Annotated in this window: 226 protein-coding genes, 3 tRNA genes, 1 other RNA gene and 1 riboswitch (2 of these 231 cut by a window edge); of the genes, 95 read left to right on the top strand and 135 right to left on the bottom strand. The window is 68.6% G+C overall.

Annotation, left to right across the window (positions count from 1 at the left end; genetic code table 11):
• Nucleotides 1-564, bottom strand: partial view of a methylenetetrahydrofolate reductase [NAD(P)H] gene (metF, locus tag CJ177_RS37160; RefSeq protein WP_005247654.1) — the 5' portion only. It extends 402 nt beyond the left edge of the window; the window shows 564 of its 966 coding nt (coding positions 1-564); it begins with the start codon at nt 562-564; the stop codon falls past the left edge of the window.
• A gap of 189 nt (nt 565-753) precedes the next feature.
• Here metF and CJ177_RS37165 point away from each other — a divergent pair, with 189 nt between their 5' ends.
• From CJ177_RS37165 to CJ177_RS37180, 4 genes are all read left to right on the top strand, one after another.
• Nucleotides 754-1,851 carry a polyprenyl synthetase family protein gene (locus tag CJ177_RS37165; protein ID WP_179443394.1) on the top strand — a complete coding sequence of 366 codons (1,098 nt, stop codon included), beginning with the start codon at nt 754-756 and terminating at the stop codon, nt 1,849-1,851.
• Between the two features lie 9 nt (nt 1,852-1,860).
• Nucleotides 1,861-3,513: a phytoene desaturase family protein gene (gene crtI / locus CJ177_RS37170; protein WP_095870140.1), complete on the top strand. Its 1,653-nt coding sequence runs from the start codon at nt 1,861-1,863 to the stop codon at nt 3,511-3,513.
• Nucleotides 3,514-3,634: 121 nt separating this feature from the next.
• Entirely contained in the window at nt 3,635-5,239 is a 1,605-nt protein-coding gene (locus CJ177_RS37175) for an alpha-(1->6)-mannopyranosyltransferase A (RefSeq protein WP_095870227.1), read from the top strand.
• A 7-nt stretch (nt 5,240-5,246) separates the two neighbouring features.
• Nucleotides 5,247-6,188: a phytoene/squalene synthase family protein gene (locus CJ177_RS37180; protein ID WP_095870141.1), complete on the top strand. Its 942-nt coding sequence runs from the start codon at nt 5,247-5,249 to the stop codon at nt 6,186-6,188.
• A 7-nt stretch (nt 6,189-6,195) separates the two neighbouring features.
• Here CJ177_RS37180 and CJ177_RS37185 read toward each other — a convergent pair whose 3' ends face one another.
• A complete protein-coding gene (locus CJ177_RS37185) occupies nt 6,196-6,564 on the bottom strand; it encodes an Rv2175c family DNA-binding protein (protein ID WP_005247663.1) in 369 nt (122 codons plus the stop codon).
• A 110-nt stretch (nt 6,565-6,674) separates the two neighbouring features.
• Between CJ177_RS37185 and pknB the strand changes: the two genes are divergently transcribed.
• On the top strand, nt 6,675-8,693 hold the full coding sequence (gene pknB / locus CJ177_RS37190; RefSeq protein ID WP_257014875.1) for a Stk1 family PASTA domain-containing Ser/Thr kinase: 2,019 nt from the start codon (nt 6,675-6,677) through the stop codon (nt 8,691-8,693).
• Between the two features lie 43 nt (nt 8,694-8,736).
• On the opposite strand, the gene CJ177_RS37195 is transcribed toward pknB, so the two are convergent.
• Complete coding sequence (locus tag CJ177_RS37195; protein ID WP_005247669.1) at nt 8,737-10,122, bottom strand: class II 3-deoxy-7-phosphoheptulonate synthase; 1,386 nt, start codon at nt 10,120-10,122, stop codon at nt 8,737-8,739.
• A gap of 42 nt (nt 10,123-10,164) precedes the next feature.
• Nucleotides 10,165-10,656 carry a polyadenylate-specific 3'-exoribonuclease AS gene (locus CJ177_RS37200; RefSeq protein WP_005247670.1) on the bottom strand — a complete coding sequence of 164 codons (492 nt, stop codon included), beginning with the start codon at nt 10,654-10,656 and terminating at the stop codon, nt 10,165-10,167.
• Nucleotides 10,657-10,723: 67 nt separating this feature from the next.
• Here CJ177_RS37200 and CJ177_RS37205 point away from each other — a divergent pair, with 67 nt between their 5' ends.
• Nucleotides 10,724-12,046, top strand: a complete 1,323-nt coding sequence (locus CJ177_RS37205) for a glycosyltransferase 87 family protein (RefSeq protein WP_095870228.1) — start codon at nt 10,724-10,726, stop codon at nt 12,044-12,046.
• A 13-nt stretch (nt 12,047-12,059) separates the two neighbouring features.
• On the opposite strand, the gene CJ177_RS37210 is transcribed toward CJ177_RS37205, so the two are convergent.
• From CJ177_RS37210 to CJ177_RS37235, 6 genes are all read right to left on the bottom strand, one after another.
• Entirely contained in the window at nt 12,060-12,818 is a 759-nt protein-coding gene (locus CJ177_RS37210) for a 1-acyl-sn-glycerol-3-phosphate acyltransferase (RefSeq protein WP_025432883.1), read from the bottom strand.
• A 130-nt stretch (nt 12,819-12,948) separates the two neighbouring features.
• The gene (locus CJ177_RS37215) at nt 12,949-13,962 is read right to left on the bottom strand and encodes an ROK family protein (RefSeq protein ID WP_025432884.1); all 1,014 of its coding nucleotides are present in this window, start codon (nt 13,960-13,962) and stop codon (nt 12,949-12,951) included.
• 52 nt (nt 13,963-14,014) lie between these two features.
• Nucleotides 14,015-14,416: a hypothetical protein gene (locus tag CJ177_RS37220; RefSeq protein ID WP_005247679.1), complete on the bottom strand. Its 402-nt coding sequence runs from the start codon at nt 14,414-14,416 to the stop codon at nt 14,015-14,017.
• Nucleotides 14,413-15,654 carry an ArsA family ATPase gene (locus tag CJ177_RS37225; RefSeq protein WP_082833323.1) on the bottom strand — a complete coding sequence of 414 codons (1,242 nt, stop codon included), beginning with the start codon at nt 15,652-15,654 and terminating at the stop codon, nt 14,413-14,415. The genes CJ177_RS37220 and CJ177_RS37225 overlap by 4 nt, the downstream gene beginning before the upstream one ends.
• Nucleotides 15,651-16,088 carry an SRPBCC family protein gene (locus tag CJ177_RS37230; RefSeq protein WP_005247694.1) on the bottom strand — a complete coding sequence of 146 codons (438 nt, stop codon included), beginning with the start codon at nt 16,086-16,088 and terminating at the stop codon, nt 15,651-15,653. Before CJ177_RS37230 ends, CJ177_RS37225 begins: the two co-directional genes overlap by 4 nt.
• Nucleotides 16,089-16,239: 151 nt before the next feature.
• The gene (locus tag CJ177_RS37235) at nt 16,240-16,614 is read right to left on the bottom strand and encodes a polyketide cyclase / dehydrase and lipid transport (protein WP_095870229.1); all 375 of its coding nucleotides are present in this window, start codon (nt 16,612-16,614) and stop codon (nt 16,240-16,242) included.
• Nucleotides 16,615-16,782: 168 nt separating this feature from the next.
• On the opposite strand from CJ177_RS37235, the gene CJ177_RS37240 reads away from it, so the two are divergent.
• The gene (locus tag CJ177_RS37240; RefSeq protein ID WP_005260138.1) at nt 16,783-18,594 is read left to right on the top strand and encodes a long-chain fatty acid--CoA ligase; all 1,812 of its coding nucleotides are present in this window, start codon (nt 16,783-16,785) and stop codon (nt 18,592-18,594) included.
• A 58-nt stretch (nt 18,595-18,652) separates the two neighbouring features.
• On the opposite strand, the gene CJ177_RS37245 is transcribed toward CJ177_RS37240, so the two are convergent.
• From CJ177_RS37245 to CJ177_RS37260, 4 genes are all read right to left on the bottom strand, one after another.
• Nucleotides 18,653-19,780, bottom strand: coding sequence for a glycosyltransferase family 4 protein (locus CJ177_RS37245; protein ID WP_005247697.1), 1,128 nt, complete (start codon nt 19,778-19,780; stop codon nt 18,653-18,655).
• Between the two features lie 43 nt (nt 19,781-19,823).
• Nucleotides 19,824-21,185 (bottom strand): peptidase MA family metallohydrolase, encoded by a 1,362-nt coding sequence (locus CJ177_RS37250; RefSeq protein ID WP_095870143.1) that lies wholly within the window; start codon nt 21,183-21,185, stop codon nt 19,824-19,826.
• Between the two features lie 49 nt (nt 21,186-21,234).
• Nucleotides 21,235-22,287, bottom strand: a complete 1,053-nt coding sequence (locus CJ177_RS37255) for an NlpC/P60 family protein (RefSeq protein ID WP_095870144.1) — start codon at nt 22,285-22,287, stop codon at nt 21,235-21,237.
• A gap of 379 nt (nt 22,288-22,666) precedes the next feature.
• Nucleotides 22,667-23,212: an NlpC/P60 family protein gene (locus tag CJ177_RS37260; RefSeq protein ID WP_005247706.1), complete on the bottom strand. Its 546-nt coding sequence runs from the start codon at nt 23,210-23,212 to the stop codon at nt 22,667-22,669.
• A 14-nt stretch (nt 23,213-23,226) separates the two neighbouring features.
• A riboswitch (cyclic di-AMP (ydaO/yuaA leader) is annotated at nt 23,227-23,391 on the bottom strand.
• Nucleotides 23,392-23,847: 456 nt separating this feature from the next.
• On the opposite strand from CJ177_RS37260, the gene CJ177_RS37265 reads away from it, so the two are divergent.
• Nucleotides 23,848-25,614, top strand: coding sequence for a DEDD exonuclease domain-containing protein (locus tag CJ177_RS37265; protein WP_005247707.1), 1,767 nt, complete (start codon nt 23,848-23,850; stop codon nt 25,612-25,614).
• The gene (locus CJ177_RS37270; RefSeq protein ID WP_005247708.1) at nt 25,611-25,886 is read left to right on the top strand and encodes an Lrp/AsnC family transcriptional regulator; all 276 of its coding nucleotides are present in this window, start codon (nt 25,611-25,613) and stop codon (nt 25,884-25,886) included. The genes CJ177_RS37265 and CJ177_RS37270 overlap by 4 nt, the downstream gene beginning before the upstream one ends.
• Nucleotides 25,887-25,894: 8 nt before the next feature.
• On the opposite strand, the gene trpD is transcribed toward CJ177_RS37270, so the two are convergent.
• On the bottom strand, nt 25,895-26,983 hold the full coding sequence (trpD, locus tag CJ177_RS37275) for an anthranilate phosphoribosyltransferase (protein WP_005247709.1): 1,089 nt from the start codon (nt 26,981-26,983) through the stop codon (nt 25,895-25,897).
• 43 nt (nt 26,984-27,026) lie between these two features.
• Nucleotides 27,027-27,497: a ribonuclease E inhibitor RraB gene (locus CJ177_RS37280; protein ID WP_005247710.1), complete on the bottom strand. Its 471-nt coding sequence runs from the start codon at nt 27,495-27,497 to the stop codon at nt 27,027-27,029.
• A gap of 126 nt (nt 27,498-27,623) precedes the next feature.
• On the opposite strand from CJ177_RS37280, the gene CJ177_RS37285 reads away from it, so the two are divergent.
• From CJ177_RS37285 to CJ177_RS37300, 4 genes are all read left to right on the top strand, one after another.
• On the top strand, nt 27,624-28,235 hold the full coding sequence (locus CJ177_RS37285; RefSeq protein ID WP_025432889.1) for a heme-copper oxidase subunit III: 612 nt from the start codon (nt 27,624-27,626) through the stop codon (nt 28,233-28,235).
• Between the two features lie 64 nt (nt 28,236-28,299).
• Nucleotides 28,300-29,151, top strand: a complete 852-nt coding sequence (locus CJ177_RS37290; protein ID WP_005247712.1) for a cytochrome c — start codon at nt 28,300-28,302, stop codon at nt 29,149-29,151.
• Nucleotides 29,148-30,290 (top strand): ubiquinol-cytochrome c reductase iron-sulfur subunit, encoded by a 1,143-nt coding sequence (locus CJ177_RS37295; protein ID WP_005247713.1) that lies wholly within the window; start codon nt 29,148-29,150, stop codon nt 30,288-30,290. Before CJ177_RS37290 ends, CJ177_RS37295 begins: the two co-directional genes overlap by 4 nt.
• Before the next feature lie 29 nt (nt 30,291-30,319).
• Nucleotides 30,320-31,969, top strand: a complete 1,650-nt coding sequence (locus CJ177_RS37300) for a cytochrome bc complex cytochrome b subunit (protein WP_043943950.1) — start codon at nt 30,320-30,322, stop codon at nt 31,967-31,969.
• A 2-nt stretch (nt 31,970-31,971) separates the two neighbouring features.
• On the opposite strand, the gene CJ177_RS37305 is transcribed toward CJ177_RS37300, so the two are convergent.
• Nucleotides 31,972-32,922: a DMT family transporter gene (locus tag CJ177_RS37305; RefSeq protein WP_061044190.1), complete on the bottom strand. Its 951-nt coding sequence runs from the start codon at nt 32,920-32,922 to the stop codon at nt 31,972-31,974.
• A gap of 69 nt (nt 32,923-32,991) precedes the next feature.
• Between CJ177_RS37305 and CJ177_RS37310 the strand changes: the two genes are divergently transcribed.
• Nucleotides 32,992-33,669, top strand: coding sequence for a TetR/AcrR family transcriptional regulator (locus CJ177_RS37310; protein WP_095870145.1), 678 nt, complete (start codon nt 32,992-32,994; stop codon nt 33,667-33,669).
• On the opposite strand, the gene CJ177_RS37315 is transcribed toward CJ177_RS37310, so the two are convergent.
• Entirely contained in the window at nt 33,666-34,082 is a 417-nt protein-coding gene (locus CJ177_RS37315; RefSeq protein WP_005247719.1) for a cytochrome c oxidase subunit 4, read from the bottom strand. The two genes, CJ177_RS37310 and CJ177_RS37315, sit on opposite strands and share 4 nt — an antisense overlap.
• 41 nt (nt 34,083-34,123) lie before the next feature.
• Entirely contained in the window at nt 34,124-35,191 is a 1,068-nt protein-coding gene (locus tag CJ177_RS37320; protein WP_016880030.1) for a cytochrome c oxidase subunit II, read from the bottom strand.
• A 274-nt stretch (nt 35,192-35,465) separates the two neighbouring features.
• Between CJ177_RS37320 and asnB the strand changes: the two genes are divergently transcribed.
• The gene (gene asnB, locus CJ177_RS37325) at nt 35,466-37,391 is read left to right on the top strand and encodes an asparagine synthase (glutamine-hydrolyzing) (protein ID WP_095870146.1); all 1,926 of its coding nucleotides are present in this window, start codon (nt 35,466-35,468) and stop codon (nt 37,389-37,391) included.
• A gap of 71 nt (nt 37,392-37,462) precedes the next feature.
• On the opposite strand, the gene CJ177_RS37330 is transcribed toward asnB, so the two are convergent.
• The 3 genes from CJ177_RS37330 to CJ177_RS37340 all read right to left on the bottom strand — a co-directional run bounded on the left by CJ177_RS37330 (nt 37,463) and on the right by CJ177_RS37340 (nt 40,181).
• On the bottom strand, nt 37,463-38,437 hold the full coding sequence (locus CJ177_RS37330; RefSeq protein ID WP_005247724.1) for a carbohydrate kinase family protein: 975 nt from the start codon (nt 38,435-38,437) through the stop codon (nt 37,463-37,465).
• Between the two features lie 178 nt (nt 38,438-38,615).
• Nucleotides 38,616-38,966, bottom strand: coding sequence for an iron-sulfur cluster assembly accessory protein (locus CJ177_RS37335; RefSeq protein WP_005247725.1), 351 nt, complete (start codon nt 38,964-38,966; stop codon nt 38,616-38,618).
• A gap of 138 nt (nt 38,967-39,104) precedes the next feature.
• The gene (locus tag CJ177_RS37340) at nt 39,105-40,181 is read right to left on the bottom strand and encodes a glycerate kinase (protein WP_005247726.1); all 1,077 of its coding nucleotides are present in this window, start codon (nt 40,179-40,181) and stop codon (nt 39,105-39,107) included.
• Between the two features lie 88 nt (nt 40,182-40,269).
• On the opposite strand from CJ177_RS37340, the gene CJ177_RS37345 reads away from it, so the two are divergent.
• Nucleotides 40,270-40,926: a DUF3043 domain-containing protein gene (locus CJ177_RS37345; RefSeq protein ID WP_025432893.1), complete on the top strand. Its 657-nt coding sequence runs from the start codon at nt 40,270-40,272 to the stop codon at nt 40,924-40,926.
• A gap of 3 nt (nt 40,927-40,929) precedes the next feature.
• Here CJ177_RS37345 and CJ177_RS37350 read toward each other — a convergent pair whose 3' ends face one another.
• Nucleotides 40,930-41,145: a hypothetical protein gene (locus CJ177_RS37350; protein WP_025432894.1), complete on the bottom strand. Its 216-nt coding sequence runs from the start codon at nt 41,143-41,145 to the stop codon at nt 40,930-40,932.
• A gap of 100 nt (nt 41,146-41,245) precedes the next feature.
• Between CJ177_RS37350 and cobU the strand changes: the two genes are divergently transcribed.
• The 3 genes from cobU to CJ177_RS37365 are packed head-to-tail and all read left to right on the top strand — an operon-like array spanning nt 41,246 to nt 43,751.
• Complete coding sequence (cobU, locus tag CJ177_RS37355; RefSeq protein ID WP_025432895.1) at nt 41,246-41,893, top strand: bifunctional adenosylcobinamide kinase/adenosylcobinamide-phosphate guanylyltransferase; 648 nt, start codon at nt 41,246-41,248, stop codon at nt 41,891-41,893.
• A complete protein-coding gene (gene cobT / locus CJ177_RS37360; protein WP_095870147.1) occupies nt 41,890-43,008 on the top strand; it encodes a nicotinate-nucleotide--dimethylbenzimidazole phosphoribosyltransferase in 1,119 nt (372 codons plus the stop codon). The genes cobU and cobT overlap by 4 nt, the downstream gene beginning before the upstream one ends.
• A 2-nt stretch (nt 43,009-43,010) precedes the next feature.
• Nucleotides 43,011-43,751 carry an adenosylcobinamide-GDP ribazoletransferase gene (locus tag CJ177_RS37365; RefSeq protein WP_025432897.1) on the top strand — a complete coding sequence of 247 codons (741 nt, stop codon included), beginning with the start codon at nt 43,011-43,013 and terminating at the stop codon, nt 43,749-43,751.
• Nucleotides 43,752-43,770: 19 nt separating this feature from the next.
• Here the strand turns inward: CJ177_RS37365 and CJ177_RS37370 are convergent, their stop codons facing one another.
• Complete coding sequence (locus CJ177_RS37370) at nt 43,771-44,874, bottom strand: branched-chain amino acid aminotransferase (RefSeq protein ID WP_005247732.1); 1,104 nt, start codon at nt 44,872-44,874, stop codon at nt 43,771-43,773.
• A 63-nt stretch (nt 44,875-44,937) separates the two neighbouring features.
• Nucleotides 44,938-46,038 carry a glycine cleavage system aminomethyltransferase GcvT gene (gene gcvT / locus CJ177_RS37375; RefSeq protein ID WP_061044183.1) on the bottom strand — a complete coding sequence of 367 codons (1,101 nt, stop codon included), beginning with the start codon at nt 46,036-46,038 and terminating at the stop codon, nt 44,938-44,940.
• Nucleotides 46,039-46,159: 121 nt separating this feature from the next.
• Between gcvT and CJ177_RS37380 the strand changes: the two genes are divergently transcribed.
• On the top strand, nt 46,160-47,677 hold the full coding sequence (locus CJ177_RS37380; RefSeq protein ID WP_005247736.1) for a leucyl aminopeptidase: 1,518 nt from the start codon (nt 46,160-46,162) through the stop codon (nt 47,675-47,677).
• 67 nt (nt 47,678-47,744) lie between these two features.
• On the opposite strand, the gene CJ177_RS37385 is transcribed toward CJ177_RS37380, so the two are convergent.
• Nucleotides 47,745-48,083 (bottom strand): hypothetical protein, encoded by a 339-nt coding sequence (locus tag CJ177_RS37385; protein ID WP_005247738.1) that lies wholly within the window; start codon nt 48,081-48,083, stop codon nt 47,745-47,747.
• Between the two features lie 329 nt (nt 48,084-48,412).
• On the opposite strand from CJ177_RS37385, the gene sucB reads away from it, so the two are divergent.
• The 5 genes from sucB (at nt 48,413) to CJ177_RS37410 (ending at nt 53,842) form a co-directional block, all read left to right on the top strand.
• Nucleotides 48,413-50,140, top strand: a complete 1,728-nt coding sequence (gene sucB / locus CJ177_RS37390) for a 2-oxoglutarate dehydrogenase, E2 component, dihydrolipoamide succinyltransferase (protein WP_095870230.1) — start codon at nt 48,413-48,415, stop codon at nt 50,138-50,140.
• A gap of 91 nt (nt 50,141-50,231) precedes the next feature.
• On the top strand, nt 50,232-51,122 hold the full coding sequence (locus CJ177_RS37395) for a TIGR01777 family oxidoreductase (protein WP_025432899.1): 891 nt from the start codon (nt 50,232-50,234) through the stop codon (nt 51,120-51,122).
• A 48-nt stretch (nt 51,123-51,170) separates the two neighbouring features.
• Entirely contained in the window at nt 51,171-51,947 is a 777-nt protein-coding gene (gene lipB, locus CJ177_RS37400; RefSeq protein ID WP_005247748.1) for a lipoyl(octanoyl) transferase LipB, read from the top strand.
• 52 nt (nt 51,948-51,999) lie between these two features.
• Nucleotides 52,000-53,010 carry a lipoyl synthase gene (gene lipA / locus CJ177_RS37405; RefSeq protein ID WP_095870148.1) on the top strand — a complete coding sequence of 337 codons (1,011 nt, stop codon included), beginning with the start codon at nt 52,000-52,002 and terminating at the stop codon, nt 53,008-53,010.
• 73 nt (nt 53,011-53,083) lie between these two features.
• Nucleotides 53,084-53,842, top strand: coding sequence for a DUF4191 domain-containing protein (locus CJ177_RS37410; RefSeq protein WP_005247752.1), 759 nt, complete (start codon nt 53,084-53,086; stop codon nt 53,840-53,842).
• A 65-nt stretch (nt 53,843-53,907) separates the two neighbouring features.
• Here CJ177_RS37410 and CJ177_RS37415 read toward each other — a convergent pair whose 3' ends face one another.
• Entirely contained in the window at nt 53,908-54,384 is a 477-nt protein-coding gene (locus CJ177_RS37415; RefSeq protein WP_061044179.1) for an RDD family protein, read from the bottom strand.
• Nucleotides 54,385-54,595: 211 nt separating this feature from the next.
• On the opposite strand from CJ177_RS37415, the gene glnA (CJ177_RS37420) reads away from it, so the two are divergent.
• Nucleotides 54,596-56,032 carry a type I glutamate--ammonia ligase gene (gene glnA, locus CJ177_RS37420; RefSeq protein WP_005247755.1) on the top strand — a complete coding sequence of 479 codons (1,437 nt, stop codon included), beginning with the start codon at nt 54,596-54,598 and terminating at the stop codon, nt 56,030-56,032.
• A gap of 167 nt (nt 56,033-56,199) precedes the next feature.
• Here glnA (CJ177_RS37420) and CJ177_RS37425 read toward each other — a convergent pair whose 3' ends face one another.
• A complete protein-coding gene (locus CJ177_RS37425; protein WP_005247757.1) occupies nt 56,200-56,886 on the bottom strand; it encodes a DNA alkylation repair protein in 687 nt (228 codons plus the stop codon).
• 232 nt (nt 56,887-57,118) lie between these two features.
• Here CJ177_RS37425 and CJ177_RS37430 point away from each other — a divergent pair, with 232 nt between their 5' ends.
• The 6 genes from CJ177_RS37430 to CJ177_RS37455 all read left to right on the top strand — a co-directional run bounded on the left by CJ177_RS37430 (nt 57,119) and on the right by CJ177_RS37455 (nt 63,078).
• Nucleotides 57,119-58,372, top strand: a complete 1,254-nt coding sequence (locus CJ177_RS37430; protein ID WP_095870149.1) for a multidrug effflux MFS transporter — start codon at nt 57,119-57,121, stop codon at nt 58,370-58,372.
• A gap of 6 nt (nt 58,373-58,378) precedes the next feature.
• Entirely contained in the window at nt 58,379-59,359 is a 981-nt protein-coding gene (locus CJ177_RS37435) for an antibiotic biosynthesis monooxygenase (protein ID WP_095870150.1), read from the top strand.
• Between the two features lie 96 nt (nt 59,360-59,455).
• On the top strand, nt 59,456-60,106 hold the full coding sequence (locus tag CJ177_RS37440) for an ABC transporter permease (protein ID WP_095870231.1): 651 nt from the start codon (nt 59,456-59,458) through the stop codon (nt 60,104-60,106).
• Nucleotides 60,099-61,325 carry an ABC transporter ATP-binding protein gene (locus tag CJ177_RS37445; protein ID WP_095870151.1) on the top strand — a complete coding sequence of 409 codons (1,227 nt, stop codon included), beginning with the start codon at nt 60,099-60,101 and terminating at the stop codon, nt 61,323-61,325. Before CJ177_RS37440 ends, CJ177_RS37445 begins: the two co-directional genes overlap by 8 nt.
• Entirely contained in the window at nt 61,322-62,095 is a 774-nt protein-coding gene (locus CJ177_RS37450) for an ABC transporter permease (RefSeq protein ID WP_005247766.1), read from the top strand. The genes CJ177_RS37445 and CJ177_RS37450 overlap by 4 nt, the downstream gene beginning before the upstream one ends.
• Nucleotides 62,095-63,078 carry a glycine betaine ABC transporter substrate-binding protein gene (locus tag CJ177_RS37455; RefSeq protein WP_095870152.1) on the top strand — a complete coding sequence of 328 codons (984 nt, stop codon included), beginning with the start codon at nt 62,095-62,097 and terminating at the stop codon, nt 63,076-63,078. Before CJ177_RS37450 ends, CJ177_RS37455 begins: the two co-directional genes overlap by 1 nt.
• Before the next feature lie 3 nt (nt 63,079-63,081).
• On the opposite strand, the gene CJ177_RS37460 is transcribed toward CJ177_RS37455, so the two are convergent.
• From CJ177_RS37460 to CJ177_RS37475, 4 genes are all read right to left on the bottom strand, one after another.
• On the bottom strand, nt 63,082-64,047 hold the full coding sequence (locus CJ177_RS37460; RefSeq protein WP_005247770.1) for an endonuclease/exonuclease/phosphatase family protein: 966 nt from the start codon (nt 64,045-64,047) through the stop codon (nt 63,082-63,084).
• Nucleotides 64,044-67,058, bottom strand: coding sequence for a bifunctional [glutamine synthetase] adenylyltransferase/[glutamine synthetase]-adenylyl-L-tyrosine phosphorylase (locus CJ177_RS37465; RefSeq protein WP_005247772.1), 3,015 nt, complete (start codon nt 67,056-67,058; stop codon nt 64,044-64,046). The genes CJ177_RS37460 and CJ177_RS37465 overlap by 4 nt, the downstream gene beginning before the upstream one ends.
• 8 nt (nt 67,059-67,066) lie before the next feature.
• Complete coding sequence (gene glnA, locus CJ177_RS37470) at nt 67,067-68,407, bottom strand: type I glutamate--ammonia ligase (protein ID WP_005247775.1); 1,341 nt, start codon at nt 68,405-68,407, stop codon at nt 67,067-67,069.
• Nucleotides 68,408-68,523: 116 nt separating this feature from the next.
• Complete coding sequence (locus CJ177_RS37475) at nt 68,524-70,092, bottom strand: alpha/beta hydrolase (RefSeq protein ID WP_095870153.1); 1,569 nt, start codon at nt 70,090-70,092, stop codon at nt 68,524-68,526.
• A gap of 183 nt (nt 70,093-70,275) precedes the next feature.
• On the opposite strand from CJ177_RS37475, the gene panB reads away from it, so the two are divergent.
• From panB to pip, 3 genes are read left to right on the top strand one after another with little or no spacing between them, the layout of a single operon-like run.
• The gene (panB, locus tag CJ177_RS37480) at nt 70,276-71,145 is read left to right on the top strand and encodes a 3-methyl-2-oxobutanoate hydroxymethyltransferase (RefSeq protein ID WP_005247779.1); all 870 of its coding nucleotides are present in this window, start codon (nt 70,276-70,278) and stop codon (nt 71,143-71,145) included.
• A gap of 40 nt (nt 71,146-71,185) precedes the next feature.
• Nucleotides 71,186-71,647: a hypothetical protein gene (locus CJ177_RS37485; protein ID WP_095870154.1), complete on the top strand. Its 462-nt coding sequence runs from the start codon at nt 71,186-71,188 to the stop codon at nt 71,645-71,647.
• A 7-nt stretch (nt 71,648-71,654) separates the two neighbouring features.
• Nucleotides 71,655-72,620 (top strand): prolyl aminopeptidase, encoded by a 966-nt coding sequence (pip, locus tag CJ177_RS37490; RefSeq protein ID WP_061044174.1) that lies wholly within the window; start codon nt 71,655-71,657, stop codon nt 72,618-72,620.
• A 4-nt stretch (nt 72,621-72,624) separates the two neighbouring features.
• Here the strand turns inward: pip and CJ177_RS37495 are convergent, their stop codons facing one another.
• Nucleotides 72,625-74,025, bottom strand: a complete 1,401-nt coding sequence (locus CJ177_RS37495) for an RNB domain-containing ribonuclease (protein WP_005247783.1) — start codon at nt 74,023-74,025, stop codon at nt 72,625-72,627.
• A gap of 30 nt (nt 74,026-74,055) precedes the next feature.
• Complete coding sequence (locus CJ177_RS37500; RefSeq protein ID WP_005247785.1) at nt 74,056-74,241, bottom strand: hypothetical protein; 186 nt, start codon at nt 74,239-74,241, stop codon at nt 74,056-74,058.
• Between the two features lie 403 nt (nt 74,242-74,644).
• Here CJ177_RS37500 and CJ177_RS37510 point away from each other — a divergent pair, with 403 nt between their 5' ends.
• The 3 genes from CJ177_RS37510 to CJ177_RS37520 are packed head-to-tail and all read left to right on the top strand — an operon-like array spanning nt 74,645 to nt 76,153.
• Nucleotides 74,645-75,091, top strand: coding sequence for a MaoC family dehydratase N-terminal domain-containing protein (locus CJ177_RS37510; RefSeq protein ID WP_005254263.1), 447 nt, complete (start codon nt 74,645-74,647; stop codon nt 75,089-75,091).
• Entirely contained in the window at nt 75,088-75,507 is a 420-nt protein-coding gene (locus tag CJ177_RS37515) for a MaoC/PaaZ C-terminal domain-containing protein (RefSeq protein WP_005247790.1), read from the top strand. The genes CJ177_RS37510 and CJ177_RS37515 overlap by 4 nt, the downstream gene beginning before the upstream one ends.
• Nucleotides 75,508-75,529: 22 nt before the next feature.
• A complete protein-coding gene (locus CJ177_RS37520) occupies nt 75,530-76,153 on the top strand; it encodes a LysE family translocator (RefSeq protein WP_005247792.1) in 624 nt (207 codons plus the stop codon).
• 8 nt (nt 76,154-76,161) lie between these two features.
• On the opposite strand, the gene CJ177_RS37525 is transcribed toward CJ177_RS37520, so the two are convergent.
• Nucleotides 76,162-76,965 (bottom strand): alpha/beta fold hydrolase, encoded by an 804-nt coding sequence (locus CJ177_RS37525; RefSeq protein ID WP_025432902.1) that lies wholly within the window; start codon nt 76,963-76,965, stop codon nt 76,162-76,164.
• 196 nt (nt 76,966-77,161) lie between these two features.
• Nucleotides 77,162-77,600, bottom strand: an RNA gene (rnpB, locus tag CJ177_RS37530) — RNase P RNA component class A.
• A gap of 60 nt (nt 77,601-77,660) precedes the next feature.
• Here rnpB and CJ177_RS37535 point away from each other — a divergent pair.
• The gene (locus CJ177_RS37535; protein WP_025432903.1) at nt 77,661-78,188 is read left to right on the top strand and encodes a DUF1697 domain-containing protein; all 528 of its coding nucleotides are present in this window, start codon (nt 77,661-77,663) and stop codon (nt 78,186-78,188) included.
• A gap of 7 nt (nt 78,189-78,195) precedes the next feature.
• Nucleotides 78,196-79,446 carry an SLC13 family permease gene (locus CJ177_RS37540; protein ID WP_025432904.1) on the top strand — a complete coding sequence of 417 codons (1,251 nt, stop codon included), beginning with the start codon at nt 78,196-78,198 and terminating at the stop codon, nt 79,444-79,446.
• Nucleotides 79,447-79,453: 7 nt separating this feature from the next.
• Here CJ177_RS37540 and CJ177_RS37545 read toward each other — a convergent pair whose 3' ends face one another.
• The 4 genes from CJ177_RS37545 to cobC all read right to left on the bottom strand — a co-directional run bounded on the left by CJ177_RS37545 (nt 79,454) and on the right by cobC (nt 83,563).
• A complete protein-coding gene (locus CJ177_RS37545; protein WP_005247800.1) occupies nt 79,454-80,560 on the bottom strand; it encodes a bifunctional RNase H/acid phosphatase in 1,107 nt (368 codons plus the stop codon).
• Nucleotides 80,557-81,294, bottom strand: coding sequence for a zinc ribbon domain-containing protein (locus CJ177_RS37550; protein ID WP_095870155.1), 738 nt, complete (start codon nt 81,292-81,294; stop codon nt 80,557-80,559). Before CJ177_RS37550 ends, CJ177_RS37545 begins: the two co-directional genes overlap by 4 nt.
• 98 nt (nt 81,295-81,392) lie before the next feature.
• Nucleotides 81,393-82,532 (bottom strand): Nif3-like dinuclear metal center hexameric protein, encoded by a 1,140-nt coding sequence (locus tag CJ177_RS37555; RefSeq protein ID WP_095870156.1) that lies wholly within the window; start codon nt 82,530-82,532, stop codon nt 81,393-81,395.
• Nucleotides 82,529-83,563, bottom strand: coding sequence for an Rv2231c family pyridoxal phosphate-dependent protein CobC (gene cobC / locus CJ177_RS37560; protein WP_095870157.1), 1,035 nt, complete (start codon nt 83,561-83,563; stop codon nt 82,529-82,531). The genes CJ177_RS37555 and cobC overlap by 4 nt, the downstream gene beginning before the upstream one ends.
• A 29-nt stretch (nt 83,564-83,592) precedes the next feature.
• Between cobC and CJ177_RS37565 the strand changes: the two genes are divergently transcribed.
• From CJ177_RS37565 to CJ177_RS37575, 3 genes are read left to right on the top strand one after another with little or no spacing between them, the layout of a single operon-like run.
• On the top strand, nt 83,593-84,294 hold the full coding sequence (locus CJ177_RS37565; protein WP_095870158.1) for an HAD-IA family hydrolase: 702 nt from the start codon (nt 83,593-83,595) through the stop codon (nt 84,292-84,294).
• Nucleotides 84,281-84,754, top strand: a complete 474-nt coding sequence (locus CJ177_RS37570; RefSeq protein WP_005247810.1) for a low molecular weight protein-tyrosine-phosphatase — start codon at nt 84,281-84,283, stop codon at nt 84,752-84,754. The genes CJ177_RS37565 and CJ177_RS37570 overlap by 14 nt, the downstream gene beginning before the upstream one ends.
• Nucleotides 84,755-84,797: 43 nt before the next feature.
• The gene (locus CJ177_RS37575) at nt 84,798-85,679 is read left to right on the top strand and encodes an SURF1 family protein (protein WP_025432908.1); all 882 of its coding nucleotides are present in this window, start codon (nt 84,798-84,800) and stop codon (nt 85,677-85,679) included.
• On the opposite strand, the gene CJ177_RS37580 is transcribed toward CJ177_RS37575, so the two are convergent.
• Complete coding sequence (locus CJ177_RS37580) at nt 85,620-86,603, bottom strand: cobalamin biosynthesis protein (protein WP_095870159.1); 984 nt, start codon at nt 86,601-86,603, stop codon at nt 85,620-85,622. The genes CJ177_RS37575 and CJ177_RS37580 overlap by 60 nt on opposite strands.
• Nucleotides 86,604-86,652: 49 nt before the next feature.
• Here CJ177_RS37580 and CJ177_RS37585 point away from each other — a divergent pair, with 49 nt between their 5' ends.
• A complete protein-coding gene (locus CJ177_RS37585; protein WP_005247817.1) occupies nt 86,653-87,015 on the top strand; it encodes a DUF5655 domain-containing protein in 363 nt (120 codons plus the stop codon).
• 332 nt (nt 87,016-87,347) lie between these two features.
• Nucleotides 87,348-87,539 carry a hypothetical protein gene (locus tag CJ177_RS37590; protein WP_005247820.1) on the top strand — a complete coding sequence of 64 codons (192 nt, stop codon included), beginning with the start codon at nt 87,348-87,350 and terminating at the stop codon, nt 87,537-87,539.
• 4 nt (nt 87,540-87,543) lie between these two features.
• Here the strand turns inward: CJ177_RS37590 and CJ177_RS37595 are convergent, their stop codons facing one another.
• The gene (locus CJ177_RS37595; protein WP_005567696.1) at nt 87,544-87,741 is read right to left on the bottom strand and encodes a hypothetical protein; all 198 of its coding nucleotides are present in this window, start codon (nt 87,739-87,741) and stop codon (nt 87,544-87,546) included.
• 135 nt (nt 87,742-87,876) lie between these two features.
• On the opposite strand from CJ177_RS37595, the gene CJ177_RS37600 reads away from it, so the two are divergent.
• Together CJ177_RS37600 and CJ177_RS37605 are read left to right on the top strand one after the other, a co-directional pair.
• Complete coding sequence (locus CJ177_RS37600) at nt 87,877-88,392, top strand: GbsR/MarR family transcriptional regulator (RefSeq protein ID WP_005247823.1); 516 nt, start codon at nt 87,877-87,879, stop codon at nt 88,390-88,392.
• Nucleotides 88,385-88,645 (top strand): hypothetical protein, encoded by a 261-nt coding sequence (locus tag CJ177_RS37605; RefSeq protein WP_095870160.1) that lies wholly within the window; start codon nt 88,385-88,387, stop codon nt 88,643-88,645. The genes CJ177_RS37600 and CJ177_RS37605 overlap by 8 nt, the downstream gene beginning before the upstream one ends.
• Nucleotides 88,646-88,744: 99 nt before the next feature.
• On the opposite strand, the gene CJ177_RS37610 is transcribed toward CJ177_RS37605, so the two are convergent.
• The 4 genes from CJ177_RS37610 to CJ177_RS37625 form a co-directional block, all read right to left on the bottom strand.
• Nucleotides 88,745-88,816, bottom strand: a tRNA-Val gene (locus CJ177_RS37610).
• Nucleotides 88,817-88,848: 32 nt separating this feature from the next.
• On the bottom strand, nt 88,849-89,313 hold the full coding sequence (locus tag CJ177_RS37615) for a peroxiredoxin (protein WP_005247827.1): 465 nt from the start codon (nt 89,311-89,313) through the stop codon (nt 88,849-88,851).
• A gap of 40 nt (nt 89,314-89,353) precedes the next feature.
• Complete coding sequence (locus tag CJ177_RS37620; protein WP_005247829.1) at nt 89,354-89,779, bottom strand: DUF3052 domain-containing protein; 426 nt, start codon at nt 89,777-89,779, stop codon at nt 89,354-89,356.
• 168 nt (nt 89,780-89,947) lie between these two features.
• On the bottom strand, nt 89,948-90,484 hold the full coding sequence (locus CJ177_RS37625) for a hypothetical protein (RefSeq protein WP_061044164.1): 537 nt from the start codon (nt 90,482-90,484) through the stop codon (nt 89,948-89,950).
• Between the two features lie 224 nt (nt 90,485-90,708).
• On the opposite strand from CJ177_RS37625, the gene aceE reads away from it, so the two are divergent.
• From aceE to CJ177_RS37655, 6 genes are all read left to right on the top strand, one after another.
• Nucleotides 90,709-93,564, top strand: a complete 2,856-nt coding sequence (gene aceE, locus CJ177_RS37630; RefSeq protein ID WP_095870161.1) for a pyruvate dehydrogenase (acetyl-transferring), homodimeric type — start codon at nt 90,709-90,711, stop codon at nt 93,562-93,564.
• Between the two features lie 75 nt (nt 93,565-93,639).
• A complete protein-coding gene (locus tag CJ177_RS37635) occupies nt 93,640-94,911 on the top strand; it encodes a CdaR family transcriptional regulator (RefSeq protein WP_005261202.1) in 1,272 nt (423 codons plus the stop codon).
• 127 nt (nt 94,912-95,038) lie between these two features.
• Nucleotides 95,039-95,956 carry an ACP S-malonyltransferase gene (locus tag CJ177_RS37640; protein WP_095870162.1) on the top strand — a complete coding sequence of 306 codons (918 nt, stop codon included), beginning with the start codon at nt 95,039-95,041 and terminating at the stop codon, nt 95,954-95,956.
• A 106-nt stretch (nt 95,957-96,062) separates the two neighbouring features.
• Entirely contained in the window at nt 96,063-96,374 is a 312-nt protein-coding gene (gene acpM / locus CJ177_RS37645) for a meromycolate extension acyl carrier protein AcpM (RefSeq protein ID WP_005247839.1), read from the top strand.
• Nucleotides 96,375-96,382: 8 nt separating this feature from the next.
• The gene (locus tag CJ177_RS37650) at nt 96,383-97,633 is read left to right on the top strand and encodes a KasA/KasB family beta-ketoacyl-ACP synthase (protein ID WP_005247840.1); all 1,251 of its coding nucleotides are present in this window, start codon (nt 96,383-96,385) and stop codon (nt 97,631-97,633) included.
• Nucleotides 97,634-97,727: 94 nt separating this feature from the next.
• The gene (locus CJ177_RS37655) at nt 97,728-99,161 is read left to right on the top strand and encodes an acyl-CoA carboxylase subunit beta (RefSeq protein WP_095870163.1); all 1,434 of its coding nucleotides are present in this window, start codon (nt 97,728-97,730) and stop codon (nt 99,159-99,161) included.
• A gap of 72 nt (nt 99,162-99,233) precedes the next feature.
• On the opposite strand, the gene CJ177_RS37660 is transcribed toward CJ177_RS37655, so the two are convergent.
• From CJ177_RS37660 to CJ177_RS37685, 6 genes are all read right to left on the bottom strand, one after another.
• Nucleotides 99,234-99,743: a DUF3145 domain-containing protein gene (locus tag CJ177_RS37660; RefSeq protein WP_005247843.1), complete on the bottom strand. Its 510-nt coding sequence runs from the start codon at nt 99,741-99,743 to the stop codon at nt 99,234-99,236.
• Between the two features lie 128 nt (nt 99,744-99,871).
• On the bottom strand, nt 99,872-100,687 hold the full coding sequence (locus tag CJ177_RS37665) for a serine hydrolase (protein ID WP_061045268.1): 816 nt from the start codon (nt 100,685-100,687) through the stop codon (nt 99,872-99,874).
• Nucleotides 100,688-100,732: 45 nt separating this feature from the next.
• The gene (locus tag CJ177_RS37670) at nt 100,733-101,860 is read right to left on the bottom strand and encodes an NDMA-dependent alcohol dehydrogenase (protein ID WP_005247847.1); all 1,128 of its coding nucleotides are present in this window, start codon (nt 101,858-101,860) and stop codon (nt 100,733-100,735) included.
• A gap of 110 nt (nt 101,861-101,970) precedes the next feature.
• Nucleotides 101,971-102,489, bottom strand: a complete 519-nt coding sequence (locus CJ177_RS37675) for a DinB family protein (protein WP_061045269.1) — start codon at nt 102,487-102,489, stop codon at nt 101,971-101,973.
• A gap of 560 nt (nt 102,490-103,049) precedes the next feature.
• Entirely contained in the window at nt 103,050-103,532 is a 483-nt protein-coding gene (locus tag CJ177_RS37680; protein WP_005247855.1) for an adenosine-specific kinase, read from the bottom strand.
• A gap of 94 nt (nt 103,533-103,626) precedes the next feature.
• A tRNA-Ile gene (locus tag CJ177_RS37685) sits at nt 103,627-103,700 on the bottom strand.
• Nucleotides 103,701-103,918: 218 nt separating this feature from the next.
• On the opposite strand from CJ177_RS37685, the gene CJ177_RS37690 reads away from it, so the two are divergent.
• A complete protein-coding gene (locus CJ177_RS37690; RefSeq protein ID WP_095870164.1) occupies nt 103,919-104,149 on the top strand; it encodes a DUF6480 family protein in 231 nt (76 codons plus the stop codon).
• On the opposite strand, the gene CJ177_RS37695 is transcribed toward CJ177_RS37690, so the two are convergent.
• Nucleotides 104,090-105,259 carry an AI-2E family transporter gene (locus tag CJ177_RS37695; RefSeq protein WP_095870165.1) on the bottom strand — a complete coding sequence of 390 codons (1,170 nt, stop codon included), beginning with the start codon at nt 105,257-105,259 and terminating at the stop codon, nt 104,090-104,092. The genes CJ177_RS37690 and CJ177_RS37695 overlap by 60 nt on opposite strands.
• Before the next feature lie 125 nt (nt 105,260-105,384).
• A tRNA-Asn gene (locus tag CJ177_RS37700) sits at nt 105,385-105,457 on the bottom strand.
• 138 nt (nt 105,458-105,595) lie between these two features.
• Here CJ177_RS37700 and CJ177_RS37705 point away from each other — a divergent pair.
• Entirely contained in the window at nt 105,596-105,844 is a 249-nt protein-coding gene (locus CJ177_RS37705) for a hypothetical protein (RefSeq protein ID WP_005247861.1), read from the top strand.
• A 16-nt stretch (nt 105,845-105,860) separates the two neighbouring features.
• On the opposite strand, the gene dnaG is transcribed toward CJ177_RS37705, so the two are convergent.
• The 4 genes from dnaG to CJ177_RS37725 form a co-directional block, all read right to left on the bottom strand.
• The gene (gene dnaG, locus CJ177_RS37710) at nt 105,861-107,795 is read right to left on the bottom strand and encodes a DNA primase (RefSeq protein ID WP_005247864.1); all 1,935 of its coding nucleotides are present in this window, start codon (nt 107,793-107,795) and stop codon (nt 105,861-105,863) included.
• Nucleotides 107,796-107,843: 48 nt separating this feature from the next.
• Nucleotides 107,844-109,049 carry a lipase family protein gene (locus CJ177_RS37715; protein ID WP_257014879.1) on the bottom strand — a complete coding sequence of 402 codons (1,206 nt, stop codon included), beginning with the start codon at nt 109,047-109,049 and terminating at the stop codon, nt 107,844-107,846.
• An 86-nt stretch (nt 109,050-109,135) separates the two neighbouring features.
• Complete coding sequence (locus CJ177_RS37720) at nt 109,136-110,434, bottom strand: deoxyguanosinetriphosphate triphosphohydrolase (RefSeq protein WP_095870167.1); 1,299 nt, start codon at nt 110,432-110,434, stop codon at nt 109,136-109,138.
• Nucleotides 110,435-110,441: 7 nt separating this feature from the next.
• The gene (locus tag CJ177_RS37725; RefSeq protein ID WP_095870168.1) at nt 110,442-111,134 is read right to left on the bottom strand and encodes a YdcF family protein; all 693 of its coding nucleotides are present in this window, start codon (nt 111,132-111,134) and stop codon (nt 110,442-110,444) included.
• 69 nt (nt 111,135-111,203) lie between these two features.
• On the opposite strand from CJ177_RS37725, the gene CJ177_RS37730 reads away from it, so the two are divergent.
• Complete coding sequence (locus CJ177_RS37730; RefSeq protein WP_061045273.1) at nt 111,204-113,261, top strand: YgcG family protein; 2,058 nt, start codon at nt 111,204-111,206, stop codon at nt 113,259-113,261.
• A gap of 95 nt (nt 113,262-113,356) precedes the next feature.
• Complete coding sequence (locus CJ177_RS37735; RefSeq protein WP_257014880.1) at nt 113,357-114,097, top strand: hypothetical protein; 741 nt, start codon at nt 113,357-113,359, stop codon at nt 114,095-114,097.
• Between the two features lie 7 nt (nt 114,098-114,104).
• On the opposite strand, the gene CJ177_RS37740 is transcribed toward CJ177_RS37735, so the two are convergent.
• The gene (locus CJ177_RS37740) at nt 114,105-115,496 is read right to left on the bottom strand and encodes a glycine--tRNA ligase (protein ID WP_005247885.1); all 1,392 of its coding nucleotides are present in this window, start codon (nt 115,494-115,496) and stop codon (nt 114,105-114,107) included.
• Between the two features lie 221 nt (nt 115,497-115,717).
• Between CJ177_RS37740 and CJ177_RS37745 the strand changes: the two genes are divergently transcribed.
• Together CJ177_RS37745 and CJ177_RS37750 are read left to right on the top strand one after the other, a co-directional pair.
• Entirely contained in the window at nt 115,718-116,062 is a 345-nt protein-coding gene (locus CJ177_RS37745; protein ID WP_025432915.1) for a helix-turn-helix transcriptional regulator, read from the top strand.
• A gap of 5 nt (nt 116,063-116,067) precedes the next feature.
• Nucleotides 116,068-116,493, top strand: coding sequence for a Fur family transcriptional regulator (locus CJ177_RS37750; protein ID WP_005247888.1), 426 nt, complete (start codon nt 116,068-116,070; stop codon nt 116,491-116,493).
• 3 nt (nt 116,494-116,496) lie between these two features.
• Here CJ177_RS37750 and CJ177_RS37755 read toward each other — a convergent pair whose 3' ends face one another.
• From CJ177_RS37755 to CJ177_RS37775, 5 genes are all read right to left on the bottom strand, one after another.
• Complete coding sequence (locus CJ177_RS37755) at nt 116,497-116,898, bottom strand: hypothetical protein (protein WP_005247889.1); 402 nt, start codon at nt 116,896-116,898, stop codon at nt 116,497-116,499.
• Nucleotides 116,895-117,704: an isoprenyl transferase gene (locus tag CJ177_RS37760; protein ID WP_037226677.1), complete on the bottom strand. Its 810-nt coding sequence runs from the start codon at nt 117,702-117,704 to the stop codon at nt 116,895-116,897. Before CJ177_RS37760 ends, CJ177_RS37755 begins: the two co-directional genes overlap by 4 nt.
• Nucleotides 117,670-118,485 (bottom strand): DNA repair protein RecO, encoded by an 816-nt coding sequence (gene recO, locus CJ177_RS37765; RefSeq protein ID WP_025432916.1) that lies wholly within the window; start codon nt 118,483-118,485, stop codon nt 117,670-117,672. The genes CJ177_RS37760 and recO overlap by 35 nt, the downstream gene beginning before the upstream one ends.
• A 58-nt stretch (nt 118,486-118,543) precedes the next feature.
• Nucleotides 118,544-119,506 carry an alpha/beta fold hydrolase gene (locus CJ177_RS37770; RefSeq protein WP_061697564.1) on the bottom strand — a complete coding sequence of 321 codons (963 nt, stop codon included), beginning with the start codon at nt 119,504-119,506 and terminating at the stop codon, nt 118,544-118,546.
• A gap of 88 nt (nt 119,507-119,594) precedes the next feature.
• A complete protein-coding gene (locus CJ177_RS37775) occupies nt 119,595-119,885 on the bottom strand; it encodes a DUF1905 domain-containing protein (protein ID WP_061045277.1) in 291 nt (96 codons plus the stop codon).
• A 157-nt stretch (nt 119,886-120,042) separates the two neighbouring features.
• Here CJ177_RS37775 and CJ177_RS37780 point away from each other — a divergent pair, with 157 nt between their 5' ends.
• Nucleotides 120,043-120,675, top strand: a complete 633-nt coding sequence (locus CJ177_RS37780; protein ID WP_061045278.1) for a pyridoxamine 5'-phosphate oxidase family protein — start codon at nt 120,043-120,045, stop codon at nt 120,673-120,675.
• Between the two features lie 18 nt (nt 120,676-120,693).
• Here the strand turns inward: CJ177_RS37780 and CJ177_RS37785 are convergent, their stop codons facing one another.
• The 8 genes from CJ177_RS37785 to CJ177_RS37820 all read right to left on the bottom strand — a co-directional run bounded on the left by CJ177_RS37785 (nt 120,694) and on the right by CJ177_RS37820 (nt 130,365).
• Nucleotides 120,694-121,671 carry an iron-siderophore ABC transporter substrate-binding protein gene (locus tag CJ177_RS37785; protein ID WP_095870169.1) on the bottom strand — a complete coding sequence of 326 codons (978 nt, stop codon included), beginning with the start codon at nt 121,669-121,671 and terminating at the stop codon, nt 120,694-120,696.
• Between the two features lie 58 nt (nt 121,672-121,729).
• Nucleotides 121,730-122,410 carry a response regulator gene (locus tag CJ177_RS37790; protein WP_005247902.1) on the bottom strand — a complete coding sequence of 227 codons (681 nt, stop codon included), beginning with the start codon at nt 122,408-122,410 and terminating at the stop codon, nt 121,730-121,732.
• Entirely contained in the window at nt 122,407-124,944 is a 2,538-nt protein-coding gene (locus CJ177_RS37795) for a sensor histidine kinase KdpD (protein WP_095870170.1), read from the bottom strand. Before CJ177_RS37795 ends, CJ177_RS37790 begins: the two co-directional genes overlap by 4 nt.
• A 7-nt stretch (nt 124,945-124,951) precedes the next feature.
• Nucleotides 124,952-125,602, bottom strand: a complete 651-nt coding sequence (locus tag CJ177_RS37800) for a potassium-transporting ATPase subunit C (protein WP_025432918.1) — start codon at nt 125,600-125,602, stop codon at nt 124,952-124,954.
• Between the two features lie 6 nt (nt 125,603-125,608).
• Entirely contained in the window at nt 125,609-127,714 is a 2,106-nt protein-coding gene (gene kdpB / locus CJ177_RS37805; protein ID WP_095870171.1) for a potassium-transporting ATPase subunit KdpB, read from the bottom strand.
• Complete coding sequence (gene kdpA, locus CJ177_RS37810) at nt 127,711-129,396, bottom strand: potassium-transporting ATPase subunit KdpA (protein ID WP_005247909.1); 1,686 nt, start codon at nt 129,394-129,396, stop codon at nt 127,711-127,713. Before kdpA ends, kdpB begins: the two co-directional genes overlap by 4 nt.
• Complete coding sequence (gene kdpF, locus CJ177_RS37815) at nt 129,396-129,494, bottom strand: K(+)-transporting ATPase subunit F (RefSeq protein WP_025432920.1); 99 nt, start codon at nt 129,492-129,494, stop codon at nt 129,396-129,398. Before kdpF ends, kdpA begins: the two co-directional genes overlap by 1 nt.
• Nucleotides 129,495-129,735: 241 nt before the next feature.
• Nucleotides 129,736-130,365, bottom strand: a complete 630-nt coding sequence (locus tag CJ177_RS37820; RefSeq protein WP_005247912.1) for a pyridoxamine 5'-phosphate oxidase family protein — start codon at nt 130,363-130,365, stop codon at nt 129,736-129,738.
• A 79-nt stretch (nt 130,366-130,444) separates the two neighbouring features.
• Between CJ177_RS37820 and CJ177_RS37825 the strand changes: the two genes are divergently transcribed.
• The 3 genes from CJ177_RS37825 to CJ177_RS37835 are packed head-to-tail and all read left to right on the top strand — an operon-like array spanning nt 130,445 to nt 133,954.
• Nucleotides 130,445-131,893 (top strand): PLP-dependent aminotransferase family protein, encoded by a 1,449-nt coding sequence (locus CJ177_RS37825; protein WP_025432921.1) that lies wholly within the window; start codon nt 130,445-130,447, stop codon nt 131,891-131,893.
• Nucleotides 131,894-131,932: 39 nt separating this feature from the next.
• On the top strand, nt 131,933-133,378 hold the full coding sequence (locus tag CJ177_RS37830; RefSeq protein WP_005247916.1) for an amidase: 1,446 nt from the start codon (nt 131,933-131,935) through the stop codon (nt 133,376-133,378).
• 3 nt (nt 133,379-133,381) lie between these two features.
• On the top strand, nt 133,382-133,954 hold the full coding sequence (locus CJ177_RS37835; protein ID WP_095870172.1) for a TetR/AcrR family transcriptional regulator: 573 nt from the start codon (nt 133,382-133,384) through the stop codon (nt 133,952-133,954).
• Between the two features lie 43 nt (nt 133,955-133,997).
• Here the strand turns inward: CJ177_RS37835 and era are convergent, their stop codons facing one another.
• The 9 genes from era to hrcA all read right to left on the bottom strand — a co-directional run bounded on the left by era (nt 133,998) and on the right by hrcA (nt 142,231).
• Nucleotides 133,998-134,915, bottom strand: a complete 918-nt coding sequence (gene era / locus CJ177_RS37840; protein ID WP_095870173.1) for a GTPase Era — start codon at nt 134,913-134,915, stop codon at nt 133,998-134,000.
• The gene (locus CJ177_RS37845; protein ID WP_005247925.1) at nt 134,908-135,240 is read right to left on the bottom strand and encodes a hypothetical protein; all 333 of its coding nucleotides are present in this window, start codon (nt 135,238-135,240) and stop codon (nt 134,908-134,910) included. Before CJ177_RS37845 ends, era begins: the two co-directional genes overlap by 8 nt.
• Nucleotides 135,233-136,552 (bottom strand): hemolysin family protein, encoded by a 1,320-nt coding sequence (locus tag CJ177_RS37850; RefSeq protein WP_061045286.1) that lies wholly within the window; start codon nt 136,550-136,552, stop codon nt 135,233-135,235. The genes CJ177_RS37845 and CJ177_RS37850 overlap by 8 nt, the downstream gene beginning before the upstream one ends.
• Before the next feature lie 21 nt (nt 136,553-136,573).
• Nucleotides 136,574-137,116 (bottom strand): rRNA maturation RNase YbeY, encoded by a 543-nt coding sequence (gene ybeY / locus CJ177_RS37855; protein ID WP_005247928.1) that lies wholly within the window; start codon nt 137,114-137,116, stop codon nt 136,574-136,576.
• A gap of 36 nt (nt 137,117-137,152) precedes the next feature.
• Nucleotides 137,153-138,226 carry a PhoH family protein gene (locus CJ177_RS37860; protein ID WP_005247930.1) on the bottom strand — a complete coding sequence of 358 codons (1,074 nt, stop codon included), beginning with the start codon at nt 138,224-138,226 and terminating at the stop codon, nt 137,153-137,155.
• A 184-nt stretch (nt 138,227-138,410) separates the two neighbouring features.
• Nucleotides 138,411-139,178, bottom strand: a complete 768-nt coding sequence (locus CJ177_RS37865) for a S9 family peptidase (protein WP_095870174.1) — start codon at nt 139,176-139,178, stop codon at nt 138,411-138,413.
• Nucleotides 139,179-139,184: 6 nt separating this feature from the next.
• Complete coding sequence (locus CJ177_RS37870) at nt 139,185-139,946, bottom strand: 16S rRNA (uracil(1498)-N(3))-methyltransferase (RefSeq protein WP_095870175.1); 762 nt, start codon at nt 139,944-139,946, stop codon at nt 139,185-139,187.
• Nucleotides 139,947-139,948: 2 nt separating this feature from the next.
• Nucleotides 139,949-141,100 (bottom strand): molecular chaperone DnaJ, encoded by a 1,152-nt coding sequence (gene dnaJ / locus CJ177_RS37875; protein WP_005247937.1) that lies wholly within the window; start codon nt 141,098-141,100, stop codon nt 139,949-139,951.
• A gap of 87 nt (nt 141,101-141,187) precedes the next feature.
• Complete coding sequence (hrcA, locus tag CJ177_RS37880; RefSeq protein WP_005247940.1) at nt 141,188-142,231, bottom strand: heat-inducible transcriptional repressor HrcA; 1,044 nt, start codon at nt 142,229-142,231, stop codon at nt 141,188-141,190.
• A 209-nt stretch (nt 142,232-142,440) separates the two neighbouring features.
• On the opposite strand from hrcA, the gene CJ177_RS37885 reads away from it, so the two are divergent.
• Nucleotides 142,441-142,758 (top strand): type II toxin-antitoxin system VapB family antitoxin, encoded by a 318-nt coding sequence (locus CJ177_RS37885; protein WP_005261240.1) that lies wholly within the window; start codon nt 142,441-142,443, stop codon nt 142,756-142,758.
• Nucleotides 142,759-142,776: 18 nt separating this feature from the next.
• Here CJ177_RS37885 and hemW read toward each other — a convergent pair whose 3' ends face one another.
• On the bottom strand, nt 142,777-144,000 hold the full coding sequence (hemW, locus tag CJ177_RS37890; protein WP_061045287.1) for a radical SAM family heme chaperone HemW: 1,224 nt from the start codon (nt 143,998-144,000) through the stop codon (nt 142,777-142,779).
• 138 nt (nt 144,001-144,138) lie between these two features.
• Between hemW and CJ177_RS49575 the strand changes: the two genes are divergently transcribed.
• From CJ177_RS49575 to CJ177_RS37920, 6 genes are all read left to right on the top strand, one after another.
• Entirely contained in the window at nt 144,139-144,231 is a 93-nt protein-coding gene (locus CJ177_RS49575) for an Ms4527A family Cys-rich leader peptide (protein ID WP_368681498.1), read from the top strand.
• Nucleotides 144,232-144,351: 120 nt separating this feature from the next.
• The gene (locus CJ177_RS37900; protein WP_005247948.1) at nt 144,352-146,073 is read left to right on the top strand and encodes a nitrite/sulfite reductase; all 1,722 of its coding nucleotides are present in this window, start codon (nt 144,352-144,354) and stop codon (nt 146,071-146,073) included.
• Nucleotides 146,070-146,813, top strand: coding sequence for a phosphoadenylyl-sulfate reductase (locus tag CJ177_RS37905; RefSeq protein WP_025432925.1), 744 nt, complete (start codon nt 146,070-146,072; stop codon nt 146,811-146,813). The genes CJ177_RS37900 and CJ177_RS37905 overlap by 4 nt, the downstream gene beginning before the upstream one ends.
• On the top strand, nt 146,810-147,763 hold the full coding sequence (gene cysD / locus CJ177_RS37910; protein WP_005247951.1) for a sulfate adenylyltransferase subunit CysD: 954 nt from the start codon (nt 146,810-146,812) through the stop codon (nt 147,761-147,763). The genes CJ177_RS37905 and cysD (CJ177_RS37910) overlap by 4 nt, the downstream gene beginning before the upstream one ends.
• Nucleotides 147,764-147,765: 2 nt before the next feature.
• Entirely contained in the window at nt 147,766-149,052 is a 1,287-nt protein-coding gene (locus tag CJ177_RS37915; RefSeq protein WP_061045288.1) for a sulfate adenylyltransferase subunit 1, read from the top strand.
• A 4-nt stretch (nt 149,053-149,056) separates the two neighbouring features.
• Entirely contained in the window at nt 149,057-149,812 is a 756-nt protein-coding gene (locus tag CJ177_RS37920; protein ID WP_061045289.1) for a sirohydrochlorin chelatase, read from the top strand.
• On the opposite strand, the gene CJ177_RS37925 is transcribed toward CJ177_RS37920, so the two are convergent.
• The 7 genes from CJ177_RS37925 to CJ177_RS37955 form a co-directional block, all read right to left on the bottom strand.
• Nucleotides 149,748-150,797, bottom strand: a complete 1,050-nt coding sequence (locus CJ177_RS37925) for an aminotransferase class I/II-fold pyridoxal phosphate-dependent enzyme (RefSeq protein ID WP_061697573.1) — start codon at nt 150,795-150,797, stop codon at nt 149,748-149,750. The genes CJ177_RS37920 and CJ177_RS37925 overlap by 65 nt on opposite strands.
• Before the next feature lies 1 nt (nt 150,798).
• Nucleotides 150,799-151,821, bottom strand: a complete 1,023-nt coding sequence (locus CJ177_RS37930; RefSeq protein ID WP_095870176.1) for a 3-oxoacyl-ACP synthase III family protein — start codon at nt 151,819-151,821, stop codon at nt 150,799-150,801.
• Between the two features lie 3 nt (nt 151,822-151,824).
• Nucleotides 151,825-152,484, bottom strand: a complete 660-nt coding sequence (locus tag CJ177_RS37935) for an SRPBCC family protein (protein ID WP_095870177.1) — start codon at nt 152,482-152,484, stop codon at nt 151,825-151,827.
• Nucleotides 152,481-154,193, bottom strand: a complete 1,713-nt coding sequence (locus CJ177_RS37940; protein ID WP_095870178.1) for a thiamine pyrophosphate-binding protein — start codon at nt 154,191-154,193, stop codon at nt 152,481-152,483. The genes CJ177_RS37935 and CJ177_RS37940 overlap by 4 nt, the downstream gene beginning before the upstream one ends.
• Nucleotides 154,194-154,380: 187 nt before the next feature.
• The gene (locus tag CJ177_RS37945) at nt 154,381-155,139 is read right to left on the bottom strand and encodes an anti-sigma factor (protein WP_061045292.1); all 759 of its coding nucleotides are present in this window, start codon (nt 155,137-155,139) and stop codon (nt 154,381-154,383) included.
• On the bottom strand, nt 155,136-155,642 hold the full coding sequence (locus CJ177_RS37950) for a sigma-70 family RNA polymerase sigma factor (RefSeq protein WP_005247969.1): 507 nt from the start codon (nt 155,640-155,642) through the stop codon (nt 155,136-155,138). Before CJ177_RS37950 ends, CJ177_RS37945 begins: the two co-directional genes overlap by 4 nt.
• A 121-nt stretch (nt 155,643-155,763) precedes the next feature.
• The gene (locus tag CJ177_RS37955) at nt 155,764-156,165 is read right to left on the bottom strand and encodes a DUF1801 domain-containing protein (protein ID WP_025432928.1); all 402 of its coding nucleotides are present in this window, start codon (nt 156,163-156,165) and stop codon (nt 155,764-155,766) included.
• A gap of 159 nt (nt 156,166-156,324) precedes the next feature.
• Between CJ177_RS37955 and CJ177_RS37960 the strand changes: the two genes are divergently transcribed.
• The 4 genes from CJ177_RS37960 (at nt 156,325) to cysC (ending at nt 161,071) form a co-directional block, all read left to right on the top strand.
• Nucleotides 156,325-157,185, top strand: a complete 861-nt coding sequence (locus CJ177_RS37960) for a universal stress protein (protein ID WP_005247973.1) — start codon at nt 156,325-156,327, stop codon at nt 157,183-157,185.
• 249 nt (nt 157,186-157,434) lie between these two features.
• A complete protein-coding gene (locus tag CJ177_RS37965; RefSeq protein ID WP_005247975.1) occupies nt 157,435-158,238 on the top strand; it encodes a Stf0 family sulfotransferase in 804 nt (267 codons plus the stop codon).
• Complete coding sequence (gene cysD / locus CJ177_RS37970; RefSeq protein WP_061045295.1) at nt 158,235-159,188, top strand: sulfate adenylyltransferase subunit CysD; 954 nt, start codon at nt 158,235-158,237, stop codon at nt 159,186-159,188. The genes CJ177_RS37965 and cysD (CJ177_RS37970) overlap by 4 nt, the downstream gene beginning before the upstream one ends.
• Complete coding sequence (gene cysC, locus CJ177_RS37975) at nt 159,188-161,071, top strand: adenylyl-sulfate kinase (protein WP_095870179.1); 1,884 nt, start codon at nt 159,188-159,190, stop codon at nt 161,069-161,071. Before cysD (CJ177_RS37970) ends, cysC begins: the two co-directional genes overlap by 1 nt.
• Here cysC and CJ177_RS37980 read toward each other — a convergent pair.
• From CJ177_RS37980 to CJ177_RS38015, 8 genes are all read right to left on the bottom strand, one after another.
• Complete coding sequence (locus tag CJ177_RS37980; protein WP_095870180.1) at nt 161,068-162,561, bottom strand: UDP-N-acetylmuramoyl-L-alanyl-D-glutamate--2,6-diaminopimelate ligase; 1,494 nt, start codon at nt 162,559-162,561, stop codon at nt 161,068-161,070. The genes cysC and CJ177_RS37980 overlap by 4 nt on opposite strands.
• A 57-nt stretch (nt 162,562-162,618) precedes the next feature.
• Entirely contained in the window at nt 162,619-164,001 is a 1,383-nt protein-coding gene (locus CJ177_RS37985; RefSeq protein WP_095870181.1) for a sulfatase, read from the bottom strand.
• Between the two features lie 25 nt (nt 164,002-164,026).
• A complete protein-coding gene (locus CJ177_RS37990; RefSeq protein WP_025432929.1) occupies nt 164,027-165,040 on the bottom strand; it encodes a sulfate/molybdate ABC transporter ATP-binding protein in 1,014 nt (337 codons plus the stop codon).
• Nucleotides 165,037-165,843, bottom strand: a complete 807-nt coding sequence (cysW, locus tag CJ177_RS37995; protein ID WP_095870182.1) for a sulfate ABC transporter permease subunit CysW — start codon at nt 165,841-165,843, stop codon at nt 165,037-165,039. The genes CJ177_RS37990 and cysW overlap by 4 nt, the downstream gene beginning before the upstream one ends.
• Nucleotides 165,840-166,721 carry a sulfate ABC transporter permease subunit CysT gene (cysT, locus tag CJ177_RS38000; protein ID WP_061045298.1) on the bottom strand — a complete coding sequence of 294 codons (882 nt, stop codon included), beginning with the start codon at nt 166,719-166,721 and terminating at the stop codon, nt 165,840-165,842. The genes cysW and cysT overlap by 4 nt, the downstream gene beginning before the upstream one ends.
• Nucleotides 166,722-166,728: 7 nt before the next feature.
• Nucleotides 166,729-167,760, bottom strand: a complete 1,032-nt coding sequence (locus CJ177_RS38005) for a sulfate ABC transporter substrate-binding protein (RefSeq protein WP_095870183.1) — start codon at nt 167,758-167,760, stop codon at nt 166,729-166,731.
• A gap of 182 nt (nt 167,761-167,942) precedes the next feature.
• The gene (locus tag CJ177_RS49580) at nt 167,943-168,071 is read right to left on the bottom strand and encodes an Ms4533A family Cys-rich leader peptide (protein WP_368681004.1); all 129 of its coding nucleotides are present in this window, start codon (nt 168,069-168,071) and stop codon (nt 167,943-167,945) included.
• An 87-nt stretch (nt 168,072-168,158) separates the two neighbouring features.
• Entirely contained in the window at nt 168,159-168,341 is a 183-nt protein-coding gene (locus CJ177_RS38015; RefSeq protein WP_005247996.1) for a hypothetical protein, read from the bottom strand.
• 86 nt (nt 168,342-168,427) lie between these two features.
• On the opposite strand from CJ177_RS38015, the gene CJ177_RS38020 reads away from it, so the two are divergent.
• On the top strand, nt 168,428-170,383 hold the full coding sequence (locus tag CJ177_RS38020; protein ID WP_025432930.1) for a glycoside hydrolase family 15 protein: 1,956 nt from the start codon (nt 168,428-168,430) through the stop codon (nt 170,381-170,383).
• 58 nt (nt 170,384-170,441) lie between these two features.
• Here CJ177_RS38020 and CJ177_RS38025 read toward each other — a convergent pair whose 3' ends face one another.
• Both CJ177_RS38025 and lepA read right to left on the bottom strand, forming a co-directional pair.
• Nucleotides 170,442-171,380 carry a nitronate monooxygenase family protein gene (locus tag CJ177_RS38025; protein WP_025432931.1) on the bottom strand — a complete coding sequence of 313 codons (939 nt, stop codon included), beginning with the start codon at nt 171,378-171,380 and terminating at the stop codon, nt 170,442-170,444.
• A gap of 72 nt (nt 171,381-171,452) precedes the next feature.
• Nucleotides 171,453-173,345, bottom strand: coding sequence for a translation elongation factor 4 (lepA, locus tag CJ177_RS38030; protein WP_005575144.1), 1,893 nt, complete (start codon nt 173,343-173,345; stop codon nt 171,453-171,455).
• A 65-nt stretch (nt 173,346-173,410) separates the two neighbouring features.
• Here lepA and CJ177_RS38035 point away from each other — a divergent pair, with 65 nt between their 5' ends.
• Nucleotides 173,411-173,974 (top strand): type II toxin-antitoxin system PemK/MazF family toxin, encoded by a 564-nt coding sequence (locus CJ177_RS38035; protein WP_005248003.1) that lies wholly within the window; start codon nt 173,411-173,413, stop codon nt 173,972-173,974.
• A 5-nt stretch (nt 173,975-173,979) separates the two neighbouring features.
• On the opposite strand, the gene CJ177_RS38040 is transcribed toward CJ177_RS38035, so the two are convergent.
• The 5 genes from CJ177_RS38040 to CJ177_RS38060 form a co-directional block, all read right to left on the bottom strand.
• Nucleotides 173,980-174,741 carry an SGNH/GDSL hydrolase family protein gene (locus CJ177_RS38040; RefSeq protein ID WP_005248005.1) on the bottom strand — a complete coding sequence of 254 codons (762 nt, stop codon included), beginning with the start codon at nt 174,739-174,741 and terminating at the stop codon, nt 173,980-173,982.
• 117 nt (nt 174,742-174,858) lie between these two features.
• The gene (locus CJ177_RS38045) at nt 174,859-175,632 is read right to left on the bottom strand and encodes an aquaporin (RefSeq protein ID WP_095870184.1); all 774 of its coding nucleotides are present in this window, start codon (nt 175,630-175,632) and stop codon (nt 174,859-174,861) included.
• 64 nt (nt 175,633-175,696) lie between these two features.
• Complete coding sequence (locus CJ177_RS38050; protein ID WP_025432933.1) at nt 175,697-176,527, bottom strand: transglutaminase family protein; 831 nt, start codon at nt 176,525-176,527, stop codon at nt 175,697-175,699.
• Between the two features lie 8 nt (nt 176,528-176,535).
• Complete coding sequence (locus tag CJ177_RS38055) at nt 176,536-177,507, bottom strand: alpha-E domain-containing protein (protein ID WP_005248011.1); 972 nt, start codon at nt 177,505-177,507, stop codon at nt 176,536-176,538.
• The gene (locus tag CJ177_RS38060) at nt 177,507-179,165 is read right to left on the bottom strand and encodes a circularly permuted type 2 ATP-grasp protein (protein ID WP_095870185.1); all 1,659 of its coding nucleotides are present in this window, start codon (nt 179,163-179,165) and stop codon (nt 177,507-177,509) included. The genes CJ177_RS38055 and CJ177_RS38060 overlap by 1 nt, the downstream gene beginning before the upstream one ends.
• A 305-nt stretch (nt 179,166-179,470) precedes the next feature.
• On the opposite strand from CJ177_RS38060, the gene rpsT reads away from it, so the two are divergent.
• Nucleotides 179,471-179,731 (top strand): 30S ribosomal protein S20, encoded by a 261-nt coding sequence (gene rpsT, locus CJ177_RS38070; RefSeq protein ID WP_005248015.1) that lies wholly within the window; start codon nt 179,471-179,473, stop codon nt 179,729-179,731.
• 70 nt (nt 179,732-179,801) lie between these two features.
• Here the strand turns inward: rpsT and holA are convergent, their stop codons facing one another.
• The gene (gene holA, locus CJ177_RS38075) at nt 179,802-180,779 is read right to left on the bottom strand and encodes a DNA polymerase III subunit delta (protein ID WP_005261272.1); all 978 of its coding nucleotides are present in this window, start codon (nt 180,777-180,779) and stop codon (nt 179,802-179,804) included.
• 118 nt (nt 180,780-180,897) lie between these two features.
• Here holA and CJ177_RS38080 point away from each other — a divergent pair, with 118 nt between their 5' ends.
• Nucleotides 180,898-181,653 carry a hypothetical protein gene (locus CJ177_RS38080; RefSeq protein WP_005248019.1) on the top strand — a complete coding sequence of 252 codons (756 nt, stop codon included), beginning with the start codon at nt 180,898-180,900 and terminating at the stop codon, nt 181,651-181,653.
• Here CJ177_RS38080 and CJ177_RS38085 read toward each other — a convergent pair.
• Nucleotides 181,646-182,755: a glutamate--cysteine ligase gene (locus CJ177_RS38085; protein ID WP_005248022.1), complete on the bottom strand. Its 1,110-nt coding sequence runs from the start codon at nt 182,753-182,755 to the stop codon at nt 181,646-181,648. The two genes, CJ177_RS38080 and CJ177_RS38085, sit on opposite strands and share 8 nt — an antisense overlap.
• 46 nt (nt 182,756-182,801) lie before the next feature.
• The gene (locus tag CJ177_RS38090; RefSeq protein WP_095870186.1) at nt 182,802-184,352 is read right to left on the bottom strand and encodes a carboxylesterase/lipase family protein; all 1,551 of its coding nucleotides are present in this window, start codon (nt 184,350-184,352) and stop codon (nt 182,802-182,804) included.
• A 133-nt stretch (nt 184,353-184,485) separates the two neighbouring features.
• Between CJ177_RS38090 and CJ177_RS38095 the strand changes: the two genes are divergently transcribed.
• Nucleotides 184,486-185,214, top strand: a complete 729-nt coding sequence (locus CJ177_RS38095; protein ID WP_061699888.1) for a GAF and ANTAR domain-containing protein — start codon at nt 184,486-184,488, stop codon at nt 185,212-185,214.
• A 10-nt stretch (nt 185,215-185,224) separates the two neighbouring features.
• Here the strand turns inward: CJ177_RS38095 and CJ177_RS47715 are convergent, their stop codons facing one another.
• The 12 genes from CJ177_RS47715 to CJ177_RS38150 form a co-directional block, all read right to left on the bottom strand.
• Nucleotides 185,225-185,395 (bottom strand): hypothetical protein, encoded by a 171-nt coding sequence (locus tag CJ177_RS47715; RefSeq protein ID WP_005261277.1) that lies wholly within the window; start codon nt 185,393-185,395, stop codon nt 185,225-185,227.
• A 194-nt stretch (nt 185,396-185,589) separates the two neighbouring features.
• Entirely contained in the window at nt 185,590-186,555 is a 966-nt protein-coding gene (locus tag CJ177_RS38100; RefSeq protein WP_095870187.1) for an LLM class F420-dependent oxidoreductase, read from the bottom strand.
• Nucleotides 186,556-186,607: 52 nt separating this feature from the next.
• Nucleotides 186,608-188,167, bottom strand: coding sequence for a ComEC/Rec2 family competence protein (locus CJ177_RS38105; RefSeq protein WP_061045304.1), 1,560 nt, complete (start codon nt 188,165-188,167; stop codon nt 186,608-186,610).
• Nucleotides 188,167-189,030 carry a ComEA family DNA-binding protein gene (locus CJ177_RS38110; RefSeq protein WP_005248035.1) on the bottom strand — a complete coding sequence of 288 codons (864 nt, stop codon included), beginning with the start codon at nt 189,028-189,030 and terminating at the stop codon, nt 188,167-188,169. Before CJ177_RS38110 ends, CJ177_RS38105 begins: the two co-directional genes overlap by 1 nt.
• 70 nt (nt 189,031-189,100) lie before the next feature.
• A complete protein-coding gene (locus CJ177_RS38115; RefSeq protein ID WP_061045305.1) occupies nt 189,101-189,967 on the bottom strand; it encodes a DegV family protein in 867 nt (288 codons plus the stop codon).
• A gap of 4 nt (nt 189,968-189,971) precedes the next feature.
• A complete protein-coding gene (gene octT, locus CJ177_RS38120) occupies nt 189,972-190,769 on the bottom strand; it encodes a diglucosylglycerate octanoyltransferase (protein ID WP_005248040.1) in 798 nt (265 codons plus the stop codon).
• Entirely contained in the window at nt 190,756-191,415 is a 660-nt protein-coding gene (locus CJ177_RS38125) for a histidine phosphatase family protein (protein WP_025432936.1), read from the bottom strand. Before CJ177_RS38125 ends, octT begins: the two co-directional genes overlap by 14 nt.
• Nucleotides 191,412-191,837 carry a ribosome silencing factor gene (rsfS, locus tag CJ177_RS38130; protein ID WP_005248044.1) on the bottom strand — a complete coding sequence of 142 codons (426 nt, stop codon included), beginning with the start codon at nt 191,835-191,837 and terminating at the stop codon, nt 191,412-191,414. The genes CJ177_RS38125 and rsfS overlap by 4 nt, the downstream gene beginning before the upstream one ends.
• Before the next feature lie 35 nt (nt 191,838-191,872).
• Nucleotides 191,873-192,523: a nicotinate-nucleotide adenylyltransferase gene (gene nadD, locus CJ177_RS38135; RefSeq protein ID WP_005261284.1), complete on the bottom strand. Its 651-nt coding sequence runs from the start codon at nt 192,521-192,523 to the stop codon at nt 191,873-191,875.
• Between the two features lie 64 nt (nt 192,524-192,587).
• A complete protein-coding gene (locus CJ177_RS38140) occupies nt 192,588-194,048 on the bottom strand; it encodes a VWA domain-containing protein (RefSeq protein ID WP_005248048.1) in 1,461 nt (486 codons plus the stop codon).
• An 11-nt stretch (nt 194,049-194,059) separates the two neighbouring features.
• On the bottom strand, nt 194,060-194,956 hold the full coding sequence (locus tag CJ177_RS38145) for a MoxR family ATPase (protein WP_005248049.1): 897 nt from the start codon (nt 194,954-194,956) through the stop codon (nt 194,060-194,062).
• A 32-nt stretch (nt 194,957-194,988) separates the two neighbouring features.
• On the bottom strand, nt 194,989-196,269 hold the full coding sequence (locus CJ177_RS38150) for a glutamate-5-semialdehyde dehydrogenase (protein WP_061045306.1): 1,281 nt from the start codon (nt 196,267-196,269) through the stop codon (nt 194,989-194,991).
• 90 nt (nt 196,270-196,359) lie between these two features.
• Between CJ177_RS38150 and CJ177_RS38155 the strand changes: the two genes are divergently transcribed.
• The 9 genes from CJ177_RS38155 to CJ177_RS38195 all read left to right on the top strand — a co-directional run bounded on the left by CJ177_RS38155 (nt 196,360) and on the right by CJ177_RS38195 (nt 206,374).
• Nucleotides 196,360-197,460, top strand: a complete 1,101-nt coding sequence (locus tag CJ177_RS38155) for an NADH:flavin oxidoreductase/NADH oxidase (protein ID WP_025432938.1) — start codon at nt 196,360-196,362, stop codon at nt 197,458-197,460.
• A 243-nt stretch (nt 197,461-197,703) separates the two neighbouring features.
• Nucleotides 197,704-199,173 (top strand): MFS transporter, encoded by a 1,470-nt coding sequence (locus CJ177_RS38160; protein ID WP_095870188.1) that lies wholly within the window; start codon nt 197,704-197,706, stop codon nt 199,171-199,173.
• A gap of 9 nt (nt 199,174-199,182) precedes the next feature.
• On the top strand, nt 199,183-200,049 hold the full coding sequence (locus CJ177_RS38165; RefSeq protein WP_025432940.1) for a ribokinase: 867 nt from the start codon (nt 199,183-199,185) through the stop codon (nt 200,047-200,049).
• A gap of 58 nt (nt 200,050-200,107) precedes the next feature.
• Entirely contained in the window at nt 200,108-202,207 is a 2,100-nt protein-coding gene (locus CJ177_RS38170; RefSeq protein WP_095870189.1) for an ATP-dependent DNA helicase RecQ, read from the top strand.
• Between the two features lie 151 nt (nt 202,208-202,358).
• The gene (gene ectA / locus CJ177_RS38175; RefSeq protein ID WP_025432941.1) at nt 202,359-202,871 is read left to right on the top strand and encodes a diaminobutyrate acetyltransferase; all 513 of its coding nucleotides are present in this window, start codon (nt 202,359-202,361) and stop codon (nt 202,869-202,871) included.
• Nucleotides 202,872-202,898: 27 nt separating this feature from the next.
• A complete protein-coding gene (gene ectB / locus CJ177_RS38180; protein ID WP_005248059.1) occupies nt 202,899-204,161 on the top strand; it encodes a diaminobutyrate--2-oxoglutarate transaminase in 1,263 nt (420 codons plus the stop codon).
• A gap of 19 nt (nt 204,162-204,180) precedes the next feature.
• Nucleotides 204,181-204,579, top strand: coding sequence for an ectoine synthase (locus CJ177_RS38185; RefSeq protein ID WP_005248060.1), 399 nt, complete (start codon nt 204,181-204,183; stop codon nt 204,577-204,579).
• A gap of 10 nt (nt 204,580-204,589) precedes the next feature.
• Nucleotides 204,590-205,525 (top strand): D-isomer specific 2-hydroxyacid dehydrogenase family protein, encoded by a 936-nt coding sequence (locus tag CJ177_RS38190; protein ID WP_061045307.1) that lies wholly within the window; start codon nt 204,590-204,592, stop codon nt 205,523-205,525.
• A 21-nt stretch (nt 205,526-205,546) separates the two neighbouring features.
• On the top strand, nt 205,547-206,374 hold the full coding sequence (locus CJ177_RS38195; protein ID WP_025432942.1) for an NAD-dependent protein deacetylase: 828 nt from the start codon (nt 205,547-205,549) through the stop codon (nt 206,372-206,374).
• 3 nt (nt 206,375-206,377) lie between these two features.
• On the opposite strand, the gene proB is transcribed toward CJ177_RS38195, so the two are convergent.
• The 11 genes from proB to CJ177_RS38250 form a co-directional block, all read right to left on the bottom strand.
• Nucleotides 206,378-207,478, bottom strand: a complete 1,101-nt coding sequence (gene proB / locus CJ177_RS38200) for a glutamate 5-kinase (protein WP_005261297.1) — start codon at nt 207,476-207,478, stop codon at nt 206,378-206,380.
• A complete protein-coding gene (obgE, locus tag CJ177_RS38205; protein ID WP_005248068.1) occupies nt 207,475-208,935 on the bottom strand; it encodes a GTPase ObgE in 1,461 nt (486 codons plus the stop codon). Before obgE ends, proB begins: the two co-directional genes overlap by 4 nt.
• 143 nt (nt 208,936-209,078) lie before the next feature.
• Nucleotides 209,079-209,342 (bottom strand): 50S ribosomal protein L27, encoded by a 264-nt coding sequence (rpmA, locus tag CJ177_RS38210; RefSeq protein WP_005248077.1) that lies wholly within the window; start codon nt 209,340-209,342, stop codon nt 209,079-209,081.
• Nucleotides 209,343-209,384: 42 nt separating this feature from the next.
• Nucleotides 209,385-209,696: a 50S ribosomal protein L21 gene (gene rplU / locus CJ177_RS38215; protein ID WP_005248081.1), complete on the bottom strand. Its 312-nt coding sequence runs from the start codon at nt 209,694-209,696 to the stop codon at nt 209,385-209,387.
• Between the two features lie 206 nt (nt 209,697-209,902).
• Complete coding sequence (locus tag CJ177_RS38220; RefSeq protein WP_095870190.1) at nt 209,903-213,301, bottom strand: translation initiation factor IF-2 N-terminal domain-containing protein; 3,399 nt, start codon at nt 213,299-213,301, stop codon at nt 209,903-209,905.
• Between the two features lie 456 nt (nt 213,302-213,757).
• Complete coding sequence (gene ndk / locus CJ177_RS38225) at nt 213,758-214,177, bottom strand: nucleoside-diphosphate kinase (protein WP_061045309.1); 420 nt, start codon at nt 214,175-214,177, stop codon at nt 213,758-213,760.
• An 18-nt stretch (nt 214,178-214,195) separates the two neighbouring features.
• Nucleotides 214,196-214,606, bottom strand: coding sequence for a DUF4233 domain-containing protein (locus tag CJ177_RS38230; RefSeq protein ID WP_005248087.1), 411 nt, complete (start codon nt 214,604-214,606; stop codon nt 214,196-214,198).
• Nucleotides 214,603-216,030, bottom strand: a complete 1,428-nt coding sequence (locus CJ177_RS38235) for a folylpolyglutamate synthase/dihydrofolate synthase family protein (protein ID WP_095870191.1) — start codon at nt 216,028-216,030, stop codon at nt 214,603-214,605. The genes CJ177_RS38230 and CJ177_RS38235 overlap by 4 nt, the downstream gene beginning before the upstream one ends.
• A complete protein-coding gene (locus tag CJ177_RS38240; protein WP_095870192.1) occupies nt 216,027-218,735 on the bottom strand; it encodes a valine--tRNA ligase in 2,709 nt (902 codons plus the stop codon). Before CJ177_RS38240 ends, CJ177_RS38235 begins: the two co-directional genes overlap by 4 nt.
• Nucleotides 218,736-218,790: 55 nt before the next feature.
• Entirely contained in the window at nt 218,791-218,943 is a 153-nt protein-coding gene (locus CJ177_RS48780; RefSeq protein ID WP_009474026.1) for a hypothetical protein, read from the bottom strand.
• Between the two features lie 160 nt (nt 218,944-219,103).
• A complete protein-coding gene (locus CJ177_RS38250; protein WP_257014890.1) occupies nt 219,104-220,264 on the bottom strand; it encodes a sugar diacid recognition domain-containing protein in 1,161 nt (386 codons plus the stop codon).
• Between the two features lie 141 nt (nt 220,265-220,405).
• Between CJ177_RS38250 and CJ177_RS38255 the strand changes: the two genes are divergently transcribed.
• The 4 genes from CJ177_RS38255 to CJ177_RS38265 are packed head-to-tail and all read left to right on the top strand — an operon-like array spanning nt 220,406 to nt 223,653.
• Nucleotides 220,406-221,830 carry a sodium:solute symporter gene (locus tag CJ177_RS38255; protein ID WP_095870194.1) on the top strand — a complete coding sequence of 475 codons (1,425 nt, stop codon included), beginning with the start codon at nt 220,406-220,408 and terminating at the stop codon, nt 221,828-221,830.
• Nucleotides 221,827-221,976: a hypothetical protein gene (locus tag CJ177_RS47720; protein WP_179443388.1), complete on the top strand. Its 150-nt coding sequence runs from the start codon at nt 221,827-221,829 to the stop codon at nt 221,974-221,976. Before CJ177_RS38255 ends, CJ177_RS47720 begins: the two co-directional genes overlap by 4 nt.
• The gene (locus CJ177_RS38260) at nt 221,969-222,379 is read left to right on the top strand and encodes a RidA family protein (RefSeq protein ID WP_005248097.1); all 411 of its coding nucleotides are present in this window, start codon (nt 221,969-221,971) and stop codon (nt 222,377-222,379) included. Before CJ177_RS47720 ends, CJ177_RS38260 begins: the two co-directional genes overlap by 8 nt.
• Nucleotides 222,376-223,653 (top strand): D-amino acid dehydrogenase, encoded by a 1,278-nt coding sequence (locus CJ177_RS38265; protein WP_061045315.1) that lies wholly within the window; start codon nt 222,376-222,378, stop codon nt 223,651-223,653. The genes CJ177_RS38260 and CJ177_RS38265 overlap by 4 nt, the downstream gene beginning before the upstream one ends.
• A gap of 112 nt (nt 223,654-223,765) precedes the next feature.
• On the opposite strand, the gene CJ177_RS38270 is transcribed toward CJ177_RS38265, so the two are convergent.
• Both CJ177_RS38270 and mihF read right to left on the bottom strand, forming a co-directional pair.
• The gene (locus CJ177_RS38270; protein ID WP_061045316.1) at nt 223,766-224,227 is read right to left on the bottom strand and encodes an SRPBCC family protein; all 462 of its coding nucleotides are present in this window, start codon (nt 224,225-224,227) and stop codon (nt 223,766-223,768) included.
• Between the two features lie 153 nt (nt 224,228-224,380).
• Nucleotides 224,381-224,692: an integration host factor, actinobacterial type gene (mihF, locus tag CJ177_RS38275; protein ID WP_005248100.1), complete on the bottom strand. Its 312-nt coding sequence runs from the start codon at nt 224,690-224,692 to the stop codon at nt 224,381-224,383.
• Between the two features lie 214 nt (nt 224,693-224,906).
• Between mihF and CJ177_RS47725 the strand changes: the two genes are divergently transcribed.
• The 3 genes from CJ177_RS47725 to CJ177_RS38285 all read left to right on the top strand — a co-directional run bounded on the left by CJ177_RS47725 (nt 224,907) and on the right by CJ177_RS38285 (nt 225,983).
• On the top strand, nt 224,907-225,044 hold the full coding sequence (locus CJ177_RS47725) for a hypothetical protein (protein ID WP_179443389.1): 138 nt from the start codon (nt 224,907-224,909) through the stop codon (nt 225,042-225,044).
• Nucleotides 225,045-225,107: 63 nt separating this feature from the next.
• Nucleotides 225,108-225,659, top strand: a complete 552-nt coding sequence (locus CJ177_RS38280) for an HNH endonuclease (protein WP_005248102.1) — start codon at nt 225,108-225,110, stop codon at nt 225,657-225,659.
• A gap of 63 nt (nt 225,660-225,722) precedes the next feature.
• Nucleotides 225,723-225,983 carry a WhiB family transcriptional regulator gene (locus tag CJ177_RS38285; protein WP_005248103.1) on the top strand — a complete coding sequence of 87 codons (261 nt, stop codon included), beginning with the start codon at nt 225,723-225,725 and terminating at the stop codon, nt 225,981-225,983.
• A gap of 30 nt (nt 225,984-226,013) precedes the next feature.
• Here CJ177_RS38285 and CJ177_RS38290 read toward each other — a convergent pair whose 3' ends face one another.
• From CJ177_RS38290 to CJ177_RS38300, 3 genes are all read right to left on the bottom strand, one after another.
• Nucleotides 226,014-228,062 (bottom strand): S9 family peptidase, encoded by a 2,049-nt coding sequence (locus CJ177_RS38290; RefSeq protein WP_005248104.1) that lies wholly within the window; start codon nt 228,060-228,062, stop codon nt 226,014-226,016.
• Nucleotides 228,063-228,110: 48 nt separating this feature from the next.
• On the bottom strand, nt 228,111-229,118 hold the full coding sequence (locus tag CJ177_RS38295; protein ID WP_095870195.1) for an iron-siderophore ABC transporter substrate-binding protein: 1,008 nt from the start codon (nt 229,116-229,118) through the stop codon (nt 228,111-228,113).
• A 62-nt stretch (nt 229,119-229,180) separates the two neighbouring features.
• Nucleotides 229,181-229,693, bottom strand: the 3' portion of a protein-coding gene (locus CJ177_RS38300; protein WP_095870196.1) for a GNAT family N-acetyltransferase. Its footprint extends 111 nt past the window's final position; 513 of the gene's 624 nt are visible here — the last part of the coding sequence; its start codon lies beyond the right edge, outside the window; its stop codon occupies nt 229,181-229,183.

Raw genomic sequence — 229,693 nt, forward strand, 5'->3', positions numbered from 1 at the left:
GAACATCTGGGTGATCGAGTACTCGGCGCCGGCGCGCAGCTTCGACACCAGGAACCGGGTGTCGTGCGCGAGATCGGGCGCGCGGTAGTGGCCTTCGGGGAACGACGCGACGCCGACGTGAAAGTCGCCGAGGTCGCGGACGAGCCGGACGAGGTCCTCGGCGTACTCGACGCCGTCCGGATGCTTCTCCCACTCGCCCAGCGGGTCGCCGGGCGGGTCGCCGCGCAGGACCAGGATGTTGCTGATTCCGCGGTCGGCGTAGGCGCCGACCATCGACCGCAGTTCGTCGACACTGTGGGACACGGCCGTGAGGTGCGCGACCGGCAGGAGGGTGGTCTCCTCGGCGAGCTGGCCGGTGACGCGGACCGTGCGGTCCCGCGTCGAGCCGCCCGCACCGTAGGTCATGGACACGAAGGCCGGACCCAGCCGCTCGAACTCCCGGACGGCACGCCACAGACGAGCCTCGGCGGCCTCGTCACGCGGCGGCGAGAACTCGACGGAAAAGGGGACCCGGCCGTCGCTGGACGACCGGATCCGGTCGACGATGGACGGAGTGCGGGTCACCCAACCTTCGCTGGCCCGCCCCCTGACGGAATCGAATGTCACCCGTCCAGCATAGGTAGTGCCCGGGGCAATGCACCCACTGCGTCTGCACGAGCGGCGGGATCCGGGTATCCGGCCACCCGGGAGGGCGCCCACTATGGTGGTGTCGACGCCTGTCGCCGGTCTCGGCGCGCACGCGAGAATTCGATCCTGGAGGCAACACTGTCCGTTGGAACGCGCCCCGCCGCACTCGCGGCCGAGGTCGAAAATGCGCTTCGCGACTTCTTCACCAGCCGGCAGGACCTCGTCGACTCCGTGGGCGGTGGTTACCGCGAGGCCGTGACCACCCTCGAAGACTTCGTCCTGCGCGGAGGCAAGCGAGTCCGTCCGGCCTTCGCGTGGACCGGCTGGCTCGGGGCGGGCGGCGACGCTCGCGGCCCCGAGGCCGGATCCGTGCTCCGCGCCTGCTCCGCGCTGGAACTGGTTCAGGCCTGCGCACTGGTCCACGACGACATCATCGACGCGTCCACGACGCGCCGCGGGTTCCCCACCGTCCACGTCGAGTTCGCGGAACAGCATCGTGCGGGCGCGTGGAGCGGTGATTCCGCTCACTTCGGCGAGGGCGTCGCGATCCTCCTCGGCGATCTCGCGCTGGCCTGGGCCGACGACATGATCCGCGAATCGGGCATCACCGCGGACGCGTCGGCCCGCATCTCCCCCGTCTGGTCCGCGATGCGCACCGAGGTGCTCGGCGGGCAGTTCCTCGACATCAGCAACGAGGCCCGGGCGGACGAGTCGATCGACGCCGCCATGAAGGTGAATCGGTACAAGACGGCGGCATACACCATCGAGCGGCCCCTGCACCTCGGTGCGGCGCTCGCAGGCGCCGACGAGACCCTGGTCTCGGCGTATCGCCGATTCGGCACCGACATCGGTATCGCCTTCCAGCTCCGCGACGACCTGCTCGGCGTGTTCGGCGATCCGGCCGTGACGGGCAAGCCCTCGGGCGACGACCTGCGGGCGGGCAAGCGCACCGTCCTGTTCGCGATGTCGCTGCAGCGCGCCGACGCCGAAGACCCCGCGGCGGCCGAACTCCTCCGCGAGGGCATCGGCACCGATCTGTCCGATTCGGACGTGGACACCCTCCGGACCACGATCACCTCGCTCGGCGCGGTCGCGGACGTGGAGAAGCAGATCGAGGACCTCGTCGGGAACGCGCTGTCGACGCTGGCGGCGAGCACCGCCACCACCGAGGCGAAGCAGCAGCTCACCGAGATGGCCGTCGCCGCGACGCGCCGCGACTACTGAGGGTCCGGGATGGCCCGCGCGCTCCGGACGGTTCCCGGCCGCACCGATCACGTCGTGGTCGTCGGTGCCGGCCTCGCCGGTCTCTCGGCCGCTCTGTACCTCGCCGGATCGGGCCGGCGCGTCACCGTCCTCGAACGAGAGTCGTCACCGGGCGGCCGGGTGGGCACCTACCGTGGTCCCGGCTACGACATCGACAACGGTGCCACCGTCCTCACGATGCCCGAACTGGTCGGCGAGGCCCTGGCCGCCGTCGGCTCGGATTTCGAGTCCACCCGGCCGGCGCTCGTCCTCGAGCGGCTGGCGCCGGCGTATCACGCGCGGTTCGCCGACGGTTCCTCGCTGGACGTGCACTCCGATCCCGATGCGATGGTCGCCGAGGTCAGCCGGGTGTGCGGGCCGGAGGAATCGGCCAGGTACCTGCGGCTGCGGCGCTGGCTCGGCCGGATCTTCGACGCCGAGTACCACCGCTTCATGGACGCGAACTTCGACTCGCCGCTCGATCTCGTCTCGTCCCCCGCGGCCGCGCGGGATCTGCTGACGCTCACCGCCCTGGGCGGGTTCGGCAGGCTCGGCGCCCGGGTCGACCGCACGATCACCGATCCGAGACTCCGCCGGATCTTCACGTTCCAGGCCCTGTACGCCGGGGTCGCTCCCGCCGACGCACTCGCGGTGTACGGCGCGATCGCCCACATGGACACCTCGCTCGGCGTCTACTTCCCCCGCGGCGGGATGCGCTCGATCGCGCTCGCCCTCGCCGACGCCCTCACCACCGCGGGCGGTGAGATCCGGTTCGACACCGAGGTCGCGGCACTCGAGCGAAGCGGCGACCGCGTCGGCGCCGTCGTCACGGCGGCGGGTGACCGCATCGACTGCGACGCGCTGGTGCTCACCCCGGACACCGCCGTCGTCGACACACTGCTCCGCCCGGTGACACGCCGGACGCCCCGCCGGGTGCGGGTGTCGCCGTCCGCCGTGGTCCTGCACGGGACCGTCCCCACCGCGGTCGCGTCGCAGTGGGCCGCCCAACGGCACCACACCATCGACTTCGGTCACGCGTGGAAGCGGACGTTCGCGGAGATCACCGCTCGCGCGGGGCGCGGACGGCTCATGACGGACCCGTCGCTGCTGATCACCCGGCCCGCCCTGTCGGATCCGGGCCTCGCCGTGGATCGCGCGGGCACTCCCTCGGAACCGCTGTCGGTGCTGGCGCCCTGCCCGAACCTGCACAGCGCACCGCTGGAGTGGTCGTCGCTGACCGGCCCGTACGTGAACGAACTGCTGCGCGAACTCGAGACGCGCGGGTACACCGGGATCGCGGAGCATTTCACGATCGACCACGTCGACACCCCCCTGACCTGGCTCGGCAAGGGCATGGCGGCGGGCAGTCCGTTCGCAGCAGCGCACGTGTTCCGGCAGACCGGACCGTTCCGGCGCCCCAACCTGGTCAGGGGGCTGGACAACGTCGTGCTCGCCGGTTCCGGCACCGTCCCGGGCGTCGGAGTTCCGACCGTCCTGCTGTCGGGGAAGCTCGCGGCCGCGCGCATCACCGGGCCCACCTCAGCACGAAGTGCGGAAAGACCCACCGCAGCACGAAGTGCGGAAAGACCCACCGCAGCACGAAGTGCGGAAAGACACCCGGAAGCATCAAGTGCGGGAGGATAGGGCGAGGCGTGGCGGGAACTGGTGCCGGCAGCAATTAAACTGGTTCCTCGACCATGCGATGCGCACGACGACGAGCGCACCGACCGCAACCGAACTCACCTCGGGGGAGGAATCTGCACTCATGACGTCCTCTGCCCGGCAGGCGACCGTCGCCGCTGCGACGACCACGCCGCAGCGGTCGTGGCCCCAGACCACGGCCGACTTCCTCCGCAGCCCGGAGGGGCACGCCGCCATCCTCGGTTTCGCGGGCGCCGTGATGATGACGTTCGGTGGTTTCGGTGCGGGCAGCGTCCGCCGCGAGGATCCGCTCCTGGAGGCGATGCACCTGTCGTGGCTCCGGTTCGGTCACGGTCAGATCCTGTCGACCGTCATCGTGTGGGTGGGTGTCGTCGCGATGATCACGGCCTGGGTGCGGCTGGGCCGGGCGACGCTCGGCGGCGACGTCACCCTCCGGCAGTTGCGGATGGTGGTGCCGGTGTGGACGGCGCCGCTGCTGCTGGCCGTGCCGATGTTCAGCCGGGACGCCTACTCCTATCTGGCGCAGGGTGCGCTCCTGCGTGACGGGTTCGACCCCTACGCCGTCGGGCCGGTGGTCAACCCGGGCGTGCTCCTCGACAACGTCAGCAACGTGTGGACCACCACCACCGCGCCGTACGGTCCGCTGTTCCTGCTCCTCAGTCAGGGGATCACCGGGCTGACCGGCGACAACGTGATCGCCGGGACGATGCTCCTGCGCGTGACGATGCTGCCCGGACTCGCGCTCATGGTGTGGGGAGTCCCGCACCTCGCGCGGCACCTCGGCGGCAATCCGGCGATCGCCCTGTGGCTCGCCGTGCTCAATCCTCTGGTCCTCGTCCACCTCATCGGCGGTGTCCACAACGAACTGCTGATGGTCGGCCTGATGATCGCCGGCATCGCACTCGTCCTCGAACGTCGCCATCTCGCCGGGATCGCCCTCGTCGCGGTCGCGGTCGCGATCAAGGCGACGGCAGGCGCCGCGCTGCCCTTCATGGTGTGGATCTGGATGCTCCACGAGAAGGAGAAGGCCGAGGCGGAAGGGCGCACACCCGCGTCGCCGCTCGCGTCGTTCGCGAAGACCGCGGGCGCGGGATTCGCCGTGTTCGTGGCGATCTTCGCGGCCGCGTCCGCCGTCGCCGGTGTCGGGCTCGGCTGGATGACCGCGCTGTCCGGGTCGAACAAGATCATCAACTGGTTGTCGCTGCCGACGATCCTCGCCCACATCGTGACCGTCGGAACGTCGTGGTTCGCGGAGCTGCGGCTGGGTGAGGTGCTGGCCATCACCCGCCCGATCTGCGCGGTGGCCCTTGTCACGATCGTGCTGGCGGCCTGGTGGCGCTACCGGAAGACCGAGCGTGACGCGATTCTCGGAATTCTCATCGTCCTGGTCGCGATCGTGATCCTGTCGCCCGCGGCACTGCCCTGGTACTACTCGTGGCCGATCGCCATCGCGGCCGGCTTCGCGTTGTCGACGCGGACCCTGATGATCCTCGTCGGGTTGTCCACCTGGTTGATGCTGGTGTTCCAGCCCGACGGCTCGATCGGCCTCTACACGTTCCCGCACGTCGTGCTCGCGACGTTCGCCGCGGTCGTCGCGGCCGTCTCGCTCCGCACGGTCGATCCGCTGCGGCTGCGCGCACCCCGGCCCGTCGAGGAAGTGCGCACCGACGACCTCGCAAGTGCTGCGACGTCGTCCCGCGTCGAATGACCGGTCGATGACCGAGCTGGCCGACAGTTACCGGTTCTGCGGCGCGGTGACGGCGGAGCACGGTCGCACCTACCATCTCGCGACCCGGTTGCTTCCCGAGCGCCGCCGGGCCGCCGTGCATTCCCTCTACGGGTTCGCCCGCACGGTCGACGACATCGTGGACGTCGATCCCGGTCGGACGGCGGGCGACTGCGCCGCCGAACTCGATCGGATCGATGCGGCACTGCGACTCGGCTTCACCGACCGGAACGCGGTCGGGCCGGACGCGTGCGCACCGGAGATGAGACGGGTCCTTCCCGCGTTCCTCGACACCGTGGCATCCTTCGACATCCCCCACGACTACTTCTTCGCGTTCCTGGAGTCCATGCGGATGGATGTTCCGGGAACCGCGGAGCATCGGGCCGAGTACGGCACCATGACCGAACTCCGGACGTACATGTACGGATCGGCCGTCGTGATCGGGTTGCAGATGCTGCCCGTCCTCGGAACCACCGGGCCCGTCGCCGATGCCGAACCGCACGCTGCGGCTCTCGGTGAGGCGTTCCAGCTGACCAATTTCCTTCGCGACGTCGGCGAGGACCTGGATCGGGGCCGGGTCTACCTCCCGGCCGACGAATTGGCCGCGTTCGGTGTCGACACCGAAGTCCTCGCGCACAGTCGTCGCAGCGGCACGACGGACCAGCGGATCGTGCGGGCTCTCGCCCACCTGATCTCGATCACCCGTTCCGTGTACCGGGACGCGGAACCGGGCATCGCGATGCTGGACCGACGGGTGCAACCCGGCATCCGGACCGCGTTCGTGCTGTATTCCCGCATTCTCGACGAGATCGAGCGAGGCGGTTACCGGGTTCTCGACCGGCGCGCCACCGTGTCCCGGAGACACCGGTGGGCGACGGCACTGCCTCAGTTCGCCCGGCTCGCGGTGCCGGCCCGTGGCCGAGCGTGGTGACCGGCGGTCAGAATCCCATCGCCTGAGCGCGGCGGATCACTTCGCGGGCAAGGTCTCCGTGCAGGGCCTGGACGGGTGCGCCGGGGAGGCTGTCGTCCTCACGGAACAGCCACAGCAGGATTTCCTCGTCCTTGAATCCGCCGTCGTGCAGCACGGCGATGAGACCGGGCAGCCATTTGACGGTCTCGCCGGTCTCGTCGAAGAAGAGTTCGGGAACACCGAGGACGCCGTCGCGTCGGACGGCGATCAACTGCTGATCGCGCAGAAGCTGCTGCACACGGGTGACGGCCACACCGAGGTTCTTCGCGACGTCCACCAACTGGAGGAGCGAGACGGAAGGGTCCAGGACATCGTCACAGTAAGGGATGGCACTCACTCCCCTAACGTTATCTGGTCGCTTCCTGCGTGGCGCTACCGGTCGGTGTCGCTGGCTACGATTGAGGGGCGCGTGGCCGGGCTGCGCGCACTGACGGGGGAACGGACACTGTGCACGATGGAGGTCAACGTTTGATCGGCGAGCTGCTCGACCGGCGCTATCGGGTGGATGCCACGATCGCGCGTGGCGGCATGTCCACCGTCTACCGGGGGCTCGACACGCGTCTCGACCGTCCGGTGGCCATCAAGGTGATGGATCCGCAGTTCGCGGCCGACCCGGCGTTCGTCACCCGGTTCGAGTTCGAGGCCCGCTCGGTCGCACGGCTCAAGCACCCGTCGCTGGTCGCGGTCTACGACCAGGGGCACGACCGCGAGCACGCGTTCCTGGTGATGGAACTCGTCGACGGCGGAACGCTCCGCGAGCTGCTCCGGGAACGCGGGCCGATGCCGCCGCACGCGGTGGCCGCGGTCGCGGGCCCGGTTCTCGACGCGCTCGCCGTCGCCCACCGGGCCGGTCTCGTGCACCGCGACGTCAAACCCGAGAACATCCTGATCTCCGACGGCGGTGAGGTGAAGATCGCCGACTTCGGTCTGGTGCGGGCCGCCGCCGCGTCGACCACCACGTCGAACAGTGTGATTCTGGGCACGGCGGCGTACCTGTCGCCGGAGCAGGTGACGTCCGGGATCGCGGATACCCGCAGCGACGTCTACTCCACCGGTGTCCTGCTGTTCGAACTCCTCACCGGACGGACCCCGTTCACCGGGGACACGTCGTTGTCCGTCGCCTATCAGCGGATCAACCAGGACGTTCCCCGGCCGGGTTCGTTCATCGCGGGCGTCCCGCCCGAGTTCGACGAACTCGTCGCGGAGGCCACCCACCGGGAGCCGTCGCACCGGTTCGCCAACGCCGAGCAGATGGGCTCGGCCCTGCGCGGCATCGCGGCGGCGCTCGACCTGCCCGCCTATCGGGTGCCCGCCCCGCGACGCTCGGCGCAGCACCTGAGCGCCGCGGCCGCCGCGAGCGCGCCTCCCCTGAGCGCGCCGCCGGGCCCCGCCGCACCGCCCACCGTGCACCTTCCCCCCGCCGCGCCGCTGTCGCCGCCCAGCCCGCTGCCGGCGCAGCCCGGTGTCCAGCACACGCGGGTCGTCACCACCCAGACTCCGCGCCCGCCGATCGACGAACCGTCGTTCGCGGTGGAGGACGAACCCGACGACGGCTATCACTACCCCGACTTCGCCGCCGAACGGCAACGGTCGCGCCGGACCACGATCGTGTGGCTGCTCGTGATCCTGATGCTCGCCCTGGCGGTGGGTTTCGGTGGCTGGTGGATGGGTTCGGGCCGCTTCACCGCGGTCCCGACCACCGACGGTCTCGATCGCGGTGCTGCGGTGACGGCGATCGAAGCGGCAGGTCTGTCGACGGAGATCCGGGGGCAGTACTCCGACACGGCTGCGCTCGACACGGTGCTGGGTACCGATCCCACGGGCGGCTCGCGGATCTCCCGCGACGGCACGGTCGCTCTCCTCGTGTCCCTGGGGAGGCCGACCGTCCCGCCCCTGCCCGCGGGCGGGGAGCGTGCCGGAATCGAGCAGGAACTGCGGAATCGCACGTTCACACCGGTCGACGGCGGTCAGGCGTTCAGCGCGAAAGTCCCGATCGGCGCGGTAGCCGCGCTCGACCCGGCACCGGGTACCGAGCTCGCGACCGGTTCCACGGTCAAACTGATCGTCAGCAAAGGTGCACCGCCGGTAGACGTTCCCGACGTGAAGGGCATGTCGGAAGCCGAGGCCCGCGCGTCACTCGAGGCGGTGGGCATCGTCGTGCAGGACGTCACCACGGACTTCGACCGCAACGTCGCCGCCGGGGACGCGATCGCGACCAGCCCCAAGGCAGGCACCAGCGTCAATGCCGGTACCAGCGTGACGTTGAGTGTGTCGAATGCGGTGCGGTTGCCGTCCATGCTGGGACGGACCGTCGGGTCCGCACGCGACGAATTGAGCCGCCTCGGACTCGACGTGAAGGTGCGTTCGGTGACCGACACGGACAGGTCTCTCGTCATCAGCCAGAACCCGGGCAGCGGCGATCTGGTGAAGCCCGGGAGCACGGTCACCCTGGTCTCACTGCCCTGACCCCGCAGGTGCAGGGCAGTGAGGGTTCGAATGATGCGGGCGATCAGCCGCGCAGCATCTCCGCGACGAGGAACGCCAGTTCCAGCGACTGCTGGGTGTTCAGGCGGGGGTCGCACGCCGTCTCGTAGCGACCGGACAGGTCGAGGTCCGAGATGTCCTGCGCGCCGCCGAGGCATTCGGTGACGTTCTCACCGGTGAGTTCGACGTGGATGCCGCCCGGGTAGGTGCCGAGACCGTTGTGGACCTCGAAGAATCCCTGGACCTCGTCGACGATGCGGTCGAAGTGGCGGGTCTTGTATCCGGTGGACGCCTCGTGCGTGTTGCCGTGCATCGGGTCGCACTGCCAGATCACCTGGTGACCAGTGGCCTGGACCTTCTCGATGATGGGCGGCAGCAGGTCGCGGACCTTGTTGTTCCCCATGCGCGAGATCAGGGTGAGACGACCCGGCTTGTTGGTGGGGTCGAGGCGCTCGACGTATTCGACCGCCATCTCCGGTGTGGTGCTGGGTCCGATCTTCAGGCCGATCGGGTTCGACACGAGTTCGGCGAACGCGATGTGCGCCCCGTCGAGCTGACGAGTGCGGTCGCCGATCCACAGGAAGTGAGCCGACAGGTCGTACAGCTTGGCGTGGTCGTCGTCGTTGTCGAGGCGCAGCATCGCGCGTTCGTAGTCGAGGACGAGCGCCTCGTGGCTGGCGAAGATCTGCGCGTGGTGCAGGCTGGGATCGGTGACGCCACAGGCGTTCATGAACTGCAGTCCGCGGTCGATCTCCGCGGCGAGTGCCTCGTACCGGGCCCCGGCCGGCGACGACGCCACGAACTCGCGGTTCCAGTCGTGGACCTTGTGCAGGTCGGCCATGCCCGCGCCGGTGAGCGCGCGGACCAGGTTCATCGCGGCGCTGGCGTTCGCGTACGCCCGCACGAGCCGCGACGGGTCGTGGGCGCGCACGGCCTCGTCCGCGACGAGGGAGTTGATCATGTCGCCGCGGTACGACTGCAGGCCCAGGGCGTCCACGTTCGACGACCGCGGCTTGGCGTACTGGCCGGCGATGCGGGCGACCTTGACGACGGGCAGGCTCGCTCCGTAAGTCAGGACCACGGCCATCTGCAGCAGGGTGCGGATGTTGCCCTTGATGTGCGGCTCGGTGTTGTCGGCGAACGTCTCGGCGCAGTCCCCGCCCTGGAGAAGGAACGCCTCGCCGCGCGCGACCTGGGCCAGCTTCTCCTGCAGGGCCACGACCTCGCTGGCCACCGTGATCGGTGGCACGCTCTCGAGGACGGTCCGCATCGCGGCGGCCTGACCCTCGGGCCATTGCGGCTGCTGTGCAGCGGGCTTGGCCAGCGCTGCATCGAGGCGCTCACGCATCTCGGTGGGCAGCGGCGGGAGTTCGGGCAAGCGGTCGATCGGCACGTCGACAGTCCAGTTCACCCATACAGGATATTCGCTCGACCGGAGCGATGGCGAGTCAGGTCACCGGAGTGAGCGCGCAGCCTGAACTGCCTCGAACTTCGCCAGGTTATGCCGGGCGTCGGAGAGGGCGTCGTGCGCGTCACCCGGTGCAGGTGGGAGCGCCGGGCTGCCGTGCTCCTCCCAGTACTGGCGGAGTTCCCGGGTGTACCGGGGCAGCGACTGCGGCAGCTCCGTCATGTCTCCCCACAACTGGCAGAGAGCGACGTGGTCGTAGGCGGCCACCCACGCCCACAGTTCGGGGACGATGCCGGGCCGCGGAATCAGGAACGCGTAGAGGTCGTCGCGAATGCGGGCGCGGCTCTTCCAGAGGGGCGACGACGGCTGCGGCAGCTTCGGCAGCACGTTCCTGCGCACCCACTTGCCTGCGCGGTCGGGATCGAACTCGGTGGACACCGCGTAGAATTCACGTCCGTCCTCTGCGACCACCCCGATCGACACCAGGTCGATCGTGCGACCATCCTCGATGAACTCGCAGTCGTAGAAGTAACGCACGCCCGCAAACTATGCCTCACCCGTTGGCGTCATCCGGATCCACCCCTACCTCGTGAAGGAGGCCTCGGTGCGCGCAACCTCCGACGGTCGACAGTCCGCCGCCCCTGTCGCGGACCCGATCGACCCCCCGCGGGTGCCTCTGCATCTCCGTGTCGGAGGTCTCGTCGTCCGAGTCCTCGTCCTCGCCGGGCTCGCAATCGGATTCGCCTACAACCTGCTCGGACTGCCCGGCCTGCGGGACTTCGGCAGCTACTACCGGCTGGATCTCGACGTCTACCGCCTGGGCGGTTCGGTGTTCCTGCACGGCCCGACCCTGTACGGGTCGATGCCGGCCACCCAGATGGGGAACTTCCTCCCGTTCACGTACCCGCCGCTCGCCGCCGTCGTCTTCAGTCCGCTGTCGACGGTGTCGCTGGCGACTGCCGGGACCGTCGTGACGGTGTTGTCGCTGATCGCGCTGTTCGGTGTTCTCGTCGTCACGCTCGACTCGCTGGGCATCGCACCCCGCACCACGCTGGTGTGGACTGCCCTCGGTGCGCTCGCGGTGTCGATGGCCCTCGAACCCGTCTCGTCGACGTTGGACTACGGGCAGATCAACATCCTGCTGATGCTGCTGGTCGCCGCGGACTGCCTGCCGAAGAAGACGCCGTGGCCGCGCGGCGTGCTGATCGGCCTCGCGGCTGCGGTGAAGCTGACGCCTGCCGTGTTCATCCTGTACTTCCTGGTGCGCAAGGACTTCCGCTCCGCCGTCGTGACCGGGGTCAGTTTCCTCGCGTTCAGCGCAGTGGGCGCGATCGCGACGTGGAACGACTCCGTCACCTACTGGACGCACACGCTCTTCGATTCCGATCGGATCGGCACCCCGGCGTATCCGGCGAACCAGAGCATCACCGGTGTGCTGGCCCGGCTCGGCCTGAGCGACTCGGTGCGCACCCCGATCTGGCTGCTGCTGAGCGTCGTGGTTCTCGCACTCGTGATTCTCGCGATGGCGCGGGCGCTCCGGTCCGGCGAGACCGCGCTCGCGCTGGGACTCAACGCCGTTCTCGGACTGCTCGTCTCCCCTGTGTCCTGGTCGCACCACTGGGTGTGGTCGGTGCCGGTGATCCTCGTGCTCGGGGTCCTCGCCTACCGTCGCCGGAGTGTCGCCCTGGCGGTCACGGCCGTGGCCGGCGTCGTCGTCGTGAGGCTCGCCGCGCACTGGAAACTCGGGGTGGGCCGCTGGAGCGGAACCCACTGGAATCTGTGGGATCAGTTCCTGGCGTCGTCGTACGTGTGGTGGGGACTCGCCGTGGTGCTGGTCGCGGTCGTCGCGTTCCGCACCCGCCCCTCACAGTCCGACGAGGACGATCGGTCGGAGACCTCCGACGATCTCACCGTCCCCGTCGGCTGAGAGGTCGCGGCGGTCAGCTCGCCCGCGTGTCCGGCAGTCGCGTGACGGTGGTGGCGTCGCTCGCCGGCGCCACATCGGGCACCGAGGCGTCAGCGGCGGGCGCCCTCTTCTTCAGCGTCGCCGCGTAGATGTCGACGTACTCCTGACCCGACAGCTTCATCAGCTTGTACATGACCTCGTCGGTGACGGCCCGCTCCACGAAACGGTTGCCGCCCATGCCCTCGAACCGCGAGAAGTCGATGGGCTCACCGACGCGGATGGTGACCTTCGAAGGACGCCAGACCCGGGAGCCGATCGGGTTGACCTTCTCCGTTCCGATCATGGCGACCGGGATGACCTTCACACCGGATTCGAGCGCCATGCGGGCCAGGCCCGTCTTGCCCTTGTAGAGGCGGCCGTCGGGCGACCGGGTGCCCTCCGGGTAGATGCCGAGCAGCTTGCCCTGCGAGAGGACGCGCAACCCGGCGTTCAGTGCGTCCTGCGCGGCGTCGGCGCCCGTCCGGTCGATCGGCACCTGGCCGACCACCGAGAAGAACCAGCGCTGGAAAGCGCCCTTGAGTCCCGTCCCGGTGAAGTACTCGCTCTTGGCGAGAAAAGTGATCCTCCGCGGCACACGCAACGGCAGGAAGAACGAATCCAGCACGGCCTGATGGTTACTCGCCAAAATGGCCCCACCCTCCGCCGGAATGTTCTCCGTACCCTCCACGGTCGGCCTACCCAGCCCCCAGAGAACCGGCCCCAAAAACACGTACTTGAAGAGCCAGTACCACATGGCGTCCCTCCCGTTCACAACCCAAGCTTCGTTCGGGTCGACTCTACTTCGGGTGGGTGAGGGTCGCTACACACGCCCGGGAGGTCCGCACAGCATCACACTCTGCGGGTTTACAGCAGTAGGCCGGACGTCAACCCACCCGATCGGGCAGGACGGCCCGAGCGAGTTCCGCCGCTCCGATCATGCCCGCCGCCTCCCCCAGCTGGGTCGGGCGGATGCGGGCCAGCGGACGGTGCCCGGCCCCCGTCGTCAGCGACGCGTAATGCTCGCGGGCCTCGTCGATGAACAGCGGTGAGGAACTCGCGACCCCACCGGCGATCACGACGAGATCCGGGTCGTACACGTCCCCGATGAGCGCCAGGCCGACGCCGAGCCAACGGGCGAACTTCCGCATGGTCTCCAGTGCCAGCGGATCGCCGTCCTGTGCCGCGCCCGCGATCCGCCGGCCCGTCAGCGCACCGGGGTCGACCGCCACCTCCCGCGCCAGGACGGTCGACGTCGCCGGATCCGCGGCCAGAAGTTCGATGGCGGTGTCGACGAGGGCCGTCCCGCTGCAGTACCGCTCCCAGCACCCGTGTTTGCCGCACGCGCACGGGCGTCCGTCGGGGACCATCTGGATGTGGCCGAGTTCGGGTGCGACGCCGTGGCTGCCGCGGTACAGCCGGCCGTCCGCGAGGAGCGCCGCGCCGATGCCCGTGCCGATCGCGAGCATCACCACGTTCCGGCCGCCTGCTGCCGCACCGAACCGGTGCTCGGCCCAGGCCGCCGCGTTCACGTCGTGCTCGAGGATCACCGGCAGACCGAGACGCTGCCCGAGGTCCCGGCCGACGGGTGCACCCACCCACGGCAGATGCGGCGCGAACCGCACCGTCGTGCGGTCGGGGGTGATGAACCCGGCGACCGCCAGCCCCACCGCGGCGACGTCGTGCCGCGCGGACAGCTCCCGGACCGCGCGGTCCAGGCCGTTCTCGAGTGCTTTCGCCGACGCCGGGGTCGGCGACTGGAGCGAGTCGAGCACTTCACCGGCCGAGTCGACCACCGACGCACGGATGCTCGTTCCACCCACGTCGATGCCGATGGTCAGCGCCGCGCTGCCGCCACGTTCGCTGCCCGTGCCTGTGCTCATGGAGATGATTGTGCCCATGCCGGATCGCCGACGTGCACGAGTCCGGCGATCCGGCCCGCACGGAGCACGCTCAGTGCTTGATGGTGACCGTGATCGGCTCGAACGCCGAGCCGCCGTCCGGTTCGGGCGTTCCACCGCCGGGGCCGGGTTCCGGAGTGTCGGGGCCGCCGGGGCCCGGGGTGTCGTGAACGGCATGCTCGTCGAGGACCTGCCGCAGCACCGCGATCAGCACGGACGCCTGGCCGGCGAGCAGGGTCACGAGATCGTGCTGCTCACCGCGGATCAGGGCCGCGAGTGCGCACACCGGGCACCACGTGCACCCCGACCACTGCCCGGTTCCGGGCACCGCACCCTCGGCGTCCGCCTGGGCGTGCGGCGCCGCCGCGCGCTGGAGAATCGGCTCGAGACGGTCCAGGGCGGTCTCGGCGAGCGCCCGCAGCTCCGCCACCAGCTGCGCGTGGTCGTCGTTCATACCGGCCACACCTGCGGGTCGGGCGTGAAGCGCACGACCAGATCGCTTCCGTCGAGTTCTGCGCCCGCGACGACGCACCGGCGCAGGACCGAGGCGAGGCGGACCCGGCGGCGCACCCCTTCAGCTCCCACGACCAAGTCGTCCTCCACTCGACCCAACGTGAGGGTCGACGGGTTCACGAGCGGAAGATACATCCGCATCGTGTACACAGAATCCACACCGGCCCCCGATTCCAGCCCCACCCGCACTGCAGGCGGGTTCTTCCCCAACACCGCAACCGCGTCCGTGTCGTCGGCATACAACTCCCGGGCGATTCCGCCGAGATCGGCCCACCCTACCGGCTCCGTCACCGACCGGGTCACCGAGAGGATCACCGTAGCGCCCGCGGAGGCGGTCAGCTCGGCGAGCACCCGCTGCTGCAGGGCTCGCCGCCTGATCAACCATGCCACACCGGGATCGTCGTGTCCTGCCGGCGAATCGAAGTGCGGCAGAAGGTTGTTCACGAGGATCGCATCGACGCGCAGGCCGGACAGCGCGGCCACCGCCACGGTGCGCCGGGTCTCCGTCAGCACCACCCGCTCCGGCGTCGTCACCAGTCGCACAGTGGTTTTCGCCCGGTTGGCGAGCATCTCCCGGACCTCGCCGACCGCGGCGACGACCTGTTCGATCAACGTCACCAGCATGACGAGGCGCGGATCGGAACCCAGGAGCGCGACGATGCGGCGGTGCTGCGGCCACACCCGCTCGATGTACTCGAGAGCCATTGCAGGCGCGGCGAGCGTCCGCAGACAGTCCGCGGTGGGCGGGCAGTCGACCACGACGGCGTCGTAGTCGCCCTCGGTGGCGAAGCGGACGATCTCGCGCAGCCCGAGCACGTCCTGCACGCCGGGAAGCCCGGTCAGCTCCTCCGGTTCGAGCGCCGACAACTGGGCACCGTGGTCATGCGATCCGGCGGCCGCGAGAACCGCTGCCAGACTCCGGAATCTGTTCTCGAGCAACGTGAGGGTGTCGAGTTCGAGCACGTCCAGGGTGTCGGTCACGGACACGAGGTCCCGGGCGGCGGCGATCCCGACCACATCGGCGAGGGAGTGCGCCTGGTCGAGGGAGACGAGGAGAGTCCGGTTTCCCGCCTCAGCGGCCGCCTGCGCCGTAGCGGCCGCGAGCGTCGTCTTCCCGACGCCCCCCTTCCCTACGAAGAACTGGACCCGCGCAGGTCCGGCACGACCCTCGCTGCTCAGCCTTCCACCCGCTTCTTGAGTTCCTTGAGCGCGGTGTCGGTGATCGCCTTCTCCGCCTTGCGCTTGAACAGGCCGATCATCGGAATGGTGAGGTCGACGGTGAGCTCGTACGTGACGGTGGTGCCGCCACCCGGCTCGTCCTCCAGAACGTACGAACCGAACTGCGACTTCTGGATCTCACCGGACTCGAGCTCCCAGCTGACCGATTTGCCGTCGGGAGCCCAGTCGTAGCGGAGTACGTACGTGTCCTTGACCATGCCCGCGTCGAGCACGAACCGCACCCGGTCGGCCCGGCCGCCCTGTCCGGGTTCCATGACCTCGACGGACTTCGCTGCGGCCACCCACGCCGGGTACGCGTCGAAGTCGGCGATCACATCCATCACCCGGGCGGGCGGCGCCTCGATACTGATCGACCTCTTGGTCCTCTCGGGCATGGAGTGAACGCTTCCTTTCGCCTGGCCGACCCGCTCGTCGATCGCGGGGCCACGCCGTTACCGGTTTCGTATGTCTGTGTTGTGCCCGACTATCACACACGATCTCGGCGCCCTGACACAATGCCGACCCCGCCGCGCGGCCGGATCTGCCTCAGGACGGCGGTTCTCCCGCAGCGCGACCGGCCTCGAGTTCCTTCTTCACCTCGAAGGACATGACTTTTCCCTCGACGCGCCTGCGACGGTTCAGTGCGGCCAGATCGGGGGTGCCCTCGCTGCGGGCCGGTTCGGCGTGGAGGAAGTAGTGGATGATCGCCCCGTCCAGCACCGGCTCGAGCCACACTTCCATCGTTCCGGTGAGGGGTCCGGCCACCGTCCACCGGATGCCCTTCTCGGCCCGGTCCTCGCGGACGGCGAGAGTGAGATCGGGCCACCACCGGCGCCAGCGGGCCGGCGGGGCGATCGCCGCCGCGACCTGCTGTGGTGGGGCCGCGATGAACGTCTGGTCTGCGACCTGAATGCTGCTCACGGCGACTAGCTTCACATACCGCTGCCTGCGGTGGCCGCGGGGTTCCGCAGCACCTCACCGGCAGGGCTCTGACCACGCTTCTTCGGCCTGGAAACAGACCGGGCGGGGGAAGGTCTAAAGTTGGGACGACAATCCTACTCGTCAGTATCTTCAGTGTCGGAGGTTTTCGTGCCCGAGTTCAGCGCGCCACAGTCGTTCACGATCGCGGAGGACGCGTCCGCGGTCGACTCGGTGTTCGCCCACGCCGCGGCCGACCCGACGCTGGTCGTGTACAAGCGCAAGATCGGCGGACGCTGGACCGACGTCACGGCCGCCGAGTTCGCGGCTCAGGTCACCGCGGTCGCCAAGGGTCTCATCGCCCTCGGCGTCCAGCAGGGCGACCGGGTGGCACTGATGTCGGCCACCCGGTACGAGTGGCCCCTCGTCGACTTCGCGATCTGGGCAGCGGGCGGCGTCACCGTCCCGATCTACGAGACGTCCTCCGCCGAGCAGGTCCGGTGGATCCTCGAGGACTCCGCCGCGATCGATCTCGTCGTCGAGAACGCGACGCACGCGGCCACCGTGAAGGCCGTCGCCGCCGAGGCGACCGCGCTCCGCGGCGTCTACCAGATCGAGGCGTCCGACGGCGGCCGTGGCGTCGTCGAGGAACTGACCGAACTGGGCGCCGACGTGCCCGACTCCGAAGTCCAGGCCCGCGTGGCCGCGCTGAAGTCGAGCGATCCGGCCACCCTCATCTACACCTCCGGCACCACCGGCAGACCCAAGGGCTGCCAGCTCACGCATTCCAACCTCATCGCCGAGTCCAAGGGCATCCTCGATTCCAGCCTCGGCACCCTGCTGAAGACGCCCGGCGTCAGCACCCTCATGTTCCTGCCGATGGCGCACGTCCTGGCGCGCGCCGTCAGCATCGCGTCGTTCGACGCCGGCGCCGCACTCGGACACACCAGCGACATCCCGAACCTCGTCCCCACGTTCGGCGAGTTCCGCCCCGACTTCATCCTGTCCGTGCCGCGCGTGTTCGAGAAGGTGTACAACAGCGCCCGTGCCAAGGCCCACGGCGAAGGCAAGGGCAAGATCTTCGACGCCGCCGCCGAGACGGCCATCGCCTGGAGCGAGGCTCAGGACAAGGGCGGGCCGGGGCTGGTGCTCAAGGCCAAGCACGCGCTGTTCGACAAGCTGGTGTTCTCGAAGCTGCGGGCGGCGCTCGGCGGCAAGTGCCAGCTGGCGATCTCGGGCGGCGCCCCGCTCGGCGCCCGCCTCGGCCACTTCTTCCGCGGCATCGGCATCACGATCTACGAGGGCTACGGCCTCACCGAGACGTCCGCGGCGTTCGCGGTCAACACGATCGGCGAGCAGAAGGTCGGCTCGGTCGGCAAGCCGTTGGCAGGCAATTCCGTTCGCATCGCCGACGACGGCGAGATCCTGCTGTCGGGGCCGGTCGTCTTCAGCGGCTACTGGCGCAACGAGAACGCGACCGCCGACGCGATCGAGAACGGCTGGTTCCACACCGGCGACCTCGGATCGGTCGACGCGGACGGGTACATCACCATCACCGGCCGCAAGAAGGAGATCATCGTCACAGCGGGCGGCAAGAACGTCTCCCCCGCCCAGCTCGAGGATCACCTGCGTGCCCACCCGCTGATCAGCCAGGCCATCGTCGTCGGGGACCAGCAGCCGTTCATCGGCGCGCTCATCACCATCGACGCCGACGCGCTGCCCGCGTGGAACGAGCGCAACGGCAAGCCCGCAGGGACGACGGTCGCGGATCTGCTCGCCGACGCCGACCTCACGGCCGAGATCGACGAGGCCGTCGCGGAGGCCAACAAGCTCGTGTCGCACGCGGAGGCCATCAAGAAGTTCCGGGTCCTGCCCGTCGACTTCACGGAGGAGACCGGCGAGCTGACGCCTACGATGAAGCTCAAGCGCAACGTGGTGCACGACAGCTTCGCCGACGACATCGCCGCCATCTACGCCAAGTAATGCCTGCGGCTCGTGAGTACTTATCAACCCCCCGCGGTTAATAAGTACTCACGGGCGGTCACGCAAGCAGTGCCTGGAGCTTGGCAGCGAGCACGTCCCATCGCCACTCCGCCCTGACCCATTCGCGGCCGGCCGCACCCATCGCGGCCGCACGGTCGCGGTCCGACAGGACCGAGATCACCGAACGCGCTACCTCGGACACCGACGTGCCGTCCACGACCATGCCGGTTTCGTTCTGCCGCACCGTTTCCGGGGCGCCACCGGACTGTCCGGCGATGACCGGCACACCGGTGGCGGACGCCTCGAGGAAGACGATGCCGAGGCCCTCGACGTCGAGTCCCGCGCCCCTCGTGCGGCACGGCATCGCGAACACGTCGGCGATCGTGTGGTGCGCTGCCAGCTCCGCGGACGGCACCGTGCCCGTGAACACGACGTGGTCCTCCACCCCGACCGAGCGCGCGAGCGAGCGCAGACGGTCCTCGTAGGGGCCTCCGCCGACGATCACGAGCACGGCGCCGTCGATGTGCTCGCGGATGCCCGGGAGCGCCTTGATGAGGATGTCCTGACCCTTGCGCGGCACGAGACGGGACAGGCACAGGACCGTCGGCCGCTCCCCCAGCCCGTAGCGGGACCGCAGTTCGGCCCGCGCCCCGCTGTCCGGGGTGAACAGGTCGGTGTCGACTCCGGGCGGCAGGTGTTCGAGCGCGGCACTCGCGCCGAATGCGGACGCGAAGCGGCCCCTCGTGTACCGGCTGACATACGTGACGACGTCGGTCCGGTCGCCGATCCGTCCGAGGGCCTGGCGGGCGGCGGGGAGCATCGACCAGCCGACCTCGTGCCCGTGGGTACTCGCGACCACCCGTTCCGCCCCGGCGCGGCGCAGCGTCGAACTCAGCAGCGCGAGCGGGGCGGCTGCGCCGAACCAGACGCCCGTGCAGTCGTGTTCGGCGAGCAGTTTGGCGGCTCGGCGGGCGACGAACGGTGTGGGCACCATCAAGGTGGTGGGGTGCCGGACGACCTGAAACGGTTGCCGCGCATCGAACTTGATGTGCGAGTCGCCGCGCCAGCGCGGGGCGTAGACGACCAGGTCGTCGGCGGGCAGGTGCTTGGCGAAGGTGTGCAGGTACGACTGAATTCCGCCGGGTCGCGGCGGAAAATCGTTCGTCACCAACAGGGTTCGGCGCATGTGCTCACCGTAGGCGGTGGACCGTGCGGCGACCGACGCAGGGTCACCCCAGGTGAGCACCCACCCAGTCGGTCCAGCGGTCACGGAATTGATCGGCGTCGACGCCGAGGACATCGGACAGCCGCCCGTCGACCGTCTCCGGATCGGCGTCTCCCACGGCCAGCGTCCGGTACAGCTCCGTCAGCCTCGATTCGCCGTACTGCTCCGCGACGAAGGCGTTGATCGACCACGCTGTCTCGTAGGCGACCGAACCGCGTTCGCCGTACCCGGAGAAGTCGGTGTCCTCGGGGAACTCGGTCGGCGGACCCTCGGCACCCACCTGCGCGGTCAGTGCCGGCGCGATCTGCCGTTCGGCCTCGCCGGTCCCCCGGTAGGCCGCGTACTCCGCGTAGCCCTCCAGCACCCACATCGGTGAGCGGTCCACCGTCTCGGCGCGCGCCGCCACGTGGATCAGCTCGTGCCGCAGGATCGCCCGCCGGGTGACCTCGGTCAGCCGGTCCGCCGACGCGGGGCTGAACACGATCCGCTGTCCGCTGACCGTGGCGGCGTCGGGGTCTACGGCGTCCGAGATGGCGACGGCGGCGATGTCGCGTCCGTCGTGATTCGGGCCGACGAGCGCCGTGAACTCGTCCTGCGATCCCGCGACCCACACGAGCGCGCGGCCCGCCCAGTTCGAACCCCACAGCTGGGTGGCGTTGACGACGGCGGCGGGGAGTTCGTCCGCCAGCCGGTCGACCATGGTGGCGTTCTCGGGATGTCCGAGCACCACCGACGTCCGCCCGTCACCGGTGTCGACGCGGCGCGACACGACGGGTCCGAAATCCCACGGTCCGCGCCAGGTCCGCCGCTCGCCGTCCACGGTGGCGCTGTCGCTGACGAGTGCCCAGCGGTCGCCGCGCCGGGCGACGACGAGAGCCACCGGTTTGCGGGTGGGACCCTCGTCCGCGATCGCGTAGCGGAGCTGCACGGCGGGGGCCCACACCTCGTCGGCCCCGATCGCGTCGACGAGACTCGACGGCACGGCCGTCTCGCCGCCCTCCGCGATCTCGTAGCCCCAGTCCGAGAACTCCACCCCGGCAACGTTGCCCGCCCGCCGCGTCTCGGCGGCCAGGAATCCCGGTGCCGCCGTCTGATCCATCAGACCGGACAACCGGGCCGCGTCGTTCGTCCGCACGGCCGACGCCCAGGTGTCGAGGAGCGTCTGGACGGCTGCCGCACGCGCCTCGGCATCGGCCTGCACGGTGCCGACGGCTCCGTCGGCGGCCCGCTCGGTCCGGGAGAACCCGGTCAGTGCGAGTACGACGACGACGGCGAGGACGAGTCCGGCCAGTGCGGCCAGCTCCCACGGGCGCGCCTGACGGCGCGAGGTCGGATCCGTTGCGGGAGACGGGTCTGAAGCGGGCACGCCGGTGAGTGTATGAGCACGCCCGGACGCCGCTGTCGGATGGTCGCCGTCAGTAGCGGCGCGCCCCGTAGAAGGGGAACTTCGCCATCGACTCGATCTTCACCGGAACGCCGAACGTCGAGGCGTGGAGAATGTTGCCGTTTCCGGCATACAGGCCGACGTGGGACGCGTCGTTGTAGAAAAGGACGACGTCGCCGGGCTGCAGGGCGTCGCGGGACACCGGGGTGCCGCCGCTGGCCTGCGCCTGACTGGACCTCGGCAGCGTCTTGCCGATCTGCTTGTACGCCCACACGACGAGTCCCGAGCAGTCGAATTCGTCCGGACCGGTGGCGCCCCACACGTAGGGGTCGCCGATGCGGGTCATGCCTGCCTGCAGCGCGCTCGTGCCCGAGCCGGGGGTGAGGTGCGCGAGGATCGTGTTCGGATCGAAGCCGGGCGGGAAGGGCGTCCCCGCCAGCTGGTCTCGTTCGGCGCCGGTGAGATCTCCGAATGCCTTGATCGCGTCGGCGATCTGCGCCTGCAGGTCGCTCTGTTTGCGTTGCAGGTCGTCGCTCACCGCTTTGGCCTGCTCGGTCGCGGACCGCGCGGCATCGGCGGACTTCTTCGACGCCTCGGCCGCCTCGGTGGCTTCCGACGTGGCCGACTGGAATTGCGCGACCTGATTGCGGGTGTCGTTGGAGATGGCGTCCAGAGCGGACATCTGGTCCAGGAGTTGCTGCGGCGAATCGCTCACCATCACGGCGAAGAGGCGATTGGTCCGTGCGCCCTGGTAGTTGGCGGTGGCGAGCTTGTTCACCACGGGCTGGAAGACGGCGACGCGCGCGTTGGCGGCGTCGAGCACACCCTGGTCGGCCGCGAGCTTGGCGTCGGCGTCGCGTTGCGCCGACTGTTTGGCCTCGAGATCGATCTGCGCGTTGTGGAGTGCTTCCGACGTCTGCTCGGACTGCCGGGACAGGTCACCGAGTTTCGTCAGCGCTTCGGTCGGGTTGGTGGTGACCGGGTCTGCACCCGCCTGGATCGCGGGCAGCGACACGAGCGCCACCGACAGCACGCCGGCTGTCAGCACGCTGCCCAGGGAGCGCTTCATCTTGTGTGATGCCACGGAAATGCAGTTCTCCGATCGTCGATCTCCACCAGCCGGGTCGGTTGTCCGGTGCGCGGCTCAGGGATTTCCGCGGCCGAGGCGACCGTGGAGTGCCGAAGAGGTGGTGACCCGCGTTGCCGCCCGGTTGGCGCGACAAGACTTCGCAAGGTCTCGGATAGGTTACGGAATGGCATACGTTTGTGTCCACCCATGTCACGAACGGGTGGCGGGGACCACCCGACGAGCGGACGACTCGCTGTCTGCCTGGGGCGCAACGACATCGAGGGTGGGTTCGAATCGTGATTCGAACCCACCCTCGGTGGTCGTGCGAGATCCTACGAAGCTACCCCGTGCATCCCCGCCCTCGACACGGTGGATGCCTCGCCTCGTGCGTGGATCAGTAGCGGCGTGCGCCGTCGAAAGGCATGGACGCGATGGGCGCCAACTTGACGGGCTGACCCTCGGTGGAGGCGTGGATCACGTTGCCGTTGCCGGCGTAGATGCCCGAGTGCGATCCGCCGTAGAAGGAGACCACGTCGCCGGGGCGGAGATCGGACTGCGACACGGGAGAGCCTGCCGCCGCCTGCGCGTAGCTGGTGCGCGGCAGGTTCAGTCCGGCCTGCTTGAACGCCCACTGCACCAGGCCGGAGCAGTCGAACGAGTTGGGGCCGGCGGCGCCGTAGACGTACGGCGAGCCGAGCTTGGTCTGAGCGGCCTGAACGGCCTTGTCACCTGCGGTGCTGGCCGGCGCCGGGGGCGCGGGCAGGTTCGGGACACCGGGGATCTGCGGGATGACGACACCCGGGATCTCGAAGGTTCCGACTCCGGGGATGGTGACGGGGTCTGCGGCCGCGGGGGCCGCGGTAGCGGTGAGCGCTCCGACTGCGAGCGCGCCGGCGACGACTGCCCGTCGCACATTCCGCTTGGAAACTTGTGACGCCACGAAAGGGGTACTCCGTTTCTTCCATTCATCCGCCGACCGAGTTAGCTGACGGGTTCGGGCTGGGAAGATCAGCCCTACCCACCGGTGCGTGAGGACGTCCCGGCGGGATTCACCCCAGTAGAAACTTGGGTTCCCGGTACGACCGCTCTCGCGAGTGGCCGATTAGGCGGTGACTAGCGATGCTGCCCCGGTGTTGGGGCTGCGAGACTCCGCTAGGTCTCAGGAAGGTTACGAAATGGAATACCCCGATGTCGACCGGAACACGCGGAAAGTGTCCGTTTGGGCCGATTCCGGCTTTGCGGGCGCGCGGTACCTACATTCGGTAACGACTGGATAACAGGCGGTTTGTTTCCGATCTCTGTTCGACAGCGGGAGTGGGCATTTCGCGGAGCCTCGCGACTCCCCGATTTCTCCCCACGCCGTGTTCCTCCTGTTCAACGGGGTGCCGCGGACCGAACCCGCGGAACACGCCGGACCCGCCGCAACCGACCGCCACCCCGCGCGAATCCCTCGTTCGCGGCCCCGCGGCCGCCCCTCGCACCGCCCGCGACCGCCGCCCGAGACGGGCAGTGTGATCCTCGTCTCTCCGGGCACTCCGGGCGGTTCTGTCGGTGCCCGTCCATACGCTCTGAGCCGTGAGTGCCCCCGGTGTACCCGAACAGCTGAGATTCGACGAGCTCGACACCCCACTGCGGGACACCACGTTCGTGGTGGTCGATCTCGAGACCACCGGCGCACGGCCGGGCGAGGACGCCATCACCGAGATCGGCGCCGTGAAGATCCGCGGCGGCGAGGTGATCGCCGAAATGGCCACTCTCGTCGACCCGGGACGGTCCATCCCGCCGCACATCGTGGAGATCACCGGCATCACCACCGCCATGGTGATCGACGCCCCGCGGATCGAGCGAGTGCTGCCGGCGTTCCTGGAGTTCGCACGCGGGGCCGTGCTCGTCGCCCACAACGCCCCGTTCGACACGGGCTTCCTCAAGGCCGCGGCGTCCGCCACCGACACCCCCTGGCCCAAGTTCACCGTGCTCTGCACCGTCAAACTGGCCCGGCGCGTCCTCAGCCGCGACGAAGCGCCGTCCGTCAAGCTGTCGTCGCTGGCCCGGCTGTTCGACGTCGGGACCACTCCGACCCACCGGGCGCTCGACGACGCCCGTGCCACCGTCGACGTCCTGCACGCCCTCATCGCGAGGGTCGGCAATCAGGGAGTGCACAGTCTCACCGAACTCGTCGACTACCTGCCCGACGTCTCCTCACACCAGCGGGCGAAACGCTCACTCGCCGGCCATCTCCCCCACGCCCCCGGCGTCTACCTGTTCCGCGGACCGTCCGACGAGGTCCTCTACGTCGGCACGGCGACCGATCTGCGCAGGCGGGTGCGCAACTACTTCACCGGCTCCGAGACGCGCGGCCGGATGAAGGAGATGGTGGCCCTGACCACCCGGATCGACCATGTCGAGTGCGCGCATGCGCTCGAGGCCGGTGTGCGCGAGCTCCGGCTGCTCGCCGCGCATACGCCGCCGTACAACCGGAGATCCAAGTACCCGAAACGCGGCTGGTGGATCACGCTCACCGCGGAGGCCTTCCCCCGGCTGTCGGTGGCGCGTACCCCGACCGCCGACTCGCTCGGTCCGTTCCGGTCCCGCTCGACCGCCGTCGACGTCGCCGACGTCCTCGCCGAGTACTGCATTCTCCGCACCTGCACGAGCCGCATCCCGAAGGGAAGGGAGCACGGTCCGCAGTGCCCGCCCCGCGAGCTCGGACGCTGCCCGGCGTCCGTCCACGACCGCGTCACGGAGGACGCCTACCGTCCCGGGCCGGAACTCTTCCGGCAGTTCCTGCGCGGCCTGGACGACTCCCCGCTGCACCGCATGCGCGCACGGGTGGAGGAGCTGGCCGCCGGCGAGTTGTTCGAGAACGCCGCACGCCTGCGTGATCGCACCGCGGAGGTCGTCCTCGCGTTGCGCAGAATGCAGCGCCTGGCCGCCCTCACCGCCCTCGATCAGCTCGTGGCCGCTCGCCCGGCCGTCACCGGCGGCTGGGAGTTCGCGGTGATCCGTTCCGGGCGACTCGCGTCCGCGGGCTGCGCCCGGCGCGGAATCCATCCGATGCCGGTGGTCGATGCGCTCGTCCTCACCGCCGAAACCGTCGTTCCCGACGCAACTCCGCTTCGCGGCGCGTCCCCGGAGGAGGCCGGACTGCTGGCGCGCTGGCTCGACCAGGAGGACACCCGCATCGTCAGCGCCTCCGCGGGCTGGTGCGAGCCCGCGCGGGGCGCCGGATCCTGGTCCGAGTGGTGCGCACTCGCCCGAGCGGGGAGCGCGTCGACACGGGAAGCCGAGACCCGACCACCCGCGCCGAGTTCCGCCGACCACCGCTTAGGCTGGCGATCATGATCAACGCCATCGTCCTGATCCACGCCGAAGCCCACCGCATCCCGGAGACCGCTCAGGCGGTCGCCGACATCGAGGGCGTCGACAAGGTCTATTCCTGCGCAGGCGACGTCGACCTGATCGCGATCGTGCGGGTCCGGGACCACGCGAAGATCGCGGAGGTCGTCACCGAGGGAATCAACAAGGTGGACGGCGTCTCCCGGACGGCGACGCACATCGCGTTCCAGTCCTACTCCAGCGCCGACGTCGAAGCGGGTTTCTCGATCGGCGAATAGTTCCCCGGCTATTTGCTGGTGGCCAGTCCCGACGTCAGTTCGGCCCACCGCGCGAGCAGCGTCGCGGCTGCTCCACTGTCGATCGACTGTGCCGCCGTCGAGAGTCCGTCCGACAACGCGTCTTCGAGCGTGCGGCCGCCGAGTCCCCGGTACGCCGCGATCGCCGCAGCGGCGTTGAGGAGCACCGCGTCGCGGACGGGTCCGGTCTCACCGGCGAGGAGTCGCCGGGCCACCGCCGCGTTCACCTCGGCATCGCCGCCGCGCAGTTCGTCGAGCGACACCCGCGCGATCCCGATGTCCCGGGGGTCGAGCTGACGGGTGGTCACCGCCCCGTCCGCCACGATGTGCACGGTCGACGTGGTCGACGTCGTCAACTCGTCCAGTCCGTCGTCACCCCGCACCACGAGCGCCGAGTTGCCGCGCTGCGCGAGCACACCGGCCACCACCGAGATCAGGCCCGGGAACGCACAGCCGATGAGGCCGGCCCGCGGACGCGCCGGATTGGTGAGCGGTCCGAGCACGTTGAAAACGGTCGGGATGCCGATTTCCTTGCGCGGCGCGCCCGCGAACCGCAGGGCGGGATGGAACACCGGCGCGAAGCAGAAACCGATGCCGACCTCCCGGACGCAGAGCGCCACCTCGTCGGGACCGAGATTGATCTTCACCCCGAGTGCCTCGAGAACGTCCGCCCCACCGCTCTTGGAGGACGCCGCCCGGTTTCCGTGCTTGACGACGCGAATGCCGGACGCCGCGACAACGAGTGACGCCATCGTGGAGATGTTCACGGTGTTGGATCGGTCACCACCGGTTCCGACGATGTCGACGACGTCGTCGTCGACGGGGACCTTGCGCGCGTGCCCGAGCATCGAGTCCGCCAGCCCGCGTAACTCCTCCGGTGTCTCGCCCTTCATCTTCAGGGCGACACCGAACGCCGCGATCTGCGCGGACGTGGCGTTGTCGGACATGATCTCGTCCATCGCCCATTTCGCCTCGTCCACCGAGAGGTCACGTCCGTCGGTGAGCGTGCCGAGGACCGACGGCCACGTGCGTGCCGGCCGCACACCGTCGTTCGTCCCCTGAGCAGTCGGGCTCTGCATCGTCGTGTCCCCTTGTACTAGTGGCGGATCCGGTCCTGGCAGCCTAGTCACCGGGCGAATCGGACTCGCGCGCCGGTTGCGTCGCGTCCCAGCCGTCGACCGAGCCACCGAGCCGCTGCGCCAGCCCGGCCATTCTCGACCGTTCCTGAGAACAGTGCAGCGCGTCGAGGATCTGGACCCGCTGCAGCACGAGTCCGACCGTCGCACCGTCCTCGCCGGCGGATGCCTGCCCGTCCGGATCCTGCGGTCGGTAGCCGTCCTGGGCGGCGATCGACACGGCGTCGGCCACCGACGACGCGGGCAGCCGCAGATGGTGCCGCAGCACCGCTTCCGCGTCGGCGTCCCACCGCGGATCCTCGGCGGCGGCGCGGTCGAGCGCGGTCGAGCACGCCTCCACGTCGTCGAAGCTCGAGGCGACGACCACGAGGTCGTGCCGATCCTGATCGAGAGGGGCCGGTTGCCGACTGCCGAACAGCCTCCGCAGCCACCCCGTACTGTTGTCACGAGAGCGCATGGCTCCACCCTTTCACGGTCCGCCACCAGGCTGTCAGCAGGGAGAATCGGACAAGCGGGGCGCATCGACGCGCCGAGGGTGGACCCGGGTAGTCGTCTCTTACGACGAAGCGTCATACTTCTGTCTGTGACGAGCGCAGTAGGGACTTCAGGATCAGCAATCACCCAACGCGTGCACTCGCTGAACCGACCAAACATGGTCAGCGTTGGCACCATCGTGTGGTTGTCAAGTGAGCTCATGTTCTTTGCAGGGCTCTTCGCCATGTATTTCGTGGCGCGAGCGCAGGCGAATGGGAACTGGCCGCCGGAGCCGACCGAGCTGAATCTGTTCCTCGCCGTACCGGTGACGCTGGTGCTGATCGCCTCGTCGTTCACCTGCCAGATGGGTGTGTTCGCAGCCGAGCGCGGCGACGTCTTCGGCCTCCGCCGGTGGTACCTCCTGACCCTGGCGATGGGCACGTTCTTCGTCCTCGGACAGGGATACGAGTACATCCACCTCGTCGAGGAAGGCACCTCGATCTCCAGCAGCGTGTACGGCTCGGTGTTCTACATGACCACCGGCTTCCACGGCATGCACGTGATCGGCGGCCTCATCGCGTTCGTCTTCCTGATCGCCCGCACCAAGGTCAGCAAGTTCACGCCCGCCCAGGCCACCGCCGCCATCGTCGTCTCGTACTACTGGCACTTCGTCGACATCGTGTGGATCGGTCTGTTCGCCACGATCTATTTCATCCGTTGATCAGCTGAACGCCCCAGGCAGCCCCCTGACGTCCAGTCCGTCCCGACATACCAAAGGGATACAGATGAGTTCATCCCCCCCTCCCGCATCCGATACCACAGCGTCCGCCGCGAAGGCACGCCGCCAGCGGAAGCTCCGCAGGCGCGTCACGGGCGCCCTGGTCCTGATGATGGGACTGGTCAGCGCCGGTTTCCTCGCGTCCGCGTTGACGCCGACCCCGCAGGTGGCCACGGCCACCGACGATCAGGCAGCACTGATCCGCGAGGGCAAGCAGTTGTATGACACCTCGTGCATCACGTGCCACGGCGCGAACCTGCAGGGTGTGCAGGACCGCGGCCCGAGCCTGATCGGTGTCGGCGAGGCCGCCGTCTACTTCCAGGTGTCGTCGGGACGCATGCCGGCCTCGCGTAACGAGGCCCAGGTCGAGCGCAAGCCCGTCAAGTTCGACGCCGAGCAGACTGACGCCATCGGCGCGTACGTCCAGGCCAACGGCGGCGGCCCCACGGTCATTCGTGACGAGAACGGCGAGGTCGCCCAGTCTTCGCTGCGCGGCGGCGACATCGGACGCGGCAGCGAACTGTTCCGCCTCAACTGCGCGTCCTGCCACAACTTCACGGGGCGCGGCGGTGCGCTCTCGTCCGGTAAGTACGCGCCGGTCCTCGACCCGGCCAGCGAGCAGCAGATCTACACCGCGATGGTCACCGGCCCGCAGAACATGCCCAAGTTCTCGGACCGTCAGCTGACCCTCGAGGAGAAGAAGGACATCATCGCCTACATCAAGTCGTCAGGCGAGACGAAGCAGCCCGGCGGCTACGGACTCGGCGGCATCGGTCCCGCCTCCGAGGGCTTGGCCATGTGGGTCATCGGAATCATCGCTGTCGTCGGTGCAGCACTGTGGATCGGAGCAAGGTCATGAGCGACGCTGGCCAGCCGGGCGGCGCCACGCCAAAGAAGTACACGGATGCAGAACTCGAGAACCTGAGCCGCGACGAACTGGTCGAGCTCGGAACCAACCTCGACCACGTCGACGTCGCGTTCCGCCGCAACCGCTGGGCGGTTCCGGGGACCAAAGCCGAGAAGCGCGCCGAACGGTCGGTCGCCTTCTGGTTCGCCCTCTCCGGCATCTCCGCGATCGCGTTCATCGCGATCTACCTCTTCTGGCCCTGGGAGTACGCAGGCGCCGGCGAGGAGCACTACTCGGCCTACAGCCTGTACACGCCGCTGATCGGCCTCACCATGGGTCTGGCCATCCTCGGCCTCGGTGTCGGTGCGGTGCAGTTCACCAAGAAGTTCATCCCCGAAGAGGTGTCCATCCAGGACCGCCACGACGGTGGATCGTCCGAGGTCGATCGCAAGACGATCGTCGCGGAACTCGGCGACTCGTTCGACACGTCGACGCTGGGACGCCGCAAGCTCCTCAAGCGCACCCTCATCTTCGGCGGCGGTGCCCTCGGCATCATGTCCGTCATGCCCCTCGGTGGTCTGATCAAGAACCCGTGGGCCAAGCGCGACGACTCCCCGCTGTGGGTTTCGGGATGGACCCCCCGCTACGAGGGCGAAACCATCTACCTGCGCCGCGACACCGGTCGCCCCGAGGACGTCGTCCTCGTTCGCCCGGAAGACCTGGACGCCGGCGCCATGGAAACGGTGTTCCCGTTCCGTGAGTCCGACCGCGGCGATCACGACGCGCTGCTCGAGGCGCTGCGCGGCATCCGCAACGCGACCATGCTCATCCGCCTCCGCACGGAGGACGCGGCACGGGTCACCAAGCGCAAGGGCCAGGAGAGCTTCAACTACGGCGACTACTTCGCCTTCTCGAAGATCTGCACCCACCTCGGCTGCCCCACCTCCCTGTACGAACAGCAGACCAACCGAATCCTCTGCCCGTGCCACCAGTCGCAGTTCGATGCGCTGACCTACGGAAAGCCGATTTTCGGTCCGGCCGCTCGTGCACTTCCGCAGTTGCCTATTACAGTGAACGAAGAGGGTTTCCTAGTCACAACGGGTGACTACATCGAAGCTCTCGGCCCGGCATTTTGGGAGCGTCGACCGTGACCGACAACAAACCGTCCAAACTGAGCGCGATGGCCACCGGCCAGGCCGAAGCGATGGACTCGCGCTACCACCTCGCAGCGGGGATGCGGCGGCAGATCAACAAGGTCTTCCCCACCCACTGGTCGTTCCTGCTCGGCGAGATCGCGCTGTACAGCTTCGTCATCCTGCTGATCTCCGGTGTCTACCTGACCCTGTTCTTCGATCCGTCGATGGCGCACGTCGTGTACAACGGTGCGTACGAGCCCCTGCGCGGCGTCACGATGTCCCGCGCGTACGAGACCACGCTGAACATTTCGTTCGAGGTCCGTGGCGGCCTGTTCGTCCGTCAGATCCACCACTGGGCCGCGCTGATGTTCGCGGCGTCGATCGTCGTGCACCTGATGCGCATCTTCTTCACCGGCGCCTTCCGGCGTCCGCGTGAGGCCAACTGGGTCATCGGCTGCCTGCTGCTGATCCTGGCGATGTTCGAGGGATTCTTCGGCTACACGATCCCCGACGACCTGCTGTCCGGCACGGGCCTGCGCGCCGCGTTCTCCGGCATCACGCTGAGCATCCCGATCGCAGGCACCTGGATGCACTGGCTGATCTTCGGCGGCGACTTCCCCGGCGACCTGATCATCCCCCGCCTGTACGTCGCGCACGTCCTGCTTTTCCCGGGCATCATCCTCGCCCTGATCGCCGGTCACCTCGCGCTCGTCTGGTACCAGAAGCACACGCAGTTCCCCGGCCCCGGCCGCACGGAGAACAACGTCGTGGGCGTGCGCATCCTCCCGGTGTTCGCCGTCAAGTCGGGTGCATTCTTCGCGATCACGTTCGGCGTTCTGGCCGTGATGGGTGGCGTGCTGCAGATCAACCCGGTCTGGACCATCGGCCCCTACAACCCGTCGCAGGTGTCGGCCGGTTCGCAGCCCGACATCTACATGATGTGGACGGACGGCCTGGCCCGTCTGTGGCCGGCATGGGACATCTACCTGTTCGACCGCTACACCATTCCGTCGGTGTTCGCTGTCGCGTTGATCATGGGTCTGGTGTTCACGGTGCTGATCGCCTACCCGTGGATCGAGAAGCGCCTGACCAAGGACGACGCTCACCACAACCTGCTGCAGCGTCCGCGTGACGTTCCGGTGCGTACCGCGATCGGTGCGATGGCGATTACGTTCTACGCCGTCCTGACGATCTCCTGCATCAACGACATCATCGCGTACCACCTGAGCATCTCGCTGAACGCGATGACGTGGATCGGCCGCATCGGCATGGTGTTGCTGCCTCCGATCGCCTTCTTCGTGGCCTACCGGTTCTGCCTGGGTCTCCAGCGCAGCGACCGTGAGGTCCTCGAGCACGGCATCGAGACCGGCATCATCAAGCGGATGCCGAACGGTCAGTACATCGAGATCCACCAGCCGCTCGGCCCGGTCGACGACCACGGTCACCCGATCCCGCTCGAGTACCAGGGTGCGACCGTCCCGAAGAAGATGAACAAGCTCGGTTCCGCCGGCAAGCCCGGTTCCGGCAGCCTTGTCACGGCCGACCCGGTCGAGGAGAGCCTGGCTCTCGAGCACGCCCTGCACCACGGCGAGCACGAGCAGCTCACGATGCTGCGGGAGTACCAGGACCGCGCCCACGGCAACGGTTCGTCGGCTTCCGGCAACGGATCGTCCGGCAATGGCGAGGCCCACTAGCCTCACCTCCGCAACCGAGCAGAGCCCCGAACCACTTCCGGTTCGGGGCTCTGCTCGTCGGTGGGCACCGTGCCCGCTCCCCTCCCCCGCGGTTGCGCGCGGAACACGAGCACGACCGCCCCGAGTCCCAGGAGAAGACCGAGCGCGGTGAGGATTCCGAACGGCTCGCCGAACATCACGGCCCCCCAGATCGCCGTCACCGGTGCCATCAGGAACATCAGGGCATTGACCCGGGTGACCCCGCTCCGACGCAGCACGAGCCAGTACAGGCCGTAGCCGCCGAACGTGGACAGGGCGATCAGCCAGGCCACCGACCACCAGAACGACGCCGTCGGCGGCGGCGACACCTGTCCGGCGCACGCGGCGAGGGCGGTGAAGAGCACGGCGCTGGTCGCGCAGTGCACGGTCATGGACACGACGGGGTCGGTGTCGGTCGGTGAGCGACTCTCCAGGAAGGTCGCGGCCACCAGCGACAGCATCCCGGCGAACGGCACGAGGTACGCCCACCACGACACGCCGGACGCAGAGGTGGCGTCGCCTGCGGTGACGATCATGACCCCCGCCACTCCCAGCAGCAACCCCCACCACTGCCGGGGCGCGACGTACTGACCCAGCAGAGGGCCGGCCAGTGCGGCGACGACCAGGGGCTGGGTGCCGTCGATCAGCGCGGTGGTACCGGTCGAGACGCCGAGTCCGATCGCCTGGTAGACGGTCAGCAGATATCCGGTCTGCGACAGCGCACCGATCGTCACCTGACGACCGAACGCACGGGACCCGAGCCCCCGCCACCGTGCGCGTCCGAACAGCGCGGCGGCCAGCGCAAGTGCGACGGCGAGTGGCAGGAACCGCCAGGTCAGTACCGTCAGTGGGGCCGCGTCCCCGGCGCCGAGTTTGGCCCCGATGAAGCCGGAGCTCCAGCACAGGACGAACAGCACGGCGAGAAGCGCATTCACAACTGATCACCACCCAAGTAGACAGATCGGTATACCTCTTCAACTTATACCGATCTGTATACTTTTGTCATGGATTCTGTGCCGTCACCGCGACGCGTCGCAATGACCCCGGGAGCGAGACGAGCGCTGGACGCGGCCGGGCGCCTCTTCTACGAGCGGGGAATTCACGCCGTCGGCGTGGATCTCATCGCCGCCGAGGCCGGCGTCACGAAGAAAACGCTCTACGACCGTTTCGGATCGAAGGAACAGATCGTGGTCGAGTACCTCGCCGACCGGGACGAACGGTGGCGGGCATTCCTCACAGCCCACCTCGACACCGTCGCAGACTCCCCCGAGCGGCGCCTGACGGCGATCTTCGACGCGTCCAGGGAGTGGACCGCGGAGAACAGCGCGAAAGGGTGCAGCATGGTCAACGCACACGCGGAGATCAGCGACCCGTCACATCCGGCGTACGCGGTCATCATCGGCCAGAAGCGCTGGATGCTCGACCTGTTCAGCGGCGTGTGCCGGGACGCGGAGGTGCACGATCGGGAGACACTCGCGCGCACCATCATGCTGCTCCACGAAGGCGCCCTGGTCTCGCACGGATTGCACGTGTTTCCCGAGGCCGTGCGACTCGCGTCCGATCAGGCGGCGGCACTCCTCGCCGCCGCGGCGGACCCGGCCGGCCAGGGCCGACGACACAGCGGAGGCGCCGAACCCCAGGGGGATTCGGCGCCTCCGCCGTCTGATCGTGGGTGGAACTAGTGCTTCTCGGGCCCGACGTAGTACTCGAAGACGAGGCCGGCAGCGGCCGCGAGCACGGCAATCACGGCGACCACGAGCATCCACGGCTGGAAGAACGCCATCGCGACTGCCACGAAGGCAGCAGAAGCGGCAAGCAGGATCGGCCAGTAGCTACCGGGGCTGAAGAAGCCCAGGTCGCCTGCGCCGTCGGCGATCTCCGCGTCCTCATAGTCCTCGGGACGGGTGTCGAGGCGACGGGCGACGAACCGGAAGTACGTTCCGATGATCAGCGTCAGTCCCGCCGACAGGCAGATGCCCGTCAGACCCGCCCACTCGATACCGGTTCGTGAAACGGCGGTGAAGACGCCGTAGACGATCGCGACGAGAATGAAGAATACCGTCAGGATCTCGAAGAGCTTGGCTTCGATCTTCATATCAGCACTTGTCCTTGGTCAGTGAGGTATCAGCAGCAGGTTCAGTTACCTTCGACACCGCTCGCCTGCTTGTAGCCGCGATCGGTGGTGAAGGGAGACGTCGACGTCGCAACCGGGGACTCGCCGATGGCCTGCAGAGCCTCCGCCGTGGTCAGATCCCGGCCGCCCTCGCTCGCCGGCTTGCGCAGCTCGATGTACTGCGCGAACTTGTCGGGGCTCACGGCGCGAACCTCGAAGTTCATCATCGCGTGGAACGTGCCGCACATCTCGGCGCAGCGCCCGACGAAGGCACCTTCCTTCTCGATCTCACTGATCTGGAAGACGTTGTCGGAGTGGTTCTCCTTCGGGTTCGGGTTCACGTCGCGCTTGAACAGGAACTCCGGCACCCAGAAGGCGTGGATGACATCGGCGGAAGCCAGTTCGAACTGGATCCGCTTGCCGGTCGGCAGGACGAGGATCGGGATCTCGTTGCTCGAGCCGATCGTCTCGATCTTGTCGTAGTGCAGGTAGGACAGGTCCTGGGGGGTCTTGCCGTGGATCGGTCCGGGCTGGGCGTGCTCACCCTCGGCCTCCGCCTCGGATGCCGGTGCGGACTCGACCGCAGCCTGCGCTTCCTGATCGACGCCGTCGTACTTGCCGCCACCCTCACCGAGGTCGATGGATCGGTAGCCGAACTTCCAGTTCCACTGGTATGCAGTGACATCCACCACTACGTTGGGGTTGTCCTCCTTCTCGAGGACATGGTTCTGCACGATCACCGTGAAGTAGAACAGCACGGCGATGATGACGAACGGAACCGCGGTGTACGCCAGCTCGAGCGGCACGTTGTATGCCGTCTGCCGCGGGAACTCGGGTGAGTCCTTCTTCTTACGGTGGAAGATCACCGCCCAGAAGGTGAGTCCCCACACCAGCACACCCATGACGAGGGCGGCGATGACCGACCAGGTCCACAGTTCACGCATGCGGTGCGCCTGCGGGGTTACGCCCGAAGGCCACCCGAAACGAAGCACCTCGTTGTCGATTGAACAACCCGACAGCAGCAAGGCAGCAATGCCCAAAGATACTGCCAACCCTGCCCGCCGAAGGATCCGACCTTGCGCCACGTTCACGCCTTCCTGATCGCCGCAAATTCCACTAGGGCACACCCGATGGGAAGGCCCAATTACTACGCAGCGTAGACCAAAGGTGGCGGCTCTCCATCCTCGGGTCGGGCGACGACGTGTCGCTGCCGACGCCGCGGCGGTGCCGCTGTTCGAGCCGGGCACCGTCACCGGCGGCCCGAACCGGACGCTCCGGCAATCTGCGGCATACTTTCCGGCAGAGATCCCTGACCACTCCACCTCGTGGAGACTTCCAAGATTCTGAATTGAGGTACCGGACGCTGTGTGCGGACTGCTCGGGCTACTGACCTCTGGAGAAACCAGCGACAACGCCGTCTCACAGGTCGACCAGGCGATGCACTGCCTGCGGCACCGTGGGCCGGACGAGCACGGGACCTGGCACGACGACCACCTGGTCTTCGGGTTCAATCGACTGTCGATCATCGACATCGAACACTCCCACCAGCCCCTGCGGTGGGGTCCGGCGGAGAATCCGGAACGCTACGCGCTGACGTTCAACGGCGAGATCTACAACTACCTCGAGGTTCGGGCCGAACTCGCCGAGCAGTTCGGTGCGCAGTTCGTCACAGAGGGCGACAGCGAGGCCATCGTCGCCGCGTTCCACTACTGGGGCGAGGACGCCGTCCGCCGCCTGCGCGGCATGTTCGCGTTCGCGATCTGGGACACGGAGACGCGGGAACTGTTCATCGCGCGCGATCCGTTCGGCATCAAACCGCTCTTCCTGGCGACGGGCGTCGGCGGCACCGCGTTCGGTAGCGAGAAGAAGAGCCTGCTGGAGCTGGCGAGCCTGATCGGCATCGGCACCGAACTCGATCCGCGGGCCGTCGAGCACTACACCGTCCTTCAGTACGTGCCGGAGCCGGAAACCCTCCACAAGCAGATCCGCCGGCTCGAGTCCGGTTGCTTCGCGCGTGTGCGGCCGGGCGAAGAACCCGTGATCACCCGCTATTTCGCGCCCACGTTCCCGGTGCGCCCGTTCGCCGCGGGCACCGAGCAGGCCCGGTACCGCGAGATCGCGGAGGCGCTCGAGGATTCGGTCGCCAAGCACATGCGCGCCGACGTCACGGTCGGTTCCTTCCTGTCGGGTGGCATCGACTCGACGGCCATCGCGGCGCTCGCGATGCGCCACAACCCGAACCTGATCACGTTCACCACCGGTTTCGAGCGCGAGGGCTATTCCGAGGTCGACGTCGCAGCCGAGTCCGCCGAAGCGATCGGCGCACGTCACGTGGTCAAGGTGGTGAGCCCGTCCGAGTTCGCCGCCGCCATCCCCGAGATCGTGTGGTACCTCGACGACCCGGTCGCCGATCCCGCGCTGGTTCCGCTGTGGTTCGTGGCCAAGGAGGCGCGCAAACACGTCAAGGTCGTGCTGTCCGGTGAGGGCGCCGACGAACTGTTCGGCGGCTACACCATCTACCGCGAGCCGATTTCGCTGAAGCCGTTCGAGTACCTGCCCAAGGGACTGCGGCGGGCCGCCGGGAAGCTGTCCGAGCGCATCCCCGAGGGCACCCGCGGAAAGAGCCTGCTCAACCGCGGTTCACTGACACTGGAGGAGCGGTACTACGGCAACGCGCGCAGCTTCAACGACGCACAGTTGCGCGCCGTCCTGCGCGACTTCCGGCCGGAGTGGACGCACCGCGACGTCACCGACCCGATCTACGCGCAGTCGCAGGGGTGGGATCCGGTGGCCCGGATGCAGCATCTGGACCTGTTCACGTGGTTGCGCGGCGACATCCTCGTCAAGGCCGACAAGATGACGATGGCCAACTCGCTCGAACTTCGAGTGCCGTTCCTCGACCCCGAGGTCTTCAAGGTCGCGTCGCAGGTGCCGCTGGATCAGAAGATCACCAAGAGCACCACCAAGTACGCGCTGCGTCAGGCACTGGAAGGCATCGTGCCCGGGCACGTGCTCCATCGGGCGAAGCTGGGCTTCCCGGTGCCGCTGCGGCACTGGCTGCGCGGCACCGAACTGTTCGACTGGGCACACGAGCAGATCGCGGCGTCGGGCACCGATCACCTGCTCGACAAGGCCGCGATCGCGAAGATGCTGAACGACCACCGGGACAGCGTGTCCGACCACAGCCGTCGCCTCTGGACCGTGCTGATCTTCATGGTCTGGCACGGCATCTTCGTGGAGAACCGCATCGTTCCGGAGATCGCCGAGCCGGCGTACCCGGTCTCGCTGTAGGCGCTTCGCGCCCGTGAGTGGTTGACGAGTCCAGGGACTCGTCAACCACTCACGGGCGGCGGAGCCGCCTCCTACGGAAGAACGGCAGCGATCTCGTCGGCGGCGGTGGAGCCGTAGGCGTCCGCGAGGCGCTTGACAGCCTCATCGCGGTCGAATGTCCATTCCTGGGTTCCGACGGTCTCCAGCACGAGCACCGCCACCAGCGACCCCAGCTGCGCGGAGCGCTCGAAACTCAGGCCCGCGCTGTGCGCGAGGAGGAATCCGGCCCGGAATCCGTCACCGACACCGGTCGGGTCGACCTTCGCCTTCTCGGGAACGACGGCGACACGGGTCCAGTTGCCCTCGGAGTCGACGATCTCGACGCCCTTGGAACCGAGCGTCGTGACACGGACGCCGACCTGAGCGCGGATCTCCTCTTCGGACAGTCCGGTCTTCTGCTGCAGCAGCCCCCACTCGTACTCGTTCGTGAACAGGTACTTTGCGCCGCGGATCAGCGCCGACGCCTCGTCGCCGTTCAGTCGGGCGAGCTGCTGCGACGGGTCGGCGGCGAACGGGATTCCCTGCCGGCGGCATTCCTCGGTGTGGCGGATCATCGCCTCGGGGTCGTTGGCGCCGATCAGGACCAGTTCGAGCGCTTCGGCGTCCTGCGCGATACCGGACAGCTGGATTTCGCGGGCCTCACTCATCGCACCGGGGTAGAACGACGCGATCTGCGCCATGTCCTCGTCGGTGGTGCACACGAAACGCGCGGTGTGCGCGGTGGTCGAGATCCGGACGGCGGTGCAGTCGACACCGTTGCTCTCGAGCCACTGGCGGTAGTCCGCGAAGTCGGCCCCGACGGCCCCGACCAGCAGTGGAGATCCACCGAGGACGCCCATGGCGTAGGCGATGTTGCCGCCCACTCCCCCGCGCCGGACTACGAGGTCGTCGACCAGGAAGCTCAACGAGATGTGACTGAGCTGATCGGCGAGCAGTTGCTCGGCGAACCGGCCCGGAAACCGCATCAGGTGGTCGGTGGCGATGGAACCGGTAACCGCAATTGTCACGGGCGGATGCCTTTCGATGAGTTCGGTCGGGATTTCTCACCGTACCCCGGAGTACCACCGTGATCGGTCGGCAGCACGGGACCCGGGTACGTGGAGATCGGGCACGAAAAAAGTCTGACGCGGCAGCCGGTCGGCGCCGCGTCAGACTTGTCGATTCAGTTGTACTTCGGCCTGGGACTCAGTTGAAGGAGTCGCCGCAGGCGCACGAACCGGTCGCGTTGGGGTTGTCGATGGTGAAACCCTGCTTCTCGATGGTGTCGACGAAGTCGATCGAGGCACCCTCGACGTACGGCGCGCTCATCCGGTCCACCGCGAGGGCGACGCCACCGAAGTCCACGATCAGGTCGCCGTCCAGGTTCCGGTCGTCGAAGAACAGCTGGTAACGCAGTCCTGCGCAGCCGCCGGGTTGCACGGCGATACGCAGTGCGAGGTCGTCACGACCTTCCTGATCGAGCAGCGCCTTCGCCTTGGCGGACGCGGCTTCGGTCATCTTGACGCCGTGGACGGCGGTCTCGTTCTGCACAGTCATGGGCTCTCCCTGTAGTTCGTAACAAACCCGTGAACGCTTCAACGGTACTCCGCGCCCGACTTATTCCCGGGTTCCATTCCCTGCGGCAGCGTCCGCAGATCGATCCACGTCCATGGTATCCGACGTCGCGGATTCGGGTTACTGCCCTGCGGCCGCACCGTCCCAACCGCGGGCTGCGGCCGCGGCAAGGTCTCTCAGCTGCGCGTATGCGTCCGACATCGCGAGTTCGACCGATCCCGCGTGGTCCACCAGCGACAGTGCGTCGTCGATGCCCGCGCTGTCGAGGTCCGCGGTGTCGAGGAGGACCTGCCCGGCCAGGACGAGTGTCGCGATCGAGCGCCGGCGGGCGGCAGCGGCGAGCGCGATCACGAGTTTCCCGCGCAGCGACTGCTGGTCGAGGCGGCCTTCCCCGGTGATCACGAGCTGGGCGGAGGCGAGTTGCCGGTCCTGCCGGGTGCGTTGCGCGACCACGTGAGCACCGGATTCGCGGCTCGCGCCGAGGGCGAGCAGGGCGGCCCCGATGCCACCGGCGGCGCCGGCTCCGGCCTCGGCGGCGACCTCCCGGGCCGTCACCCGCTGCAGTTGCCCCGCCCATGCGGCGTTCCGGTCCTCGAGGAATGCGACGGTGTCGGGGTCGGCACCCTTCTGCGGTCCGAACACGCGGGCGGCGCCGTGCTCGCCGAGCAACGGATGCTCGACGTCGGACGCGGCCACCAGTTCCACCGACCGCAGGCGGGCGACGGCGGCGTCCGCGCTCCCGAAACCCTGCGCGAGGGCTTCGACGAGACCGCGGCCGCCGTCGGTGCAGCTGCTGCCGCCGAGACCGACGACGATTCTCCTCGCTCCGGCGTCGAGGGCCGCCACCACGAGTTGGCCGACGCCCCTGCTGTGCGCGTCGCGGGCGGTGCGGGGCGTCGGCGGTCCGCCCAGCAGTCCGAGTCCGCAGGCCTGGGCGGATTCGAGGTACGCGTCGGTGCCGTCGAGGAGCCAGCGGGCCGTGACGTCGGCGCCGAGGGGCCCTTCCACGACCGCGGTCCGGACGGTGCCGCCCGCAGCCGCGACCACGTCGACGAATCCGGGGCCGCCGTCGGACTGCGGCGCCTCGATCAGCTGGTCGTCCGGGCGCACGGCCGACCATCCCGCCGCGATCGCGGCGGTTGCCTCGACGGCGGTCAGCGTTTCACCGAAGGAGTCCGGTGCGATCATCACTCGCATCGGCGAAGTGTATGGCGACGGGCGCGACCCGGCATTTCGATGTGAGGGCGGTTTTCCCCCCGGCGCCGTCTTCCCATACTCTGGAAGGGTGAAATTGCTACGCCGCGGTGATTCGGACAATTCAGACAAGCGGGACGTCGAGGTCGCCGAGTCGTCCACGGCCTCGGAGGCGGAGTCCGCCGAACAGGCGGGCAAGGGCCGCCCGACCCCCAAGCGACGCGACGCCGAGGCGAAGCGACGCGGACCGGTCGCGCCCGCACCCCTGACGGCGAAAGAGGCACGCGCCCGTAAGAAGGCCACCCGCGGTAGCAAGGAAGAGCGCAAGGTCGCCGCGGCGGAGCGGCGCGCCACCGCCGCCGAGCGACGCGCCCGCATGCTCGCCGGCGAGGACAAGTACCTCCTCCCCCGCGACAAGGGGCCGGTCCGCGCGTACGTCCGCGACATCGTGGACGCCCGGCGCAACCTGGTCGGCCTGTTCATGCCGCTGGCCCTGGTTCTCATCATGGCGATGTTCGTCAGCCCGGCACTGCAGGCGATCGTGACGCTCGCCATGCTCATCATGATGATGTTCATGGCCATCGAGGGCGTCTGGCTCGGCCGCAAGATCAACAATCAGGTGCGGGAGCGCTTCCCGGACACCCCCGACGGCGGTTTCAAGCTCGGGTGGTATGCGTTCGTGCGTGCGTCGCAGATCCGCAAGCTGCGCGCCCCCAAGCCGCGGGTGCGCCCCGGCGACGCCATCTGACGGTCAGTTGTGGGGCGCGCGGTGCGTCTCGGCGAGCAGCCGCCCCAGTTCGGCGTCGCGGTCGTACGACAGGTCGGTCATGGGATCAGCCGGTCGGAAGAAGTTGTCGCGGTAGCTTTTCCGCAGTCGCGGATGGAGTGGACCCAGGTGCCGACCGGCGTACATCACGGCCGTATGCAGCACGAGGAGAAGTGCAACGAGGACGAGGAATTCGGTCATGGCTGAAATTTTCCGCCCATTCACTTCCCGCCAACAGTGGCGGAATTGACGTTCTTCGTCAAAATACTGCCACTCCTGTGGGTTGGTAGCGTTTCCCTCCGTGCCCACCGCCGATTCCCCGGACCGCCCGCGCCGTCCGAACCAGACGTCGCGAACATTGGTGCTCGGCGGTGCACGCTCCGGAAAATCCGCTCACGCCGAGGAACTGACCCAGGCCCTGGCCGGGGCGGGCCGGGTGCGCTACGTCGCCACCAGTCACCGCGACCCCGACGACCACGACTGGGAACACCGCATCGCTCAGCACCGCGATCGGCGTCCCGGCAGCTGGCTCACCGTGGAAACCGCGCACCGGCGCGACCTCGTCGACCAACTGCGTTCCCCCACCGAAGCCGCGGCCACCCTCGTCGACGATCTCGGCACCTGGCTCACCGTCGAACTCGACGGCGCCGCAGCCTGGGAATCGCCGCGGGGCACCATCACCCCACGCACGGACGAACTCGTCGCGAGCGTCCGCGACTATCGCGGCGCACTCGTGCTGGTGACTCCCGAAGTAGGTCTCGGCGTCATCCCCGAGACCCGGTCCGGTCGCCTGTTCCGCGACGAGATCGGCGCCCTCAACGCGCGGCTCGCCCAGGTCTGCGATCGCGTGGTCCTGGTCGTCGCCGGACTGACCATGACCTTGAAAGATGATCCCGCACACGAGTCGTGCGGGGCAGAAGTGTCCACTCGAGCGAGAGGCCAAGCGTGACCAGCGAGTCCGTGAGCACCGACCCCGGTCGGTTCGAACCCGTCACCCCACCCGACGAAGGGGTGCGCGCCCAGGCCGAGGCCCGTCAGTTGCAGCTCACCAAACCGGCCGGCTCGCTCGGACGTCTCGAGACGCTCGCGTGCTGGGCCGCGGCCTGCCAGGGCGTCTGCCCGCCCGTCCCCTTCGCGCGGGCGCGGGTGGTGGTGTTCGCCGGCGACCACGGAGTGGCACGGACCGGCGTCTCGGCGTATCCGCCCGAGGTGACGGCCCAGATGGTCGCCAACTTCGTCGGCGGCGGGGCAGCCGTCAATGCTCTCGCGAACCGGGCCGGCGCAAGCGTGCGCGTCGTCGACCTGTCCGTCGACGGCGACACGGATCCGTCGGTGTCCACGTTCAAGATTCGCCGCTCATCGGGGGCGATCGACCGCGAGGACGCGCTCACACACGAGGAGACACTGAAGGCCATCGAGGCCGGACGGTCCATCGCCGACTCCGAGATCGATTCCGGCGCAGACCTGTTGATCGCCGGCGACATGGGAATCGGCAACACCACGCCGGCCACCGTTCTCATCGCCGCGCTGACGGACACCGAACCGGTGGCTGCGGTCGGCCGGGGCACCGGTGTCGACGACGCCGGCTGGATCCGGAAGACGGCGGCGATCCGCGACGCGATGCGCCGGGCCCGGCCGGTGGTCCGGGACACGGTGGCGCTCCTGCGTACGGTGTCGGGCGCCGACCTCGCCGCGATGGCCGGCTTCCTCGCCCAGGCCTCCGCCCGCAAGACCCCGGTGATTCTCGACGGCGTCGTCGTGACCGCGGCCGCGATGGTCGCGGAGGAACTCGCGCACGGCGCCCGCGCATGGTGGCTGGCCGGCCACCGTTCGACGGAACCGGCTCACACGATCGCACTGAAGCACCTGCAACTCGACCCCCTCCTCGAACTCGACATGCGACTCGGCGAGGGGTCCGGCGCCGTCACCGCACTGCCGATCCTGCAGGGCGCCGTCGCCACGCTCGCGGAGATGGCGACGTTCGCGGAGGCCGGAGTCAGCACCCGCGACGCCGAGGACGGCGAGGGCACCGAGACCGGCTCCGCCGCCGATACCGCGGGCTGACCGTGTCGGGCGTGCTGCTCGCGTTCTCCTGGCTGACAGTTCTTCCCCTGCACGGACCGGATTCCGTGGACCGCGTGTCAGGTCGCCGCGCTATCCGGGCGGCGCCGGTGACCGGGATCGCGCTGGGAGTCCTGGCCGCGGGGGTGCTGTGGGCGCTCGTGTCCGCCGGTCTCGACCCCGCCCTCGCCGGCCTGATGACGGTGGGTGCTCATGCTCTCGCCACCCGGGGCATGCACATCGACGGCCTGTCCGACACGGTCGACGGGCTCGGCTGTTACGGGCCGCCGGAGCGGGCGCGGGCCGTGATGCACAGCGGCGGTGCGGGCCCGTTCGGGGTGTGCGCCCTGGTGATCTGCCTGGGCGCGCAGGGACTGGCGTTCGGATCTCTGGCCGCCGCAGGACAATTCGCGTGCGTGGCCGTCGCCGTGGCGGCCGGGCGGGTGGCGGTCGTGTTCGCCTGCCGGCGCGGAATTCCCGCGTCGTCGACGGAAGGATTCGGCGCACTGGTCGCCGAAACCCAGTCACCGTGGACCGGCATCGCCTGGACCGTTCCGCTCCTCGCGGCGGCCGCGTGGTGCACCTCGCCGTGGTGGCAGGGGCCGATCGTCGCGGCGGTCGCGCTGACGCTCACCGCGTTGCTGGTGGCCCACTGCGTCCGGCGATTCGCCGGCCTGAACGGCGACGTGCTCGGCGCCGCGCTCGAGATCACCGTCACCGTCTCGGCGATCGGTCTCACTTTCTGATCGACCGCCGGAACCGAGATCAGCGCAGTTTGGTCATCCACCCGTGGGTGTCGGCGAACGTTCCCCGCTGAATGCCGGTCAGCGTGTCGCGCAGGGCCATGGTGACCTCGCCGGGTTCGCCGTCGGCGATCGTGAATTCACCCTCGGCCGACTTGACCCGGCCGACGGGTGTGATGACCGCCGCGGTACCGCACGCGAACACCTCGGTGATCTCACCCGACTTGGTCTTGGTGCGCCATTCGTCGGTGCTGATCCGACGCTCCTCCACCGCGAAACCTGCGTCGGTCGCGAGGGTCAGCAGCGAGTTGCGGGTGATACCCGGCAGCAGCGAACCGGACAGGGACGGCGTCACGAGGCGGGCGTCGGGGCCGGAGCCGAACACGAAGAAGAGGTTCATGCCGCCCATCTCCTCCACGTACGACCGTTCGATCGCGTCGAGCCACACCACCTGGTCGCAACCCTCGTCGGCGGCCTGCGCCTGCGCGAGAAGCGAAGCCGCATAGTTGCCCGCGAACTTGGCGGCGCCGGTGCCACCGGGTGCGGCGCGCACGTATTCCGTCGACAGCCACACGCTGACCGGCTTCACTCCACGCGGGAAGTAGGCGCCTGCGGGCGAGGCGATCAGCAGGTAGCGGTACTCGTCGGCCGGACGCACACCGAGACCGGCCTCGGTGGAGAACATGAACGGGCGGAGGTACAGCGCGTCCTCACCGCCGGCGGCGGGCACCCATTCGTGATCCAGCTCGAGCAGTTCGGTGATCGACTTGACGAACAACTCCTCCGGCAGCTCCGGCATCGCGAGACGACGAGCCGACGTCGCAAGTCGTTCGGCGTTCGCCTCGAGGCGGAACGTCGAGATGCCACCGTCGGGCTGCCGGTACGCCTTCAGCCCCTCGAAGATGGCCTGTCCGTAATGCAGCACCATCGCGGCGGGGTCGAGCTGGAGCGGCCCGTACGGTTCGACCTTGGCGTCGTGCCAGCCGAGCTCCGTGGAGTAGGTGATCGACACCATGTGGTCCGTGAAGTACCGACCGAATCCGGGCGCCGCCAGTATCTCTCGCCGTACCTCGTCGGAGGTGAGGGCGGGATGCGGGACGCGAACGAACTCGGTGACACCTGTCATGCCCGTGATCTTATCGAACGCCTTCCGCCGCCCCACGGCCGACAGGTCGTCCGCGACAGGCGCTTACTTGGTGTTGATCTCCACGAACGGCGGAGACACCACCTCGGCGCGCAGGGAGCGTCCCCGGACGTCCACGGCGATCTCGTCTCCCGCCGACACGCCGGCTCCGGAGTCGAGCAGCGCCAATGCGATCCCGACCTTGAGCGTGGGCGAGAACGTGCCCGACGTGGTCTCGCCGATCGACTCGCCGTCGCGCAGCACGGTCTGACCGGCGCGGAGAACCCCGCGGTCCAGCGCCTTGATGCCCCACAGCTTGCGCGCCGGGCCGGACTCCTTCTCGTCGGTGAGCGTCTCCTTGCCCCAGAACTTCGGCTTCTTCCACCCGATCGCCCAGCCGCATCGCGCCTCGAGCGGGGAGATCTCCAGCGACAGTTCGTGCCCGTGCAGCGGGTATCCCATCTCGGTGCGCAGCGTGTCCCGGGCACCGAGACCGGCGACCTGGCCGCCGTGCGCGCGGACCTGCTCGACCGCGGCCCGGAACACCTTCTCGCTGTCCTCCCAGCGCGGCAGCAGTTCGAACCCGACCTCGCCGGTGTACCCGCTGCGGCACACGCGGACGGGAACCCCGTCCCAGGTGGCGTCCGCGAAGGCCATGTACTCGATGTCGGTGGGCAGGCCGAGTGCGGTGAGCACGTCCGCCGACTTCGGGCCCTGGACGGCGATCACACCGAAATCCCGGTGCTGGTTCTCCACGGTGACGCCCTCTGGGGCCGTGGCGGCCAGTGCCGCGACCACGTCCGCGGTGTTGGCCGCGTTGGGGACGAGGAACACCTCGTCGGGGCTCACGTAGTAGGCGATCAGATCGTCGATCACTCCGCCCGACGGCGTGCAGCACAGCGTGTATTGCGCCTTGCCGGGACCGATCTTGTCGAGATCGTTGGTCAGGGCCGAGTTCACGAAGGCTGCGGCGCCACTGCCCCGCACGAGGGCCTTGCCGAGGTGGCTGACGTCGAACACCCCCACCGACTCGCGCACCGCGGTGTGTTCGGCGACGACCCCGGCGTACGAGACGGGCATCTCCCAGCCCCCGAAGGGAGCGAACGTGGCCCCGAGTTCGACGTGAACGGCGTGGACGGGGCCTTGGGACAACTGCTCCTCGGTCATGGGCCTCAACTTATCCGACCCCCGGGCGCACCGGGTAGGCGACGGCGGACGAGCACTACCATCGGGACGGACGTCGACCATCCGACACCACCCGATCCCGAACCGCTGCAGGAGAGACACCGTGAGCACTCACACAGCCCGACCCCTCGGACCACAACTCGCCCTGGCCGGCACCGTCGGCAAGCGGGTGGACGTGCTGGTGATCGGGCTGACGTCGAGCTCGGACGGACCCGAAATCGCCCTCGGCGACGGCATCGTCGACGAATCGGTGCTGACCGATCTGCTCGACACGCTCGTCTCGGTCGGCGCCTCCGGCAAGGCGGAGGAGACGACCCGCATCCCGGCACCCGACACGCTTCCGGTCGACAGTGTGCTCGCCGTCGGACTCGGTTCGGCCGAGAAGCTCGACGCCGAGCAGATCCGCAAGTCCGCGGGCGCCGCGGCGCGTTCGCTCAGTGGCGTCGGCACCGTCGCGACCACCCTGTCCGTACTCGATCTCGGTGCGGCAGCCGAAGGTTTCGCCCTCGGCGCGTACCGGTTCACCGAGTTCAAGTCCGCGAAATCCGCTCCCGGCCCGGACGCACAGCCCGTCTCGCGGGTGGAGCTGCTGGTGTCGTCCCCGCGCGCCAAGGAGTCGAAGGAGACCCTCGCGCGCTCCGCGGCGATCGCCGACGCCGTCGCCACCGCGCGCGAATTCGTCAACACTCCCCCGAGCCACCTCTTCCCCGCCGAATTCGCCGACCGCGCAAAGGCTCTCGGCACCGACGCCGGACTGAAGGTCGAGGTCCTCGACGAGAAGGCACTCGAAAAGAACGGATACGGCGGCATCCTCGGGGTGGGCAAGGGCTCGTCCCGGCTGCCGCGGCTGGTCCGGCTGAGCTACTCCGCCAAGAAGCGGAACGCCCCCAAGGTCGCGCTCGTCGGCAAGGGCATCACGTTCGACACCGGCGGCATCTCCATCAAGCCCGCCGCAGGCATGGAGAACATGACGTCCGACATGGGCGGCGCCGCAGCCGTCGTCGCCACCGTTGTCCTCGCCGCCAAGCTCGGACTGCCGGTCGACGTCACCGCCACCGTCCCGATGGCCGAGAACATGCCGTCGTCCACCGCGCAGCGTCCCGGCGACGTCCTCACCCAGTACGGCGGAACCACGGTGGAGGTCATCAACACCGACGCGGAGGGACGTCTCGTCCTCGCCGACGCCATCGTCCGCGCGTGCGAGGACGACCCCGACTACCTCATCGACACGGCGACCCTCACCGGCGCGCAGATGGTGGCACTGGGCAACCGGACGCCCGGTGTGATGGGCACCGACGAGTTCCGCGACCGCGTCGCCGCCATTTCCCAGGAAATCGGTGAGAACGCGTGGGCCATGCCGATGCCCGCCGAACTGCGCTCGGACCTCGATTCGAAGGTCGCCGACCTCGCCAACGTCACCAACCACCGCTGGGGCGGCATGCTCGCGGCGGCCCTGTACCTGAAGGAGTTCGTCGCCGACGGCGTCCAGTGGGCGCACATCGACGTCGCCGGACCGGCGTACAACTCGTCGGGACCGTGGGGATACACCGGCCGCGGCGGCACCGGCGTGCCCGTGCGCACCATGATCGCGGTGATCGAGGACATCGCCGCCAACGGGTAGGCGCTCCGCGCCCGTGCGCCTTTCTGGTAGCTGGAACAACCAGCAAGGCGCACGGCGGCGAAGCCGCCTAGAGGTCGCGCTCGCGCTCCCGCTTCCGCTCGATGCGGCGCCGCGCGTCGTGGTCGCGCATCCGCTGCGGGTAGCCGGTCTTGCGGACGTCGTACACGGGGATGCGGAGGTCCTCGCCGAGTTTGCGGGCGCCGCGTTCACCGCCCACCCGGCGCCGGGTCCACTCGCCGTCCGCCGCAACGAGCACGACAGTGACTTCCGTCACTGTCGTCTGAGGTTCCACGTAGGCCTCCACACCGAGGTGCGTGCGAGTCCAGTTCGCGAGATACGCGGCGTCCTCCGGGGACGCCTGAGATCGGCCGGACCGAGGCCGCGAGAATCGGTCGAACAACCCCACGTCGAGCCTCCTCGAGTGCGTGCGCCCGACGATGCCGGCGACTGTCCTCCAAGTTTGCCAGCGAACGCCCGGTTTCCGCCGCACACGAAAACTACTGGCCGGTAGCGATTACGTCGCGACACACCGGAGTCCCCGACGGGTGCCCCTCGGCGGACACGCCCGCCGGATCAATGGAAAGATGTGGAGCGCCGACACAGCGAGTGGGTGACGACGAATCGGAATTACCTGCAAGTAGACGCAAGACACGTGCATCTCGAAGCACAATGGTTCACGACCACAAGTCGACAAAATTCAACAACCCGAACACAACTGTCGAGGAGTCAAAAGACATGGCCTTCTCCGTCCAGATGCCAGCGCTTGGTGAGAGTGTCACCGAGGGAACTGTCACGCGGTGGCTCAAGCAGGAAGGAGACACGGTCGAAGTTGACGAACCCTTGCTCGAAGTCTCCACGGACAAGGTGGACACGGAAATCCCGTCTCCCGTGGCCGGCGTTCTCAGCAAGATCGTTGCTCAGGAAGACGACACCGTGGAAATCGGTGGCGAGCTTGCCGTGATCGGCGACGCCGGTGAGGCTCCTGCCTCCGACTCCGCTCCCGCACCCGCCGCCGAAGAGCCCGCCGCGGAGCCGGCTCCCGCCGCGGAGGCGCCGGCCGCCGAGCCCGCGCCCGCAGCATCCGGCAACGGTTCCGCCGAGGGCACCGCCGTGAAGATGCCCGAACTGGGCGAGTCCGTCACCGAGGGCACCGTCACCCGCTGGCTCAAGGCCGTCGGCGACGAGGTCGCCGTGGACGAGCCGCTCGTCGAGGTGTCCACCGACAAGGTCGACACGGAGATCCCGTCCCCCGTCGCCGGTACTCTCCTCGAGATCAGCGCCGAGGAAGACGACACCGTTTCCGTCGGCGGTCAGCTCGCCGTCATCGGTTCGGGCGCGCCCGCCGCCAAGCCGGCCGCGGAACCGAAGCCCGAGCCGACACCCGAGCCCGCGAAGCCCGCTCCGGCCCCGGAGCCCGCGAAGCCCGAGCCCGCCAAGAGTGCACCGGCCCCGGCCGCCGCACCGGCAGCATCGGCGCCGGCTCCCGCAGCCGCCGCACCCGCTCCCGCGGCCACGTCCGGAGACAGCACCCCGTACGTCACCCCGCTGGTGCGCAAGCTCGCTACGGACAACAACGTCGACCTGTCCTCGGTGACGGGCACCGGAGTCGGTGGCCGCATCCGTAAGCAGGACGTCCTCGCTGCCGCCGAGGCCAAGAAGGCACCGGCCGCCGCTGCCGCGCCTGCTGCCGCCGCTGCTCCCGCAGCCGCCTCCGCCGGGGTCCGCCCCGAACTGGCCCACCTGCGCGGAACCACGCAGAAGGCCAACCGGATTCGTCAGATCACCGCCACGAAGACACGGGAGTCGCTGCAGACCACGGCGCAGCTCACCCAGACCTTCGAGATCGACGTCACCAAGATCGCGGCCCTGCGCGCGCAGGCCAAGAACACCTTCCTCGAGCGCGAGGGCGTCAAGCTCACGTTCCTCCCGTTCTTCGCGAAGGCCGTCGTCGAGGCGCTGAAGTCGCACCCGAACATCAACGCCAGCTACGACGAGGCGAACAAGCAGATCACCTACTACGACGCCGAGCACCTGGGCATCGCGGTCGACACCGACCAGGGCCTGCTGTCCCCCGTGATCCACAACGCCGGCGACCTGTCGCTGGCCGGCCTGGCCCGCGCGATCGCGGACATCGCCAAGCGCGCCCGCTCCGGTGGGCTCAAGCCGGACGAGCTGTCCGGTGGCACGTTCACGATCACGAACATCGGCAGCCAGGGCGCCCTGTTCGACACCCCGATCCTCGTGCCCCCGCAGGCCGCGATGCTCGGAACCGGCGCGATCGTCAAGCGTCCCGTGGTCGTGACCGACGAGTCCGGCAGTGAGAGCATCGGCGTCCGCTCGATGTGCTACCTGCCGCTCACCTACGATCACCGCCTCGTCGACGGTGCCGACGCCGGCCGCTTCTTGACCACGATCAAGCAGCGTCTGGAGCAGGGAGCGTTCGAGGCCGACCTCGGCCTCTGATCGTCACCGGACTTCGAGCCGAACGTAGTTTCGCAGGGGCACCATTTCCATCAGGGATGGTGCCCCTGCGCTGTGAAGGAGGCTGTTGCACATGCGAGTGGTCATCGCCGGTTCCTCCGGGCTGATTGGCACCGCTCTCGTCTCGTCTCTCCGCGGCGACGGTCACGACGTCGTCCGCCTCGTCCGCCGGTCGTCCGCGGGTCCCGACGAGTCACGCTGGGATCCGCAGAAGGACCGGATCGACACGGGGATCCTCGCGGACGCCGATGCGGTCGTGAATCTGTGCGGCGTCGGGGTCGGCGACAAACGCTGGACCGGGGCGTACAAGCAACTGATCCGGGACAGTCGCATCGCCGCCACCGACGTCCTGGCCGAGGGCGTCGCCGAGGCCGCGGTGCCCGTGTTCGTGAATGCGAGCGCAGTCGGCTACTACGGCGACACCGGCGATCGGGTCGTCGACGAGACCTCGCCCTCCGGGACGGGTTTCCTCGCGGACACCTGCCGCGACTGGGAGGCCGCGACAGCCCCCGCCCACACCTCGAAGATCCGGACGGTTCTGCTGCGGAGCGGCATCGTCCTCTCGCCCCACGGCGGCCTGCTCGGCAGGCTGAAGACGCTGTACTCGTTCGGGCTCGGCGGCCGGCTCGGCAACGGCCGCCAGTACCTGTCGTGGATCTCGTTGGAGGACGAGGTCGATGCGATCAAGTTCGTCCTCGCCCGCGACGACGTCGCCGGCCCCGTGAACGTCACCGGCCCGGCGCCCGTCACCAACGCCCAGTTCAACGGCGCGGTCGCGCGGACGCTGCACCGTCCCGCACCGTGGATCGTTCCCGGGTTCGCGCTCAGCGCACTGGTCGGCGAGTTTGCGCAGGAAGGCATCCTGGCCGGGCAGCGCGCGATACCCACGGTGCTCGAGAACACGGGATTCCGGTTCCGGCACAACACCATCGGGGAAGCGCTCGACGCCGCGCTCGTGCGGTGAACCCACGTCGTCGCGGTGCGGCCGCAGCCCCGGCGTAACCTCTAGCGCATGAGCAGCGCGACACAATCCGCCCGTTTCAGCCCCTCCCCGATTTCCGTCGAACATCTCGGCACGATCGGGTATGTCGACGCCTGGGATCGACAGCGCGAGCTGGCGGCCGAACGCGCCGAGAACGTGGGTACCGACACGCTCCTCCTGCTCGAACACCCGGCCGTCTATACCGCGGGGCGCCGGACCGAACCCGAGGACCGTCCGACCGACGGCACTCCCGTCATCGACGTCGACCGTGGCGGGAAGATCACCTGGCACGGTCCGGGTCAGCTGGTGGGCTACCCGATCGTCAAACTGGCCGAACCGGTCGACGTCGTGCGGTACGTGCGCCGGCTCGAGCAGGCACTGATCACCGTGTGCACCGACCTCGGCATCGACTGCGGCCGGGTCGACGGTCGCTCCGGTGTGTGGCTGCCGGCGTCCCTCGACAACGGGCAGTGGCTGCCCGAGCGCAAGGTGGCGGCCATCGGCGTGCGGGTACAGCGTGGTGTCGCACTCCACGGCTTCTCGCTCAACTGCAATTCCGTTCTCACGGGGTTCGACGCGATCATCCCGTGCGGTATCCGCGACGCCGGGGTCACGTCGCTGTCGCGGGAATTGGGCCGCGACGTCACTGTCGAGGAGGTCACGCCCGTCGTCACGGCGGCCGTCGTCGCCGCGCTCGACGGCGAACTTCCGGTGACCGAACACGACATCGAGCGGGTCACGTTCGACTCCGCCGCCGCCGAGACGACGTCGTCCGCGCCCACCTTCACTACTGTTCAGTACGGTTGACCTCCGCTCCCCGACCCGCCGGGCGCGACGGGCCGGGCGTACGATCGTCTCCGTGACTGTGGCCCCAGAAGGACGCAAATTGCTCCGCCTCGAGATCCGAAATGCGGAGACTCCGATCGAACGCAAACCGAACTGGATCAAGACGAGAGCGAAGCTGGGCCCGGAATACTCCGAGCTCAAAAGCCTCGTCAAACGCGAGGGTTTGCACACCGTCTGCGAAGAAGCCGGCTGCCCCAACATCTACGAATGCTGGGAAGACCGCGAAGCGACCTTCCTCATCGGCGGGCAGCAATGCACCCGCCGCTGCGACTTCTGCCAGATCGACACCGGCAAACCCGACGACCTCGACCGCGACGAACCCCGCCGCGTCGCCGAATCCGTCCAGGCGATGGGACTGCGCTACTCCACCATCACCGGCGTCGCCCGCGACGACCTCCCCGACGGCGGCGCCTGGCTCTACGCCGAAACCGTCCGCCTGATCCACCAGCTCAACCCCGGAACCGGCGTCGAACTGCTCATCCCCGACTTCAACGCCAAGCCCGACCAGCTCGCCGAGGTGTTCTCCACCCGCCCCGAGGTGCTCGCCCACAACGTCGAAACCGTCCCCCGCATCTTCAAGCGGATCCGGCCCGCGTTCCGCTACCAGCGCAGCCTCGACGTGATCACCGCCGCCCGCGAAGACAACCTCGTCACCAAGTCCAACCTCATCCTCGGGATGGGCGAAACCCCCGACGAGGTCACCCAGGCGCTGCACGACCTGCACGACGCCGGCTGCGACATCATCACCATCACCCAGTACCTGCGCCCCTCCCCCCGCCACCACCCCGTCGAACGGTGGGTCAAGCCCGAGGAGTTCGTCGAGCACTCCAAGACCGCCGAGGAAATCGGCTTCGCCGGCGTCATGGCCGGACCCCTCGTCCGCTCCTCCTACCGCGCCGGCCGCCTCTACGCACAGGCGATGGCCCACCACGGCCGCGAATTGCCTGCAGGACAGGCACATCTCACCGAAAGCGGCGATGCGTCGCAGGAGGCAAGTTCCCTCATGGCGCGGCTCGCCCGCTGACCTCCACGCGTGCGCGGTGGTCGACACCGGACGGGTCATCACCGCGCACGGCCAGGGACGTATCCTGAAGAGCATGGCGAACGGCAGTAAATCCGGTAAAGCGGGCAAACCCAGTAAAGAAGCAAAGGCAGCCGCCAAGGCAGCCCGCAGGCAGGCGTCGAAGGAACGCAGAACTCAGCTCTGGCAGGCGTTCCAGATGCAGCGCAAGGAAGACAAGCTGCTGTTGCCGCTCATGCTCGGCACGCTCATCGGACTCGCGGTGGTGTTCTTCCTCGTCGGTCTGATCTGGGGCCTCCAGTGGTTCCTCCTCCCGATCGGTCTCCTCCTCGGCGTGCTCGGGGCCTTCATCATCTTCGGCCGGCGCGTCCAGAAGACGGTGTACGGCAAGGCCGAGGGCCAGGCAGGCGCGGCCGCCTGGGCGCTCGACAACATGCAGGGCTCCTGGCGCGTGACCAGCGCGGTCGCGGGCACCACGCAGCTGGACGCCGTTCACCGCGTGATCGGACGACCCGGCGTCATCCTCGTCGCCGAGGGATCGCCGCAACGCGTGAAGTCGCTCCTGGCCCAGGAGAAGAAGAAGACGGCGCGCCTCGTCGGCGACACCCCGATCTACGACATCGTCATCGGCAACGACGAGGGCCAGGTCCCGCTGTCGCAGCTGCAGAAGCACCTGAACAAGCTCCCGAAGAACATCGACACCAAGCGGATGGACGCCATCGAGTCGCGGCTCGCCGCGCTCAGCAGCCGCGGTGGCGGCGCCGCACTGCCCAAGGGTCCGATGCCCGGCGGCGCGAAGATGCGCGGCGTGCAGCGCACCATCCGTCGTCGCTAGAAGCCTGTCGCCCCACTACTCCGCCCGATGTCGATCCGACATCGGGCGGAAGACGTTCTGCGGGGTCAGCGTGTGCGAATCAGCGCGGTGCCGGTGGCCCGGTCCTGCATGCCGCGACCGTCGATGTCCGTGATGGTCCCGGGCACGACGAACACGAGCAGCGTCTGACGCACCAGGGCCCGGACGAAGCCGACCCGGGCGGGTCCGTCCACCCGCGCCACCTGCATGCCGAGGAACAGCTGCCCCGGAGTGAAGGAGAACAGCGACACCGTGGCGACACCGACGACGAACCAGACGAGCAGAGTGAAGGTCGAGAACGGACCCTCGAAGAAGTTGTCACCGATGATCAGTGCCGCGACGCCGGCCGACGACACCCAGTCGATCATCAGAGCAGCGAGACGGCGTCCCGTGCTCGCGAGTGAACCGGGACCTTCCGCCTGCAGGCCGAGGCGCTCGCCCCGGAAGGACTGCTTCGTCTCGTCCGCGCCGTTCGGCAGTGCAGCCGAAGGTCCGGAAAGCCAGGAACCGGTGATACGTGCCATGCTGTCCAGGATAGGCGTCGCCTCTCCGAGGACCTCACACCGGAGCTTTGGGCTGTGTGCGCAGTCACAGCCGGTGCAAAAGCCCAGGAAGATTCGACGCGTAACACGGGCGAAACAAAAGGTTGACCAGCGGGCAACACCAAGTCCTTACCGTCTGGCTCGACGAATTCGCCAATATCCACTTGGCTGAAGCGACTTAAGGAGCACAAGCGTGGCGTTCACCACGGCCGAAGAGGTCATCAAGTTCATCAAGGACGAGAACGTCGAATATGTCGACATCCGGTTCAGCGACCTGCCGGGCGTGCAGCAGCACTTCTCGATCCCGGCGTCCGCGTTCAACCAGGACGTCTTCGAGGACGGCCTCGCGTTCGACGGTTCGTCCGTCCGCGGCTTCCAGTCGATCCACGAGTCGGACATGATGCTCCTTCCCGACGTCGCCACCGCCCAGATCGACCCCTTCCGCGCGGCCAAGACGCTGAACATCAACTTCTTCGTGCACGACCCCTTCACGCGTGAGTCCTACAGCCGCGACCCGCGTAACGTCGCGCGCAAGGCCGAGGAGTACCTGAAGTCGACCGGCATCGCCGACACCGCCTTCTTCGGCGCCGAGGCCGAGTTCTACATCTTCGACTCGGTCCGCTACGACTCCGGCATCAACGGCGCGTTCTACGAGCTCGACTCCATCTCGGGTTCCTGGAACACCGGCAACGACGTGAACGCCGACGGCAGCCCCAACCTGGGCTACAAGGTCCGCCCCAAGGGTGGATACTTCCCCGTCGCTCCGTACGACCACTACGTCGACCTGCGCGACGAGATCTCCACCAACCTGCAGAACGCGGGCTTCGAGCTCGAGCGCGGCCACCACGAGGTGGGCACCGGCGGCCAGCAGGAGATCAACTACAAGTTCAACACGCTGCTCGCGGCCGCAGACGACCTGCAGCTGTTCAAGTACATCGTGAAGAACACCGCCTGGCAGCACGGCAAGTCGGCCACCTTCATGCCGAAGCCGCTGTTCGGCGACAACGGCTCGGGCATGCACGTCCACCAGTCGCTGTGGAAGGACGGCAAGCCGCTGTTCCACGACGAGGCCGGCTACGCGGGTCTGTCCGACATGGCGCGTCACTACATCGGCGGCATCCTGCACCACGCACCGTCGCTGCTGGCGTTCACCAACCCGACGATCAACTCGTACCACCGTCTGGTGCCGGGCTACGAAGCCCCCATCAACCTCGTGTACAGCCAGCGCAACCGCTCGGCGGCCGTGCGTATCCCGATCACCGGCAACAACCCGAAGGCCAAGCGCCTCGAGTTCCGCGCCCCCGACTCCTCGGGTAACCCCTACCTGAACTTCGCGGCGCAGATGATGGCCGGCCTGGACGGCATCAAGAACAAGATCGAGCCGCAGGCTCCCGTCGACAAGGACCTCTACGAGCTCCCGCCGGAGGAGGCCCGCAACATCCCGCAGGCTCCCACCAGCCTGTCGGCCGTCATCGATCGCCTCGAGGCAGATCACGACTACCTCACCGAGGGTGGCGTGTTCACGTCCGACCTGATCGAGACGTGGATCTCGCTCAAGCGTGAGCAGGAAATCGCTCCGGTCAACCTGCGTCCGCACCCCTACGAGTTCCAGCTGTACTACGACGTGTAAGTCGTCCGCAGCCGCTGACCTGCGTCGGGGCGTTCGGTAGAGCGCCCCGGTACGCAGTAGCTTCGGTCGAGCCCACCCGCGCCGCGATCACTACACCGATCGCGGCGCGGGTGGGCTCTTCTGCGTCCGGCCACAGATGGCCGCCGCGGTCGGTCGGGTCGAACCTTCTACTTGTCGCTCTGTCGGCGCACCATCTCGGTGATCCAGACGGGCGCGAACGGAGACGTGCAGCCCGGGGACGTCGGGTAGTCCTTCAGCACCTCCAGGCGCTCACCGATGTCGAGTGCGCGAGCGCGGTGCTCCGCGTGCTCGATCCCGATCTGAGCCAGGCAGTGGTTCATCGCCCACTGCAGTCGATCCGGGGCATCTTTCATCTCCGCCTCGATGACATCGAGCAGTCCCGCGAGGTCGAGGCACTCGGGCTTCTTCGCGACGCGTTCGGTGGTCAGTGCCCAGCCGGCGCTCGCGACCGCCGGATCCGGGTCGGCGGACCACGCCAGGCGCAGCTCCTCGGAGTGCGGGTTCTTCTTCACCACGTAGTTCACGAGCCAGTCGTGCACCTTGGGTGCGCGCGCCTCGCGCACCATGAGGTCCAACTCGTCACGCTCGAACGCCCTCGGGCGGCAGATCAGGATCGCCAGCAGTCGCGCCGCGGTGTCACCCGTCTCCCAGAGCCGGCACGCCAGTTCCTGCTGCGTCTTCAGCCTCTTCGCGAGCGCACGCAGCTTGCCGAGGTTCACACCGTGATCGTCGCCGTGCTTCTCGTTCACCTCGCGTGCCCTCGGGTCCTCGAGCTCGGCCAGCTCGGCCATCACCTCGGCCACCGTCGTCTCGGTCAGCGCCGTCTCGGCCACCTGAGCCTCCTGTCCATTCATGGGAGATTCAGCCTACGACGGACGCCGGCCCCCGTCGTTTCGTCTGTCACTCCCCCAACCGCACGGTCCGGAACCCGCCCGAGCGCCGCGGGCTGCGTCGTATGATCCAGGGAACCGACCGCACGGACCGTTGCGGAGCGTGCGGTCGACGCCTTTCGGGATACTTGCTCCGTTCTCCAGCCCCCTCGGGTCGAGAAGCAGGTGGTGCGGGATGTCAGTGCCCACGACGCCGTCCGGCGTGCCGGTTCCGCGCCGTGTCGTCGTCATTCTGCTGCTGGTGATTCCGCTCAGCCAGATCCCGCTCGACATCTACACCCCGGCGCTGCCGCAGATGGTGCTCGATCTGGACGCGTCCGCGGCCGTGGTGCAGAACACGGTGACGGCCTACATGCTGGGCATGAGTCTGGCGTTCATTCCGGTCGGCCTGATCGCGGATGCGGTGGGCCGCAAACGAACTCTGCTGACCTGCCTGGCGATCCTCGTCGTCACCAGCGTGGGATGCGCACTCGTGCAGAACATCACACTCCTGCTCGGTCTGAGATTCGTGCAGGGTATCGGTGGGTGCGCGTGCCTCGTCCTCGCCTACGCGATCGCCGCCGACTGCTACCGCGGCGCCCGGCTCACGTCCGTGTCCGGTCTCCTCGGGGCCGCGTGGGGGCTGGCACCCGTTCTCGCACCCGCTGTGGGTGGGGTACTGGTGCAGTTCATCTCGTGGCGTCTGGTGTTCGGGCTGATCGCGCTTCTGGCGGCCCTCGCGGTTCCCCTCGTCGTCGCGGGACTACCGGAGACGCTTCCGCCGGAACTGCGGGCACCGGTCGACGTCGGCGCCGCGGCGCGGGTGCTGGGTGCGGCTCTGCGCCACCGCATCTTCGTAGGGTTCGTGCTCGTGTTCGGACTGATGGCGTCGGCTCAGATGGTGTTCGGTGTCGTCGCACCCTTCCTCTACCAGCAGATTCTGGGCTTCTCCCCGGCCGCCTACGGTGCGGTGGCGCTCGTCGTGGGCGGCGCCAACCTCCTCGGCGAACTCGCCTGCAGCGCGCTCGCTGTCCGGGTCGGCACACGCCGGCTCGCGTTCAGCGCATGGTGGGTGTTCGTGTCGGGCGCGCTCGTTCTCACCGTCACGGCCGGGCTGTCCGTCGTGACCGCACCGGCCATCACGATCGGCGCCTGCCTCGCGCTCGCCGGATGCGGAGTGCTGTGCCCGCAGATGTACGGGCTGGCCCTCGGACTGTTCACCCGCAATCTCGGACTGATCGGCGGTGTCGTCACGGCGGCCTGCTATCTCGTCGTCAGTGCGGCGATGGCCGTCGCCGGAGTGCTGCCGGAGAACAGCCAGGCACCGCTGGGCTGGCTGTACCTGACCCTGGGCGCGGGTGCCGGGATCCTGCTGCTCCTCACCACGTCCACCCGGCGGTCCCAGGGTTCCCCCTCCGCCGCGCCCGCACCACGACCAGAACGGAGGTGACCTCACGTGCCGCATTCACACCCGCGCAGCCCTGCCGCGTCCCCGGTGTCGGTGATCTTCCAACGCCGGGTCGACGACGCGAGTTACGCCGACTACGCACGGTGGCAGAAGCGAGCGGCGGAGGCCCTCGCGACGGTTCCGGGTTTCATCGATCAGGACATCGTGCCGCCGTCGCCGCCTGTGCAGGACGACTGGGTGGACGTGCTGCGGTTCGCCACCATCGAGGACGCCCGAGCGTGGCTCGACAGCGACCTCCGGACGGAACTCGTGGCGGAGATCAAGCACGCCTTCATCGGCAACGAGGACGTCCACCTGCTCACCGGCGAGCAGACCCGGGAGCAGTCGGCGACGTCGGTGGTCATCTCCTGTCACGTGGACCCCGAGGACGAGTCGGCGTTCATGGACTGGCAGCGGAAGATCTCCGCCGCGGAGGCGGGGTTCCGGGGTTTCCGGGGGCACAAGGTCGAGAGGCCGGTGCAGGGGATCACCGAGGACTGGACGATCGTGCTGAGCTTCGACACCGAGGACAACCTGGCGTCGTGGATGGATTCACCCGAGCGGGCAGCCCTCCTGAAGGAGGGCGAGAGGTTCAACAAGAATCTCCGAATCCGCAAAGCGAGCTACGGTTTCGACTTCTGGTTCCGTGGCGCGGGCGGTGACGAGCCGCCCCCGGTGCCCGTCGCCCGGAGCAATCTCCTGGCTCTGCTGGTGCTGTATCCGCTGGTGGTGATCTGGGGCCATTTCGTCAGTGCACCGTTCATCGAGGCGCACGGTGTTCCGATCGCCGTCGCCCTGTTTCTCGCGAACCTGGTCACCACCCAGATCCTCGGCTGGTGGGCGGTACCGGCGGCGTTCAAGGTGTTCGGGTGGTGGATGGACCCGGCGATCTCCCCCCGCCGGCGGAACCTCGGTTACGCCGTGATGATCGCGCTGTTCGGGATTTCGATCGCCGTGTGCACCCTTCTGTTCATGATCCCGACCACGTAACAGACTTTCCGATTCACCTGCGCGATGTTCGGGTACGTAGCACTGTGAAGGACCGAGGTCTGTTTCACATCGGGAGAAAGGTGTTCACGGTTGGACATGCAGCAACTGTGGGACTTCGTCTCCGCCCGCAAGCAGCAACTGGTCACCGACTCGTTCCTGCACGTCAGCGCAGTCGTGCAGTCGGTGGTGATCGCCACGATCGTCGCGGTGGCGATCGGTATCCTCGTGTACCGCAGTCCGGCGGGCTCCTCGATCGCCACCGCACTCGCGAGCACGATCCTCACCATCCCGTCGTTCGCTCTGCTCGGCCTGCTGATCCCGATCCTCGGCCTCGGTGTCGCCCCTACCGTCACCGCTCTCGTGCTGTACGCACTACTGCCGATCATCCGGAACACCATCCTCGGACTCGCCTCCGTCGACCCCGCGGTCACCGACGCCGCCCGGGGCGTGGGGATGAGCCGCACGACGGTGCTGAGCAGGATCGAACTCCCGCTCGCCTGGCCGTCGATTCTGACGGGCATGCGGGTGAGCACGCAGATGCTGATGGGCATCCTCGCGATCGCCGCCTACGCGAAGGGTCCCGGGCTCGGCAACCTCATCTTCTCGGGACTGTCCCGCGTCGGCAGCCCGACCGCGATACCGCAGGCCCTCACGGGGACCGTTCTCATCGTGATCCTCGCCCTCGTACTCGACGGCGTCCTCGCCGTCATCGGCCGACTCACCACCTCCAGGGGGATCCGTGCCTGACCTCGATACACCGCACACCAACGGAAGCACCGTCTCGGGCGTGGACATCGTCCTCGAAGACGTCGTCAAGAGTTACCCGGGCCAGGAGAAGGCGGCCGTCGACAACGTGTCGATGCGCATCCCCGCCGGGGAGATCGTGGTTCTCGTCGGCCCGTCCGGCTGCGGCAAGACCACCACCATGCGCATGATCAACCGGCTCATCGAACCGACGTCGGGGAAGATCACGATCGGCGGGAAGGACGCCCTGTCCATCGACCCGGACAAGTTGCGGCGCGGCATCGGCTACTCGATCCAGCAGGCCGGACTGTTCCCGCATCTCACGATCGCCAAGAACGTCGGCACGGTCCCCGGTCTGATCGGCTGGGACAAGAAGAAGATCGCCGACCGCACCGACGAGATGCTCGACCTCGTCGGACTCGAACCCGACCTCTACCGCGAGCGCTACCCCCGGCAGTTGTCGGGCGGTCAGCAGCAGCGGGTCGGGGTGGCGCGGGCGCTGGCCGCCGATCCCCCGGTCCTGCTCATGGACGAGCCGTTCGGCGCGGTCGACCCGATCACGCGCGGACTGCTGCAGGACGAGTTGATGCGACTGCAGTCCGATCTCGGCAAGACGATCGTCTTCGTGACGCACGATTTCAACGAGGCGGTCAAGCTGGGCGATCGGATCGCGGTCCTGGGCAACCAGTCGCACATCATGCAGTACGACACTCCGGATGCGATCCTCGCCCATCCCGCCAACGACATGGTGGCCGGGTTCATCGGCGCGGACGCGGCGCTGAAGCAGCTGACGCTCACCCGGGTAGCGGAGGTCGAACTCCTCGACTGCCCCACCGCGTACGAGGACGGCTCGGTGGACGATCTGCGGGCGGCGATCGCACCCCGCAAGATCAAGTGGGGCGTCCTCCTGGACGCGCGGGACCGACCGACCCACTGGGTGTCGTTGCGGCAACTGGCCAACGCCACCTCGCTGCGCGACATCGGCGACCCGATCGAAGAGGTGGTGTCCACCCAGTCGACGCTGCAGGACGCCCTCGAAGCGCTCCTGGCGGAGAGCAGTGCGTCGACGATCGTCACCGGCCGGCGGGGCGAGTACCGCGGCCTGATCACCATCGACACACTGGTGACGCACCTGTCCGCGATGCGTGAGGAACACGCGCACGACGACGAGGACAGCGAGCCGAAGCAGAACGGGGCGAGCGAGGGCGGGACACCGTCATGACGGCGGCCGTCGCCACGAAGCCCACCGCACCTGCCGCCCGGCGGTCGGAGCGGGCCCGCTTGCTGGTCCAGCCGATCATCGTCGTGATCCTGGTGGCGGGTGTGCTCGCCTGGGCCTTCAACCGCGAACTCACCGCCACGCAGAAGGGCAGTCTCAACGCCGCCAACATCGCGACCCTGACGTGGCAGCACGTACTGATCACGGTCGCGGTGGTCGCGATCGTCGTCGTCATCGCGGTTCCGCTGGGGATCCTCCTGACGCGGCCCGGGTTCACCAAGCTGGCACCGATCTTCCTCGGAATCGCCAACATCGGACAGGCCGCGCCGGCCATCGGACTGCTGGTGCTGCTCTTCCTCGCGACGGGGACCACCGGATTCTGGATCGGGGTGCTCCCCATCGCGTTCTACTCTCTCCTGCCCGTTCTCCGGAACACGATCCTGGGTCTGCAGGAGGTCGATCCCGCCGTCATCGACGCCGGGCGCGGACAGGGCATGACCGCCGGTCTCGTCCTGCGGAAGGTCGAGTTCCCGCTCGCCGTCCCGTACATCCTCGCGGGACTGCGCACGTCGCTCGTGCTCGCCGTGGGCACCGCGACACTCAGTTTCCTCGTCAGCGCCGGCGGTCTGGGAATCCTCATCGACACCGGATACAAGTTGCGCGACAACGTGACCCTGGTGGTGGGAGCCGTGCTCGCGGTCGCGCTCGCGCTGCTCGTCGACTGGTGCGGCGCCCTGGCCGAGGAGTTCCTCGGCCCGAAGGGGCTGCGCTGATGAACCACCTCCGGAAGGCGATCGCCGCGACGGCGGTGACACTGTGCGGTGTCCTCGCAGTGTCCTGCGGCCTCGAATCCGGTGGCGCCCTGCCGCTGTCGGTGGAACCGGGCAGCATCCAGCCCGTCCCCGAACTCGAGGACGTCAAGATCACCGTCGGTTCCAAGGACTTCACCGAGCAGGTCACCCTCGGGTACATCATCGAGTTCGCGCTCAGCGCCGCCGGCGCGGAGGTGCGCGACCTCACCAACATCCAGGGGTCCAACAGCACGCGGGACGCCCAGCTGGACGGGCAGATCGACGTCACCTACGAGTACACCGGGACCGGGTGGATCAACTACCTCGGCAACGAGATTCCGATTCCCGACCCGACCGCGCAGTTCGAGGCGGTCCGCGACGAGGACCTCGATAGCAACGGCATGGTGTGGGTGGATCCGGCCCCGATGAACAACACGTACGCACTCGCGATGAGCAGGCAGACCGCCGAGGAAACCAGGATCACCACCCTGTCGGAGTACGCGGATCTGGTCAACCGCGACCCCGCCGCGGCGACGACCTGCGTCGAAACCGAATTCAACGTCCGGCAGGACGGGTTCCCGGGTATGGCCGCCAAGTACGGCTTCGACCCCGCCCGCGCGAACCGCCAGATCCTGCAGACCGGCATCATCTATCAGGCCACCGCGGACGGGACGCAGTGCAAGTTCGGCGAGGTGTTCACGACGGACGGCCGCATCATCGCGCTCGATCTGGTGCTGCTGGAGGACGATCGCCAGTTCTTCCCGAAGTACAACCCGGCGATCACCATGCGCAAGGATTTCGCCGAGGCACATCCGCAGGTGGCGGACGTGATGGCCCCGATCTCCGCGGCGCTGACCAACGAGGAGATCACCGAACTGAACCGGCGGGTCGACGTCGAGGGCGAGGAACCGGCGGACGTGGCCCGGGACTGGCTGGTGGAGAAGGGATTCGTCACGCTCCCGTGACGCTCAGCTGCCGAGGGCGATCTTCGCGATCAGGCCTCGATGATCCGAACCCGTCAGGGCAACCGATTCCACGGACTCCGCCTGCGCTCCGCTCGTGACGATGTGGTCGATCGCGATCATCGGCGGGAACGGCTGCCGGTCGGCGGGATACGTGTTCTGGATTCCGGCACCCACCTGGTCCGCGGCGTCGCGGTAGCGTCCGGTCACGAGGTTGCGGTACTTCACGTGGTCGCGGGTGGAGTTGAAGTCGCCGCTGACGATCACCGGTCCCGAGTCGGCGGGGACGGCGTCGAGAATGACTGTGATGCGGTCCATCTCGCGCGACCACAGCGACGGATCCGACGGCCACGGCGGAACCGGGTGGAACGCGTACAGAGCCGTGCTCGCACCGTCCGGGAGTTCCACCCGGGCCGACAGCGCGGACAGGACGAATTCCGAGTGGTGGACCTTGTCGGTCAGCGGGTACCGGCTCCAGATCCCGGTTCCCTCGCCGCCACTGCCGGGCATGAGGAACGAGAACGGCAGCGTCGATTCGATTCCCGCGGCCACCAACCGGTCGACGGCCTCCGGTGTGAGTTCGTTGGTGGTGAGCACGTCCACGTCGCGGTCCCGGATCTGCCGGACGAGGGAGTCGGCGTCCGCGTTGCCGAGCCAGATGTTGGCCTGCATCACCGTCAGTTCCGGCCCGGACGCCGTCACCGAACTGTTCGCCACGTACAGCGGGCCCTGCGACAGTGTGGCCACCGCGGCCACGGCCAGCGCGACCCCGAAACCGATCCAGTGCCGGGTGATTCCCAGCAGCAGCACCCCGACCGCGGCGGCCGCCATCAGGTACGGCGCCGCGGACGCCAGCACGAGCAGACGCTGGTTCTGGACGTCGAGGAACCTCAGCACGACGCCGAACACGCCGACGAGCACCGCGAGCCACCCGAGCGCCATCAGCGCCCGCACCCCCCAGGTGGCGATCACTCCCCGAAGACTCTCTCCACCACAGCCTTGGCCCGCCGGGTCACCCGCAGGTAGTTGTCGAGGAACTCGCCCGCATCGCCGCCACCCCAGCCGGCGATCTGCGCGACCGCGGACAGCACCCGGCCCGAACCGGGCAGCTGGTCGGTGGCCTTGCCGCGAACGAGCACGAGGCAGTTGCGCGCCTTCGTCGCCGTGATCCACGCGTCACGCAGCAGATCGACGTCGGACTCGCTGAGCAACTCGGCCGCGCCGATCGCGTCGAGTGTCTCGAGTGTCGACGTGTTGTGCAGCGACTCGATCTCGTGGGCGTGCCGGAGCTGGATCAGCTGCACGGTCCATTCGATGTCGGCTAGACCGCCGCGCCCGAGCTTGGTGTGCGTCGCGGGGTCGGCGCCGCGCGGCAGTCGCTCGGAGTCGACGCGCGCCTTGATGCGCCGGATCTCGCGGACCGCCTGCTCCGACACCCCGCCCTCCGGGTAGCGGGTCTTGTCGATCATGTGCAGGAAGCGCAGCCCCAGATCGGCGTCGCCCGCGACGTGATGCGCGCGCAGCAGTGCCTGGATCTCCCAGGCCTGCGCCCACTGCGCGTAGTAGGCCTCGTAGGACGCCAGCGTGCGCACCATCGGGCCGCTGCGACCCTCCGGGCGCAGGCCGGTGTCGACCTCCAGCGGCGGATCGGTGCTGGGCGCGCCGAGCAGAGCCCGCACCTTGTCGCCGATGCTGTTGGCCCACTTGACGGCGACCGTCTCGTCGATCCCCTCGCGCGGCTCGCACACGAACAGCACGTCCGCGTCGGAACCGTAGCCGAGCTCACCGCCACCGAGCCGGCCCATGCCGATCACCGTGAAGGTCGCGGGAGCGGGGGTGCCGAGTTCCTTCTCGCTCGCCTTGGTCACGGCCGCCAGGGCGGCATTGAGCACGGCCGCCCACACGGACGACAGCGCCTTGCACACGCCCGGCACGTCGAGCATGCCGAGGATGTCCGCGGAGGCGATACGGGCCAGCTCGTAGCGGCGCAGGGAGCGCGCCGCCGCGATCGCGCGGGCCGGGTCGTCGTGGCGTGCCGAGGCCGTCAGGATGCCGCGTGCGACGTCCTCCGGCTTCGACTCCAGCAGTCGCGGTCCGGCCGGTGAATCCGCGAACAGGCGCACCACGTCCGGCGCCTTGATCAGCAGGTCGGGAACGTAGGCCGAGGATCCGAGTACCGTCATCAGCCGCTCGGCGACCGAGGCCTCGTCACGCAGCAGGCGGAGGAACCAGGTCTGATCGGTCATCGCGTCCGACAGGCGCCGGTACGCGAGCAGACCCGCATCGGGATCCGGTGTGTCGGCGAGCGATTCGAGCAGCGTCGGCAGCAGCAGCGCCTGGATGCGGCCCTTGCGGGACGCGCCGCTGGTGAGTGCGGTGAGGTGCCCGAGCGCGTTCTCCGGGGCGGTGTAGCCCAGCGCCGCCAGCTGGCGGATGGCCGCGTCCGGGCTCAGCCGCAGCGCCTCCTTGTCGATGCGCGCCACCGATTCGAGCAGCGGCCGGTAGAACAGCTTGGCGTGCAGCCGTCGCACGCGGTGCGAGTTGCGCTTGATCTCCGCGTTGAGAACGCCGAGTGCGTCCTTGCTGCCGTCGGGCCGCATGTGCGCCGCGCGAGCCAGCCAGCGCAGCGCTTCCTCGTCGTCGGCGGGCGGGAGGGTGTGTGTGCGCCGCAGCTTCTGCAACTGCAGCCGGTGCTCGAGCAACCGCAGGAATTCGTAGGACGCAGCGAGATTCGCGGCGTCGTCGCGGCCCACGTAGCCGCGGGCGGCGAGGGCGGTCAGCGCGTCGATGGTGCTCTGGACGTGCAGCGCCTCGTCCGCGCGGCCGTGCACGAGTTGCAGGAGCTGGACGGCGAACTCGACGTCGCGCAGACTGCCGCGGCCCAGTTTCAGTTCGCGTTCGCGGAGTTCCGGCGGAACCATCTCCTCCACCCGGCGGCGCATCGCCTGCACCTCGGGAACGAAGTCCTCGCGCTCCGACGCGGTCCACACCATCGGGCTGAGGGCGTCGACGTACTGCTGTCCGAGCGCGACGTCGCCGATCATCGGGCGGGCCTTGAGCAGCGCCTGGAATTCCCAGGTCTTGGCCCAGCGCTTGTAGTACGCGACATGCGATTCGAGGGTGCGGACGAGTTCCCCGCGCTTGCCCTCCGGCCGCAGCGCGGCGTCCACGTCGAAGAAGGCCGAGGACCCGATGCGCATCATCTCGCCCGCGATCCGGCTGGCGATCGCGTCGGCGGGTTCGGCGACGAAGACCACGTCCACGTCGCTGACGTAATTGAGTTCGCGGGCGCCGCACTTGCCCATGGCGATGACGGCCAGCCGCACGGGGCACGGCGCGTCCGGGCACACGGCTGCGACGGCCACCGCGAGGGCGGCGTTCAGCGCGGCGTCCGCCAGATCGGACAGCTGATGTCCGACAGTCTGGTACGGAAGTACCGGTTCGTTCTCGACAGTCGCCGCGAGGTCGACGGCAGCGAGCAGCATCAGCTCGTCGCGGTACGCCTTGCGCAGCGCCGCGATGGCATCGGGTCCGGTCACCTTCGCCCGGTACAGTTTTGCGTCCGGGTGGGCGCCGTCCTCGGGTTCGGCCCCGACGGCGGCCATCATCGTGGCGGTCGCCTCGTCCTTCGACGGGAGGCGGACGTCGCCGGCCAGGATCTTCCAGGACGCAGGATCCGCGGCCAGGTGGTCGCCGAACGCGCTGGACGCGCCGAACAGCCCGAACAGTCGGCCACGGAGGCCCTTGTCGGTGCGGAGCGCCGCATCGAGTTCGGCCCAGCCCTCACCGAGCCCGTCCTTCAGGCGCACCAGGGTGCGGAGGGCGAGGTCGGCGTTCGCGGCCCGCGACAACGACCAGAGCAGTTCGATGCTGTCTTCACCGACCCAGCCCAGATCGCGGAGTTCGGACGGAGCGGTCGGCTCGACGAGACCCAGACGACCCGGACCGGGAACGGCAGAACGCGCTGCCGGAGGCTTCACCATGCTCTTGCTCACAACCCCAGATACGTCTTGAGTTCGAACGGCGTCACGTGGCTCCGGTACTCCTCCCACTCGCGACGCTTGTTGCGCAGGAAGAAGTCGAACACGTGCTCGCCGAGTGCTTCGGCCACCAACTCCGACTTCTCCATCTCACGCAGCGCGCCGTCGAGGTTGCCGGGCAGTTCCCGGTAGCCCATGGCGCGGCGCTCGGCCGACGTCAACGCCCACACGTCGTCCTCGGCCTCCGGCGGAAGTTCGTAGCCCTTCTCGATTCCGCGCAGACCGGCGGCGAGGAGCACCGCGAACGTCAGGTACGGGTTGCAGGCCGAATCTGGGCTCCGGATCTCGACGCGCCGCGAGGACGCCTTGTTCGGCGTGTACATCGGGACGCGGACCAGCGCCGACCGGTTGGACGGGCCCCAGGACGCCGCCGTCGGGGCCTCGCCGCCGTGGATCAGACGCTTGTAGGAGTTGACCCACTGGTTGGTGACGGCGCTGATCTCGTTGGCGTGCTCGAGGATGCCGGCGATGAACGCCTTACCGGTCTCCGACAACTGCATCGGATCGTCCGGGTTGTGGAAGGCGTTGGTGTCGCCCTCGAACAGGCTCATGTGGGTGTGCATCGCCGAGCCGGCCTGATCGCTGAACGGCTTCGGCATGAACGTGGCGCGCACGCCCTCGGCGATCGCGACCTCCTTGACGACGTATCGGAACGTCATCACGTTGTCGGCCATCGACAGGGCGTCCGCGTACCGCAGGTCGATCTCCTGCTGGCCGGGAGCCGCTTCGTGGTGGCTGAACTCGACGGAGATGCCCATCGACTCGAGTGCGTCGATCGCGTGCCGGCGGAAGTTGGGAGCGGAGTCGTGGACGGCCTGGTCGAAGTAGCCGCCGGAGTCGGCGGGCTTCGGCGGCGTGCCGTCGATAGGCCCGTTCTCCAGGAGGAAGAACTCGATCTCGGGGTGCACGTAGCAGCTGAAGCCCAGATCGCTCGCCTTGTTCAGCTGACGGCGCAGCACGTGCCGCGAATCCGCCCAGGAGGGGGAACCGTCGGGCATGGCTATGTCGCAGAACATGCGGGCGGAGTGCTGGTGCCCCTTGCTCGAACTCCACGGCAGCACCTGGAAGGTGGACGCGTCCGGCTTCGCGACCGTGTCCGCCTCGGACACCCGGGAGAAGCCCTCGATCGCGGATCCGTCGAACCCGATGCCTTCCTCGAAGGCGCCTTCCAGTTCCGCGGGGGCGATCGCCACCGATTTCAGGTATCCGAGAACGTCCGTGAACCACAATCGGACGAACCGAATGTCGCGCTCTTCGAGGGTGCGAAGCACGAATTCCTTTTGGCGATCCATGTCCGCGAGAGTAAGCAAAGTTCGTTAAATCTGTGTTACTTCGTTGATTCGACTATGCCGGATTCCGCATCGTGCCAGCGTGCGGGCACCTCGGACGACCCCGTCACATGCGTGGGTCAGCACGTCAGGTCCGCGGGCGGCGCCGCGAGGTCGACGAGATAGTCCGAGACGGCGTCGTCGACGCACGCCTCGCCGTCGAGAACGACGGTGTGCTGAGTGCCCCGGTACGTGACGAGCGAGCCGTTCATCTGCTTCGCCAGATCCACGCCCGCCTGGTACGGCGTCGCCGGGTCCTCGGTCGTCGACACGACGACGACCGGCGGGATCCCGGGCGCCGACACGGTGTGCGGCGAGCCCGTGTTCGGCGCGGGCCAGAACGCGCAGACGTCCAGCGGCGCGCTGCCGGTGCCGCGACCGTCGTCGAGGAACGGCGCCGCCTGGCGGTACCGCACGTCCGCCTCCCCGACGGCCGCGCGGTCGGTGACGGGCGGATCGTCCATGCAGCGGATGGAATTGAAGGCGTCGTTGAGGTTGGAGTACGTGCCGTCGTCGGCGCGCCCCTCGTACAGATCGGCCAGCATCAGCAGCGAATCGCCCGTCCCCGTCTGCAGGCTCTCCAGGCCTCCGCGGAGCGGGCCCCACAGATTCGGCGAGTACAGGGCCTGCTGGACGCCGGTGATCGCATCGGTGTAGCTGAGTCCGCGCGGGTCGGTGGTCGCGGCCGGCTTGGCGATCAGCGGGTCGACGAGCGCCCGGAACCTCGCGTCCGCCTGTGCCGGGTCGGTGCCGAGCGGGCAGTCCGGTTGCTGGATGCAGTCCGCGGCGAACGCGTCGAACGCGGACTGGAATCCGGCCGCCTGCAGGATCACTTCCTCCGTCGGGTCCTGCTCCGGGTCGAGGGCACCGTCGAGGACCATCGCGCGCACGTTTCCCGGGAACGTCTCCGCGTACGTCGAGCCGAGCCGGGTGCCGTACGAGTAGCCGAGGTAGTTGAGCTTCTCGTCACCGAGCACCGACCGGATGACGTCCATGTCGCGCACCACGTCGTACGTTCCGACGTGGGCAAGGACGTCGACGCCGGTCCGCTCCGCACACTTGTCCGCGTACTCACGGTTCTCGGCCTCCGTCTGCGCGATTCCGGCGGGACTCATGTCGACGTCGTCGTCCTTGCGCCGCGCGTCCACCTCCGGCGGGGTCAGGCAGCTCACCTGCGGCGTGGACGCGCCGACGCCGCGCGGATCGAAACCGATGACGTCGAACCGCTCCGCGATGTCGGTGCCGTCGGCCACGGACGCCAGCCCGATACCCGACGCCCCCGGGCCACCGGGGTTCACGAGGAGCGATCCGACCTTGTCGCCGGTCGCCTTCGACCGGGAGACGGCGATCTGTGCGGTGGCGCCCCCGGGGTTCGCGTAGTCGTTCGGCACGGTCACCTTCGCGCAGTCGAGAGTGTCGCCGAGCGGAGACCCGTCCGTGCTGTAGCCCTCGCACGACCCCCACTGCACCTGCTGCGTGTAGAACTCCTCGAGCCCGGCGGGGATCGGTCCGGCCGGGGCCGCCTCGGCCGCCGACGGTTCGGCGACGGCCTCGCCGGCGTCCGGTCCGCCTCCCGCACAGCCTGCGACGACAAGGACGACGGCGACGCACCCCGCGAACGCGGCCGGTACCCGAGCACTCTTCGACATAGGACGATCGTGCCAGGGGTTCTGCGCCGGCAGGCCTTCCCGCAGGTCAGAGGACAGACGGTGGGTGTGACCTATTGCACCCGCGCGAGCCCTTCGCTCCCCCGCGGGCCGGTGGCAGACTGTAGGCGTCATCACCCGCACCCGGGGACCCGTCAAGGGCCTCGAGGCCAGAAAGGGACAACGATGTCCGATAGCAAGTCGTCCGCGAGCACGTCAGAAGATCGGCTCTACGGATCAGCACCATCGCACGACGTTCCCAAGCGCAAGACCCGAACCCACCACCTTCAGGCCATGAAGGCCGAGGGCGAACGCTGGGCGATGCTCACCGCCTACGACTACTCCAGCGCCCGCATCTTCGAGGAAGCCGGGATTCCCGTTCTCCTCGTCGGCGACTCGGCCGCCAACGTCGTCTACGGATACGAGACCACCGTCCCGGTCACGATTGACGAACTTCTCCCTCTCGTTCGCGGCGTCGTCCGCGGTGCGCCGCACGCTCTCGTGGTGGCGGACCTCCCGTTCGGCAGCTACGAGAGCTCCCCGGAGCAGGCCCTCGCGTCCGCGACCCGGTTCATGAAGGAAGGGCTCGCCCACGCGGTCAAGCTCGAGGGCGGCGAGCGCGTCGCGCCGCAGATCGCCGCCATCACCGCGGCAGGCATCCCCGTCATGGCCCACGTCGGGTTCACCCCGCAGAGCGTGAACTCGCTCGGCGGTTTCCGCGTACAGGGCCGCGGCGACGCCGCCGAACAGTTGGTCGCCGACGCGATCGCCGTGCAGGAGGCCGGCGCGTTCTCCGTCGTCATGGAGATGGTGCCCGCCGAGATCGCAGGCCAGGTCACCCGCAAGCTCACCATCCCCACCGTAGGCATCGGCGCGGGCGTCGAGTGTGACGCCCAGGTCCTCGTGTGGCAGGACATGGCCGGCTACACCAGCGGCAAGACGGCGAAGTTCGTCAAGCGCTTCGGTAACGTCGGTGACGAGTTGCGTAACGCGGCCGCCGCATACGCGACCGAGGTACGCGCCGGAACGTTCCCGGCGGAAGAGCACAGCTTCTAGGTCGTCCTCGACTCACCGGGCCGGCACACACTCGAGGGGGATGTTCATGGGACAGCGACGCGTGCAGGGCACCGGACGTCGTCACCGCCTGGCCGTGATGGTGGCCGCGGCGGTGGCGGCCGCGGCGGTCGTCACGGGGTGTGCCGGACCGCCCCCCGCACCCGCGCCCGGCTCCACCGCGCCCCCAGCACCGGCCACCACGGCGGTTCCCGGCACCGCACTGGTGGCGGGTGGCGTCACCGAGGCGCAGGCCGCCCAGCTGTGCACCGACCTCGAAGGTCAGTTGCAGAGTTGGCGCACCTACACGCCGACCATCGGCAAGACCGGCTTGAACGGTCTGGTCGGCACGTGGATCGCGAAGAACAACCTCAACGCGCTCGACTTCCTGCAGGACCGGGGCCGGATCGACGTCATCACGACGGCGGCCTGCCCCGGCATCCGGCAGGAAGCGGTGACCGCACTGGTGATCCCCGACCTGGCGTCCGGCCTGATCGGGTTCTGAGGCCGACGTGACCCAGCTGCGCACCCTGTACCCGCCGCTCGAGCCGTACCAGTTCGGGCATCTCGACGTCGGCGACGGTCAGCAGATGTACTGGGAGCAGAGCGGCAACCCCGACGGGAAGCCGGTCGTGTTCCTCCACGGCGGGCCCGGGGGCGGCACCGATCCCGCGCAACGACAGTTCTTCGACCCGCAGGTGTACCGGATCGTGCTGCTCGACCAGCGCGGATGCGGACGCTCCACACCCCACGTCGCCGACGGGGCCGATCTGTCGGTCAACACCACCCACCGTCTCCTCGGCGATGTGGAGTTGCTGCGCAGCCATCTCGATATCGACCGGTGGCAGGTCTTCGGCGGGTCGTGGGGCTCCACGTTGGCTCTCGCCTACGCCCAGAAGCATCCCGATCGGGTCACCGAGCTGGTGTTGCGTGGCATCTTCCTGCTGCGTCGCAGCGAGATCGACTGGTACTACAACGGCGGTGCCGGACATCTGTTCCCCGAACTGTGGGAGGAGTTCCTGGCGCCGGTGCCGGAGTCGGAGCGGGGCGGCGACCTCGTCGAGGCCTACCACCGGCTGCTGCAATCCGACGATCCCGACGTCGCGACGCGGGCCGCGGTCGCGTGGTCCACGTGGGAGGGCGCGACGAGTTCGCTGCTCCCCAAACCGGAACGAGTGGTGGAGACGTCCCAGCCGAGGTTCGCGCTGGCCTTCGCCCGCATCGAGAACCATTACTTCCACAACCGCGGGTTCCTGGACGAGGGTCAGCTTCTCCGGGACGCCGCCGCACTGGACGGCATTCCGGGCGTGATCGTGCAGGGACGCTACGACGTGGTGTGCCCGGCGACCAGCGCGTGGGCGCTGCACCGGGCCTGGCCGGGTTCGCGACTCGAGATCGTCGACGACGCGGGACACTCGGCGATGGAGCCGGGCATCGTGCATCACCTCGTCGAGGCAACGGACCGGTTCCGCGACTGACGCGCTATGCGGGGTAACCGAACTCGACGGTCCGCTTCGCGACGTCGGCGGAGACGAGCCTGATTTTCACCTGTTCGCCCTCGGCGGGGTCGCCCACGCATTTCGCCATCACGGACACGGACGGGACGAACACGTCCGCGGTGCGCTTGCCGTTCCGTGACCGCAGCACGGTCGCGTCGAATGTCTCGCCCACCCGGTCGGCGAGCACGGTCGCTTCGGTGAGGTCGATGCAGGCGCGGTCGATCTTGCTCGCGAGGGAATCCGAGCCGACCATGATCTCGGGCATCGAGCCCAGGGCGTCCCGCGCCCAGGACGGCACCGGCGTTCCGGCGGTGACGGCGAGGCACACCTCCGTGGAGTACCGGTCCGAGAGCCGGCGCAGCGGCGCGGTCACGTGGGCGTACGGGGCGCCGATGGCGGCGTGCGTGGTCAATTCGGGCAGGGCGCCGTCGAACGCCGCGTAGTCGGCGCCCCGCAGCAGCGACGGCGCCTCGGTCATCAGCACCAGCGTCGACGCCGAATTCGGGTCGAGCCGCGCCAGGAGTTCACCGACGCCGACGCTCTCCGGCCAGTCGATCCCCAATGCCGACGCCGTGCGTCGCAGCGCCTCGACCGCGTCCGGTCCGGCGGGCGGCAAGGTGCGGAGCAGCCCGACCTTCGCATCGAGCATCATGGCCGCGGCGCACATTCCGGTGAGGAGCGAGACTTCGGCGTTCCAGTCGTCGGCCTCGGTGCGGGGCGCGAGGTCGACGCGCCAGCCGTCGCCGTCCGGCACCACTTCCTGCTCGGGGAGCCGGAGTTCGATCGCTCCGCGCGCCACCGCCGCCGCCGTGCGGAGCCGGCCGAACTCCGGAAGCGACGCGATGGACGGATGCAGTCGTCCCGCCTCCGAATCGGCTTGCACACCGGCGTAGTCCAGCCGTGCCACGGAACGCACCGTCGCACGGGACACCGTGCAGGACAAGGGTCTGGCCGACTCGTCGAGTTCGATCCGCCACACCACCGCCGGGCGGTCCTCGTCGGGGAGGAGACTCGCGGATCCCTCCGAGAGTTCCTTGGGGTGCAGCGGCACCTTGCCGTCGGGGAGGTAGAACGTCTGCCCGCGTTTGCGGGTTTCCACGTCGAGCACTCCACCGGGCTCCACGACGGCGCCGACGTCCGCGATCGCGTAGTGCAGGACGAATCCGTCGCGTGTCCGGTCGAGGTGCAACGCCTGATCGAGGTCCAGGGAATCGGGCGGATCGATGGTGACGAACGCCAGATCGGTGCGGTCCTCCCGCTCGGACGCGTACCGGTCGGACGCCGCCCGCGCCTGTGCGACCGCCGCGGGCGGATATCCCTCCGGCAGGTGGAATTCGGTACGCACGGCGCCGAAATCGATTCCGCGCGCGACGAAACGACTCATCGGTACCTCACGCGCACCCTCTCCGCAACGCTATTTGTTCCACTCCTCGTCTGCCCGGTCCGCCGCCTTGTTCCGCTCCGCGGCGATCTGCAGCGCCTTCTCAGCGGACGCGCGATCGGGGTACGGGCCCATCCGGGACATCGACGATGCCGCCTTCCCCTGCGTGACCGTGCCGTCCTCGACGTTGTAGTACCAGAGATGATCTTCGTCAGTCATGCCCTCAGTGTGGCACCGGTGGGACGTGTGGGGTTGTGGATCACGCTCAGACTGTTACCCTCGGAGTCCTGTCCGGTGATATGGTCCCCGGCGCCGGTCATTGCGGTGCCGATGGCTCGCCTTCCCGGCGCAGTGCCCGAACAGAGAATGGAGCGAGCATGTCAACGATCATTTTTGATCAGCTACTTCCCTACCTCGGTGCCGAAGGCGCCACCTACTGGGCCCAACTGCTGATGGTCGATCCCGTCTGACGGCTATCGATCAGTCGATACTTCGAAGCCCCCGCCGGACCTGTCCGGCGGGGGCTTCGTCGTGAGCGGGCAGGCACGTCCGCGACACATTCGTGACGATTCTCCGGACGCTTCGCCCTGCTCCGGGGACTGCACGTCTCTAGGCTGACCTGATGGCAGTGAATCCAGCGATCGAGGGTCGTGTCTATCCGCCGACCGAGCCCTACCTCGTCGGCCGCGAGAAGATCAGGGAATTCGCCCGCGCCGTCTTTGCCACCAACCCGACGTCGTTCGACGTCGGCAGCGCCCGCGCCGCCGGTCACGCCGATCTCGTTGCCCCACCCACGTTTCCCGTCATCGTGCAGGAACGCGCATTGGCGCAGCTCGTTGCCGATCCGACGTCGGGAATCGAGCCGGTCAATCTGGTGCACAGTACCGAACACGCCACGTCCATCCGCCCGGTCGTCGCGGGCGACGAACTCTCCGCCGTGCTCACCGTCACGAACGTGACGTCACGCGGTCCGCACACGCTGCTCGTCGCCGACATCGAGATCCTCGACGCCGCAGGCGATCACGTGAGCACCATGACGTCGACCCTCTTCGTCAGGGGGGAGGAATGACGTCGCCGGGGCGAATCATGCTCGGCGACACCGTCGCCAAGGCCCGATATCACGTGACCCGGGAATCCCTGGTTCGCTATGCCGGGGCGTCCGGCGATTTCAACTCCATTCACTACCGGGACGACGTCGCGGACGCCGTGGGCCTGCCCGGTGTGCTCGCGCACGGAATGCTGACGCTGGGACTGGCGACGCAGTGCGTCGTCGACTGGCTCGGCGACCCGGCACGGGTCACCGGATACCGCGCCCGCTTCACCAAGCCGGTGATCGTCGCCCCGGACGACGGCGCGGTCGTCGAGGTCGTCGCGAAGGCCGCACAGGTCGACGAGGCCGCGGGCACCGCGAGGATCGACCTGACCGTGACGTTCGACGGACACACCGTGCTCGGCAAGTCACAAGTCTGGATTTCACTGCGCTGAGCGCGCCCGACATACTGGGCCGATGATCGGTGTCGTGGTGACCGCGTTCGCGGTGCTCGGGCTCCTGACCGTCATTCCGGGCCCGGACATGGCGGTGGTGACGCGCGCCGGCCTGTCCGGAGGACGCGGCGCCGCGCTGCGGGCGACGTTCGGCGTGGTCACCGGGTTGATGGTGTGGGGCGCGCTGACCGTCGTCGGGCTCGGCGCGGTGCTCGCCGCCTCCGCGGAGGCGTACACCGTCGTGAAGATCGTCGGCGGGATGTACCTGGTGTATCTGGGCCTCTCCACCCTCTGGCGCAGCCGGTCGCGACAACGCACCGCCGCGACCGTAGCGGCACAGGTTCCGTCGCCGGGGTCGAGTTGGCGGGCCGGGTTCCTGACCAACCTCCTGAACCCGAAGATCGCGGTGTTCTACACCGGCCTGCTCCCCCAGCTCGTTCCGCCCGGGTGGCCGACCGCCCCGACCCTGGCGTTGCTCGTGCTCGTTCACGGGCTCCTCGGGATCGTCTGGCTGGGCGCGTACAGCCTTCTGCTGACCCGTGCGCGCACCACGCTGGAGAAGCCGTCGGTGCGACGGGTCCTGGATCGGATCACCGGAACGGTCCTCTTCGGTTTCGGCGCCGTCGTCGTCGCCGAAGCGCGGTAGGGCCGAGGTCAGTTCCGGGAGTCGCTGGAAGTCGCCGAGCTGCCGCCGAGCAGAATCGTGCTGATCAGATTCGGGTCGTCGGTCATCGGGACGTGCCCTATGCCGGGCAGGACCAGTATCCGCGCCTGCGGGAAGAATCGGCGCACCCGCCGTGCCTGATACACCGGCAGAATCAGGTCGCGTCGCCCCCACGCCACGGTGACCGGAACCGTCGCGTCGACGACCGGCGGGAGATCGAACGAGGCCGTCATCCCCTTGTCGACCAGAGCGTTGGTGGTGAGCGAGTGCGCGTCGATCACGGCATCCTCGTACGGCACCCGGCTGGGCCGCGCGAAGAAGGCGGCAAGCGAGGGGTAGCGGACAGCCTTGTATCGCAAAGCCTTCGGAGCATTCGGACCCAACGCCCGGGCGAATCCGCGCAGCGCCCGGAACGTGTAGATGGTGCGGGCCTGATCGGCGCGGTTGACGAAGAAGCCGGCCGGTGAGAGCGCCGTGGCCGAGGCGACCTCGCCCCGGGCCGCCAGCGCGAGGGACAGCCAGCCTCCGAGCGAGTTTCCGGCGACGTGCGGCCGTTCGCCGGGCGGCGTCACCGAGCGGACGAACCCGCTCAGTTCCTCGAGGAGTTGATCCATCATGTCCGGGCCGTCTTCGAGTGCGGCCGATTCTCCGTGTCCCGGCAGGTCGACGGTGACCACCCGGCGATAGGGCGTCAACTGGTCGAGCAGGGCGTTCCAGGCCTGCCGGCGATGCACCACCCCGTGCACGAGTATCAGAGTGGGGCCGGAGCCGGCGATGTCGTGGGGCAAGTCCATGGACAGATGTTACCGCTATCACGAGTTACATCTACTACCTCCGATAGAGGGGCCCCATCGCCCACGGACATGGGCGACGGGCCCCGGCATCGACCCCGATTCGGGTCAGTCGGGCCGTTGCGGGAAAGATGCTAACCGGTCTGTTTGTTACTCGCCAGTCAGGGTCGAGACCTCCGTGACTGGCGCACGGGTGAGGCGGACGAGTTGGCGTATAAGCCGGATCCTGTCCCCGAACGCCGAAGCGCCGGGTGGCGACCATCCATCTGGGCACACCGTCGCCGGGTACCTCGAGCGGTTCACCCGCAGGCTCGGGCGAGCAGCCCTCGAACACCTGCGCAGCCGCACCGGGATCCCGGAGGATCCGGTGCGGCCTTCAACCTTGCTCCGGGCGGGGTTTACCTAGCCACCCCGGTCACCCGGGGTGCTGGTGCGCTCTTACCGCACCGTTTCACCCTGACCGACGCCTCGCCCCGGAGGATGTGGCGTCGGCGGTCTGTTTTCTGTGGCACTGTCCCGCGAGTCACCTCGGGTTGCCGTTAACAACCGCCCTGCTCTGTGGAGTCCGGACTTTCCTCGACTCAGGGCCTGTGCACTGATGTGCTGGTTCCCTGTGCCGCGGTCGCCCGGCCAACTCGTCCGCCCGATCAGCCTACAGTTCGCGCGAACGTGTCATGCCGCCGCACTATGGTCTGTTCATGACCCGATACGCCGCCCTCCTGCGCGGTATCAATGTGGGCGGCATCAACATCAAGATGGCCGACCTCCGCAACACCTTCGCCGATCTGGGATTCGAGAACGTGAAGACCGTTCTCGCGTCGGGCAACGTGCTGTTCGATTCCGACCGTGACGACGTCCCCGCACTGAAGAGTGAGATCGAATCCGGGCTGCGTGCCGAATTCCACTACGAAGCCTGGGTTTTCGTCCTCGACCTCGACACGGTCCGGAAGATCGTCGACGACTACCCGTTCGACCCCGAGCGAGAAGGCTGGCACCCGTACGTGCTGGTGACGCCCGAACCCGAGGTCCTGGACACACTTCTGAGCATCCGGGACGAGCTGGATCCGGAGGTCGAACGAGTGCAGGCCGGCGCCGGCGTCCTGTACTGGGAAGTCGAACGGGGTATGACGCTCAAGAGCAGGTTCGGCAAGAGCACCGGCGCCCCCAAGCTCAAGGCGTTCACCACGACCCGGAATCTGCGCACCCTCCACAAACTCCTGAAGTGACCCGTCGGTGACAGTTCTGGCGGTGGCGCTCGTCGCCGGAGTCCTCGTCTTCGCGGTCGTGCGTCCACGCAGGCTGCCCGAGATCGTCGCGGCCGCACCGGCCGCGGTCGTCGTCCTCGCCACCGGTCTGGTGACGCCGTCGGAGGCCTGGGACGAGGTGTCGGAGATGGCCCCGACCGTCGGGTTCCTGGCGGCGATCCTCGTCCTTGCGCACCTGGCGGACGCCATGGGGGTGTTCACCTGGATCGCGGGCCGGTTGCGGCGCGGGGCGCGGGGGGATCCGAAGAGGTTGCTGACCCTCGTGTTCGGGGCGGCGGCGCTGACCACCGCGGTGCTGAGTCTCGATGCCACGGTGGTCCTGCTGACACCGGCGGTGATAGCCACAGCCCGCTCGCTGCGGATGGATCCGCGCCCCCATTCGTATGCCACCGCGCACCTGTCGAACACTGCGTCGACCCTGCTGCCCGTCTCCAACCTGACGAACCTCATCGCGTTCTCGGCGACCGGGTTGACCTTCCTGCATTTCACCGCCGTGATGGCGCTGCCGTGGGCCGTGGCGATCGTCGTCGAACTGGTCCTGTTCCGCGTGTTCTTCCGGCGTCACCTCGTCCGGCCCGAAGCCGAGCCGGAGCCGAAACGTGACCCGCCGGCGCCGGTAGTCGCACTGTCGATCATCGCGGCCACACTCCTGGGGTTCGCGGTGTCCGGCTTCGTCGGGGTCGCACCGGCGTGGGTGGCCGCGGCGGGGGCGATCGTGCTGGGCGTCGTCGCCCTGCGCGACGGCCGGACCAGCCTGGGCCGGATCGTGTATTCGATCGACGTGTGGTTCTGCGGGTTCGTCCTGATCCTCGGCGTCGTCGTGGCCGGGGTCGCGAACGGTCCGATCGGCGAATGGATCGCCACGCGGCTGCCAGCCGACACGTCGTTCACGGCACTGCTCACGATGGCCGTCGTCGCCGCGGTCGCCGCGAACCTGGTGAACAACCTCCCCGCCACGCTGCTCCTGCTGGCAGCGCTCGGACCGCACGCTCCGACGGCACTCGTGCTGGCGATGCTGCTCGGTGTGAACCTCGGCCCCAACCTCACGTACGTGGGGTCGCTGGCGATCATGCTGTGGCGGCGCGTCGCCGCGCGCGCCGGATCTCCCGCAGATCTCCGGACGTTCACGATTCTCGCGCTGGTGACCACGCCGTTGACCCTGCTCGCCGCGGTCGTTGCCCTCTGGGCCTGTGAGTACTTGTCAACCGCGGGCGGTTGACAAGTACTCACAGGTGGGAGGTGTCGTTGACCAGGCGGACGGACGAGCCGCCGTCGGGATAGAACTCGGCGATGCTCAGCGAGGCCAGATCCAGATGCAGCTTGTACAGCAGGGACGGTCCTGCGTCGAGCGCCAACTGCAACAGGGTCTTGATGGGGGTCACGTGGGTGACCACAAGGATCGTGGAGCCGGCATAGGAGGCGGTGAGGTCGTCGCGGACCTTCAGGATGCGCTCCCGCACCTCGTCGAAGCTCTCCCCCGCGGGCGGGCACACCGACGTGTCCGACAACCACTTGCGGTGCAGTTCGGGGTCGCGGTCGGCGGCTTCCCGGAACGTGAGGCCCTCCCACTCGCCGAAGTCGGTTTCGGTGAGGCCCTCGTGCACGGTGACCGGGAGTCCGAGCACCTTCGCCGCCGCCGCCGCGGTCTGCTGCGCGCGTCCCAGCGGGGACGACACCACGGCCGCGATTCCGTTGTTGCCTGCGAAGCGGGCGGCCGCGCCGTTCGCCTGGGCCTGCCCGATCTCGGTGAGGGCCGGGTTCCCGCGACCCGAGTACCGCCGGTCGACGGACAGCGCGGTCTGCCCGTGCCGGAGCAGCAGCATCCGGGTCGGGGCGCCCGTTGTGTCCATCCAGCCCGGTGCCGCGGGGGTGGCCTTCTCCGACTGGACCGCGGCCGGTTCCGGTTCGGCGTCGGAATTGCCGGCGGCGCCGTCCATGGCTTCGTTGGCGAGGCGGTCGGCGTGCGCGTTCTCCGCCCGCGGAATCCAGGTGTACGTCACAGAATCGAACTGCCGGGCGAGTGTGGACGCCTGGCGCTGCAGCGGAATCATGTCCGGGTGCTTCACCTTCCAGCGCCCGGACATCTGCTCGACCACCAGTTTGGAGTCCATCCGCACGTCCACCTCGGACGCGCCGAGTTCGGCGGCGGCATCGAGACCGGCGATCAGGCCCCGGTACTCGGCGACGTTGTTGGTGGCGATCCCGAGGCTCTCCTTGCGCTCCGCGAGAACGGAGCCGTGGGTGGCGTCGAACACCACGGCGCCGTAGCCGGCGGGTCCGGGATTGCCGCGCGAACCACCGTCGGCCTCGACGACGACCCGACCGGCACTCACAGACCCGACTCCTTCGTGCGCACCAGGATCGCGCCGCATTCCGAGCAGCGCACGACGACGTCGGGTGCGGTGGCGGTGATGCGGGAGATCTCGCCGCGGTCGAGTTCGATGCGGCACGCTCCGCAGCGCCGGGCCTGCAGCAGCGCCGCTCCGACACCGTTCGGGCTGCGCTGCTTCTCGTAGACGGCGATCAGGTCGGCGGGGAACTGGTCGGCCAGCGCCGTGCGGTCGCGGATGCAGCGCTGCTCGGCGGCGTCCAGATCCGCCACGGCGTCGTCCCGGCGGCGGGCGGCGTCGATGAGGTCTTCCTCGATCTGCGACAACTGCGCACCGGCGTGGTCGTGGTCGGACTGCGACGCCTCGCGCCGTTCCATCACCTCGAGCAGTTCGTCCTCGAGGAGGCCCTGACGGCGGACGAGGCTGCCGAGTTCGTGTTCGAGTTCGGTGAGCTGCTTCGATCCGACCGTTCCGCTCTGGAGCAGGGTGCGGTCGCGGTCCTCGCGCTGACGGACGGCGTCGACCTCACCTTCGAGCTTGCGGATGTCGCGGTCGAGATCGTCGAGGACGATTTCGACGGCCACGGCCGCGTCCTTACGGGTGACGCGCTCCGCCTCGAGCCGCTCGACTTCCTGACGCTCCGGAAGCGCGGTGCGTCGGTGGGCGATCCTCGACAGCTCCGCATCGACGCCGGCGAGGTCGAGAAGCTTGGACTGCACCTGTGGTTCGACGTTCACGCGTGGTAACTCCTGCTGTCTTCTGTGAAGGGTTCTTGTGTGCAGATTGCTGGGTGTCAACCGTACCCCGGCGGATCACGGGTTTCGGCCGGACGGCGCTACGACGGCGACGCGCTGACCGACCACGGATCGGTCCGTACGGCCGACACCCGAACCTGCCAGTCCGGTGTCTGGCCGAACGCGGTGTCGAGGACGCCCTTGGCCTGGTCACACCACGGCTGCTCGCTCGCCCAGTGCGCGACGTCGATCAGGGCCGGACCCCCGGCGCGCAGGTGCTCGTCCGCCGGGTGGTGTCGCAGATCGGCGGTGACGTAGGCGTCCACGCCGAGCCGGGAGACGGCGGCGAGGTACGAGTCTCCGGAGCCGCCGCACACCGCGACGGTGCGGATCGTGGCTTCGGGGTCGCCCGCTGCCCGCACGCCCCACGTCGTGGCGGGCAGCGCGTCCGCCACCCGGTCGGTGAAGTCGCGCAGCGACAGCGGCTCGGGGAGCTCCCCGACCCGCCCGAGTCCGCGGGGTCCGGGGAACGTCGCCGTCTCGAACACGTCGAACGCGACCTCCTCGTACGGGTGGGCGGCGCGCATCGCGGCGAGCACCTTCTGCCGGATGCCGCGCGGAGCGATCACCTCCACCCGGCTCTCCTCGACACGTTCGAGCGCACCGACCGCGCCGAGGGTGGGGGTCGCGCCGTCGGTCGGGAGGAACTGGCCCTGCCCGGTGACGGACCAGCTGCAGTCGCGGTAGTTGCCGATGTGCCCGGCGCCCGCGTCGAACAGGGCGCGGCGCACCGTGTCGGCGTCGGCTGCCGGGACCAGGACGACCCACTTGTCCAGGTTGTCGGTGGGGTGCGGGTCGATCGGTCCGGTGACGGTGAGTCCGAGCGCCGCGGCCAGGGCGTCGGAGACGCCGGGGTCAGCGGAGTCGGCGTTGGTGTGTGCGGTGAACAGGGCGCATCCGGCCTTGATCAGCTTGTGGACGAGTGCGCCCTTCGGCGTGTGGGCGCCGACGGTGTCGACGCCGCGCAGCAGCAGCGGGTGGTGGACGAGGAGAAGGTCGGCGCCGGCGTCGATCGCCTCGTCGACCACCGCGGCGGTCGGATCGACCGCGATCGCCACCGTCGCCACCGTGTCGTCGGGGTCGCCGCACACGAGGCCGACGGAGTCCCACGATTCCGCGAGGGCGGGCGGGTACGCCGCATCCAGGGTCGCGATCACGTCGGCGAGACGCACGGGGTTCACAGGATCTCCTTCATCGCGTCGATCAGGACATCGGCCTGCTCGCGGGGCCGCACCGCGACCCGGAGGAAGTCGGGACCGAGCCCGGGGAACGTGTCGCACCGCCGCACGGCGATGCCCCGCTCGCGCAGTTGCTTCCGCGCGAGTTCGCCGTCCGGCAGTCGGAGCAGCAGGAACGGTGCGACGGCGGGCTGGTGCACCGCGACGCCGATCTCGCTCAGCCGACGGATCATGTATTCCCGCCACGCACCCAGCACACCGGCGTGCTCCCGGGCGGCGGCGACAGCGTCCGGTTCACTGCATGCGGCGATCGCCTCCACTTGCAGGCTTCCCAGTGGCCAGTGCGCCCGCCCCACCTGCAGGCGTTCGAGGATCTCCGGGGAGCCGAGCGCGTACCCGCAGCGCAGTCCGGCCAGTGCCCACGTCTTGGTGAGGCTGCGCAGCACGAGCACGTCGGGCAGCGAACGACCGGCGAGCGACTCGACCTCGCCCGGCACCGCATCGGCGAACGCCTCGTCGACCACGACGATCCGGCCGGGGCGGCGCAGCCCCAGGATCTCCTCCGCCGGGTGCAGCACCGACGTCGGATTGGTCGGGTTGCCGATCACCACCAGGTCGGCGGATTCGGGGACCGAGGCGGCGTCCAGAACGTACGGAGCGTCGAGCAGCACCTGTGTGACGGGCACGTTCGCCTCCCGCAGCGCCCACTCCGGTTCCGTGAACGACGGATGGATCAGTGCCGCCTCCCGGACCCCGAGCCGCGGGAGCAGGGAGAAGCCCTCGGCCCCACCCGAGAGGAGCAGCACCTCGTCGGGCGAGCGGCCGTGCCGGGCGGCCACGGCGGTCCGGGCTGCGCGATCGGCCGCGACGGTGGGATAGGAGCCCAGGCGCGGCAACGCGTCCGCGAGGCGCAGTCGCAGCCATTCGGGGGGCCCGTCGCCCTGCACGTTCACTGCGAAATCGAGGAGACCGGGCCCCGCATCCACGTCTCCGTGGTGACGCAGGCTCTCCCGGCTACCGGCACGAATGTCCACAACCGTCGAGCCTAAGGGACAATGGTCCGGTGACATCTCTCTCCACCTCCCTGTCCTCCGCCCCTTCGGCCCTGTCGGCGCCGATCGTGCTGTTCGACCTCGACGGCACGCTCACCGACTCCGCGCCCGGCATTCACGCCGGGTTCCGTCATGCGCTCGCGACGATCGGACAGCCGGAACCGACCGACGAGATGATCGACGCCGTCATCGGCCCGCCGATGATCGACACGTTCCGGTCGATGGGTCTGGACGAAGACGTCGTGCAGCAGGCGATCGCGGCCTACTTCGAGCGCTACGACAGCGTGGGATGGGCGGAGAACGCCGTCTTCGACGGCATCGAGAAGGTCCTCGTCGACGCCCGCGACAGCGGCAGGAGGCTCGCCGTCGCCACGTCGAAGTCCGAGCGGTTCGCGATCCGCATCCTCGAACACTTCCAACTGGCCCACTACTTCGAGTTCATCGGCGGCGCCAGCGACGACGGCAGTCGGCGCGCCAAGTCGGACGTGATCGCACACTCCCTCCGGAACCTCGGAGTCACCGCCACCGAGGGCGCCACCCCCGACGTCCTGATGGTCGGCGACCGTGACCACGACGTCCTCGGTGCCGCGCACTGGGGCATCCCCGCTGTGTTCGTCGAGTGGGGCTACGGTTTCCCCGCCGAGGCCGAGCGCGCGCACACGACGGCGCAGACCGTCGCCCACCTCGGGAAGATGCTCGATGCCGCTGCCTGACACCCCGCTGCACGTGACGTTCGTGTGCACCGGAAACATCTGCCGCTCCCCGATGGCCGAGAAGATCTTCGCCGAGCACCTCCGCCGGGAAGCCCTCGACGACCGGGTGACGGTGAGCAGCGCCGGGACCCACGGCTGGCACGTCGGCCGCGAGGCCGACATCCGCACCAACGAGACCCTGAAGCTGAACGGGTACCCGACGGGCCACACGGCCGCGGAGGTCGGGCCGTTCCATCTCGGCGCCGATCTGGTGGTCGCACTGGCGGCCAACCACGACCGTGAGCTTGCCCACATGGGGGTGCCCGACGAGCGCCGCCGGTTGCTGCGCAGTTTCGACCCGGATGCGGACACGTCGTCCGTCCCCGACCCCTTCTACGGCGACCTCGAGGACTTCGAACGGGTCCGCTTGCAGATCGAGGCCGCGGTGCCCGGGCTGCTCGACTGGGTGCGCAGCCGGTAACCCACGATCAGGGTCCCCACCTGCGAGCGGCTACCGTGGAGGCGTGCGAAGGCTGAGATTTCTGTTGCGACCCGGCTGGTTGGTGTTGGCCTTGGTGGTCGCCGGATTCGCATTCATGTGTTTCTACGTGCTCGCGCCGTGGCAGCTCGGCAAGAACACGTCGACGGAGCACCGGAACCAGCTGATCGCCGACTCGGTCGACGCCGACCCCGTTCCGCTGGAGACCCTGCTGTCCGGCTCGGCCCCGAATCCGGACGACGAGTGGCGCCGCGTCACCACGACCGGCTCCTACGTCCAGAACAGTGATCTGCTGGTCCGGTTGCGGTCCATCGAATCGCAGCCCGCCTACGAGGTCCTGACCCCGCTGCAACTGACGGACGGTCGCACGGTCCTGGTCAACCGCGGCTACGTCCGACCGGTCCAGGGAACCGAGCCGCCGCCGGTGGATCCGCCACCGGCCGGGCAGGTGACGCTCGACGGTCGCGTCCGCAAGTCGGAGGGCACCATCGCCGGCAAGGAGCCGATCGACGAGAACGGGCTCCGCCAGGTGTATTACATCGACGCGGGTCAGATCGGCGGTTTCATCGGCACCGATCTCGTCGACGCGTACGTGCAACTCGAACCCGATCAGCCCGGCGGCCTCGGGACCATCCCGCTCCCGCAACTCGACGCGGGCCCGTACCTGTCGTACGGCTTGCAGTGGCTGGCGTTCGGCATCATGGCCCCGCTCGGTCTGGCCTACTTCATCCGCGCGGAGTGGCGCGAGCGCCGCAAGGAGAAGTCCGCGAAGACCTCCGAGGACTCCGCTCCGGCTCCCGCACCCGTGGCCCGGAAGAAGCCGTTCACCCGAAGCAAGCCGGTGGAATCAGCGCCTCGGACGGCGGCGGAAGCGAAGCTGGCCGACCGCTACGGCAAGGGCCGCTGACACCAGCGCGGCGCCGCCCTGCACGGCGACGGACAGCTTCACCGCACGGTCGAGGTCGACAGGCAAGGGCGACGCCCCGGAGCCGAGTACGGGTCGCATCTCGACGCCGTGCGCGTATTCGGTGCGCCCACCGAGCGAGATCCCGAGTGCGCCCGCCGCGCTGGCCTCCGCGACGCCGGCGTTGGGGCTGGGATGCTGGGACGCGTCGCGCCGCCACGCCTCCCACGCCTCGTTCGGCGACCCGCCGACCGTCGGCGCGGCCGCGACGGTCAGCGCACCCGTCAGGCGGGCGGGCAGCAGGTTGAGGACGTCGTCCCACCGCGCCGCCGCCCAGCCGAAGTTGCGGTACTTCGGCGAGCGGTACCCGACCATCGCGTCCAGCGTGTTGGACGCCCGGTAGACGAACAGTCCGGGGATGCCTGCCACCGCGCCCCACACGAATGCCCCGACAGCCGAGTCGGACGTGTTCTCGGCGACCGACTCCAGCGTCGCCCGCGTGAGCCCGTCGACGCCGAGCACGCCGGGGTCGCGACCGCACAGCGACGGCAGCAGGGCGCGGGCGGCGGCAAGATCGTCCGCCTCCAGGTGTGCGGCCATCGTCGATCCGGTCCGTCCCAGCGACGTTCCGCCGAGCACGGCCCACGTCGCGGCGGCCGTTCCGGCCGCCTCGCCTGCCCATCCCCCGCGCCGCGCCGCCCGCGTCGCGGCGACCCCCAGCCCCGCCGCTCCGCCGACGAGGACGGCCACGTGCAGGATCCCGGCCGACCGGGAGTCGCGGTACGTCGCCTTCTCCAATGCCATTGCCGTGCGGCCGAATCCGGCCACGGGATGCCACCGGACGGGATCGGCGAACACACGGTCGGCGGCGAAGCCGAGCAGCAGGCCGGCAGCACGCGCTGTCGCGGGACGGGAGGTTCGATGCACGCCGATATTTGTATCAACTAACGTTGCAGGCGATGTAAAGGAGCGTCCCATGAGTGCCGCGATCGACGAGTACCTGGCAGGCAAGGACCCGGACGCCACCGAGCGCCTACTGCAGTTCCGTGACCTCGTACTCGCGTGCGGCGAGGTGGACGAGCGGGTCCACCGGACCGAGATCGCGTGGGCCCGTGCCCGTGTCTTCGCTGCCGCGTTCATCTATTCGTCGCGGCTCGAGATCGCCCTCGACCTGCGCAGGCGCGTCCATCACCCCCAGTTGCGCGAAGCGTTTCCCACCACGAAGACGGTGATCACGCACCGATTGACGATCACGTCCGACGATCAGCTCGACGACACTCTGGCCGCGCTCCTCGCCGAGGCCTACGACACCGTGGGTCCGGGCACTCGCGCGCGCTAGCGGAGGGGACAATTGCGCACCGATTCGCCGGAAAGCCGCGCAATAGCGTGTGCGTCTCACCAATCCGCCGGCAGCTGCGACCGACGCACCCGTTCCGGTCGGAATGTCGGATTCCTGAAACTCTGCTGAGTATCTCGCCAAGCGCCCTTTCCTGCGCCTACCATGGTAAATGTCGCCTCGTTCCCCCCATTCAGGGGCGGCGCACGGCCCCGCCCTGCTCACATCTTCGGTGCTGACTCAACACACCCACGTGGCCCGGCGGGGTTCTGCGCGTCCGGTGGAAATTCGTGTGAGGCATTGGTTTCGCCGACTGCGCCTGGGACGATCGAGAGGTGTGCAGCGACCTGACGAAGCTCGGCGACGACGAACTGCTCGCCCAGCTGGATGAGCACCGAGCCCTGCTCGGGGAGTCGATCGCGAACGACTACGGCTGCGAAACGGTCCGCGGAGTCACCAGCCGGATCACGGCATTCGAGGCCGAACTCGATCGCCGCGGCTCCGCGATCTCGCGCGACGCGACCTGACGGGCTACGTGCGGGACGTGCGGCTCGTGGCGGGCGCGGACCAGACGCCGGTCACTTCCCCGTCCTCCTCGTAGCGGTCGATCTTCACGATGCCCGCCCCGGATTCGGTGGGCCGGTGCGTCTCGTTGACGGCCTGGAAGTCTGATTCGAAGGTCTTGTCGCTCGACGTGCCGTTCCGCAGCGTCACCTTGTACCTGGGCATGTCTGGAATATGCCACTGCGGGCGGAGCTCCGGGCGATGAACAGGTTAACTTCACGAAACCGGTCACAGCACCGCAGCCGAACTGAAATGACACAAATCTGTGTCATTTCAGTCAGAACTGCTATCTTCGATACTGTGCCGTCCGACACACAGCTGATCTTCGCCGACCATGTCGGCCGCTTCTACGCGCGCCAGTACGGATTCCCGCCGATGGCGGGACGGCTGCTGGGATACCTGTTCGTCTGCGATCCGCCGCAACAGACGATCGACGAACTGGGCGAGGCGCTGCTGGCGAGCCGGAGCGCCATCACCGGGGCGGTCAAGCTGCTCGAGGGCTATCGGATGGCGCGGCGAACCCGCGTGGCCGGCGAGCGGGTGGACCGGGTGAGCCTGGACCCGGCGAGTCAGCAACCGCAGAACTTCGATTCCGCCCTGCACCGGGAGCATGCGGCGCTGTTCCGGGAGGGATTGGCGTTACTGGCCGACGCTCCACCCGAACGCCGCGCCCCACTCGAGGAAATGGTCGCGCTGGCCGACTTCCTCAGCGAGCGACTCCCCGCCCTGCTGGACGAGTGGCACACGCATCGCGACGCGCTCCGGGATCGGCACACGAGGAAACTCGAGCGAGAAGAGGAAGTACATCATGACTGAATCCGACCTGTCCGTCCTGCGCGAGCGCGCCGAGAACGGTGACGCCACAGCGGTGGACATCCTGATCGAGCTCGTCGGCGAGCGGGGTGACATGGACGAGCTCCGGCGCCTCGCCGACAACGGCAGCTCCGACGCGGCCGACCAGCTCATCGAAGTCGCCACCGAACTCGGCGACATGAACGAACTTCGCCGCCTCGCCGACAACGGCAACATCACCGCCGCCGAACAGCTCATGGAACTCACCGAGGAGTGAGACGAGGTGAGCGGCAGCCGAACGCGGCAGCGGCGCGAACACCGGCATCGAGAAAGCCCCGACCCGCGCGGAAACGCAGATCGGGGCTTTGCCTGACGGTGGGCGCGGAGGGTTTCGAACCCCCGACCGCTGGTGTGTAAAACCAGAGCTCTACCACTGAGCTACACGCCCGAACATCCGGCGAGAACCTCGCCGGATGCGCATCAGGACTCTAGCGTGGCGAGCGCCTTCTCCCAAGCTCCCTGGTCACGGGCCTCTCCGGGCCCGTTCATCTCGGCGAACCGGATGACGCCTTCCTTGTCGATGACGAAGGTGCCGCGGTTCGCGAAGCCCAGCTTCTCGTTGAAGACGCCGTACTGCTGCGCGACCGCACCGTGCGGCCAGAAGTCGGCGAGCAGCGGGAAGGTGTATCCCTGCTCGGCGGACCAGATCTTGTGTGTCGGCGACGCACCGACGGACAGCGCGAGAATCGCAGTCTCGTCGTTCTCGAACTTCGGCAGTTCGTCGCGAACCTTGCAGAGTTCACCCTGACACGTTCCGGTGAACGCGAGGGGGTAGAACACGAGCAGGACGTTCTTCTTTCCGCGGTAATCGGAAAGCGTCACTTCCTGATTGTTCTGATCCTTGAGGGTGAAATCGGGGGCGGTGGTGCCCACCTCGAGCGGCATGACGTGATCCTTAGGTGAGTGAACGAAAAGGTGAGGCTGTTCAGCGCTTGTTCGCGGGACGCGACTTCGGCTGAACCAGACGGCTTCCCGACCAGTCCCCGAGGTTTGCCGCCGACGTCTGGGTGAGACCGGCTGTAGGTGCGGACTCGGCGATCTCGCTGGGCTCGACGTGACCGGGCTGACCGGTTTTGGGGGTGAGGACCCACACGAATCCCTCGTCGGCCAGGGGGCCGATGGCATCCATGAGGGCGTCGACGAGGTCTCCGTCTTCGTCGCGCCACCACAGCAGCACGACGTCGATCACCTCGTCGGAATCCTCGTCGAGCAGTTCTCCACCGATGGTGTCCTCGACCGCGGCACGCAGGTCGTCGTCGGTGTCCTCGTCCCAGCCCAGTTCCTGTACCGCCATGTCGGCAGTGATCCCGAGTTTCTGAGCGTAGTTTTGGGCGTCCGCCGCGGCGACCACGGTGGGGTCCTCCTTTTGTTGACGGTGCTCGGATACCCGAACACCTGCCGGATGAAGATCAATTAGGTGAAAGCGAACATGCTCGAACGCTTTCGCGCAAGCCGACCACGCGAATTTTTCTCAGAAAGTAGTGATGCGTGGTCATCGACCGAGCCTACGGTGCGGGAGTCACGATGTGGGGCAGGCTGCCCGAATCGAGTCGCTGAGCTCGTCTCCACGGCTGGCGAGCGTGTTCAGAATGTCGCCGCGTTGCCCACCGTCGACCGCGGCCGCGAGTTCCCGATAGTTGTTCGCGTAATCGGTGAGCAATCCGGTCAGCTCGGCAGGAAGCGTGGGTGTGGCGGCGTTCGCACCGTCGGCCGCCGCCCGAAGGGCCGCCGCCGCGGCGCTCGCCTTCGCGCCGGTATCCGCGGCATCGGCGTTGGCGGCGTCGATGAAGGCGTTGTAGGTGTCGATGGTGTCGCCGGCGCGGTTCACGAACATCGTGCACTGTTCCACGAGCGCCTCCCGCTCGGCTGCGGCCTTCTGTGAGGACGACGCGGCCACCGATGAGGACGTCGCCTCCGCGGCGTACTCGGCGGCCTGAGAATCGTTCTGCTGCGCGGTCCCCTCGATGGCGCCGCCGCATCCGGCGATGACGCCCACCCCGACGATCGCCGCGACGGCAGCACTCGCCGGCCCCCAGCGGCGCCTCGACGTGCGCATTCGTCTCCCCCATGTTTTCGACGACATCGACAAGTTCAACATTCGGCCCCGGATCTGCGCAAACGCTACCGGAGAGTAACCCGAACACAGTGTGCCGACTGCGCCGCGATGGTGAAAGATAAGGGTCGCGCCATATTCATAAAGGAGATGGGTCGGGCCTAACAAGGCCGCGATCGCATGGAGAGGACGCCACACCGCGCGTCCCACCACAATGAGGAGCAACGTTGTCAGACCTGATCCAGGGACCCGCGTCTCAACCGGATTCCGCCACACCCGGCGCCGGAGCGGCCCAACCTTCCAACCCCAGTGCGACCCCGGGTTCCGACGGCCGCGTTCGCGTCATCCGTGAGGGTGTTGCGTCTTATCTGCCGGATATCGACCCGGACGAGACCACGGAGTGGTTGGAATCGTTCGACGGACTGTTGGACCGGTCCGGACCGACCCGTGCCCGGTATCTGATGTTGCGGATGCTCGAGCGGGCCGGGGAGAAGCACGTCGCGTTGCCGGCGTTGACGTCGACCGATTATGTGAACACCATCCCGACGGAGAACGAGCCGTGGTTCCCCGGGGACGAGGAGACCGAGCGCCGGTACCGGGCGTTCATCCGGTGGAACGCGGCGGTGATGGTGACCCGCGCGCAGCGGCCGGGGGTCGGCGTCGGCGGCCACATTTCGACGTATGCGTCGTCGGCGGCGCTGTACGAGGTGGGGTTCAACCACTTCTTCCGCGGCAAGGACCACCCCGGGGGTGGGGATCAGATCTTCATCCAGGGCCACGCCTCGCCGGGCATCTACGCCCGCGCCTTCTTGGAGGGGCGGATCCCGGCGGAGCGGATGGACGGGTTCCGGCAGGAACACTCGCACGCCGACGAGGGCGGCGGGCTGCCGTCGTACCCGCACCCCCGCCTGCTGCCGGATTTCTGGGAGTTCCCGACCGTGTCGATGGGCCTGGGCCCGATGAACGCGATCTACCAGGCCCGGTTCAACCACTACCTGCACGACCGCGGCATCAAGGACACCTCCGATCAGCACGTGTGGGCGTTTTTGGGTGACGGCGAGATGGACGAACCCGAATCCCGGGGTCTGGCGCACGTGGCGGCCACCGAAGGTTTGGACAACCTGACGTTCGTGGTGAACTGCAACCTGCAGCGCCTCGACGGCCCGGTCCGCGGCAACGGCAAGATCATCCAGGAGTTGGAGTCGTTCTTCCGCGGCGCCGGCTGGAACGTGATCAAGGTGGTGTGGGGCCGCGAGTGGGACGCGTTGTTGCACGCGGACCGGGACGGCGCCCTGGTCAACCTGATGAACGTCACCCCGGACGGTGACTACCAGACGTACAAGGCCAACGACGGCGGATATGTGCGGGAGCACTTCTTCGGCCGGGACCCGCGGACGAAGGAACTGGTCGCGAACCTCTCGGATCGGGACATCTGGAACCTCAAGCGCGGCGGCCACGACTACCGCAAGATCTACGCCGCGTACGCGGCGGCGATGGCGCACAAGGGGCAGCCCACGGTGATCCTGGCGCACACCATCAAGGGCTACACCCTGGGCAAGCACTTCGAGGGCCGCAACGCCACCCACCAGATGAAGAAGCTGACCCTCGATGATCTGAAGAATTTCCGGGACCTGCAGCGGATCCCGATCTCCGACGCCGAGTTGGAGAAGGACCCGAAGATGCCGCCGTACTACCACCCCGGTAAGGACGCCCCGGAAATCCAGTACATGCTCGACCGGCGCCGGGCGTTGGGTGGGTTCCTGCCGCAGCGCCGCACCAGTGTGGCACCGTTGCCGATGCCGCCGGACTCGACCTACGACGTGGTCCGCAAGGGCTCCGGCAAGCAGCAGGTCGCGACCACGATGGCGTTGGTGCGGATCATGAAGGAATTGTTGCGGGACAAGGAGATCGGCAAGCGGATCGTGCCGATCATCCCGGACGAGGCCCGCACCTTCGGCATGGACTCCTGGTTCCCCTCGCTCAAGATCTACAACCGCAACGGCCAGCTGTACACCGCCGTGGATGCGGACCTGATGCTCGCGTACAAGGAATCGGAGATCGGGCAGATCCTGCACGAGGGCATCAACGAGGCCGGCTCGACCGCCTCGTTCACCGCGGTCGGCACCTCCTATGCCACCCACGGTGAGCCGATGATCCCGCTGTACATCTTCTACTCGATGTTCGGGTTCCAGCGCACCGGCGACGGCCTGTGGGCGGCGGCCGATCAGATGGCCCGCGGCTTCGTGTTGGGTGCCACCGCCGGCCGCACCACCCTCACCGGCGAAGGCCTGCAGCACGCCGACGGGCACTCGCTGCTGCTGGCCTCGACCAACCCGGCCGCCGTCGCCTACGACCCGGCGTTCTCCTACGAGATCGCGCACATCGTCAAGGACGGGCTGCGCCGCATGTACGGCGGCACCGACGGGGTGGACGGGTTCGGTGGGGAGGACATCTTCTACTACATCACCCTCTACAACGAGCCCTACTCCCAGCCCGCCGAACCCGCCGACCTGAACGTCGAGGGCCTGCTCAAGGGCATGTACCTGTTCAAAAAGTCCGAGGCATCCGGCCCGAAGGCGCAGATCCTGGTCTCCGGTGTCACCATGCCCGAGGGGCTGCGGGCCCAGCAACTGCTCGCCGACGAGTGGGGTGTGGCCGCCGACGTGTGGTCGGTCACCTCCTGGGGTGAACTGCGCCGCGACGGCATCGAATCGGAGCGCCAGGCCCTGCGCGACCCCGGCACCGACGCCCCGCTGCCGTACGTCACGCAGGCCCTGTCCGACGCCGCCGGCCCGTTCGTGGCGGCCTCGGACTGGATGCGCGCGGTCGCCGACCAGATCCGTCAGTGGGTCCCCGGCTCGTACACCACCCTCGGCACCGACGGGTTCGGCTTCTCCGACACCCGCCCCGCCGCCCGCCGGTACTTCAACGTCGACGCCGAATCCATCGTCGTCGCCGTGCTGTCCGCCCTCGCCGGCGAAGGCACCCTCGACCGCTCCAAGGCCGTCGAGGCCGCCAACCGGTACCGCATCGACGACGTCCGCGCCGCGGCCGTCTCCTACACGGATACCGGCAGCGCGTAACGCCGACATCCTCACCCACCGCCGCCCGTGTGTCCGTCGGACAACACGGGCGGCGGTGGGCGTAGGTTCTTGACTATGGTCGAGCAGAGTCCGTTGGTCTCCCGCAGACGACAAACCCGGGATCCGTTGCCCGACGCACTGTTGCGTCGCGTCAAACAGTTCTCCGGTCGCCTCTCGACCGAGGCCGTCACGACGATGCAGGATCAACTGCCGTTCTTCGACGACCTCGACGCCGCTCAACGCTCCAACGTGCAGTTGCTGGTTCAGACGGCGGTCGTCAACTTCCTCGAGTGGCTCAAGAATCCGGACAGTGACATCCGGTTCAGCCTGGACGCGTTCCAGGTGATTCCGCAGGATCTCGCGCGCAGGCTCACCCTCAGCCAGACGGTGGACATGGTCCGCGTGGCGATGGAGTTCTTCGAGCAGTGGCTCCCGGCGCTCGCCCGCAACGACCAGCAGCTGATCGCCCTCACCGAGGCCGTCCTCCGTTACGGTCGCGAACTGGGTTTCGCGGCCGCCTCGGTATACGCGAGTGCCGCGGAGTCCCGCGGCGCCTGGGACACCCGGCTCGAGGCACTGGTGGTCGACGCCGTGGTCCGTGGCGACACGGGTTCGGACATGTTGTCGCGGGCGGCGACCCTCAACTGGGACGCCACCGCTCCCGCCACCGTCATCGTCGGCACTCCCCCCGAGGACGAACGGGTCTCCGTCGTCGGCACGGTCCACACCATCGCGCAGAAGCACGGTCGCGCCGCCCTCGCCGTGGTGCAGGGTTCGCGGCTCGTGATGGTCGTCAGCGGCGAACTCCAGGAGGGGTCGGGGCACTCGAGTTTCATGACCGACCTGCTCGGCAAGTTCTCGGACGAGCCGGTGATCATCGGGCCGACCACGCCGACGCTGGGTGCGGCGCACTTCAGTGCCGTCGAGGCGCTCGCCGCGATGCAGGCGGTCGCCGGCTGGCGGGGCGCCCCTCGGCCCGTCCACGCCGCCGAGTTGTTACCCGAGCGCGCACTGCTCGGGGACAACGCCGCGGTCACCGCTCTGAACGACCATCTGGTCGCGCCGCTGGCGGCCGCCGGAGGTGTTCTCACCGACACTTTGGACGCATATCTCGACTGTGGAGGTGCGGTTGAGACTTGTGCCCGGCAGCTGTTTGTTCATCCAAATACTGTGCGGTATCGACTCAAGAGAATCGCCGAAGTCACCGGTCGCGATCCGACGAATCCGCGGGATGCGTATGTACTCAGAGTGGCTGCCACAGTGGGTCGATTGACACATTCCCATAACGAACCCATATCACGTTTAACACCAGTCACACCCTTCCCATTCGGAGAAGCAGGGCTGTAACGAACGTCTGTCCAGATTCGATGCGAGGACCCCACGTGCAATTTTGTGGGAACCCAACAAATCCGCCGACAAAGGTTCATCCGCAACGACATCTCGCGGCACGCCGTTGACGGTGTTCTCTTGAAGAGTGATTTCGTTGCTCGCCCCGGGTCAGGGCTCTCAGACTCCCGGCATGCTCATCCCTTGGTTGGAGCTGCCGGGTTCTCATGACCGTGTCGCACTGTGGTCGAAGGCTGCCGGCCTCGACCTCGTCCGCCTCGGTACCACCGCGACAGCGGAGGAGATCACCGACACGTCGGTGACTCAGCCTCTCGTCGTGGCCGCCGCACTCCTCGCCTTCGAGGAACTCGACGCGCGTGGCCTGGTTCCCGCAGACACCATCGCGGCCGGGCACTCGGTCGGTGAACTCGCCGCGGCCGCGGTCGCCGGAGTCCTCTCCGCCGACGACGCCGTCGCCCTCGCCGCCGTCCGCGGCGCGGAGATGGCGAAGGCCTGCGCACTCGAACCGACCGGCATGTCCGCGGTCCTCGGGGGCGACGAGGTCGAGGTGCTCGCCCGCCTCGACGAACTGGGCCTCGAACCGGCCAACCGCAATGCGGCGGGCCAGATCGTCGCGGCAGGTCTGCTGTCGGCGCTCGAGGAACTCGCGGCCAACCCGCCGGAGAAGGCGCGGGTTCGCGCACTTCCCGTCGCAGGCGCGTTCCACACCCGGTTCATGGCTCCCGCGCAGGAGGCCGTCACCGAGGCTGCGTCCAAGATCACACCGGGTGAACCCACCCGTACTCTGCTCTCCAACGCCGACGGCGCACCGGTCGCATCCGGAGCCGACGCACTGACTAAACTGGCCGCGCAGGTAACCCGACCTGTGCGTTGGGACCTGTGTACCGCAAGCCTGCGGACCGCTCAGGTCTCCGCGATCGCGGAACTTCCACCAGCCGGAACCCTCGTCGGTATCGCCAAGCGTGAAATGCGCGGTACGCCGACTCTGGCACTCAAGACCCCGGGGGATATCTCCGCGCTAGCCGAACTGACAGAACTCGGCTAGTTTGCTGCGCGCACCTCGGTGCGTGCAGGGCCCGCAGGCGCGGCCGATGGGGACGTGCCTGCACAACTCCAGATACATCTACACCGAATCAGAAGGGAGCCACTCAGTGGCCGCCACCCAGGAAGACATCATCGCCGGACTCGCGGAGATCATCGAGGAGGTCACCGGTATTGAGCCGTCCGAGGTGACCATCGAAAAGTCTTTCGTCGACGACCTCGACATCGACTCCCTCTCCATGGTTGAGATCGCCGTCCAGACCGAGGACAAGTACGGCGTGAAGATCCCCGACGAGGATCTCGCCGGACTGCGCACCGTCGGTGACGCCGTGTCCTACATCCAGAAGCTCGAAGCAGAAGGTGGCGCCGACGCGGAGGCCGTGAAGGCGAAGCTCGAAGCTGCCAAGAACGACGAGGAGTGAGCTCAGCCGTGACTTCCGCCTCGACCAACGGGAAGCAGTTCCCCAACATCGTCGTCACCAGCCTCGCGGCCACGACGTCGATCGCTGGTGACGTGGATGCCACGTGGAAGGGCCTGTTGGCCGGCGAGAGCGGCATCGACACCATCCGGGAAGCCTTCGTCACGGAGAACGATCTTCCGGTGACGATCGGCGGCAAGCTCAAGGTGTCGCCCGACGAGTCGCTGTCCCGGGTCGAGATCCGCCGGATGAGCTTCGTCGAGCGGCTGGCGCTCGTCCTGGGCCGTCAGGTCTGGGAGAACGCCGGCAGCCCGGAGGTCGACAAGGATCGCCTCGGCGTCGTGATCGGCACCGGACTGGGCGGCGGCGAAGCTCTGATCGACGCGGTCGAGAAGATGAAGGCCGGTGGGTACCGCAAGGTGTCGCCGTTCGCCGTCCAGATGGTGATGCCCAACGGCCCGTCGGCCACCGTCGGTCTCGAGCTCGGGGCCCGCGCCGGAGTGATCACTCCCGTGTCGGCCTGCTCCTCGGGTTCCGAGGCCATCGCCCATGCGTACCGCATGCTGGTGATGGGTGACGCGGACATCATCGTCGCCGGTGGTGTGGAGGGATACCTCGACGCCGTGCCGATCGCGAGTTTCGCGATGATGCGCGCGCTGAGCACCCGCAACGACGATCCGAAGGCGGCTTCGCGGCCGTTCGACAAGGATCGTGACGGCTTCGTGTTCGGTGAGGCCGGAGCGATGATGGTCCTCGAAACCGAGGAGCACGCCAAGGCTCGCGGTGCCACCATCCACGCCCGTCTGCTGGGCGCGGGAATCACCTCCGACGGGTTCCACATCGTCGCACCCGACCCTTCGGGTTCGGGCGCTGCGCGGGCCATGACGAGGGCGATCGAGACTGCTGGATTGACGAAGACGGACATCCAGCACATCAACGCGCACGCCACGGCCACACCGATCGGTGACACGGCAGAGGCGAACGCCATCAAGGCTGCCGTCGGCAACCATGCTGCGGTGTACGCACCGAAGTCCGCGTTGGGGCACTCGATCGGCGCCGTCGGTGCGCTCGAGGCGGTGCTCACGGTCCTGAGTCTGCGTGACGGAGTCATTCCGCCCACGCTGAATCTCGAGAATCAGGATCCAGAGATCGACCTGGATGTCGTCAAGGGCGAAGCCCGTTACGGCGAGATCGATTTCGCGATCAACAACTCGTTTGGTTTCGGTGGGCACAATGTCGCGCTCGCCTTCGGCCGGGCCTGACAGCCGGTCCTGCTAGATCGCGGGTGGAGACCCCTTCTCTGAAGGGGTCTCCACCCATCGACAGCCCACCCGGGCCCGCCACAAGGAGGACGCGATGACAATCTTGGCACCCGCGACTAAGTCCGATGCGTCGATCGATCCGCGCGATCCCCTTGCGCGCCTGGAGAAGCTGTTCGACGCCGGGACCGTCGTCCCACTCCATCCGCGGGACAAGTCCGGTGTTCTGGCCGCGTCCGGCCACATCGACGGTGTCCGCACCATCGCCTACTGCTCCGATGCCACCGTCATGGGCGGTGCCATGGGCGTCGAAGGCTGCAAGCACATCGTGACGGCGATCGACACCGCCCTCGAGGAAGACGCCCCGATCGTGGGTCTCTGGCACTCGGGTGGCGCGCGTCTCGCCGAGGGCGTCGAGGCCCTGCACGCGGTCGGACTGGTCTTCGAGGCCATGGTCCGCGCGTCCGGCCGCGTCCCACAGATTTCCGTCGTCCTCGGCTTCGCAGCCGGCGGTGCGGCGTACGGTCCCGCGCTGACCGACATCGTCATCATGGCGCCGGAGGCCCGCGTCTTCGTCACCGGACCGGACGTGGTCCGCAGTGTCACGGGTGAGCAGGTCGACATGGTGTCCCTCGGCGGTCCGGACACGCACACGAAGAAGTCGGGTGTGGCGCACATCGCCGCCCACGACGAGGGCGACGCCCTGCACCGGGCACGCCGCCTGGTGTCGATGTTCTGCGAACAGGGCGAGTTCGATCAGGCCGCGGCCGCGCACGGTGACACCGATCTCCGCGCGCTCATGCCCGAGTCGGCGAAGCGCGCCTACGACGTCCGTCCGATCGTTCACGAACTTCTCGACAACGTCGAGGGCGAGTCGAGTTTCGAGGAACTGCAGGGCAATTACGCCCGCAGCATCGTCACCGGTCTCGGCCGCCTCGGTGGCCGCACCGTCGGTGTCATCGCCAACAACCCGCTCCGCCTGGGTGGCTGCCTGAACTCGGAGAGCGCCGAGAAGTCAGCTCGTTTCGTCCGGCTGTGCAACGCATTCGGCATCCCGCTCGTGGTGATCGTGGACGTTCCCGGATACCTCCCCGGTGTGAGCATGGAATGGGAAGGCGTCGTACGCCGCGGGGCCAAGCTGCTCCACGCGTTCGCCGAAGCCACCGTCCCCCGCGTGACGGTCGTGACCCGCAAGATCTACGGCGGCGCCTACATCGCCATGAACTCCCGCGCGCTCGGCGCCACGGCCGTCTACGCGTGGCCCGATGCCGAGGTCGCTGTCATGGGCGCCAAGGCCGCCGTCGGCATCCTGCACAAGCGCGCCCTGGCCGCGGCGCCGGAAGATGAGCGTGAGGCCCTGCACGAGCGTCTGGCCGTCGAGCACGAGAGCATCGCCGGTGGCGTCGACCGTGCCGTCGCGATCGGTGTGGTGGACGAGGAGATCGACCCCGCCAAGACGCGCAGTGTCATTACCGCCGCCCTCGCCGCCGCTCCCGCCGGCCGCGGCGACCACAAGAACATCCCGCTGTGATCTGAGCTCTGTTCGAGAGAAGGCCCCCGCCGTTGTTGTGGCGGGGGCCTTTTCGCGTTCGTGAGCGGGGTGTCAGCCGACGTCCCGGCGCAGCCAGGTGACCTCGGCGCCTTCTCCGCCACTGCGGAACGGCTCGAGAGCCTCGTCCCAGGCGGTTCCGAGTGCGTAGTCCAGTTCGGCGGCGATGTCGCCCCCCGCTTGCATCAGTGCCCGCAGGCGCATCTCCCCCACGACGACATCGCCGTTCGCACTGGTGGACCCGTGCCACAGACCCATGCCGGGCACGTGGCTGTACCGCTCGCCGTCCACGCCCTCACTGGCGTCCTCGGTGACCTCGAACCGCAGCATCGGCCAGGCGCGAAGCGCGTTGACCAGCCGCGAGGCGGTGCCGACAGGCCCCACCCAGCTGGTGGTCGCGCGCAGAACGCCGTTGGAGGCCGGCTGCGAGGTCCATTTCAGGTTGGCTCGGCAGTCGAGGGTCGCGGTCAACGCCCACTCGATATGGGGGCACAACGCGGCGGGCGACGAGTGGATGTAGACAACACCAGCCGTCGCGTCCGCGAACTGATTCAATGCGCGCACTCGAGCCTCCTGCTTCGACGAGGGACGTCTTCCCCAACGGCCTCAGTCGGTGTGTGCAGCACGCTCGGTTGACCAGTGTGCCTTGTGATGCCTGTGTTGCGCCAGTGATTCGAGCAATCGGTGTGTCATCATCTTCTGCGTTCCGAGAGGATACCGTCGCTCAGCTCGGTCCACAGGGGCTTGGCCCAGTCGCCGAAATCCCGGTCCGTCAACGCGACGCACGCCAGTCCGGCGGCCGGATCGACCCACAGGAAGGTGCCGGACTGACCGAAGTGGCCGAACGTCCGCGGCGAGTTCCCGGTGCCCGTCCAGTGCGGGCTCTTGTCCGAACGGATCTCGAATCCCAGACCCCAGTCGTTGGGCCGCTGTGAGCCGTATCCGGGCAGGATTCCGTCCAGTCCGGGAAACTGCACGGATGTGGCGTCCGTGAACGTCTGAGGCGAAATGAGGGCCGGGCGGAACAGTTCTGCTGCGAACAGGCCGAGATCGCCCGCCGACGCCTGCGCTCCGTGGCCGGCGGGCCCGACGAGCGCGGACGCGCCCATCGACAGTGGCGCGAAGACGGATTCCGCGACGTAGGAGGCGAAATCGATCGACGTCTCGGCGGTGAGGAAGTCGGCGAGCAACTCGTAGCCGGCGCTCGAGTAGATCCGCTTGCGCTCCGGTGCCGTCTGCACACGGTTCGCGTCGAACGCGAGACCCGACGCGTGCGCCAGCAGGTGACGCACCGTCGAGCCCTCCGGGCCTGCGGGCTGGTCGAGTTCGACGGCCCCCTCCTCGGTGGCCACCAGGACTGCGTACGCGCAGAGCAGTTTGGTCACCGAGGCCAGGGGGAAGACTCGCTGCTGGTCGCCGTACTCGCCGATCACCCCTTCGTCGCGCGACAGGACCACCGCCGCGGCGTTGTCCACGGGCCATCGGGCAATCTGATCGAGACTCTGCACCCGGTCAGCCTACGAGAGCGGCCCGCGGTCAGCTGCGGCGAGCCGTCACCAGTCGGCTTCGGTGTACCGGATGACGCCGCGAATGTTCTTGCCGTCGAGCATGTCCTGATACCCGTCGTTGACACCTTCGAGGGTGTAGGTGCGGGTGATCATGTCGTCGAGGTTCAGCTGCCCCGACTTGTACATGGCCAGCAGGTTCGGGATCTCGACCCGGGCGTTTCCGCCGCCGAAGATGGTGCCCTTCAGGTCCTTCTGCAGCATCGAGAAGAGGAACAGGTTCAGCTTGACGTCCATGTCGGTCATCGCGCCCATGGCCGTGACGACACACGTGCCGAACTTGCTGGTGAGCAACAGGGCTTCCTCGACGTATTCGCCGTGCATCTCCCCGACCGTGATGATCGTCTTCTGCGCCATCAACCCGTTGGTGAGCGCGATGATCGGCTCGATTGCGGCCGCGGCACTCTCGAACGCGTGGGTGGCCCCGAACTTCAGCGCCTGTTCCCGCTTCCACGGCACCGGGTCGATGGCGAAGATCTGGCGCGCCCCGGACGCCACCGCGCCCTGCAGTGCGCTCATGCCCACGCCGCCGACACCCATGATGACGACGGATTCGCCCGGCTTCACCTCCGCCATCCGCGTGGCCGAACCCCACCCGGTGGGTACGCCGCAGCCGACCAGCGCGGCGACGTCGAACGGAATGTCCTTGTCGATCTTCACGACCGACGTCTCGTGCACGACCATGTACGGCGAGAACGTCCCGAGGAGACACATGGGGATGACGTTCTCGCCGCGCGCGTGGATGCGGAAGGTGCCGTCGCTGATCGCCAGCCCGCTCAGGAGTCCCATCCCGAGGTCACAGAGATTCTGGTGTCCCGCCGAGCACGCCGGACAGCGTCCGCAGGCGGGCACGAACGAGAGCACGACGTGGTCGCCCACTTCGAGGTCCTTCACCTCCGGCCCCAGTTTGGTGATGACGCCGGACCCTTCGTGCCCGCCCATCACCGGGAAGGACGCCATCGGCATCGAACCGGTGACGATGTGGTGGTCGGAGTGGCACATTCCGGCGGCTTCCATGCGAATCTGCACCTCGCCCGCAACCGGATCGCCGATCTCGATCTCCTCGACCGACCACGGCTCGTTCAGGCCCCACAGGATCGCACCCTTGGTCTTCATGTGACTCCCAACCCTTCATTCATGTCTGCGCATCTGCTGATGTGACGATAGACACAAACGGTCCGAATTGGAACACGTTCTACCGAATCGGGTCCGGGAATCCGAAACTGTTACCCCGACACGTCGTGGAGATGGTGGATCGGATCGTGGACGAAGTACTTGGCCAGCGACTCCACCGAGAAGGATGCGCCGTCGCTCCGCCGTCCGGTCCGCACCCGGAATTCCGGCGCGACGGCCTCGAAGTCGTCCGCCACCGCCGCGCCGGCCGCACGCAGCTCGGCGTCCACGACGGCCGGATCCTGCTCGTTGTAGCGCTCGGCGACCGCGGTCTCGTCCTGATCCCAGTTCGGGAACAGTGGGTCCGTCTCATCGAGCATGAGCCGGAGCCGGACGTCGAAGATCCGGAACACGTCGCGAACGTGTGCGGCGTACTCGAGCGCCGACCACGTCTGCTCGTCCGGCCGGACCGTCACATCGGGGCGGGTGAGGACCGGCGACCATGCCTCCGCGTTCGCCCGGACCAGCGCCGGAATGTCCTCGTACCGGGTTGCCGCCGAGTCGAACCCGCAGTCGGGGCACGCCCGGTCGAGGACCCACGTCCAGTTCTTCGTGTCGGGAGTGATCGCCATGGCCGTCATCGTAGAGCGACCACAGATCCCGACCCGCGAGTGCCGCGGTGCGGAATTCGGCGGTTCGCCGTCGACGCGTCACATCGCCGAGGGTTACGGGTTCGCGATGGACCGGTTCCGCCGAGCAACTCCCGATTGCCTGGGAACGCGTCGATCCGCCGGCCTAGTCCGGGCCGATAACCAGTGCAGGATCATCGGCGTTCCGAAGCAGCGGTCCTGCCGGATTCTCCCGCACAACACTGAACGCTCGACTGCTCGAGTCGATGTTTCCTGACAACAGTCTGTCCATCTACCGTGAAAAGCGGTCAGAGCGTAGGTAGTCCCCCGAAACATGGTTATCATCGGGCTATCAGAAGGGCCGCCGAGTCGCGCCTCTATGACGGAGAGGGCACACTTCCCATGGATGCACATCAACTGTTCGCGGCAGTCTCGAGGCTGACGGAGAAGCTGTTCCCCCGCGAACGTCGTTCGCATACCACCCGTGCCCGCACTCAGGTGAACGTATCCCCGGATGCGACGCCCGCTGCCGCGACGCCGGACACCACCGAGCACCCGATCGTTCAGAGCTTGTAACCGATCGTCCGGAGCAACGCCTTGCGGTCGGCGACGTCGGCATCGGTCTCGACACCGGCGGGTGGGCGACCGTCGATCACGCCGGCAATCCCCCGGCCGAGTTCCGTCTCCGCCACGATGATTTCGACGGGGTTGGCGGTGGCACAGAAGATGCCGCACACCTCCGGCACCTGCTTCAGTGTGTTCAGGACGTTCACCGGGTAGCCGTCCTCCAGGAACACGAAGAACGAGTGTCCTGCGCCGACAGCAACAGCGTTGCGGGTGGCCAACTCGACGAGACGGTCGTCGTTGCCGGAACAGCGCACGAGGCGAGGCCCCGAGGCTTCGCAGAACGCGATACCGAACCGGATGTGGGGGCTCACTCCCACCAGCGCCTCGTGCACGTCCTCGACGGTCTTGATGAAGTGGGACTGTCCGACGATCACGTTCATGTCGTCGGGCTTGTCGATCGCCACAACCTGAAGCTCCACGATGGCCTCCTCGAATGCCTTTCAGTCTGCCCCGCTCCGGCACGGAGAACAACGACGGAGCGGGCGTTCGACATCGGGGGTCCGCGGAAAACGGTGGGGCGGGCGGGGCTCGAACCCGCGACCAATGGATTATGAGTCCACGGCTCTAACCGACTGAGCTACCGCCCCATCGCCGCACTACGCGTGATCGCGGCGTGCCGATGTTACCGTGCGCCCGCCGCGGGCGCGTAGCCGGGACGAACCCGCCCTGACAGGACTTTTCGTGGTCGGCGGACCACATCGGTGTCCCGACGTGGACGCTGCCTCGTCACCGTGTGTGCGAACGCGCCTCCCGGGGTACGCGGATGTGATCCGCACTGCGGAGGACCATGAGACGGGAGCACAGGATGAGCGTCGAACGACCAGGACCGGAACCGGAAGATGCGCCGGCGCTCGACGACGGAGGGGGCGTTCAGCCGGGTGACACGCCACCGGATGCCGGCCAGACCTCGGGGTTGTCGCATCCGCAGCCGATGCCGAGCCGGACGGTGCCGATCCTCGCGTTCATCGTGGTCGGGCTACTCGTCCTCGCGGTCGCGGCCTTCTTCGTCGCCCGCGTGTTCGCGTTGTTCGACTGAGGTGACCGGCGCCGGTGCGTCGGCGACGAGTTCGTACCGTCGCCCGTACGTTTCGACGAGGGCCTCGATCGCGGCGACCACCGGCACCGACACCAGCGCGCCGACCGGGCCGAACAGCGAGGCGCCCACGATCACCGATCCGAACGCGACCGCGGGGTGGATCGAGACTGTCGCGGACGTGATGCGCGGGTGCAGCACGTAGTTCTCGATCTGCTGGTAGACGGTCCCGAACACGATCACCCACACACCGTCCATCGGCTGGGACGCCGCCGCGATGATCGCGGGGAGCGCGATCGCGAGGTAGGTGCCCAGGGTGGGGACGAACTGTGAGACGATGCCGGTCCACAACGCCAGCGGCAGCCAGTAGGGCACGCCGATCGCCACCAGGAAGATGCCCGTGGCGACCGAACTCACCGCAGCGAGGATCAGCCGCGACACCACGTATCCGCCGGCCTTCTCGACCGAGATCTCCCAGACCACCGAGATGACTCGCTGTTGCCGCGCCGGAAACCAACTCGAGATCGTGCGGCGAAGCGCAGGCCCCTGCGCGGACATGTAGAACACGAACAGCAGCAGCGTCAGCATCTGGAATACGACGCCGAGCAGCGAGGACAACACGCCCAGCACTCCCGGCGTGAATCGTTCGGCGAGGTCTCGGATGGTTTCGGGCGTGAGGCGGATGAGGTCCTCACCGGTCGCGAAGTCGGTGTCGAACACACGATTGGACCAGTCGGTCACCGAGGACAGCGCGTCCGGCAGCGCCTTGAGGAGCTGGGCGAGTTGCTGCGCGAGCAGGGTCCCGAACAGGGCCAGGAAGCCGATCGCGAAGACGAACAGTGCGAACAGCACCAGCCCGGTGGCGGCTCCGCGCCGCAACCCCCGGCGCTCGAGCCAGTCGACGACTGGTTCGAGGGTGATACTGAACAACCACGCGAGGAACAGCAATTCCAGGAATCCGCGCAGGTTGACGAACAGCCATCCCGACAATTGGTAGGCGGCGACGGCCAGCAGAACGTAGAGAACCGAGGGCAGCAGCCACCGCGGGGCATCGCGGGTGCCGAAGCGCCCGATCGACCCTGTCCGCTCGGTTTCGCCGCCGTCCTCGCTCATCGCACACCCCGCGGTCGATTGCTGCCGATACAGCGGGAATGTACTCGTCCGGGAGGGCGCACCGATCCGAATTGGCCGGGCGCAGCAGAAAACCCCGCCCGGATGAACCGGGCGGGGTTTCGATGCTCCCCCGGCTGGACTCGAACCAGCAACCGTCCGATTAACAGTCGGAAGCTCTGCCAATTGAGCTACAGGGGATTATTCTGCTGTGCTTCGCCGTTCCCGGCGATGCGAGAGAAACTGTAGCGCATAGCCCCACCCCAGTACCAAATCGCCTGCCTGTCGACGCATCAGGCAGGATGGGTGCAGGTCGTTGTGCGTCGGGAGGAAGCGGGAATGATGCGGTTGTTGATCGGTATCGCTGCGGGGTACGTGCTGGGTACGCGAGCAGGACGTGCGCGCTACGAACAGATCAGCCGGGCCACCAAGGCCGTGGCCACCAGCCCGGCCACGAGGAAGGTGCTGCAGATGTCGCGTCAGAAGCTGTCCGACTCCCTGAACACTCAGCCGAAGCTCGAGCCCATGAAACCGCTCGACGAGGAAACGACCATCCTGGTTCCCCAGGATCAGCTCAAGAAGAAGTAGCCGGGCAGCGGCCGGTTCAGCCGGCCATCCCGTCCCGGTTGGTGTCGCCGATCGCCTGATCGAGCAGGCTGCGGCGGTACTGCTCCAGGGCAACGAGGTCGCCGAGCAGCGAATGGAACTCGTCCGACGCCGTCGCCGGTGAGATGCGCTGCAGCTTGGACTTCAGTTCCGCCACCTGCTCTCCCACCCACACCTCCTGCAGGCGTGCGATCACGCCGGAGATGTATCGCGGCACGGTGTCCTCTTCGGCGGGCAACGGCTCGACGGCGAGTTCCGACACGAGGGACGCCGCGGTGACGTCGTCGACTCCGCGGCTGACCGCGTCGACCCACTCGCCGCCACCGAGTCCTGCGCTGGTGCCGCCGGACGCGATCATCGACTCACGGATCACGACGTACGTCGGATGGGTGAACGTCTCCACCGGCAGCGAGTCGAACACGGTGCCCGCGATCGCCGGGTACTGCAACGCGCCCTTCAGTGCCTCGCGCTGCGCCCACAGCGTCGGATCGTTCGGCCGGGGCCGCGAGAGGCCGACCGGCAACTGCGGTGTGTCCTGGTCCTCGTCCCGGGAGGCCTTCTTCTTCAGCGGCGCAGGCAGCGACCCGCGGGTGGACGCCCGCTTGCGCGCCTCGTCCCGCACCCGCTGCCGGACGGCGGCGATGTCGTCCCAGCCCACCCAGCCGGACAACTGGACGGCGTAGCTGTCACGCAGCGTCGCTTCCTTGATCTGGGCGACCACCGGCACGGTGCGCCGCAGCGCCTCGACCCGGCCCTCGGCGGTCTCGAGGTCGTGCTCGGTGAGGATCGACTTGACCACGAACTCGAACATCGGTGTGCGACGCGCCACCAGGTCGCGGACCGCGGCGTCACCGGACTTCTGCCTCAGCTCGCACGGGTCCATGCCCTCGGGTGCCACGGCGACGAAGGTCTGCCCGGCCATCTTCTGGTCACCCTCGAACGCCTTCATCGCCGCGGCCTGGCCGGCGGCGTCGCCGTCGAACGTGTAGATGATCTCGCCGCGAAAGTAGCTGTCGTCCATCAGCAGTCGCCGCAGCATCGCGAGGTGGTCCTCACCGAACGCGGTGCCGCAGGCGGCGACGGCGGTCTTGACCCCGGCCAGGTGCATCGCCATGACATCGGTGTATCCCTCGACCACCACGGCCTGATGCCCCTTGGCGATGTCGCGCTTGGCGAGGTCGAGCCCGAACAGCACCTGAGACTTCTTGTACAGCATGGTTTCCGGCGTGTTGACGTATTTGCCGGGCATGGTGTCGTCGTCGAACAACTTGCGGGCACCGAACCCGATGACGTCGCCGGACAGGTTGCGGATCGGCCAGAGCAGGCGCCGGTGGAAGCGGTCGATGTGACCACGGCGCCCGGCTTTCGACAGGCCCGCGGCCTCGAGCTCCTTGACGTCGAAACCCTTGCCCAGCAGGTGCTTGGTGAGGATGTCCCAGCCGTCGGGTGCATACCCGCACCCGAACTGCTGCGCGGCCTGCGCGTCGAAGTTCCGTTCCGTCAGGTAGTCGCGGGCCGCCTGCGCGTCGGGCTCCTGCAGGCGCGCCGAGTAGAACTCCTGTGCGGCCGCGTTGGCCGCGACCAGCCGGGAGCGGGTGCCGCGGTCGCGTTGCACCGAGGTGCCGCCGCCCTCGTACGAGATGGAGTAGTTCAACCGGTCGGCGAGCTGCTCGACGGCCTCGACGAAACTGATGTGGTCGATCTTCTGGAGAAACGAGTAGACGTCGCCGCCCTCGCCGCACCCGAAGCAGTGGTAGTGCCCGTGGTTGGGCCGCACGTGGAACGACGGCGACTTCTCGTCGTGGAACGGGCACAGCCCCTTCATGGAGTCGCCGCCCGCGCGCTTGAGGGAGACGTACTCCCCCACGATGTCCTCGATCCGTGTGCGCTCGCGAATGGCCGCAACGTCACGATCAGGGATTCTGCCAGCCACGGAGGACAGTCTAGGCGCTCTTCCGCAGTCCGAACTTCCGCCTCGGTGTCAGCAGTTCGACGGGGCGGGAATCCCGGCGAATCGGTCGCCGAGATAGCCGAATGCGGGGCCGGCACCGAGCATGGTGGCGGTGCCGTGGTCGGCGCCCGGGATCACGTCGAACTGCACGCGCGCACCCTGTGAGCAGTACCGGGCGACGGTGTTCTGCACCGGCCCGATGGCGACGAGGGGGTCCGCGCTGCCGTGCCAGACGAACATCGGCGTCCTCGGGACTTCCGGATACAGTTCGACGCTGTTCTCGTCCATCACCGAGCGGCCGGACGGATCGGCGAGGATCCCGGGACCGTTGGTCAGGTCGGGCAGCGACCTCCCCGCACCGGCGCCGAGGATCGAGTCGGTGCACGTGTTGCTCATCTGCGTGCGGAGGTCGAGTCCCTCACCGTTGAGGCCGTCCCCCAGCGGTGAACGCGTCGGGTATTCACGCTCGAGCCCGATGGCGGCCGCGAAACCCAGGCCGAACGCCTGCGAGCGGGTGCCGCCCAGACGGTCGGCCAGTTCACCGATGTTGACCGGTGTGCCGCCCTGGGCGGCGCCGACGATGTTCAGTTCCGGGGCGTAGGTGGGTGCGAGCGCCGCGGCCCAGTTGGTCGCCATGGCGCCGCCCGAGTAGCCGGCCAGCCCGACCGGACTACCTCCGAGTCCGGCCTCCGGGAGCCGCTGCGCGGCGCGGACGCCGTCGAGGACGAGGCGGCCGCCGAGTTTCGCGGCCCCGTACGCGCTGGTCGGTCCGAGGTGGTCGGGCACGGCGACGGCCCAGCCCCGCGCGAGCAGGGCGTTGAGGGCGGGCCCCTCCTGGATTCCGCCGTTGAACAGCTGATGCGACGGCGCGCACTCGAGCCCGAGCGCGTTGACGAACGGCTGATAGGACACCAGCGGCCGGTTCGCGGGAGTGCCGCGAGGTACCAGCACCGTGGTGATCGCGGCGATGGGCGCTCCGGCGGAGTTGGTCGACTTGTACTTCACCTGCCAGGCGTCGGCGGTGGGGAAACCGGTGGCGGCGACCGGTCGGCTCGCCAGCACGTCACCGTCGGCGCGTGCCCTGACGTCGGCGGGCGCACCGTAGAACGGATCTGGGTCCGCGAACGGGTACACGGGCGCGGCCTGTGCCGCGGGTGGGGCCGGCAGGGCGGCGCCGACCGCCACCGCCAGCGCTGCGGACGTCGAACCGATGATCTTGCGCACTGCAGACTTCATCCGGTCTCCCTGACCATTGGGTGCAAGCTGTCTGTAGACCTATTCGTAGCACCGCGGTGGCCGGACGGGTCCGACTTCCGGCTTTGTCAGCCCCAGCTCGCCTGGGCTCCGAGACTGGACTTGTCGACGCGTTCGAGCCGGCTCTCGGTGTAGGAGGCGATCTGGTCGACGACGACCCGGACGCGTGCGGGATCGTCGGCCGCCGCGTTCCAGGCGGGAATCAGGATCGGGTCGAGACCGGCGGGTGCGGTCGCGAGCAGCCATTCGGCGACGCGGTGCACGCGGTCACGCTGGCGTGCCTGGCGTGCCCGGTGGCCGGCATCCGACATCACGTAGTTCAGCGCGAACGTCTTGAGCAGCGCCACCTCCGCCGCGACGACCGGCGGGACCACCAGGTCGGCGTCGTACCGGGCGACCGGCTTGTCGCCGTGGACGTCGCGGGTCCCGATGATCGCGGCGGTCGCGAACCGGCCGACCAGTTCGCTGGTGAGGTTCTTCAGGGCGACCGAACTGGTGAGCGTGCCGTCGTAGCTGCCCACCTCGACGACGACGGGCAGAAGACTCAACCGCGTCGCGGCCTCGACCAGGTCCTCGACGTCGAGTCCCGGGAACTCCGACGCACCGAACTCGGCGAGGGCCCGCTGGTCCACCGGATCGGCCAGTGAACGCAGATCGATGCGGCCGTCGATCACGCCGTCCTCGACGTCGTGCACGGAGTAGGCGACGTCGTCGGCCCAATCCATGACCTGCGCCTCGAGGCATTGGTGGCCGTCGGGGGCGCCCTCGCGGATCCACGCGAGCACGTCGGCGTCGTCGTCGTAGGCCCCGAACTTCGCGCCGGGGCGCGGCCGGGTCCACGGGTACTTGATCGCCGCGTCCAGCGACGCGCGGGTCAGGTTGAGCCCGGCACTGCTCCCGTCGGGGTACAGCACCTTCGGTTCGAGGCTCGTGAGGATGCGCAGATTCTGGGCGTTGCCCTCGAACCCGCCGCAGCTTTCCGCGACCTCGTCGAGGGCTTTCTCCCCGTTGTGACCGTACGGCGGGTGACCGATGTCGTGCGCGAGGCCGGCGAGGTCCACCAGATCGGGATCGCAGCCGAGACCGTCGGCGATCCCGCGGCCGATCTGCGCCACCTCGATCGAGTGCGTCAACCGCGTCCGCGGAGTGTCACCGTCCCGGGGGCCCACCACCTGGGTCTTGTCCGCGAGTCTGCGGAGCGCGGCCGAGTGCTGGACGCGGGCGCGGTCGCGGGAGAAGACGGATCGGTGTTGCGCGGCCGCGATCTGGCTGCCCGGGATTCCCGCCCGTTTCGGTGCCTCGCGGACCCGGCGGGCGATGTCGTGCGCGGAGTACACGTCGCCGAGGGGTGTCGTGTGTGCTGTCATCGAATGTCTACTGTCCCGCCGTGTAGGGGAAGTCGGCCGAGAAGTGGGTGAGCTGGTACCAAATCAACGCCCCTGTCTCCCGGGCGATTCCGTGCAACTGAGATTCGCGGGTGAACACGGCGGGCCCCTGGCGGGTGGGTGCCGTCCAGGCGTCGAGTCCGGCGTCGCGTGCCATCGTCCGCGTTCGCAGCGAATGCCAGGGGTCGCTGACCAGGACCGCCGAATCGATGCTCTGCTCCCCCATCGCCTCACTCACCGCCTCGATGCTGAGCAGGGTGTCGGACCCCTCCTCGACCGCGGTGATGCTGTCGGCGGGGACGCCGCGCGAGATCAGATAGTTCTTGCCGGACGCCGCCTCGGTGTACTCGTCGCCCTCCTGCTTGCCGCCGACCGTGATGACCTCGGGGGCCACCCCACGCTCGTACAGCTTGTACGCCTGCTCGAGCCGGGCTTCGAACACCGACGACGGTGTTCCCGAGTACTGGGCGGCGCCGAGCACGACGATCGCGTCGGCGGCCGACGTGTCGTCGATCCGCGCGACCTGCCACACCCGGACCGCGGTGCCCAGCACCAGCGCGGCGGCGAGGAGGACCACGCCGGCGATGATCCGGCGGGTCCACCGGGCCAGCGTGCCGGCGAACCCCAGGCGCGCAGGACGGCGCGGGAGGTCGTGGCGTTCACGGCTCGGTGCAGAATTCACTCCCTGATTCTGCCAGCTGTCGCCGAACTGTCCCGATGACGACTCGCCACACCCGATAGATTTGCTGCCATGCCACTCGCACCGCGCCTCGAGCAGACGCCGTCGTCCCGCCCCCGACTTCCCCGCGCTCGGCGGTTCGCCGCCCTCGGCGCCGTCTCCGCACTCGTGACTCTCGTGGCGATCCTCTTCTCTCCCGCGATTGCCTCGGCGGACGCACCGTTCCGTCTTCCCGGCCAGATCACGGACACCGTCGGCGTGCTCGACGCCGACCAGCAGAGCGACGTCCAGGCCGCGATCGACCAGCTGTACGACGAGCACAAGGTGCGGTTGTGGGTGGTGTACGTTCCCGACTTCAACGGTCTCGGCGCCGGCCCGTGGGCGGATCAGACTGCGCAGGCCTCCTCGCTCGGCGACCGCGACGCTCTGCTCGCGGTCGCGACGGTCGACCGCGAGTATGCCCTCATCGCGCCGGACGGACTGTCGGAGATCACCAGCGACGAGGCCGAGTCGATCCGGGTGGACGCGGTGGAACCCGCCCTGCGCGAGGAGGATTGGGCCGGAGGCGCCATCGCCGCGGCGGGCGGCCTGGGCGACGCGATGTCTCCGGGCCAAGGAATGTCGGTGCGCACACTGCTGATCGGCGGCGGTGTGGTCGTCGTGGGTGCGGGTGGCGTCGTGCTCTATTCGCGGAAGAAGAAGCACGACCGCACCCGGGCCGGTATCGAGGCGGCGCGCAGCATCAGCCCCGAGGACACGGCCGCGTTGACGGCGCTCCCGCTGCCGACCCTGGACGAGCGCGCCAAGGAGGTACTCGTCGAGACCGACGACGCGCTGCGCACGAGCCAGGAGGAACTCGACCTGGCCCGCGGCGAATTCGGCGAGCAGGCCACGGCGTCGTTCACGGCGGCGTTCGACACGGCGAGGGCGACACTCGCGGCCGCGTTCACCGTCCGTCAGCGACTCGACGACGCGATCCCCGAGACCCCGCAGCAGCAGCGGGAAATGCTCATCGACATCATCACCTCGTGCGGGCGCGCCGACCGCGAACTCAACGAGCGGGTCCAGGAGTTCGACGGGCTCCGGGACCTGCTGATCAACGCCCCCGACCGGCTCGACGCGCTCACCCGGGACATGGTCGCGCTGACCGTGCGCATCCCCGACTCCACACAGACCCTCGCCACCTTGCAGACCGAATTCCCGGCCGCCGCACTCGCTTCCGTCGCCCACAACGTGACGATGGCGGAGGAGCGGCTCGCGTTCGCGGAACGGGCCGTGGCCGACGGCAGGGACGCGATCGCCCTGCCGCCCGGAAAACAGGGACCTGCGGTGTCGGCGATCCGCGGAGCCGAGGGCGCCCTCGAACAGGCCCGGACGCTACTCGACGCCGTCGACCACGCCGCGGAGGACATCCGGCACGCCATCGCCACGCTGCCGGCCGCGATCACCGACGTGGAGGCCGGGATTGCGGCCGCGGCCCAGTTCACCGAGCAGGGTGGGGACCGGCTCGCGTCGGCCCGCGCCGCGGCCGAGGCAGCACTGGCGGCGGCCCGCACCGCCGCCGACACCGACCCGCTCGGCAGCTTCACCCAGATCGTCAAGGCAGACGCGGAACTCGACGCCGTCCTCGCCGAGGCGCAGGAATCCCGGCAGCAGGCCGAGCGTGCGCAGCAGCGTCTCGAGCAGGACATCGTGGCCGCGCAGTCACAGGTCACGGCGGCGTCGGATTTCATCGGCACCCGACGTGGCGCGGTGGGAGCGGACGCCCGGACCCGCCTGACCGAGGCGCAGCGGCACCTGGCGGGCGCGCAGCAACTCCGCGCCACCGACGCCTCCCGCGCGCTTCAGCACGCTCAGGCCGCGGCCGGCCTGGCGGCCGACGCACTGCGCCTGGCGCAGAACGACGTGAGCCGTTGGGAGTCCCGCCAGCGCCCCGGACCCGGAAGCGGTGGCGGGAATGCCACCGGAGCGATCCTCGGCGGCATCCTGATCGACAGCATCCTGCGCGGCGGATTCAGCGGCGGCGGTAATTGGGGAAGCCGGGGCTCCGGCGGCGGGCGCAGCAGCGGCCCGCGGTCCTTCGGCGGGCCGAGCAGCTCCGGCCGGATAAGTGGGGGCGGCCGATTCTGACGTCCTCCCGAGTCTTCGTCGCACTCGCCTGCGTCGCGGCCACCGCCTGCGGCGTCCTGTCGGGCTGCGCGGGCGGGGGCCCGACCGAGGGCGACGTGATCCCGCTGTCGGCCGAGGCCTATCGCAGCCGGGAGGACGACGCGGCGGGTGGGCGGATTCACGTGCGGATAGCGAACACCGGCGATGCGCCCGTCGCCGTGACATCCGTGGCGTTGGACAGTCCCGGCTTCGAGGCGGCGCCCGCGACCCGGCGCGAGGTCGAACTCGGCCCCGGCAACCGGATCGATGTCGAGGCCGTGTACGGCCCGGTTCGCTGCGACACGTCCCCGGAGCCGGCGTACGCCCTGATCGGTGTCGCCGATCGGGACGGCTCGCCCGTGCGGGTGCCGCTCGCCGCCCCCTACGACGTCCTCGCCCGTGTTCACGACGACGACTGCGCCGCACAGGATCTGGCGCGCGCCGTACCGGTGACACTGATCCCGGCGGCGGCTCCGCCCGAGCCGACCGCGCCTCTCCCCGCCCAACTGGTCGTGAGCCGGGGAACGGCGTCGGGTGACGTCCGGGTGGACGAGATCGGCGGCAGCGTCCTGTATGCGCTGCACGGTGCGCTGCCCGCCACCATGCGGGCGGACGAGGACCGGCTGAGCGTCGACATCACGATCGATGCGGCGCGCTGCGATCCCCATGCGCTCGCGGAAGCGAAGAAGCCCTTCGTCTTTCCGCTGTGGATCGCCGTCGGCTCCTCGGAACCGGAATACTCGCGCATCCCGGTGTCCGAGGAGAACCGGCGAATCCTGACGAACTATCTGACCGTCACCTGCGGCGCGCGCAGGTGACGGCGGATCAGGAACCGATGAGGCGCTGCGCCAGGTAGCCCTCGACCTGGTCGAGCGCGACCCGCTCCTGAGCCATGGAGTCACGCTCACGCACGGTCACGGCGTGGTCCTCGAGCGTGTCGAAGTCCACGGTGATGCAGAACGGTGTGCCGATCTCGTCCTGACGGCGGTAGCGGCGGCCGATCGCGCCGGCGTCGTCGAACTCGACGTTCCAGTGCTGGCGGAGCGTCGCGGCGAGATCCTTGGCCTTGGGCGTCAGGTCCGCGTTACGCGACAGCGGCAGCACCGCGGCCTTCACCGGGGCGAGACGACGGTCCAGACGCAGCACGGTGCGCTTGTCGACGCCGCCCTTCGCGTTCGGCGCCTCGTCCTCGGTGTACGCGTCGACGAGGAACGCCATCAGCGAACGCGTGAGACCGGCTGCCGGCTCGATGACGTACGGCGTGTAGCGCTCACCGGTGGCCTGGTCGTAGTAGTTGAGGTCGGTGCCGGAGTGCTTCGAGTGGGTCGACAGGTCGAAGTCGGTGCGGTTGGCCACACCTTCGAGCTCGCCCCACTCGCTGCCCTGGAAGTGGAAGCGGTACTCGATGTCGACGGTGCGCTTGGAGTAGTGCGACAGCTTGTCCTGGGCGTGCTCGTACAGGCGCAGGTTGTCCTTGTTGATACCGAGCCCGGTGTACCAGTCCATGCGGTAGTCGATCCAGTACTGGTGCCACTCTTCGTCCTCGCCGGGCTTGACGAAGAATTCCATCTCCATCTGCTCGAACTCGCGGGTGCGGAAGATGAAGTTTCCGGGCGTGATCTCGTTGCGGAAGCTCTTGCCGATCTGGCCGATGCCGAACGGCGGCTTCTTGCGCGACGTGGTGAGCACGTTCGCGAAGTTCACGAAGATGCCCTGCGCGGTCTCCGGGCGGAGGTAGTGCATGCCCTCTTCGCTCTCGACCGGGCCGAGGTACGTCTTGAGCATCATGTTGAAGTCGCGGGGCTCGGTCCACTGACCGACAGTGCCGCAGTCGGGGCAGCCCACGACGTCCATCGGGACGTCGTCCGGGTTGTCGAGCCCCTTCTTCTCCGCGTACGCCTCCTGCAGGTGGTCCTGGCGGTGACGCTTGTGACAGTTGAGGCACTCGACCAGCGGGTCGTTGAACACGCCGACGTGACCGGACGCCACCCACACCTCGCGCGGCAGGATGACCGAGGAGTCGAGGCCGACGACGTCCTCGCGGCTGGTGACCATGTTGCGCCACCACTGCTTCTTGATGTTCTCCTTGAGCTCGACGCCCAAGGGGCCGTAGTCCCAGGCCGACTTCGTGCCTCCGTAGATCTCACCGCACGGGTAGACCAGGCCACGACGCTTGGCGAGATTGACGACGGTTTCGACTTTGGACTTCGGTGCCACTCGGGTGCTCTCCATCTGGGTAATAGATGCATGGTTCACGTGCGCTTTTCGGAGCCCAGCCTATCTGCCCGACCGCAGTCGGTTCACCCACCCGGTTGACATGCGTATTCGTGCATATCAAAATGGAATCGATTTGCAATAAGGTGAGGGTGATCCTCCCGGGCCGACGGCCTCGCGGCCACGGTCCCGTCCATTGTCCGGCACACCGAAGGAGATCACTGGTGAGCGTCGTCGATCCCGGGGATCTGCATCCGTTCGAGGCGGCGGCGCCCGCCCCCGTGCCGTCGAAGGAGACCCTCGCGGCGGCCGGCGACATCCTGCGCGCCCTTGCGGCCCCCGTCCGGATCGCGATCGTCCTCCAGCTCCGCGAATCGGAACGGTGCGTGCACGAACTCGTCGGGGCACTCGGAGTCACCCAGCCACTGATCAGCCAGCATCTTCGCGTGCTCAAGGCCGCGGGAGTCGTGCGCGGCGAACGCACCGGACGTGAGGTCCTCTACCGCCTGGTGGACGACCACCTCGCCCACATCGTCGTGGACGCCGTCGCGCACGCCGAGGAAGGATAGAAGCCTTGACCCAGAACACCGGTCAGCGCAAGCCCGTCGTCGTGGGAGTACGCGCGACCAAGCAGCGCAGCGCCATCTCCGCGCTCCTCGACGACATCGAGGAGTTCCGGTCGGCGCAGGAACTGCACGACGAACTCCGCAAGCGCGGTGAGGGCATCGGGCTGACCACCGTCTACCGCACCCTGCAGACGCTCGCCGACGCCGGAACGGTCGACGTCCTGCGCACCGACACCGGCGAATCCGTGTACCGGCGCTGCTCGTCCGGACATCACCATCACCTGGTCTGCCGTGCCTGCGGCTACACCGTCGAGGTCGAGGGACCGACCGTCGAGCAGTGGTCGCAGTCGATCGCCGACGCCCACGGCTTCTCCGACGTCAGCCACACCATCGAGATCTTCGGCCTCTGCAAAGACTGCACCGCGACGCAGTGAGCGTCAGGGGATCAGCCCCTGCCGGGCGGTGTCCGCGCCGCTGAGCACGAGAAGCAGCATCGTGGTCAGTGCCTCGTCCTCGAGCCCGGCGGCGGGGAACGTGTAGCGCAGGATGACGTCCGCGAGCCGGCCGTGACCGAACACCGCGATCGAACCGAACTGCAGTGCGCTGTTCCGTTCCGCGACCTTCTTGTGCAGCGACGCGCTGACCGGCCGATCCCAGGCCAGCACGCACGTCATCGACAGCACGTCGAGGCCCTCGGTGAGGGTCATCGCACTGATCGAGCACAGCGCCCCGGCGTACTCGAAACTCAGCGAACCGTCCTCCGCCCGGGTGACGGTGGCGAAGTGCTCGAGCGCGTCCGCCGCCCGCGCCAGCAGCGCGGGCGCCCCGTCGACGGTCATTTCACCCCACCGAACCGACGGTCACGCGACGCGTACTCGACACACGCCGCCCACAGGTCCCGGCGGTCGAAATCGGGAAACAGCTTCTCCTGGTACACCATCTCGGCGTAGGCCGACTGCCAGATCAGGAAGTTGGACGTGCGCTGCTCGCCGGACGGCCGGAGGAACAGGTCGACGTCCGGCATGTCCGGCTCGTCGAGGTACCGGGCCACGGTCGCCTCGGTGATCTTCTCCGGGTCGAGTTGCCCCGCCGCGACCCGCCTGCCGATCTCCTTCGCCGCGTCCGCGATCTCCGCGCGCCCGCCGTAGTTGACGCACATGGTCAGGTTCATGACCGTGTTGTGCTTCGTGAGCTCCTCGGCGATCTCGAGTTCCTTGATGACGCTGCGCCACAGCTTGGGCCGGCGGCCCGCCCACCGCACGCGCACTCCCATCTCGTGCATCTCGTCGCGGCGACGGCGGATCACGTCGCGGTTGAAGCCCATCAGGAAGCGGACCTCCTCGGGGCTGCGCTTCCAGTTCTCGGTGGAGAACGCGTAGGCCGACAACCATTCGACGCCCATCTCGATGCACCCGCAGACGGCGTCCATCAACACGGCCTCGCCGCGTTCGTGGCCGGCGGTCCGGGGCAGTCCCCGCTCCTGCGCCCAGCGGCCGTTGCCGTCCATCACCAGCGCGATGTGCCGGGGCACGAGTTCGGGTTGCAGGCCCGGCGGGCGGGCGCCCGAGGGGTGCGGGTCCGGCGGCCGGATCTGGCGCTCGGCCCCGGAACTATGCGGGGCTCGAGGTTCGCGTCGTCGAATCACGGTCCCCATCCTGCCTGACCGAATCCTCCACCCCTACCGCCGCATGCGGTCGTGCGCGTTCGATCAGCGGGAGAGTGCGGAGTTGCCGTTCGAGGTGCCACTGCAGATGCGCCGCGACCAGACCGCTGGCCTGCCCCCGCAACGACTCGGGCACGTCGTCCGTGCTCGCCCAGTCGCCGCGGATCAGCGCATCCATCAAGTCGAGGACACCCGGTGACGGCGTGGCGGCGCCCGGCGGCCGGCAATGGACGCACACCGCTCCCCCGGCGGCCACGTGGAATGCCCGGTGCGGTCCGGGGGCGCTGCACCGCGCGCAGTCGTCGAGGGCGGGAGCCCATCCCGCAAAACCCATGGCCCGCAACAGGAAGGCGTCGAGGATCAGCTCGCACGAGCGGTTGTGCTCGGCGACGGCCCGCAGCGCCCCGACCGTCAGTCGATGCAGTTGCGGCGCCGGAGCCCGCTCCTCACCGGCGAGCCGCTCGGCGGTCTCGAGGATCGCGCACGCCGTGGTGTACCGGGAATAGTCGTCGACGATGTCGGTCGCGAATGCGTCGACCGTCTGGACCTGGGTGACGATGTCGAGGTTGCGGCCGGGGTAGAGCTGCACGTCGATGTGCGCGAACGGCTCGAGCCGGGCGCCGAACTTGGACTTCGTGCGGCGCACCCCCTTGGCGACCGCGCGCACCAGACCGTGCTGCCGGGTGAGGAGTGTGACGATACGGTCGGCCTCGCCCAGCTTGTGCTGGCGCAGCACCACCGCAGTGTCTCGATACAACCTCACCGGTCCAGTCTCCCACGTCGAGGCGACCGCATTCCGCAGGCCGAGCCGGGTGCGACGGTCAGGGCTCGGTGCGCCCGTCGCGCACGGCGTCGACGACGTCGCGGACCCCGTCGATGACGAGTTGCGGCTGCTCGATGTTGATGTTGTGGCCGCTGTTCGTGTTCGTGACATGCGTGGCACCCGGGACGAGTTGCGCCAGATCCGCCTGCGCCTTCGGCTGCACGGCGTCGAGGGCCGGGCCGTAGCCGGGATCGATGTCGGCGGGGAGGCTTCCGTTCGCAATGCCCTCCGCGATCTGCGGCGCCACCGACCGGTCGGCGGAGAGGACGACGAGCGGCTGGGGCCGGATCGGTGCGGCGGCGCGGATCTCGTCGAAGCTGCGCACGAAGTCGACACGCTCGAGGTCCGGGTACTCGTCGAGACTGTCCTGCTGCGGGGTGTTGAGCCGCAGGAACTCCTCGAACTGCTCCGGGGGCAGGAGTGTCTGCAACTCCTCCGACTGTGCGTCGATCAGCACCATGCCCGCCACCTCGTCGGGATGGGTGCCGGCGAAGAGTCTCGCGATCTGACCGCCGTAGGAGTGGGCGGCCAGCACGTAGGGGCCGGGGCCGGCCTCGCCGGTGGCGCCCAGCAGCGACTGGAGGTCGGCGACCGCGTCCGTGGTGGTGATCGGCTGCGGAACCGGGTCGCTGCGGCTCAATGCGTCGTCGCCCAGCACGACTCCCGGCCGGTCGTACGAGCAGACTCGGGTGAACTCGGCGACCCCGTCGAACGCCGAGGTGGCGGCCGGATCGGCCGTGGTGGTCCACTGATCGGCGCCGAACCGCAGACCCGATTCGAAGACCACCGTCGGTGATCCCGTGCCCGCGCACTCCAGATAGATGTGGCGGTCCCCGCCGATGTCGACGGTGCCCGCGAAATCCTTGCTCGCGCCGTCGCCGTCATCGGTTCCGCACGCGGCGACGAGCAACACGACACCCACTGCCGGGAGCCACCTCGACAACCGTTGCCTGTTCGGCACGACACACCTCGGAACCGGTCCGGAAACGCACCGCGCTCCCGGGGTTCCATACCCCGGTCAGCTGCGTTCAAACGGCGGCGCCCCCCGGTCAGCTCAGCCGCTGGTCGAGATGCACCGACACCTCGACGCCGGCCGCGTCCTTGCCGATGAGCTTGCACAGCGCGATCTTCAGGGGCAGCCAGTGCGGACCCTCGCCTGAGGGCATCAGGGTCGCATTGAACGGGTGGCCGTCGATCGTCCCGCCGACCTTCACCGGCCGCCGCGTTCCGAGAAGTTCGGCGGAGTCCGGCACGGTCACGTACGTCGCGAACGCCCCGTCCTTCTGGATCGGCGCCGTGAAGGTGTGCGCGAGTGGTTGCGGGGTCTTCGGTGCGGGCATTCGTGGCTCCTCCGGTCGAGTGTGATGCTGCGGTCGAAGGTAGGACTCCCGGAGCCGGCCGGAATCATCGCATCGTGTGAGCCCGCAGGCCACACGACGCCCGAAGTTGTCGAAGGGTACCCTAACTCGAACGACCCTCGACGAACGGAACACCCCAGTGGCAGCGCACGCCCCCTCGCCGGAGCACACGATCACCTCCCTCGACGAACTCGAGCAGGTACTGGGCGTTCCCCATCCCTCCATCGTCACCAAGCACACCGATCACACGATGCCCCTGATCCGCCGCTTCATCTCCGAGGCGCGGTTCTTCGTCCTCGCCACCGCCGACGCGAACGGTCACTGCGACTGCTCGCCGCGCGGAGACATCACGCCGAAGACGATGTTCCTCGACGACCGGACCCTGGTGATCCCGGACCGACCGGGCAATCGGCGCGCAGATTCGTACCGCAACATCCTCGACAATCCGCACGTGGGCATCCTGTTCGTCGTACCCGGGATCGACGAGGTGGTCCGGGTCAACGGAACCGCCACCCTGACCGTCGATCCCGAACTGCTGCAGTCGATGTCGATCAAGGGCAAACCCGCCAACCTCGGTGTCGTGGTCCGGATCGACGAGGTCTACACCCACTGCGCCCGGGCGATCCTCCGGTCGCGCATGTGGGACCCGGAATCGTGGCCGGACCCCGACGAGATCCCGTCGCTGCGGGAAATGCACGCGGAACAGCACGAGCTGGACCACAGCCCGGATACGCCTCGCCGACAGGAGTACTACCGCACGCTGCTCTACTGAGGGGCGTGCCGGGTCACGTCACCGCAGCCGCTCGGACACCAGCGGCACGACGGTGTCGAGTGCGTACCGCAACGACAGCACGGAGTTCGTGGAGTACGCCTTGGCGACATCCGGATCGTCGAACACGAGGGACCGTCCGTCGCTCACAGCCGGGATCGCTTGGAAAAGCGGCCGGTTCGTGACGTCGGCGGCCGGCCTGCCGATCGGGAAGACGACCACCATGTCGGCGTCCATCACGCCGAGATTCTCCTCCGACACCGGGACGGAGAACTTCACCGCCGGCTGCGCGTCCACCGCCGGATTGCTGACGAATCCGAGTTTCTTCATGAACTGGAGGCGCTCGGTGTCCGCCGTGTAGGCGCCCCATCCCGCCCCCGAGAACGCGCCGACGGTGATCGTCTTCCCGGCGAACTCGGGATGGGCCGCGGCCGCTTCCGCGAACCGCCGGTCGATGTCGGCGAGCAGCGCATCGCCCCGCTCCGGCGCGCCGAGAGCGGTCGCGACCATCGAAACCTGACTCTCGATCGGAGTCTTGTAGTTATCGGCACCCTCCGGCAGCGCGATCGTCGGCGCTATCTGCGACAGGTGGTCGTAGCGTTCCTTGTCGCCGGCACTCTTCGTGTCGAGGATGACGTCCGGTTCGAGCGCCGCGATCTGCTCGTACGACGGTTCGAGGGTTCCGATGACGGCCGGCGCAGTGGTGTACATCTCGTCCGCCCACGGTCCGACACCGTCGCCGCCGAAGGCGACCCAGTCGCTGGCCCCGATGGGTTCGACACCGAGCGCCAGCGCGGTTTCGGCGTCACCCCACCCGAGGGCGACCACGCGCTCCGGCTTCGACTCGACCGTCACATCGCCGAATTTCGTGGCGACGATTGCCGGGAACGCGGCATCGCCGGCGCCTGTCGTCGCCTCGCGTTCACCCTCGCTGTCGCTCCCGCAGCCGGCCAACGCCAGGGCCAGCAGTGACACCGAGACGAGACTCCTCATTCGCATAAGGCAAGGCTAACCAATACCCGGCGCGGCGCGGCTTCCGGCCCCACTACTCGCCGACTCACACCTGGAACCGGTACCCCATCCCGGCCTCGGTGATGAGGTGACGCGGATGGGACGGGTCGTCCTCGAGTTTGCGCCTCAGCTGCGCCAGATACACCCGCAGGTAGTGGGTCTCGGTGGCGTACGCCGGGCCCCACACCTCCCGCAGCAGTTCCTTCTGCCCCACCAGCTTGCCCTTGTTGCGCACGAGCATCTCGAGCATTCCCCACTCGGTCGGTGTCAGGTGCACCTCGGCCCCCGCCCGCCGCACCGTCTTCGCCGCCAGATCGACCGTGAACGAATCCGTCTCCACCACAGGTTCACTCGTGTCGACGGCCGTCGTCGCCCGGCGGGCGGCCGCACGCACCCGGGCCAGGAACTCGTCCATCCCGAACGGCTTGGTGACGTAGTCGTCGGCGCCGGCGTCGAGAGCTTCGACCTTGTCCGCGGAATCCGTCCGGGCCGACAGCACGATGACCGGTGCGGGGCACCACCCGCGGAGGCCGGCCAGCACCTCGGTCCCGTCCATGTCGGGTAGCCCGAGGTCGAGCACGATCACGTCCGGCGGTCGCTCGGCCGCGGCGCGCAGGGCGGCCGCCCCGGAGGCGGCCGTCACCACGTCGTACCCGCGCACGCTCAGATTGATCCGCAGGGCGCGGAGAATCTGCGGTTCGTCGTCGACGACGAGAACTCTCGTCATGAATGCTCCCCTCCCGCCCCGGCCAGCTCCACCACCATCGTCAGACCACCGCCGGGGGTGTCGGTGGCGCTGATGGTCCCGCCCATCGCGTCGACGAATCCGCGGACGACGGAGAGCCCGAGCCCGACTCCCGTGGTCGTGTCGCGGTCCCCCAGCCGCTGGAACGGGGCGAACATCTCGTCTGCCCGCCCACGCGGAATTCCCGGCCCCGTGTCGGCGACGGTGATGACGGCGCGGTCGCCCACCGCCGCGGCACCGACCCGGATCACGGAGTCCTCACCGTAGCGGAGTGCGTTGTCGATCAGATTGGCGAGCACCCGCTCGAGCAGGCCCGAATCCGCCATCGCCGTGACCGTTCCGACGTCGACTTCCACCCTTTCCCTGGCCCGGGTCCCGGTCCGGCCGCCGATTCCCAGACCCACCAGCGCCCGGTGCACCACCTCGTCGAGGTACACCGGCCGCAGCGTCGGGGTCACCACTCCCGCCGCGAGACGGGAAGAGTCGAGCAGGTTCCCGACGAGAGAGGTCAGCACGTCGGCCGATTCCTCGATGGTCGCGAGCAGTTCGGCGGTGTCCTCCGGGGAGAAGTCGACGTCGTCGCTGCGCAGGCTGGACGCGGCGGCCTTGACCGCGGCCAGCGGGGTCCGGAGGTCGTGGCTGACGGCGGACAGCAGCGACCGCCGCAACCGGTCGGCCTCGGCCAGGGCCTGCGCCCGCCCCGCCTCCTGCGCGAGCTCGGTCTGGCGGATCATGCCCACCGCCTGGTTGGCGACGGCGAGCAGCACCCGACGATCCCGGGCGTGCAGTTCGCTGCCGTGCAGGGCGAGCGCGTATTCCCCTTCCCCCACCTCGCAGACGGTGTCGGCGTCGGCGATGCTCACCGGTGGGTGCGGCCCGACGGACCCCACCGGACCGCGGTCGCGGTGCAGCACGCTGACCGAATCCTGGCCGTAGGTCTCACGCACCTTCCCGAGCAGCGTGTCGAGGTCGGCGCCGCGCAGCACCGATCCGGCGAACAGTGCCAGCAACTCGGCTTCCTGCGACGCCCGGCGGGCTTCCCGTGACCGTTTGGCGGCCGCGTCGACCAGGACCGCGACGGCGACGGCCACCACGAGCAGCACGACCGTGGTGATGAAGTTGTCCGGTTCGGCAATGGTGAAGCTCCGCACCGGCGGCGTGAAGAAGTAATTGAGGAACAGACCCGAGATCAGCGCGGAGAAGGCCGCGGGGGCGACACCGCCGAGCAGCGAGACGAGCAGCACCACGATGAAGAACAGGGCTCCCTCGCCGACCAATCCGAGCCAACGGTCGACGGCACTCATCACCAGCGTGGCCACCGTCGGTACGAGGACCGCGGCGATCCAGGCGATCGCCCTGCGCGAACGGGATCCCACCGGCGACAACCGCCTCGGGCGGTGGGATTCGCCGTGCGTCACCATGTGCACGTCGATCGACCCGGACTGTTGCACCACGCTTGCGCCGATGCCCTCGTCGAAGATCCGCGCCCACCGTGAACGTCTCGACGTGCCCAGCACCAGTTGTGTGGCGTTCACGGTCCGGGCGAAGTCGAGCAACGTGGCCGGGACGTCGTCGCCGACGACGCTGTGCAGACTCGCGCCGATATTCGCGGCGAGGGCCCGTACCTTGCCCATCTCCGGAGCCGAGACACCCGCGAGGCCGTCGCCGCGCACCACGTGCACGACGATCAGTTCGGCGCTGGATCTCGACGCGATCCGGCCGGCGCGCCGAACCAGCGTCTCCGATTCCGGTCCGCCCGTCACCGCGACCACCACCCGTTCCCGGGCCTCCCACGTGTCGGTGATCTTGTTCTCCGCACGATATTTCGCGAGTGCGGCATCCACCTGGTCGGCCACCCACAGCAGGGCGAGTTCGCGGAGTGCGGTGAGATTCCCTTTCCGGAAGTAGTTGCTCAGCGCCGCGTCGACTTTGTCCGCGGCGTAGATGTTGCCGTGGGACAGCCTGCGGCGCAATGCTTCCGGCGTGATGTCGACCAATTCGACCTGGGTGGCGGCGCGCACCACCTCGTCGGGAACCGTTTCCTGCTGCACCACGCCGGTGATCCGCTGGACCACGTCGTTGAGGCTTTCGAGGTGCTGGACGTTGAGCGTCGAGAGGACGTCGATCCCCGCGGCGAGGAGTATCTCCACGTCCTCCCAGCGTTTCTCGTGGACGCTGCCCGGCGTGTTCGTGTGCGCGAGCTCGTCGACGAGGACCAGCGCCGGTCTGCGGGCCAGTACCGCCTCGACGTCGAGTTCCCGGCCGAGCGTGCCCCGGTAGGCGATCAGCTTGGGCGGAATCAGTTCGAGGTCACCGAGCTGCGCCGCCGTGCGGTCGCGGCCGTGGGTCTCCACCACGGCCGCGACCACGTCGCACCCCCGCTCCCGGCGGCGGTGCGCCTCACCGAGCATCGCGAACGTCTTGCCGACGCCCGGCGCGGCACCGAGATAGATGCGCAGTTCACCGCGGCGGCGTTCGACGTCCCGGCGCTCGCCGTCGGTTCCGGTACCACTCACCTCGCCATCATCCACCAGCGGTCGGGGCCGTGCACTCAGGAGCGGTCCGGCCGAGGGCCAGGTTCAATTCGAGGACGTTCACCCGATCCTCACCGAGGAAGCCGAGTTGCCTTCCCTCGGTGTTCTCGTCGACGAGTTGCCGAACCCGGGTCTCGCTGAGGCCGTTCTCCGCCGCCACCCTCGGCACCTGCAACGCCGCATATGCGGGGCTGATGTGCGGATCGATGCCCGAGCCGGAACCGGTGACCGCGTCCGCCGGTACCTCGGCGGGGTCCACCCCTTCCCGGGTGGCGATCGCCGCCCGCCGGTCGGCGATGAACGTCGCCAGGATCTCGCTGCTCGGTCCCTGATTGGTGGGCAGCGCGACAGCGGGGTCGCCGGGTGCGAACGGATCCTGATCGGCCACCGACCCGGTGACCCGGTTGTGGAAGAACGGATCCGGCTCCCCCGCCGGCACCTGCGGCTCGACACCGACCCACCGGCTCCCGACGACGCAGCCGGTGCTGTCGCGCACCGGAGACCCCTCGGCCGCTCCGGCGCCGATCCTGCTCACCCCCCACACTGCGGCCGGATAGAGCACACCGAGGACTGCTGTGAGTGCGAGCAGGACGAGTAGTCCGGCCCAGGTCTGCCGGAGCAGGCCGATGAGAAATCGCATGCGGGATCACCCAATTCCGGGAATGAGACGAACGACGAGGTCGATGAGCCAGATACCGGCGAAGGGTGTGATCACACCGCCGAGGCCGTAGATCAGCAGGTTGCGGCCCAGCAGCGTCGACGCGGACGCCGGACGGTAGCGAACGCCTTTCAGCGACAACGGGATCAGCGCGACGATCACCACGGCGTTGAAGATCACCGCCGACAGGATGGCCGACTCCGGGGTGGCCAGCCGCATGATGTTCAGCGTGTCCAGCTGCGGATAGATGCCGCTGAACAGGGCGGGGAGAATCGCGAAGTACTTGGCCAGGTCGTTGGCGAGCGAGAACGTGGTGAGCGCACCGCGCGTGATGAGCAGTTGCTTGCCGATCTCCACCACCTCGATGAGCTTGGTGGGATCCGAATCGAGATCCACCATGTTCCCGGCTTCCTTCGCCGCCGACGTGCCGGTGTTCATCGCCACCCCGACATCCGCCTGGGCCAGCGCCGGAGCGTCGTTGGTGCCGTCCCCGGTCATCGCGACGAGCCGGCCGCCCTCCTGTTCTTTGCGGATCAGCGCGAGCTTGTCCTCGGGTGTCGCCTCGGCCATGAAGTCGTCGACTCCGGCCTCGGCCGCGATGGCCTTCGCCGTCAACGGGTTGTCGCCGGTGACCATCACCGTGCGAATCCCCATGGCCCGCAGTTCCGCGAACCTCTCGGCGATGCCCGGTTTCACCACGTCCGACAGCGCGACCACGCCGAGGACGGTCGCCGCGTCTCCGCGGACGGCGGCGACCACCAACGGCGTCCCCCCGGACTGCGCGATCTGGTTCACGCTGTCGGTGACCGCGGGCGCCGCGCGCCCGCCGAGCGCCTGCACCCAGGTCAGCACGGCGTCGCTCGCGCCCTTGCGGATCCGGGTGCCGTCGATGTCGAGTCCGCTCATCCGGGTCTGCGCCGTGAACGGCACGAACTCCGCTGCTCTTTCCATCTCGGACGGTGCGGGGTCCAACCCGAAGTCGCGGGCGCACAGGTCCACGATGCTGCGACCCTCGGGGGTGCCGTCCGCGAGGCTGGACAACCGTGCGGCCGTGGCCAACTCGATCGCGGAAACCCCCGGCGCGGGGTGCAATGCCGTGGCCTGCCGGTTGCCGAACGTGATGGTGCCGGTCTTGTCCATCAGCAGTGTGTCGATGTCGCCGGCGGCCTCCACCGCCCGCCCCGACATCGCCAGGACGTTCCGCTGGACCAGTCGGTCCATCCCGGCGATACCGATGGACGACAGCAGGGCCCCGATCGTGGTGGGGATCAGGCACACCAGCAGCGCGATCAGCTTGATCGGATCCTGCTCCTGGCCCGCGTACAGGCCCATCGGACCGATCGCGACGACGGCCAGCAGGAAGATGATCGTCAGCGACGCCAGCAGGATGTTCAGCGCGATCTCGTTCGGCGTCTTCTGCCGCGCCGCCCCCTCCACGAGGGCGATCATCCGGTCCACGAACGACTGTCCGGGGGCCGCGGTGATGCGGACGACGATCCGGTCGGAGAGCACGGTCGTGCCACCGGTGACGGCACACCGGTCGCCGCCGGATTCGCGGACGACGGGCGCCGATTCGCCGGTGATGGCCGACTCGTCCACGGTCGCGATGCCGTCGACGACGTCGCCGTCGCCGGGTATCACCTCCCCCGCCTCGACGACCACCCGGTCGCCGACGGTGAGTTCGGTACCCGCCACCGACTCCACCCGGCCGCTCACCGTGATCCGGTGGGCGACCGTGTCCTGCTTCACCTTCCGCAGGCTCGCCGCCTGCGCCTTGCCCCGCCCCTCCGCGACCGACTCGGCCAGATTCGCGAACAACACGGTGAACCACAACCAGGCGACGACGGCCCAGGAGAACACCGACGGGTCGGCGACGGCCATGACGGTGGTGACGACGGAACCGACGAACACCACGAACATCACCGGGTTGCGGGCGAGGTGCCGGGGGTCGAGTTTGCGCAGGGCGCCCGGTAGCGCCGTCACCAGCTGAGCGGGGCTGAAGATTCCCGCCTTCACGGACGCCGGGTCGTGGCCGGCCTCGGGCGTCATGGTCGCCGCCCCGGTTTCCGGACGACTGGTCACGTTCACACTCATTGCAGGGCCTCCGCGATCGGTCCCAGCGCGAGGGCCGGGAAGAATGTCAACGCCGCGACGAGCACGACGGTGCCGGTGAGGAGCCCGGTGAACATCGGGCCCGCCGTCGGCAGGGTTCCGGCGCCCGCGGCGGTCTTCTTCTGCGACGCCAGGGATCCGGCGAGCGCGAGGACGAAGATGATCGGCAGGAACCGGCCGAACAGCATGCACAGGCCGAGAGCGGTCTGGAACCAGTCGCTCGTCACCGTCAGCCCGCCGAACGCACTGCCGTTGTTGTTCGAGGCCGACGCGAACGCGTACAGCACTTCCGAGAACCCGTGGATGGATCCGGGACTTCCGGGGTCGCCGCTGTTGCCCTGGTAGCCGGTGGTCGAGGACAGGATCACGGTGATCCCGGTGCCGATCAGGACCAGCGCCGGCATCACCAGTACGGACAGGGCGGCGAGCGTGATCTCCCGCTGCCGCAGCTTCTTGCCCAGGTATTCGGGTGTGCGGCCGACGAGGAGTCCGCCGACGAAGACGGCGATCAGGGCGAGGACGAGGATTCCGTAGAGCCCGGTGCCGACACCGCCGGGCGCGATCTCACCGAGCAGCATGTTGAGCAGAACGGCTCCGCCCCCGAGTGGCGACAGGCTGTCGTGCGCCGAATTCACCGCGCCCGTGGATGTTCCGGTGGTGCTCACGGCGAACAGTGCCGTACCGGGAATTCCGAAACGAACCTCCTTGCCCTCCATCATCGCGCCCGCGGCGGTGGCGGCGACGCCGCGCCGACCCGACTCCGCCGCGAGCGTGACCGCGAGGAGCGAACCCCACAGGATGCCCATCACGGCGAGCAGGGTCAGCCCCTGCTTGCGATCGCCGACCATGGTGCCGAACGTGCGGGTGAGGGAGACCGGGATCAGCAGGATCGCGAGGATCTCGACGATGTTGCTGACCGGCGTCGGGTTCTCGAACGGATGCGCCGAGTTGGCGGCGAGGATCCCGCCGCCGTTGGTGCCGAGTTCCTTGATCGCTTCCTGTGAGGCGACGGGTGCGAGCGCGTTGGTGACGGAGTTGCCGTCCAGACCGGTGGACGCGAAGCCCGGGTGGAAGGACTGGATCACGCCCTGGCTCAGCAGGATCAGTGCGATCACGAAGGAGAGCGGCAGCAGAATGCGCAGGCTGCCGCGGGTGAGATCCACCCAGAAGTTGCCGATCTCACCGCCGCGCGACACCCGGACGAACCCGCGGATCAGCGCCACTGCGACGGCCATGCCCACCGCTGCGGACACGAAGTTCTGCACGGCGAGCCCGACCGGCTGGGTCAGGTTGCTCATCGTGGTTTCGGGCGCATACGACTGCCAGTTGGTGTTCGTCACGAACGACACGGCCGTGTTGAACGCCACTGCGGGACTGACCCCGGAGAGGTCCCCGGACAGCGGCAGCACTCCCTGGATGCGCTGCAGGGCGTAGAGGAACAGCACACTCGCCGCCGAGAATCCCAGCACGCTGCCCGTGTAGCCGTACCAGGTCTGCTCGGTGTGGGGGTTGATGCGGCACAGGCGGTACAGCACGGATTCGACGCGAAGGTGACGGCGTGATTCGTACACGCGCGCCATGTAGTCGCCCACCGGCACGTATGCGACCGCGAGTACCGCGAGGACGAAGGCGACCTGCAGTCCGGCCGCCAGGGCAGGCGTCATCAGAACCGCTCCGGGTCGATGAGCGCGATCAGGAGGTACACGACGAGCGCGGCGGCGATCGCGACGAGCGCGACCGTGAGTATTCCGGCGCCCGTCATTTCACGCGTCCGGTCTGCAGGGCACGGAGAACGAGCGCGCAACAGGCGAATCCGCCGAGGACGAGCGCGACGTAGGCCACATCGGCCATGTGAGGATCCCTCTTCGTACTGATCCTGCGGTTCAGCGCAGGCATGACACCCCACGGTTGTGGGGTGTCATGCCAGCATCACGCGCGATCTCGGCGACAGAGGCGGCGCTGACGAAGCGCTTACGGGACTCCTACGGCTCTTGACGCTTTCCTTACGCGGTCCGGGTCAGCCGCGACACGGACGCGGGCACGGGTGTGCCGCTCGCCACCCACGGCGCCGGGACGGGCGCACCCGCGACCGACCGCACAGGGACCACGCCGGCCCAGGCGCTGCTGGTCTCGGTGGGTTCACCCGGTGGCGCGTCCCGCACCTTGACGGTCCACTGGCCCGGCGTGATCGGGAGGGCGAGGGCCAGTGTCGCGGCGAGTTCCTTGCGCCGGTGCCCCCGGACCTCCGTGCTGCGGCCGGGGATCAGCACGTCCGACAGCGCATTCAGTGCGTCGGCGGATTCGTCTTCGCCGAGGGTGACGAGGTTGCCCCGCACCACCGCCGAACGGTAGTTGGCGGACGAGTCGAACAGGGTGTCCGCGACGACGATTCCGTCGAGCATCGCGACGCACAGCGCCGCCGGTGCGCCCGCCGCCACCTGCCGCAGCGCGCCGGCCCCGGTGGAGCCGTGCAGCAGGATCCTGTCGCCGTCGCGGGCGTAGAGCATCGGCACGGCCCACGGCAGCCCGTCGACGACGGTGGCGAGGGTGCCCATCGGCGCGGCGTCGAGGACGGCGTCGAGTTGCGCTCGTTCGGTGCGGGCACGGTCCGGGTATCTGATGATCTTGTCCACGAGACCATCCTCACCCCCATGTGGATCACCCCTCCAGATCCACAATCACCATTATTGGCAGACCAGTATTGTCAGGACCATGCCCCGGATCAGCCCCGAACTGCACCTGACGTTGCGGCTCCCCGACACCGACGCGCCGCTTCGGCACCGCATCGCGGAGTCGATCCTCGACGAGATCCGCGTGGGTCGCCTGCGGCCCGGCGACCCACTGCCCTCCACGCGGGCGCTGGCCGAACACCTGACGGTCGCGCGGGCGTCGGTGGTCGACGCCTACGACGAACTCTGCGCGTCCGGGTACGCGAACGCCCGCGCCGGTTCCGGCACGCGGATCGCACCGGGCGCCGACGTGGCGGCCCGCGCGCACGTCGCCTCGCACACGATCACCCGATCCTCGGAGCGGGCCTCCTCCGCTGCCCCCGAGAAGCCGGCGGCGCTGTGGGATCTCACTCCGGGGCACCCCGATCCCGCCCTGATCTCCACCGTCGACTGGCGCCGGGCGTGGCGGTCGGCCGCCGCCGCGGCCGTGACGTCGGACGCCCCGGGCCCCGGCGCGCACGCGGAGTTGCGACGGTCTCTCGCGGCGCATCTACGCCGCACCCGGGGGATCGCCGCGCGCCCCGACGAACTGGTGATCGTCCCCGGAGTGGGCGCTGCGCTCCGCACCCTCGTTGCCGCAGCAGGACTCGGCGGCCGGGACGTGGTGTTCGAGGAGCCCGGCTACAGCCGGGCCCGCACCGTCCTCGACGGTTCGGGGGTGCGGACGCGCTGCGTGTCCGTGGACGGCGACGGCCTCGACCCCGCGCTGCTGCGTGCGTCCGACGCCGCGGCCTACTGCACGCCTGCCCATCAGTATCCGATGGGTGCCCGGATGCCGGTGGGCCGCAGGGCCCGGCTCGTGGCCGACGCCGCGGCGTCCGGAACGGTGATCATCGAGGACGACTACGACGGCGAGTTCCGCTACGACGTGTCGGCGCTGCCCGCCCTGCGCAGCATCGACCGCGGGTCCGAATGCGTGGCGTACGTGGGCACGGCGTCGAAGATCCTCACGCCCTCGATCCGGGTGGCGTGGGTGATCGCGCCTCCGGCGCTGCGGCCGGGACTCGTCCGGGCCCTCGACGCGAGCGGTGAGGCGTGCTGCTCGATCACCGCCCTCGCGCTGGCGCATTTCATCGACTCGGGTGCGCTGTCACGGCACCTGGCCCGCGCCTCCCGCACCTACTCGGCCCGCCGGGCCGCCTTCGTCACGGCACTGCAGCGGCAACTGTCCGCGGTCCACACGGGCGGTGCCGGGCTCGCCGGCATCGAGGCCGGTCTCCACGTCGTCCTGACGCTGCCCGGTTCCGTCGACGACGTCGCCCTGTCGGCTGAGCTGCGGGAACACGGTGTGACGGTTCCGAGCCTCGCCGACTACCGCACCATCCCGGACGGACCGCGGGGACTGGTGTGCGGGTACGCCCGGCTTCCCGAATCGCAGGCCCGCGGGGCAGCCGAGGCGATCGGCGGGGTAGTCCGGCGACATCTCGGCTGATACTGTTCGTTCGAACGAACAGTTACGGGGAGGGGCGACATGAGCGCGGAACAATTGGACGATCGACGGCAGCGCGACGACGACGGGGATCGGGCCCCGGGACTCGTCGAGCAGGTGACGGCGCTGACCTCCGGCGCCACGACCTCGGTCGCTGCCACCCGCGCCGCCCTCGACCGCATCGACGCGAGCCAGCGGACGCTCAACGCGTTCAAGGTGATCCGCCGGAACAAGGCACTGGCCGAAGCCGCCGAGGCCGACCGCCGGATCGCCGCCGGTGAGCGCCTGCCGCTGCTCGGGGTCCCGATCGCCGTGAAAGACGACGTCGACGTGGCCGGCGAGCCGACCGCGTTCGGGTGCCCGGGCGACTTCCCGCCCGCGGCGCGCGACTCCGAGCTGGTGCGACGACTGCGCGCCGTCGGCGCCGTCGTCGTGGGCAAGACCAACAGTCCCGAGCTGGGACAGTGGCCGCTCACCGGCGGACCCGCCTTCGGGTACACCCGCAATCCCTGGAACGGTGACCACACCCCCGGAGGGTCGTCCGGCGGCGCCGCGGCGGCCGTGTCCGCCGGTGTGGTGTCCGCGGCGATCGGTTCGGACGGCGCCGGATCCATCCGCATCCCCGCCGCCTGGACCAACCTCGTCGGGATCAAGCCGCAACGCGGCCGTATCTCCACCTGGCCTGCTGCCGAGGCGTTCTACGGCCTCACCGTCAACGGCCCGCTGGCCCGCACGGTCGCCGACGCGGCCCTGCTTCTCGACGTCGCATCGGGACCGCACGAGGGCGACCTGCACACCCCCGCACCGGTCACCGTCAGCGACGCGGTCGGCCGCGACCCCGGACCGCTGCGCATCGCGCTGTCGCTGCGGATCCCGTTCACCGCGACCCCCACGTCGCTGCATCCCGAGGTCCGCCAGGGCGTCGCACGGATCGCCGAGGCGCTGCGCAGGCTCGGGCATCGCGTCGTGGTGGACGACCCCGACTACGGGATCATGTTCGGGCTCGGCTTCCTCCCGCGGTCGATGGTCGGCATCGACGACTGGGTGCGGAAGGTCCCGGACCCGTCACTCGTCGACCCCCGCACGAAGGGCAACGCCCGGACCGGACGACTGTTGCGCGGGGCACCGCTACGCGCCGCCCGTGCCGCCGAGCCGAGGATGCAGCGACGAGTCGGCGCGATCTTCGACGAGTACGACCTCGTCCTCGCCCCGACCACCGCGACTCCCCCACCGAGGGTCGAGGGGATCGACGGCATCAGCTCCTGGGCCACGGACAAGGTGATCACCGCGGTCTGCCCGTACGCGTGGCCGTGGAACGTGCTGGGCTGGCCCAGCGTGAACGTCCCGGCCGGGTTCACATCCGGCAACCTGCCGACCGGAGCCCAGCTGATGGGACACGAGGGTGCCGAGCCACTGCTGGTGTCGGTTGCGGCCCAGCTCGAGTCGGTGCTGCGGTGGGACCTCGAACGTCCCGAGAAGTGGTGGTGACCGATGGCTTCGACGGACGTTCGTGACCGCATCCTCGCGGCGGCGCTGCACATCGTCGGCACGGAAGGCATTCCCGGCGTGACCAATCGACGGATCGCCGCGCAGGCCGGCGTGTCGCTCGGCTCCATCACGTACCACTTCCCCACGCAGACGGACCTGTTGCGCGCCGCGTTGTCCGGGTTCGTGACGGAGGAGACGCAGCGGCTGTCGGAGCTGGCGGAGGGATACCGGGACAAGGGGCTGAGTCTCGAGGACGCCGCGGCACTCACCGGGAAGGTCGCGAAGGATCTGGCGTTCTCCGCCGAGCGGATCGCCCCGTTCGAGCTGTACATCCAGGCGGGACGCGACCACGAGCTGCGTCAGGCCGCCGCCGAATGTTTCGCCGCGTACGACGATTTGACGGTGACGATCCTCACCGCCCTCGGCGTCCCGGACGCCGCGTCCGTCGCCCCGACCATCGTCGCCACCATCGCCGGCCTGCAGCTCAGGAGACTCGCGACCGGAAGCAACGGCGATCAGGACTTCGCGACGTCGGTACTCCTCCTTCTGAGGGCCGCCGGCCCCGTGAGTGGTTGACGAGTCTCAGGGCTCGTCAACCGCGCACGGGCGGCGCAGCCGCCTAGAACCCCAGGCGGCCCAGCTGTTTCGGGTCGCGCTGCCAGTCCTTGGCCACCTTGACGTGCAGTTCGAGGAAGATCTTGGTGCCGAGGAGCTTCTCGATCTGCAGCCGCGCCTTGGTCCCCACCTCGCGGAGGCGGGCGCCGCCCTTGCCGATCACGATGCCCTTCTGGGACGGGCGTTCGACGTAGAGCAGGGCGTGGACGTCGAGCAGTTCGCCCTGCTTCTCGGTGCGTTCCTCGCGGGGGATGATCTCCTCGATGACCACGGCCAGGGAGTGCGGCAGTTCGTCGCCGAGCCCCTCGAGCGCGGCCTCGCGGATGAGTTCCGCCATCAGCGTCTCTTCGGGTTCGTCGGTGAGCTCGCCGTCCGGGTAGAACGCCGGGCCCTCCTCCATCTTCGACGCGAGGACGTCGACCAGCACCTCCACCTGCTCACCGGAGGCGGCGGACACGGGCACGACATCCGTCTCGGGACCGAGGAGCTTGGACACGGCCAGCAACTGCTGCCCGACCATGTCCTTGCTGACCTTGTCGATCTTCGTGACGATGCCGACGAGCGTGGTCTTCGGCGCGATCTGACGGACCTGCTGCACGATCCACCGGTCGCCGGGGCCGATCTTCTCGTCCGCCGGGATGCACAGGCAGATCACGTCGACCTCGGAGTAGGTGTCGCGCACGAGGTCGTTGAGGCGCTGGCCGAGGAGCGTCCGGGGGCGGTGCAGACCCGGGGTGTCGACGAGGATCAGCTGCGCGTGGTCGCGGTGCACGATGCCGCGGATGGTGTGGCGGGTGGTCTGCGGACGCGACGACGTGATCGCGATCTTGCTGCCTACCAGCGCGTTGGTCAGCGTGGACTTGCCCGTGTTGGGCCGTCCGACGAAACAGACGAATCCGGAACGGAATTCGGTTTTACTCATGTTGCTCCTCGATCACGGATCCATCGGTTCGCGCGAAGACGACGGCCGCCTGCGCACTGACTTCGTGTAGGGCGGCGATGCCCGGGTCTTCCGGGCTGCCGCCGATCACGACTGCGGCCTCGAAACCCTCGGCGCCACTCGACACCGCCGCCGCGACGGCCGCCTGCAGCGCGGTCAGCGGCAGCGCCGTCAGCGCGACCGCGCCCGCCGAGTAGGTGCGGCCGTCGAGATCGCGGACCGCGGCACCCTGACCACTTCCGGTGCGGCCGAACGCTCCTCGCGCGAGCACGACCAGTTTGGCGTCTTCGTCGCCCAGTTCAGTCATCGTCGCCCTCCCGGTCGCCGTCGCCACTGTCGTCGTCCTCGTCGATGGGGGCGCGTTGCACGAAGACCGTGCTGATGCGCACCCGTCCGCGCACGTCGGGTGAGCCCTCGCCGCGCAGGACGAGACCGTGCGACACGACCTCCGATCCCGGGAGCGGCACCCTGCCGAGTTCGTAACCGATGAGCCCACCGACTGTTTCGACCTCGTCGTTCTCCACCTCGATGCCGAACAGTTCCCCGAGATCCTCGATCGGCAGACGCGCGGAGACCCGGTACATGCCGTCGCCGAGATCCTCGACGGGCGGCGTCTCGTCCTGGTCGTATTCGTCGGCGATCTCACCGACGATCTCCTCGATGACGTCCTCGATGGTGACGAGCCCGGCGATTCCGCCGTATTCGTCCACCAGAACGGCCATATGGTTGCGGTCGCGCTGCATCTCGGCGAGCAGGCTGTCGAGGGGCTTGGAATCGGGCACGAACACGGCGGGCCGCATCACGTCGCCGACGCGGACGCTGCGTCCGCCGTCGCGCGAGTGGTACGTCTCCTGCACCAGATCCTTGAGGTACACCACCCCGAGCACGTCGTCGACGTTCTCCCCGATCACGGGGATCCGCGAATGTCCGCTGCGGACGGCCAGCGACGTCGCCTGTCCGGCGCTCTTGTCGTTCTCGATCCACACCATCTCGGTGCGCGGCACCATCACCTCGCGGGCGGACGTGTCGCCGAGTTCGAACACCGACTGGATCATCCGGCGTTCCTCGTCGGCCACCACGCCGCGTTCCTGCGCCATGTCGACGAGTTCGCGCAGTTCGATCTCGGAGGCGAAGGGCCCGTTGCGAAACCCCTTACCCGGGGTGATCGCGTTACCGATCAGGATCAGGAGGCGACTGATCGGGCCGAGCAGGGTTCCGATGACCTGCAGGGGAAACGACGTGATCAACGCGATCGAGTAGGCGTGCTGACGACCGAGCGTCCGGGGGCCGACCCCGATCACCACGTAGTCGACGAGCACCATGATGATCGCGGTGAACGTGAGCGCCCACACGGGCTCGAGGAGATCGGACAGGCCACCGACGAGCACCACCGTCGCCGTGATCTCGCACAGGATGCGCAGCAGCACCATGAGATTCACGTAGCGGGGGCGATCCGACAGGATGCGGAGCACGCGGGTGGCGCCGGGGCGATCCTCCTTCGCCATCTCCTCGATGCGCGCGGACGAGATCGTGTTGAGTGCGGAATCGACGGCGGCGAAGACACCACCGAGCGGGACGAGGACGATCGCGAGGACGATCAGCGCGATGGCGCTACTCACAGAAGACCCTTCACGTGGCGGTTACTGGTCCGGTGAGTCGAAGAAGCCGGCCTTGCCGAGCAGCTTCTGATCCCGGGCAGCGAGTGCGGCGTCGCGTTCGGCCCTGCGCAGATCCTCGTACCAGTCCTCGAGCAACTGGTTCTGCAGGCCGAACATCTCCTTCTCCTCCTCCGGTTCGGCGTGGTCGTAGCCGAGGAGGTGGAGCACACCGTGCACGGTGAGCAGAGCGAGTTCGTGTGCGAGCGGGTGATCGGCCTTCTCGGCCTGGTCCGCGGCGAAGGACGGGCACAGCACGATGTCACCGAGCATCGACGGTCCGGGCTCGGGCGAGTCCGGGCGACCGCCGGGCTCGAGCTCGTCCATCGGGAACGACATCACGTCGGTGGGACCGGGCAGGTCCATCCACCGCATGTGGAGGTCGGCCATGGTGGCCGAGTCCACGAGGACCATCGACAACTCGGCCGCGGGGTGCACGTCCATCCTCGCGATCACGAAGCGGGCAACGCTGATCAGCTCCTCTTCGGAGACGTCCATGCCCGATTCGTTCGAGACTTCGATGCTCATGTGTGTCGCTTCCTCCTGGTTCCGGCGACACTCACCCTACCGTCGCGGAGAACGCGAGTGCGCCGCTCTACGCTGTGCGCGGTTCCCGAGCTCGACCTTGCCGTCCCGGTCCGCCTCGAAACGCTCGTACGCGTCGACGATGTCGGACACCAGCCGGTGCCGGACCACGTCGCTGCTGTTGAGTTCGGCGAAGTAGATGTCGTCGATGTCACCGAGGATCTCGGTGGCCGCGCGGAGCCCGGACCGGGCACCGCCCGGCAGGTCCACCTGCGTGACGTCGCCGGTGACCACGACCTTGGAGCCGAAGCCCAGACGGGTGAGGAACATCTTCATCTGCTCGGCGGTGGTGTTCTGCGCCTCGTCGAGGATGATGAACGCGTCGTTGAGCGTGCGGCCACGCATGTACGCCAGCGGCGCCACCTCGATGACACCCGACTGCATCAGCTTCGGGATGGCTTCGGGGTCCATCATGTCGTGGAGTGCGTCGTGCAGCGGGCGCAGGTACGGATCGATCTTCTCGTGCAGCGTGCCGGGCAGGAACCCGAGCCGCTCGCCCGCCTCGACCGCGGGGCGGGTGAGGATGATCCGCGACACCTGCTTGGTCTGCAGGGCCTGCACCGCCTTCGCCATGGCGAGGTAGGTCTTGCCGGTACCGGCGGGCCCGATGCCGAACACGATGGTGTTGGCGTCGATCGCGTCGACGTAACGCTTCTGGTTCAGCGTCTTCGGCCGGATCGTCTTGCCGCGTCGCGACAGGATGTCGAGGGTCAGGACCTCGGCGGGTGATTCGCTCAGCCCCTGCGTGAGCATGCCGACCGTGCGACGCACCGCGTCGGGGGTCAGCGGTTGCCCGCGACCGACGATGGAGCCCAGTTCCGCGATGACCCGTTCCGCGAGCGCGACGTCGCCGGGCCGTCCCGTCAGCGTGACGGCGTTGCCGCGTACATGGATGTCTGCGTCCAGGACCCGTTCGAGAGCGCGCAGATTCTCGTCGGAAGAACCGAGGAGAGGCGGGACCGTTTCGGGTGGGAGATCGATACTCGAACGCACGGTGCGTTCCGCCGGACGCGTGGCGCCGAACGTCTCGCCGTTCTGGTCTTGTTCGCTCACGTGAGGAATATGGCCTTCTTCCCGGTTCCTGGTCGGTCACGACGGTCGTCGTGATGAGGGAAGTCTATCGCTCGCAGGTCACAGCGCCCACCCGATTACGCGACGCCGTCACGACTTCGGGACCTCCGGATGCTCGCGCAACCAGTGCCGCGCCTCGTCCACGACGCGTGCCTGTCGGCCGGCGTCAGCCGGAGAACTCGCCGGCGTCGGACAGTAGGGCGTCCCGCGAGATCTTCCAGCAGTCGGTCTCGGGATTCAGGAACGCGTAGTGGTCTTCGCCCTCGACGACATGCAGCGCGACCGGATCCCCGGCCGCCCGCGCGACCTCGCTGTACCGCACACTCACCTTCGCCGGAACCTGCGCGTCCTCCGTGCCGTGCACGCACACCACCGGCACCCCGGTGGGGATGCGGTGCCGTGGGGACGCGGCGCGGTACCGATCGGGGTCTTCGTCGAAGGGGACGCCGAGGAGATCCTCGAGGTAGCCGATCCGCCGGCCCCGCTCCCCCGGGGACGCGAGGTCGAGGGCGCCCGCCTGGGACACGACCCGCTCCGGCCGGACCGTCGTCTGCCTCTCCCCGGCGAGCCACACGGCGAGCTGTCCACCGGCCGAGTGGCCGACGACCCGGACCTTCGACAGGTCGAACGGGACGGGCGACTGCTCGGCGACCGGACCGACGATCGCGTCGAGGGCGGCGAGAACGTCGGCGGACATCTCGTCCCACCGGCCGCCCGCACCGAGCCTGCGGTATTCGATGTTCCAGACGGCGACGCCGTGGCGGGCGAGGTCGACCGCGAAGCTCGTGCCCAGGTTCAGGTGGTACTTCCCGCTCCAGAAACCGCCGTGGACGACCATCACCACCGGGACCGCGGCGGCCACGGGATCCTCGGGCGGGTAGAAGTGCCCGAACTGCTGCGGTTCGGTTCCGTAGGCGATGCGAATGCGGTCCACGGACAGTCAGGCTAGCGGGGCCGCGCCCCAGCGGTCCGTGAGGACACCGATGGCGCCCAGCGCGACAGCCGCGGCGGTCGAGGTCCGCAGAACGTGCGGACCGAGCAGCACCGGGACGGCGCCGGCGTCCGTCAGCGCGGCGATCTCCTCGTCGGAGATACCGCCCTCCGGGCCGACGACGAGCACGATCTCGGCCGCCGAGCGCAGCGGAAGCTCGGCGAGGCCCTGGGTGGCCGCCTCGTGCAGCACGGCGACGACGCCGCCGCGGCCGACCACCTCACGGACGACGGCGAGCATCCCGGCGGTGCGGTGCAGTTCCGACACCTCGGGGACGATCGCCCGCCGGGACTGCTTGGCGGCGGCGAGAGCCGCGCCACGCCAGCGAGCGATACCCTTCGCGACCTTGGGGCCCTCCCACCGCGCCACGCAGCGCGACGACTGCCACGGCACGATCGCGTCGACCCCGGCCTCGGTGGCCAGCTCGACCGCCAGCTCGGACCGCTCCGCCTTCGGAAGCGCTTGCACCACAGTCACACTCGGCGACGGCGCCGACACCTGACGACGCTCGTGAACGGTGAGTTCGAGCCGGTCCTTACCGGCCCCCGTCACCTCGGTGTCGGCGAGACCACCCCGGCCGTCGGCCAGCACGATCCGCTCCCCGACACCGATCCGGCGCACCGTCGCGGCATGCCTGCCCTCCGGGCCGTCCAGGACCGCGGTGCCCCCCACCTCGGGCAGCGGGTCGAGGAAGAAGACCGTCGCCGCCACGGTCAGCGACCGCTGAACGCTTCACGCAGGCGTGAGAACAATCCGCCGCTGTGCTGCGACTGGGTGGAGACGACCTCGGCGACGTCGCGGTCGCGCAGGTCCTTGAGTTCGCGGAGAAGCTTCGTCTCCTTGTGGTCGAGGCGCGACGGAACCACGACCTCGAGGTGGGCGTGCACGTCGCCGCGGATGCCGGAACGCAGCTTCGGCATGCCGTGCCCGCGCAGGACCGTCACCGATCCCGGCTGGGTTCCCGGCTCGATGGTGATCTCCTTGGGTCCGTCGATGATCGTGTCGATCGTCACGGTCGTGCCGAGGGCGGCGTCGATCATCGGAACCCGGATCGTGCAGTGCAGGTCTTCGCCGTCGCGCACGAACACCTCGTGCGCCTGCTCGACCACCTCGACGTACAGGTCGCCTGCGGGTCCGCCACCGGGGCCGACCTCGCCCTGCGCGGCGAGCCGGATCCGCATTCCGCCTGCCACGCCTGCGGGCACCTTCACCGTGATGTCGCGGCGGGCGCGCACCCGGCCGTCGCCGCCACACTTGTGGCAGGGGTCGGGGATCGTCTCGCCGGCGCCGCGGCAGGTGGGACACGGCCGCGACGTCATGACCTGGCCGAGGAACGAACGCTGCACCGACTGGACCTCGCCCGCGCCGCCACAGGTCTCACAGCGCACCGGCTTGGAATCGCCGTTGGTGCCCGCACCGGTGCAGCTGTCGCACAGGATCGCCGTCTCGACGGTGACCTGCTTGCTCACGCCGGTCGCGCATTCCGCCAACGTCAGCCTGGTGCGCAGGAGTGAATCGGCGCCCGGCTGGACGCGGCCGCGCGGCCCGCGGCCTGCACCGCCTCCGCCGCCGAAGAACGCTTCGAACACGTCGCCGAGGCCGCCACCGAAACCGCCGCCGAAGCCGGCACCGCCTCCGCCGCCACCCGAGGAGAGGGGGTCGCCGCCGAGGTCGACGATGCGACGCTTCTCCGGATCGGACAGCACCTCGTAGGCCGTCGAGATGTCCCGGAACCGGGCCTGCGCCGCCTCGTCGGGGTTCACGTCGGGATGCAGTTCCCTCGCAAGCTTGCGGTACGCGCGCTTGAGCTCCTGATCGGTCGCCTTCTGATCGACGCCGAGCGTTGCGTAGTAATCCCGTGCCACGTTGAGTCTCTCGTCCTTCTCTACTTCGTTATCTCGCTACCGGTACCTGTGCTCGCCCCACGGCGGCGCTGTCGCCGGGGCCGGCCGTCACCGCTCGGCGAGCACCTGGCCGATGTATCTCGCAACGGCTGCCACCGACGCGATTGTTCCCGGATAGTCCATTCGGGTGGGTCCGAGCACGCCCATTCCGCCGAGCACGGTGCCTGCCGCACCGTAGCCGGTCGAGATGACGGAGGTGCCGCGCATCTGCTCCACCTGGGTTTCCTCACCGATCCGCACCGTCACGGTGCCCGCGTCCTGCGTGGCGGCCAGCAGTTTGAGCACCACCACCTGCTCCTCCAGCGCCTCGAGGACCGCGCGCAGCGAACCGGGGAACCCGCTGATTCCCGAGAAGTCGGCGGCGTTGCGGGTCAGGTTCGCGGTACCGCCGAGGACCAACCGCTCCTCGGGATGCTCGACGAGCGTTTCCACCAGCACGGTGGCCGAACGGATCACGGCGTCGCGCAGATCCTCCGGGGCCTCGTCGGCGAGTTCCGAGACGGCGATGGACGCCGCCGCCAGCCGTTTCCCGTCGAGGGCGCCCCCGAGCAGTCCGCGCAGCCGCGCCAGGTCCTGGTCGTCGAGCACGTCGCCGAGTTCGACGATGCGCTGATCCACTCGACCCGAATCGGTGATGAGCACGAGCAGCAGGCGGGCAGGCGTCAGCGCGACCACCTCGAGGTGCCGGACCGACGACGCCGAGAGTGTGGGATATTGCACAACCGCGACCTGGCGTGTGAGTTGCGCGAGGAGGCGCACACCGCGCCGGAGAACGTCGTCCAGGTCGACCCCGGACTCGAGGAAATCGAGGATCGCGCGCCGCTCCGCCGTCGACAACGGCTTCACGTCGGCGATGCGGTCGACGAACTGCCGGTAGCCCTTGTCCGTGGGAACACGGCCGGAACTCGTGTGCGGCTGGGCGATGTAGCCCTCGCTCTCGAGGAACGCCATGTCGTTGCGGACCGTCGCACTGGATACACCCAGGTTGTGCCGCTCGACCAGCGCCTTCGATCCCACCGGCTCCTGGGTCGAGACGTAGTCGGCGACGATGGCGCGGAGAACCTCGAACCGTCTGTCGTCCGTACTCGACATCGCCGTCCACCTCCAGTTCTCGATCATCACGAGCAGCGGCGTCACCGAACCTTCGTTCGGATCGGCCGCCACATCCCCTGAGCTACGTGCAGATGCACGTGCATCTCGGCTCGGTCCAGTCTAATCGCCGCGCCGCCGATACCGGTTCAGGCCTTACTGTGGTGACCGGAGACGAGCAGAGGCAACGACCACGGGCGGATGACGAGGCGATGATTTTCAAAGGTGTCATGGACGGCAAGCCGTACCCGGACCACGGGTTGTCGCTGCGCGACTGGTCCAAGATCCCACCCCGGCAGGTGCGGCTGGACGAGATCGTCACCACGACGAAGGTTCTCGAGCTCGACCGGCTGCTGTCCGAGGACTCGACGTTCTACGGCGACCTGTTCCCGCACGCGGTCCAGTGGCACGGGGTGCTCTACCTCGAGGACGGGCTGCACCGGGCCGTGCGCTCGGCACTGCGAAACCGCGTCGTGCTCCACGCCCGCGTCTTCGACTACGACGAGATGCCCGGCATCGTCACCGCCTGAGCGGTCGAGGGCTGAGCGTCAGCGCAGCACCGTCCGGACCACGGCGTCGGCGAGGAGCCGCCCGCGGTCGGTCAGCACCAGGTGCTCGCCCTCGCGCACCAGCAGTCCGTCGGCCACCACGGTCTCGGCGGCGCGCCGCTCCGCGGCATCCAGCTCCGCCACCGGTAGTCCCGTCCGCAGCCGCGCGGTGAGCATTACCCGCTCGACGTGGACGTCCTCCGTGGTCAGCTGTTCGCTCCCACCGACGGGCAGACTTCCCGCAGCCAGCTGGTCCGCGTAGCGCGCCGGGTGCTTGACGTTCCACCAGCGCACACCGCCGACGTGGCTGTGCGCGCCCGGCCCGGCGCCCCACCAGTCCCCGCCGTCCCAGTACCCCAGGTTGTGCCGGCAGCGTGATTCCCCCGTCGCGGCGTCAGCCGATGCCCAGTTCGACACCTCGTACCAGGTCAGGCCCGCGTCGGCGAGCCGAGCGTCGATGCGCTCGTACCGCGACGCCAGGACGTCGTCGTCGGGCGCGGGCAGTTCGCCGCGGCGCACCTTCCTCGCCAGCGCGGTGCCGTCCTCGACGATCAGGGCGTAGGCGGATACGTGGTCCACCCCGGCGGACAGCACGGCGTCCAGCGAGAGGTCGAGGTCCTCGTCGCGCTCCCCCGGAGTTCCGTAGATGAGGTCGAGATTGACGTGCTCGAATCCGGCGGCCCGCGCCTCCTGCGCCGCCGCCACCGCACGTCCCGGTGTGTGGGTGCGGTCGAGCACCTTCAGGACGTGTTGCGCCGCCGACTGCATGCCCAGTGAGATCCGCGTGAATCCGCCGGCGAGCAACCGCTCGAAGAACTCCGGCGACGTGGACTCCGGGTTCGACTCGGTGGTCACTTCGGCGCCCTTCGCGAGGCCGAAGCTCGAGCGGACCGCACCGAGAACGTCCGCCAGTCCGTCGCCGCCGAGGAGTGACGGTGTGCCACCGCCGACGAACACCGTGTCGACGGCCGGGGCGCCCGTCATCTGCGCGGCGAGGTCGAGTTCGCGGCGCAACCCCTCCATCCACGACTGCGGCGACGCCGACGTCCCCAGCTCGCCTGCCGTGTATGTGTTGAAATCGCAGTATCCGCAGCGTGTGGCGCAGAAAGGCACGTGGACGTAGATCCCGAACGGGCGGCTCCCCACACCTTTCAGGGCACTCCCGGGCAGCGCGAATGCCGCCGCCTCGTCGCGACCGACCGTGGTAGTGCTCGTTCCGTTCACCCTTACAGTCTCCATGGTCGGCTCACCTCCGGTGTCCACCCGACTGTCGCGGGCCCCGCCTCGTGATATTTCCCGCAAAAATGGTGGAAATCGGTGCCCGGCTCTGCGTGAGCGATCTGACGTGGCACAATGGTCGACATGACCGGACCCGGAGTGCGACTTGTGGCGCGTCGTCACGTCGATCTCAAGCGTGTCTGCAGCTGTTGTTGTCTGCCCTGTATCGCGCAGTAATTCAGCCTGTCAGCCCGTTCATCATTCTTCTCGACTTCCGGCCGGATTCGAATGCCCCGAGCGAGGACCAGCCCTCCTCCTCGGCCTCAGCCGGTGCATCTTGAGATTCAGGAGTGCTCCATGACGTCGACCACCGACGCCTCCCCCGCTGCCGTCGACGCAGCCCCCGCGCGTACGCGCACGGCGAAGCCGGCCCGGCGACGCGCCGAAGGCCAGTGGGCCCTCGGCTACCGCGAGCCCCTCAACGCCAACGAGCAGGCCAAGAAGGACGACAACCCGCTCAACGTCCGGGCCCGCATCGAGAACATCTACTCGAAGCAGGGCTTCGACAGCATCGACAAGGGTGACCTGCGTGGCCGCATGCGCTGGTGGGGTCTCTACACCCAGCGCGAGCAGGGTTACGACGGCACCTTCACCGGTGACGAGAACATCGATCTGCTCGAGGCCAAGTACTTCATGATGCGGGTCCGCTGCGACGCCGGCGCCCTGAACGTCGAGCAGCTGCGCACCCTCGGCGGCATCTCCACCGAGTTCGGTCGCGACACCGCCGACCTCTCGGACCGCGAGAACGTCCAGTACCACTGGATCGAGATCGAGAACGTCCCGGAGATCTGGAAGCGCCTCGAGTCCGTCGGCCTGCAGACCACCGAGGCCTGCGGCGACTGCCCGCGCGTGGTGCTCGGCTCCCCGCTGGCCGGCGAGTCCCTCGACGAGGTCCTCGACCCCACGCCCGCGATCGACGAGATCGTGCGCCGCTACATCGGCAAGCCCGAGTACTCCAACCTGCCGCGCAAGTTCAAGACCGCCATCTCCGGCCAGCAGGACGTGGTGCACGAGATCAACGACGTCGCGTTCGTCGGCGTCAACCACCCCGAGCACGGCCCCGGCCTGGACCTGTGGGTCGGCGGCGGCTTGTCCACCAACCCGATGCTCGCGCAGCGGGTCGGCGCCTGGGTGCCGCTCGACGAGGTGCCGGACGTGTGGGAGGCCGTGGTCTCGATCTTCCGCGACTACGGCTACCGCCGGCTGCGGTCCAAGGCGCGGCTGAAGTTCCTGATCAAGGACTGGGGCATCGAGAAGTTCCGCGAGGTGCTCGAGACCGAGTACCTGAAGCGGAAGCTGATCGACGGCCCGGCACCGGCCAAGCCGGAGCGCCCGATCGACCACATCGGTGTGCAGAAGCTGCGTAACGGGCTCAACGCGATCGGCTTCTCCCCGATCGCGGGCCGGGTGTCAGGCACCATCCTGACGAAGGTTGCCGAGGCGGTGGCCGCCGTCGGTTCCGACCGCGTCCGCTTCACCCCGTACCAGAAGTTGATCGTGCTCGACGTGCCGGACGACAAGGTCGAATGGCTGATCGACGAGCTCGAGCCCCTTGGGCTGCACGGGCGTCCGTCGCACTGGCGTCGAAACCTGCTGGCATGCAGCGGCATCGAGTTCTGCAAGCTGTCGTTCACCGAGACCCGCAAGCGTTCGCAGGTGCTCGCGCCGGAACTCGAGGAGCGCCTGGCGGACATCAACGCCAACCTGGACGTGCCGATCACGGTCAACATCAACGGCTGCCCCAACTCCTGCGGCCGGTCCCAGATCGCCGACATCGGGTTCAAGGGCATGCTCGTCGACGACGGTGCGGGCAACCAGATCGAGGGCTTCCAGGTGCACCTGGGCGGCAGCCTCGGCCTCGACGCCGGTTTCGGCCGCAAGCTGCGCCAGCACAAGGTGACCAGCGGGGAGCTGGGCGACTACATCGAGCGCGTGGTGCGCCAGTTCGTCAAGCACCGCAACGAGGGCGAGCGATTCGCCGAGTGGACAGTCCGAGCAGAAGAGGAGGACCTGCGATGAGCGTCGACCTTTCCAGCGTCACCGAGGACGACCTGAGGGAACTCGCCGTGAAGGGGGCGTCGAGTCTCGAGGGTGCGTCCGCGCGGGAATTGCTGCAGTGGACGGAAGACACGTTCGGGGCCGGGGCGAGCGAAGCGACGGGGTATCGGAACAGCTACATCGTCGCCTCGAATATGCAGGACGGCGTTCTGGTCCACCTCGCCGCCCAGGTTCATCCCGGCGTGGACGTGCTGTTCCTCGACACCGGCTACCACTTCGCGGAGACTATCGGCACCCGTGACGCCGTCGAGCAGGTGTACGGCGTCAACGTCATCAACGCGCGCGCCGAGGCGAGCGTCGCAGAACAGGACGCGGCGGAGGGCAAGGACCTGTTCGCCCGCGAACCCAACCGGTGCTGCGCGCTCCGGAAGGTCGCCCCGCTGAAGAAGACCCTCTCCGGCTACAAGGCCTGGGTCACCGGTATCCGGCGGGTCGAGGCCCCCACGCGCGCCAACGCCCCACTGATCTCGTTCGACGACGCGTTCGGTCTGGTGAAGATCAATCCGATCGCGGCGTGGTCCGACGAAGACATGCAGGCCTACATCGACGAGCACTCGATTCTGGTGAATCCGCTCGTCGACGAGGGCTATCCGTCCATCGGGTGCGCTCCGTGCACCAGCAAGCCAGCCCCCGGCAGCGATCCGCGCAGCGGACGCTGGGCCGGTCAGGCCAAGACAGAATGCGGGTTGCACGCCTCATGACCATCGACATCTCCACTTCCCTCGCCGAATCCGACGTCCGGCCGCAGTTGGACGGGTCGCAGTTCGACACGCTCGACGCGCTCGAGTCGGAAGCCATCCACATCTTCCGTGAGGTCGCGGGCGAGTTCGAACGCCCGGTGATCCTGTTCTCCGGCGGCAAGGACTCCACGGTGCTGCTGCACCTGGCGATCAAGGCGTTCTGGCCTGCACCGCTGCCGTTCGCGCTGCTGCACGTCGACACCGGACACAACCTGCAGGAGGTCCTCGACTTCCGCGATCACGTCGTGTCCAAGTACAACCTGCGCCTGCACGTGGCGAAGGTCGAGGACTACCTGGCCGACGGCCGGCTCACCGAGCGCCCCGACGGGATCCGCAACCCGCTCCAGACCGTTCCCCTGCTCGACGCCATCGCCGAGAACCGTTTCGACGCGGTCTTCGGTGGTGCTCGACGCGACGAGGAGCGCGCCCGGGCAAAGGAGCGCATCTTCTCGCTGCGCAACAGTTTCGGCCAGTGGGACCCGAAGAAGCAGCGCCCCGAACTGTGGAACCTGTACAACGGCAAGCACTCCCCCGGTGAGCAGGTCCGCGTCTTCCCGCTCAGCAACTTCACCGAACTCGACATCTGGCGGTACATCGCCCGTGACAACGTCGAACTGGCCAGCATCTACTACGCGCACCAGCGCGAGGTGTACCAGCGCGACGGCATGTGGATGACGCCCGGTGTGTGGGGCGGACCGTCCGAGGGTGAGGACCTGCAGACTCTGTCGGTGCGGTACCGCACCGTCGGCGACGGGTCCACCACGGGCGCAGTTCTTTCCGAGGCCGGCGACAACGAGGCGATCCTCGCCGAGGTCGCAGCGTCCCGGCTGACCGAGCGCGGCGCAACCCGTGGCGACGACCGAGTTTCCGAAGCGGCTATGGAAGACCGCAAGCGAGAGGGCTATTTCTGATCATGAGCGACCTTCTGAGGCTTGCCACCGCCGGCAGTGTGGACGACGGCAAGTCGACCCTCGTCGGCCGTCTGCTGTACGACACGAAATCGGTTCTCGCAGACCAGATCGACGCCGTCACCCGGGCGTCGGTCGACAAGGGGCTGTCCACCCCCGACCTGTCCCTGCTGGTCGACGGCCTGCGCGCGGAGCGTGAACAGGGCATCACGATCGACGTGGCGTACCGCTACTTCGCGACACCCAACCGCACCTTCGTGCTCGCGGACACCCCCGGCCACGTGCAGTACACCCGCAACACCGTCTCCGGCGCCTCCACCGCGCAGTTGGTGATCCTGCTGGTCGACGCGCGTAAGGGCGTCATCTCGCAGACCCGCAAGCACGCCGCCGTGCTCGCGCTGCTCGGCGTGCCGAAGCTGGTGCTCGCGGTCAACAAGATCGACCTGGTCGAGAACCCCGCCCAGGTGTTCGCGGACATCTCCGAGGAGTTCAACGCGCTGACCACCTCGCTGGGGTGGGCGTCCGAGGACGTCGTGGAGATCCCCGTCTCCGCGCTGCACGGCGACAACGTGGCCGTCCGCTCCGAGAACACCCCGTACTACAACGGCCCCACCCTGATCGAGCACCTCGAGTCGATCCCGGTGGACGCCGAACCGCACCGCGTCGGCCTCCGTTTCCCCGTGCAGTACGTGATCCGTCCCCGGACGGCGGAGTTCCCGGACTACCGCGGGTACGCGGGACAGGTCGCCGCCGGCGAGGTGACCCCGGGCGACGAGGTCGTGATCCTGCCGTCCGGTGTCCGCACCACGGTCACCCGCATCGACACCGCGGACGGCGAACTCGACAGCGCCCACGCCGGCCGCAGCGTCACTCTCGTGCTGGCCGACGACGTCGACGTCTCCCGCGGCGACGTCATCGCCTCCCCCGCCGACGCCCCGGAGCCGCTCGGCGAGTTCGACGCGACGGTCTGCTGGCTGGCCGAGAAGCCGCTGCGTCCCGGCGCGCGCCTGCTGCTCAAGCACGGCACCCGCACCACGCAAGCCATCGTCGGCACGCTCGTCGAACGTTTCAACGAGCAGGAACTCACCTCGGAGCCCAGCCCGGAGTCGTTGGAACTCAACGAGATCGGCAGAATCTCGGTGCGCGTCGCCGAGCCGATCGTGGCGGACGACTACACCGTGAACCGCCACACCGGCAGCTTCCTGCTGATCGACCCGGCCGGCGGCAACACGCTCGCGGCCGGCCTCGTCGGAGATGCCATCGCAGCGGTGGAGCTCGGCGAGCGCGTCTAGTGCGATGACCCCGCTGATCGCTGTCGCCCACGGCAGTCGCGAGCCCCGCAGTGCGCGGGTGGTGGCGGCTGCCGTGTCGGCGCTCCGGGCGCAGCGACCGGACCTCGACGTCCGGCTGTGCTTCCTCGACCTCAACGCGCCGTCCGTGGACCAGGTGCTCGACGCGGTCGCCGCCGAGGGGCATTCCACCGCCGTGGTCGTGCCGATGCTGCTGGGCAGCGCGTTCCACGCCCGCGTCGATCTTCCGGCTCTCCTGGACGCCGCCCGTCTCCGTCACCCCCACCTGCACGTCCGGCAGGCGGACGTTCTCGGGCACGATGCGCGGCTGGTCGAGGCGGTCCGTGACCGCATCGGCGAGGCCGGCGGTTCCGTCGGCGAGTCCGGTCTCGGTATCGTCCTCGCCGCGGTCGGCTCGTCCGACCCGGCCGCGAACGACCGAACCCGTGAGCTGGCCGAATCGGTCGCCGCGGGCACCCGATGGTCGGGAGCGGTGACGTGCTTCGCGACCTCGGCGGAACCGACGGTGCAGCAGGCGATCTCGACGCTGCGGCAGGCCGGTGCCGCGCGCATCGTGATCGCACCGTGGTTCCTGGCTCCGGGACTGCTCACGGACCGGTTGAGCCGTGCGGCGGAATCCTGCGGACCGGGCATCACCTACGCGGCCACCATCGGACCGCACCCCCGGCTGCTCGACGTCATGCTCGACCGGTACTCACAGACACACACGGAGCTGCAGCGGTACCGGGCACTGTCGGCCTGAGCGCGTCGATCACCGCACGCCCGGCGTCCCGGCTCCCGACCGCTATCCGCGCGTCGCCATTGGGGTAGGTGCGCGCGTGGATGCCGGCACGGGCGAGAGCGTCACCGACTTCCTCTCCGGGGATGTACAGGAAGTTAGCCTGACTGCGCGGGACCGGAATTCCCATCGCCCGCACCGTGCGCCACAGTTCCTCCCGTTCGGCGACGATGGCAGCCACCCGGGTACGGAGCTCGTGCTCGGCGGCGTACGACGCCGTGACCGCGGGAACGGCGGCGCTGCCCATCCCGAACGGCAATTGCAGCGTTCGAATCGTCCGCGCCAGAGCCGCATTCGCGAAGCCGAAACCGATACGCAACCCGGCCAGACCGTACGCCTTGGAGAACGTTCGCAGGAACACGACGTTCTGATGTTCGGCGATGATGCGATGCACGTCCAGGACCAGTCGGCGGTCGACGAACTCCACGTAGGCCTCGTCGAGGACGACTATCACCCGGTCCGGCACACGACGGAGGAATTCCGCCAGCTCGGCGGTGTCGACGAGCGTCCCGGTGGGGTTGTGCGGGCGGCAGACGACGACGAGCCGGGTGCGGTCGTCGATCGCGGCCGCCATCGCGGCCAGATCCTGCCCGCCGTCCGGGAGAATCGGTACCGGCACCGCGTCGAGTGCCGCGATGCGCGCCATGATCGGGTACCCGTCGAACGTCGGGGCGGTGAACACGATCCGCTCCCCCGGCCCGGCGACCGAGCGCATGATCTGCAGTGCGACGCCGGTGGCACCGGCGCCCACGACCACCTGATCGGCGTCGAGCCCTTCGTGATCCGCGATGACCTCGATCAGCCGTTCGGGCAGGAACTCCGGATACCGATGCGCCCGGCGCATCACACCGTCGAGCGCGTCGAGCACGGAGGGCAACGGGGCGAACGGGTTCTCGCTCAGCGCGAGATCGAATCTCACACCGGGTCCCGCGATGGTCGGCGTCGTCATCTCACACCCCCGCCGGGGCGGCGCCCCATCGAATCGCCCCGGCCCCGGCGAAGTCGCCCGCGTGCGCGAACGCGGACATCATCACCAGCGAACCGTTGGGGATGCGGCCTGCCCGGTTCTCGATGTCGAGGGTGACGGGGATCGCGGCGCCGAACAGGTTCCCGCATTCGTCGAACGTGTCGGGGTGTCGTTCCGCCGGTAGCTCGAGTGCGTCCCGCCAGTTGCGGAGGAACAGCCGGTTGGGCTGGTTGGTGACCAGGGTGTCGATCGCGTCCGGGGTGATGCCGATCTGCTTGCACACCGCGAGCGCCACCTCGGGGACGAGCCGGTTCCCACGGGCGAAGACCTTCGCGATCTTCGATTCGGTGAACCCGATGTGCAGTTGGCCGGTGCCCGCCTCCCAGTACTTGCGGGGCGGATCGACGGCGGCCGTCATGTCCCCGGCGAACTCGGGGTAGGTCCGGCACTCGAGCCCGAGCACCGGCGCGGCCTCCGACTTCACCAGCAGGCATGCGCCCGCGCCGTCACCGGGCACCGCCGACTGTGCCAGCGCGCGCACGTCCGATTGCGTGAAGATCTGGCCGGCGCTGTTCTGCACCGACACGATCAGGGCGGTCGACGCGTCGCCGGTCTGCATGATCTGACGTGCCAGTTTGATCATGTACACGAACGACGCGCAGCCGCCGTTGTGCAGGTCCACCACCCAGTCCGGGGTGATTCCCATCCGGCGCGCGAGTTCTCCGCCGGTGCCCAGGATCGGGACGTCGGGCAGCTGGGTGTGGGTGATGAGAATGTCCACGTTGGCGACGAGTTCGGAACCGTTCCGCTCGACCAGCGGGGCGATCGCACGTTCCGCCATGTCGACGGCGTTCTCGTCGCTCGCGATGTGGTGGCGGAATTTCGGCGCCCGGAACATGATGTTCTCGGCGAGCCGGTCGGTGGCGGCGAACTGGGCGAAATAGTCCGCTCCCACCCGGTTCTCGGGTAGGTAGCCGGCAATGTCGATCAGGCTGACGGTGTCCATGTCTCACTCACTCATCCAGGTCGGGGTCACGGGCAGGTCGTTCGCCCACCGGTATTCGCAGATCGCCTTGAGATTGCTCATCTCCAGTTGGTGTCCGGCGGCGAACATGTCCCAGAAGTCGCCCACCCACGGAACCCGGTCCGCGGGGGCGGTCTCGGGGGAGGGATTGTCGTCGTAGAACGGATGGTGGCAGTTGGTCCACAACACGACGGATCCGTCGACGTCCAGGACCGTGCGCGCGTCCACCACCCGCATCAGATACACCATCCACAGGTGTTTGCCCTGGTCCCAGGCGCAGTGATAGTCGACGGTCATCGCGGCCGGGTGTGCCACGGTGCGCGTGTAGATCTCGGTGGTGTCACCCAGTCGGTCGTACGCGAGCCACAGCCCGGGTTCTCCGGCCGGGGTGAATCCCCGGAGGCTGTACGTCCATTCCTCGAGGCTGCGGGTGTGGGAGAGGTAGCGGAACACCTCGTCCGGCGGGCAGTTGATGTATTCGTTGACAGTGCAGTACTTTCCGAACACCTGGTCGTGCGGATACACCGACCGCAGCATGTCCATGATGATCGGTGTCGTCGCCTGACGGTCGGAGGTCTCGATGCGGACGAGGCCGGGCAGGTCGGCGGGAAGGTCGGGCAGCGGGGTGATCTCTCGAGCGGTCATCGGCGGGCTCCTTCTCGGGATTCGGATCTCTCGGTCGGCTGTCGGGCGGGCAGGAACGGCAGGAACGGCGGCAACTCGTCGGCGTCGCAGGCGACTTCGATGACAGCGGGCCCCGCCGAGTCGGCCGTGGCGCGGAGAGAGTCGGCCAGGCCGGCGGGCGTGTCGACCGTGTGGGACGGCAAGCCGGGGAACAGTGCGCCGACTCCCGCCGCGATGTGGGCGGGACGAAACCGGCTGTAGGTGTAAGCGCCCTCGAAGTACACCTGCTCGCGGGTCAGGCACATCGCGTGGGCGTTGTTGTTGAACACGACGAACGTCACCGGCACGTCGTACTCGACCGCCGTGTGGATCTCGAGCCCGTGCGCGTAGAACGCACCGTCGCCGGCGATCACGAACGTGCGGCGGCCGCGCGAGAACGCGGAACCGATCGCGGCGCCGAACGTGTAGCCCATCCCGCCCATTCCCAGTGCCACCACGAACCGACCTCCGGCAGTAACCGGAAGGCGATGCACCACAGCGGCACCCGTGTTTCCGGCGTCCGCGAACACGTCGGCACCCGCAGGCATCACCGCGGAGAGCGCCTTCACCGCGTCCGTGTAGCGCAGGCCCGACGTGCCGGACGACGGCACGTCGATCGGGGTCGGATCGCACTGGGCGACGGGCGCACGCGAGGCCGCCGGTCCGATTTCGGTGACGAGCCCACGCAGCGTCGCCCGCAGATCCCGCGTCGGCACGTGACGGGCCTGCAGATACGGCTTCGCCGAGCCGACGCTGTACACCAGCGTCTTCTCGAGCACGGCATCCAGACCTCCCCGTGCCATCACCGGCAGTCGTGTGCCGACGAGCAGGCAGACATCGGAATCCTGCAGTGCGTCGACCACATCCGGATTCCCCATCGCGCCGGTGACCCCGAGCCGCCCGGGCGCACCGGGATCGAGCACGTCCCTCGCGTCGGGCGTGACGGCGACCCGGGCACCGAGCACGCGCACGAGTTCCGCGAGTTCCGTTCGCGCGCCGGCTCGCGCGACCTCGTCGCCGGCGATGACGGTGATCCGGCCGTAGTCGTCGCGCAGGGCTTCGGCGAGCCGCACGACGTCCGTCGTGGTGGTGTGGGATACCGTCGAGACCGCTCGAGCCGGTTCCGGGAACTCGCCGACCTCCTGCTGAATGTCCTTCGGCAGCAGGAGAACCGCCGGTCCACCGCGACGCGCGGCGGCCAGCGCCTCGGCGAGCTGGCGTTCGAGGTCGAGCGGCGACTCGACACGCGCACAGTACACGGACACCTCGCCGAACAACCGGGTCGCGTCGATCGACCCCGCCAGTCCACTCGTGTCCTGGAATGCGCCCATCCCTTCGAGCGTCGTCGGCGGTTGCCCTATTAACGCCAGAAGCGGCACACGGGACGCGAATGCCTCACCGAGCCCGGCGATCACATTGAGCGCGCCCCCGCCCGACGTCGCCGCGACCACCCCGATCCGGTTCGAGGTCCGGGCATACCCGTCGGCCATCGTCGTCGCCGAGAACTCGTGTTTGGCGACGACGCCCTCGACGTCGCGGGAGCGATGCAGCGCGTCGTACAGGTCCTCGATGTTCGCGCCTCCCACACCGAAGACGTGCTCGACCCCCTCCGCGGCCAGCGCCGAGACGATGTAGTCGGCGACGCGCATGGTGCGACCGGTTTTCCGTGGCTCGTGATCCGTGAGATTCATCGGCAGACCCCCGTGTCGTGGATCGGACGGGGCGACCTGCGGTCACCCACTGGATATACACACGAACCACGGACCGGTCGGGTTCACCGGTGGCAGAACATTTTTCCGGAAACGTTCGTGACGAACGAAACACGGCGGTGGAGCGAGCAGGAGGTACGAAAACCGACCCGACTCCGTGGCAGCCCGCTCACAACGCCGTGGTCAGCAATACCTGATGGTCGTCGTCGGATCGGACGTCGATGCTCGCGATCGCGTCGACGGGCAGGCTGGTGGTGGCTGTGGGCCGCACCGTCCTGCCGGCCTCACCGGTCCAGGTGGCCAGTGTGGTGACCACTCCGGAGCGGTCGGTGACGGTCAGCGCGTACCCCTCGGTGTCGGCGCCGTAGCGACCGTCGCCGGGCCACGTGTCCTCGTAGGAGCACTCGACGAAGATGACCGTGCCCCAGGACGTCGACGCGACGGATGCGCTCGCGGTGATCGTCGTCGGGACCACGGGCGTGAACACCGTCTCGGTGGTGTTCGCGCGGTCCGGGAGGGGCATGGCCGTCACCGGGGCGGCCGGTCGGTGGTCCTGCGTCACCAGCACCCCGACGGGGACGGCGACGGCGACCACGGCGGCCGCCGCTGCGAGGGCCGTCGCCGCTCGCCGGTAGCGTCTGCGCCGCTGCACCGTGCCCACCAACTGGGTCAGCACACGCGGTGCGGGCGACTCCTCGTCCTCGGGCACAGCGTTCCCGGGCAGCGTGCCGAACGCCTCTTCCGGTGTGATCAGGGCCAGCAACCCGGGCATGCCCGCCAGCTCGGACACGGCCTGCGAGCACTGTGCGCAGTGGGCGAGGTGGGCCTCGTATTCGCGCCGATCGCTCGGGGACATCGCACCGAGCACGTATGCGGCGTCCCAGCGGACGTAGGGATCCTCATGCGACTCGAAGTCGTCGAACGTCATCGGGTCACCCCCATTTCCTGCAGAGCCAATCGAAGGGCCCGCAATCCGTAATGCATGCGGGATTTCACCGTTCCCTCCGGTATTCCGAGTTCGTCGGCGATCTGGTTGGTCGACATTCCCCGGTAGTAGCCGAGCACGAGAACCGCACGATGGTCGGGACTGAGCCGGGCCAGCGCATCACCCATCATCCAGGCGTCGAGAGCGCCGTCCGAGCTGTCCGGTGCAGCGCGTTCGGGTGTGGAGCTCATCCCGATCTCACGTTGGGAGCGGGCGCTGCGGTGCTCGTCGAACACGAGGTTCCGGGCGACCGTGAACAACCACGCCCGAGCCGACGACTCCGACTGGTCGAGCACGTTCGGATGCTTCCAGGCTCGCAGCAGTACCTCCTGCACGATGTCCTCGGCGCGGGCGCGGTCGCCGGTCAGCCGCAGGGCATACCGCCACACTGCGGGGGCATGCTCCTCGTACAGGGCGTGCATCAGCTCCGTCTGGGCATCCGGCATCGGTCACCACCTCCCAGCAGTACACACGGTTCACCCGCGCCTCCGGTTCACCGCGCCACCGAAACACAGGGAAACCCCAGGTGAGCCGGGTCGCAGCGGCCGAAAACCCTTGGCCCGTACATTAGGAGGTGTTCAGTGCCACGGCGGCGTGGACGAGCGCCTGGAACGCCTTCTCGTCGATCGTGTCGCCCTCGTGGAAATCGATGGCACGCCGGGTGTTGCCTTCGAGGCTGGAGTTGAAGAGTCCTGACGGGTCGTCCAGCGAGGCGCCCTGGGCGAACGTCACCTTCACCGCCTTCTTGTACGTCTCACCGGTGCAGATCATTCCGGCGTGCGACCACACCGGCACCCCTCGCCACTTCCACTCCTCGACGACGTCGGGGTCGGCCTGCGTGACGAGGGCACGGATCCGGGCGAGCGTCTCGCCCCGCCAATCACCCAGCTCCTCGATTCGCGCATCTATCAACTGCGAGGGAGAGTCACCTCCGCCTCCCTCTTCCGAGCCGCTCGTCCGCTTCTTCATGGTGGGCTGTCGCGCTCCTTCTGGCTGTTGTTGCTCGCAGGTCACTCGAGTATCCACGCCGACCGCCTCGATCGTGCCGGGATCGGCTGCCGACCGATTTACCTCTGGCGCGTCGGCGCCGTCCTGGACCAAACTGGAATGGAGGTGAGGAGCACCCCCATGAGCACAGCACGGATTCGACGCGGCATCGTGGCAGGCATCGACGGATCGGACGGCGCGCTGGAAGCGGCGGCGTGGGCGGCATCCGCGGCGAGGCGCTTCGAGGAGCCGCTGCGCCTCGTCCACGTGCTACCCAAGCATCCGAATTCCGCGGACGGTCACCCCGAAGGGGACGAGTTCCTCGACGCCGCCGAGCGCATCGTCCTGGACGGGCAGCAGGACCTGGACGTGGAGCGCAGCACCCACCCCGGTCCGCCCGCCCACGCGTTGGTGGAACTGTCCAAGACGGCCCGGATGCTGGTTCTCGGGCCCGCGGCCACGAGTGAGATGAAATCGGTGGTTGCCGGTTCCGATGTCGTGCGGGTGTCGAATCGAGCCGAATGCCCGGTCGTCGTCTGGCGCGGCATCCAGGGCCACGAGGTCAGCGAAACCCGGCCCGTCGTGGTGGGTGTGGACGGCAGCGAACTGAGCGACATGGCGGTGGCCCACGCGTTCGAGTTCGCGGCGTTCTTCGGTGCTCCCCTCGTCGCGGTGCACACCTGGGCCGAGCACTCCACCCTCGGTGCGTGGTACTCGGAGGAAAGACGCTTCACCGACTGGTCCGACCTGGTCCAGCACGAGGAGGCGTGGCTCGCCGAGAGCCTCGCGGGGTGGCACGAGAAATATCCCGATGTCGAGGTCACGCGCTGCCTCGAGCGTGGTGGGCCGATGAAGGTGCTCCTCGAGTACTCGTTCGGTGCACAGTTGATCGCGGTCGGCAGTCACGGGCGAAATCCGTTCACCGCGTCGATCGTGGGCTCGACGAGCCAGAGCCTCATCCACCACGCTCGGTGCCCGGTGCTCATCTGCCGAAAAGGCTGAACACCGGCAGGATCCGTTTCTCCCCTTTTCGATCAGCCTGATTCATATTCACGCTTCGCGGCGCCATTCCCCCGGCGAGGCGCGATCCGAATTCCTATGCCCGAACACTGCCCTGAACTGCCGAAACGCATAACGTCACGGCGCATATATCGGACACTCACATGCAGCAGAAAATGCCAAGTGTTTCAATCACGCTAATTCGATTTCCTCCAGATTTCGGCACCGAATTTCGCGTTTATAGTTTCCGGCATGTCGGAGCCACGCTCATATCTCGTGTGCGCGTCACAGCGCAGCGGCAGCACTCTGCTCGTCGAATCCCTTCGCGCCACGACCGTGGCCGGCAACCCCGAGGAGTTCTTCCAGTACCTGCCGTCCACCAGTCGATCGCCGCAGCCGCGGCAGTGGTTCGAGGGCGTCACCGACGAGGCGGTGCTCTCACTGCTCGCCCCGCTCGAACCGGGGACCGCCGACACCCGCACCGCGGAGCAGTGGCGCGATCAACTCCTCAGCCTCGGTCGCACGCCCAACGGGGTGTGGGGCGGAAAGCTGATGTGGAACCAGGTGCCGCTCGTCCTCGACCGCGCCGCCGGACTTACGGACCGGTCCGGCGACGACCTCCGGTCCGCCCTCGACGACATCCTGGGCCGCGACCTCGCCTTCATCCATGTCTACCGGCGTGACGTCGTCGCGCAGGCGGTGTCGATGTGGCGGGCGGTGCAGACTCAGGTGTGGCGCGACGACGCCACGCCGCCCGCCCCGCACGACGGCGCCGAGTACCACGCGGACGGCATCGCGCACCTCGTCCGCATTCTGCGCGATCAAGATGAGCAGTGGCGCAACTGGTTCGAGGCCGAGGGGCTCGACCACATCGACATCGGTTTCGACGATCTCGTCGCGGCGCCGCAGGCGACGGCGGCGAAGGTGCTCGTCGAACTGGGACTCGACGCCGATCTCGCGCCCCCGCCGCCGCTGAAGCGGCAGAGCGACGGCCGCTCCACGGAGTGGGCCCTGCGGTATCGGTCCGAGGCCGCCGCGAACGGACTTCCGCTGTGACCGTCGTCGGCGCCGCGGCACCGCGGCACCGCGCCGCCGTCACCGCCGCGGCACGGGTGGACGAACTCCGCGCGCTGGAGGCGGAGGCCGTGCACATCATCCGCGAGGTGGTCGCGGAACTCGAGCGGCCGGTTCTACTGTTCTCGGCGGGCAAGGACTCGATCGTGTTGCTGCGGCTGGCGGAGAAGGCGTTCCGGCCGTCCCCGTTGCCGTTTCCCGTCCTGCACGTCGACACCGGGCACAACTTCCCCGAGGTGATCGAGTTCCGCGATCGCCGGCTCGCGGAGGACGGTCACCGGCTGATCGTCGCGTCGGTGCAGGAGTCGATCGACAGGGGCCGCGTCACCGAATCGGGCGGCCCCGGCACGTCCCGGAACCGGCTGCAGACCCGCACCCTGCTCGACGCCCTGGAGGAGCACCGCTTCGACGCCGCGTTCGGCGGCGCGCGCCGCGACGAGGAACGGGCCCGCGCGAAGGAACGGGTGCTCAGCTTCCGCGACGAGTTCGGGCAGTGGGATCCGCGTTCGCAGCGGCCCGAGCCGTGGTCGCTGTACAACGGGCGGATTCGCCGCGGTGAACAGGTCCGCGTGTTCCCGCTGAGCAATTGGACCGAACTCGACATCTGGCGCTACATCGAACTCGAGAACCTGGCGCTGCCGTCGATCTACTTCGCCCACGAGCGGCAGGTGTTCGAGCGCGACGGCATCCTGCTTGGGTTGTCCGAGTACACGCTGCCCACCGAAGACGAACTGGTGCAACGGCTCCGGGTGCGGTACCGCACGGTCGGGGACCTGACCATCACCGGTGCCGTGCGCTCCGCCGCCGGCGACGTCGCCGGCGTGATCGAGGAGATCGCCGCGGCCACGGTCTCCGAACGCGGCGAGACCCGGGCCGACGACAGAACTTCCGTTGCCGCGATGGAAGACCGCAAGCGCGAGGGGTACTTCTGATGACCACCACCAGCCGGCCCCGCCAGTTGCTGCGGCTCGCCACCGCGGGCAGCGTCGACGACGGCAAGAGCACCCTGATCGGCCGCCTCCTCCACGACACCGGCAGTCTGCCCACCGACCACCTCGAGGCCGTGACGAACGCCGACGGCGAGGCGGACCTCGCCGCCCTGTCCGACGGGCTGCGCGCCGAACGCGAACAGGGCATCACCATCGATGTGGCGTACCGGTTCTTCTCCACACCCACCCGCAGTTTCGTGCTCGCGGACACGCCGGGGCACGAACGGTACACCCGCAACATGTTCACCGGTGCGTCGAACGCCCACGTGGCCGTGCTGCTCGTGGACGCCCGCGCCGGGGTGCTCCGGCAGACCCGCCGCCACGCGCGGATCGCCGACCTTCTCGGCGTGCCGCACCTGGTCGCCGTGGTCAACAAGATCGACCTCGTCGACTTCGACGAGACCCGGTTCAAGGAAGTCGAATCCGAACTCGGTCTGCTCGCGCAGCGCCTCGGCGGCCGCGACCTCACGGTGATCCCGGTGTCCGCCACCCGTGGCGACAACGTCGTCATGCGGTCGGATTCGACACCCTGGTACGACGGGCCCACGATCCTCGAGTATCTCGAGGAGGTGGAACTCGCCGCGCCGTCCGCGGCCGCGTCCGAGCTGCGACTGCCGATTCAGTGGGTGGCGCGTCCCACGGACGACCGGCGACGCCGCTACACCGGCCGGCTGTCCGCGGGCACCCTGTCCGTCGGGGACGAGGTGGTGGTTCTGCCTGGGGGTTCCCGCAGCACGGTCACCGGCCTCGACACCCTCGATCCGAACCGGTCCGTCGCGGTGGCCCCGCTGTCGGTGTCGTTCGAACTCGCGGACGACCTCGACGTCGCCCGCGGCGACCTCGTCGTGAGCGCCGCCGCCGACGCGGCCGCCCCCGCCCCGGCCCGCGAGATCGACGCGACGGTGTGCTGGCTGAGCGAGACACCGCTGCGGGCAGGTGACCGGGTGGCGCTCAAGCACACCAGCCGCACCGTGCGCGCCACGGTTCAGGAATTGCACACCCGGCTCGATCCGGAAACCCTCGAAGAACACGACTCCCCCAGCGAACTCGCCCTCAACGACATCGGCCGGATCACGCTCCGGACGAGCACGGTGGTTCTCCCCGACCCCTACGCCACCAATCGCGACGCCGGCGCGTTCATCCTCATAGACGAGCAGAGCAACGACACCGTCGGCGCCGGCACCGTCAGCGAAGCCCGGGAAGTCGTGCCCGGCGAGCAGACCCGGCACGACATCAAGTGGCACCCGTCGTCGCTGGAGCGGGATCGGCGCTGGTCCGCGACCGGGCAGCGGGGCGCCACCATCTGGCTCACCGGACTGCCGGCGTCCGGGAAGTCGACGGTGGCGGTCGCGCTCGAACGGACCCTCGTCGACGCCGGACGGACCGCCTACCTGCTGGACGGCGACAACGTGCGGCACGGCATCTCGGACGACCTCGGATTCTCGCCCGGCGACCGGGCCGAGAACATCCGCCGCGTCGGACACCTCACCCGGTTGTTCGCGGACGCCGGGGTGGTCGCCATCGCGTCGATGGTGTCGCCGCTGCGCTCGGACCGCGCGATCGCGCGGGCGCTCAACGAGGCCGCGGGACTGCCATTTCTCGAGATCCATGTGAGCACGCCGGTCGACGAGTGCGAACGGCGTGACCCCAAGGGGCTCTACGCCCGGGCGCGGGCAGGCGAACTCCGCGGTCTCACCGGGATCGACGCGCCGTACGAGGCCCCCGAGGACCCGGATCTCGCGTTCGACACCACCGGCGCCGATCTCGACGACCTCGTCGCGCGGATTCTCGCCGAACTCGCCCGGCACGAGACGCTGCCCGCCTAGCGTGCGGCGAGCCGGAGGAGCGCCTCGTGGAGCGCGGTCCGGTCGTCGAACACACGTCGGTGCGGTCCGTACGCCTGAACCCGATCGTGCCCGCGGCCTGCGACGACCACGACGTCGCCCGGCGAAGCGAGGGTGACGGCGGCGACGATCGCCTCGGCGCGGTCGGGAAGGACGAGCACGTCGGCGCCGCCACCCCTGCGTGCTCCTCGCGCCACGTCCTCGCGCAGGAGCTGCGCGTCGTCGGAGTACGGGCTCTCGTCTGTGACGATGACCGTGTCGGCGAAACGGGCTGCGGTCGCGCCGAGCGGGACCCGCTTGCCGGGGTCGCGCTCACCGGTCGCCCCGACGACGGCGATGACCCGGCCTCGTGTCAGCGAGCGGAGGTACGGAAACAGACGTCGCTGTCCGGCCGTGTTGTGCATGTAGTCGACGAACGCGAGGAACGGCTGGCCCGCGTCCACCGCTTCCAGGCGTCCGGGCACCGTGTCGAGGTTCTCGATCCCGGCGACCGCCGAGTCGAGGTCCACGCCGCGAGCCGCAAGGGCGGCGATCGCCGCGAGTGCGTTGTCCACCTGGTGCACTCCGAGTAGCCGGAGCCGCACCGGTTTCCGCACCCCGGCACAGTGGAGCGTGAACGACGTGCCGCGCTCGTCCGCGTGCACGGCGGACGCGTGGACGTCGGCCGCCGCCGTCCTCGACGAGAACGTCACGCGGGGCACGGTGACGGTGGCGGCGAGGCGACGTCCGAACTCGTCGTCGATGCCGATGGCGGCCGCGGCGCAGTGCCCCGGTTCGAACAATCTGGCCTTCGCCGCGAAGTACGCGTCCATGTCGGGGTGAAAGTCCAGATGGTCGCGGGCGAGGTTGGTGAACACCCCCACCCGGAACGACGTTCCGTCGATTCGGTGCAGGGCGAGGCCATGGCTCGACACCTCCATCGCGACGGCGCCGATCCGGTGCTCGGCGAACGCGGCGAGGGTCTGCTGGAGTTCGCACGCCTCGGGAGTCGTCCGGGTCGCGGTGCGTGACCCGTCCGGTCCCCGGACGGTGATCCCCGTCATCATGCCGGTGGCGACACCTGCCGCACGCAGTCCCGCGTCCAGCAGGTACGCGGTGCTGGTCTTCCCGTTCGTCCCGGTCACGCCGTAGACGTCGAGTGCCTCGGACGGATTGCCGTAGACCCACGCTGCCAACGGACCGAGAACACGACGCGGATCGTCGACCACGATCGTCGGCAGGACGTCCGACCCGCGGTCGCTGAGCATCGCGACAGCACCGCGCGCTGCCGCCTCGACCGCGAACTCGATCCCGTGCCGGTGCCGCCCCGGCAGCGCCGCGTACACGTCGCCGACCCGGACGAGACGAGAGTCCTGGCTGATACCCGTCACCGCTGCCTCGCCGGACCCGCGGAGCGTCGCCGAGCGGCCGAGGCGGCGCACCATCTCGCGCAGCAACTTCGGCGGGGTGCACCGCGGGCAGTCGACGCTCACGCTTCCAGTGCACCACTGCCGTGCAGGTCGCGGCGACGAAACCGCATCATCCGCCCACTACCCGGCGGCTATGTCGCTCCGGGGCTCGTCGTGGATTCCGCGTTCCGAACTGTAGGCCGAACGCACGTCCGGCACCCGGCCGAGTGTGGCGAGATATTCCTCCATGGCCTTCCGGGCGTAGGCCGTTCCCTCCGCCTCGCTCGGGATCGAGTCGCCCGTCGCCCGCCGCCACGTCGCGAGTTCCAGCGCCAACTCGGCCTGTGTCCCGGCGAAGTCCTCGGTGTCGGCCAGGTTGTCGCGCTCGCCGGGATCGGCGACCAGGTCGTAGAGTTCCCGGCTCGGACGCGGCCGGAGATGCTCGGTGCCCAGCGCCGCACCGGACAGGCTGTTCTCGATGTCGAGGGGCAGATCGAGCTTGGGCCGGGGTGCGTAGTTCTCGATGTAGCTGAACTGCTTGGTGCGCACCGCGCGAATGGGATCGAAGCTGTCGTGGAAGGTCTTCTCCGTGAACAGGACGTCGCGCGCCGTCGACTCCGACCGGCCCAGCAACTGCCCGGCGTGGGAGACGCCCTCCACGGCCGCGGGGATCGGGACCCCCAGCAGATCGAGGAGGGTGGGAACCAGATCCACCCCGCTGAACAGGTCGTCGTAGACGCGGGGCGCCGCCCGCAACCTCCGTGGTGGCCGGATGATCGTCGCAATTCCCGTGCCCGGCGCATACAGTGTCGACTTCGCACCGGGGAACGCCTCGCCGTGGTCGGTGAGGAACACGACCCACGTGCTGTCGTCGAGCCCCTCGTCGTCCAGCGTCTGCAGCAACCTGCCGACGGCCGCATCGGCCACCTCGATCGACCCGTGGAATCCGGCCAGATCCTCGCGGACCTCCGGCCGGTCGGGCAGGTACGACGGAACGTCGAAACCCTCGGGATCGGCGGGGACATACCGGTCGAGCGGGTACGGGCGGTGCGTCTCGAAGAAACCTGCGGTCAGCAGGAACGGTTGCGGAGGGAACCGCGCCAGCCACCGCGACGCCCGATCGGTGACGTATTCGCAGTACGAGTTCGTCACGTCGTACTCGTGGAAGCCGAGCCGCTTGGGATACGCGGTCTCGTGCTGCATCCCGAAGAGTGCCGTGTACCAGCCCGCCTCCGCCAACAGGGACGGCAGCGTGCGGACGTCGTCGTGGTACTGCCAGCCGTGGTGTGCGAGGCCGATCAGCCCGTTGCTGTGCGGGTACCGGCCCGAGAACAGGGCGCCACGCGACGGCGAGCACAGCGGCGCCGCCGCATGCGCGTCCGTCAGCAGCACACCCTCCGCCGCGAGCCGGTCCAGGTTCGGACTCCGCACCCCCGACGCGCCGTAACACCCGAGATGACGGCCCAGATCGTGCCAATGCACGATCAGAACGTTGTCACGGACGGGATTCACCGGGGTCGCCACAGTCGCCTCCTACATCGGCGGGGAGTTACAGGGAGACCGGAACTTCGGCCTCCGGGAGTTCGGGTGCCCGCGTCGCGCGCGCGTACACGGTCTCGCCCTCCTGCAGGCCGAGCGCCGCGCTGTCGCCACGAGTCACCTGCGCGGAGAACGGTTCACCGGTCGCCTCGTTACGCAGATCCACCCGCACCTCGAATCCCAGGTGCACCACTCGCTCGACGGTGGCCCGCGTGACGCCGAGCGATTCGGCCGTGCCGGCCTCCTGCGCGAGGGCCAGGTCGGGATCGCGGCCGAGGCGGATGTCGTGCGGCCGGACCAGCTGACCGTTGAGCTTGGCCACCGACCCGAGGAACGACATCACGAAGTCGTTGCGCGGACGGTCGTAGAGGTCCTCCGGTTCGCCGATCTGCTCGATCCGGCCCTTGTTGAGGACCGCGATCCGGTCGGCGACGTCGAGCGCCTCCTCCTGGTCGTGGGTGACCAGCACGGTGGTCACGTGCACCTCGTCGTGCAGGCGGCGCAGCCAGGTGCGCAGATCCGTGCGGACCTTCGCATCGAGCGCGCCGAACGGCTCGTCGAGGAGAAGCACCTTCGGGTCCACGGCAAGGGCCCGTGCGAGCGCCATCCGCTGACGCTGACCGCCCGACAGCTGCGCCGGATAGCGGTGCTGGAAGCCGTCGAGGCCGACGATCTCGAGAAGCTCGTTGACCTTCCGGTCGATCTCCGGCTTGGGCCGCTTGCGGATCTTCAGACCGAACGCGACGTTGTCGCGCACCGTCATGTGCTTGAACGCCGCGTAGTGCTGGAACACGAAGCCGATGTCCCGCTTCTGCGGGGAGATGTCGGTGACGTCGTTCCCGCCGATCACGACGGTGCCGGAGTCGAGGGACTCCAGGCCGGCGATGGATCGGAGCAGCGTCGACTTGCCCGAACCACTCGGCCCGAGGAGCGCGGTCAGCGAACCCGAGGGGATGTCGATGGTGACGTCGTCGAGAGCAGCAAAGGACCCGTAGTTCTTCCGGGCGCCGGTCACGGTAATCATGTGGTGCTCCTCTTGCGGTCGAGCAGAGTCATCAGAAGCAGGGTGATCAGCGCAATGCCCATCAGCAGGGTGGCTGCGGAGTACGCACCGAACGTGTTGTGGTCGTCGATGTAGCGCGAGTGCACGAGCAGGGTCAGGGTCTGGGACACACCGGGGAAGCCCGAGGACACCATGATCACCGCACCGAACTCGCCCAGCGAGCGGGCGACGGTCAGGACCACACCGTAGGTCAGGCCCCAGCGGATGGCGGGCAGTGTGATCAGCCAGAACGTCTGCCAGCGGCTCGCGCCGAGCGTCGCGGCGGCCTGTTCCTGTTCCTCGCCGATCTCGTGCAGGACGGGTTCCACCTCCCGCACGACGAACGGCAACGTCACGAAGAGGGTGGCGATGACCATGCCGGGCAGCCCGAAGATCACCTTGAACCCCAGCGATTCGAGCCCGCCGAACCAGCCGTTGGCACCCCACAGCAGGATCAGCGACACACCGACCACGATGGGTGAGACGGCGAACGGCAGGTCGACCACCGCCTGCACCAGGCCGCGGCCGGGGAAGCGGCCCCTCACCAGCGCAAGTGCCGTCACGATCCCGAACACCACGTTGACCGGGACGACGATGGCCACGATCAGCAGGGACAGGTTGAGCGCGGAGATCGCGGCGGGGGTGCTGATCGACTGGATGAAGGCGCCGATCCCGTTCTCGAACGTACGGAACAGGATGATGACGATCGGCACCACCAGCAGGCCGAACAGGTAGAGCAGCGCGACTGCGCGCAGGGCGATCCGGGTGGACCCAGAGAGCTTCATTCCGCCTGCTCCTCACGACGCTGCCCCCGGCTGGCGAAGACCCGGAGGGCGAACAACGTCACGAACGCGATGGCCAGGAGAGCCACCGACACGGCCGCCGCGGCGGCCGGCCGATCGATTTCGATCTGCTGTTGAATGTACTGGGAAGCGACCTGGGTCTCTCGGGGAATGTTTCCGCCGATCAGGACGACGGATCCGTACTCGCCGATCGCGCGGGCGAACGCGAGCCCCGCGCCGCTGATGATCGCCGGGGTCAGGGTGGGCAGCACGACGCTCCGGAAGATCGTCCAGTTGTCCGCGCCGAGTGAGGCCGCGGCCTCCTCGACTTCCCTGTCCACCTCGATCAGCACCGGCTGCACCGAGCGGACCACGAACGGCAATGTCACGAATGCCAGTGCCACGATCAGACCGGGCTGCGTCGCGTTGAGGTGGACGCCGATCGGGCTCTCCGGGCCGTACAGCGACAGCAGCACGATGCTGGCCACGATGGTCGGCAGCGCGAACGGCAGGTCGATCAGCGCGTTGACGGCCCGCTTGCCGGGAAATTCGTCGCGCACCAGCACCCATGCGATGAGCGTGCCCATGATCACGTTGATCACGGCCACCACCACCGACACCACGACGGTGACGCGCAGGGACGCCACCGCCACGGGCGAGGTGATCGCGTCCACGAAGCCGGCGATCCCGTCGCCGAACGAGGCCACGGTGAGCGCGGCGAGTGGCAGGACCACGATGATGCTCAGCCAGAGCGTCGCGATACCGATGCCGAGCGGTCCCACCGCACCGGTGACCCGGGCGACCTTCTTGCGCGTAGGCGGAACGGGCGGAGACGGCACCGTGGTGCCGCGTCCGCCCGTCGCCGTCGTCGTGTCGCTCACGTCGGTCTTACTTGGTTGCGTTGTCGTAGATCACTGCGATGGACCCGGTGTCCTTGGCGAACACCTCGGAGTCGACCTTGGACCAGCCGCCGAGATCGGCGATGGTCCACAGCTTGGCCGGTTCGGGGAACTTGTCGGCGAACTCCGTGGCCACCGCGGGATCGACCGGGCGGAATCCGGCCTCGCCCCACAGCTTCTGGCCCTCGGTGGTGTAGAGGAAGTCCTTGAACGCGTTGGCCTTCTCCAGGTTCTTGCTGTTCGACAGCACCGCGACCGGGTTCTCGATCTTGAACGTGGTCGGCGGGGTCACGTGCTCGACGGGGTCACCGTTGCCCTCGATGAACAGCGCCTCGTTCTCGTAGCTGAGCAGCACGTCACCGGTGCCCTGCAGGAACGCCTCCGACGCCTCGCGGCCCGACTTCGGCTGAATCTTCACGTGGTCGTTCACCAGCGACGTGATGTAGGCCAGACCGGCGTCCGGGTCCTGACCGCCGTTGCTCTTCGCCGCGTACGGTGCCAGCAGGTTCCACTTCGCGGATCCGGAGCTGAACGGGTTGGGGGTCACGACCTCGACGTCGGGCCGCAACAGGTCGTCCCAGTCGCGGATGTTCTTCGGGTTGCCCTCGCGCACGACGATGGTGACGACCGAACCGAACGGAATCCCGTTGTAGGCGTCCTGGTTCCAGCTCTTGTCCACCAGGCCGGCGTCGACGAGCCGCGTGATGTCGGGTTCGACGGAGAAGTTGACGAAGTCGGCCTCGGCGCCGTCCTTGACCTTGCGGGACTGGTCACCGGAGGCACCGTAGGACGGCTGGAAGGCCACGCCCTTGCCCTCGTCGGTGGCGTTGAACGCGGGGATCAGCTTGTCGAAGCCCGGCTTCGGCACGGCGTACGCGTACAGGTTGATGGTGCCCGCACTGCCGTCGGCACCGGCCGAGTCGCCACCGACGGTGTCGCTGGCGCCGCCGCTGCACGCGGTCAGCGCCACAGCTCCGAGCGTCACGAGGGCCGTGAGAAGACGACGAGAACGGCGTTTCATGGGAGAAACCTTCCTGGGGATCTGTCACAGAGGGGTGGTGCGAAAAACGTGAGGGGTGGTGCGAGAGGAGGAGCGCAGGGATCGCCCGAGCGGGAATCGGGAATGCGAACGAAAATCAGCAGCGCGAGACCGGTCGAGCGTGCACGGTGTCACCCGCGCGCAGTGCTGTGTGCGAGGAGAAATCAACAACAGTCGATGTCGGCGACTGCGAGCATGCCGACAGCGATCAACGCCAATTCATGGCGGACCTGGTGTACAGCGGCTTCAGACACGCCGTGGACTGTAGCAGAGGCTGAACCAACCGCCCACATCGAACGGGATTTACCGGGTGACCAGCCATGCGACGACGACGAGGACGAGCAGCGCGAGCAGCGCGAGTGTGACGCGTGAGCGCGGCATCAGGGTTCCTCCACCTTCGAGACGTCCCGTCTGAGCAGGACGAAGACTGCGGCCAGGCCACGATCGAGCAGCCACGCCAGTCCTCGGCACACCGGCACCATCACCAGCAGCACGAGGGCGACCTGCGGAACGAACGGGAGCCCGGCGATCCACAGCTCGAAGCCGTCCCACCAACTCGCCATCCGGTCCACCGTGCCACCCTATCGTTCGCCGGCACGTGGTCGGCGCACAGGTGGACGCCGCGACGACGACGGCCGATGATGAGCAGATGGTGTCTCTCGACGCGCACTCGGACGACCGGCCCCGCTCCGCCGCGCATCGCCACCGTCGCGCGTTTCCGCCGATCGACGATTACGCATTCCTGTCGGACTGCGAGACCACCTGCCTGATCGCCCGGAACGGGGCCGTCGAGTGGATGTGCATCCCCCGGCCCGACTCTCCCAGCATCTTCGGCGCCGTCCTCGACCGCAGCGCCGGCCACTTCCGGATCGCACCGTACGGGCAGAACGTGCCCGCCGCCCGCCGCTACCTGCCGGGCGGACTGATCGTCGAAACGACGTGGCAGACCGAGACGGGATGGCTGATCGTCCGCGACGCACTCGTGCTCGGCCCGTGGCACAACGTGGAGCAGCGGTCCCGCTCCCGCCGCCGCACCCCCACGGACTGGGATGCCGAACACGTCCTGCTGCGGACCGTCAAGTGCGTGAACGGCACCGTGGACCTCGAGATGAGCTGCGAGCCCGCGTTCGACTACCACCGCGGCGACGCGGTGTGGGAGTACACCGGCAAGGTCTACGAGGAAGCCACCGCCACCTGCAAGTCGAGCGGTCCGGGCGACCACCCGACACTCCGGCTGACCAGCAACATGAAGCTCGGGCTGGAAGGGCGCGAGGCCCGCGCCCGGACCCGGATGGTCGAGGACGACAACGTGTTCGTCGCACTGTCCTGGTCGCACCTGCCTGCGCCGCAGACGTACGACGAGGCCGCCGAGAAGATGTGGCAGACGGCGAAGTTCTGGCGGGAATGGATCACGACCGGCCGATTCCCCGACCACAAGTGGCGTGGCTACCTGCAACGCAGCGCCCTGGCCCTGAAGGGGTTGACGTACGCCCCCACCGGCGCACTGCTCGCCGCGTCGACCACGTCGCTTCCGGAAACCCCCGGGGGCGAACGGAACTGGGACTACCGCTACGCGTGGGTGCGCGATTCGACGTTCGCCCTGTGGGGTCTGTACAGCCTCGGACTCGACCGGGAGGCCGACGATTTCTTCGCGTTCCTCTACGACGTGTCCAGTGCCGACGACGGCAAGTACCGGCCGCTGCAGGTGATGTACGGCGTCGGCGGCGAGCGGACCCTCGTCGAGGAGGAGCTGCCGCACCTGTCCGGCCACGACGGCGCGCGTCCGGTCCGGATCGGAAACGGTGCGTACGACCAGGACCAGCACGACATCTGGGGAACGATCCTCGATTCCGTGTACCTGCACGTGCGATCGCGCGAGCGGGTGCCCGAGACGCTGTGGCCGATGCTCAAACGTCAGGTCGAGGAGGCGATCGAGCACTGGCAGCTCCCCGACCGCGGCATCTGGGAGGTGCGCGGCGAGCCGCAGCACTTCACATCGTCGAAGATCATGTGCTGGGTGGCGCTCGACCGGGGCGCGAAACTCGCCGAACAGCAGGGCGAGACGAGTTACGCGGACCAGTGGGCCGAACTCGCCGACGAGATCAAGGCCGACATTCTCGAGCACGGCGTCGACGCACGCGGAGTCCTCACCCAGCGGTACGGCAGCGACGAACTCGACGCCTCACTCCTCCTCGCTCCGCTCCTGCGGTTCCTGCCCGCCGACGACCCGCGCATCCGCGCCACCGTGCTCGCCATCGCGGACGAGCTGACCGAGGGCGGGCTGGTGCTGCGCTACCGGGTGGAGACCACGGACGACGGGCTGACGGGCAAGGAGGGCACGTTCACGATCTGTTCGTTCTGGCTCGTGTCGGCGCTCGTGGAGATCGGTGAGCTCGACCGCGCCAAACGCCTGTGCGAGCGGCTCCTCGGGTTCGCCAGCCCCCTCGAGTTGTACGCGGAGGAGATCGATCCCGAGTCGGGGCGGCACCTGGGCAACTTCCCGCAGGCGTTCACCCATCTGGCGTTGATCAACGCGGTCGTTCACGTCATCCGCGCCGAGGAGGCCGCGGCGAGCGGCTTCCACCCCGCCCACTACGCGGTGTGATCAGGCGCCGACCGCCTCCGGTTGAGGGGTGATCCGGCCGAGGATTCGGCGCTACGGGCTATTCCGCGAAACGGTGCAGCAACCGCTCCGCGTCAGCGGCGATCTGCCGCACCACGACACCCGCCGGCCGCTCCGATGTGACGAGACCCGCCGCCTCCCCGGCGTACACGACACCGAGGTCGGGATTCGCGGGGTCGTAGGCCGTGGCGAGTTCGGCGTCGGGGGCGTGTGCGCCGTGCCAGCGGGACGTGAACTCGTTGCTCAGGGCCCGGCCACCCCACCGGGCCGGCCACGGCTGGCTGCGCGCCTGGTCGAACACCGACGTGTACACGGTGTCGGCGCTGCCCGCCGCAATCAGCTTGTCGCGGGCGTAGTCCGGTCCGATGGTTTCGGGGCTGGCCAGCAGTGCCGTCCCGATCATCGCGCCGTCCGCCCCGGCGGCGAGAACGGCGGCGAGACCGCGGCCGGTCGCGATACCGCCCGCGGCGAGCACGGGCAGCGCGGTGGCGTCCAGGATCTCCTGTAGCAGCGGCAACGTCCCGATCCGGCCGGTGTGGCCGCCCGCCTCGCCGCCCTGGGCGACGACGAAATCGACGCCCGCCGCCTCCACGACGCGTAGATCGTCGATCGTGTTCACCTGCGACACCACGAGCGCTCCGATGGCGTGTACCCGCTCCACGTACGGGGCGGGATCACCGAACGACAGCGACACGACCCGCGGGTTCTCCGCCAGCGCGGCGTCGAGCAGAGCGTCGTCGTCGTCGAGCGCCCAGGTCATCAACCCGATCCCGAGGGCGTCGCCGCCGATGCTCCGCGCGACCGCCGTCTCCTTCGCCACCCACTCCGGGGTGGCGTAGCGCGCCGCGCCGAGCAGGCCGAGCCCACCCGCCTTCGACACCTCGCCGACGAGGGCCCCGCCGGCCCGTCCGCCCATCGGGGCTCCGAAGATCGGTACCTCGATTCCCAGTGTCCGGGTGAGCCAGGTTTCGAGGGCCACGTGCCGCACCTACTTTCGATCAGACGTCCTTTCGATCAGACGTCGACGGAGGAGAACAACCGAGCGGTCGCGTTACTTCTTCGGCTTGTCCCCGACCGATTCGGACGACAACGCCGCCACGAAGGCCTCCTGCGGAACCTCGACCCGGCCGATCGTCTTCATCCGCTTCTTGCCTTCCTTCTGCTTCTCGAGCAGCTTGCGCTTACGGCTGATGTCGCCGCCGTAGCACTTGGCGAGCACGTCCTTGCGGATCGCGCGGATGTTCTCACGCGAGATGATCTTCGACCCGATCGCCGCCTGGATCGGCACCTCGAACTGCTGCCGGGGAATCAGCTCACGCAGCTTCGACGTCATCCGTCCGCCGTACGCGCCGGCCGCGGAGCGGTGCACGATCGACGAGAACGCGTCGACCGCCTCACCCTGCAGCAGGATGTCCACCTTCACCAGGTCGGCCTGCTGCTCGCCGGCCTCCTCGTAGTCGAGGCTGGCGTACCCCTTGGTGCGCGACTTCAGGGCATCGAAGAAGTCGAACATGATCTCGCCCATGGGCATCTCGTAGCGAAGCTCGACCCGGGTCTCGGACAGGTAGTCCATGCCGCCGAGTTCGCCGCGCCGGTTCTGGCAGAGCTCCATGATCGCGCCGATGAACTCGCTCGGCGCGATGACGGTGCACTTCACCATCGGCTCGTAGACCTCGCGGATCTTGCCCTCGGGCCAGTACGACGGGTTGGTGACGACGTGCTCGGAGCCGTCCTCCATCACCACCCGGTACACGACGTTCGGCGAGGTCGAGATCAGTTCGAGCCCGAATTCGCGCTCGAGGCGGTCGCGGGTGATCTCCATGTGCAGCAGTCCGAGGAATCCGCAACGGAACCCGAACCCGAGCGCCACCGACGTCTCCGGCTCGTAGGCCAGGGCGGCGTCGTTGAGCCGCAACTTGTCCAGGGCGTCGCGCAGCACAGGGTAATCCGAACCGTCGAGCGGGTAGAGGCCGGAGTAGACCATCGGCTTGGGGTCGCGGTACCCCACGAGGGGTTCGGTCGCACCGCCGCGCGCGGCGGTGACCGTGTCGCCGACCCGCGACTGCCGGACGTCCTTCACACCGGTGATGAGGTAACCCACCTCGCCGACGCCGAGGCCGATACTGGCCTTCGGTTCGGGCGAGATGATGCCGACCTCGATCAGATCGTGGGTGGTGCCCGTCGACATCATGGTGATCTTCTCGCGCGGCGAGATCCGGCCGTCGACGACGCGCACGTAGGTGACGACTCCGCGGTAGGCGTCGTACACGGAGTCGAAGATCATGGCGCGCGCCGGACCGTCGGGGTCGCCGACGGGGGCGGGAATCTGCCGCACGACCTCGTCGAGCAGTTCCTTCACGCCCACACCGGTCTTGCCGGACACGCGCAGCACGTCACCCGGCTCGCACCCGGTGATGTGCGCGATCTCCTCGGCGTACCGGTCGGGGTCGGCGGCGGGCAGGTCGATCTTGTTGAGCACCGGGATGATGGTGAGGTCCTTCTCCATCGCCAGGTACAGGTTGGCGAGAGTCTGGGCCTCGATACCCTGCGCGGCATCCACCAGCAGGACCGCACCCTCGCAGGCCTCGAGTGCGCGCGAGACCTCGTACGTGAAGTCGACGTGCCCGGGGGTGTCGATGAGGTGGATGACGAACTCCTCGTCGCCCACCTTCCACGGGAGCCGGACGTTCTGGGCCTTGATCGTGATGCCACGCTCGCGCTCGATGTCCATGCGGTCGAGGTACTGGGCACGCATCTGCCGCTCCTCGACCACACCGGTGAGCTGCAGCATGCGGTCGGCCAGCGTCGACTTGCCGTGATCGATGTGCGCGATGATGCAGAAATTCCGGATCCGGGCAGGATCCGTGAACGTCTTGTCGGCGAAGCTGCTGATGGGGGACCCCTTACCTGGACCGGCACCGGCCCGGTTCCGGACCACTGTCACCTGTCAGGATATCCAAGCCACCGCGTTGCGGCTGCCGCGGCATACACGCACTAAGCTCGGCGGCCATGGCGAGCACGTGGAGCAGCATCGGGAAGACGTTGGGCCGACTTGCACGGGACAAGGGCCCGCAGCTTCTCCAGCAGCTGCAGAAGTCCGGCGCGCTGGACCGCGCGGCCGGTGTCCTGACCGGGTCGACGGCCGCCGCGCCGAAGCCGGCCCCGAGTCGTCCGGTCACCGCGAACTCCGCCCCGACAGCCCATCGGGCGCGGAAGGTGGAGTACTCCCCCGACCTGGACGGTCGCGCGGATCCCGGCGAAATCGTCTGGACGTGGGTGGCGTACGAGGAGGATCCGAGCCAGGGCAAGGACCGCCCGGTGCTCGTCGTCGGACGCGACGGCGACACCCTGCTGGGGTTGATGCTGTCCTCGCAGAGCAAGCACGACGGCGACCGGGACTGGATCGGGGTCGGCTCGGGGGCGTGGGATGCGGAGGGCCGTCCGAGCTGGATCCGCCTGGACCGGGTGCTGGACGTGCCGGAGGCGGGGATCCGCCGCGAGGGTGCCGTGATGGCCCGGGACACTTTCGAGATCGTGGCACGCCGTCTGCGGGCGGACTTCAGCTGGCAGTGACGCGGTCACCGGCCCAGATCTTCGGCGATCATCTCGGCGATCGCGGTCATCGCGAGCGCGTTGGGATGTGCCGGTTCGGCGGGTGACTGCGGCAGGATGCCCTCGAACCATCGCTGTCCCGCCGGCGCGCAGGCGTCGTGCCCACCGTCCACGGCGGCCTTCGCGATGTCGACGTAGTGCACGCCGTACCGGGCCGCGGCATCGACGTAGATCTGGTTGAACCGTGCGAAGTATCGCTCGAGCCAGACCGCGTCGGCGTCGGACACGGGCATGTTCGGCCAGCAGCCGCGTCGTCCGACGGAACCGCCGTGCCCGATCAGGTAGACCTCGGCGTTCGGCGCCTTCGCGACGATCGCAGCCACCACGGCGTCGACCTGGGGCGCCATCTGCGCGATCCCCTCGACCGCGAGTTGCTCCGCCCGTGGGTCGTTGCGGCAACCGGCATCTGTGCCGGGAACGACGGCGCCGCAGCGCACCGACACGGGCAGGTGATTGGAACCGCCCCCGCCGATGCTGAGCGTCACGACGTCGGTGTCCGGGCGGAGCGCGCCGATCTGCGGCGGAGCGAATCCCGTCCCCACGAACTGCGGCGTGCTGATCACGTGGGCGGGTTTCGCGGCGGAACAGGTGACGTCGGTGACGGTGGCCGCGCCGATCAGCTGCGCCAGCTTCGCCGGGTAGTTCAGGTCCGGTGATCGCAGGCACAGGTCGCGGTGCGCGGAGAACTCGATGAGCGGCCCGGACGCCCGGGAGTCGCCGAGTGCCACATATGTCGGTCCCCGCCGCGGTGCGTCCTCGGCGGTCGCGGTCGCCGGGACCGCCCCGGTGAGCGCGAGAACGACGCACGTGAGAATTGCGGCCCGCAGGCCCCTGCTCGTCGGTGCTCAGCTCTGCAGTCGGTCGTACCGGCCGAACAGCGACCGGTACACCAGCGCTCCCACCGCGCCACCGATCAACGGGAACACGATGAACAGCCAGACCTGGGCGAGCGCGCCGTTCTGGTAGGGCGCGACGGCGAGACTGCGGGCGGGGTTGACGGACGTGTTGTCGATCGGGATCGACACGAGGTGGATCACGGCGAGCGTGAAACCGATGGAGACACCGGCGAGGGGGACGTCGGAGATCTGGTCGGTGGATGCGAGGACCACGAACACGAGCAGCGCGGTGAGCAGGACTTCGACGATCATCGCCGCACCGATGCCGTACCCGTTCTCGATGACCCCGCCGAGCGGTCCCTTGATGGCGGACGGGCTGTGGGCGCCCCAGCCGTTGGCGCCGAGACCGTCGGCGGCCCGGTTGTACGAGGGCAGGCTCTGGGCGATCGCGTAGACCACCACACCGGCGACGAGACCGCCGATGACCTGGGCGACGACGTACAACCCCGCCTTCACGACGGACAACCGGCCGAGAGCGAGGTGTCCGACCGTGACGGCCGGGTTGACGTGGCAGCCCGAGATGGGGCCGATGGCGTAGACGAGGAAGAGGAGCGTCAGTCCGAATGCCAGTGCCACACCGAGGTTCCCGACCTTGGCTCCGGCGAAGACCGCCGTACCCACCGCCGCGAAGACCAGTACGAACGTTCCGACCGCCTCTGCTACGTATTTCTTGAGATCCGAGATCGGTTCGACTTCTACGTATTCCTGTGCGGTTGGAGACATTGAACCCACCTTCGTCGAAATGGATCGTTAGTCCTGCTTTCCACAGATAGATCTGGCTGGCACTTTACGCCAGGCGTGTGATCTCCACGACGACTTCGAGATCTGTCGCCCGGCCACCGGAGAAGATGCCTTTGAGCGGCGGAACGTCCGCGTAGTCGCGTCCGATACCCACCGACACGTGCTGTTCGTTCACCGCGACGGCGTTGGTGGGGTCGTATCCCCACCACGCACCGGTCCACGCCTCGACCCACGCGTGACTCTCCCCGGCCACCGTGTCGTCCACCGCCGCATCGGGTTTCGGGTGCAGGTAGCCGGACACGTAGCGACTCGGAATTCCCATGCTGCGCAAAAGGACCAGCGTCAGGTGCGCGTAGTCCTGGCAGACGCCCTGCCGTTCGGCCCAGGCGTCGACCGCGGACGTGTGGACGCCGGTCGTGCCCGGAACGTAATCCATCTCCCGATGCACCCAGTCCGCCGCCGCGACAACGGCTTCGTCGGGGGTGCGGCCCTTGCGGAGGTCCCGGGCGATGGTGTCGAGCTTGCGGTTGCGCGGCACGAACGTGGTGTTGCTGAGCTGTTCGTTGAACCGGTCGGTGAGCGGGGGGCTGGCCAGCTCGTCCCAGTCCGCCTTCTCCTCCGGCTCCCAGAACGGTTCGGTCTCGACCACGGACAGACCGGTGACCTCGAGTTCCTTGTGCGGCGCATGGAGATCGAACGCGGTGACGGCGGTGCCCCAATAGTCGGTGTAGCGGTACGACCGCGTCGCCGGCGTCGTCTCGACCCGGTTCAGGATCACCGTCTGCCTACTGTCACCGCGTGGGGTGAGTCGCGCCTCGTTGTACGAGGACGTGACCGGTGCGTCGTAGGCATACCCGGTGGTGTGCACGACTCTCATACGCCAGCTCACAGCTCTCCCTCCACGACGGCTTCGCCGCCGACGGCCCGTGCATCGGTCCACGCCACCCACGGCGCGGCGTGAAAATACTGCAGCGCGATGGCTTCTCCGAGCTCGCGGCAGGTTTCCTGCAACCCCGCGAGCCGATCCTGGAGATCCTCGAGGAGAACGCCGGGCGGCAGGAACTCGAGTTCGCTCCGGGCCCTGCCGAGGAGACGCTGCGCCTCGGCCCTGGGTCCGACACGGCTGTCGGGCTGGTGGTCGAGCTCGGCGAGGCACAACTCCGCCTGCCGGATGGCGTGGAACACCGACCGCGGAAACAGCCGGTCCAGGAGGATGAATTCGACCACCCGGTTGGCGTCCAGCGCGCCGCGGTACGTGCGCAGGTAGGTGTCGTGGGCTCCCGCGGAGCGCAGCACCGTCACCCACGCCGGCGAGGACGGGCGGTCGCCTGCACGGGACAACAGCATCCGCGCGAGCATGTCGACGCGTTCGATCGAGCGGCCGAGCAGCAGGAAGCGATATCCGTCGTCGCGGCTCATCGTCGAATCGGCCAGACCCGCGAACATCGCCGCGCGCTCCTCCACGTACCGGAAGAACTCGTGCGGCCCGAGACGCTTGGACGCCCGCTCCCGTTCGGCGAGGCCGTTGTACGTGGTGTTGAGGCACTCCCACATTTCGCTGGACGTGACCTCCCTGGCACCCCGCGCGTTCTCGCGGGCACTGGCGAGGGAGTCGATGATCGAGCCCACCTGGTTGCGGCTGAACGCCACCAGTTCGGTCACCGACCGGACGTCGAGCTCGGTGTCGGGCGCTTCGATGCCGAGCACCCGCAGCAGCAACCGGGAGGTGCGGTCGGGGTCCACCGAGGCGTCGTCGAGCAGCTGGTGCACGGCGACGTCGAGAATGCGGGCCATGTCGTCGGCCCGTTCGACGTACCGGCCGATCCAGTACAGCGATTCCGCGTTCCTCGCGAGCATCAGCGATCACCTCCCTGGCCCTGTTGCTGTTGCTGTTGCTGTTGCTGTTGCTGTTGCTGTTGCTGTTGCTGTTGCTGTTGCTGCAGTTGAGTCGTGCTGAGTTCGGGTCCCTGCTCGGCCTCGGCGGACTGCGCAGGCTCGGCCACGAGCTCCTCACCCGCGAGTTCCCGCTCCTCGTCGGAGCTCCGGCTCGCGAGCACCCACGTGTCCTTGCTGCCGCCGCCCTGGCTGGAGTTCACGACGAGGGACCCTTCGGGCAGGGCCACGCGGGTGAGCCCGCCCGGCAACACCCACACGTCGTCACCGTCGTTGACCGCGAAGGGGCGCAGATCGACGTGCCGGGGAACCAGTTCGTCCCCGACCTTGGTGGGCACCGTGGACAGCTGGACGACGGGCTGCGCGATCCACCCGCGCGGGTCCGCCTTGATCTTCCGGGCGATCGTGTTCAGTTCCTTGGGCGACGCGTCGGGGCCGAAGACGATGCCGTAGCCGCCGGAACCCTCCACCGGTTTGATCACCAGTTCGTCGACCCGGTCCAGGACCTGTTCGCACTCCTCGTCGAGCCAGCACCGGAATGTGTCGACGTTCGCGAGCAACGGCTTCTCACCGAGGTAGTAGTCGATGATCTGCGGGACGTAGGTGTAGACGAGCTTGTCGTCACCGACCCCGTTCCCGACGGCACTCGAGATCACGACGTTGCCCGCCCGGGCCGCGTTCAGCACGCCGGCCACCCCGAGCACGGAGTCCGGGCGGAAGTGCATGGGGTCGAGGTAGTCGTCGTCGATGCGGCGGTAGATGACGTCGACCTGGCGTTCACCCTCGGTCGTGCGCATGTAGACCATGTTGTCGCGGCAGAACAGGTCGCGGCCCTCGACCAGTTCGACACCCATCTGGCGCGCGAGCAGCGAATGCTCGAAGTACGCGGAGTTCGCGACACCGGGCGTCAGCACCACGACGGTCGGGTCGGCCTCGTTGAGGGCGGCGGAAGCGCGCAGCGCCCGCAGCAGATGGGAGGCGTAGTCGCCGACGGACCGCACGCGGTGCGACATGAACAGGTCGGGGAACACCCGCGCCATCGTGCGGCGGTTCTCCATCACGTACGACACTCCCGACGGCGAACGCAGGTTGTCCTCCAGTACGCGGAACACCCCGTTCTCGTCGCGGACGAGGTCGATTCCGGCGACGTGGATCCGCACCCCGTTCGGCGGGACGATCCCCGAGGCCTCCCGGTGGAAGTGCTCGCACGAGGTGACCAACCGCTTCGGGAGCACGTGGTCGCGCAGGATGCGCTGTTCCCCGTAGACGTCGTCGAGGAACATCTCGAGCGCCTGCACGCGCTGCTTGATGCCCTTCTCGAGACGCGTCCACTCGGCAGCGGCGATGACCCGAGGAACCAGATCGAGCGGGAAGGGTCGTTCCTGACCGGACAGCGAGAACGTCACGCCCTGGTCGATGAACGCCCTGCCGAGGGCCTCGGATCGGGCGGCGAGGTCGGCTCGGTCCGCGGGCTCGAGCGCCTTGAATACACCCTTGTAGGGCGGGCGGACGGTGCCGTCGCGGTCGAACATCTCGTCGAACGCCAGCCCGTAGCGCCCGATGTCCGTATACCCGTCGAACACGTGGGCGGGTTCTGCGGGCTTGCGCGGCCGGGCGGTCACCCGCGTCCGCGGCTGGGTTCCCGATGCCTTCGCACCCGCCTGCGCGCTTCCCCCCGATTTTCGGACGGGGGCTTTCGAGGTTGCCGACGATTTCGTTACTGTTGACGACTTCGATGCTGGGGGCGTCATCCCAGACATGCTGCTACATGTACACCCGTTCAGCAGAACAGCCGCAGGATTTGTCGGCGCGTCCGGCGCCGGTTTGAGATCGGACACCGATCACTGGTAATCTCGCCTGTCGGTGCATATGTGTGCGCCCAGAGCTTTCTCGACCGTAACCAGCTTAAGACGACAGGATTTTACGCGTGGCCAACATCAAGTCCCAGGTGAAGCGGATCCGTACCAACGAGGCGGCCCGACTCCGTAACCAGTCGGTGAAGTCCTCGCTGCGCACGGCGATCCGCTCGTTCCGCGAGGCTGCGGCGGCCGGTGACAAGGACAAGGCCAACGAGCTCCTCGTCGCCACCAGCCGCAAGCTCGACAAGGCAGCTAGCAAGGGCGTCATTCACGCCAACCAGGCTGCCAACAAGAAGTCTGCTCTCGCGCAGGCGATCAACAAGATCTGACGGTTCTTCCGTCGTAGGCTCTCCAACAGCCGCTCGATCCTCGGACCGAGCGGCTGTTGTCGTGTCTCCGTCAGACCTGTCGTAGCCGGGAGACGCGGCCCACCGCACTCTCGACGGCGTAGTCCGCGTCGGCCGACGCGCCCTTGACGTCGGCGTTCAGGGCGGCCACGATACGCAGCGCCTCCCCCACCGATGTGGGAGTCCATCCCTTCGCGAGGGCCTGTGCCTTCTTGATCTTCCACGGCGGCATGCCGAGTTCCGACGCCATCCGGAACGGGTCTCCCCGCCCCGCCGGGGCCACCCGGGCGATCGAGTGCACCGCGTCGGCCAGCGCGTCAGCCAGCAACACGTGCGGCACGCCACGCAGCATCGCCCAGCGCAGCGCCTCGATCGCGCCCGCGGTGTCGCCGGCGACGGCCTTGTCCGCGACGTCGAATCCGCTCACCTCGGCCTTGCCCGAGTAGTACCGCTGTACGGCGGCGACGTCGATCTTTCCGCCGGTGTCGGCCGTCAGCTGCGAGCACGCGGCGGCCAGTTCGCGCAGATTCGAGCCGACTCCTTCGAACACGCTCTGCACCACTTCCGGCGACACCCGGACCCCGAGGGTGCGGAACTCGCCGCGAATGAACCCGATGAGGTCGCCCGACTTCAGTTTGGCGCAGGGGTGCACCACGGCTCCGAGTTTCTCCAGCGCCCCGGTCATTGCTTTCGCACGTCCGCCACCCGAGTGCAGGACCACCAGGACGACGCCCGGCGGCGGGTCGCCGGCCGCGTCGAGGATCAGTGCCACGGCGTCCTTGCCCGCCTCGGCGGCGGCCTCCAGCACCACCACGCGGTCTTCGGCGAACAGCGAGGGGCTGAGCAGTTCGGCGAGTTCGGCCGCCCCGGCATCGCCCGCCCGCAACCGGTTGACGGGAAGCTCCGCGCCCGCGGCCACGTCCGCGTTCGCGCGGACGTGGCCGATGACCTGCGCCACCGCGCGTTCGACGAGGAACTCCTCGTCACCGAGGACCAGATGGAGCTGTTCGAGCTGAGTTGGAGTGCTCACGCGAAGATCGTGCCATGTGGGGCGGACACGGTCGCCGACACCCCGAAAGCGGGACCGAGCGGGCCGAACACGGGCGATCGCCACGCAGCGGTCGCGTCGGCGGTGGACACTCGATCATATGACCGCGGAAACCGAGGTGGACGGCGTCACCCGCGAGGACTACGCGCACATGATCGACCTCGACGACGATCGCACGGCAGGGCACCGGTACGAGCTGAGTTTCCGGTACACCTGCCGCGACGGGCTGCTCCTCCGATGGTCGGTGCAACTGGTGGCCCGCTGCTCAGCCTCCGGGCACGCCGAGACTCTGTTCGCGGGTGGTCGATCCGTCCTCGAACCCGCATCGCCCTCGCATCACGACGTTGCGGCGGCCGGCTCCGACGGCGACTTCGACACGGCGTGCGACTTCTACGAGCACCGGTGGCGGGCCCTGCTCGACCCGGCGGGCGGCAGCCCGCGGGGTGAGGCCGAGCAGCGTCACCTGTCCGACGGGCTCACCCTGTACGGGCGTACGTGGCGCAACGCCGCCGGCCGTGCGCTCGCCGGCCGGCTCGCGTCGTTCGCCGAGGTCACCGTGCTCGCCCTGGGCACCGACCCCGCGTTCCACGTCATGCGCCGCACCGCCGCCCACTACCCCGACCCGGTGGTCCTCGCCGTCTACCAACCCGTCGGGCAGCGCATCGACCTCAGCCTGGTCGACACCGCGACCGTGGAGGCGTTGATCGACGACCCCGGTCCGCTGCGCACCGGACCGGACACCAGCGCAGGCGCCCTGCTCACGGGCGTCGGATCCGCCGGACTGCTGCATCCCGGCTACATCGGCTCCACCACCGCCTGCGTCTCCGAGCTGACTCCGCCGCCCCCGGTCAGCTGACCACTTCGCGCGTCAGGAGGTCGACCACCGCCGCCAGCGTGCCGACGCGCGCGAACTCGGCCCGCTGCCTCTCGGCGCCCGTGCCCTCCCGCAACACGGTGTCGAGCCCCGACTCGAGGAACGCCCGATCACTCGCGCCGAGCCCCGGGGCCACGCACTCGTTCAGCATTTCCAGCTGCAGGCGGATCGGCAGGGACCGCTCCGTGGCCGGGCTCGTGCATTCCCCGTCGAGTCCGTCGCGAGCCGCGCGCCACAACTGCGCCCGCAGCAGCTCGCCGCGCAGCCACGGCACGGCGAGGCCGTCGTCCAGCGACCGTAGCGCCCACCCGACGAGCCCCTTCACGACCACCGCGTAGAGCGCCGCGTGCGCCGCGGTCATGGCGACGTCCGCGATCCGGACCTCGATGGTCGGTTGCTTGTCGGAGAGCCGGACGTGCCAGTAGATCATTCCCCGATCCATGGCGGCACCGGTTCCGATCATGGCGCCGACCGTCGCCTCGTACTGGTCCGCGGAGTCGAAGTGGGGCGGCGGTCCCGCCGACGGCCACCGCGACCACATGATGTGCCGCCAGCTGTGATACGCGGTGTCGTGCCCACTGTGGAACGGGGAGTTCGCGGCGAGCGCGAGCAGCACGGGCAGCCAACTGCGGACCAGGTTGCTCACCTGTACACCGACGTCGCGGCTCGGGATCCCCACGTGCACGTGACAGCCGCACGTGGTCACGGTGTCCACGATCGACCCGAAGTGGCGGGCCATCTCCTCGTACCGCGGGCTCGGGGTGATCGCCGGGGGCAATCCCTCGACGATCAGGGACGTCCCGCTGGGCAGCAGCAACAGGTCGCGGCCCGCGGCGGCCTTCGCCAGCCGGCGGCGCAGGCTGCGCAGTTCCTCGTGCAGTTCCTCCCCCGTGTGGCACACACCCGTCGCCGTCTCGATCTGGCATCGGGCGAGTTCACGCTGAAGCCCGTGAATGTCGTGGCCGGCCTCCGTGACCACGTCGGGTCCCGCGGCGGAGAGGTGACCGGACTCGTCGACGAGGAAGAACTCCTCCTCGACTCCCACACTGAGGTCGCGACCCGATTCCGTTGCTGCAGGGCTCATTCAGGAGGTATCCCCCGTTCCGCGGATACGAAACCGGGGCCGCCGCTCAGGTGAAGCCGATGACTTCCTCACCCCAGGCCCGGCGGAGTTCCCGGTCGGGGTCGGCGACGACTGCGTCGTTCTTGCCGATCAGCAGGGTCGTGCGATCCGCCTCGTCGTACCGTGGCCAGCCGACCTCCTCTCCCGTTCCGTCCGGGGTGCCCTCGGTGGCGAACGACAGCCACCGTCGCTGGATCCGCTCCGACACGTGACCGGCGGTTCGGTGCCCACCGAGCTTGAACGTGGGGTCGTGCGGGACGACGCCGAAGTTCCCGAAGACGTACGGCACCTCGGTGCCGTGGGTGGCGCCGATCCGCGCGGCGCGCAGGAACGGTGTCGCGTAGTCGAAGCGGTACAGCCAGGCCGGGGCGACGCGGCTGTGCGCTTCCGCGATCCACAGCGTCGGCATCCGGAACGCGGCATCCCGCGAGATCTCCATGGCCGAGCGTTTCTTCGGGTAGTCGGGATATGCGGCCGCCACCTCCTGTTCCTCGTCCGCCGGGAGGTCGGGGTGATCGGCGGCGATCGCCACGAACATCTGATGCACGGCGTCCGGCGTGATCGGCATCAGGGGCGACTTCATCAGCCGGAACATCGACGACTCGTCCTTGTTCGTCCCGATCAGCAGCGGAATTCGGTGTGCGAGGCCTTTTCGGAATGCCGCGACGGGGTAGTGCGGGACCACGTCGCCGTCGACGGTCGGGGCAACCGCCAGGGTGCCGGGGACCCGTGCGGGCACCTGCTGGACGAGTTCGACGCAGGCCTTGGTCAGCACGTCGACGGGCAGGTCGCGGAGTCGGCCCGCGTCGGCGGGCGCGACGTCGAGCAGCTCGAGGAACGATTCGGCGATGCTCGCGGCGCGGTCTCTGCCGTAGACGGAGGTCGCGGGCGAACTCTCGGCGATCGCGCGATGGAACAGTCCCTCCGCCGGCGGGGACGTCATCAGCGTGGTGACCGCGCCGCCACCGGCGGACTCCCCGAACAGCGTCACGTCACCCGGGTCGCCGCCGAATGCCGCGATGTTGTCGCGGACCCAGGTCAGTGCCGCGATCTGATCGCGCAGGCCCAGGTTCGTGTCGAACCGATGCTCCTCGGTCGAGAACGAGGAGAAGTCCAGGAACCCCAGCGCACCGAGCCGGTAGTTGAACGTGACGACCACGACGTCGCCGCGTTCGACCAGACGACTCGGATCGAACATGCGCTGCCCGGACGAACCGAGGTAATACGCCCCGCCGTGGATCCACACCATCACCGGCCGCGGTCGCTCCGTGTCCGTCGCGGGGGCGAAGACGTTCAGGGTGAGGCAGTCCTCGTCGATGGTCAGACCGGGATCGATGGGCAGCGGGCCGTGCTCGTTCTGCGGTGCGATCGGACCGAACCGGGAACAGTCGCGCACCCCGGCGAACGGTTCGGGCGCGCGCGGGGCGCGGAGCCGCCACTCGCCGACCGGCGGTGCGGCGTAGGGAATGCCTTTCCATGACCGGACGCCGTCGAGGCGGACACCCCGCAGCGTCCCCTGGCCGATGGTCACCTGTGGGTCCTCGGTGCGCGAAACCATGCCGCCATCTTCGCCCGGGACGACCGCCCCCGGAGTCCGATCGGGAATTCCTCCGGCCCGGACCTGCGGCGACCGCCCTCTCTGGCAGACTGAATCAGTGAGCCGGGCACATGCCCGCACGCTGGAGGAACCGATGCGAGACACAGTGCCCGATACGACGCGCTCGCAGGCTGTCGGCAGGTCGGCCGCGACGTTCGCGACCCTCGCCGATCTTCTCTACGCGGGCCAGGATTTCGGGCACGTTCACCAAGCCATCTGCGACGCCGCGCCACTACTCGTCGAGGGCTGTGACCACGCGAGCCTCATGCTCCGGGAGGGATCCCGCTACGTGACGGCCGCGGCCAGCGACGACGTGGCCGCCCGCGTCGACGAGTACGAGCGCGACGAGAACGAGGGACCGTGCGTCGATGCCATCGTCAGCGACACGCCCCAGTTCGAGACGGACCTCTCCACCACGTCGCAGTGGCCGCGGCTGTCGGCGCGGGTCCTGGCCCACACGCCGGTGCGCGGTGCGGCCGGATTCCGCCTCGTGATCCTCGGGCGCAAGGTCGGCGCCCTCAATCTGTTCTCCGACACGGCGGGAGCCCTCGACACCACGTCCGTCGAGCAGGGCATCATGCTCGCATCGTTCGCGGCGGTGGCACTGGCGGCCGTCCACGAGCACGCCGAGGCCGAGACACTGCGGGCAGGCCTGGCCAGCAACCGTGAAATCGGGAAGGCCGTGGGTCTGCTGATGGCGTTCCACAACATTCCCGAGACTCAGGCGATGGAGATTCTCCGCACCACCTCGCAGGACATGAATCTCAAACTGGCGACGGTGGCGCAGGAAATCGTCGCTCACCATCACCGGAAGGTGACCTGACCGCTGTCGGTCAGTCCACCTCCGGCGCATCGGGGTTACCCGCAATGCCGAGCATGGACAGGAGCATGCGGCAGTCTTCGGCGTCGAGTGACTGGGCAGCAACGACCCGTTGCGCTCTCCACACCTGCCCGGCGTCGAGCTCGTCGTCCACATCGAGATCTGTCCGCTCCGATTCCGACATTCGCCCTCCAATGCGGGTGCGTTCCAAGACCGTTCACCTCAACATCTGCCACCGGATGGTAGTCGGTGTTTCGGTGTCGCATACGCACATCGGGAATCGAAGTCGAAACGATACAGAAGTCGTTCCGCCGCCATCCGGCCGAGCGTGCCGAGCGCCGCGCTCCGGAGACGAAAGTCACAGCGGCACAGCATATATCAGGAAGTTGTCAGCGCCCGCAGCGGCTCACTCAACTCGTTGGCGAAGAATCCGAAGAAGCCGTCGACGTCCGGCCCCGCGTTGATCAGCGCCAGATGATCGAACCCGGCATCGACGAAAGTGCCTGCCACCTCGAGGTGCCGCCGGACGTCCGGACCGCACGCCATGGCCTCTCGGACGTCCTCGGTGCGGATCGACGACGCCGCCGCCTCGAAGTTGATCGGATTCGGCAGTTCCGCTTGAACCTTCCATCCGGTCAACCCGAACCGGAACAACCGATGCGCCGACTCGACCGCGGATTCCTCGTCACGCGCCCACGCGAGGGGCACCTCCCCGTATTTCGGCCCCGACCCACCGGCCCCGGCATAGGCCTTCACGAGGTCCGGATCCGCTTCGGTGGCGAAGAGTCCGTCGCCGAGTTCCGCGGCGATCCCGACGGCCTCCGTGCCACCCGCCGCGACTGCTATCGTGGGCGGCACGTCGGGGAGATCGAAGACGCGCGCGTCGTCGAGGTTGAGGTGCTTGCCCTCGTACGAGTGGTAGCCACCCGACCACAGCAGGCGGATGATGTCGATCGCCTCACGGAGCATCTGGTGCCGGATGGTCACCGACGGCCAACCGCCACCGACGACATGTTCGTTCAGCCGCTCCCCCGAACCGAGTCCCAGGGTGAACCGGCCCTCGCTGAGGACGGCGGTCGTGGCCGCGGCCTGCGCGATGATCGCGGGGTGATATCGGACGAACGGGCAGGTGACGCCGGTCGCCAGACCGATCCGGTCGGTCCGTGCCGCGGCGGCCGCGAGCATCGACCACACGAATCCCGAATGACCGTGACTGTAGAGCCAGGGGTGATAGTGATCGCTCACCTCGACGAAGTCGAAGCCGGCCTGTTCGGCCTCCACCGCCTGCCGCACGATCTCCCGCGGATCGAACGTCTCGGCCATCAGCTTGAACCCCACCTGCATGTCGTCGTCCCTTTCCTCGAGTTCTGCGCAGGTTTCCCGGATCCGGACGCGCTCACACAAAGCGACCCAGCGACGACGGCCAGATCGGCGCCCACACCACCAGCACACCGATCGCGATTCCCGCCAGCACCAGCCGGGGTCCGCGCCTGCGCAGCGTCACACCGAGCGCCACGACTGCACCGAGGACGATCGCCGCACCAGCGGGCCCGGAGGGCACCGGAATCGAGGCACCCGGAATCCGCGCGCCCCGCTCGGCCACGGTGACGAGCCACCACAGCGGCCACTGGGTCACGCGCACCACCACTTCCGCGACGGGAACACTGACCCCCGCGATCAGCGCGGTGACCGCTCCGGCCACGGTGATCACGCCGACCACGGGGGCGACCAGGATGTTCGCGCAGATTGACACCAGGCTCACCGTCCCCGCCATCGCGGCCACGATCGGAGCGGTGACGGCGAAGGCGGCGACGGATACCGCCACCGTCTCGGCCACCGCCCGCGGCCAGCCGCGGCCCACCAGCACGTCGACCCCCACCGGCGCGATCACGATCAGCCCCGCAGTGGCGGTCGCCGAGAGAACGAAGCCGAAGTCCACCGCCAACTCCGGTGACCACGCCACCAGGGCGATGACACCGACCGCCAGCGCGGGCATCGCCTGTTTCCGCCGTCCGGTCACGAGCGCCAGCAGGGCGACCGAGCCCATCGCCGCGGCGCGCAGCACGCTGGGTGACGGTCTCGCGATCACCACGAATGCGATCAGCGCCGCGGCGGCCAGCGCCGCACCCGCGCGAGGACCGAGCCCCACCCCTCGGACCAGGAGCAGCACCGCTCCCAGCAGGATGCTGACGTTCGCCCCGGACACCGCCGTGAGATGCGTCAGTCCGGTCGTGGTGAAGTCGTCCTTCACCTCCCGGGGCAACGCCGAGGTGTCGCCGACCACCAGCCCCGGCAACAGTCCTGCCTCGTCGGCAGGCAGGACGGCGGCGGCAGCGGCGAACCGCGCACGCAGGGCGCCTGCCCACCGCTGATGCGGTGGCGCGGGACCGACGTCCGCGGGCGGTCCGGACACCCGGACCGCGGCCAGGCTCAGGTCTCGGTGCCGCGGAGGGCTCACCTGACCGCGCAGGACCACATCCTGCCCCGGCAGGAGCCCGAGCCACCCGTCCGCCGGGGCGAGGACGACCACCGCACCGCCCGAGTGGATCGTCTCGGTGGCCCTGCGGATCTCGACGACGTTCGCGTTCACGAGGACGGTTCGTCCGAAGCCGGCGATCTCCTGGGGATCGTCGGCAAGGGTGACGACGAGCGTCACCCACGTCTCGTTCCGGGCGAGTTCGGTCATCGGGTGCCGTTCCACGGCCTGGACCCGCCAGGCCACCCCTGCAGCGCAGCAGGACCCGAACAGCACTACCGCCAACGTCCCGGCCGTCCACCGCCCCGGCCCCCGCAGGGCGCATCCCGCGGCGAGGAGAACCGCCGCTCCCGACAGCGTCGCCACGAGGCCCCACGCCGCCCGGGAGCCTCCGAGGATACCGATCAGCGTTGCGGCCCAACATATCCCGGCGAACGGAATAAGCCGCAGGTCGAGGAGCCGCGGTTCGTCGTCGGGCATCACAGCGTTACCTGGCCGCGCAGCTTCTCCAGCCGCACCGGCCCGATCCCGTCCACCTCCCCCAGTTGCGAGATGTCGGTGAATTTGCCATTGGTCGTGCGCCACGCGACGATCGCCGCCGCCGTGACGGGCCCGACACCGGGAAGTGCGTCGAGTTCCGTCTCGGTCGCCGTGTTGAGGTTCACGAGCCCTCCGCCCGTGGCGGCCGCTGCGCCTGCGGTCCCCGGCGATCCCGCGGAGGCACCGCCCACCGCGCTCGGTGGCGCCTGGGTGGTCGCGGCACCTACGAGCACCTGATCGCCGTCCGAAAGTCGTTGAGCCAGATTCAATCCGAGGGTGTCACCGCCGTCGCGCACTCCCCCGGCAGCGGCGAGAGCGTCCGCGACCCGGGAGCCCGGTGGCAACCGGACGAGACCGGCCGACGCCACCAGTCCCACGACGCTGACGACGATCTCCTCCGCCGGGGCGGGTGCCGACGCCGCCGCGGCGGGAGTCGTCGTCGCCGGGGCCGGAGTCAGGGAATGCACTCCGGCGGCGGGTAACGACGGAACGGACTGCGTCTCCGGCCGATCGCTGCGCACGCCCAGCACGGTGGCCGTCGCGACGACGATTCCCACCACGATCAGCACCAACGCCCCGGACCGCCCGGGATCGAATCGTGCGTCCCGCCACCGGTCCGGCAGCGAGAATCCGCCCCGGCGGCGTTCGGCGGACCACGTCGCGTCGCCGTCGAGGACGGTCCCGCTCGGCTCGGCCAGCCACTTCGGCGCCGCCGGTGTGTCGGGTGGCACCGCGTCGCGTTCCCCCGACGTCAGGAACGCGAGCCGGGTCCGGCCCCTCGAACGTTCTTCCCTGATGCCCATGGACGCGACGGTAGAGTGCGCCGTCCATGGAATCGCCGCGACGACCAGGCTTTCCGAATCGGCCTGTGGATCAGTGCGAAGTTGTGGATGAATCGCGGTCTTCGTGGTGCAGGGCGGGTTCCGGGCACAGCACGATGCCGATGGCGCCCACCCCGACGTGGGCACCGATCACCGAGCTGAATTCGGTGACGACGAGGTCACTGACCTGCGGAATCCGGTCCTTCAGCTGCTGCGCCACCGCTTCGGCGCGCTGCGGGGCGTGCATGTGATGCACAGCGACGGCCGTCCTGTCCAGACCTGCCAGCTCCACCGCGGCGTCGACCATCCTGGCCATCGCCTTGGTCGAGGTGCGCGTCTTCTCCTTCAGAACCAGCCGGCCGTCCACGAGATGCAGCACCGGTTTCATCGCCAGTGCGGTGCCGAGCAGCGCGGCGGCGGTGCCGATGCGGCCTCCGCGACGCAACTGATCGAGCCTGTCGACGACGATCAGGCAACGCCCGCGGCTCGCGACGTCGACCGCCCGCCGGTACGCCGTCTCGAGGTTGGCACCGTCCTTCGCGGCCCGCGCGGCCTCGAGGACCGGGTAGCCCAATCCCATTCCGGCGGACTGGGAGTCGACGATCCGCACCCGGCCGTCGAATTCCTGCGCCGCCTGGCGGCCTGCCTCCCACGTACCGGACAGCTGCCGGGAGATGTGGACCGCGAGAACGCCTGCGCCCTCACTCAGCTCCAGCGCTGTCGCGTACGCCTCGGACAGCTCGCTCGGGGACGCGCCAGACGTGGTGACACCGGCAAGATCCTCGGGGAGCGCGTCGATGCCCTCCCGGAAATCCTGGCCGCCGCTGAGGACATGGAGCGGGACCACCTGGATCCCGTACTGCTCGACGAGTTCGGGCAGGATCGAGGCCGAAGAATCGGTGACGACGACGACGGGCATCGGACTACTCGGCTCCGCTCGACACCGGGTCGGCCGGAACCGCACCCTCGGCGGAGTCGGGAACGACTCCCGCCGCGCGGAGCGCGGTCAGCATCGCCGCGGCCACCTCGATGTGTCCGTCCCAGCCCCAGTGGATGCCGTCCGGATTACCCTGATCGCTGAAGACGTTGGCGCGCACCGCCTCCGCGAGGTCGACGAGGGGCACGTTCTTCTCCTCCGACCACGCGGTGATGGCGGCAACGGCACCGGGGCGACCCGCATGCACCTTGCCGTAGGCCTCGCTGCGATGCACGGACGGCAAGGTCCCGATGACGGGCAACTCGGGGCGCATGTACTCGAGCGCCGCCCGTGAGCTCTCCAGATATTCGACACTCAGCCGCGGGGGCAACGCCACCGGCCACCCCAGCGGGGACAGCCTGGGCTGAAGCCACTGGTAGCCGGCCCGCACGACGCGGCGCAGCGCGGGCGGGCGGACGTAACGTAACTGTTCCCGCAGCGCCGTCGGGAGCGGGGACGGAAGGGAGTCCATGCCACCGACCGCGAACACGACGGCACCGGCGCGGGGAACCGCCGACCACACGCGTGGGTCCTGGGTCAGCGCCCACCACACGTCGCGGCTGGTCCAGCCGATCCGCGCCACCAACTCGACATCCCAACCGAGTTGACGTGCAACGATATTGGGCCAGATGTCCGGGTGATCGGACGGGAGACCGCCCTTGGGTCCGTAGTACGACAGCGAATCGGCGAGCACGAGCAGGACGGGGCGTTCCCCGGAACCGGCATCCACGTCAGAGGACGTCACTGGCCACACTCGCAGAAGCGTTCCACACGTCGAGGCGCCAGTTGAGCGAATCGGGGTTTCCGTACGCACTCAGCTGCACCCAGCTGGTGTTGCCCAGCCCTCCCAGCACCGGCCAGCGGTCGACGGGCAGATCCAGCAGGGCGGCGGTCAGCGCGGCGATCAAACCGCCGTGCGCGACCAGGACCACCGGCTTCTCCGCCCAGTCCTCGTGCTTCTCGAGGAGTTCGGCGACCACCGGCTTGCTGCGGCGGGCGACGTCGATGCGACTCTCCCCGCCGGGCGGTGCCCACGTCGCGTCGCCGCGCCACGTGGCGCGCGCGCCGGGTGCGCGCGCGTCGACGTCGAGGTGCGTGAGCCCCTGCCAGTCACCGAGATGCGTCTCGCGGAGACGCTCGTCGATCTGCACCGGCAGACCGGCGTTGTCGCCCACCTCCACCGCGGTGTCGTAGGCCCGCCGCAGATCGGAGGAGACAATGGAGATCGGTCTGCGCCCGACGAGCGCGGTGGCGGCGGCGCGGGCCTGCGACCGCCCCAGCTCCGACAGTTCGGTGTCGAGCTGACCCTGCATGCGGTTGTCGGCGTTGTACTCGGTCTGCCCGTGGCGGAGCAGGATCAGACGTCGCGGGGCGCGGGGGGCATCCGTCACAGCTCGGACTCCTCCGCCTCGGCGGCGGTGCCCGCACCGTTCGCGTCGGCCGGGCCGTGCAGCCCGAGACCCTCGACGGGCACGGTCGGGCAGTCCTTCCACAGCCGGTCGAGTGCGTAGAAGTTGCGCTCCTCGTTGTGCTGGACGTGGATCACGACGTCGACGAAATCGAGCAGTGCCCAACGGCCTTCGCGGGTGCCCTCGCGCCGCACCGGCTTGTGACCTGCCTCACGCAGTCGATCCTCGATGTTCTCGACGATCGCGTTGACCTGTCGCTCGTTGGGGGCGGAGGCGATGACGAAGCAGTCGGTGATGACCAGCTGCTCGGAAACATCGAGCACCACCACATCGGAGGCCAGCTTCTCGTCGGCAGCCACTGCCGCGATGCGTGCCATCTCGATGGCTTCGGTCGTTGCGCTCACGCGATGTTCTCCCAGTTCGGTTCGAAAAGTGCTGACTAACTCTTGGTCTTGTCCGGGGCCGGTTCGGACATCGTCGTCGCGCCGTCGAGGCGCTCGGAGTCCGGTGGCCGGTACAGGTTCCGTTTGGAGATGTACTGGACCACACCGTCCGGCACGAGGTACCACACAGGACGGTGTCGACTGGCACGCCGCCGACATTCCGTCGAGGAGATCGCCAGAGCCGGGATCTCGATCAGCGTGACCGCGTCCTCCGGCAACGCGTCCAGGTGACCGGCCAGATGTTCGGTGTTGAGATCGAATCCCGGGCGCGACACCCCGACGAACTTCGCCAGCGAGAACAGTTCCTCCCAGTCCTGCCAGGACAGGATACTCGCCAGGGCGTCCGCACCGGTAATGAAGTACAGCTCGGCGTCCGGGTGGTAGCTGCGCAGATCACGCAGAGTGTCGACGGTGTAGGTGACCTTCTCCCGGTCGACGTCCACCCGGCTGACGGAGAAACGCGGATTCGACGCGGTGGCGATGACCGTCATCAGGTACCGGTCCTCGGCCGGGCTGACGCCCTTGCCCTGCTTCTGCCAGGGCCGGCCGGTGGGCACGAAGACGACCTCGTCGAGGCTGAATCGATCTGCCACCTCACTGGCTGCCACGAGGTGACCGTGATGAATGGGGTCGAAGGTGCCGCCCATGACTCCCAGGCGGCGCCGACGCGCGCCCGCTGCTCCCTGTTCCACGAGTGACGAGCTTACGTGTTCACACCGGCAGCAACCCGGCGACCACCGACGCCAGCTGCTGAGCGGATCGGCATTCGTGCATGCTGATGACCTCGTTGTACACCTTCGCCGCCGAGTCGCCCGTTCCCCACTGACCGCGGGGCTCCGGGTTGAGCCAGTGCGCGTGCTTCGCCACCGACACGAGCCGGGCCAGGGCCTCCAGATTCGGGTCGCGGTAGTTGTTGCGGCCGTCGCCGAGCACCAGCAGCGACGTCCGCGACGTGATGCTCTGGGTGAACCGTTCGGCGAACACCCCGAACGCGTTGCCGTAGTCGGAGTGCCCGTCGTAGCCGACCAGGTCGGCTTCCCGGATCATCCGCGACACGGCGCTGCCGAGGTCGGCTCCCGCGTCGAAGAAGCGGGTGACCTCGTCGGTGGTGTCGATGAACGCGAACACCCGCACCCGGGAGAACTGCTCGCGCAGCGCGTGGACGAGCAGCAGGGTGAAGTGGCTGAAACCCGCGACCGAACCCGACACGTCACACATCACGACCAGTTCGGGGCGCGCCCGCCGGGGCTTGCGCTGGACGAGGTCGATGGGCACACCGCCGGTGGACATCGACTTGCGCAGGGTTCGGCGCAGGTCGATCGAACCGGCCCGGTTGCGGCTGCGCCGCACGGCCAGGCGGCTGGCGAGCAACCGGGCCAGCGGGGTGACGTTGCGTTTCAGCGCCGTCAGTTCGGCGTCGGACGCGCGCAGGAAGTCGACTTCCTCGGCCAGTCGGGGCACGCCGTACGACGCCACCCGTTCCTTGCCGAGGTTCTCGGCCGACCGTCGCCGCGTCTCCGTCTCGATCATCTTCCGGAAGTCGGCGATCCGCTGGGCGGCGGTGCGCTTGGCCACCTCGGATTCGTAGCTTTCCGTCGTTCTGGCTTCGCCGTCCTGCTGGTTGCCCAGGAGTCCGTCGAGGATCTTCTTCAGCAGGGTTTCCGGCGCGACGTCCCGCAGCGCCTGGTACGCGGAGAACGACGGGCCGTTCGCCGACTGGTACTGCCCGAGTTCCTCGACCATCTGCGCGGTCAGGAGCTCGGTGAGCTCGATCGCCTCCGGCGACCCGTCGGTGAGGAGTTCGACGATCAGCTCACGTAGCGCCTCGTAGTCGATCTCACCCTTCGCGTTCCGCGGCAGACTCGTGTCGATGGCCCCGTCCGCCCGGCTTCCGACCGCCGCCGGGAACCAGAGTTCGAACAGCGCGTCGAACGTGGGCCGGTGGGTGGGTCGCCGCAGCAGCGCGCACGCGAGACCCTCGCGCAATGATTCGCGGTCGAGCAGATCGAGGACCGACATCACCCGACCGGCGTCGACCGTCTCGGACGGTCCGACCATGATGCCGCGCCGCCGCAACGCCTCGACGAAGTCGACGAGATGCCCCGGCAGCCCGTGCGGCGCCGCGGGACCGCCCGGCTTCGACCGGGACGCGAGTGGACCACCAGCAGCCATGGGGGAGTCCTTCAGTTCAGTCGCAGCTCGGCAGCGGCCCGTAGCTGGTCGGATTGGTGTTTGAGGACGACACCCATCGTGGCGCGCACGGCGTCGTCGTCGAGGGTGTCGAGCCCGAGCGCCAGGAGTGTGCGACCCCAGTCGATGGTCTCGGCGACCGACGGCAGCTTCTTCAGCTGCATGCCGCGCAGCACGCGGATGGTCCTGACCAGCTGCTCGGCTACTGCCTCGGGCAGCTCCGGCACCCGGCTCGCGAGGATCCGCCGCTCGAGTTCGGCGTCGGGGAAGTCGAGATGCAGGAACAGGCAGCGGCGCTTGAGTGCCTCCGACAGTTCGCGGGTGGCGTTCGAGGTGAGGACGACGAACGGCTTGCGCGTAGCCGTGATGGTGCCCAGTTCGGGGACGGTGACCGCGAAATCGCTGAGCACCTCGAGGAGCAGGCCCTCGATCTCGACGTCGGCCTTGTCGGTCTCGTCGATCAGCAGCACCGTCGGGTCCTCGCGCCGGATCGCGGTCAGCAGTGGCCGCGACAGCAGGAACTCCTCCGAGAAGACGTCCGCCTTGGTGGAGTCCCAGCTGTGGTCGCTGCCCGCCTGAATGCGCAGGATCTGCTTCGCGTGGTTCCACTCGTACAGCGCGCGTGCCTCGTCGACGCCCTCGTAGCACTGCAATCGCACCAGCTCGGCGCCGGTGGTCTCGGCGACGGCGCGGGCGAGTTCGGTCTTACCGACTCCGGCGGGACCCTCGATGAGCAGGGGTTTTCCGAGCCTGTCCGCGAGGAACACCGCGGTCGCGGTGCCCTTGTCGGACAGGTACCCGGTTTCGGCGAGCCGAGCGATGACGTCGTCGACGCTCGCGAAGAACGGCGTCGTGGTGGGCAGTGCGCGGTCCACGCTCGCTCCTTTCAGAGGGGCTTGAGGGAAGGGGGGTCGGCGGCGGTCTAGACCGGGCGGGTGTGCCCGTCACCCCAGACGACCCACTTGGTGGAGGTCAGTTCGGGGAGCCCCATCGGGCCACGCGCGTGCAGTTTCTGCGTGGAGATCCCGATCTCGGCGCCGAAACCGAACTGCTCGCCGTCGGTGAAGGCGGTGGACGCGTTGACCATGACGGCGGCGGCGTCGACGCGGGCGGTGAACTCCCGGGCGGCCGCGAGGTCGGAGGTCACGATGGCCTCGGTGTGGCCGGTTCCGTAGCGGTCGATGTGCTCGACCGCGGCATTCAGGTCGTCGACGACCTTGAGCGCCACATCCAGGGTGAGGTACTCCTCCGACCAGTCCGACTCGGTCGCGGGCACCAGTCCGGGCAGATCCCCGTGGACCGTCACGCTGTGCACCTGCAGGGCCTGCAGCAGCTTCGGCACCGCCGTCTCGGCGATCGCGGCGTCGATCAGCACCGTCTCCGCGGTGTTGCAGACACTCGGTCGTCGCGTCTTGGAATTGAGCAGGATCCGCTCGGCCATCTCCAGGTCGGCCGCCGAGTGGACGTAGACGTGGCAGTTGCCGACGCCCGTCTCGATGGTCGGGACTGTCGCGTCGCGCACCACGGCGCTGATCAGGCCGGCGCCGCCGCGGGGAATGACGACGTCCACGAGGCCGCGGGCCTGGATCAGGTGCGTCACGCTGGAGCGGTCGTCGCTCGGCAGCAACTGCACCGCGTCCGCCGGCAGCTGCTGCGCCGCCAGCGACGCCCGCAACGCCACGACCAGCGCCGCGTTCGACTTCGCCGCGGACGAGGAGCCGCGCAGCAGGGCCGCGTTGCCGGACTTCAGTGCCAGCCCGAACGCGTCGACGGTGACGTTGGGGCGGGCCTCGTACACCATGCCCACTACGCCGAGCGGGACCCGCAGCTGACGGAGTTCGAGACCGTTGGGGAGCGTCGAGCCGCGCACCACTTCACCGACCGGGTCGGGCAGACCGGCGACCTGGCGCAGTCCGGACGCGATCCCCTCGATTCGCTCCGGGGTCAGCCGCAGGCGGTCGAGCAGGGAGTCCTCGGTGCCCGACGCCCTGGCCGTCTCGATGTCGGCCGCGTTGGCGGCGAGGATGTCGGCGGAGGCGGCGAGCACGGCGTCGGCCGCCGCATGGAGCGCCGCATCCTTCTGCGCGGTGGTGAGCAGCGCGAGGACCCGCGACGCGGTGCGGGCGCGACGGGCCGCTGCGTGGACGGCTTCACGGGTATCCACCGTGGCACCGGCCGACGAGGTGGAAGTCACTGCAGTCATGAAGACAGCCTATATACAGGGGTGCGGGAATGATTTCGTCCCCCGCGCAGGTTGCGACTGGTCGAGACCATCAGAGGCAGGAGTGCTGTAGTGAGCGTGTTGTTCGAACCCATCACCTTCCGCGGAGTCACCGTCCCCAATCGGGTGTGGATGGCACCGATGTGCCAGTACTCGGCCGACGTGACGGGCCGCGACGTGGGAGTGCCGGGCGACTGGCACCGGACGCACCTCGTGACGCGCGCCATCGGCGGTGCCGGCCTGATCCTCACCGAGGCGACGGCCGTCAGCCCGGAGGGCCGCATCAGCCCCGCCGACCTCGGCATCTGGAACGACACCCAGACCGAGGCGTTCGCGGAGATCAACGCACAGCTCGAGTACTTCGGCGCGGTGCCGGGCATCCAACTCGGTCACGCCGGGCGCAAGGGCTCCGCGCACGTGCCGTGGCGCGGGGGCGGGAGCCTCGACGGCGACGATCGGCTGTCCTGGCAGACGGTGGCGCCGAGCGCGATCGGTTTCGGCGACCACACCCCGCCGGCCGCGGCGACGACCGCCGACATCCGGAAGGTGGTCGCCGATTTCGCCGCCGCCGCCGAGCGGGCGTCGCGAGCCGGGTTCAAGGTGGTGGAAATCCATGCGGCACACGGCTATCTGCTGCACCAGTTCCTCTCACCGGTCAGCAATCACCGCACCGACGAGTACGGCGGCAGCTTCGCGGGCCGCATTCGCCTCCTGCTCGAGGTCGTCGAGGCGGTACGCGGGGTGTGGCCGGCCGAGTTGCCCGTCTTCGTCCGGGTCTCGGCCACCGACTGGCTGTCCGAGGAGCCCGGCCTCGACGCGGACAGCTGGACGCCGGATCAGACCGTCTCCCTCGTGCAGGCCCTCGCCGACCTCGGCGTCGACCTCGTCGACGTCTCCAGCGGCGGCGTCACGTCCGCCCGGATCCCGATCGCGCCCGGCTACCAGGTTCCGTTCGCCCGCCGCATCCAGAACGAGACCACGGTCCCGGCCGCCGCCGTCGGGCTCATCACCGAGCCGGAGCAGGCCGAGCGGATCGTGGAGTCGGGAGAAGCCGTCGCCGTGTTCCTCGGGCGCGAACTGCTGCGCGACCCGTACTGGCCGCGAAAAGCCGCCCTGGTCTTGAATGCCCAGGTGACGCCGCAGATTCCGGCGCAGTACGCGCGGGCGTACTGAGGCTCGGGCCGACAAGCCCGCACATCCTTTGCTACGGTAATCGCTCTTACAGCTGGTAGTCCCGCACCCCGGACGGTGGGGCGGGACCGAGCCACGAGCCAGAGCCGATCGGCGGGGGCCGCATCGCGCCGAAGGGCCGTGGGTTGCCGAACCCGACCAGCAATCGCCGTGCGGGCGACGAAAAGATGCGTGCATCAGGTACGTGCCCCGCGCGGGTGATAACTGCGCTGGGGAGCGCACGACATGAATGCACCAGATCACTCGATCACGTCGGCCGAGGTGGCCGAATCACCTGATGTCACGGTCACCGACGAGGCCTCCGTCAAACGAGCCGTCAAGGCCACCATGCTCGGTAACGCCATGGAGTGGTTCGACTTCGGCGTGTACGCCTACCTCGCGACCACCATCGGCAAGGTGTTCTTTCCCGAGGCCAGCGGTACCGCACAGCTGCTGTCGACGTTCGCCATCTTCGCCGCGGCGTTCATCGTCCGTCCCCTCGGTGGACTGTTCTTCGGTCCGCTCGGTGACCGGATCGGCCGCAAGAAGGTGCTCGCCACCACGATCATCCTGATGGCGGGCAGCACGTTCGCCATCGGCCTGATCCCGAGTTACGGATCCATCGGGCTCGCGGCGCCGATTCTGCTGGTGCTGTTCCGGCTCGTGCAGGGATTCTCGACGGGCGGCGAGTACGGCGGCGCCAGTACGTTCGTCGCCGAATACGCGCCGGACAAGCGCCGCGGGTTCTTCTCGAGCTTCCTCGAATTCGGAACCCTCGCAGGGTATGTCGCAGCCGCGGGCCTGGTCACCATCATCAGCACCGTGGTCAGCGCCGACGCACTGGTGGACTGGGCGTGGCGAATTCCGTTCCTGCTCGCCGGTCCGCTCGGCCTGATCGGCCTCTATCTGCGGCTGCGGCTCGAGGAGACGCCTGCGTTCCAGCAGATGGAGCAGGCCGAAGAGCGTTCGCTCGCAGACGAATCCACGGGACGCAAACTGCGTGAGACCCTGGTGGAGAACTGGCGTCCGCTGGTGCTGTGCGTCATCCTGGTCGCCACGTACAACATCGCGCACTACGGCCTGCTCAGCTACATGCCGACGTACCTGTCGAACACGCTCGGCTACGACGAGTCGCACGGCCTCGTCCTCATGATCATCGTGATGCTCATCATGATGGTGTGCATCAGCTTCGTCGGAAAGCTGTCCGACCGGGTGGGTCGTAAACCGTTGCTGCTGGCCGGTTTCGTCGGATTCTTCGCGCTGTCGCTGCCCGCGTACCTGCTGATCGGCGTCGGGCACTACTTCACCGTCTTCGTCGGCCTCGCGATGCTCGGCGGGCTGCTGCTGTTGTTCGTCGGCGTCTTCCCGTCGGTCCTTCCCGCGCTGTTCCCCACCGGAATCCGCTACGGTGGGCTGGCGATCGGATACAACCTCGCGGTGTCGATCTTCGGTGGCACCACCCCCCTCGTCCTCACGGCGCTGCAGGACGCGACGGGCAGTGACCTCGTCGCGCCGATGTACATGATGGTCGCGGCCGTCATCGGCGGTGTCGCGGTTCTGCTCATCTCCGAGACCGCCCGGAAGCCGCTGGAGGGCTCGCCGCCCGCCGTGGCCACTGACGCCGAGGCCCGCCGCATCCTGAAGCGTCTCCGCCGCACCAGAGGCGACGCGTCCGCGACACCCGCACAGGAGACGGCGGCCGCCGACGCGGGTTAGTCTCGGGGTATGTCCGCTCCCAGGGTCGCCGTGGTCGGCAGCATCAACATGGACCTGCTGACGGCGGCCGAGCGGTTGCCCGCGCCGGGAGAAACGATCCTGGGCAGCGCCTTTGCCGCCACCCCCGGTGGCAAGGGCGCCAATCAGGCGATCGCCGCGGCGCGGGCCGGTGGCGCCGTGACCTTCATCGGCGCCGTCGGCTCCGATGTGTTCGCTCTCGACCTGCGGCAGGCCCTGGTGGACGCCGAGGTCGACACGCGGCACCTGCGCGAAGTGGACGGTCCGAGCGGGATCGCGGCGATCACCGTCGACGCCGCCGGTGAGAACAGCATCGTCGTGGTTCCGGGCGCCAACAGCACCGTGGTGGACCTGACATCCGCCGAACTCGCGGCCGTCGCGGACGCCGACGTCCTGCTGTGCCAACTCGAGATACCCCTGGGCACCGTGCTGGCCGCGGCGGCGCACGCCGCGGCACACGGCACCGTCGTGATGTTGAATCCGTCACCGGCGCAGCCACTTCCGTCCGAACTAGTGAAGCTGGTCGACGTGCTCCTCGTCAACCAGACCGAGGCCGCGCAACTCGGCGCCGAGGTCACCGGCGCCGTCTCCCACGTCGTGACCACACTGGGGTCGTCGGGCGCGGACTACGCGAGCAGCGACGGCACCGCGCTCCGCGCCGAGTCCCCCGAGGTCGAGGTGGTCGACACGACCGGGGCCGGCGACGCGTTCGCCGGCGCCCTGGCCGTCTCGTGGCGGCGCGGGCCCGCGGCCGCCGTCCCGTTCGCATGCACGGCGGGCGCGCTCGCCACCACCCGCCGAGGCGCCTCCACGTCGTCACCCACCCTCGCCGAGATCGACGCGGCACTGCCCGGCTGAGCGCGCTCCTGCCGTCGCCCGGATCCTCCGTGTCACCCGTGTCGTGCACCATGGGGGCATGACGACCGCCACCGAACCCGCACTCCGTGACGAGGCCGAACGGCTGCTCCGCGAGCTGGCAGGCGAGCACGCCACCCTCCGCGACGACCAGTGGACGGCGATCGAGGCGCTCGTGGTGGGCCGCAGACGGGCGCTGGTCGTCCAGCGGACGGGCTGGGGCAAGTCGGCGGTCTACTTCATCGCGGCGAAGCTCCTGCGGGCGCACGGGCACGGTCCCACGGTCATCGTGTCGCCGCTCCTGGCCCTCATGCGGAACCAGGTGGCCTCCGCCGAGCGGGCGGGCGTGCGCGCCGCCACCATCAATTCCGGCAACGTCACCGAGTGGGACGACATCCACGCCCGGGTCGCGGCCAACGAACTCGACGTGTTGCTGGTCAGCCCCGAGCGTCTCAACAATCCCGACTTCCGCGACCAGGTCCTCCCCTCCCTCGCCGCCGACGCGGGCCTCGTCGTGGTCGACGAGGCGCACTGCGTGTCGGACTGGGGTCACGACTTCCGTCCTGACTATCGGCGTATCCGCACGCTGATCGCCGAGCTGGGCGAGGGCATCCCCGTGCTGGCCACCACGGCCACGGCGAACGACCGCGTCGTCTCCGACGTCTCCACGCAGCTCGGGGTGGGCGGCGCCGAAACCCTCGTCCTCCGCGGCGGCCTCGAACGCGAGTCGCTGCACCTGTCGGTCGTGCAGATTCCGGAGGCCACCGCCCGGGCCGCGTGGCTCGCCCAGAAACTCGACAGCCTGCCCGGCTCGGGCATCATCTACGCGCTCACCGTGTCGGCGGCCAGGGATCTGGCGAGCCTGCTGTCCGAGCAGGGCCACACGGTCGCCGCATACACCGGGCAAACCGACGCCGCCGAGCGCGAGACCCTCGAGCAGGACCTGCTCGGCAACCGGGTCAAGGCCCTCGTGGCGACGTCCGCGCTCGGAATGGGGTTCGACAAGCCCGACCTGGGGTTCGTCGTGCACCTCGGTGCGCCGTCGTCCCCCATCTCCTACTACCAGCAGGTCGGGCGTGCCGGACGGTCCACCGACCGCGCGGAGGTCATCCTGCTGCCCGGATCCGAGGACAAGCAGATCTGGAGCTATTTCGCCTCGGTGGCGTTCCCCCGGGAGCACGTGGTGCGGCGGGTGATCGAGGTCCTCGACACCGAGCGGCCGCAGTCCACGCAGGCCCTCGAGCCGCTGGTGGAGCTGGGCCGCACCCGGCTGGAGATGGTCCTGAAGGTCCTCGACGTCGACGGTGCCGTACGCCGGGTGCGCGGCGGCTGGGTGGGCACCGGGGAGCCCTGGACGTACGACGCCGACCGGTACGAACGCCTCGAACGCGCCCGCGAGTCCGAGCAGCAGGCGATGATCGACTACCAGCGGATCACCACGTGCCGGATGGCGTTCCTGCGCGAGCAGCTCGACGATCCGGGTCTGGCGGCGGGCGCCTCGGAGTGCGGGCGGTGCGACAACTGCACCGGAGTACGCCACGACGCGACCGTGGACGCCGCGGCGGTGCAACAGACCAGAACGCGCCTCGAGCGCCCAGGCGTGGACCTGGCACCCCGTAAACAGTGGCCCACGGGCCTCGCGAAGCTCGGCGTGACGCTGTCCGGGAAGATCACGGATGGCCCCGAACCGGGGCGCGTCCTGGGCCGGCTGTCCGACCTGGGCTGGGGTCAGCGACTGCGTGCCCTGCTCGACGAACCGGACGGGCCCGCCCCCGACGCCGTTCTGAAGGCCTGCATCCAGGTGCTGGCCTCCTGGGACTGGACCGAGCGTCCCACCGCCGTCATGGCCGTCGAATCCGCCACTCATCCCCTCCTGTCGGCGTCGATCGCGGGGCAACTCGCCGCCGTCGGACGCCTCACCGACCTGGGAGTTCTGCGGCTGCGCCCGGAACATCCGCCGGTGTCCGCGGCCAACTCCGCCTACCGGGTGGCCGGGCTCGTCGACGCCTGGGAGGTCCCCGAGCTTCCCGACGGCGCCGGACCGGTGCTGCTCGTCGACACCCTCACGGACACCGGCTGGACCCTCACGATGGCCGCCAGGACGCTGCGCGCGGCGGGTGCCGCGTCGGTCCTCCCCTTCGCGCTCGCGAGTCTCAAATAGGCGAAGTGTGTCGCTTGCGGTTCACCCAAAAGTTACATAATGTGATGAGCATCACTTTGCACGTCTCACCTGCAAGGCTCCGCCACCTGAACTGTCCAATTTCGCGAGGCACGTGAAATCGAAGGGGATGGTTGTTAGGTTCGAATTTCCAATGACGCCTGTTCAGAAGAGTGCCATCCCGACCACCGCGCCGGACGCGGTGTTGTTCAGAAGTCCAGAGATCACTGACGGAGTCCGGCTCTGGGAGATCGCCAAGAACACGGAAGTGCTCGATCTCAATTCGAGCTACGCATACCTGTTGTGGTGTAGAGATTTCAGCCGCTCGTCGGTCGTCGCAGTCGTCGACGAGCGCGTCGTGGGATTCGTATCAGGGTTCATCCGCCCCGAATCCCCAGCGACGCTGTTCGTCTGGCAAGTTGCCGTAGACGCAGACCAGCGCGGCAAGGGAATTGCAGGTCGCATGCTGAGCGCGCTGCTCGATCGACTTGCACCCGAAGGGATTACCCATCTCGAAACGACGATCAGCCCCGACAACGAGGCCTCGATCGCGCTGTTCACAGCATTGGCGCGTCGCCGAGATACGGCGATCAACAAGCAAGAACTGTTCTCCCCTAACGATTTTCCCGATGGACACGAAGCCGAAGATCTGTACACGATCGGCTAAGAGCATGCCCCGGAGGAATGCAGCAACATGACTAACTTCGATACGAACATTTTCGACAACCTCGAATCCGAGGTTCGCAGCTACAGCCGCGGCTGGCCCGCCGTCTTCGAGTCGGCGTCCGGATCGTGGATCCGCGACGAGAACGGCCGCGACTACCTCGACTTCTTCGCCGGTGCCGGTTCGCTGAACTACGGCCACAACAACCCGGTCCTGAAGTCGGCGCTCGTCGACTACATCGTCAGCGACGGCATCACGCACGGTCTCGACATGTCGACCGTGGCCAAACGCGACCTGCTCGAGACCTTCGAGGACAAAATCCTGAAACCCCGCGGTCTCGACTACAAGGTCCAGTTCCCCGGACCCACCGGAACGAACACGGTCGAGGCCGCACTGAAACTGGCGCGCAAGGTGACGGGTCGTTCGTCGATCATCAACTTCACCAACGCTTTCCACGGCATGACGCTCGGCGCCCTGTCGGTCACCGGTAACTCGATGAAGCGCGCCGGCGCCGGAATCCCGCTGGTGCACGCCACCCCGATGCCGTTCGACAACTACTTCGACGGCGTCACCGAGGACTTCCACTGGTTCCGCCGCGTGCTCGACGACTCGGGCAGTGGCCTGAACCGTCCGGCCGCCGTGATCGTCGAGACCGTGCAGGGTGAGGGCGGCGTCAACGTCGCCCGTGCCGAGTGGCTGCGCGCCCTCGCGGACCTGTGCGCCGAGCGCGAGATCCTGCTGATCGTCGACGACGTCCAGATGGGCTGCGGGCGCACCGGGCCGTTCTTCTCCTTCGAGATCGCCGGCATCACCCCGGACATCGTCTGCCTGTCGAAGTCGATCAGCGGCTACGGTCTCCCGATGGCGCTGACGCTGTTCAAGCGTGAGCTCGACGTGTGGGGCCCGGGCGAGCACAACGGCACGTTCCGCGGCAACAACCCGGCGTTCGTCACGTCGAAGGTGGCCCTGGACCACTACTGGTCCGACGACACCATTCACCAGTCGACGCTGACCAAGGGCGAGAAGATCCACCAGGCGTTCACCGATCTGGCGAACCAGTTCGAGGGCTCCATCTCCACCCGCGGTCGCGGCCTCGTCCAGGGTCTCGTATTCGACGAGCCGGAGAACGCGGGCAAGGTCTGCAAGCTCGCCTTCGACGAGGGCCTGCTCGCGGAGACCTCCGGCCCCTCCGACGAGGTGGTCAAGCTCCTGCCGGCGCTCACCATCACCGACGAGGAACTGGACCACGGACTCGCGATTCTCGCCGACGCCACCGGCAAGGTTTGCAGCTAGAGAGAGGACTGACACTCACATGATCGTTCGCACCACCGCAGAAATCACCGACACCGAGCGCGACATCACCAGCGAGGACGGAAACTGGCGCAGCAAGCGCATCATCCTCGGCGGCGACAAAGTGGGCTTCTCGTTCCACGAGACCACGATCAAAGCGGGCTCGGTCAACGAGTTCCACTACGCCAACCACGTCGAGGCCGTCTGGCTCGTCGAGGGAACCGGCAAGTTGATCGACCTCGACAACGACAAGGTCTACGAACTCGGCCCCGGTTCGATGTACCTGCTCAACGGTCACGAGCGTCACCGTGTCGAGCCCGACACCGAAATGCGCATGCTGTGCGTGTTCAACCCACCCGTCACCGGGCGTGAGGTCCACGACGAAAACGGTGTCTACCCGTTGATCGAGGTTCCCGCGTAAGTTCGACCCCATGGCCGACGACGCTGCTGTTCCAGCTATAGCCATCGGACCCGCCCCGGACCCGCTCCTCGAGGATGCGGTGCGCCGGGGCGGTGCCCGTGTGGCCCCCCTCGAGTCCGCGGACGCCCTGGTCTGGACCACGGGTCCGATCGGGTTCCCGGACCCGCTTCCCGAGAACATCCGCTGGGTGCAGTTGAACTCCGCGGGTGTCGAGGAGTGGTTCGCCGCGAAGCTGATCAGACCCGACACGACCGTGCTGTGGACGTCGGCGGCGGGCGCGTTCGCCGCCACCGTCGCCGAGCACGCTCTGACGCTGCTGCTGGCCGGGGTGCGGGCACTACCGGAGCACCTCGAGGCGAAGACCTGGCGTCAGCAGGAGTTCTTCTCGAAGATCGGCACCCTGCGGGGCACCACGGTCGCCATCGTGGGTGCCGGCGGAATCGGCCGGGCACTGATCCCGATGCTCGCGGGCGTCGGGGCCGACGTCATCGCGGTGAATCGCTCCGGAAGCCCGGTGCCGGGCGCGATCGAGACGCTCCCCACCACCCGTCTCGGCGAGGTGTGGGCCCGCGCGGACCACTTCGTGATCGGGGCTCCCGCCACCGACGCCACGCACCATCTGGTCGGGGCGGCGGAGTTCGCGCAGATGAAGCCGACCGCGTGGGTGATCAACGTCGCGCGCGGCTCGCTCGTTCACACCAACGCACTGGTGAAAGCGCTGCGGGACAACACGATCGGCGGAGCGGGACTCGACGTCACCGATCCCGAGCCGCTTCCGGACGGCCACCCGCTGTGGGATCTGCCCAACGTGATCATCACCCCCCACGATTCCAACCCGCCTGCGGTCCGTCCCCCGGCGTTCGCCGAGCACGTGGCACTGAATGTCACCCGCTTCGTCGCGGGTGAGAATCTCACCGCTCTGATCGATCCTGTCGTCGGGTACTGAGCCGGCGCTACCCTGGAGTGCGTGTTCGCCCGACTGATCGACGTACTCGGTGGCCGGCGCCTGTGTGTGATCACCGGCGCCGGCATCTCCACCGACTCCGGAATTCCCGACTACCGCGGTCCGGACTCGCCACCGCGCAATCCCATGACGTACCAGCAGTTCACCGGGGACCCCGACTTCCGCCGCCACTACTGGGCGCGCAACCACCTCGGCTGGCGGCACATGGACGCCGCCCGGCCCAACACGGGCCACCGCGCGCTGGCGGGGCTCGAACGGGCCGGTGTCGCGAGTGCCGTCATCACCCAGAACGTCGACCTGCTGCACACCAAGGCCGGCAGTCGCCGGGTGATCGACCTGCACGGCACGTACGCCCAGGTCCGGTGCCTGGCGTGCGATGCCCTGATCTCGCGGGCCACGCTCGCCGACCGGCTCGAGCGTGCGAACCCCGGTTTCGCCGAAACCGTCGCTGCCGCACAGGGAGTGGAGATCGCACCGGACGCCGACGCGGTGATCACCAGCACCGAGCATTTCCGGATGGTCGACTGCGAGGCGTGTGGCGGACTTCTCAAACCCGACATCGTGTACTTCGGTGAGTCCGTTCCGAAACCGAGGGTCGCCGCCGCCTACGACGTGGTCGACGAGGCCGAGGCGCTCCTGGTGGCCGGCTCGTCGCTCACCGTCATGTCGGGACTGCGGTTCGTCCGGCACGCCGCCAAACGCGGAATCCCCATCGTCATCGTCAACAGGGGGACGACACGCGGCGACGAGTTCGCCACCCTCACCCTCCACGCCGGTTGCTCGGAAGCACTCACCGCACTGCTCGACGCGTCCTCCGCACTGCCCGCGTGACCGTCAGAGCGGCACCAGATCGTCCGCGTGGACGACGGGGCGCTGCATCTCCGCGGGCAGTTCCTGGGTCGACTTGCCCAGGATGTCGCTGATCTCGGCGGAGTCGTACGCCACCACACCCCTGGCCACGGGACGCTCGTCGGGGCCGAGGAGCGACACGACGTCGCCGCCGTAGAACCGCCCCGACACCGCGCTGATCCCCGCGGGCAGCAACGACCGCCGTTTGGTGACGACGGCACGTACAGCGCCCTCGTCGATGTGCAGGATCCCCTGCTCGTCCGCGGCGTGGCGTACCCAGAACTTGCGCGCCGACAACCGGGACGGCCGGGCCGCGAACGCCGTCCCCACCCCGGCGTCCCGCAGCGCTGCCCCGGCGTCCGAGGCGGCGGCGAGCAGCACGGGCACGCCCGCATCGGCCGCGAGGCGCGCTGCCGACAGCTTGGACGCCATCCCGCCGGTGCCGAGAGCGCCGCCCGAGCCCGCGACCACCCCGTCGAGATCCTCGGGGCTGTTCACCTCGGGAATCAGCGTCGCATTGCCCTTGCGGGGGTCGCCGTCGTACAGCCCGTCGACATCCGACAGTAGGACCAGCGCGTCGGCACCGACCAGGTGGGCGACGAGCGCCGCGAGCCGGTCGTTGTCGCCGAAGCGCAGCTCCGCCGTGGCGACGGTGTCGTTCTCGTTGACGATCGCGACCGCGTGCAGCGCGCGCAGGCGGTCGAGAGTGCGTTGCGCGTTACGGTGCTGCGCGCGGCGGGCGATGTCGTCCGCGGTGAGCAGCACCTGCCCGACGGTGCGCCCGTACCGGGCGAACGACGTGCCCCAGGCATGAGCCAGCGCCAGCTGGCCGACGCTCGCGGCGGCCTGCTTCGTCGCCAGGTCCCGTGGCCGCTTGGTCAGCCCCAACGGGGCCAGACCCGCGCCCACGGCCCCGGACGACACGACGACCACGTCGGAACCGGCACGCATCCGTGCCTCGATCGCATCGGCCAGCTCGTCGAGTCGACGGACGTCGAGCCCGCCGACCAGGCTGGTCAGCGCGGACGATCCGATCTTCACGACAATGCTGCCCGCCGACGCGATCGTGCGCCGGGTGGCGCTCACTGGTCTTCGGGGTCGAGGCCTTCGAGACCGCGACGGACCCTGGATGCGTGCTTGCGTTCGGTCGCGCCGATGCGTTCGACCTGATCCAGCCGCGGGTCGGTACCGCGACCGGTGCGGGTGAGATCGACGCCGGCCGGTGTCTGGGGCTCCCAGTCGAAGCTCACGTTGCCGATCGTGACGGACGCACCCGGCTCCGCACCCTGCTTGACCAGCTCGGTCTCCACACCGAGCCGCGCGAGGCGGTCGGCGAGGTAGCCCACGGCCTCGTCGTTGTCGAACTGCGTCTGCCGCACCCAGCGCTCCGGCCGCGTGCCGCGGACGATGAACCCACCGGGGATCTCCGGGTCGGCGACGACGCTGAAGCTGTTCTCGTTCGCGATCACCGGGCGGATCACCTGACGCTTCGGCTCCGCCTTCGGGTGCGCCTCACGGTAGTCCGCAACCAGCTTCGCCAGCGCGAACGTCAACGGGCGCAATCCCTCTCGGCTGACGGCCGAGATCGTGAAGACAGGCCACCCGCGGGCCTCGAGATCGGGGGTGACCATCTCGGCCAGCTCTGCCGCCTCCGGCACGTCCGCCTTGTTCAGGATCACGATGCGGGGCCGGTCCGCGAGGTCACCGAGCCCGGCGTCGCCGGACAGCGCGCCCTTGTACGCGGCGAGTTCCGCCTCGAGTGCGTCGATGTCGGAGATCGGGTCGCGGCCGGGGTCGAGCGTCGCGCAGTCGACGACGTGGGCCAGCACGGCGCACCGCTCGAGGTGGCGCAGGAAGTCCAGTCCGAGCCCGCGGCCGTCGCTCGCGCCGGGGATAAGCCCGGGCACGTCGGCCACCGTGAACGTGGTGTCGCCGCTCGACACCACACCGAGGTTCGGCACGAGCGTCGTGAACGGGTAGTCGGCGATCTTCGGCTTCGCCGCCGACAGCACGGACACGAGCGAGGACTTGCCCGCCGACGGGAACCCGACCAGCCCGACATCGGCGACGGACTTCAGTTCGAGGACCAGTTCCCGTTCGACGCCGTCCTCACCGAGGAGCGCGAAGCCCGGCGCCTTGCGCGCCTTCGACGAGAGGGCCGCATTGCCGAGTCCGCCTCGGCCACCCTGGGCGGCTTCGAAGCGGGTGCCGACACCGATGAGGTCGGCGAGGATACGGCCGTCCCCGTCGAGGACGACGGTGCCGTCGGGGACCTTCAGGATCAGGTCGTCGCCCTGGGCGCCGTCACGGTTGCTACCCATCCCCTGCTTGCCGTTGGTGGCCTTCGCGTGGGGGTGGAAATGGAAGTCGAGGAGGGTGTGGACGTTGCCGTCCACCTCGAGCACGACGTCACCGCCACGCCCGCCGTTGCCGCCGTCCGGGCCACCGAGTGGTTTGAACTTCTCCCGGTGTACGGAGGCGCAGCCATTGCCGCCTTTTCCGGCGCTGACGTGCAGCACGACGCGGTCAATGAATCGGGACATGACTGCCGGATCCTTCCTCAGTCAATTGTGTTGATCTCACTCGTGAAAAAAACAATAGGGGCGGACCGGGTATCACGACCCAGGTCCGCCCCTATTGGGAGCTTGAAACGTCCCTCACGGGACGATGCATACTCGCGGCAGGACTAGGCCTCTGCCGCCGCCGGAACGATGTTCACGGTCTTGCGTCCACGCTTGGTGCCGAACTCGACGGCACCGGCAGAGAGCGCGAAGAGCGTGTCGTCGCCGCCACGACCGACGTTGACGCCGGGGTGGAAGTGAGTTCCGCGCTGACGCACCAGGATCTCGCCGGCGCTGACGGACTGGCCGCCGAAACGCTTCACGCCGAGTCGCTGAGCATTTGAATCGCGACCGTTACGGGAGCTGGATGCACCCTTCTTATGTGCCATGTTCTTGACCCTCCTCGGGTGAAATCAGCTCTGAAGCTCTAGCTACTTGATGCCGGTGACCTTGAGGACCGTCAGCTTCTGCCTGTGGCCCTGACGCTTGTGGTAGCCGGTCTTGTTCTTGAACTTGTGGATCCGGATCTTCGGGCCCTTGGTGTGCTCGACGACCTCACCCGTGACCGAGATCTTGGCCAGCTTGTCGGCGTCGGTCGTCAGATCGGATCCGTCGACGACGAGAACGGGAGCAAGCGAGACAGCAGTGCCGGGCTCACCCTCGATCTTCTCGACCTTGACGAGGTCACCAACAGCGACCTTGTACTGCTTTCCGCCGGTCTTGACGATCGCGTACGTTGCCATCGGAGGGCTACCCCTTGCTTCTTCGAACTTGCTCGCGCCACAGTGTGCGCGACTGGTCTGGTGTGACGGCTAGCTCGGTCGAGATCGCGCAGCCTTCACAGGTGAGGGCACAGCTGACCTTCATCGCCGAGTAGCGACTGGTCAAGGTTACAGGAAGGCAACCGTTCCGTACAAACCGGCGTCGATCGCCTTCCCGCACTCCCTCGTCAGTTGTCGGCGTCCACCGGTGGGCCGGCGGGACGTGCCGCCGCCCGGCGACGACGCGGCCTGCGCGGCGCTGCCTGCGAATCCGCGCCGTCGGGCGAGGACGCGGGCGGCCCGCTCACGGCCGAAGCCGACATGGCCGGTTCCGGCTCCGGTGCGTGCTCCGCGCCGGTCTCCGATGTCGGGATCACGAACACGGTCCCGGCGCTCGGGGTTTCGGACACCGGCGCTGCCGCTGCCCTCGACACCCGACGGCTCCTGCGCCGCTGCGGGGCCACCGGCTCCGGTTGGGGCTCGGGCTCGCGCTCCACGACGGGTTCCAGGGTCTCGGCGACCGGAGCCGCTTCGGCCGGCGCAGCTTCGACGACCGGCTCTTCGGCCACGGCTTCCGCGGCGACAGCTTCCTCGACGGCGGCTTCCTCCGCCTCGGGTGCCACGACGGCCTCCGCGGCGACCGCTGCCGGGGCCTCGGCCACGGCTTCTTCGATGCCGGGCAGGTCAGCCGCCGGCGTCTCCGTCTCCACGGCGACCGGCTGCTCGGGCTCGGGAACCGCCGCCGCGGGCTGCTCGGCGGATTCCGCCTCGTGCCCGCTGTGTGCGTGCGCGGCCTCCTCCTCGTGATGGTGGTGTGCCATCGCGAGAGCAACCGGGTGGGCCCGCTTGACGGTGGCGTCCACCGTCGGGGCTTCCTCGTGCACAGGCTGCGAGGTCTCCCCGCCGGACGACTTGTCGCGTCCCCGCTTCTTGCGCGAGCCACCGGAGTCGCCGCCGCGGGACGCCCCCCCGCGCGCACCGTTGTCCTCGGAGGTCTTCACCTCGATCGGCTCGGCGTGGACGATGATGCCCCGGCCGTGGCAGTGCTCGCACGTCGTCGAGAACGCCTCGACCAGCCCGGTGCCCAGCTTCTTCCGCGTCATCTGAACCAGGCCGAGCGACGTGACCTCGGACACCTGGTGGCGGGTGCGATCCCGGCCCAGGGCCTCCGTCAGCCGTCGCAACACGAGGTCGCGGTTCGATTCGAGCACCATGTCGATGAAGTCGACGACGATCATGCCGCCGATGTCGCGCAGGCGCATCTGCCGGACGATCTCCTCGGCCGCCTCGAGGTTGTTCCGGGTGACGGTCTCCTCGAGGTTTCCGCCGGCACCGGTGAACTTGCCGGTGTTGACATCGACCACGGTCATGGCCTCGGTGCGGTCGATCACGAGCGTGCCGCCGGACGGCAACCAGACCTTGCGGTCGAGCGCCTTCGCCAGCTGCTCGTCGATGCGGTGCGCCACGAAGACGTCGACACCGTTGTCCGACGTGTGCTGCTCGAGCCTCGGCATGAGATCGGGGGCCACGGACTTGATGTACGACTCGACCGTCGACCAGGCCTTCTCGCCCTCGATCACGAGTTGGGAGAAGTCCTCGTTGAACAGGTCGCGAATGACCTTCACGAGAAGGTCGGGCTCCTCGTACAGGGCCTGCGGGTTACCGGACTTGCCGGATTCCGCCTTCGCGGCCTGCGCCTCGATCCCGGCCCACTGGTCCTGCAGACGCTTCACGTCGCGAGCAAGTTCCTCCTCGCTCACACCCTCCGACGCGGTTCGGATGATGACTCCGGCGTCCGAGGGCACGATGTCGCGCAGGATGTCCTTGAGGCGCTTGCGCTCCGTGTCGGGCAGTTTGCGGCTGATGCCGGTGGACGTGCCGCCCGGCACGTACACGAGGAAGCGGCCCGCGAGACTGATCTGCGTGGTCAGCCGCGCACCCTTGTGCCCGACCGGGTCCTTGCTGACCTGGACCAGCACCTGGTCGCCCGGCTTGAGAGCCTGCTCGATCTTGCGGGAGTTGCCACCGAGCCCGGCGGCCTCCCAGTTGACCTCACCCGCGTACAGCACGCCGTTGCGGCCGCGGCCGATGTCGATGAACGCGGCTTCCATGCTGGGCAGCACGTTCTGGACGCGTCCGAGGTACACGTTGCCGACCATCGAGGCCGACGCCGACGTGGTCACGAAGTGTTCGACGAGGACACCGTCCTCGAGAACGGCGACCTGGGTCGTCGCGTGCGGTTGCCCGGTGGCGATGCGGTCGCGCACCACCATCACGCGGTCGACTGCCTCGCGGCGGGCCAGGAACTCCGATTCCGTGAGGATCGGCGGACGCCGGCGGCCGGCATCGCGGCCGTCGCGGCGACGCTGACGCTTCGCCTCGAGCCGTGTCGAACCGGTGATGCCCTGGACCTCGTCCTTCGAGCGGCTCTTGTTGCGAGGTTCACGCTCGTGGACGACGGTGTTCGGCGGATCGTCCTCGGACGTGGCCTCTCCCGACCCCTCGCCACCGGACTTGCGACGGCGACGACGGCGACGGCGACGGCTCGACCCGTCGGAGTCACCCTCACCGGCCTCTTCGTCACCGGACTCCGCTTCGGCCTGCTCGGCCTCTGCGGGCTTCTCCTCGGAATCCTTCTTCGGCTTCTCTTCGGGCTCCCGCGCCGGTGTCTCGGCGACCTTCTCCTCGCGCTCCTCGTGCGCGGATTCCTCGGCCTCGGCACCCTCGGTGTCGGTGTCCTGCTCGTTCTGCTGTTCGCCCCGTCCGCGACCACGGCCGCGACGGCCGCGACGACGACGACGCGGCTGATCGCCGTCGACATCGGACTCGTCCGACTCGGTCTCGGCGGTTCCGGTGTCCGTGGCCTTCGCGGGCTCGGGCACCTCCTCGCGCGATTCGGCGACGGGCGGCTGCTCGGTGGTGGGTTCCGGGGTCCCGGCGTCCCGGCGACTGCGCCGGCGACGCGGCGGGGTCTCGACCGCCGCGAGGTCGGGCTGCAGGAAGAGCGGGACTTGAGAGACGGCGGGCGGGGTCTCCGCGGCGGGCTCGGCGGCGGGCGCCTCGACCTGGTAGGACGCGGTGGTGAACAGGTCACGTCCGAGGTCGCGCTCGGAAACCGCGGCCTCCTCCGCGACCGGCTCCTGGGCGGGAGTTTCCTCGGCCGGAGCTTCCTCGGTGGGAGCCGCAGGGGCCGCAACCTGCTCGGCCGCCGATTCCTCGACGACCGCGGCCGAGACCGGTTCCGGCGCGACCTCGACGGCCGGTTCGACGGCCGGGCTCTCCGCGACCGGTCCGGCGGCCGGGGTCTCCGCGACCGGTTCGGCCGCGGCGGGTGCCTCGGTGGGAGCGTTCTGCGCGGCGGTGAAGGCCGCGTGCACACGCTCGGCGACGTCGCGTTGCAGGCTCGACTGCGCGCTGCGCAGTTCGGTTCCGAGGGCCGCAGCCTCGGCGAGAACCTGCTTGCTCGTCACGCCCAGCAACTTCGCGAGGGCGTGAACGCGAATCTTCTCCGGAAGAGCGGGAACCGCGCTCCCGGCGGTGGCCGTGTCGTTCGGCTCTGAATTTGTGGGCGGCGCTTGATCGGCCACGTAGTCTCCTCAGCCCCCGGGCGCGTCCACTCCCGTGTCTGGGAGTGTCACGCGGCCACGCGAGGGCGCATCATGTGTACTCGCGCCCCAGATGTGAGCGCGAGATTGTCTGGTCTCGCTCCACACAGCGCGTGCAGTGTCCGTTTTCACTGCACACCCATGTAGTGCCTTGCGGATGGCCGTCATCCGCGGCGCGAGCGCCTGATCATCCAGCGTGCCGAACGCCCAGGTATTTCCTGTTGACGTAGGGGCAGCGATGAAGGGCATCGAGCCGTGGTGTCATCCGGTCGAAGCCACGTGGTGCACAAATTGCGGTCCGACCACCCTCAGTATCCCACACGTGTGCCGCAGTCCGTGCCAGCGGCGCACGTATCGGTCTGGAACATGTTCCGCACGCGATGGCGCCGCCGGCCCGGAGGGCAGGTCGGTGGGTCGAGGGGTGGGTGGAGAGGTAGGTCAGTTGGCGACGAGGTGCGGGAACCAGAGGGCGATCTCGCGCTCGGCGGACTCGACCGAGTCGGAGCCGTGCACCAGGTTCTCCTGGGCTTCGAGCCCGAAATCACCGCGAATCGTGCCCGGAACGGCCTTCTCGACGGGGTCGGTGCCACCGGCGAGCTGACGGAACGCCGCGATCGCCCGCGGACCTTCGAGCACTGCCGCGACGAGCGGGCCGCCCGTGATGAATTCCAGCAGGCCCGGGTAGAACGGGCGGCCTTCGTGCTCGGCGTAGTGGGCGGCTGCGATGTCGCCGGGAGCGGTGCGCAGGTCGAGCGCGGAGATCGTCAGACCTTTCCGCTCGATACGACCGAGGATTTCTCCTACATATCCGCGGGCAACGGCATCGGGCTTGATCAGTACAAGGGTGCGCTCAGTCACGGCGCACAGCCTAAATGGTCAGCCCCGCTGCCCCGGCAGCAGGCCCCGCTCCATTCGCTGGCGGACATTCCGGCGGAAGTAGAGAAGGTATCCCCACAGGATGGCGAAGACCACTCCGACCGAACCGATCGATACGTGGACGAAGAACCCGAGCAGGAGCCCCACCTGCAACAACAGGTTGTACTTCATCGCCCAGGGGCGGCCCTGCAGGCCCGCCCCGAGGATCATGAGCACCGCCAGCCCCACGAGGTACGTTCCGGACCACCAGGTCAGTCCGCCGCCGACCGTCGCGACGACCGGCAGGGCGAGAAGCACCACGATGGCTTCCAGGATCAGAGATCCCGCGACCACGCCGCGGAATCCCTTCCACGGGTCCTTGGTCGGCGGCCCGAACTCCGGTTCCGAAGCACTCGAGTCTGGCTCGCTCACGCTGGGTCCTTTCCGAAGAGGGTGCGGGCCACACCGGCGGTCACCACGGATCCGGTGACCACGACGCCCGCCCCCGATACTGCTTCACCCGGCTCGGCGACCTCCTCGGCCAGTCCGATGGCCGTTTCCAGCGCGTCCGCGAGTGTGGGCGCCACGACGACGCGTTCGTCGCCGAACTTGGCGACCGCGAGATTGGCGAGATCGTCGACGTCCATGGCCCGCGCGGAACCGTTGTTCGTCACGACGAGCTCGTCGAACACCGGTTCCAGCGCCGACAGGATGCCGTCGACGTCCTTGTCCCCCATCACGCTGACGACGCCGACGAGCTTGCGGAAGTCGAACTCGGCGGTCAGCGCGGCGGCGAGCGCACGAGCCCCGTCCGGGTTGTGCGCGGCGTCGAGGAAGACGGTCGGGGCGCTGCGCACCCGTTCGAGCCGGCCCGGATTGACGACCGAGGCGAACGCCTCCCGGATGGCCTCCTGGTCGAGCTGCCGTTCCGGGCCCGCACCGAAGAACGCCTCCACGGCCGCGAGCGCGAGCGACGCGTTCCGGGCCTGGTGCTCCCCGTGCAAGGGCAGGAAGATGTCGGTGTAGACCCCGCCGAGGCCCTGGAGTTCGAGCTGCTGGCCGCCGACCGCGATCTGCCGGGCGAGCACCGTGAACTCCGAGCCCTCCCGCGCGACCGCGGCATCCACCTCGACGGCCCGGCGGAGCAGCACCTCCATCACTTCCGGCGTCTGCTCGGCGAGGATCGCGACGGCGTCGCGGGGCACGAGCGCGTCCTCGCGGCCCTTCTTGATGATGCCGGCCTTCTCCTCGGCGATCCCGGCCAGGTCGTCGCCGAGATACTCGGCGTGATCGAGGCTGATCGGGGTGATCACCGCGATCTCGCCGTCGATGACATTGGTTGCGTCCCAACGCCCACCGAGACCCACCTCGACGACGGCGACGTCGACGGGTGCCTCCGCGAACGCGGCGTACGCCATCGCGGTGAGCACCTCGAACTTGCTCATCGCCGGGCCGCCTGCCGCCTGCGACTGCTCGTCGATCATCTGCACGTACGGTTCGATCTCCCGGTACGTGTCGACGTACCGGCGGGGCGAGACCGGGCGCCCGTCGATGCTGATGCGCTCGGTGGCGAGCTGCAGGTGCGGGCTGGTGGTGCGGCCGGTGCGCCGGTGCAGCGCCGTGAGCAGCGCATCGATCATCCGCGTCACCGACGTCTTGCCGTTGGTGCCGGTGACGTGGATGGCGGGATAGCCGTGCTGCGGCGAACCGAGCACGTCCATCAGGGCCGCGATCCGGGTGAGGGACGGCTCGATCTTCGTCTCGGGCCACCGCTTGTCGAGTTCCGCCTCGACCAGTGTCAGCTCCGCGAGGTCGACGGGACTGACTTCCTCCGGCGTGAAGTCGGGCGAGGTCACGCGCCTTCCAGCTCCTTCAATCGCTTGGTGATGCGTTCGATTTCTTCCGTCGCGATCTGCTGACGGGTACGGATCTTCTCCTTGACGGCGTCGGGGGCCTTGGCCAGGAACGCCTCGTTGGACAACTTGGCGGTGGTACCGGCGAGTTCCTTCTGCGCGGCCGCGAGGTCCTTCTCCAGCCGGGCCTTCTCGGCGCCCAGGTCGACGTTGCCCGACGTGTCGAGATCGACGGTGACGGTCGCCTTGCTCAGGCGCACCTCCACCGATGCGGACACCGCGAACCCGTCCTCCGGGTCCGTCAGGCGGGCCAGCGATGTGACCGCGGCGAGCTGTGTGTCCAGATCGGCCTCGGCGATGCCGCTGATCCGTGCGGGCACCCGCTGCGAGGGCTTGAGCCCCTGATCGCTACGGAATCGGCGCACCTCGGTCACCAGTCGCTGCATGTCCTCGACGCGCTGCGCCGCAACCGCATCCGCGGCGGCCTCGCTCGATTGCGGCCAGTCCGCCACGACGACGGATTCGTTCTCGGTGAGCGCCTTCCACAGGGTCTCCGTGACGAACGGGATCACCGGGTGGAGCAGGCGCAACAGGGCGTCGAGGACGTTGCCGAGCACGGCCCGCGTGTTCGCCGCGACCGTGTCGTTCTCGGCGAACTGCACCTTGGCCAGCTCGAGGTACCAGTCGCAGACCTCGTCCCACGCGAAGTGGAACAGTGCCTCGCACGCCTTGCTGAACTCGTACCGGTCGAATGCGGCGTCGACCTCCCCGCGCACCTGCTCGAGGCGGTCGAGGATCCACCGGTCGGCGTCGGTCAGCTCGCCGCGTCCGGGCAGTGGCGCCGGCGCGGCCCCGTTCATGAGGGCGAACTTGGTCGCGTTGAACAGTTTGGTCGCGAAGTTCCGCGAGGACTGCGCGTGATCCTCGCCGACGGACAGGTCGCTGCCGGGGTTGGCGCCGCGGGCCAGCGTGAAGCGGAGCGCATCGGCGCCGAAGCGGTCGACCCAGTCGAGCGGGTCGATGCCGTTGCCCCGCGACTTCGACATCTTCTTGCCGAACTGGTCGCGGACGAGGCCGTGCAGGAACACGTCCTCGAACGGCATCTGCGGTCCGGACTTGCCTTCGCTGAACACCCCGTCGCTTCGCTCGCCCCGCCCCGTGATGGCGTCGTCCTCCGACACATACGTGCCGAACATCATCATCCGCGCCACCCAGAAGAACAGGATGTCGTAACCGGTGACGAGAACACTTGTGGGATAGAACTTCTCGAGCTCGGGCGTCTTCTCGGGCCAGCCCATGGTCGAGAACGGCCACAACCCGGAGGAGAACCAGGTGTCGAGGACGTCGGGATCCTGCACCCAGCCCTCGGGCGCGGCCTCGTCCGGCCCGAAGCATGCGACCTCGCCGTCGGGGCCGTACCAGATCGGGATCCGGTGACCCCACCACAACTGACGCGAGATGCACCAGTCGTGCATGTCGTCGACCCAGGCGAACCACCGGGGTTCCTGACTGGCCGGGTGGATCACCGTGTCACCGTTGCGCACCGCGTCACCGGCGGCCTTCGCGAGGGACTCGACCTTCACCCACCACTGCAACGACAGGCGCGGCTCGATGGACTCACCGGTGCGCTCGGAATGTCCGACGCTGTGCAGGTAGGGCCGCTTCTCCGCGACCACGCGCCCCTGCTCGGCGAGCGCCTCACGCACCTTGACGCGTGCCTCGAATCGGTCGAGACCGTCGAATTGCGTTCCTGTGTCGGCGATCCTGCCGGTCTTGTCCATGATGGTCGGCATCGGCAGGTTGTGCCGCAGGCCCATCTCGAAGTCGTTGGGGTCGTGTGCGGGCGTGATCTTGACGGCGCCGGTGCCGAACTCGGGATCGACGTACTCGTCCGCGACGATCGGGATGTCGCGCCCGGTGAAGGGGTGCTGGAGCGTCGTCCCGATCAGGTGCTTGTAGCGTTCGTCGTCGGGGTGGACGGCCACGGCGGTGTCGCCGAGCATCGTCTCGACACGGGTGGTCGCGACCACGACGTGCGGCTCGTCGTCGTTCAGGGAGCCGTACCGCAGCGAGACCAGCTCGCCCTCGACGTCCTCGAACTTCACCTCGATGTCGGAGATCGCCGTCTGCAGCACGGGCGACCAGTTGACGAGACGCTCGGCCCGGTAGATCAGGCCGTCGTCGTACATGCGCTTGAAGATGGTCTGGACGGCGCGGGACAGCCCGTCGTCCATGGTGAACCGGTCGCGGCTCCAGTCGACGCTGTCACCGATGCGGCGCATCTGGCCGCCGATGGTGCCACCGGACTCGCGCTTCCAGTCCCACACCTTGTCGATGAACAGCTCGCGGCCGAAGTCTTCCTTCGTCTTGCCGTCGACGGCGAGCTGCTTCTCGACCACGGTCTGCGTCGCGATGCCCGCGTGGTCCATGCCGGGCAGCCACAGCACCTCGTAGCCCTGCATCCGCTTGCGGCGGCTCAGCGCGTCCATCAACGTGTGGTCGAGCGCGTGACCCATGTGCAGGCTGCCGGTCACGTTGGGCGGCGGCAGGACGATGGAATAGCCCGGCTTGTCGCTGTGCGGGTCCGCGCGGAAGTAACCGGCGTCTACCCAGCCCTGATACAGATCGTCCTCGACGGAACTGGGGTCCCAGCTCTTCGGGAGGGCATCGGCACGGTTCTGGGGATTTTCTGGAGCTGCACTGGTCACCCGTCGAGTCTAATGAACGCACGGACGACCGACGACGGGGCTACCGTCCGCCTCGCTACTGGTCGCTGAACAGCGCGCGGTGCACCTCGGTGGCGGTGCGATGCTCCGGGTCGACGGGGCGCAACGCCTCGCCGGCATCCTCGCCGCCTGCCTGGGATCCTGCGGTGCTGTGCAGCTCGGAGAAGAGCTGCACGTGATGGTCGTTCAAGGGATTCCTCCGGTTCGTCTGCCGCATCCAGTGCGGCAACCACTCGAGAGTGTCGAGTATGCATCGAAGATGCCGCCGATCGGCGGCGACACGGCGACGGGCGCGCCGGCGGTGTTCACACACACGCCGGCTGAAGGCTCGGCCGGCCCGCCGGCGAGGCTCAGCCGGCCCGCTGCGCCACCACACAGGCGAGGTAGAGCGTCATGCCCAGGCCCGGCTCGTCCAGCGGACGACGGAGGACCCGGGCGATCTTGTCGAGTCGGTTGGCGAGGGTATTGCGGTGGACGTGCAGCCGCTTCGCCGCCCGGCTGGAGTTGAACCCGCACTCCCCCCAGGCGATCAGCGTCTCCTGCAGCTGCGGCCAATCGCTGTCGGTGGCCAACGCGCCGAGCACGGTCCGTGACAGTCTGTCACGGGTTTCCGCAGGTATCACCGAGACGGCCTGATGGAGGCGGAACCGGTCGATGTCGTAGACCCGACCGCGTGGGTCGAGAACCGCGCCGAGCCGCAGCGCGTCGTACGCGTCCTGGGACGAGAGATTGAGCTGCTCGACCCCGTGCGCGATCGAGCCGATCCCCACACGGGTGTCCCATCCCCGTTCCCGGACCAGGGACACATACTTCCGGCACCGGTCCGTCAAAGCCGCATCCGCAGCCGGTGTCGGTGCGGTCACCACGGTGGTGACCGCGATGACCTGCCGGGCGAGCGGTGCGACCAGATCGGTCGCGGAGTCGAAGGTGTCCTGCACGGCGCGCAGGACCTCGAGGGACACGGGCCGTCCCTCCACGGCGGCGTCGTCGGTGTGACTGTCGTAGCTGATCAGCACCATGACCCGGGGACGGCGCAGGTCGTACCCCAGACCGGTTGCGCGCCGGGAGATCTGAGCCTCGGTGAACGTGGAGCGATGCCAGTCACAGATGTCGCGGAGCAGTTCTTCCGCTGCCCGCTCGTAGGTCAGCCGGGTACCGATCCGCGAGGCCTCCTGCATCAGGATTTCGGTCTGCCGCTTGACCACCAGCCCGAACTGTTCGACCTGCTCGGGTGAGCCGGACAGCCCGATGGTGCCCACCACGTCACCGTCGATGACGAGCGGAATGGTGACGCCGGGCAGACTGCCGACGAGGTCGCGGACGTCCGCTGCCGAGTGCGCAATCATGCGCCGTGCACGGATCACCTCGATCGATGCCTCGTGGAACTGGCCGATGCGACGTTCGTCCCCGCTGCCGACCACCGTCCCGGCCGCATCCGTGATGAGCACGTTGAACCCGATGACGTCGGTGATCTCGTTCGCGATCTGTTGCGCCAGAGCCTCACTCAGCATCGACTGCCCTTCTGAACGCTTCTGGGAATTGTGCACATCGCACAATTCGGTATCGATTTCAGTGTAGATCAAGGGCAACTTGCCTAGTGACGACGGTCACATGACGTTCCTACGATGAGTTCATCCCAACTAGGAGTTCACATGGCAATCCTCGACTGGATACTTCTCGGTGCCTACTTCCTGCTACTCGTCCTGATCGGCGTCCAGACCATGCGACGCGTCAAGTCGCCGGACGATTTCGCAGTGGCGGGCAACCGGATCATCTGGCCGGTCTTCTTCGGCAGCCTGGCCGCAGCCTTCCTCGGCGGCGGAGCATCGCTCGGCGTCGCCGGCGCCGCCATGCGTGACGGATACGTGTACATGTTCGCCTTCTGCGCGTTCGGCGTTCAGACGGTGCTCGTCGGCTACTTCGTCGCGCCCAGACTCAAGAACTACATCGGCGCCCACACCCTCGGCGACATCATGGAGGCCCACTACGGCCGGCCGGCGAGACTCGTCACCGGCATACTGTCCGTCGTCCTGTGCGCCGGCATCCTCGGCGCCCAGGCCCTGGCCATCGGCACCGTCGTCAACGCCACCCTCGACGTGCCCACCGTGCCCGCGGTGATCATCGGCATGGGAGTGGTAGTGCTCTACTCCTCGTTCGGCGGGGCGTGGGCGGTGATCCAGACCGACCTGCTGCAGTTCGTCTTCCTCGGAGTACTCCTGCCGGTTGCGCTCCTCATCGGGCTCGACGCCGTCGGCGGACCGTCGGCTCTCCTGGACAGTGTTCCCGCCGAGCATCTTTCGTTCATGGGCGACTACTCCCCCGCACAGTTCCTCACTCTCTTCGCGGCACTACTGCTCGGTGAGACGCTCGTCCCGCCGTACGCGCAGCGGACGTTCTCCACCCCCGACTCGCGGCACGCCCGTAAGGGCTACGCACTGGCCGGGTTCTTCTCGTTCTTCTTCTTCTTCACCTCGGCGTCTCTCGGGTTGATCGCGCTCGTCCTGTACCCCGACATCGAAAGCGATCAGGCGCTTCCGACCGTGGTGATGAATCTGATGCCGGTCGGCGTTCTCGGATTGGTGGTGGCCGCGCTGATGGCGGTCGTGATGTCGACGGCCAGTTCCTACCTCAATTCCACCGCCGTCGTCCTGACCAAGGACATCTACCAGCCACTCAGCCCGGCCGAACTGCCACCGTCGAGGCGGCTCACCATCGAGCGGGCCACCAGCGTCGTCGTCGGTGCCGGAGCGACCATCTTCGCCCTCAGCGTTCCGTCCATCGTCGACGCCCTTCTCTACAGCTACACCCTGTGGGCTCCGACGGTCATCGTTCCGTTGTTCGGCGCCGTGCTGTTCGGCGTGCGGTCCGCACCGGCGGCACTGTCGGCGATCACGGCAGGCGCGATCGTCACCGCGGTGTGGCAGTGGGGCCTCGACGCTCCGTTCGGACTGGACGGGCTGGTGCCCGGCGTCGTCGCCAACCTGCTCGTCTTCGTCACGGTCGCGATGGCCACCTCGTCCCGCTATCCGCGCCGGCGGCAGCCTGCCGTCCGCGTCACCGAAGGAGAATTCGCATGATTCCCACCCTCCTCTATTACGGGGTACCCACCGCCGTCATCACCGTCACCCTGTGGGTCGGATTCCTCGGCTGGCGCTTCTACGTCGAGGAAGTGCTGCGCGGCGACCGCGGCGACACCACAGCCGGCGAGCCCGACCATGGGTGACATCGTGGACGTTCCCGGCGTGACCACCGGCACCAGCCCGTACCCGTCGGCGCGCAGGGTCGGCGACCTCGTGTTCGTCTCCGGGCAGGTCTCGTTCGACGACACCGGCAACGTCGTCGGCACCGACGTGGTGGAACAGACCCGTCACTCCCTCACACGACTCGACAGGGTCCTCGCCGCGGCCGGCGCCACCCTGCACGACATCGCCTCGGCCACGGTGTATCTCGCGAACGCCGGCGACGCCCCGCGCTTCAACGAGGAATGGATGCGCTGGTTCGCCGCAGAGCACCGCCCGGCCAGGGCCACCGTGGTCGCAGACCTGCTGGACCCGCAGCTGCTCGTGGAGATACAGGCCATTGCCGTCACGGGCCGGGGTTCGACCGAAGGAAAGGAAGCGGAATGAAGGTGGCAGTACTCGGAGCAGGGGTCGTGGGAGTCGCGACCGCCCATGCGCTCGCCGAACGTGGACACGAGGTTCATGTGTACGACCGGCGCCGCGAGGTCGCGTCCGACACCAGCGCGAGCACCGCCGGACTGATCGCCCCCGGTCACTCCTACGCGTGGGCGTCGCCGTCGGCTCCCGCCATGCTGGTCCGATCGTTGCTCGGCGCGTCGACCTCGATCCGCGTCCGCCCCCGGGCGGACGCCGAACTCGCCCGGTGGGGTGTGCGATTCCTCCGCGAATGCACGGCCTCCCGGGCGCGGTCGAACACTCTCGCGAAGCTCCGCCTGGCCCGGTACAGCCAACAGCTGATGGACGAACTCACCGCCCGCGAGAACCTGGAGTACTGCCAGACACGGAACGGCGTGCTGTACCTGTACCGGGACGAAGCGGAACTCGAGCAAGCGCAGATGAACTCGCACATGCTCCGCGACCACGGACAGCTGCAGGACGTGCTGGGACCCGAGGAGATCGCGGCCGCGGAGCCCGCCCTCCGGCACGGGACGGCCACGTTCGCCGGGGCGATCCACGACCGCACCGACGGCACCGGCGACCCGCACCGATTCTCGGTGGGGCTCGCCGAGGAATGCGGTCGGCTGGGGGTCCGGTTCCACCTGGGCACGTCCGTCGTGGCCCTCGAGACCGACGGTGCGGCCATCACGTCGACCGTGACCGATCAGGGCCACATTCGCGCGGATGCCTTCGTTCTCGCCGCCGGGGCCGCGAGTGCTCTCGTCGCGAGGAGCGTCGGTCTGCGACTGCCCGTCTACCCGGCGAAGGGATACACGCTGACCGCGACCGTCAAGGACCCCGAACGCGCGCCGGTGGTGGGCGGCATCGACGAGAAGACACTCGTCGCCTGGTCGCGGTTCGGTGACGAGCTGAGAATGTCGGCCACCGCGGAATTCGTCGGGTACGACCGCAGTCACTCCCCCGCCGACTACGCGGGCATCGTGGACGCGGGGAACGAACTGTTCCCCGGCGCGGTGGACTGGGACACGGCCAGATACCGGACGGGCCTTCGCCCGATGACGCCCGACGGCCCGCCGATGATCGGCCTGGGACGCCACGACAACCTGTACTTCAACACCGGTCACGGTCACGTCGGCTGGACCATGGCTGTCGGCTCGGCCCGCATCCTCGCGGATCTCGTGGACGAACGGCGACCGGACATCGACCCGAGTCCGTACTCCCCGATTTCGTCGCGCCGGCATCCGAGCGGACGAGGCGCGTAACGAAGTGCACTGACCCGACGACTATCCGAGCGTGCCTCCGGAATCGGCGGCGCACCGACCTCGCTGACCGCAACCCCCGACTGCGGTCAGCGAGGTCGACACGACCGATGCTCTATTCGCCGCGTTCGGCGTCGCGCTTGGCGAACGCCAGTTGCATTTCCCAGCCCTCGATATTGCCTTCGTAGACGGCCGCGCGGCGCTCGGCATTCGGGTACAGGGCGGCGAATCCGGTTTCGACGACGCGGAGGAGCGTGCCGCCGTCCCGCTCCGACAGGAAGAACTCGACCAGGGTGGACGTGCCCTCCACGAGCGGCTGTGCGGGATCGTCTCCCCCACGGAACGAGACGTAGTGCGGTGCGTCGGACTTGACGGGAAGTATCGGGAAGCGCCCGTACGGGGGAAAGTCCACGACGAAGACGTCGCCTTCGCGTGTGGTGGTCGTCTTGCCGGGTTCGCCGTCGCCGATGAACCAGCCGGGTTCACTCACCAGCCGGAACACCCGCTCGATGGGGGCGTCGATCTGGATCGCGCGCTCGATCCTGTCCTGGGATGCGTCCGGAATGCTCATGATCATCCTCACCTCTCGCTGATGTGCTACCTCACGGTTGCACATCGGCGCCCAATTGCGCAACCTTCAGGTTGCACTAGCGGGGGTGGGGGCAGGAAAGACGCGTCCGGGCGCCCGCCCGTCGCCGGAAGGCGATGGGGCGGGCGCCCGGGGAACGTGTCAGCTGAAGTGCGCCAGCAGGGCGTCGCGCTGACGGTCGCCGAGGCCACGGAGGCGGCGCGTCGGAGCGATCTCCAGGTTGGCCATGATCTCCTGGGCCTTCACCTTGCCGATCTTCGGCAGGGCTTCCAGAATGGCGCTGACCTTGGTCTTTCCGATGATGTCGTCGACATCGGCCTTGGAAAGGACCTGCTTGAGGGTGATGTCACCGGACTTGAGCTTGTCCTTGAGCTCTGCGCGTGCCTTACGAGCGGCGGCGGCCTTCTCGAGAGCTGCTGCCCGCTGTTCGTCAGTGAGCTGGGGAAGTGCCACGATGTCTCCTTCATTCGGGGTACGTATCGAACACCGTAGCGAGAGAACCGCTACTTCACCGCATCCATCGGACGTGTCGCGCATCCTGTCCGATTCGACACGCCCCGGCTCACGGGTCCGATTGCGCGAAAAATGCCAGGACGCGGGCTGTGCCCTGTGTCATGCTCGACGTGTTCCGATCGGTTCACACGTCGAGTTCGGGAAGGACGTAGCGATGCGCGCACTGCCCGCAGCCCACGCAGCCCGGTTGCAGCCGTCACGCACGGGCGCCTCCTCCTACCCCGCCGGCCGGCAAGGCGAACGCGGGATCATGCCCGCCCCGAAGACCAACCGCCCCACCCGACACGCCTGACTCGACCGCAGTCGCCCGGCGTGCCCCCACCGCCGCGAACCGACGACAGAACCGAGATCTCCCGTGAGGCACTTCTCCCGTAATCCGCCCCTCAGCACCCTCGACGCCCGCAGTTGGTCGCGCGCGGATGTGCTCGTCCTCAATGTCACGTACGAGGCCCTCTGCGAGATCCCCGCGGAGCGCGCCGTCGTGCTGATCAGCGTCGGTGCGGCCGAGACGGTCGCAGATCGAGAGCCTCCGTTCCCGATTCGCTCGCAACACGTCGAGATCAGCCTGCCGCAGACCATTCGACTGCTGCGCTACGTCTACGTCCCGCATTCCGTGCTGGTGACCGACAGCAGCCGCGCGACGTTCGCGGGCGTGTTCCGCCGCGACCGCAATCGTTGCGGCTACTGCGCCGAGCCGGTCGCGACGACCATCGACCACGTGCTGCCGAGGAGTCGCGGCGGCCCGAACACGTGGGCCAACCTCGTGGCCTGCTGCGTCCCCTGCAACCAGCGGAAGGCCGACCGCACACCGGAGGAGGCGGGAATGCCGCTCCTCTGGGAGCCGAAGGCGCCCCGGCACATCGAAAAGGCGCAGCGGCAGATCTGGAGGGATCTCGCGGCGGTCTAGCCGCGAGATCCCCGCACCCGCCGCCACCCGACCGACCTTCTCCCGGGAAGGGGAGATTTCCCGATGACCGACGTCCTGGACACGACCCTGTCCACCCTGCTGCCTGCCTCCGACGACCCCGCGGGCTGGGTCGACGCCGCGTGCCGCGCCGACCCCGAGCCGGACCGGTGGTTCCCGTTCCCGACGGAGGATTTCGCGTACGCGCGCGACGTCTGTCATCACTGCCCACTGCGGATGCGCTGTGAGCTGTTCGCCAGGGCCACCGGTCAGACCGGCGTGTGGGGTGGCAAGGAATTCGATCGGGGTCGCGAGAAGCGGACGTGAATCCGCCTCGGCGCTGCTCCGGTCCGCCAGCTACCGGCCCAGGATCTCGGGCAGCGCGACGTCCTCGCCCCGCACGTGCTCGGAGAGGAACGACAGCACCACCTGGTACCAGACCTTCGCGTTCTGCGGGGTGAGGATCCAGTGGTTCTCGTCCGGGAAGTAGAGGAAGCGGTGTTCGGTGCGACCGTCGTCGTCCGCGGGCAACCCCGACTCGGACAGCAGCTCGAACCACAGCCGCAACCCGTCGCCGATCGGTACGCGAAAGTCCTTGTCGCCGTGAATGACCAGCATCGGAGTGACGATGTCCGCGACGTACAGGTGGGGTGAATTCTCCACCGCCATCTCGGGCGTCATCTCCCGCTGCCAGTACCAGGCGGCGTCGGTGGTGGGGCCGAACTGGTCCAGCGCCCAGAGGCTGGCGTGGGTGACGATCGCCTTGAACCGGTCGGTGTGTCCGGCGATCCAGTTGGCCATGTAACCGCCGAACGATCCGCCCATCGCCGCGGTGCGCTTCTCGTCGATCTCCGGCAGCGCCACCGCGGCGTCGGTGAGTGCCATGAGATCGGTGAACGGGGCCTTGCCCCACTTACCCCAGCCCCGCTCGAGGAACTCCCGCCCGTAGCCGGTGGACAACGCCGGATCCGGGAGCAGCACGGCGTATCCCCGCGCGACCAGGAGCCACGGGTTCCATCGCCACGACCAGGTGTTCCACGAACCCAGGGGGCCGCCGTGCACCCACAGCGCGAGAGGCACCGGCGCGTGGGCGGAGGCGCCGGTCGGCACCGCGAGCCACGCGCGCAGTGCCGCGCCGTCGGCGGCGACCGTCTCGACCTCGGTCAGCGTGCCCGGCAGTTCGGGGAGGCCGGCGGGCGCCTTCAGCAGCGACACGGCACCGGTGGTGATGTCGATGCGCACCGGGTGCGGCGGCGCCGCGTACGACGCGCGCAGCGCGAACACCGTCGACCCGTCGGGGGCCACCTGCAGGTCGGTGTACGCGCAGTCGTCGGTCGTCACCCGAGTGGGGTCCGCGCCGTCACGGAGCAGGAAGATCGGTGCGCGCCCACGGTCGTCTGCGGTGACGAGGAGCCCCGAACCGTCGGACAGCCAGACCACGGACGTGGCCCACCGATCCCACCCCGGCGCCACCTCGGTGACGGTGCCGCTGTCGAAGCTGTAGCGGTGCAGCGTGAATCGAGGCGCGGAGTCGGGTGTCGCATGCGATTCCCGCGTGAATACGACGTGCCGTCCGTCCGGGGAGATCACCGGGTCCGACAGATCGGCGTCGGCGTCGTCGACGAGGACCGTGCGCGCCCCCGTCTCGGTGTCGACGCGCACCAGGATGTTCCGGATCGACGCGAGCGGACCGGGAACCGTCCACGACGTCACGACGAAGGCGCCGTCGTCGCTCAGCGCGTAGTTGGCCTCGCGCAGCGCCGGACCCGGCATCGGGGTGAGGTCGGTCAGCTCCGGCTCCTGCCCGTTCTCCGCGAGCGCGTCCAGTGGGGCGGACAGGAGGTGGGGCACGTCGGGACCGAGATCGTGGTCCCAATAGCGGATCGGGTAGCCCGTGTGCAGGATCGCCGAGACCTTCTTCTCCTTGCGCTCGGTGCGCACCCGCTCGTCGTCGGCGGACTCGCCGGATCGCCCCAGAACCCCGGTGGTCACGACGAAACGCGGCGCGCACCGCGCGGCGCGAACCCCTGTGATGCCGCCGCCTCGGCGCGCGACGACCACCGCCTCGCCGCCCCGCGCGGGCAGTCGCCACAGGTCGTCGGGAAGGTCGTCCTCGTCCTGCGTCGGACGGGAGGACGTGAAGAGGAGATCGCCGTCGCTGGTGAACGTCGGGTTGGACTCCCCGCTGCGGCCACGGGTGAGCCGGCGCGCCGCGAACTCGCCGGTGGGATCGATCTCCCACAGCGCGGTGACGTACTTCGTCGCCTTCTCGCCGAGCGTCGACTGCGCGACGACGAGCCTTCGCCCGTCCGCGGACAGCGCGAGGCTTCCGACGCGGCCGAGCGCGAGGTAGTCGTCGAGGTCGTCGAAAGGAGTTCCGGCGTGGAGTTCAGGAATCGCGGTCACGAGTCGTTGGTATCACGAACCGGGGTCACACCGTCGGACATCCGCGCCTCAGGCGAGCAGGGGCGCGACCCGCGGCGGGATCTCGTTCAACGCGTACGGCAGGCTCAATACGGTGCTCCACGCCATCGCCTCGGCGGCGGCGTCCTCGAGCGTGATCGTGCGTCCGGCCTTCACCACGTCGAGTTCCTGATAGATCGGCGTCTTGTCGAGTTCCGCGCGCAGCTTGTCGCCGTAGCCACCGCCCGCGTACCAGACGAGGAGGTCGACGTTTGCAAGCGACAACTGCTCCGTGCTGATCTCGGCGAAGTTGCCGGTGATCTGCTCCGTCACAGGAGGGTTCACGAAGCCGAGTTCGGTGAAGAAGCGAACCTTCGGGTCCTCCGGGCCGTACACACCGAACTGCCCCGGACCCTTGAGCGCGCCGACGAGGACGGTCTTTCCCGCGAACGCCGGGTTGGCGGCCCGGACGTCGTCGAACTGCGTCTCGACGGAGGACACCAGCTCGGCCGCCTTGTCCTTCTTGCCGAGCGCATCGCCGAGAATCCTCGTCTGGTCCTGCCACGGAACGCCGTAGTCGGCGAAGTCCGCGGGCTGCGCCACCGTCGGCGCGATGGCGCTCAGCTTGTCGTACTGCGCCTGGGTGAGGCCGGAGTAGGTGCCGACCACCAGGTCCGGGGCGACGGCCGCGACCTTCTCGAAGTCGATGTTGGTGGACGCCGTGCCCACGATCTCGGGCTGCGCGTCGCCGAGGAGGTTCTGCGCCCACGGCCACACGCCGTAGGGGTAGTCGCCGTACCAGTCGAACGTGCCGGCCAGCGTCCCGCCGAGCGCGAGGACCGTGTCCTGGTCGTTGTAGCCCACGCTGACGATGCGCTGCGGGTCGGTCGGCACCTGGGTCTCGCCGTACTTGTGGGCGACGACGGGGCCCGACGGCTCGCTGCCGCTGCCGTTGCCGTCCGAGCTGCTGCAGGCCGCGGCGAACGCGAGCAGCGCTCCCCCGGTGCCCACGAGGAATCCGCGTCGGCTCAGGCCGATCCTCTGTTGACCCACGTTCATGCGGCGACCCTCTCGTCTACCAGGTACTACGATCCACTTAGGTAAGGCTTGCCGAGCTTAGCCTAAGGGGTCGCCCGGACGGGTTCCCGCCACATCGCCCATACCGTCGGTCCGCCATCCGGGATCCGGATCTCGCCGGTGACGTCGAAGCCGAATCGCTGGTAGTAGGAGATGTTGTCTTCCTTGCTCGACTCCAGATACGCCGGGAGCCCGTCGGCGTCACAACGGTCCAGCCGCGACCGCAACAGCGCCTTCCCGTAGCCGCCGCCCCGTCCCGCGCTCGACGTTCCGATCGTCGCCAGATACCAGTGCACGGGATCGACCGGGTGTACGTCTTCGACGGTTCCGCTCACCGCGGCCCCGACGCCCAGCCGGGAGCCGAACGCGCGGACCAGCCCCGGCAGGCTGAGGAGCGACGACAACGTGGACTGCTTCCAGCCACCGGGCGGATCCCACATGGCGGCCCCACGGACCACGCCGTCGCCGTCCTCTGCCAATTCGGCTCCGCCCCCGGCGAGATGGTGATGGCGGATCTCCACCGCGAACAGTCTCGGCAGGCCGCGCCGCCGGCGGTC

The sequence above is a fragment of the Rhodococcus sp. ACPA1 genome (assembly GCF_002300195.1).
Taxonomy (GTDB): Bacteria; Actinomycetota; Actinomycetes; order Mycobacteriales; family Mycobacteriaceae; genus Rhodococcus_F; species Rhodococcus_F opacus.

Coding starts and splice junctions, on each gene's coding strand:
- trpD (WP_005247709.1), bottom strand. CDS start 26,983: ATGCAGAGCCCGACTGCTCAGGGGACGAACGACGGTGTGCGGCCGGCA.
- CJ177_RS38150 (WP_061045306.1), bottom strand. CDS start 196,269: ATGACTGCAGTGACTTCCACCTCGTCGGCCGGTGCCACGGTGGATACC.
- CJ177_RS37270 (WP_005247708.1), top strand. CDS start 25,611: ATGATCAACGCCATCGTCCTGATCCACGCCGAAGCCCACCGCATCCCG.
- CJ177_RS37990 (WP_025432929.1), bottom strand. CDS start 165,040: ATGATTACCGTGACCGGCGCCCGGAAGAACTACGGGTCCTTTGCTGCT.
- CJ177_RS37835 (WP_095870172.1), top strand. CDS start 133,382: ATGGCTTCGACGGACGTTCGTGACCGCATCCTCGCGGCGGCGCTGCAC.
- cysD (WP_005247951.1), top strand. CDS start 146,810: ATGACCATCGACATCTCCACTTCCCTCGCCGAATCCGACGTCCGGCCG.
- CJ177_RS37915 (WP_061045288.1), top strand. CDS start 147,766: ATGAGCGACCTTCTGAGGCTTGCCACCGCCGGCAGTGTGGACGACGGC.
- CJ177_RS37215 (WP_025432884.1), bottom strand. CDS start 13,962: ATGGGCACAATCATCTCCATGAGCACAGGCACGGGCAGCGAACGTGGC.
- CJ177_RS37885 (WP_005261240.1), top strand. CDS start 142,441: ATGATTTTCAAAGGTGTCATGGACGGCAAGCCGTACCCGGACCACGGG.
- CJ177_RS37830 (WP_005247916.1), top strand. CDS start 131,933: ATGAGCGCGGAACAATTGGACGATCGACGGCAGCGCGACGACGACGGG.
- cysC (WP_095870179.1), top strand. CDS start 159,188: ATGACCACCACCAGCCGGCCCCGCCAGTTGCTGCGGCTCGCCACCGCG.
- CJ177_RS38050 (WP_025432933.1), bottom strand. CDS start 176,527: ATGAGAGTCGTGCACACCACCGGGTATGCCTACGACGCACCGGTCACG.
- CJ177_RS37595 (WP_005567696.1), bottom strand. CDS start 87,741: ATGCCCAGGTACAAGGTGACGCTGCGGAACGGCACGTCGAGCGACAAG.
- kdpB (WP_095870171.1), bottom strand. CDS start 127,714: ATGAGTGTGAACGTGACCAGTCGTCCGGAAACCGGGGCGGCGACCATG.
- CJ177_RS37175 (WP_095870227.1), top strand. CDS start 3,635: ATGACGTCCTCTGCCCGGCAGGCGACCGTCGCCGCTGCGACGACCACG.
- CJ177_RS37510 (WP_005254263.1), top strand. CDS start 74,645: ATGGCAGTGAATCCAGCGATCGAGGGTCGTGTCTATCCGCCGACCGAG.
- CJ177_RS37525 (WP_025432902.1), bottom strand. CDS start 76,965: ATGGACTTGCCCCACGACATCGCCGGCTCCGGCCCCACTCTGATACTC.
- CJ177_RS37960 (WP_005247973.1), top strand. CDS start 156,325: ATGAGCACAGCACGGATTCGACGCGGCATCGTGGCAGGCATCGACGGA.
- CJ177_RS37515 (WP_005247790.1), top strand. CDS start 75,088: ATGACGTCGCCGGGGCGAATCATGCTCGGCGACACCGTCGCCAAGGCC.
- cysW (WP_095870182.1), bottom strand. CDS start 165,843: ATGAAGCTCTCTGGGTCCACCCGGATCGCCCTGCGCGCAGTCGCGCTG.
- CJ177_RS47715 (WP_005261277.1), bottom strand. CDS start 185,395: ATGTCGGAATCGGAGCGGACAGATCTCGATGTGGACGACGAGCTCGAC.
- CJ177_RS38165 (WP_025432940.1), top strand. CDS start 199,183: ATGTCCGCTCCCAGGGTCGCCGTGGTCGGCAGCATCAACATGGACCTG.
- CJ177_RS38260 (WP_005248097.1), top strand. CDS start 221,969: ATGGGTGACATCGTGGACGTTCCCGGCGTGACCACCGGCACCAGCCCG.
- CJ177_RS37395 (WP_025432899.1), top strand. CDS start 50,232: ATGCGAGTGGTCATCGCCGGTTCCTCCGGGCTGATTGGCACCGCTCTC.
- CJ177_RS37485 (WP_095870154.1), top strand. CDS start 71,186: ATGTTCATGGGACAGCGACGCGTGCAGGGCACCGGACGTCGTCACCGC.
- CJ177_RS38250 (WP_257014890.1), bottom strand. CDS start 220,264: ATGCTGAGTGAGGCTCTGGCGCAACAGATCGCGAACGAGATCACCGAC.
- CJ177_RS38055 (WP_005248011.1), bottom strand. CDS start 177,507: ATGCTCGCGAGGAACGCGGAATCGCTGTACTGGATCGGCCGGTACGTC.
- CJ177_RS38100 (WP_095870187.1), bottom strand. CDS start 186,555: ATGCAGGTGGGGTTCAAGCTGATGGCCGAGACGTTCGATCCGCGGGAG.
- CJ177_RS37280 (WP_005247710.1), bottom strand. CDS start 27,497: ATGCGCTCTCGTGACAACAGTACGGGGTGGCTGCGGAGGCTGTTCGGC.
- CJ177_RS37455 (WP_095870152.1), top strand. CDS start 62,095: ATGAACCACCTCCGGAAGGCGATCGCCGCGACGGCGGTGACACTGTGC.
- CJ177_RS37300 (WP_043943950.1), top strand. CDS start 30,320: ATGGCCACCGGCCAGGCCGAAGCGATGGACTCGCGCTACCACCTCGCA.
- lipB (WP_005247748.1), top strand. CDS start 51,171: ATGAGCAGCGCGACACAATCCGCCCGTTTCAGCCCCTCCCCGATTTCC.
- CJ177_RS37690 (WP_095870164.1), top strand. CDS start 103,919: ATGAGCGTCGAACGACCAGGACCGGAACCGGAAGATGCGCCGGCGCTC.
- glnA (WP_005247775.1), bottom strand. CDS start 68,407: ATGGATCGCCAAAAGGAATTCGTGCTTCGCACCCTCGAAGAGCGCGAC.
- CJ177_RS37845 (WP_005247925.1), bottom strand. CDS start 135,240: ATGACTGAACTGGGCGACGAAGACGCCAAACTGGTCGTGCTCGCGCGA.
- CJ177_RS37605 (WP_095870160.1), top strand. CDS start 88,385: ATGACTGAATCCGACCTGTCCGTCCTGCGCGAGCGCGCCGAGAACGGT.
- CJ177_RS37800 (WP_025432918.1), bottom strand. CDS start 125,602: ATGCGATTTCTCATCGGCCTGCTCCGGCAGACCTGGGCCGGACTACTC.
- CJ177_RS37465 (WP_005247772.1), bottom strand. CDS start 67,058: ATGGTGAAGCCTCCGGCAGCGCGTTCTGCCGTTCCCGGTCCGGGTCGT.
- CJ177_RS37825 (WP_025432921.1), top strand. CDS start 130,445: ATGCCCCGGATCAGCCCCGAACTGCACCTGACGTTGCGGCTCCCCGAC.
- CJ177_RS38115 (WP_061045305.1), bottom strand. CDS start 189,967: ATGCCCGTCGTCGTCGTCACCGATTCTTCGGCCTCGATCCTGCCCGAA.
- CJ177_RS38085 (WP_005248022.1), bottom strand. CDS start 182,755: ATGAGCCCTGCAGCAACGGAATCGGGTCGCGACCTCAGTGTGGGAGTC.
- CJ177_RS38105 (WP_061045304.1), bottom strand. CDS start 188,167: ATGCCCGACGACGAACCGCGGCTCCTCGACCTGCGGCTTATTCCGTTC.
- CJ177_RS37965 (WP_005247975.1), top strand. CDS start 157,435: ATGTCGGAGCCACGCTCATATCTCGTGTGCGCGTCACAGCGCAGCGGC.
- CJ177_RS38255 (WP_095870194.1), top strand. CDS start 220,406: ATGGCAATCCTCGACTGGATACTTCTCGGTGCCTACTTCCTGCTACTC.
- CJ177_RS37900 (WP_005247948.1), top strand. CDS start 144,352: ATGACGTCGACCACCGACGCCTCCCCCGCTGCCGTCGACGCAGCCCCC.
- CJ177_RS37245 (WP_005247697.1), bottom strand. CDS start 19,780: ATGCGCCGAACCCTGTTGGTGACGAACGATTTTCCGCCGCGACCCGGC.
- sucB (WP_095870230.1), top strand. CDS start 48,413: ATGGCCTTCTCCGTCCAGATGCCAGCGCTTGGTGAGAGTGTCACCGAG.
- CJ177_RS37535 (WP_025432903.1), top strand. CDS start 77,661: ATGACCCGATACGCCGCCCTCCTGCGCGGTATCAATGTGGGCGGCATC.
- CJ177_RS38170 (WP_095870189.1), top strand. CDS start 200,108: ATGACGACCGCCACCGAACCCGCACTCCGTGACGAGGCCGAACGGCTG.
- CJ177_RS37940 (WP_095870178.1), bottom strand. CDS start 154,193: ATGAATCTCACGGATCACGAGCCACGGAAAACCGGTCGCACCATGCGC.
- CJ177_RS38140 (WP_005248048.1), bottom strand. CDS start 194,048: ATGGCTGCTGGTGGTCCACTCGCGTCCCGGTCGAAGCCGGGCGGTCCC.
- CJ177_RS37675 (WP_061045269.1), bottom strand. CDS start 102,489: ATGGCGATCACTCCCGACACGAAGAACTGGACGTGGGTCCTCGACCGG.
- CJ177_RS47725 (WP_179443389.1), top strand. CDS start 224,907: ATGCGCGCACTGCCCGCAGCCCACGCAGCCCGGTTGCAGCCGTCACGC.
- CJ177_RS37695 (WP_095870165.1), bottom strand. CDS start 105,259: ATGAGCGAGGACGGCGGCGAAACCGAGCGGACAGGGTCGATCGGGCGC.
- CJ177_RS37625 (WP_061044164.1), bottom strand. CDS start 90,484: ATGCGCACGTCGAGGCGCCGCTGGGGGCCGGCGAGTGCTGCCGTCGCG.
- CJ177_RS37635 (WP_005261202.1), top strand. CDS start 93,640: ATGGTCGAGCAGAGTCCGTTGGTCTCCCGCAGACGACAAACCCGGGAT.
- rpmA (WP_005248077.1), bottom strand. CDS start 209,342: ATGGCACATAAGAAGGGTGCATCCAGCTCCCGTAACGGTCGCGATTCA.
- CJ177_RS38295 (WP_095870195.1), bottom strand. CDS start 229,118: ATGAACGTGGGTCAACAGAGGATCGGCCTGAGCCGACGCGGATTCCTC.
- CJ177_RS37790 (WP_005247902.1), bottom strand. CDS start 122,410: ATGACGAGAGTTCTCGTCGTCGACGACGAACCGCAGATTCTCCGCGCC.
- CJ177_RS38265 (WP_061045315.1), top strand. CDS start 222,376: ATGAAGGTGGCAGTACTCGGAGCAGGGGTCGTGGGAGTCGCGACCGCC.
- CJ177_RS37370 (WP_005247732.1), bottom strand. CDS start 44,874: ATGACAGGTGTCACCGAGTTCGTTCGCGTCCCGCATCCCGCCCTCACC.
- crtI (WP_095870140.1), top strand. CDS start 1,861: ATGGCCCGCGCGCTCCGGACGGTTCCCGGCCGCACCGATCACGTCGTG.
- CJ177_RS37785 (WP_095870169.1), bottom strand. CDS start 121,671: ATGCGAATGAGGAGTCTCGTCTCGGTGTCACTGCTGGCCCTGGCGTTG.
- gcvT (WP_061044183.1), bottom strand. CDS start 46,038: ATGACCGAGGAGCAGTTGTCCCAAGGCCCCGTCCACGCCGTTCACGTC.
- CJ177_RS37925 (WP_061697573.1), bottom strand. CDS start 150,797: ATGACGACGCCGACCATCGCGGGACCCGGTGTGAGATTCGATCTCGCG.
- CJ177_RS37950 (WP_005247969.1), bottom strand. CDS start 155,642: ATGCCGGATGCCCAGACGGAGCTGATGCACGCCCTGTACGAGGAGCAT.
- CJ177_RS37670 (WP_005247847.1), bottom strand. CDS start 101,860: ATGAAGACCAAGGGTGCGATCCTGTGGGGCCTGAACGAGCCGTGGTCG.
- CJ177_RS37715 (WP_257014879.1), bottom strand. CDS start 109,049: ATGAAGTCTGCAGTGCGCAAGATCATCGGTTCGACGTCCGCAGCGCTG.
- CJ177_RS37310 (WP_095870145.1), top strand. CDS start 32,992: ATGGATTCTGTGCCGTCACCGCGACGCGTCGCAATGACCCCGGGAGCG.
- CJ177_RS38190 (WP_061045307.1), top strand. CDS start 204,590: ATGGCCGACGACGCTGCTGTTCCAGCTATAGCCATCGGACCCGCCCCG.
- hrcA (WP_005247940.1), bottom strand. CDS start 142,231: ATGTCGAGTACGGACGACAGACGGTTCGAGGTTCTCCGCGCCATCGTC.
- CJ177_RS37410 (WP_005247752.1), top strand. CDS start 53,084: ATGGCGAACGGCAGTAAATCCGGTAAAGCGGGCAAACCCAGTAAAGAA.
- kdpF (WP_025432920.1), bottom strand. CDS start 129,494: ATGACGGGCGCCGGAATACTCACGGTCGCGCTCGTCGCGATCGCCGCC.
- CJ177_RS38270 (WP_061045316.1), bottom strand. CDS start 224,227: ATGATCATGAGCATTCCGGACGCATCCCAGGACAGGATCGAGCGCGCG.
- CJ177_RS37920 (WP_061045289.1), top strand. CDS start 149,057: ATGACCCCGCTGATCGCTGTCGCCCACGGCAGTCGCGAGCCCCGCAGT.
- ectA (WP_025432941.1), top strand. CDS start 202,359: ATGACGCCTGTTCAGAAGAGTGCCATCCCGACCACCGCGCCGGACGCG.
- CJ177_RS38080 (WP_005248019.1), top strand. CDS start 180,898: ATGACCGCGGAAACCGAGGTGGACGGCGTCACCCGCGAGGACTACGCG.
- CJ177_RS38090 (WP_095870186.1), bottom strand. CDS start 184,352: ATGGTTTCGCGCACCGAGGACCCACAGGTGACCATCGGCCAGGGGACG.
- CJ177_RS37655 (WP_095870163.1), top strand. CDS start 97,728: ATGACAATCTTGGCACCCGCGACTAAGTCCGATGCGTCGATCGATCCG.
- CJ177_RS37430 (WP_095870149.1), top strand. CDS start 57,119: ATGTCAGTGCCCACGACGCCGTCCGGCGTGCCGGTTCCGCGCCGTGTC.
- CJ177_RS37500 (WP_005247785.1), bottom strand. CDS start 74,241: ATGACTGACGAAGATCATCTCTGGTACTACAACGTCGAGGACGGCACG.
- CJ177_RS38045 (WP_095870184.1), bottom strand. CDS start 175,632: ATGTCTCCAACCGCACAGGAATACGTAGAAGTCGAACCGATCTCGGAT.
- CJ177_RS37450 (WP_005247766.1), top strand. CDS start 61,322: ATGACGGCGGCCGTCGCCACGAAGCCCACCGCACCTGCCGCCCGGCGG.
- CJ177_RS37210 (WP_025432883.1), bottom strand. CDS start 12,818: ATGTGGTACTGGCTCTTCAAGTACGTGTTTTTGGGGCCGGTTCTCTGG.
- CJ177_RS37520 (WP_005247792.1), top strand. CDS start 75,530: ATGATCGGTGTCGTGGTGACCGCGTTCGCGGTGCTCGGGCTCCTGACC.
- CJ177_RS37585 (WP_005247817.1), top strand. CDS start 86,653: ATGAGTGCCGCGATCGACGAGTACCTGGCAGGCAAGGACCCGGACGCC.
- CJ177_RS37905 (WP_025432925.1), top strand. CDS start 146,070: ATGAGCGTCGACCTTTCCAGCGTCACCGAGGACGACCTGAGGGAACTC.
- CJ177_RS37350 (WP_025432894.1), bottom strand. CDS start 41,145: ATGACCGAATTCCTCGTCCTCGTTGCACTTCTCCTCGTGCTGCATACG.
- CJ177_RS47720 (WP_179443388.1), top strand. CDS start 221,827: ATGATTCCCACCCTCCTCTATTACGGGGTACCCACCGCCGTCATCACC.
- CJ177_RS37930 (WP_095870176.1), bottom strand. CDS start 151,821: ATGGACACCGTCAGCCTGATCGACATTGCCGGCTACCTACCCGAGAAC.
- CJ177_RS37340 (WP_005247726.1), bottom strand. CDS start 40,181: ATGCGAGTGATGATCGCACCGGACTCCTTCGGTGAAACGCTGACCGCC.
- CJ177_RS37730 (WP_061045273.1), top strand. CDS start 111,204: ATGCCACTCGCACCGCGCCTCGAGCAGACGCCGTCGTCCCGCCCCCGA.
- CJ177_RS38035 (WP_005248003.1), top strand. CDS start 173,411: ATGGCGAGCACGTGGAGCAGCATCGGGAAGACGTTGGGCCGACTTGCA.
- CJ177_RS49575 (WP_368681498.1), top strand. CDS start 144,139: ATGACCGGACCCGGAGTGCGACTTGTGGCGCGTCGTCACGTCGATCTC.
- kdpA (WP_005247909.1), bottom strand. CDS start 129,396: ATGACGCCTGCCCTGGCGGCCGGACTGCAGGTCGCCTTCGTCCTCGCG.
- CJ177_RS38285 (WP_005248103.1), top strand. CDS start 225,723: ATGACCGACGTCCTGGACACGACCCTGTCCACCCTGCTGCCTGCCTCC.
- obgE (WP_005248068.1), bottom strand. CDS start 208,935: ATGTCCCGATTCATTGACCGCGTCGTGCTGCACGTCAGCGCCGGAAAA.
- CJ177_RS37755 (WP_005247889.1), bottom strand. CDS start 116,898: ATGACCGTCGACGGGGCGCCCGCGCTGCTGGCGCGGGCGGCGGACGCG.
- CJ177_RS37615 (WP_005247827.1), bottom strand. CDS start 89,313: ATGCCGCTCGAGGTGGGCACCACCGCCCCCGATTTCACCCTCAAGGAT.
- CJ177_RS37935 (WP_095870177.1), bottom strand. CDS start 152,484: ATGACCGCTCGAGAGATCACCCCGCTGCCCGACCTTCCCGCCGACCTG.
- CJ177_RS38185 (WP_005248060.1), top strand. CDS start 204,181: ATGATCGTTCGCACCACCGCAGAAATCACCGACACCGAGCGCGACATC.
- era (WP_095870173.1), bottom strand. CDS start 134,915: ATGAGTAAAACCGAATTCCGTTCCGGATTCGTCTGTTTCGTCGGACGG.
- CJ177_RS37335 (WP_005247725.1), bottom strand. CDS start 38,966: ATGACTGTGCAGAACGAGACCGCCGTCCACGGCGTCAAGATGACCGAA.
- CJ177_RS37705 (WP_005247861.1), top strand. CDS start 105,596: ATGATGCGGTTGTTGATCGGTATCGCTGCGGGGTACGTGCTGGGTACG.
- CJ177_RS49580 (WP_368681004.1), bottom strand. CDS start 168,071: ATGTGGGCGGTTGGTTCAGCCTCTGCTACAGTCCACGGCGTGTCTGAA.
- CJ177_RS38160 (WP_095870188.1), top strand. CDS start 197,704: ATGAATGCACCAGATCACTCGATCACGTCGGCCGAGGTGGCCGAATCA.
- rplU (WP_005248081.1), bottom strand. CDS start 209,696: ATGGCAACGTACGCGATCGTCAAGACCGGCGGAAAGCAGTACAAGGTC.
- CJ177_RS37290 (WP_005247712.1), top strand. CDS start 28,300: ATGAGTTCATCCCCCCCTCCCGCATCCGATACCACAGCGTCCGCCGCG.
- CJ177_RS38015 (WP_005247996.1), bottom strand. CDS start 168,341: ATGGCGAGTTGGTGGGACGGCTTCGAGCTGTGGATCGCCGGGCTCCCG.
- CJ177_RS37495 (WP_005247783.1), bottom strand. CDS start 74,025: ATGAGTCGTTTCGTCGCGCGCGGAATCGATTTCGGCGCCGTGCGTACC.
- CJ177_RS38020 (WP_025432930.1), top strand. CDS start 168,428: ATGGTGTCTCTCGACGCGCACTCGGACGACCGGCCCCGCTCCGCCGCG.
- CJ177_RS38110 (WP_005248035.1), bottom strand. CDS start 189,030: ATGGGCATCAGGGAAGAACGTTCGAGGGGCCGGACCCGGCTCGCGTTC.
- CJ177_RS38095 (WP_061699888.1), top strand. CDS start 184,486: ATGCGAGACACAGTGCCCGATACGACGCGCTCGCAGGCTGTCGGCAGG.
- CJ177_RS37945 (WP_061045292.1), bottom strand. CDS start 155,139: ATGACGTTCGACGACTTCGAGTCGCATGAGGATCCCTACGTCCGCTGG.
- CJ177_RS38005 (WP_095870183.1), bottom strand. CDS start 167,760: ATGAAACGCCGTTCTCGTCGTCTTCTCACGGCCCTCGTGACGCTCGGA.
- CJ177_RS37475 (WP_095870153.1), bottom strand. CDS start 70,092: ATGTCGAAGAGTGCTCGGGTACCGGCCGCGTTCGCGGGGTGCGTCGCC.
- CJ177_RS37415 (WP_061044179.1), bottom strand. CDS start 54,384: ATGGCACGTATCACCGGTTCCTGGCTTTCCGGACCTTCGGCTGCACTG.
- ectB (WP_005248059.1), top strand. CDS start 202,899: ATGACTAACTTCGATACGAACATTTTCGACAACCTCGAATCCGAGGTT.
- ybeY (WP_005247928.1), bottom strand. CDS start 137,116: ATGAGCATCGAAGTCTCGAACGAATCGGGCATGGACGTCTCCGAAGAG.
- nadD (WP_005261284.1), bottom strand. CDS start 192,523: ATGGGCGGCACCTTCGACCCCATTCATCACGGTCACCTCGTGGCAGCC.
- CJ177_RS37720 (WP_095870167.1), bottom strand. CDS start 110,434: ATGACAGCACACACGACACCCCTCGGCGACGTGTACTCCGCGCACGAC.
- CJ177_RS37180 (WP_095870141.1), top strand. CDS start 5,247: ATGACCGAGCTGGCCGACAGTTACCGGTTCTGCGGCGCGGTGACGGCG.
- panB (WP_005247779.1), top strand. CDS start 70,276: ATGTCCGATAGCAAGTCGTCCGCGAGCACGTCAGAAGATCGGCTCTAC.
- CJ177_RS37315 (WP_005247719.1), bottom strand. CDS start 34,082: ATGAAGATCGAAGCCAAGCTCTTCGAGATCCTGACGGTATTCTTCATT.
- CJ177_RS37955 (WP_025432928.1), bottom strand. CDS start 156,165: ATGAAGAAGCGGACGAGCGGCTCGGAAGAGGGAGGCGGAGGTGACTCT.
- CJ177_RS37230 (WP_005247694.1), bottom strand. CDS start 16,088: ATGCCCGAGAGGACCAAGAGGTCGATCAGTATCGAGGCGCCGCCCGCC.
- CJ177_RS37775 (WP_061045277.1), bottom strand. CDS start 119,885: ATGCCCGCACCGAAGACCCCGCAACCACTCGCGCACACCTTCACGGCG.
- CJ177_RS37570 (WP_005247810.1), top strand. CDS start 84,281: ATGCCGCTGCCTGACACCCCGCTGCACGTGACGTTCGTGTGCACCGGA.
- CJ177_RS37220 (WP_005247679.1), bottom strand. CDS start 14,416: ATGAACGACGACCACGCGCAGCTGGTGGCGGAGCTGCGGGCGCTCGCC.
- CJ177_RS37295 (WP_005247713.1), top strand. CDS start 29,148: ATGAGCGACGCTGGCCAGCCGGGCGGCGCCACGCCAAAGAAGTACACG.
- CJ177_RS37440 (WP_095870231.1), top strand. CDS start 59,456: ATGCAGCAACTGTGGGACTTCGTCTCCGCCCGCAAGCAGCAACTGGTC.